Origin of the sequence: Agrobacterium salinitolerans (assembly GCF_002008225.1) — a bacterium.
In the GTDB taxonomy this organism is placed as follows: Bacteria; Pseudomonadota; Alphaproteobacteria; order Rhizobiales; family Rhizobiaceae; genus Agrobacterium; species Agrobacterium salinitolerans.
On the sequence record NZ_MRDH01000027.1, the window covers coordinates 57,018 to 262,627 of the forward strand.

177 protein-coding genes, 4 tRNA genes, 1 pseudogene and 1 riboswitch are annotated in these 205,610 nt (G+C 59.4%); of the genes and pseudogenes, 73 read left to right on the plus strand and 109 right to left on the minus strand.

Going from position 1 to position 205,610, the window contains the following annotated elements:
• Positions 1-39: 39 nt before the first annotated feature.
• The gene (locus BS627_RS18635) at positions 40-627 is read left to right on the plus strand and encodes a glutathione S-transferase family protein (protein ID WP_077984835.1); all 588 of its coding nucleotides are present in this window, start codon (positions 40-42) and stop codon (positions 625-627) included.
• 202 nt (positions 628-829) lie between these two features.
• A complete protein-coding gene (locus BS627_RS18640; protein WP_077984685.1) occupies positions 830-1,642 on the plus strand; it encodes an oxidoreductase in 813 nt (270 codons plus the stop codon).
• A 1,065-nt stretch (positions 1,643-2,707) separates the two neighbouring features.
• Here the strand turns inward: BS627_RS18640 and BS627_RS18650 are convergent.
• Both BS627_RS18650 and BS627_RS18655 read right to left on the minus strand, forming a co-directional pair.
• The gene (locus BS627_RS18650) at positions 2,708-3,595 is read right to left on the minus strand and encodes a LysR family transcriptional regulator (protein ID WP_077984687.1); all 888 of its coding nucleotides are present in this window, start codon (positions 3,593-3,595) and stop codon (positions 2,708-2,710) included.
• A gap of 2 nt (positions 3,596-3,597) precedes the next feature.
• A complete protein-coding gene (locus BS627_RS18655; RefSeq protein WP_077984836.1) occupies positions 3,598-4,434 on the minus strand; it encodes an acyl-CoA thioesterase in 837 nt (278 codons plus the stop codon).
• 99 nt (positions 4,435-4,533) lie between these two features.
• A riboswitch (cobalamin riboswitch) is annotated at positions 4,534-4,724 on the minus strand.
• Between the two features lie 280 nt (positions 4,725-5,004).
• On the opposite strand from BS627_RS18655, the gene BS627_RS18660 reads away from it, so the two are divergent.
• The 5 genes from BS627_RS18660 to BS627_RS18685 all read left to right on the plus strand — a co-directional run bounded on the left by BS627_RS18660 (position 5,005) and on the right by BS627_RS18685 (position 10,663).
• A complete protein-coding gene (locus tag BS627_RS18660; protein WP_077984837.1) occupies positions 5,005-5,988 on the plus strand; it encodes a DUF1852 domain-containing protein in 984 nt (327 codons plus the stop codon).
• 27 nt (positions 5,989-6,015) lie between these two features.
• Positions 6,016-7,044 carry a methionine synthase gene (locus BS627_RS18665; RefSeq protein ID WP_077984688.1) on the plus strand — a complete coding sequence of 343 codons (1,029 nt, stop codon included), beginning with the start codon at positions 6,016-6,018 and terminating at the stop codon, positions 7,042-7,044.
• Between the two features lie 26 nt (positions 7,045-7,070).
• On the plus strand, positions 7,071-7,571 hold the full coding sequence (locus BS627_RS18670) for a flavin reductase (RefSeq protein WP_077984689.1): 501 nt from the start codon (positions 7,071-7,073) through the stop codon (positions 7,569-7,571).
• 598 nt (positions 7,572-8,169) lie between these two features.
• On the plus strand, positions 8,170-9,078 hold the full coding sequence (locus BS627_RS18680; RefSeq protein ID WP_165691322.1) for a GNAT family N-acetyltransferase: 909 nt from the start codon (positions 8,170-8,172) through the stop codon (positions 9,076-9,078).
• 163 nt (positions 9,079-9,241) lie between these two features.
• On the plus strand, positions 9,242-10,663 hold the full coding sequence (locus tag BS627_RS18685; RefSeq protein WP_077984839.1) for an aldehyde dehydrogenase family protein: 1,422 nt from the start codon (positions 9,242-9,244) through the stop codon (positions 10,661-10,663).
• On the opposite strand, the gene BS627_RS18690 is transcribed toward BS627_RS18685, so the two are convergent.
• The 6 genes from BS627_RS18690 to BS627_RS18715 form a co-directional block, all read right to left on the minus strand.
• Positions 10,657-11,586: a LysR family transcriptional regulator gene (locus tag BS627_RS18690; RefSeq protein WP_077984692.1), complete on the minus strand. Its 930-nt coding sequence runs from the start codon at positions 11,584-11,586 to the stop codon at positions 10,657-10,659. The genes BS627_RS18685 and BS627_RS18690 overlap by 7 nt on opposite strands.
• 390 nt (positions 11,587-11,976) lie before the next feature.
• Entirely contained in the window at positions 11,977-12,945 is a 969-nt protein-coding gene (locus BS627_RS18695; RefSeq protein WP_077984840.1) for a threonine/serine dehydratase family protein, read from the minus strand.
• A gap of 5 nt (positions 12,946-12,950) precedes the next feature.
• Complete coding sequence (locus tag BS627_RS18700; RefSeq protein ID WP_077984841.1) at positions 12,951-13,943, minus strand: ornithine cyclodeaminase family protein; 993 nt, start codon at positions 13,941-13,943, stop codon at positions 12,951-12,953.
• 209 nt (positions 13,944-14,152) lie between these two features.
• Positions 14,153-15,475 carry an NAD(P)/FAD-dependent oxidoreductase gene (locus BS627_RS18705; protein ID WP_077984693.1) on the minus strand — a complete coding sequence of 441 codons (1,323 nt, stop codon included), beginning with the start codon at positions 15,473-15,475 and terminating at the stop codon, positions 14,153-14,155.
• A 50-nt stretch (positions 15,476-15,525) separates the two neighbouring features.
• Positions 15,526-15,915, minus strand: coding sequence for a RidA family protein (locus tag BS627_RS18710; protein WP_077984694.1), 390 nt, complete (start codon positions 15,913-15,915; stop codon positions 15,526-15,528).
• Positions 15,915-17,072 carry a DSD1 family PLP-dependent enzyme gene (locus tag BS627_RS18715; RefSeq protein ID WP_245307181.1) on the minus strand — a complete coding sequence of 386 codons (1,158 nt, stop codon included), beginning with the start codon at positions 17,070-17,072 and terminating at the stop codon, positions 15,915-15,917. Before BS627_RS18715 ends, BS627_RS18710 begins: the two co-directional genes overlap by 1 nt.
• A gap of 192 nt (positions 17,073-17,264) precedes the next feature.
• Here BS627_RS18715 and BS627_RS24640 point away from each other — a divergent pair, with 192 nt between their 5' ends.
• Positions 17,265-17,432 (plus strand): hypothetical protein, encoded by a 168-nt coding sequence (locus BS627_RS24640; protein ID WP_165691314.1) that lies wholly within the window; start codon positions 17,265-17,267, stop codon positions 17,430-17,432.
• A gap of 165 nt (positions 17,433-17,597) precedes the next feature.
• On the opposite strand, the gene BS627_RS18720 is transcribed toward BS627_RS24640, so the two are convergent.
• From BS627_RS18720 to BS627_RS18735, 4 genes are read right to left on the minus strand one after another with little or no spacing between them, the layout of a single operon-like run.
• Positions 17,598-18,374 carry an ABC transporter permease gene (locus tag BS627_RS18720; RefSeq protein WP_077984695.1) on the minus strand — a complete coding sequence of 259 codons (777 nt, stop codon included), beginning with the start codon at positions 18,372-18,374 and terminating at the stop codon, positions 17,598-17,600.
• Positions 18,361-19,182, minus strand: coding sequence for an ABC transporter ATP-binding protein (locus tag BS627_RS18725; protein WP_077984696.1), 822 nt, complete (start codon positions 19,180-19,182; stop codon positions 18,361-18,363). Before BS627_RS18725 ends, BS627_RS18720 begins: the two co-directional genes overlap by 14 nt.
• Before the next feature lie 9 nt (positions 19,183-19,191).
• Positions 19,192-20,193, minus strand: coding sequence for an ABC transporter substrate-binding protein (locus tag BS627_RS18730; RefSeq protein ID WP_165691315.1), 1,002 nt, complete (start codon positions 20,191-20,193; stop codon positions 19,192-19,194).
• Between the two features lie 48 nt (positions 20,194-20,241).
• Positions 20,242-21,324, minus strand: coding sequence for a 4-oxalomesaconate tautomerase (locus BS627_RS18735; protein WP_077984697.1), 1,083 nt, complete (start codon positions 21,322-21,324; stop codon positions 20,242-20,244).
• A 105-nt stretch (positions 21,325-21,429) separates the two neighbouring features.
• Here BS627_RS18735 and BS627_RS18740 point away from each other — a divergent pair, with 105 nt between their 5' ends.
• On the plus strand, positions 21,430-22,326 hold the full coding sequence (locus BS627_RS18740; RefSeq protein WP_077984698.1) for a LysR family transcriptional regulator: 897 nt from the start codon (positions 21,430-21,432) through the stop codon (positions 22,324-22,326).
• 214 nt (positions 22,327-22,540) lie between these two features.
• Positions 22,541-22,750: pseudogene (locus BS627_RS18745) on the plus strand (IS3 family transposase); the annotation flags it as partial.
• 226 nt (positions 22,751-22,976) lie between these two features.
• Here the strand turns inward: BS627_RS18745 and BS627_RS18755 are convergent.
• The 9 genes from BS627_RS18755 to BS627_RS18795 form a co-directional block, all read right to left on the minus strand.
• On the minus strand, positions 22,977-24,122 hold the full coding sequence (locus BS627_RS18755; RefSeq protein ID WP_077984699.1) for an alpha-hydroxy acid oxidase: 1,146 nt from the start codon (positions 24,120-24,122) through the stop codon (positions 22,977-22,979).
• Between the two features lie 50 nt (positions 24,123-24,172).
• Complete coding sequence (locus BS627_RS18760; RefSeq protein WP_077984700.1) at positions 24,173-25,840, minus strand: acyltransferase; 1,668 nt, start codon at positions 25,838-25,840, stop codon at positions 24,173-24,175.
• Positions 25,837-27,711, minus strand: coding sequence for a DUF2264 domain-containing protein (locus BS627_RS18765; protein WP_077984701.1), 1,875 nt, complete (start codon positions 27,709-27,711; stop codon positions 25,837-25,839). The genes BS627_RS18760 and BS627_RS18765 overlap by 4 nt, the downstream gene beginning before the upstream one ends.
• A gap of 68 nt (positions 27,712-27,779) precedes the next feature.
• Positions 27,780-29,060, minus strand: a complete 1,281-nt coding sequence (locus BS627_RS18770; protein ID WP_077984702.1) for an ABC transporter substrate-binding protein — start codon at positions 29,058-29,060, stop codon at positions 27,780-27,782.
• 48 nt (positions 29,061-29,108) lie between these two features.
• Entirely contained in the window at positions 29,109-29,813 is a 705-nt protein-coding gene (locus BS627_RS18775; protein ID WP_077984703.1) for a YesL family protein, read from the minus strand.
• A gap of 19 nt (positions 29,814-29,832) precedes the next feature.
• On the minus strand, positions 29,833-30,942 hold the full coding sequence (locus BS627_RS18780) for an ABC transporter ATP-binding protein (RefSeq protein WP_077984704.1): 1,110 nt from the start codon (positions 30,940-30,942) through the stop codon (positions 29,833-29,835).
• A gap of 13 nt (positions 30,943-30,955) precedes the next feature.
• Positions 30,956-32,128, minus strand: a complete 1,173-nt coding sequence (locus tag BS627_RS18785) for a glycoside hydrolase family 88 protein (protein WP_077984705.1) — start codon at positions 32,126-32,128, stop codon at positions 30,956-30,958.
• Positions 32,129-32,132: 4 nt separating this feature from the next.
• Complete coding sequence (locus tag BS627_RS18790; protein ID WP_077984706.1) at positions 32,133-32,969, minus strand: carbohydrate ABC transporter permease; 837 nt, start codon at positions 32,967-32,969, stop codon at positions 32,133-32,135.
• Positions 32,970-32,972: 3 nt separating this feature from the next.
• Positions 32,973-33,902, minus strand: a complete 930-nt coding sequence (locus tag BS627_RS18795) for a carbohydrate ABC transporter permease (protein WP_202048328.1) — start codon at positions 33,900-33,902, stop codon at positions 32,973-32,975.
• Positions 33,903-34,149: 247 nt separating this feature from the next.
• On the opposite strand from BS627_RS18795, the gene BS627_RS18800 reads away from it, so the two are divergent.
• Both BS627_RS18800 and BS627_RS18805 read left to right on the plus strand, forming a co-directional pair.
• Complete coding sequence (locus BS627_RS18800) at positions 34,150-35,937, plus strand: heparinase II/III domain-containing protein (protein WP_077984708.1); 1,788 nt, start codon at positions 34,150-34,152, stop codon at positions 35,935-35,937.
• A 10-nt stretch (positions 35,938-35,947) separates the two neighbouring features.
• Positions 35,948-36,745: a carbohydrate-binding protein gene (locus tag BS627_RS18805; RefSeq protein ID WP_077984709.1), complete on the plus strand. Its 798-nt coding sequence runs from the start codon at positions 35,948-35,950 to the stop codon at positions 36,743-36,745.
• Positions 36,746-36,801: 56 nt separating this feature from the next.
• Here the strand turns inward: BS627_RS18805 and BS627_RS18810 are convergent, their stop codons facing one another.
• From BS627_RS18810 to BS627_RS18840, 7 genes are all read right to left on the minus strand, one after another.
• Positions 36,802-37,554, minus strand: a complete 753-nt coding sequence (locus BS627_RS18810; protein ID WP_077984710.1) for a FadR/GntR family transcriptional regulator — start codon at positions 37,552-37,554, stop codon at positions 36,802-36,804.
• Positions 37,555-37,699: 145 nt separating this feature from the next.
• Positions 37,700-38,710, minus strand: coding sequence for a 2-hydroxyacid dehydrogenase (locus BS627_RS18815; RefSeq protein WP_077984711.1), 1,011 nt, complete (start codon positions 38,708-38,710; stop codon positions 37,700-37,702).
• 60 nt (positions 38,711-38,770) lie between these two features.
• Positions 38,771-40,393 carry an ABC-F family ATP-binding cassette domain-containing protein gene (locus BS627_RS18820; RefSeq protein WP_077984712.1) on the minus strand — a complete coding sequence of 541 codons (1,623 nt, stop codon included), beginning with the start codon at positions 40,391-40,393 and terminating at the stop codon, positions 38,771-38,773.
• 125 nt (positions 40,394-40,518) lie between these two features.
• The gene (locus tag BS627_RS18825; RefSeq protein WP_077984713.1) at positions 40,519-41,757 is read right to left on the minus strand and encodes a vWA domain-containing protein; all 1,239 of its coding nucleotides are present in this window, start codon (positions 41,755-41,757) and stop codon (positions 40,519-40,521) included.
• Positions 41,758-41,925: 168 nt separating this feature from the next.
• Positions 41,926-42,804 carry a transglutaminase family protein gene (locus BS627_RS18830; RefSeq protein WP_077984714.1) on the minus strand — a complete coding sequence of 293 codons (879 nt, stop codon included), beginning with the start codon at positions 42,802-42,804 and terminating at the stop codon, positions 41,926-41,928.
• 4 nt (positions 42,805-42,808) lie between these two features.
• On the minus strand, positions 42,809-45,214 hold the full coding sequence (locus BS627_RS18835; protein ID WP_077984715.1) for a circularly permuted type 2 ATP-grasp protein: 2,406 nt from the start codon (positions 45,212-45,214) through the stop codon (positions 42,809-42,811).
• A 1-nt stretch (position 45,215) separates the two neighbouring features.
• Complete coding sequence (locus BS627_RS18840) at positions 45,216-48,542, minus strand: transglutaminase family protein (protein WP_077984716.1); 3,327 nt, start codon at positions 48,540-48,542, stop codon at positions 45,216-45,218.
• A 292-nt stretch (positions 48,543-48,834) separates the two neighbouring features.
• Between BS627_RS18840 and BS627_RS18850 the strand changes: the two genes are divergently transcribed.
• Positions 48,835-50,643, plus strand: coding sequence for an ABC transporter ATP-binding protein/permease (locus BS627_RS18850; protein ID WP_077984717.1), 1,809 nt, complete (start codon positions 48,835-48,837; stop codon positions 50,641-50,643).
• Positions 50,644-50,674: 31 nt separating this feature from the next.
• On the opposite strand, the gene BS627_RS18855 is transcribed toward BS627_RS18850, so the two are convergent.
• Positions 50,675-50,908 carry a hypothetical protein gene (locus tag BS627_RS18855; protein ID WP_077984718.1) on the minus strand — a complete coding sequence of 78 codons (234 nt, stop codon included), beginning with the start codon at positions 50,906-50,908 and terminating at the stop codon, positions 50,675-50,677.
• Between the two features lie 134 nt (positions 50,909-51,042).
• Here BS627_RS18855 and BS627_RS18860 point away from each other — a divergent pair, with 134 nt between their 5' ends.
• The 4 genes from BS627_RS18860 to BS627_RS18875 all read left to right on the plus strand — a co-directional run bounded on the left by BS627_RS18860 (position 51,043) and on the right by BS627_RS18875 (position 55,833).
• Entirely contained in the window at positions 51,043-51,432 is a 390-nt protein-coding gene (locus tag BS627_RS18860) for an acyl-CoA thioesterase (protein WP_077984719.1), read from the plus strand.
• A gap of 172 nt (positions 51,433-51,604) precedes the next feature.
• Positions 51,605-53,848, plus strand: coding sequence for a polysaccharide deacetylase family protein (locus BS627_RS18865; protein ID WP_077984720.1), 2,244 nt, complete (start codon positions 51,605-51,607; stop codon positions 53,846-53,848).
• A gap of 232 nt (positions 53,849-54,080) precedes the next feature.
• Positions 54,081-55,121 carry a four-carbon acid sugar kinase family protein gene (locus BS627_RS18870; RefSeq protein ID WP_077984844.1) on the plus strand — a complete coding sequence of 347 codons (1,041 nt, stop codon included), beginning with the start codon at positions 54,081-54,083 and terminating at the stop codon, positions 55,119-55,121.
• A 4-nt stretch (positions 55,122-55,125) separates the two neighbouring features.
• The gene (locus BS627_RS18875) at positions 55,126-55,833 is read left to right on the plus strand and encodes a FadR/GntR family transcriptional regulator (protein WP_077984721.1); all 708 of its coding nucleotides are present in this window, start codon (positions 55,126-55,128) and stop codon (positions 55,831-55,833) included.
• A gap of 47 nt (positions 55,834-55,880) precedes the next feature.
• Here BS627_RS18875 and BS627_RS18880 read toward each other — a convergent pair whose 3' ends face one another.
• The 3 genes from BS627_RS18880 to BS627_RS18890 are packed head-to-tail and all read right to left on the minus strand — an operon-like array spanning position 55,881 to position 59,154.
• Positions 55,881-57,008 carry an iron-containing alcohol dehydrogenase gene (locus tag BS627_RS18880; RefSeq protein WP_077984722.1) on the minus strand — a complete coding sequence of 376 codons (1,128 nt, stop codon included), beginning with the start codon at positions 57,006-57,008 and terminating at the stop codon, positions 55,881-55,883.
• On the minus strand, positions 57,005-57,961 hold the full coding sequence (pdxA, locus tag BS627_RS18885; protein WP_077984723.1) for a 4-hydroxythreonine-4-phosphate dehydrogenase PdxA: 957 nt from the start codon (positions 57,959-57,961) through the stop codon (positions 57,005-57,007). The genes BS627_RS18880 and pdxA overlap by 4 nt, the downstream gene beginning before the upstream one ends.
• Positions 57,958-59,154 carry a sialidase family protein gene (locus BS627_RS18890; protein WP_077984724.1) on the minus strand — a complete coding sequence of 399 codons (1,197 nt, stop codon included), beginning with the start codon at positions 59,152-59,154 and terminating at the stop codon, positions 57,958-57,960. The genes pdxA and BS627_RS18890 overlap by 4 nt, the downstream gene beginning before the upstream one ends.
• A gap of 323 nt (positions 59,155-59,477) precedes the next feature.
• Here BS627_RS18890 and BS627_RS18895 point away from each other — a divergent pair, with 323 nt between their 5' ends.
• The 6 genes from BS627_RS18895 (at position 59,478) to BS627_RS18920 (ending at position 65,716) form a co-directional block, all read left to right on the plus strand.
• Entirely contained in the window at positions 59,478-60,986 is a 1,509-nt protein-coding gene (locus BS627_RS18895; protein WP_077984725.1) for an ABC transporter substrate-binding protein, read from the plus strand.
• 76 nt (positions 60,987-61,062) lie between these two features.
• Positions 61,063-61,977 (plus strand): ABC transporter permease, encoded by a 915-nt coding sequence (locus BS627_RS18900; RefSeq protein ID WP_077984726.1) that lies wholly within the window; start codon positions 61,063-61,065, stop codon positions 61,975-61,977.
• Between the two features lie 15 nt (positions 61,978-61,992).
• Complete coding sequence (locus tag BS627_RS18905) at positions 61,993-62,916, plus strand: ABC transporter permease (RefSeq protein WP_077984727.1); 924 nt, start codon at positions 61,993-61,995, stop codon at positions 62,914-62,916.
• Complete coding sequence (locus BS627_RS18910) at positions 62,909-64,552, plus strand: ABC transporter ATP-binding protein (protein ID WP_077984728.1); 1,644 nt, start codon at positions 62,909-62,911, stop codon at positions 64,550-64,552. Before BS627_RS18905 ends, BS627_RS18910 begins: the two co-directional genes overlap by 8 nt.
• Positions 64,549-65,430: a dihydrodipicolinate synthase family protein gene (locus tag BS627_RS18915; protein ID WP_077984729.1), complete on the plus strand. Its 882-nt coding sequence runs from the start codon at positions 64,549-64,551 to the stop codon at positions 65,428-65,430. Before BS627_RS18910 ends, BS627_RS18915 begins: the two co-directional genes overlap by 4 nt.
• 196 nt (positions 65,431-65,626) lie before the next feature.
• A tRNA-Ser gene (locus tag BS627_RS18920) sits at positions 65,627-65,716 on the plus strand.
• A 96-nt stretch (positions 65,717-65,812) separates the two neighbouring features.
• Here the strand turns inward: BS627_RS18920 and BS627_RS18925 are convergent.
• The 3 genes from BS627_RS18925 to BS627_RS18935 all read right to left on the minus strand — a co-directional run bounded on the left by BS627_RS18925 (position 65,813) and on the right by BS627_RS18935 (position 69,000).
• Complete coding sequence (locus BS627_RS18925; protein WP_077984730.1) at positions 65,813-66,787, minus strand: PIN domain-containing protein; 975 nt, start codon at positions 66,785-66,787, stop codon at positions 65,813-65,815.
• 227 nt (positions 66,788-67,014) lie between these two features.
• Positions 67,015-67,713, minus strand: a complete 699-nt coding sequence (locus BS627_RS18930; RefSeq protein WP_077984731.1) for a DUF6998 domain-containing protein — start codon at positions 67,711-67,713, stop codon at positions 67,015-67,017.
• 15 nt (positions 67,714-67,728) lie between these two features.
• On the minus strand, positions 67,729-69,000 hold the full coding sequence (locus BS627_RS18935; RefSeq protein WP_245307185.1) for a PAN domain-containing protein: 1,272 nt from the start codon (positions 68,998-69,000) through the stop codon (positions 67,729-67,731).
• A gap of 182 nt (positions 69,001-69,182) precedes the next feature.
• Here BS627_RS18935 and BS627_RS18940 point away from each other — a divergent pair, with 182 nt between their 5' ends.
• Together BS627_RS18940 and BS627_RS18945 are read left to right on the plus strand one after the other, a co-directional pair.
• The gene (locus BS627_RS18940; RefSeq protein ID WP_077984846.1) at positions 69,183-70,175 is read left to right on the plus strand and encodes a site-specific integrase; all 993 of its coding nucleotides are present in this window, start codon (positions 69,183-69,185) and stop codon (positions 70,173-70,175) included.
• A 1,165-nt stretch (positions 70,176-71,340) separates the two neighbouring features.
• Positions 71,341-71,874, plus strand: a complete 534-nt coding sequence (locus BS627_RS18945) for a hypothetical protein (protein WP_077984732.1) — start codon at positions 71,341-71,343, stop codon at positions 71,872-71,874.
• A 12-nt stretch (positions 71,875-71,886) separates the two neighbouring features.
• Here the strand turns inward: BS627_RS18945 and BS627_RS18950 are convergent, their stop codons facing one another.
• Positions 71,887-72,471, minus strand: a complete 585-nt coding sequence (locus BS627_RS18950; RefSeq protein WP_077984847.1) for a recombinase family protein — start codon at positions 72,469-72,471, stop codon at positions 71,887-71,889.
• Between the two features lie 219 nt (positions 72,472-72,690).
• Here BS627_RS18950 and BS627_RS18955 point away from each other — a divergent pair, with 219 nt between their 5' ends.
• Positions 72,691-73,071, plus strand: coding sequence for a hypothetical protein (locus BS627_RS18955; RefSeq protein ID WP_077984733.1), 381 nt, complete (start codon positions 72,691-72,693; stop codon positions 73,069-73,071).
• Positions 73,072-73,335: 264 nt separating this feature from the next.
• Here the strand turns inward: BS627_RS18955 and BS627_RS18965 are convergent, their stop codons facing one another.
• The 5 genes from BS627_RS18965 to BS627_RS18985 form a co-directional block, all read right to left on the minus strand.
• Positions 73,336-73,584 carry a hypothetical protein gene (locus tag BS627_RS18965; protein ID WP_131829431.1) on the minus strand — a complete coding sequence of 83 codons (249 nt, stop codon included), beginning with the start codon at positions 73,582-73,584 and terminating at the stop codon, positions 73,336-73,338.
• A gap of 172 nt (positions 73,585-73,756) precedes the next feature.
• On the minus strand, positions 73,757-75,211 hold the full coding sequence (locus BS627_RS18970) for a type I restriction-modification system subunit M (RefSeq protein WP_077984736.1): 1,455 nt from the start codon (positions 75,209-75,211) through the stop codon (positions 73,757-73,759).
• Positions 75,208-76,911 (minus strand): DUF262 domain-containing protein, encoded by a 1,704-nt coding sequence (locus tag BS627_RS18975; protein WP_077984737.1) that lies wholly within the window; start codon positions 76,909-76,911, stop codon positions 75,208-75,210. Before BS627_RS18975 ends, BS627_RS18970 begins: the two co-directional genes overlap by 4 nt.
• Entirely contained in the window at positions 76,911-78,443 is a 1,533-nt protein-coding gene (locus BS627_RS18980; RefSeq protein ID WP_077984738.1) for a restriction endonuclease subunit S, read from the minus strand. The genes BS627_RS18975 and BS627_RS18980 overlap by 1 nt, the downstream gene beginning before the upstream one ends.
• Positions 78,443-81,229, minus strand: a complete 2,787-nt coding sequence (locus BS627_RS18985; RefSeq protein ID WP_245307187.1) for a type I restriction endonuclease subunit R — start codon at positions 81,227-81,229, stop codon at positions 78,443-78,445. The genes BS627_RS18980 and BS627_RS18985 overlap by 1 nt, the downstream gene beginning before the upstream one ends.
• Before the next feature lie 94 nt (positions 81,230-81,323).
• Between BS627_RS18985 and BS627_RS18990 the strand changes: the two genes are divergently transcribed.
• The 4 genes from BS627_RS18990 to BS627_RS19005 all read left to right on the plus strand — a co-directional run bounded on the left by BS627_RS18990 (position 81,324) and on the right by BS627_RS19005 (position 83,934).
• Entirely contained in the window at positions 81,324-82,268 is a 945-nt protein-coding gene (locus BS627_RS18990) for a DUF4357 domain-containing protein (RefSeq protein ID WP_077984740.1), read from the plus strand.
• Positions 82,265-83,107 (plus strand): hypothetical protein, encoded by an 843-nt coding sequence (locus tag BS627_RS18995; RefSeq protein WP_077984741.1) that lies wholly within the window; start codon positions 82,265-82,267, stop codon positions 83,105-83,107. Before BS627_RS18990 ends, BS627_RS18995 begins: the two co-directional genes overlap by 4 nt.
• Before the next feature lie 132 nt (positions 83,108-83,239).
• Positions 83,240-83,328, plus strand: a tRNA-Ser gene (locus BS627_RS19000).
• 90 nt (positions 83,329-83,418) lie between these two features.
• Positions 83,419-83,934, plus strand: coding sequence for a hypothetical protein (locus BS627_RS19005; protein ID WP_077984742.1), 516 nt, complete (start codon positions 83,419-83,421; stop codon positions 83,932-83,934).
• Positions 83,935-84,546: 612 nt separating this feature from the next.
• Here BS627_RS19005 and BS627_RS19010 read toward each other — a convergent pair.
• A tRNA-Gln gene (locus BS627_RS19010) sits at positions 84,547-84,620 on the minus strand.
• 121 nt (positions 84,621-84,741) lie between these two features.
• Positions 84,742-85,179: an Lrp/AsnC family transcriptional regulator gene (locus BS627_RS19015; RefSeq protein WP_077984743.1), complete on the minus strand. Its 438-nt coding sequence runs from the start codon at positions 85,177-85,179 to the stop codon at positions 84,742-84,744.
• 129 nt (positions 85,180-85,308) lie between these two features.
• Between BS627_RS19015 and rocF the strand changes: the two genes are divergently transcribed.
• Both rocF and BS627_RS19025 read left to right on the plus strand, forming a co-directional pair.
• Positions 85,309-86,229, plus strand: a complete 921-nt coding sequence (gene rocF, locus BS627_RS19020) for an arginase (RefSeq protein ID WP_077984744.1) — start codon at positions 85,309-85,311, stop codon at positions 86,227-86,229.
• Positions 86,230-86,242: 13 nt separating this feature from the next.
• Positions 86,243-87,298: an ornithine cyclodeaminase gene (locus tag BS627_RS19025; RefSeq protein WP_077984848.1), complete on the plus strand. Its 1,056-nt coding sequence runs from the start codon at positions 86,243-86,245 to the stop codon at positions 87,296-87,298.
• A gap of 20 nt (positions 87,299-87,318) precedes the next feature.
• On the opposite strand, the gene BS627_RS19030 is transcribed toward BS627_RS19025, so the two are convergent.
• From BS627_RS19030 to BS627_RS19055, 5 genes are all read right to left on the minus strand, one after another.
• Entirely contained in the window at positions 87,319-88,203 is an 885-nt protein-coding gene (locus BS627_RS19030) for a DMT family transporter (RefSeq protein ID WP_077984745.1), read from the minus strand.
• A gap of 372 nt (positions 88,204-88,575) precedes the next feature.
• On the minus strand, positions 88,576-89,568 hold the full coding sequence (iolG, locus tag BS627_RS19035; RefSeq protein ID WP_077984746.1) for an inositol 2-dehydrogenase: 993 nt from the start codon (positions 89,566-89,568) through the stop codon (positions 88,576-88,578).
• 213 nt (positions 89,569-89,781) lie between these two features.
• Complete coding sequence (locus tag BS627_RS19045) at positions 89,782-91,032, minus strand: adenylate/guanylate cyclase domain-containing protein (RefSeq protein WP_077984849.1); 1,251 nt, start codon at positions 91,030-91,032, stop codon at positions 89,782-89,784.
• 230 nt (positions 91,033-91,262) lie between these two features.
• Positions 91,263-91,493, minus strand: a complete 231-nt coding sequence (locus BS627_RS19050; protein ID WP_003522093.1) for a helix-turn-helix domain-containing protein — start codon at positions 91,491-91,493, stop codon at positions 91,263-91,265.
• A gap of 251 nt (positions 91,494-91,744) precedes the next feature.
• A complete protein-coding gene (locus tag BS627_RS19055; protein WP_077984748.1) occupies positions 91,745-92,854 on the minus strand; it encodes an RHE_PE00001 family protein in 1,110 nt (369 codons plus the stop codon).
• A 291-nt stretch (positions 92,855-93,145) separates the two neighbouring features.
• Between BS627_RS19055 and BS627_RS19060 the strand changes: the two genes are divergently transcribed.
• Positions 93,146-94,450, plus strand: coding sequence for an MFS transporter (locus BS627_RS19060; RefSeq protein WP_165691323.1), 1,305 nt, complete (start codon positions 93,146-93,148; stop codon positions 94,448-94,450).
• Positions 94,451-94,512: 62 nt separating this feature from the next.
• Here BS627_RS19060 and BS627_RS19065 read toward each other — a convergent pair whose 3' ends face one another.
• From BS627_RS19065 to BS627_RS19085, 5 genes are all read right to left on the minus strand, one after another.
• Entirely contained in the window at positions 94,513-95,850 is a 1,338-nt protein-coding gene (locus BS627_RS19065; protein WP_077984750.1) for a sensor histidine kinase, read from the minus strand.
• 22 nt (positions 95,851-95,872) lie between these two features.
• A complete protein-coding gene (locus tag BS627_RS19070; protein WP_077984751.1) occupies positions 95,873-96,526 on the minus strand; it encodes a response regulator transcription factor in 654 nt (217 codons plus the stop codon).
• 65 nt (positions 96,527-96,591) lie between these two features.
• Positions 96,592-98,259, minus strand: a complete 1,668-nt coding sequence (locus BS627_RS19075; protein WP_077984752.1) for a phosphoethanolamine transferase — start codon at positions 98,257-98,259, stop codon at positions 96,592-96,594.
• A 170-nt stretch (positions 98,260-98,429) separates the two neighbouring features.
• Positions 98,430-98,693: a spike base protein, RCAP_Rcc01079 family gene (locus BS627_RS19080; protein WP_059755951.1), complete on the minus strand. Its 264-nt coding sequence runs from the start codon at positions 98,691-98,693 to the stop codon at positions 98,430-98,432.
• A gap of 244 nt (positions 98,694-98,937) precedes the next feature.
• Positions 98,938-99,849: a LysR family transcriptional regulator gene (locus BS627_RS19085; protein WP_077984850.1), complete on the minus strand. Its 912-nt coding sequence runs from the start codon at positions 99,847-99,849 to the stop codon at positions 98,938-98,940.
• Positions 99,850-100,006: 157 nt separating this feature from the next.
• Between BS627_RS19085 and BS627_RS19090 the strand changes: the two genes are divergently transcribed.
• The 6 genes from BS627_RS19090 to BS627_RS19115 all read left to right on the plus strand — a co-directional run bounded on the left by BS627_RS19090 (position 100,007) and on the right by BS627_RS19115 (position 107,176).
• The gene (locus tag BS627_RS19090) at positions 100,007-102,169 is read left to right on the plus strand and encodes a TonB-dependent siderophore receptor (protein WP_165691316.1); all 2,163 of its coding nucleotides are present in this window, start codon (positions 100,007-100,009) and stop codon (positions 102,167-102,169) included.
• A 28-nt stretch (positions 102,170-102,197) separates the two neighbouring features.
• A complete protein-coding gene (locus BS627_RS19095) occupies positions 102,198-103,100 on the plus strand; it encodes an iron-siderophore ABC transporter substrate-binding protein (RefSeq protein WP_165691317.1) in 903 nt (300 codons plus the stop codon).
• Entirely contained in the window at positions 103,097-105,061 is a 1,965-nt protein-coding gene (gene fhuB / locus BS627_RS19100) for a Fe(3+)-hydroxamate ABC transporter permease FhuB (RefSeq protein ID WP_077984753.1), read from the plus strand. The genes BS627_RS19095 and fhuB overlap by 4 nt, the downstream gene beginning before the upstream one ends.
• Before the next feature lie 34 nt (positions 105,062-105,095).
• Positions 105,096-105,905: an ATP-binding cassette domain-containing protein gene (locus BS627_RS19105; protein ID WP_077984754.1), complete on the plus strand. Its 810-nt coding sequence runs from the start codon at positions 105,096-105,098 to the stop codon at positions 105,903-105,905.
• 246 nt (positions 105,906-106,151) lie between these two features.
• Positions 106,152-106,679: a DUF992 domain-containing protein gene (locus BS627_RS19110; protein WP_077984755.1), complete on the plus strand. Its 528-nt coding sequence runs from the start codon at positions 106,152-106,154 to the stop codon at positions 106,677-106,679.
• 98 nt (positions 106,680-106,777) lie between these two features.
• Entirely contained in the window at positions 106,778-107,176 is a 399-nt protein-coding gene (locus BS627_RS19115) for a c-type cytochrome (protein WP_165691318.1), read from the plus strand.
• A 3-nt stretch (positions 107,177-107,179) separates the two neighbouring features.
• Here the strand turns inward: BS627_RS19115 and recX are convergent, their stop codons facing one another.
• From recX to BS627_RS19145, 6 genes are all read right to left on the minus strand, one after another.
• Positions 107,180-107,770 carry a recombination regulator RecX gene (gene recX, locus BS627_RS19120; protein ID WP_089153271.1) on the minus strand — a complete coding sequence of 197 codons (591 nt, stop codon included), beginning with the start codon at positions 107,768-107,770 and terminating at the stop codon, positions 107,180-107,182.
• 70 nt (positions 107,771-107,840) lie between these two features.
• A complete protein-coding gene (locus BS627_RS19125) occupies positions 107,841-108,761 on the minus strand; it encodes an SMP-30/gluconolactonase/LRE family protein (protein WP_077984758.1) in 921 nt (306 codons plus the stop codon).
• A gap of 28 nt (positions 108,762-108,789) precedes the next feature.
• Positions 108,790-109,737 carry an ABC transporter permease gene (locus BS627_RS19130; protein WP_077984759.1) on the minus strand — a complete coding sequence of 316 codons (948 nt, stop codon included), beginning with the start codon at positions 109,735-109,737 and terminating at the stop codon, positions 108,790-108,792.
• Positions 109,734-110,675 carry an ABC transporter permease gene (locus tag BS627_RS19135; protein WP_077984760.1) on the minus strand — a complete coding sequence of 314 codons (942 nt, stop codon included), beginning with the start codon at positions 110,673-110,675 and terminating at the stop codon, positions 109,734-109,736. Before BS627_RS19135 ends, BS627_RS19130 begins: the two co-directional genes overlap by 4 nt.
• Complete coding sequence (locus BS627_RS19140) at positions 110,672-112,135, minus strand: sugar ABC transporter ATP-binding protein (protein WP_077984761.1); 1,464 nt, start codon at positions 112,133-112,135, stop codon at positions 110,672-110,674. The genes BS627_RS19135 and BS627_RS19140 overlap by 4 nt, the downstream gene beginning before the upstream one ends.
• A 92-nt stretch (positions 112,136-112,227) precedes the next feature.
• Positions 112,228-113,244: an ABC transporter substrate-binding protein gene (locus BS627_RS19145; protein WP_077984853.1), complete on the minus strand. Its 1,017-nt coding sequence runs from the start codon at positions 113,242-113,244 to the stop codon at positions 112,228-112,230.
• 303 nt (positions 113,245-113,547) lie between these two features.
• Between BS627_RS19145 and BS627_RS19150 the strand changes: the two genes are divergently transcribed.
• Together BS627_RS19150 and BS627_RS19155 are read left to right on the plus strand one after the other, a co-directional pair.
• Complete coding sequence (locus tag BS627_RS19150; RefSeq protein WP_077984762.1) at positions 113,548-114,783, plus strand: GAF domain-containing sensor histidine kinase; 1,236 nt, start codon at positions 113,548-113,550, stop codon at positions 114,781-114,783.
• Position 114,784: 1 nt separating this feature from the next.
• Positions 114,785-115,507, plus strand: a complete 723-nt coding sequence (locus BS627_RS19155) for a response regulator transcription factor (RefSeq protein WP_077984763.1) — start codon at positions 114,785-114,787, stop codon at positions 115,505-115,507.
• Between the two features lie 4 nt (positions 115,508-115,511).
• Here BS627_RS19155 and BS627_RS19160 read toward each other — a convergent pair whose 3' ends face one another.
• Both BS627_RS19160 and BS627_RS19165 read right to left on the minus strand, forming a co-directional pair.
• Complete coding sequence (locus BS627_RS19160) at positions 115,512-116,528, minus strand: DNA topoisomerase IB (RefSeq protein ID WP_077984764.1); 1,017 nt, start codon at positions 116,526-116,528, stop codon at positions 115,512-115,514.
• A 104-nt stretch (positions 116,529-116,632) separates the two neighbouring features.
• On the minus strand, positions 116,633-117,859 hold the full coding sequence (locus BS627_RS19165; protein WP_077984765.1) for a PQQ-dependent sugar dehydrogenase: 1,227 nt from the start codon (positions 117,857-117,859) through the stop codon (positions 116,633-116,635).
• A 185-nt stretch (positions 117,860-118,044) separates the two neighbouring features.
• Between BS627_RS19165 and BS627_RS19170 the strand changes: the two genes are divergently transcribed.
• The gene (locus tag BS627_RS19170) at positions 118,045-118,230 is read left to right on the plus strand and encodes a hypothetical protein (RefSeq protein ID WP_077984766.1); all 186 of its coding nucleotides are present in this window, start codon (positions 118,045-118,047) and stop codon (positions 118,228-118,230) included.
• Here BS627_RS19170 and BS627_RS19175 read toward each other — a convergent pair whose 3' ends face one another.
• The 3 genes from BS627_RS19175 to BS627_RS19185 form a co-directional block, all read right to left on the minus strand.
• Positions 118,231-118,857, minus strand: a complete 627-nt coding sequence (locus BS627_RS19175; protein ID WP_077984767.1) for a class I SAM-dependent methyltransferase — start codon at positions 118,855-118,857, stop codon at positions 118,231-118,233. It abuts the gene before it with no gap.
• Between the two features lie 7 nt (positions 118,858-118,864).
• Positions 118,865-119,533, minus strand: coding sequence for a pseudouridine synthase (locus BS627_RS19180; protein WP_077984768.1), 669 nt, complete (start codon positions 119,531-119,533; stop codon positions 118,865-118,867).
• Positions 119,534-119,671: 138 nt separating this feature from the next.
• Positions 119,672-120,259, minus strand: a complete 588-nt coding sequence (locus BS627_RS19185) for an IMPACT family protein (protein WP_077984769.1) — start codon at positions 120,257-120,259, stop codon at positions 119,672-119,674.
• A 53-nt stretch (positions 120,260-120,312) separates the two neighbouring features.
• Between BS627_RS19185 and BS627_RS19190 the strand changes: the two genes are divergently transcribed.
• Positions 120,313-121,551, plus strand: a complete 1,239-nt coding sequence (locus tag BS627_RS19190; RefSeq protein WP_077984770.1) for a TIGR03862 family flavoprotein — start codon at positions 120,313-120,315, stop codon at positions 121,549-121,551.
• On the opposite strand, the gene BS627_RS19195 is transcribed toward BS627_RS19190, so the two are convergent.
• The 3 genes from BS627_RS19195 to BS627_RS19205 form a co-directional block, all read right to left on the minus strand.
• Complete coding sequence (locus tag BS627_RS19195) at positions 121,548-122,609, minus strand: quaternary amine ABC transporter ATP-binding protein (protein WP_077984854.1); 1,062 nt, start codon at positions 122,607-122,609, stop codon at positions 121,548-121,550. The genes BS627_RS19190 and BS627_RS19195 overlap by 4 nt on opposite strands.
• A complete protein-coding gene (locus BS627_RS19200; RefSeq protein ID WP_077984771.1) occupies positions 122,602-123,489 on the minus strand; it encodes an ABC transporter permease in 888 nt (295 codons plus the stop codon). Before BS627_RS19200 ends, BS627_RS19195 begins: the two co-directional genes overlap by 8 nt.
• Before the next feature lie 221 nt (positions 123,490-123,710).
• On the minus strand, positions 123,711-124,706 hold the full coding sequence (locus tag BS627_RS19205; protein WP_077984772.1) for an ABC transporter substrate-binding protein: 996 nt from the start codon (positions 124,704-124,706) through the stop codon (positions 123,711-123,713).
• A gap of 364 nt (positions 124,707-125,070) precedes the next feature.
• Between BS627_RS19205 and BS627_RS19210 the strand changes: the two genes are divergently transcribed.
• Positions 125,071-128,046 carry a PAS domain-containing protein gene (locus tag BS627_RS19210; RefSeq protein ID WP_077984773.1) on the plus strand — a complete coding sequence of 992 codons (2,976 nt, stop codon included), beginning with the start codon at positions 125,071-125,073 and terminating at the stop codon, positions 128,044-128,046.
• A 21-nt stretch (positions 128,047-128,067) separates the two neighbouring features.
• Here BS627_RS19210 and BS627_RS19215 read toward each other — a convergent pair whose 3' ends face one another.
• From BS627_RS19215 to BS627_RS19260, 10 genes are all read right to left on the minus strand, one after another.
• Positions 128,068-129,012 (minus strand): 2-hydroxyacid dehydrogenase, encoded by a 945-nt coding sequence (locus BS627_RS19215; protein ID WP_077984774.1) that lies wholly within the window; start codon positions 129,010-129,012, stop codon positions 128,068-128,070.
• Positions 129,013-129,141: 129 nt separating this feature from the next.
• Positions 129,142-131,490, minus strand: coding sequence for a Wzz/FepE/Etk N-terminal domain-containing protein (locus tag BS627_RS19220; RefSeq protein WP_165691319.1), 2,349 nt, complete (start codon positions 131,488-131,490; stop codon positions 129,142-129,144).
• A gap of 106 nt (positions 131,491-131,596) precedes the next feature.
• Positions 131,597-132,502, minus strand: a complete 906-nt coding sequence (locus BS627_RS19225) for a UTP--glucose-1-phosphate uridylyltransferase (RefSeq protein WP_077984856.1) — start codon at positions 132,500-132,502, stop codon at positions 131,597-131,599.
• 67 nt (positions 132,503-132,569) lie between these two features.
• Positions 132,570-133,565: a glycosyltransferase family 2 protein gene (locus BS627_RS19230; RefSeq protein WP_077984775.1), complete on the minus strand. Its 996-nt coding sequence runs from the start codon at positions 133,563-133,565 to the stop codon at positions 132,570-132,572.
• Positions 133,565-134,509 carry a glycosyltransferase family 2 protein gene (locus BS627_RS19235; protein ID WP_077984776.1) on the minus strand — a complete coding sequence of 315 codons (945 nt, stop codon included), beginning with the start codon at positions 134,507-134,509 and terminating at the stop codon, positions 133,565-133,567. Before BS627_RS19235 ends, BS627_RS19230 begins: the two co-directional genes overlap by 1 nt.
• Complete coding sequence (locus BS627_RS19240) at positions 134,506-135,504, minus strand: glycosyltransferase family 2 protein (protein WP_077984777.1); 999 nt, start codon at positions 135,502-135,504, stop codon at positions 134,506-134,508. The genes BS627_RS19235 and BS627_RS19240 overlap by 4 nt, the downstream gene beginning before the upstream one ends.
• 17 nt (positions 135,505-135,521) lie before the next feature.
• Complete coding sequence (locus BS627_RS19245; RefSeq protein WP_077984778.1) at positions 135,522-136,703, minus strand: glycosyltransferase family protein; 1,182 nt, start codon at positions 136,701-136,703, stop codon at positions 135,522-135,524.
• Between the two features lie 65 nt (positions 136,704-136,768).
• A complete protein-coding gene (gene exoK, locus BS627_RS19250; protein ID WP_077984779.1) occupies positions 136,769-137,560 on the minus strand; it encodes an endo-1,3-1,4-beta-glycanase ExoK in 792 nt (263 codons plus the stop codon).
• Between the two features lie 4 nt (positions 137,561-137,564).
• The gene (locus tag BS627_RS19255; RefSeq protein ID WP_077984857.1) at positions 137,565-138,713 is read right to left on the minus strand and encodes an acyltransferase family protein; all 1,149 of its coding nucleotides are present in this window, start codon (positions 138,711-138,713) and stop codon (positions 137,565-137,567) included.
• Positions 138,714-139,085: 372 nt separating this feature from the next.
• Entirely contained in the window at positions 139,086-140,564 is a 1,479-nt protein-coding gene (locus tag BS627_RS19260) for a lipopolysaccharide biosynthesis protein (protein WP_077984780.1), read from the minus strand.
• Between the two features lie 117 nt (positions 140,565-140,681).
• Between BS627_RS19260 and BS627_RS19265 the strand changes: the two genes are divergently transcribed.
• Positions 140,682-141,647 (plus strand): glycosyltransferase family 2 protein, encoded by a 966-nt coding sequence (locus BS627_RS19265; RefSeq protein WP_077984781.1) that lies wholly within the window; start codon positions 140,682-140,684, stop codon positions 141,645-141,647.
• A 51-nt stretch (positions 141,648-141,698) separates the two neighbouring features.
• Positions 141,699-142,667: a polysaccharide pyruvyl transferase family protein gene (locus BS627_RS19270; RefSeq protein WP_077984782.1), complete on the plus strand. Its 969-nt coding sequence runs from the start codon at positions 141,699-141,701 to the stop codon at positions 142,665-142,667.
• Positions 142,668-142,856: 189 nt separating this feature from the next.
• Here the strand turns inward: BS627_RS19270 and BS627_RS19275 are convergent, their stop codons facing one another.
• Both BS627_RS19275 and BS627_RS19280 read right to left on the minus strand, forming a co-directional pair.
• Positions 142,857-143,846: a glycosyltransferase family 2 protein gene (locus BS627_RS19275; RefSeq protein WP_077984783.1), complete on the minus strand. Its 990-nt coding sequence runs from the start codon at positions 143,844-143,846 to the stop codon at positions 142,857-142,859.
• A 109-nt stretch (positions 143,847-143,955) separates the two neighbouring features.
• A complete protein-coding gene (locus tag BS627_RS19280) occupies positions 143,956-144,234 on the minus strand; it encodes an exopolysaccharide production repressor protein (protein WP_077984784.1) in 279 nt (92 codons plus the stop codon).
• 341 nt (positions 144,235-144,575) lie between these two features.
• Between BS627_RS19280 and BS627_RS19285 the strand changes: the two genes are divergently transcribed.
• The gene (locus BS627_RS19285) at positions 144,576-144,842 is read left to right on the plus strand and encodes a DUF6074 family protein (protein WP_077984785.1); all 267 of its coding nucleotides are present in this window, start codon (positions 144,576-144,578) and stop codon (positions 144,840-144,842) included.
• A 70-nt stretch (positions 144,843-144,912) separates the two neighbouring features.
• Here BS627_RS19285 and BS627_RS19290 read toward each other — a convergent pair whose 3' ends face one another.
• Positions 144,913-145,812: a tetratricopeptide repeat protein gene (locus BS627_RS19290; protein WP_077984786.1), complete on the minus strand. Its 900-nt coding sequence runs from the start codon at positions 145,810-145,812 to the stop codon at positions 144,913-144,915.
• Between the two features lie 133 nt (positions 145,813-145,945).
• Positions 145,946-146,173, minus strand: coding sequence for a 30S ribosomal protein S21 (gene rpsU / locus BS627_RS19295; protein ID WP_003508541.1), 228 nt, complete (start codon positions 146,171-146,173; stop codon positions 145,946-145,948).
• Between the two features lie 317 nt (positions 146,174-146,490).
• Here rpsU and BS627_RS19305 point away from each other — a divergent pair, with 317 nt between their 5' ends.
• From BS627_RS19305 to BS627_RS19325, 5 genes are read left to right on the plus strand one after another with little or no spacing between them, the layout of a single operon-like run.
• Positions 146,491-147,744 carry a sarcosine oxidase subunit beta family protein gene (locus BS627_RS19305; protein WP_059756984.1) on the plus strand — a complete coding sequence of 418 codons (1,254 nt, stop codon included), beginning with the start codon at positions 146,491-146,493 and terminating at the stop codon, positions 147,742-147,744.
• Positions 147,744-148,154 (plus strand): hypothetical protein, encoded by a 411-nt coding sequence (locus BS627_RS19310; RefSeq protein WP_165691320.1) that lies wholly within the window; start codon positions 147,744-147,746, stop codon positions 148,152-148,154. The genes BS627_RS19305 and BS627_RS19310 overlap by 1 nt, the downstream gene beginning before the upstream one ends.
• Before the next feature lie 11 nt (positions 148,155-148,165).
• Complete coding sequence (locus BS627_RS19315; RefSeq protein ID WP_077984787.1) at positions 148,166-148,480, plus strand: sarcosine oxidase subunit delta; 315 nt, start codon at positions 148,166-148,168, stop codon at positions 148,478-148,480.
• A complete protein-coding gene (locus BS627_RS19320; RefSeq protein ID WP_077984788.1) occupies positions 148,477-151,437 on the plus strand; it encodes a sarcosine oxidase subunit alpha in 2,961 nt (986 codons plus the stop codon). The genes BS627_RS19315 and BS627_RS19320 overlap by 4 nt, the downstream gene beginning before the upstream one ends.
• Positions 151,430-151,984, plus strand: a complete 555-nt coding sequence (locus BS627_RS19325; RefSeq protein WP_077984789.1) for a sarcosine oxidase subunit gamma — start codon at positions 151,430-151,432, stop codon at positions 151,982-151,984. Before BS627_RS19320 ends, BS627_RS19325 begins: the two co-directional genes overlap by 8 nt.
• Here the strand turns inward: BS627_RS19325 and BS627_RS19330 are convergent.
• From BS627_RS19330 to BS627_RS19380, 10 genes are all read right to left on the minus strand, one after another.
• Positions 151,981-153,024 carry a DUF2332 domain-containing protein gene (locus BS627_RS19330; RefSeq protein WP_077984790.1) on the minus strand — a complete coding sequence of 348 codons (1,044 nt, stop codon included), beginning with the start codon at positions 153,022-153,024 and terminating at the stop codon, positions 151,981-151,983. The two genes, BS627_RS19325 and BS627_RS19330, sit on opposite strands and share 4 nt — an antisense overlap.
• Positions 153,025-153,045: 21 nt before the next feature.
• Positions 153,046-153,534, minus strand: a complete 489-nt coding sequence (locus BS627_RS19335; protein WP_077984791.1) for a MaoC family dehydratase — start codon at positions 153,532-153,534, stop codon at positions 153,046-153,048.
• A 54-nt stretch (positions 153,535-153,588) separates the two neighbouring features.
• A complete protein-coding gene (gene glgX / locus BS627_RS19340; protein ID WP_077984792.1) occupies positions 153,589-155,544 on the minus strand; it encodes a glycogen debranching protein GlgX in 1,956 nt (651 codons plus the stop codon).
• A gap of 310 nt (positions 155,545-155,854) precedes the next feature.
• A complete protein-coding gene (locus tag BS627_RS19345; RefSeq protein WP_077984793.1) occupies positions 155,855-157,483 on the minus strand; it encodes an alpha-D-glucose phosphate-specific phosphoglucomutase in 1,629 nt (542 codons plus the stop codon).
• 4 nt (positions 157,484-157,487) lie between these two features.
• The gene (gene glgA, locus BS627_RS19350) at positions 157,488-158,930 is read right to left on the minus strand and encodes a glycogen synthase GlgA (protein ID WP_077984794.1); all 1,443 of its coding nucleotides are present in this window, start codon (positions 158,928-158,930) and stop codon (positions 157,488-157,490) included.
• 5 nt (positions 158,931-158,935) lie between these two features.
• A complete protein-coding gene (glgC, locus tag BS627_RS19355; RefSeq protein WP_077984795.1) occupies positions 158,936-160,198 on the minus strand; it encodes a glucose-1-phosphate adenylyltransferase in 1,263 nt (420 codons plus the stop codon).
• Positions 160,199-160,219: 21 nt separating this feature from the next.
• Positions 160,220-162,427: a 1,4-alpha-glucan branching protein GlgB gene (glgB, locus tag BS627_RS19360; protein WP_077984796.1), complete on the minus strand. Its 2,208-nt coding sequence runs from the start codon at positions 162,425-162,427 to the stop codon at positions 160,220-160,222.
• On the minus strand, positions 162,427-164,889 hold the full coding sequence (locus tag BS627_RS19365) for a glycogen/starch/alpha-glucan phosphorylase (RefSeq protein WP_077984797.1): 2,463 nt from the start codon (positions 164,887-164,889) through the stop codon (positions 162,427-162,429). Before BS627_RS19365 ends, glgB begins: the two co-directional genes overlap by 1 nt.
• Before the next feature lie 484 nt (positions 164,890-165,373).
• Entirely contained in the window at positions 165,374-166,144 is a 771-nt protein-coding gene (locus tag BS627_RS19375) for a class II glutamine amidotransferase (protein WP_077984798.1), read from the minus strand.
• A complete protein-coding gene (locus BS627_RS19380) occupies positions 166,145-166,858 on the minus strand; it encodes an aspartate/glutamate racemase family protein (protein ID WP_077984859.1) in 714 nt (237 codons plus the stop codon).
• A 167-nt stretch (positions 166,859-167,025) separates the two neighbouring features.
• Between BS627_RS19380 and BS627_RS19385 the strand changes: the two genes are divergently transcribed.
• Positions 167,026-167,487 (plus strand): Lrp/AsnC family transcriptional regulator, encoded by a 462-nt coding sequence (locus tag BS627_RS19385; RefSeq protein ID WP_077984799.1) that lies wholly within the window; start codon positions 167,026-167,028, stop codon positions 167,485-167,487.
• Positions 167,488-167,505: 18 nt separating this feature from the next.
• Here the strand turns inward: BS627_RS19385 and BS627_RS19390 are convergent, their stop codons facing one another.
• The 3 genes from BS627_RS19390 to BS627_RS19400 form a co-directional block, all read right to left on the minus strand.
• Positions 167,506-168,489, minus strand: coding sequence for an aldose 1-epimerase (locus BS627_RS19390; RefSeq protein ID WP_077984800.1), 984 nt, complete (start codon positions 168,487-168,489; stop codon positions 167,506-167,508).
• 157 nt (positions 168,490-168,646) lie between these two features.
• Complete coding sequence (locus BS627_RS19395; protein WP_077984801.1) at positions 168,647-169,540, minus strand: NAD(P)-dependent oxidoreductase; 894 nt, start codon at positions 169,538-169,540, stop codon at positions 168,647-168,649.
• Between the two features lie 87 nt (positions 169,541-169,627).
• The gene (locus BS627_RS19400) at positions 169,628-170,383 is read right to left on the minus strand and encodes an SDR family oxidoreductase (protein WP_077984860.1); all 756 of its coding nucleotides are present in this window, start codon (positions 170,381-170,383) and stop codon (positions 169,628-169,630) included.
• Positions 170,384-170,602: 219 nt separating this feature from the next.
• On the opposite strand from BS627_RS19400, the gene BS627_RS19405 reads away from it, so the two are divergent.
• The 7 genes from BS627_RS19405 (at position 170,603) to cydX (ending at position 178,926) form a co-directional block, all read left to right on the plus strand.
• Positions 170,603-171,634 carry an L-idonate 5-dehydrogenase gene (locus tag BS627_RS19405; RefSeq protein WP_077984802.1) on the plus strand — a complete coding sequence of 344 codons (1,032 nt, stop codon included), beginning with the start codon at positions 170,603-170,605 and terminating at the stop codon, positions 171,632-171,634.
• Positions 171,635-171,898: 264 nt separating this feature from the next.
• Positions 171,899-172,477: a GbsR/MarR family transcriptional regulator gene (locus BS627_RS19410; protein WP_077984803.1), complete on the plus strand. Its 579-nt coding sequence runs from the start codon at positions 171,899-171,901 to the stop codon at positions 172,475-172,477.
• Positions 172,478-172,494: 17 nt separating this feature from the next.
• Positions 172,495-174,282, plus strand: coding sequence for a thiol reductant ABC exporter subunit CydD (cydD, locus tag BS627_RS19415; protein ID WP_089153273.1), 1,788 nt, complete (start codon positions 172,495-172,497; stop codon positions 174,280-174,282).
• The gene (gene cydC, locus BS627_RS19420) at positions 174,279-175,970 is read left to right on the plus strand and encodes a thiol reductant ABC exporter subunit CydC (protein ID WP_077984804.1); all 1,692 of its coding nucleotides are present in this window, start codon (positions 174,279-174,281) and stop codon (positions 175,968-175,970) included. Before cydD ends, cydC begins: the two co-directional genes overlap by 4 nt.
• Positions 175,971-176,036: 66 nt before the next feature.
• Positions 176,037-177,614: a cytochrome ubiquinol oxidase subunit I gene (locus BS627_RS19425; RefSeq protein WP_077984862.1), complete on the plus strand. Its 1,578-nt coding sequence runs from the start codon at positions 176,037-176,039 to the stop codon at positions 177,612-177,614.
• Positions 177,615-177,620: 6 nt separating this feature from the next.
• Positions 177,621-178,778, plus strand: coding sequence for a cytochrome d ubiquinol oxidase subunit II (gene cydB / locus BS627_RS19430; protein ID WP_077984805.1), 1,158 nt, complete (start codon positions 177,621-177,623; stop codon positions 178,776-178,778).
• A gap of 25 nt (positions 178,779-178,803) precedes the next feature.
• The gene (gene cydX, locus BS627_RS19435; protein ID WP_077984806.1) at positions 178,804-178,926 is read left to right on the plus strand and encodes a cytochrome bd-I oxidase subunit CydX; all 123 of its coding nucleotides are present in this window, start codon (positions 178,804-178,806) and stop codon (positions 178,924-178,926) included.
• 90 nt (positions 178,927-179,016) lie between these two features.
• Here the strand turns inward: cydX and BS627_RS19440 are convergent, their stop codons facing one another.
• The 7 genes from BS627_RS19440 to BS627_RS19470 all read right to left on the minus strand — a co-directional run bounded on the left by BS627_RS19440 (position 179,017) and on the right by BS627_RS19470 (position 184,418).
• Positions 179,017-179,205, minus strand: coding sequence for a hypothetical protein (locus BS627_RS19440; RefSeq protein ID WP_003522463.1), 189 nt, complete (start codon positions 179,203-179,205; stop codon positions 179,017-179,019).
• Positions 179,206-179,224: 19 nt separating this feature from the next.
• Positions 179,225-179,641 (minus strand): DUF3597 domain-containing protein, encoded by a 417-nt coding sequence (locus BS627_RS19445; RefSeq protein ID WP_077984807.1) that lies wholly within the window; start codon positions 179,639-179,641, stop codon positions 179,225-179,227.
• A gap of 12 nt (positions 179,642-179,653) precedes the next feature.
• Positions 179,654-179,905, minus strand: a complete 252-nt coding sequence (locus tag BS627_RS19450) for a GlsB/YeaQ/YmgE family stress response membrane protein (protein WP_046801707.1) — start codon at positions 179,903-179,905, stop codon at positions 179,654-179,656.
• Between the two features lie 145 nt (positions 179,906-180,050).
• The gene (nadC, locus tag BS627_RS19455; protein ID WP_077984808.1) at positions 180,051-180,908 is read right to left on the minus strand and encodes a carboxylating nicotinate-nucleotide diphosphorylase; all 858 of its coding nucleotides are present in this window, start codon (positions 180,906-180,908) and stop codon (positions 180,051-180,053) included.
• Position 180,909: 1 nt separating this feature from the next.
• Positions 180,910-182,478, minus strand: coding sequence for an L-aspartate oxidase (locus tag BS627_RS19460; RefSeq protein ID WP_077984809.1), 1,569 nt, complete (start codon positions 182,476-182,478; stop codon positions 180,910-180,912).
• Entirely contained in the window at positions 182,475-183,446 is a 972-nt protein-coding gene (gene nadA / locus BS627_RS19465; protein WP_077984810.1) for a quinolinate synthase NadA, read from the minus strand. Before nadA ends, BS627_RS19460 begins: the two co-directional genes overlap by 4 nt.
• Positions 183,447-183,515: 69 nt before the next feature.
• Complete coding sequence (locus BS627_RS19470) at positions 183,516-184,418, minus strand: NUDIX hydrolase (RefSeq protein ID WP_077984863.1); 903 nt, start codon at positions 184,416-184,418, stop codon at positions 183,516-183,518.
• A gap of 206 nt (positions 184,419-184,624) precedes the next feature.
• Here BS627_RS19470 and BS627_RS19475 point away from each other — a divergent pair, with 206 nt between their 5' ends.
• Together BS627_RS19475 and BS627_RS19480 are read left to right on the plus strand one after the other, a co-directional pair.
• Positions 184,625-184,999, plus strand: a complete 375-nt coding sequence (locus BS627_RS19475; protein ID WP_077984811.1) for a PAS domain-containing protein — start codon at positions 184,625-184,627, stop codon at positions 184,997-184,999.
• A 73-nt stretch (positions 185,000-185,072) separates the two neighbouring features.
• Positions 185,073-185,576 carry a hypothetical protein gene (locus BS627_RS19480; protein WP_077984812.1) on the plus strand — a complete coding sequence of 168 codons (504 nt, stop codon included), beginning with the start codon at positions 185,073-185,075 and terminating at the stop codon, positions 185,574-185,576.
• Between the two features lie 72 nt (positions 185,577-185,648).
• On the opposite strand, the gene BS627_RS19485 is transcribed toward BS627_RS19480, so the two are convergent.
• Positions 185,649-185,724, minus strand: a tRNA-Ala gene (locus BS627_RS19485).
• A gap of 152 nt (positions 185,725-185,876) precedes the next feature.
• On the minus strand, positions 185,877-186,263 hold the full coding sequence (locus BS627_RS19495; RefSeq protein ID WP_063947181.1) for a TIGR02300 family protein: 387 nt from the start codon (positions 186,261-186,263) through the stop codon (positions 185,877-185,879).
• A 226-nt stretch (positions 186,264-186,489) separates the two neighbouring features.
• Here BS627_RS19495 and cmk point away from each other — a divergent pair, with 226 nt between their 5' ends.
• On the plus strand, positions 186,490-187,122 hold the full coding sequence (cmk, locus tag BS627_RS19500) for a (d)CMP kinase (RefSeq protein ID WP_077984864.1): 633 nt from the start codon (positions 186,490-186,492) through the stop codon (positions 187,120-187,122).
• 169 nt (positions 187,123-187,291) lie between these two features.
• The gene (gene rpsA / locus BS627_RS19505; protein WP_063947182.1) at positions 187,292-188,992 is read left to right on the plus strand and encodes a 30S ribosomal protein S1; all 1,701 of its coding nucleotides are present in this window, start codon (positions 187,292-187,294) and stop codon (positions 188,990-188,992) included.
• A 98-nt stretch (positions 188,993-189,090) separates the two neighbouring features.
• Here the strand turns inward: rpsA and BS627_RS19510 are convergent, their stop codons facing one another.
• From BS627_RS19510 to BS627_RS19525, 4 genes are all read right to left on the minus strand, one after another.
• Positions 189,091-190,638 (minus strand): hypothetical protein, encoded by a 1,548-nt coding sequence (locus BS627_RS19510; protein WP_077984814.1) that lies wholly within the window; start codon positions 190,636-190,638, stop codon positions 189,091-189,093.
• A 253-nt stretch (positions 190,639-190,891) separates the two neighbouring features.
• Positions 190,892-191,200: a hypothetical protein gene (locus BS627_RS19515; RefSeq protein WP_077984815.1), complete on the minus strand. Its 309-nt coding sequence runs from the start codon at positions 191,198-191,200 to the stop codon at positions 190,892-190,894.
• 49 nt (positions 191,201-191,249) lie between these two features.
• Complete coding sequence (locus tag BS627_RS19520; RefSeq protein ID WP_077984816.1) at positions 191,250-192,476, minus strand: hypothetical protein; 1,227 nt, start codon at positions 192,474-192,476, stop codon at positions 191,250-191,252.
• Between the two features lie 83 nt (positions 192,477-192,559).
• The gene (locus tag BS627_RS19525; RefSeq protein WP_077984817.1) at positions 192,560-193,186 is read right to left on the minus strand and encodes a ribonuclease D; all 627 of its coding nucleotides are present in this window, start codon (positions 193,184-193,186) and stop codon (positions 192,560-192,562) included.
• Between the two features lie 176 nt (positions 193,187-193,362).
• Here BS627_RS19525 and BS627_RS19530 point away from each other — a divergent pair, with 176 nt between their 5' ends.
• The 8 genes from BS627_RS19530 (at position 193,363) to BS627_RS19570 (ending at position 201,851) form a co-directional block, all read left to right on the plus strand.
• Positions 193,363-193,977, plus strand: a complete 615-nt coding sequence (locus tag BS627_RS19530; protein WP_077984818.1) for a nucleoside 2-deoxyribosyltransferase — start codon at positions 193,363-193,365, stop codon at positions 193,975-193,977.
• Complete coding sequence (locus tag BS627_RS19535; protein WP_077984819.1) at positions 193,974-194,723, plus strand: SDR family oxidoreductase; 750 nt, start codon at positions 193,974-193,976, stop codon at positions 194,721-194,723. The genes BS627_RS19530 and BS627_RS19535 overlap by 4 nt, the downstream gene beginning before the upstream one ends.
• A 551-nt stretch (positions 194,724-195,274) precedes the next feature.
• A complete protein-coding gene (locus BS627_RS19545; RefSeq protein ID WP_077984865.1) occupies positions 195,275-196,462 on the plus strand; it encodes a M24 family metallopeptidase in 1,188 nt (395 codons plus the stop codon).
• A gap of 119 nt (positions 196,463-196,581) precedes the next feature.
• Positions 196,582-198,186, plus strand: a complete 1,605-nt coding sequence (locus tag BS627_RS19550) for an ABC transporter substrate-binding protein (protein WP_077984820.1) — start codon at positions 196,582-196,584, stop codon at positions 198,184-198,186.
• Between the two features lie 61 nt (positions 198,187-198,247).
• Positions 198,248-199,255 (plus strand): ABC transporter permease subunit, encoded by a 1,008-nt coding sequence (locus BS627_RS19555; protein WP_077984821.1) that lies wholly within the window; start codon positions 198,248-198,250, stop codon positions 199,253-199,255.
• Positions 199,252-200,166 (plus strand): ABC transporter permease subunit, encoded by a 915-nt coding sequence (locus tag BS627_RS19560; protein WP_077984822.1) that lies wholly within the window; start codon positions 199,252-199,254, stop codon positions 200,164-200,166. The genes BS627_RS19555 and BS627_RS19560 overlap by 4 nt, the downstream gene beginning before the upstream one ends.
• Positions 200,167-200,169: 3 nt before the next feature.
• Positions 200,170-201,009, plus strand: a complete 840-nt coding sequence (locus BS627_RS19565; protein ID WP_077984823.1) for an ABC transporter ATP-binding protein — start codon at positions 200,170-200,172, stop codon at positions 201,007-201,009.
• Positions 201,006-201,851: an ATP-binding cassette domain-containing protein gene (locus BS627_RS19570; RefSeq protein WP_077984824.1), complete on the plus strand. Its 846-nt coding sequence runs from the start codon at positions 201,006-201,008 to the stop codon at positions 201,849-201,851. The genes BS627_RS19565 and BS627_RS19570 overlap by 4 nt, the downstream gene beginning before the upstream one ends.
• 51 nt (positions 201,852-201,902) lie before the next feature.
• On the opposite strand, the gene BS627_RS19575 is transcribed toward BS627_RS19570, so the two are convergent.
• Positions 201,903-203,372, minus strand: a complete 1,470-nt coding sequence (locus BS627_RS19575; RefSeq protein WP_077984825.1) for a mannitol dehydrogenase family protein — start codon at positions 203,370-203,372, stop codon at positions 201,903-201,905.
• Positions 203,373-203,481: 109 nt separating this feature from the next.
• Entirely contained in the window at positions 203,482-204,156 is a 675-nt protein-coding gene (locus tag BS627_RS19580; protein ID WP_077984826.1) for a GntR family transcriptional regulator, read from the minus strand.
• A gap of 230 nt (positions 204,157-204,386) precedes the next feature.
• Here BS627_RS19580 and BS627_RS19585 point away from each other — a divergent pair, with 230 nt between their 5' ends.
• Positions 204,387-205,505 carry a mandelate racemase/muconate lactonizing enzyme family protein gene (locus BS627_RS19585; RefSeq protein WP_077984827.1) on the plus strand — a complete coding sequence of 373 codons (1,119 nt, stop codon included), beginning with the start codon at positions 204,387-204,389 and terminating at the stop codon, positions 205,503-205,505.
• Positions 205,506-205,610: the final 105 nt, after the last annotated feature.

The window sequence follows — 205,610 nt, forward strand, 5'->3', positions numbered from 1 at the left end:
CCTCGTCCCGCTTCAATCCTGCCAATGAGGAGCCTTGACATGAACCCTGTCGTATCCATCTTCAAACATCCGCCGGACGGGGGTAGGGGATATCACCGGGATATGCGCGTCAGGTGGGCTCTCGAGGAAGTCGGCCAGCCTTACACTCTACGGTATCTGACTTTTTCCGAGATGCGCCGCCCCGAATATCTGGAAATACAGCCATTCGGCCAGATGCCGATCTACCAGGAGGGCGATCTCATTCTTTTCGAATCCGGTGCGATCGTGCTTCACATAGCACAGCGTTTCGCTGGCCTCCTTCCCGATGAAGCAAATGCGCGCTCGCGTTCCATCATGTGGATGTTTGCAGCGGTCAATACGATCGAGCCCTGTATCGTCTCTGGCAGCGTTGGTCATCTCAGTCAGCGGCTCCAGCAACTGGGCGATACGCTTGGAGGGAAGGAGTGGCTTGAGGGGGCTCAGTTCAGCGCCGGTGATCTCATGATGGTGAGCGTACTGCGGCCGCTCAAGCACTCTGGTATTCTGCTGGATAGCCCTGGCTTGCAGGACTATGTCGAAAGAGGCGAGCAACGATCCGCGTTCCAGCGTGCGCTGGGCAATCCACCAGCGGACAGGCGAACGGCGTGAATTGACGGCATAAGCATCCGTCACACCTGTCACTCCCCAGGCGAGAATCCCGCATTAACTCGACCGATGTTTCCCGCTTCTGACCATGTGCCTCCTCAATTTCTGCAAGCGTGTTTTATTTCGCTTGCAATCTAATTGAAATATAGATTACAAACGAAATCTATATTGATTTCTAGTCCAACGCTAGTTTTGGAGAGCGTAGATGTCGACAGACAAGATTGTTGTGGTGACCGGAGCATCCTCCGGCATAGGGCAGGCGACCGTGAGGTTGCTGTCACAGAATGGGTTCAAGGTGTTTGCAGGATCGCGCAATCCGGACAAAAGTGGACCGGTTCCCGGTGTCGAGTACGGGCGTCTCGATGTGGACAATGACGAGTCAGTGAGGCAATTCGTCGATTGGGTTCTGTCCCGTTCAGGCCGGATTGATGTCGTGGTGAACAATGCAGGCGTCTCTCTCGTCGGGCCGGTCGAAAGCACGTCGGACGATGAGGCGAAGGCCCTTTTTGAAACCAATCTCTTTGGCCCACTGCGCATGATACGAGTGGTATTGCCTACGATGCGACAGCAGAATTCCGGTCTGATCGTCAATGTCAGTTCGGTTCTCGGCTTTCTCCCCGCACCTTATATGGGCCTTTATGCCAGCAGCAAGCATGCGTTGGAGGGACTGTCTGAAACGCTTGACCACGAAGTTCGGCAATTTAACATTCGCTCCGTCCTGGTCGAGCCGACGTTCACGAGGACAAGTCTCGATGTCAATGCGAAGCAGACGGAGACGCGTATCGACGACTACGCCAATCAATTAGCCAAATCCAATGAGGCCGTCCTTTCCGCCATTAGGACGGCAAGCAGTCCTCAGACTGTCGCCGCCGAAATCATGGCAGCAATCACAGGTCCTCACAAAATGCGCAGACCGGTTGGAAAACAGGCTACGCTTCTGAGCCGCCTGAAACGGTTTATTCCAGCCAAGGCATTGGATGGCGGTATCAGGAAAACGTTTGGGCTCTCCCGGCTGTAGGCATTCGCGGAGCTTGCGCACCACAAGCAGAAAGTAGGGCGTCGGCATTCGGAGACTTCACGGCTTGTCTCGGACACATTTGCTTACCTTCAGCTCCGAGGGCGGAGAGTCGATGACTGTGCGCCTGAAGGGCAAGACACCGATCGGCCCGAAGGGCCCGGTTTACCGCTTGGTGGTCACGCGCCTGCATAAAAGTGTCCGACGCAACCCGCGGATTGCGTCGCGGACGGATCACCGCCGGCGCCAGCAATCCGCGCATGCGGACGCGGTGGTTCCGTGTGACATGGTAAGGGTTCCGGCAATGTGCCGGAACGTATTCCGCCACAGGCGGAGAAAACCGGCACAGACTGAAATAGTCGCTGATCCCAGCGGCGATTTATGCAGTCAGGCCGGATGGAAGTCCGCGAGGCGATGTATTCGGCGGAAAGAGCTGACGGTAGAACGCTTCAACACGGGTCGGCGTGACACGCTCAGCCTCACGAAGGATTGGCAGCCCGAGTGCATCGGCAGGAGCGGGCAAAAGCACCGAAGCCGTCAGACGGCACGCTTCGCAACCGGATCCGATCTTGTGGTGATCGTGCTTGGCCTTGCCATCCTCCGATGGGAGGCAGAGAACCGGAAGAGTTCCGTCCGGAAGGACTTATTGTGCTATTTCGCTGAGAGGGATCTGGCTGTTAGCCAGCGTCGGTAGCTTATTGGCAAAGCCTACCAACAACAAGGCAAGCGCGCACATGGTGCGCACGACGCATTGTTCGGCAAAGCCCAATCGCTTGATCATCGATCCCCATAGTGCCTCTTGTGACACAATTCAGACACTATATGCTATGCGGATTCTGTACAATGCGGCATTTGAACGCCATCATTGGTCGCTGAGCTCACCTGAGGCGATGGCGCTATCATTGAGGGATGATTGATGTCAGCAAACGCGACGAGTTTTACCAGCAGGCATAGTGCGGCGGCGTCTGTTCCCTGCGCGACAGCAATATCCACCGCCGCAGCCAGGGCCGTGAGCCGATCGAGATCGGCAAGCTCTATTACAGCAATGCCGATGCTGACAACGACGTGTCAGGCTGAGGCCATGCGCGACGTCGCGAGAAAACCGGCGATGAAGTCAACGGCCTCTTCGCCGCTTCTCAAACCGAGGTGAATACTCTTCTGTATCCCTGATTTGCCGATACTGACGGGACGAACTCCGAGCTCGGCGGCTTCCCGACGCACCAGCCAGTTCGGGATGGCGCTGACGCCGCGACCGGCCGCGACGAGCTGTAGCATCATTTCCGTGGTCTCGACATTCCGGTGGTGGCGCGGGCGGCAATTTGCAGGCGCAAGGAAATGCGTGAACACATCCAGCCGCTCGGGTGGCACAGGATAGGTGAAGAGCGTTTCATCCAGCAGATCCGCAGGTTCGGCATGGTCCTTGGCCGCCAGAGAGTGATCGGCCGGTACGGCAAGAACCAGTTCGTAGTCGAACACCGGTAGATAATGGATGCTAGGCGCTTCGATCGGGTCCGGGGTGATCAGGATATCGATCTCGTATCCGGTCAGCGCCGCCACGCCGCCAAAAGCAAATGATGTCGTCAGTTCCAGGTCCACATGCGGCCAGTCTACCAGATAGGGCTTTGTCACGCCCATCAGCCATTGGTGACAGGGATGGCATTCCATCCCGATCTTGAGCGAGCCTCGCTGTCCGTAGCGGTAGTCGGACAAGACATCCTCAGCCCTTTCGATCTGTGGCAGGACGCGCTGCGCCAGCGCGACGATGTAGCGGCCGGCCTCGGTGAGACGAAGATTGCGGCCGTCCTTTTCCCACATGGAGACCCCATAGCGTTGTTCGAGCTTGCGAATCGTGTGGCTCAGCGCGGACTGGGTCACATTCAGCCGTTCTGCCGCCGCCGTCAGACTGCCCATGCGATCGACTTCGCGCAGGATCGACAGATGTTGCCTGTCCAGCATCGTTATGCGCCTCCTTGGTCGAGGGGAAAGACTTCTATCTGTTCGCTGTCTCGAACAGGAACCGGCCGGTGATCTTCGTCGACCGCGACCATGGTGAAATGTCCGGTAGCCGTGATATGCCGCTCGCCCGTCAGAAGGTTTTCCGACCAGAGTTTTGTCTCGACGGACATGGAACTGCGGCCAACGCTCGCGACACGTGCCTCCGCCTCGACGATTTCGCCGATCTCGATTGGCCTTGCAAAGTCGATACGCTCGGATGATGCCAGCACCACTAGCTTGCCGGAGTAGCGCGATGCCGTCACGAACGCAGCTTTTGTCATGTAGGCGATTGCCTCGCCCCCGAACATCCGGCCGACGCTGTTAGCCTGATCCGGAAAGACGATTTCGACCATGGCAAGCATATCGCTTTCGCCCGGCGCGTCCTCGGGAAGCAGTTTGGGTAAGGCGTAATGCGCGGCGTTCTCGCCCTCTGGAACGGCAACCATATGGAAGACGCCGCGCGTACAGGTATGCCGTTGACGGCCGACAATTGTCTCTGCCACCATCTCGACCTCAACAGTCAGGGAACGGCGGCCAGCCTTGACGGGTCTTGCCGTGAATTCGACGATGTGCCCGATGCGTGCGGGCTGTTTGAAATCGATACGTTCGCAGGACGCGGTCACAAAGGGTGCGCGCCCGAAGCGGGTCGCCGCGATGAAAGCGACTCGATCCATAAGGGCGAGGCCGGTCCCTCCGAACAGAGTTCCGTGATGGTTTGTGTCACCAGGGAAGACGATATCGACGAGTTGTGTTGTCGACAGGTGCTGCATGGGCTTGTCTGTCGTGTCGGTGCTGATCATCGGCGCTGCCATCAGGTTGTGGCAGGGCTGGGCAATGACGCAGAGACGACGGCGCGGAGATGCCGATCGCGAAAGCGGCACTCCGGGACACCCCGCCCGTGGACGTTATCTGTCGTGGCAGGTCTCCTGGCTCGCGGATGACCGCTCCCGCCCGTCTTCCCGGGATAAACCCAGTGACAAAAATGGACGTTCGCTAGCCGCTTACAGTTGCGGGGGCAGCTCCGGCATCTGACCGAATTCCCTCTTAGCTCCGGACTGTCGTCCACAGAACCACGACGGTAAACCAATGTCCCATGCCGCTCGTGGGGTCAAGGCCTCGTTTCCGGTCGGCGGGCCAGACCCACTTGTCCCGCAAGCCATGTCGCTTACCCAAAACCATGAGGACGGCTCATGCTTCAATGAAATGAAATCAATTTTTCTCCATCAACGGCTCAGGCATAAGAGGGGCGCGCTCCAGGCCATAGACAAGCTAAAGATTGTTGATTGAGAAACACGAGAGAAAAAATGAGAGCACTGAAAGAAAAAGAAACAGATTCAGGTTTTTTCTCGGTCCATGAGAACAATATTGCCATGAGCGGTGAATTTACGTTCTCTCTCAAGAGCATTCCTTTTGACGAGGATTATCAACCCTCGGAAAATACGCGGCTCACGACTAACTTCGCCAATCTGGCCAGAGGGGAGAGCCGCCGGGAGAATTTGCGCAACGCGCTGAGGATGATCGACAATCGCTTCAACGCCTTGGCGCATTGGGACAATCCGAAAAACGATCGTTATTCTGTCCAGCTCGAGATCGTTTCCGTCGAGATGAGGATTGATGCTGAAGGCAATACTGATGCTTTCCCCCTGATCGAAATCCTGAAAACGAATATCGTCGATCATAAGACAGGCGAACGCATCGAAGGCATCGTCGGGAATAATTTCTCCTCGTATGTTCGGGATTATGACTTCAGCGTCGTGCTGCCGGCTTACAATAAGGATCGCCTGGCATTTGGCACGCCGGAGAATTTTGGCGATCTGCATGGAAACCTGTTCAAGTGTTTCCTGAATTCAGATGCCTACAAAGAACACTTTCAAAAACTTCCTGTCATCTGCCTGAGTGCCTCCAGCAGCAGGACATACAGCCGGACCGGTAATCAGCACCCTGTATTGGGGGTCGAATACCAGCAGGATGAATTGTCGTCGACCGATCGATACTTCCAGAAAATGGGATTGAAGGTCCGATTTTTCATGCCGCCGAACAGCGTCGCGCCTTTTGCATTCTATTTTCTCGGTGATCTGCTCGACGATTACACCAATCTCGAGCTCATCAGCACAATCAGCACCATGGAGACTTTTCAGAAGATTTACCGGCCCGAAATTTATAACGCCAATTCCGCGGCAGGGGCCTGTTATCGCCCGAGTCTCGGGCATCAGGACTACTCATTGACGCGTATCGTCTACGATCGCGAAGAGCGTAGCCGGCTGGCTGTCGAGCAGGGAAGGTTCGCTGAGGAGCACTTCATCAAACCCTATGGGACTGTTCTTGAGCAATGGTCTACCAAACACGCCCTTTGATGAACTGAAAGCATAAGGTCCCCCATCATGAAAACACTGTTGCCCACGTCAACCGCCGGCAGCTTGCCGAAACCTTCATGGCTTGCAGAGCCTGAGAAACTCTGGTCGCCTTGGAAATTGCAGGATGACGAACTGATCGAGGGCAAGCAGGACGCCTTGCGCTTGTCCTTGGACGACCAGCGGCAGGCAGGTATCGATATCGTCAGCGACGGCGAGCAAACGCGCCAGCATTTCGTCACGACATTCATCGAGCATCTCGATGGTGTCGATTTCGAAAAACGCGAGACCGTCAGAATCCGGGATCGCTATGATGCGAGCGTTCCGACAGTCGTCGGCGCCGTGTCGCGCAAACAGGCGGTTTTTGTCGAAGACGCCAAGTTCCTGCGTCAGCAGACCAAACAGCCGATCAAATGGGCTCTGCCGGGGCCGATGACGATGATCGATACGCTCTTCGACGATCACTATAAAAGTCGCGAAAAGCTGGCCTGGGAATTCGCCGGGATCCTGAACCAGGAGGCTAGAGAACTGGAGGCTGCCGGGGTGGATATCATCCAGTTCGATGAACCCGCATTTAATGTCTTCTTCGATGAGGTGAATGACTGGGGTGTTGCCACTCTGGAAAAGGCAATCGAAGGCCTGAAATGTGAGACTGCCGTTCATATTTGCTACGGCTACGGTATCAAGGCCAATACGGACTGGAAAAAGACTCTTGGGTCGGAGTGGCGGCAGTATGAGGAAACTTTCCCCAAGCTGCAGAAATCCAGCATCGGCATGATCTCCCTGGAATGCCACAACTCTCACGTTCCGATGGATCTTATGGAACTGGTTCGCGGCAAGAAGGTGATGGTCGGAGCGATCGATGTTGCGAGCAATACCATCGAGACGCCGGAGGAAGTGGCCGCTACTCTGCGAAAGGCACTTCAGTTTGTCGATGCCGACAAACTTTGCCCTTGTACCAATTGTGGCATGGCACCCCTGTCTCGCCGGGTAGCACGAGGCAAGCTGAATGCTCTCGCCGCAGGTGCGGAAATCGTTCGAAAAGAACTGTCAGCCTAGCGTTACCGGAGCCGCAGGAGGCCGACATGAACATGGTGAACCACCGCTTCGATACTGTGGACAAAGCCACGTTTCGCAACGGCATGTCGCGTCTCGGCTCTGCGGTCAACGTCGTCACCACCACATACGGCGGGAAGCGTTACGGCTTCGCCGCATCGGCGGTTTGCAGTGTCAGCGACACGCCGCCGACACTTCTCGTCTGCATCAATCGAGCCAGCTCATCTTTTCATGCGTTTGAGCGCGCGCGACACTTCTGCGTCAACACGCTGATGCCGGGCCAGGAGGATATCTCGAACGCTTTCGGCGGAAAGAGACCGGTGAAGGATCGATTTGCGCTTGGCGAATGGAAAGACGGCCTCACGGGTGTCCCGATTCTGGCTGACGCCTCGGTCAGCTTTGAATGCGAGCTGACCAATGCCGTCGACGAAGCAACGCACCGAATTCTTTTCGGGTGTGTGATCGACATTCGCGAGAGCGAAGAGCAGGCAACGCTGCTCTACTGCATGCGTCGCTATCTCAAGGGATAAGCGGATACAGGCCGTCGTGACACCGGCGCTCCTACGCTGCGTTACGAAATAAGCCAATACGGTCGCCGGCAGTAAGAGATTTTAGTAAAGCACAGGGTGATGGCGACGATCGCAAGGTCAATGCCTATTCACCTCTCCCACCACATCCTCCGAAACTCTGTTGTATGTAACGCACAAGATGGAATCCATGTTTTGCAATAGCTCCATTTCGGGGCTCTACAGGTTCAGGGGGCGGGAGCGAGGGGTTTGTGCCATCTCCTCCTGATGCCCTCGACGTCGCAGGGCTGCGACCAGCAGTCGTTCGATCCATTCGACGATCGCGGCATTCAGCGTCCTGAACACGCTAATGAAGCAAACCAGTTTTTTCAGAACTTCAGCCACGTTCACCGGGTCACGGGTGCAGGCTTCGGCCGTCTTTGGCACGGTTCGACAGCTATCAGGCACGGCATTGTGAAGGATGTGATGCCGAACGCATCACCGTTTCGGTGAAATGTTGCAAAGCTCCACTGATTTCAAGCAAAAGCTGCGGCGCGGTGGGGTTATGATCGAGCCGCTATGCGCCACGAGCGGCACGAAATGGTGGGAATTGATAGAGGACATGCGTGTGAGTGAAATCCTCAAGCTCGGAGAAAGAAACCAGATCGACGCCTTCGCGATGCAGATCGACGATGTGGCGAGGGCGGACCTTGAGCAGCTTCATGCGCTGTCGATTTCGGTCGGCTGGCCGCACCGCCCGCAGGACTGGCAGTTCTTGCGCGACGTCGGCAAAGGCGTCGTTGCGATCGATGACATCGGCCGCATCATGAGTTCCGCCATGTGGTTCCGTCAATCGCCCGAACTCGCAACGATCGGCATGGTCATCACCTCGCCGCGCTTGCAGACGCATGGCACGGGCCTCTGGCTGATGGAATATGCGCTACAAGATCTTGACGGCATAGATCTGCGCCTCAACGCAACGCGGGCTGCCCAGAGGCTTTACCTGTCCCTCGACTTCGTGCCGGAAAAGATTGTTTATCAGTGCCAGGGTATCGTCACCGATGCGCCCGTCGAGCAGGATTTTTCCGGTGACTTGCGGGTCTTGGGCGCTGATGATCTCGCCGCAGTGACGGCGCTCGACGCGGCGGCCTTTGGCGTGGTGCGCTCAGGCGTCATCGAAAAGCTCATGGCCCATTCGCGAAGCTACGGCCTTTTCCACGATGGCGTACTGAAGGCCTTTGCCCTCTGTCGCCAGTTCGGGCGCGGCCATGTCGTCGGGCCGATTGTGGCCTCGAACGACGCGGAGGCCATCGCTGTTGTTTCGCCGCATATCCGCGATCATGAGGGCCGGTTCCTTCGTCTCGATACGCACTACGAAACAGGTGACTTTGCGCTCTTCGTGCAGCGCAGCGGTCTTACCGTCTACGATACCGTACTGACTATGTCGCGGGGCAAGCGGCTTGCGGATTTTGCGACGGAGGGAACGCGTGCGCCGGTGACTTACTCACTGGCCAGCCAGACACTTGGCTGATCATGCTGAGGTGACCGGCCGGCCTGCCCATTCGGGCCGCCGTTGTTAAGCCCAGCCTTAATCGGGCACTCAGGCGAGATCGTCTGTCGATCTCTTGCCCTTTCAGTCATCCTGTTCGAAGCGCACGGAATACGTCGTGCAGGACCAAGGAGAAGACGTAGCGATGAAACGAGAGAACCAGTTTTACATCAACGGTGAATGGCAGGCATTCGCCGATGTGAACCTGCTGCCGGTCGTCGATCCGGCGTCTGAACAGGTTACCGGCCATATCCCTGCCGGAAGCGCCCGCCACGTCGACCTGGCCGTGGCCGCCGCGCGCAAGGCCTTCCCGGCCTTTGCCCAATCGAGTATCCCGGAGCGGCTTGCGCTTCTCAAAAGAATGCATGCGCTCGTCATGGAACGCGCCGAGCTGTTCGCTCAGGCGATCGTGAGCGAAATGGGGACGCCGATCAGCTTTGCCCGGTCGTCGCAGGTCTTCTTTGCCGCCGAACATATCCGCGTCCAGATGGAGACGCTCGAGACATATCCGTTCCTGTCGGTGAACGGAGGCCTCGCGACAGCGAAAGAGGCCATCGGCGTCTGTGCCCTCATCACCCCCTGGAACTGGCCTCTCTACCAGATCACCGCCAAGGTGGCGCCCGCGATTGCCGCTGGCTGTACGATTGTCCTGAAGCCCAGCGAGCTTTCGCCTTACAGCGCAGTGCTGTTTGCCGAACTGATGCACGATGCGGGCACACCGCCCGGTGTGTTCAACCTGGTCAACGGCACGGGCGAGGCCGTTGGTGCTGCTCTGTCCAGCCATCCGGATGTCGACATGATCTCCATCACCGGCTCGACGCGTGCAGGCGTGCTGGTCGCCCAGGCGGCCGCACCGACCATCAAGCGCGTGGTTCAGGAATTGGGTGGCAAGTCGCCCAACATCCTGCTGGATGATGCCGATTTCGAAATCGCGGTCCCGAAAGGACTGCAGGCGGGCATGCGCAATGCCGGCCAATCGTGCAGCGCGCCGACGCGGATGCTGGTGCCAGCGCACCGGCTTTCCCAAGTAGAGGAACTGGCGCGCAACACCGTCCATGCCATGGTGGTTGGCGATCCGCGCGACGCCGCGACAACGATGGGGCCGATCGCCAACCGCGCCCAGTTCGAACGCGTTCAGACCATGATCAGGGCCGGCATCGATGGCGGGGCCAAGCTCGTGGCAGGCGGACCTGGTCGTCCTGGCGGGATCGAGAGTGGCTTTTTCGCACAGCCGACGGTCTTTTCCGACGTCACGCCTGACATGCGCATCGCGCGCGAGGAAATCTTCGGCCCTGTCCTGGCGATCATGCCCTATAAGGACGAGGAAGAGGCTATCACAATCGCCAACGACACGGTCTACGGTCTCGGCGCGCATGTGCAGTCAGGCGATATCGACCGGGCGAGACGCGTGGCGGGCCGCATCCGCGCGGGTCAGGTTCATATCAATTATCCGGCCTGGAACGGTGCGGCGGCATTCGGCGGCTACAAGCAGTCGGGCAATGGGCGCGAATACGGCGTCCACGGACTTGAGGAATATCTCGAGACGAAGTCAATCCTCGGCTACTGACCGACTGATGCCAAGTTGCCGCTTCGCCATGGCGGCGGCTTGAGCGACTGACGCAGGAGCTTCAAGAAAGCGGTGGAGCGGGCGCTCCGCCCGTGCCTCGATCCCAGCATGGCGATGATGTCGGCCGAGGGAAGCTGCCAGTCGGGCAGCACTTCCTGCAATCGGCCGGCGACGAGGTCTTCAGCGACGCTCCATTCCGACCGCATCATTACGCCCTGGCCCGCCAGCGCCCAGTCTCGGATGACCGAACCGTCATTGCTCGACATGGCTGGGTTGATACGCACTGTCGCAGTCTCCTGCCGGGGCCCGGTGAAACGCCACAGCGTCACGTCCTCTTCGTTCTCGCGGACGGCAAGGCAGCGATGCCTCGCGAGATCTGCCGGCTCCAAAATCGGCGACGCCGAAGTCAGATAGTGCGGACTGGCGCAGAGAATGCGCCGGTTCGGCGCCAGCGTCGTTACCACTTGGTCGAGATGTCCCCGCGCGCCGATGTGAATGATCACTTCGAAACTCTCCATGAGCAAGGCGGAAGGGTGGTCGGACAGTTCCAGCGTGGCGAGCGCGCTCTTATGCTCCCGCGCGAACGCCTCCACGACGGGTGCGACATGCTGCCTGCCGAACCCGTGTGGGGCTGCGATCCTCAGATGTCCCCGCACCACGCCCCTGCGGTCCGCCAGGGCTTCTGACAGCTCATCGATTGCGTTGCTGACGATAACGCTGTGCGAAGCGACGAGCGAGCCCTCCTCGGTCAAAAAGAGGCTTTTGCCGGTTCGATCAATCAGCCTGACACCCACTTTTTCTTCGAGCGCACGCAGCCGCTGAGTGACGGCTGGCGGCGTCACGTTGAGCTTGCGCGCGCTCTCCGCCAGGGATCGCGAGCCGACAAGGACCGAGAAAAAGGCGAGATCATCGGATGTAAGCATTAAGTTCATCCTGAATTTAATATTCTAATCGCATTAATTTTCATCTTCATGGTCAGGAGGCAAGACGTTTGATCGAAGAATCGCGGAAAAGCCTTGATTTTCGCGGCCGCGCGGGCGACAGCTTCGTGATGAAGCTAGGCTATGTCGGCGCCTGGAGGACGATCGAGACGCTGCGTAACCTTCGTCACGGTCACCTGAAGAACTGCGACGTTCAAGAACAGGCATCTGTCTCAAGTCAGCAGCCAACCTGCACCAGAATAAGAACGGCTTTCGTCCAGACGGCGCAAGTTACCGATGTGTTCTCCCGGACCATTTCCGGTAGGGATGAGCAGTCAATCCATACAATGAGACGTTTGGTCGCCGGCTGCCTGGTGAGACCGACTCAAATGCTTATCCCTCGGCATAGACTTCAGCGAGATCGCTTAAGTCCCAGTTTCCGCCAGACAGCACGGCGCAGACCTTTTCATTTGGCTTCAGATTTATCGAGCCAGCCAGCAGCGCCCCCACCGTGATCGCGGCCGCCGGTTCAGCAATCAGCTTGGCATCTTTTGCCAACGCACGCATGCCATCAACGATATGTCGGTCTTCAACCAAAATAATCTCATCGACGTATTTTTCAATGATGGGAAACGGATTCTGGGCCGGCACGCTGAGCCGCAGCCCGTCAGCAATCGTGTTCAGCAACGGAAGCGAAGTGCGCTCCTTATTGATCCGGCTCTGGTAATATTTCGGCGTCAAAGAGGGCTCTACGCCGATGACGCGCACGGAGGGACTAGTTTCCTTGATGGCTGTTGCGATACCCGAAATCAGTCCGCCACCGCCGACGGGGACGATGACCGTATCAACGTCCGATAGATCATCGAGAATTTCGCAGCCGATCGTTCCCTGGCCTGCCATCACAATCGGATCCTCGAAAGCGTGGATGGGGGCATATCCGTTTTCGGCGGCCATCGCGTAGACGTGTTTCCACCGCGCTGCATTGTCTCCGTCAAAGAGAACGACCTCTGCCCCCAGCGCTTTTGTGTTCTCGATCTTGATCTTCGGTGATGTGACCGGCAGCACCAGAATAGCCTTCACGCCCAGCATACGGGCGGCATAGGCTAACCCCTGTGCGTGATTGCCCGAAGATGTCGCGATAATCCCGTTTGCAATTTCGTCCCTGGACAGCGAGAGAGCCTTGTTGAGCGCGCCGCGAATCTTGAAGGCGCCAGTAACCTGCAAGGTCTCAGGCTTGAGGTAGAGTTCGCAGTCGACAACCTTTTCAATCTTGTCTGCGCGCAACAGGGGCGTATGCCGGATATGGGGTTTCAGGCGCGCTCGCGCGTCCTGGATGTCCTGAAGGGTCGGGAAGCTTGTCATGGTGATCACTCGAAAAAGGAAAAGAATGCGCCAACATTGTTGGCGAGGGCGTTCTGGTAGATGGACCGGGCAGTCGTGTTATCCTGGATCGCCATGCCGGTGGAATCGAAGATCGTGATTTCCTCATCATTTGTCCGACCGGATTTCGCGCCGAGCAGGACCTCTCCTATTTCGCCATGGATGTCGTCCATGGTGATGATGTTGTTTGCGAGCGGATGAAAGGTTTCACCCTTTTGCGAGCACTGCGAAATGGAATCGACGACAATCTTCGCGTTTCGGAATATTTCGGGTTCGAGTTCCTGTTTGCCGCGCTGATCAGTGCCGATCGCAACGATGTGGGTTCCAGGTTTTACCCAATTGGCCTGCACCAGATCGCCTTTGCCGCGCGTCGTCGTGATCAGAATGTCCGCCTTTTCGACAGCGTCTTTCTTGGACGCCGCCAGCGTAACCGGTATGTTAAACTCGCGCTCTATGTCCTGCTTGTAAGCAGCCAGGGCCGCCGACGTGCGGCTCCAGGCGTGAATCTCGTCGATCTGCATGATCCTGCTAATCGCGCGGATCTGCATTCTCGCCTGATTGCCCGTACCGATCGATGCAATGACACGGGAATTTTTTCGGGCAAGGGCCTTCACTGAGACGGCGCCAGAAGCCCCAGTTCGAAAGCCTGTGATCAGACTTCCATCCAGTATGCAGATAAGCGCGCAGCTTGTGGCGTCGAACAGCAGAATGGTTCCCATGCTGTTCGGCACGCCATGCTGCTCGGGGTTGTTGGCGAAGCCGCCGGAATGGGCTTTCATCGAAATCATTTCCGCCTGCTTGTGATAGCCAAGCTTGAAATCGATCTCTCCGCGTCCGTCCGGCAGGTGGATGCCGATATAGTCGGGTTGTGCGACCTGGTTGCTGCTATAGGCCCTGTAGGCGTCTTCCACAGCGCCTATCACCTGCCGCATGTCGATCAGGCGCATTACCTGATCCTTGTTGAGTAGGAGCGTTTGCATCGCTGACATCGGTTTGCTCGCAGTTTCCTGCAGTCGCAAGCGACTGCTCGTGTGATGACCATGCCCGATATTTGTCTTCATTTTTCGCCGCATAGACTGCCGGTGAGCGCAGATTGTTGTGATTGATGTCGCGGCTTGCGCATAAAGTTTGCCGACGGCGATCGAACCGGACGCGTGCCTTTAGCCGGCGGTGGCGATCTCGATTGCAATCAAAGCGCGCCGACATTCACCTTCGATCCGTCAAAGAAGCGCGACAGCCGGAAGGGCGTGGGATCAACGCAGGGTTTATCATTGGCAACCAGGTCGGCCGCGAGTCGTCCAATGCCCGGACCGATGCCAAAACCGCGACCGGACCCGCCGGCCGCCAGATAAAAGCCGCGCACGCGGTCGACTGCAGAGATCACCGGCACTGCGTCCGGTGTGCAGTCCACATAGGAACCCCAGCTATCGGCGATCGTGACGCCGGCAAGCGCCGGAAACTGGTCGTGGACACCCTTCAGCATGGTGGCAATTGTCCGCTTGCTGGGGGCCGGATCAAGAATCCGCATCCGCTCGAAGGGCGATGTTTCCTGCATCGTCCATCGTGCCAGCGCTTCCGGACCGCGGAACATCGACGTACTGACGCCGACCTGTACGGCCTTGAGCCGTTTCAGGAACATCGGCATGAACCAGCGGGCATAGCGCATGCCCTGGGGCGTCAGGTCAAGTGTTGCCCTGCCGCTGACGGCCAAAGTGTAACTACCATCGAGCCGGCGCGTCAGCGAACATTCGGGGGTGTAAAGGGCATCGCCGACATTCACCGTCGGTACTGTGCGCACCGCCGTCTGGCGGACACTTGCCTGCGGAAATATGACGCCGTAGGGCCGGCTGAACATGGATGCCCATGCGCCGCCGGCATTGAGGACGGCCTGAGTCCTGATCGTGCCCTTTTCGGTGATGACCCCGGCGACTGCGCCGTTGACAACATCCAGCCCGCGCGCGGCGCAATTCTGGTGGATGGTTGCCCCGAACTTGCGGGCACCGCTCGCGATTGTCGGAGCGGCAATGGCCGGCTCGCCCTTGCCATCATCAACGGAATGAACCCCGCCGAGCCATCGACGCCCCTGCGCCGGAACGCTTTCATGTGCCTCCTTGGGGCTCAGCATGCGCGTATTGACATCGAACTTACGGGCAGTCGTCTGCCATTGCTCCCATTCCGCCAGCTGTTGCGGATTGTCCGTGGCATAGAACAGGCCGCACCGGCGGAAACCGACATCCTCGCCGATCTTCGCCGCGATCTCGTCCCACAGGTCCATGGCTACGCCCGAGAGTGGCAATTCGCGCTCATCCCGGTTCTGCCGGCGGCACCAGCCCCAGTTGCGGCTCGATTGCTCCGCGCCAACCAGACCTTTTTCCAGCAGCGCTACCGAGAGACCGCGTTCGGCCAGCGAGAATGCAGCGGACGCACCGATGATGCCGCCACCGATGACCACGACATCGGCCTTGGCCGGGAGTTCCGGGTCGCTTGGGATGGATCTGAGCATTGGAGTCATGAATCTTGACCTAGGTGAGTGGTGTTCTTGCGACCGGATGTTCGGTGGATTTACTGGCCAATGACGGCAATCGCGTCGATCTCGACGAGATAGTCATAGTGCAGTTCAGGGACGGGAACGACTGTGCGGGCGGGGCGCGCCTCACCCAGCCGTTCGGCATAGACCGCGTTGAAACGCGGCCAATTGCTGACCCCAACGATGTACGCCGTCACGCGGACGAGATCGGCCGGCTGCCCGTCGGCCGCCTTGAGGATCGCCAGCATGTTGTCGATTGCTTGCGCAGCCTGCGTCTCGAAACTGTCGTCGGGCAGGGGCTCCCCATCGGGGCGGATCGGCAACTGGCCGGATATGTAAAGATGATCACCGCCACGCCTTGCCTGGACATAATGCCCAGCCGGGCGCGGCGCGTCATCCGTGCTGATGTCCAGCAATCTTGTCATTACCAGCCTCCAAAGCGCGGCCAGACGGCTTCCACATCGCGCGAGACCCCGCGCACGACATGATAGGCGCCGTGCTGTGCCGCGGTCGCACAGGCGTGGTTGGGCAGGATGCGGACGCGGTCTCCGACGGCCAAGTCTGGAAGGCGGCCGTTGGAACCCGGCCGGACAGCAATGATCCCGTGCTCTTGGTTCGCATCTGCAACGATCACGTCGTTGAAAACTTCGCCGTTGACGTCGCAGACCAGACCAAAGCCCATGTCGACGGGCTGTTTGCTGGTGCCGCGGTCCCGCGACAGCGACATCCAGCCGCCATCTGTGATGATCCAGCCCTTATCGCGCTGGTGGCCGATGACGGTGGCGAGAACGCTGAGCGCAATGTCATCCACCCGGCAGATGCCGATCCCGGCCATGACCAGATCGAAGAACACGAAGACTCCAGCGCGGACTTCGGTCACGCCGGTCAAATCCTTTGCGTGATGAGCCGTCGGCGTTGAGCCGACACTAACGATGGGGCAGGGCAGGCCGGCGGCGCGCAGGACCTGCGCGGACTCGACGACAGCCCGGCGTTCTGCCTCGGCGAAGCGTTCCTGAGCCTCCGGGCCGCCGCCGCGATAGCTATCACCGGCATGGGTCAGTACGCCGCGCAACTCGGCGCCGGCGGCAAGTACTTCGCCGATCTGAAGCAGCCGGGCATGGTCATGGGGCGGAACGCCGGACCGATGGCCGTCGCAATCGATTTCGATGAGGGCTGGAATGCGTAAACCCGCCGCCTTGGATGCTGCGGCAATAGCCTCGGCCTGCTCGACATTGTCGGCCACGACCATGAGGTCGATGCCGCGGTCCCGCATCTGGGCGACACGAGCGAGCTTGTCGGGTGCAATCCCAACCGCATAGATCACGTCGCGCACGCCTGCTGCGGCGAACTGTTCGGCCTCCTTCAAGGTCGATACGGTCGCAGGCCCTTCCGGCGAGGTCATGACCTTGCGGGCGGCCTCGATCGACTTGGCAGTTTTCAGATGCGGGCGTAGAGAAACGCCCAGTGCATCGAGACGCGTCCGCAGCCGCGTGATATTTCTCTCCATCCGATCCGCATCCACGATAAGGCAGGGCGTTTCCAGGGTGTCGAGCGTGCTGGCGAAATTGGGTTCTGTACGCATTTGGAGCGTCCTTACATCCATCAGTCCGGTTTCCGGTTTGATCCCAATTTGCCGCCAATTCATAAAGGCTGCAATTAATGACTAGTGAATGTTGGATTTAGCTTTCTGTTAATCTCTTCACCTCCAGGCCTTGCCTTGAGCAGGCTTTTCTCGTGGCAGTCAGAGTTTCGGCCCAGGAATATTGTCTCTGGCATGGTCGTTACGACCGAGCCTGTGTTGCCGGATGACGCGGTGATTGCGGTTCGTGGTTTGACCGTTAACCTACCGCGCGGCATGGAGCGTCCACACGCTGTTGAGAACGTACCCTTCGATCTCAAGCGCGAATATTGGCTGAAGCAACAAGGGAACGATTTGTTTTAGGCATTGTCATGTACGACCATGACAAGGTGATCCCGTTCGGAGAGCGGCTATCCGCTGTCCCAATCGCGGCGTTGTGGCGTTAACAGTAAGTGTAGCAACGTCGTTAAAGAAAAAGCGGGCCGGCCGACTGGCCGCCCCGATGGAAATAGTCTTGTTTCATTCCGCTTACGCGGGACGTTCCTCGCCTGCATTCGGCCGCCAGGTAATCAACCTCTTCTCCGCAAAATCCAGAATGAGGTCAATAACAAGAACGAAGACCGCCAGGATGATGATGCCCGCGAAGACGCCGACCGCATCGAAGTTGCCTTCCGAGCGGGCGATTAGATAACCGAGGCCAGCGGAAGCTCCCAGATATTCGCCGATGATTGCGCCGACCACGGCAAATCCGACGGAGGTGCGCAGCGACGACAGAATCCAACTCGCCGCAGCGGGGAAATAGACGTGACGCAGCAGATCCGAACGCTTGGCGCCAAGAATGCGAGTATTGGAAAGCACGACCGGATTCACTTCGCGCACGCCCTGCATGGCGTTGAAGAAAGTGACGAAGAAAACGAGCGTAACCGCAAGCGCAACCTTCGACCACAGGCCGAGGCCGAGCCACAGCACGAAGATCGGAGCCAGAACCACACGCGGAATGGCGTTCACCGCCTTGATGAACGGATCAAGCACCCGGGCGACGAAGGGGCTGAGGCCCAGCCAGACGCCGGCGCCGACGCCGAGACCTGTACCGATGAGATAGCCAAGCACCGTTTCGCTCAGCGTGATGCCGACATGCTTGTAAAAACCGGCATCGGCAACCCAGTCAATCACCTGTTTGACGATGTCATAGGGCGCCGGAAAGAAGAACCGGTCGATGGCGCCCGAGGTGACACCGAGCTGCCAGCCTCCCAAAAGCACGACCAGAAGAACGACCTGGATGATACGAACATTAACGGCTTGCATAGCTTTTCTCCACTTCGCCACGCAGGGACGCCCATATATCGCGATAGAGCGTCATGAATTTTGGATCGAGTTTGATTTCCGCAACGTTGCGGGGACGTTCAAGATCGACAGGGAAGCTCTCGATGACGCGGCTCTTCGGGCCAGCAGCGAGAACAACAACCCGGTCTCCGAGCGCAATCGCCTCTTCCAGATCATGGGTGATCATGACCACCGCACGGCGGTCCTCCTGCCACAGGCGCAGCAATTCGTTCTGCATAAGGTGGCGGGTATGGATATCCAATGCGGAGAAGGGTTCGTCCATGAGGATGACCTTCGGCTCGGTGATGAGTGCCTGCGCCATCTGCACGCGTTTGCGCTGCCCACCGGAGAGCTGGTGCGGAAAGCGGTCTCCGAATCCCTTCAGGCCGACCTTTTCAAGCCAGGACTGAACCTTGGCGCGCCGCTCATTTTCGGGAACGCCGCGGAACATCAAGCCAAGCTCGACATTCTGAAACGCTGTCTTCCAGGGAAGAAGCGCGTCCTGCTGGAACAGATATCCGATGTTGTTCTGTACGCCCTTGACGAGCGAGCCGTCGATGGAAACCTTGCCCTGCGCTGGCTTCAACAGGCCCGCAATGGCGTTGAGAATGGTGGACTTTCCGCATCCCGTAGGCCCAACGATGGAGAGAAACTCGCCATCGCCGACCTTGAGATTTACGTTTTGTACGGCAACAAACGAACCGAACGCCATGGTCACATCATCGATTGCTACCATCGGCGGGGGCTTCAGTTCCGTCACGGGTTCTAGCTTTCTGGCTGGCGAAGACATGGCGGCCTCTCAGTTTGCGGCCTTCGAGGCAGCAGCCTCGACGAACTTGTTGGTGTAGGTGGTGTTGAGATCGATCGTCGCCTTGGCAACCGCATCATTGAAGCTTTTCAGAACGGAAAGCGGCGTTTCGAGATCGGCAGGCTCGAACTTGCCGTCTTCGGAGAAGATCGCCTTGGCTGCTTCGACAGCCTTGATGTAGGTCTGCTTGTCGCCGGACACGAAATCATCGGGAAGCTTCGCGACGATTTCTTCCGCAGAATGCTGCTTCATCCAGTGCAGCGCCCGAACCGTTGCATTGGTGACTTTCTGAACCACTTCTGGATTGGCATCGATATAGTCCTGCGTCGCGTAAAGGACCGATGTCGGATAGATGCCGCCATAGACATCCCTGGCGCCCTGATCGCTACGGGCATCGATGAGGATCTTGCCCAGTCCGCGTTCCACGACGATGGTCGCGGCAGGATCGTAATTGACGAGCAGGTCGATCTTGCCCTGCTGCAGAGCGGCTACGGCTGCAGCACCCGAACCGACGCCGATGATGGAGATGTCGTTGTCGCTGAGATCATGCTGCTTCATGTAATAGCGAATGAAGAAGTCCGAGGAGGAGCCGGGCGACGTAATGCCGATTTTCTTGCCCTTGATCGTCTCGGGCTTGGCCGGATCGAAGTCCGTGTCGTTCTTGCCGGCGAGAACCAGGCCCGAGTTACGGGCAAGCTGCACGAAGCCGACCACATGCTTGTTCTGCGACTGCATCTGGATCGTATGATCGTAGAAGCCCACGGCAACGTCCGTGGAACCCGCGACAAGCGCCTGCAGGACCTTCGACCCGCCTTGGGCAAAGTTCTCGGTCGTTACATCAAGGCCCTCCTCCTTGTAGAAGCCAAGGCTCGCAGCCACGGGGAAAGGCAGGTTGTTGAGGTTGTAAGAGCCAACGCTCATCCTGACGGCTTCGGCATTGGCTGATGCTGCCAGCGCACAGAGCGCGGCGGTTGCAAGCAGATATTTACGCATAAGGGTCTCCTCCCGGTTCAACTATATTTTGCGCCACTATGGCCGCGTCTAGGCTGCGTCTTCAATCGCAGCGGTTGGTTTGGCAAAGGCGAAGCCTTCGAAAAGCCTGCGCGCCGTTCTTACAAGTCCGGCCGTTATTGCTCCGTTTCGCATCTCCAGCTGCACGTCGAGGCAGCCGGCGGGATGTTCGATGCGGATCTGGGTTGGCACCGAAAGGCCTCCAACCATATCATAAGCGACAGAGCCTTTGGTGACAGCCGCGGTTGCGATGCCAACAGCACCGGTCGTCGCCAGTGCAGGATGACACTCGTTGGGCATGAAATACCGTACCGAGAGAGTGCCGCCTCTGCGGGCGGGCGCAACGAGCACCGGTTTCGGAATGACCATGTCTTTGACATCACCCATTCCCATCAACTTTCCAGCCTCGATGCGGATGCGGGTCATCCGTGCGATGAGGTCCTTGTGAGCGCTCAGGGTTTGCGGATCCTCGTACCCCGTCACGCCGAGATCGGGTGCGCGGATGAGAACCATCGGAATGGCACAGTCTATGGCCGTAACGTTGACGCCATCGATCAGATCAACCGGCTTTCCAGTTGGTAGCAGCTGGCCGGTCTTCGCACCTGCTGCATCCATGAATGTCAATGCGATGGGTGCCGCCAGACCCGGAACGCCGTCGATCGAGGCGTCGCCGAGATAAATAACCTCACGACCGCGTGTCGGAACTTTCGCCTCGATCAGCTTGCCGGTATTCACGTTATGGATTCTCACAAGAGTATCCTTGCCCCGTGCTTCGACAAGTCCCGCTTCGATAGCAAAAGGGCCGACAGCGGCCAGCATGTTTCCGCAATTTGGCGAATAATCGACATACTGCCTGTCGGTCCGAACCTGCGCGAACAGGTAATCAATGTCCGCGCCCCGGACTGTGGAAGGGCCGATAATCGCAACTTTGGACGTAACCGGATTGCCTCCGCCAATGCCGTCGATCTGCAGTGGATGGCCCGACCCCATGATGGAGAGAAGGGCCGCGTCCCGGTCTACTCGATCACGGGGAAGATCGGATGCGAGAAAGAACGGTCCACGCGACGTTCCACCGCGCATCAGCACACAGGGTATCTTCAGCAGGTCGTTCATGGGTTGCCTCAATATTGCATTTGGCGGATCAATGCGTCGTGTTGTTGCAATATGAGCAAAAGAGTCTAATCTGTTAAATGCAATGTTTTGGAGTTTTATTGCGATATGAGCATCAATTGCGAAATTCTGGATTTGCGGGCGTTTCAAGCGGTGGTTGAATTGGCCAGTTTCCACAGGGCCGCCGAGGCGCTTCACATCTCGCAACCGGCGCTCACCCGCCGTATCCAGAAACTGGAGCAGGCGATCGGGGCGCCCCTTCTGGAAAGAACGACACGCCACGTTGCCCCCACTGCCATGGGACAGGAAGTCATGCCGCTCGTTCGGCGTATGCTCGAGGAATTTGACGGATCGCTTTTTGCCATGAAGGACGGCGCGCAACGGCGTGGGCTTATCACCATGGCCTGTGTTCCGACCGCCGCCTTTTACTTTCTTCCCACCGTCATCAAGACCTTCAGCCAGCAATATCCCCACATAAGGCTGAGGATCAGGGATTTGACAGCCAATGAAGGTCTTCAGGCGGTCGCCAGAGGCGAGGTGGAATTCGGCATCAACCTGATGGGCAATTCCGATCCCGAGCTTTCATTCGAGCCCCTCATCGATGACCCCTTCGTGCTGGCGATGAGGAAAGACCACCCTCTGGCAGCTTACGAGACAATCGAGTGGGACCAGCTGGAGGCCTTTCCGCTGGTTGTCGTGGACCGTTCAAGTGGCAACAGGACGCTTCTCGACAGCGCGCTTGCGCGATGCAATCTAAAATTGAACTGGTTTTACGAGGTGACGCACCTGAACACATCGCTCGGTCTTGTGGAAGCTGGACTTGGGATTTCCGTCCTGCCGCGGTTGGCAACGCCGCAGGGCGATCACCCATTCCTTATCACCCGGCCGATCGTCAACCCGGTGGTTTCCCGCACGATAGGCATCGTGCGGAGAAGGAGTAACGCGCTGTCTCCGGCGGCGGAAAAATTCGTGGAAATGCTGTTGAGAACTTGGAAAACACATTAATTCTACAACCTCGTGCGGTCTAAACCTCAGGCCCTGATACGCGGGATTGTTCGTGAGCATCTGGCCACTTTGGAGTAGTGTCGAGCTATTGCTGTTGGTTCTAAGCACGAGATCGCCCGCGGTCGTTCCGCGACCAGGGTTCGCCAATCTAGCGCCGTGATTATCTGATCATTTGCCTCGCAGCGAGGATACCCCCTCTTGAAGTGGAGGATGCCGGCGCGGAAACTGCCATGACAATACCGTGCACCAGAGCTTCTTCGATCTGTTGAAGCGGGAGCGGGTATGGCGAAAGGTTTATCGCTCAAGAGACGAAGTCGGGCAGGACGTGTTCGACTACATCGAGATGTTTTACAACCCGAAGCGCAAACATGTCTAAAACGGGATGCTGTCACCCGTCGAGTTCGAAGAACGGCAGAAAACGTAACCCGAGGGTGTCTACGAAACGCGGGGCTATTCAGTTTCTCTCCGGAGCCAAGCGTCATCGCTCGCTGATTTCAGCCTGCTTTTGCGGGCTTGTTTGTCTGGCGCTCGTCTGGAACATCAGTATGGCGCTTCAGGAGCAGCGACGAAACGCGGCTGAAATGGCATGCGGTTTCACGTAGTCGGTTGCGACCGCGCTTCGCCCAGCTCTTTTCCAACGTCCAGCGTGTTCAACGAAACCGAAGGTTCCGGCGTGTCAGCTGATCGACGGAGGTGCAGCCCATCAGTTTCATGCCGCGCTCGATTTCGATACGCATCAACTCGAGCGCTCTTTCCACGCCCGGTTGCCCGGCAGCAGCCAAGGGGAAAAGGTAATAGCGGCCGAGCCCCACGGCTTTTGCACCGAGAGACAGTGCTTTCAAAACATGGGTGCCGCGCTGCACGCCGCCATCCATCATCACGTCGATCCGGTCGCCGACCGCATCGACGATCTCGGCCAGCTGATCGAAGGCGCTGCGGGAGCCATCGAGCTGGCGGCCGCCGTGATTGGAAAGCACGATGCCGCTGCAGCCGATGTCGACGGCGCGTCTGGCGTCATCCACCGACATGATGCCCTTCAGGCAGAACGGCCCGCCCCATTCGCGCACCATCTGCGCCACGTCGTCCCAGTTCATCGAAGGGTCGAGCATGTCGGTGAAATAGCGGCTGATGGAAAGAGCGCCGCCGTCCATTTTAATGTGGTCGTCGAGCTGCGGCAGGCTGAAGCGCTCATGCGTCAGGTAATTGATGCCCCAGGCCGGCTTGATGGCAAATTGTGCGATGCCGGAAAGATTGAGCTTGAACGGAATGGCAAAGCCGGTGCGCTTGTCGCGCTCGCGGTTGCCGCCGGTAATACTGTCCACCGTCAGCATCATCGCCTCGACACCGGCGCTCTTGGCGCGCGCCATCATATCGCGGTTGAGGCCTCGGTCCTTGTGGAAATAGAACTGATAGACCTGCGGGCCGCCGCTGATCCGGCGCGCTTCTTCCAGGCTCGTGGTGCCGAGCGAAGAAACGCCGAACATCGTGCCGTATTTTCCCGCCGCGGCCGCAACCGCCCGTTCCCCTTGATGGTGGAAGAGGCGTTGCAGCGCCGTCGGCGAACAATAGACCGGCATGGACAGCTTCTGCCCCATGACGGTGACCGACATATCCACATCGGCCACGCCCCGCAGCACATCGGGAACGAGATCGCATTTCTCGAAGGCGGCCGTGTTTCGCCGATACGTCACCTCGTCATCGGCGGCGCCGTCTATATAATTGAAGATCGGTCCGGGCAGACGCTGCTTGGCCATGCGGCGAAAATCGTGGAAATTATAGCAGTCTTTGAGTTGCATCTTTTACTCGACCGGTCAGGTTTGAAAGCTTTCAAAAGAGTGTCGGAAACCTATACCGGAGATTTGGAGCGGGCAATCAGGCCACGGACGATTTCCGCAGGCTCGAAGCGATGGATGCCGCGAGGTCGGAACGGCAGGAGATGTTCCGCATCGAGGAGCTTCGCTGAAAGCCAGAGAACCGACATCCACATTTCCGTGCCCTGCAGGCCGGCCGGATGCCCCTCGGCAAAGGCAAATCCTCTGTTCCTTTGCCAGCGTCCCTCATTTCGGCGCAGAATTTCGCGGGCTATCTCTTTCGCCTCGTCCTGCCGGTGATCCGTCTGTTTCAGGCACAGAAGAAGCGGGTGGATTGTATCGAGCAGGTTACAGGCATTAAAATCCTCGCCGTGGAAACCGCCATAGGCACGATAATTGGCGATAACGGAGTCTATTGCTGCGTCCGGATAGGGAAGGGAAAGGCCGAACTGCGCGTAAGAGCCGCGGGTAAGCCGGTAAAAACCGTTGACCGGTTGCAGCAGGCCCTGTGCGGCAGTCGGCTCACCCCAAAGCCCGGTGGTTTTGTCCGCATTCATCGCCAGCCAACCGAAGAGAACGGTGAGGTTGTCGCCGGATGTGAAATAGCGCCTGTTGAAATAAAGCGCGGTGGCGATGGCGTCTATTGTGGCGCCGCAATGCCATGCCCGGCTTTGCCACGGCAATTCTTCCAGCAGGAGGATGAGTTCTTCGGCGCGCAGACGCTCAATGAAAGCGATCGGCTGTTTTGGCGCAGCTCCGAAACATTCAAGCGCATATCCGACAGCCAGAATATTATAGAGGACGGCAGGGTCCTTCTCGGGAGATGTAGAAGAGCGGTGGTGACGGTTAAGAAAAAGCCCCGTTTCTTGATCCTGCAAGGCCTGAAGATTGGCCACGGTTTTTCCGGTATCGAAAGCGATCTTTTCCTGTCCGAAGGCTGCTGCGATCTCGATGGCATCGCACAGATGCCTGACGCTTTCGACCTCACCTCCAGATGCATCGGCGGAACGATAGACGCCATCCTCGCCATAGGAGCGGATGGCCACAAGCCAGTCGTCCGCAATCTCCTTGCCGAGTTCTCGCAGCGGGCTATCGGGTTCCATCAGCGTCGGCGCGGCCGCTTTTTTTCCGCGATATCGCAGAACCCGGGCGGGAACGCCGCCTGCAATGGCCATGGCGGGAACGTCCTTCGCCACCACCGCGCCTGCGGCGACAACAGCGCCGCGTCCTATCTTCACGCCATCAAGCACAACCGCATTGGCGCCGATCCAGACGTCGTCGCCGATCTCTATCCCGAGCGAGGTCAGCGATTGGCGGTGGATCGGAGTTTCAATGTCGTCGAAGCCATGGTTGAAGCCGACGATGCTGACATGTGAGGCGATGCGCACGCCATTGCCGATTGTGACCTTGCCGGAAAGACAGGCATAGGGGTTGATCGAGACATTGTCGCCGAGTTCGATATCGCCGCGCACGATTGCGTAACCGGCGATCCACGAATACGCACCCATAAGGAGTCTATCCGTATGTACCTCGGCCTTGGCGGCGATGTAGACGCCCTGCCCGAAAACGGTGTTGGCAGAGCGCTTGAGGCCACGCAACCGCGCCTGATGGTCGGGGCCGTCGATATCCTCCTGCTTCCGCTCCCAGGTCAGGATGTTCAGCCGATCCGACCTTTGGGAAAAGCTCGATACTTCGTCTGTCATCTCCGCCAGCCTGCGCGGGTTTCATCGAGAGCATAGGCGGGAACGCGTCGCCCCTCCCGCCTGAACATCTCTTCCAGCCTCGGGAGATCTGGACTTTCGGGGAGGACAGCCAATGCGGCCTCTGCTTCTCTACCGGCCGGCAGTGCCATGGCCGCCGTCACTAGGAGCGTTTCGCCGGATGCGATGGCGCCGCGCAATTGCGGAACAAGGGTTCTGGCGTGGATGAGGTTGGTATTGGCGATTGCCTGATGGCACACGCCTTCGCGCCGAATGCCAGCCGAAAGATCGACGATGAGGCTGGTGTCAGTCTGTCCGTAACAGACGGCGCGACCTTCACCCGCCTCGGTGCAGTCGCGATTGAAATCGGCCCGCTCTATGGCAAATCCGCCTTCCGATGTTTGCAAGGGGCGCGGGGTGCGGATGCGGTGCAGCCTTATGTGCCAGGGGTTTTGTGGCACGAGCCAGGTCTCGATCTCGACATCCGCCCATGGCCGCCAGCGGGAATAGAGGCAGTCTCTCGCAATCAAGGCCTCTTCCATCGTCTCGCGGGTGCGCAAGTGCACGCCATCGTCGGAAAGGCCGAGCATGCCGTCGAAACTCGCGGCGGCGAAATGCCGGTCATCCGCCTCGACATTGAAGGCATAACGGGTGGAATAGACGAATTTCGAGTATTTTTCCTGTGCGCCGCGCATCCTGTCGTGCTGCTGCCCGGAGGACAGGACCACGATATTGCCCGGCGTATGAAAGGCCACCATACCGGGCTCCGCCAAGGGAACCGGTTTGGCAAATTCCTGCGGTTCTGCCTCATCCGCAGTCCAGAATGGGTGATCGGCGGGCAGCGCCAGCGGCAGGAAAAATTTGAGCGCCCAATAGGGGGAACAGGGAGAATTGTAGCTCTCGCTCATCAAAAGATTTGGGTAGCCATATCCGACCGACAGGACGCCGTCGCGGTCCGCGATAGGCCGCTTCGACCACCAGCGGATATGGCGCATGTAATAACCCTTGATCTCCGGCCACGGCAGCGCCTCCAGACCGGAAAAGGCAAGAGCGCCCCAAAAACCGCCCGCCGCAAAACGGTAGGTCTGGCTACGTCCGAAGGCGAGCGAGGCCCCGTCAGGACCGAACCAGTGGCGTATGTCACGGGTGAAAATGCGCGAGCGTTCGAGCAAGCGCATTTTTCGCGCGTCGTCGCCTTTTGCCAGCACCGTATAGATCAGGCCGTAAAAATGCATGGCGAAGGGAATATAGTGGTCGACCCGGCGCACCGGCCCGTCGCGATACCAGCCGTTGCCGATATCGAAAGCCTCGAGTTCATCGAGATAGGTCTGGGTCTTGGCGCGGTCGAATTCCACGCCGACCCGTTCCAGCCCGAGATCGATCAGAACCCGGAAGAATTTCCAGTTATTGTCGACGAATTCCCGCTCGCGGGCAGCAAGAAGATAGGCGACGACGGCCTGCCTGTCCGTTTCGGCAAGCGGCTCCCAGATATGTTCGGGAACCATGGCGAGCGCAAATCCTATCGCCGCCAGCTCGACCAGCCGCTGGTGCCGATCAGCCGTGTCGCCCCAATATTCGGGGTGGGCGGGGTTGGCGCCATTGGCCAGTCCACGCCTGTAGAGATCCCAGTGGGGAAAGTCATAACCGCCGGCGGCAAGTGGAACGATGCCCCATAGTGGCCGGGCAAAACCCTCCAGTTCCGCCGCAGGAAAATCGAAAATCGCCCCCGTCGCTCCAAGTCGGACACGCGCGCCGCCGGGTGAAAAACAGGCAAGCAGCGGGTTGAAGAGATCGATCACCGCCTTTGCGAGATCGTCCCGGCTTAAAAGCGGATTGTGAAAGAGCGGATTGGCTGTGGCGGTCTCGTGAGGCACGGTGACGAATATCCGGAATTCATGATCGAAGGAAGGGCCGCAGGCTCATCGCCCGCGGCCCTGGGGCATTATTTAATGGCCTTGACGCCGTCATGCATGTCCTTGATGCCATCATCGATGGAGATATTGTCGGTCATCAGCGCATCATGCACGCGGTTCAGCACAACTTCGATCTTGGCCGCATTCGGGTTGACCGCCATTTCCAGATAGGCCTTGCCCGCCTGCAGCGCGTCCTTGCTGTTCTGATCCTGCGGGAAGCCCGGCAGTGCTGCGATCTTCTCGGCCACATCATCGGTTCTGAGCGCAGGGAAAGTGCCGGTGGAGGCGATGATCGCCGCACCCTCAGGTCCGGTAACGAAGTGGATGAAATCCAGCGCCGCTTCCTTGTGGTCGGAATTGGCATTGACCGACAACCCTGCAATCTGCGCGGCCGTCGCCCCTGCCTGCACACCATCCGGATGGGGGAACTTCACGATGCCCCAGTTGGCGCTTTTCGACTCGCCGGATTTCACCTTGGCAATCTGGGTGCCGACAAACCATGTGCCCATGGGCAGCATGCCGATCGTTCCGTTGAAGAAAAGAGCGGAATAATGGGTATTCGAGGTTTTCAGCGAGGCGTAGGACGGTATCGCGCCGCTCTTTTGCAGGGCAAGCGCACGCTCATACCAGGGTTTCAGGAATTCATAATTACCGTCCACCAGCGTGTGCTTGCCGTCCTGAATACCGGGCAGCTGCACCGTCGAACGCCAGGTGTGCAGCAGCGCGCCGTAGGTGCGGTTGGCGCCCATGCCACCCTTCAGCTTGCCGGCGATTTCATCGAACTGCGCCCAGCTCATGTCATTGGTGGGGTAGGGCACGCCGGCCTTGTCGAAAATATCCTTGTTGTAATAGACCACCCAGAAATCCGAGCGGAACGGCAGGGCGTAAATCTTGCCGTCGATGGTCAGTTCCTCGATCAGGCCGCCATAGGGCGCCGTCTCGATCTTCTGGTCCTTGATGAAGCCGCTGAGATCGGTGATGTTGCCGGCGCGCACCAGATTGGCGTAGCCGGGCACGTCCTTGATGGTGACGACGTCGATATCCTTGGAGCCGCCGGTCAGCTGAGTGGATATCATCTGCGTATAGTCCTGCGAGCCGAGGTCGACCACCTCGAACGTCACGTTCGGATGTTTTTGCTTGTAGGCCTCCATCAAGGGTTTGAAATAAGCGCCCTTGTCCAAATCCCAAAGCGCCCATTTAAGCGTGACGGGCGCATCGCCCGCAGCAAGCGCTGTTCCTCCCATGCCGATCGCAATGCCGAGACCGGCGGTTGCGAGAGCAAATGCACGTCTGGTTGTCTTAAACTCCATAGCCCGTTTCTCCTTCCCTGACTGATGTCGTTTTGATTTTAGTCTGCCTTAAGCGCCGCTCCCCGCCGGTTCGGGTTTCGGCGCGCGTGTTTTCGCTGCAGCGTTTCTCGCTGCGAAACACAGGGCGAACATGCCGAGCGAAAAATTGATGGTGGCCGGCATGAACACCGACACCGGATAAAAGAGGATGTGTGCGATCCACAGCGCTGTGACGAAGCCGAGCGCCGCCAGCATCGGCAACGGTCTGATGAGTGCGGAAAATGCCGCCTGCCGCAGCGTTTCTCCAAGCAGCAAGTCCTGTTTCGCCATGAGAACAATGGCGTAGGCGCTGAGAAGGATGAGAAGCAGCGTCACTGCCAGACTGATCGTAAAGGGCAGGCTATAAACGAGCTGAAGCCGGGCGGCCCCGGCATAGCTGACAGTCGCGTAAACACCGGCGCTCACCAGCAGCGCGCTCAAAACCACAAGCGCGGTGCCGCGCAGGGCGAATTTCCGCAAGGCTTCGAGAAAGTCGCGCAGCAGATAGGTATTCTCGTCATTTGCGAAGGAAACTGAGATGCGGGCCGTGGCCAGCATCGCCGCTGGCATCGTCACCACCGGCAGGCTGGCGATGATGAACAGGAGGTTGAGCTTCACCATCTCCCACCATTCGCGCTTGACGATATCGAGGAACAGGGCAAGGCCGGTAAGCTGCGGGGCGTTCTTGTCGATCCCGGCCCCTTCCCTTGTCCATAAACCTTCCAGCCATTGCATCGCGTTTCTCCCCGTCGCCTCAATAAAGGATCGATCGCTCGGTGGCGGGATCGAAAAGCTGTGCATTCGTCAGATCCGCCACCAGTTCGACGGGATCGCCGATCTTCGCCCTGAAACGCGGTGAGACGCGCGCGACGAGGTTTCGCCCGCCGGAGACGAGGTTGAGATGCACCTCCGATCCCATCGGCTCCGCCAGTTCCACCGTCGCCCGGAAGGGTGCGACATTGGCGGCGTCGATATCCGCCGGGGCGAATTCGTGGAAGTTTTCCGGGCGGATGCCGAGAACGATGTCCTTTCCTTCATAGGGGCGCAGGCGTGCGGTATCGATGCCTGCCGGCAGTGGCAAGGAAGCGCCGTCGAACAGGGCGGTGAAGCGGTCGCCGTCACGGCGTAGCGTTACCGGCAGCATGTTCATCTGCGGCGCGCCGATGAAGCCCGCGACGAACATGTTGATCGGTCGGTCGTAGAGATTTTGCGGCGTATCCACTTGCTGGATATGGCCGTCCTTCATCACCACGATGCGGTCTGCCATGGTCATGGCTTCCACCTGATCGTGGGTGACGTAAATGAAGGTGGCGTCGAGCCGTTTGTGCAGTTTGGAGATTTCCGACCGCATCGTTCCGCGCAGCTTGGCGTCGAGATTGGAAAGCGGCTCATCGAGCAGAAAGACTTCCGGATTGCGCACCATGGCGCGGCCAAGCGCGACACGCTGGCGCTGGCCGCCGGAAAGCGCTTTCGGCTTTCGGTTCAAGAGATGGGTGATGTCGAGAATTTTCGCCGCATCCTTGACCTTGGTGTCGATGAGATGGCGCGGCGCCTTTCTGAGTTCCAGACCGAAGGCCATGTTCTTGTAGACCGTCATATGCGGGTAAAGTGCATAGTTCTGGAACACCATGGCGATGTCGCGGTCCTTGGAGGGCACATCGTTCATCATGTCCTCGCCGATGCGCAACTCCCCGCCGGAGATTTCCTCCAGCCCGGCGATCATCCTGAGCGTCGTGGATTTTCCGCACCCGGAAGGGCCGACCAGAATGATGAATTCCTTGTCGGCAATATCCAGATCGATATCGTGAACGACCTTGAGCGCGCCGAAGGTCTTGTTGAGTTTTTTCAGGGAAATGCTAGCCATCTGTGCCTCGCGCTCACCAATAGGAAGACCAGTTGCGCGAAAGCCGGATCAGCGCTTCCAGATAATAATAATCGCCCCAGGAGACGCACTCATCGACGCCTTCGCCCCGGCAGGTGTTGTGGGGCGTCTTCTTGGAATAGGTGCCGTGCAGAAGCTGCCCGTTGGAGATCGCGGGATCGCGAACCGAATAGAGATCGGCGAGGCTTTTCACCATGCGCCTTGCCAGGTCGCGATACTCCGCGGCCTTTTCCGGCGTTTCCAGCTCCGCCATTTCCAGGAGGCCGCAGGCGACGATGGCCGCCGCCGAGCTGTCGCGCGGTTCGCCATCGCCACCCGCAAAAATCAGGTCCCAATAGGGTACGAGATCATCGGGCAGGCGTTTAAGATAGAAGGCGAGAAGCCGCTCGAAGGTGTCGCGATAGGCGGGCAGACGCTCATAACGATAGGAAATGGCCATGCCGGCGATGCCCCAGGCCTGTCCACGGGCCCAGTAACTCTCGTCGCTGTAACCCTGCTTGGTCACACCGCGCACCGGCGCGCCGGTCTCCGGGTCCATGTAAAATGTATGATAGGTGGAATCGTCCGGCCGGACGGAATGGGCAAGTGTGGTGCGGGCATGGGCAAGCGCCACGGTGCGGTAGTCTTCCCGGCCCGTTTCACGGCTCGCCCAATAAAGCAGCGGCAGGTTCAAAAGGCAGTCGATAATGTAGCGATATTCGTTGGGATTGTCCCTGCGGCCCCAGGCCTGGATGAATTGCCCGACCGGCTGGAACCGTTCCATCAACTGGTCCGCCGCCATCAGCGCCGCGCGTCTTCCATCCTCATCGGCCACCAGTTTCCATGCGGCGATGCAGGAGGGCGAGTAGAGAAAGCCCATATCGTGATGATCGGTCTCGATGCGCTTTTCGATACGGTGCAGGAAGCTCTGCACCTGTATTTGCGCCGCATGCTGAAAGGTCCTGTCGCCGGTATGTTCGAAGGCGAGCCATATCTGGCCGGGCCAGAAACCGGCGGTCCACTGGTCGTTGGCCACTGCGGGGTAAAAATTCTTCACGCTCGAATGGTTCTGCGCGGCATAGGTGAACTCAGGCAGATTGCGCCTGACCTGCGCGACGGCGGCCGTCAGCGCTACGTCGATTTCCGCTGCGGTGATCGGGGTTGGAAGGGACGTGGTCAAATCGAGCATGAAATCAACCCTTGAGGCCGGTGGAGGCGACGCCTTCGACGAAGAAGCGCTGCAATGCCAGGAAAACGACGAGAACCGGGATGAGCGCCACCACCGAGGCGGCCATGATCAGCCCGTATTCCGCCGAATATTGCGAAATGAACATGCGAAGACCGATCTGGATGGTCTTCAGCTCGGTCTTGGTGAGATAGATCATCGGCCCGAGAAAATCGTTCCAGGTCGTGACGAAGGTGAAGATCGTCAAGGTGGAAAGCGCCGGTTTGGAAAGCGGCAGCATGATCTTCGCCCAGATCTGGTACTCGTTCATGCCGTCGATGCGCGCCGCCTCGCAAAGCTCGTTCGGGATAGACATGTAGAACTGCCGCATCAGGAAGACGCCGAAGGCGGTGAAGGCCTGCAGGAAAATCAGCGCGAGATGGGTGTTGTTGAGCCCGAATTCACGCATCAGCAGAAACTGCGGCACCATATAGACCTGCCAGGGCATGGCGATGGTGGCGATATAGCCGAGAAACAGCGTATTCTTGTAGGGAAAATGCAGCTTGGCGAAGGCGTAGGCCGCGAAGCTTGAGGTCAGCAATTGCAGTAGCGTGACGATGATCGTCAGCTTCGACGTGTTGTAGATGAACAGCGCCAGCGGGATTTTTGTCCAGATTTCCACATAGTTTTCCCAACGGGGCTGGGAGGGTATCCACTCGATCGGGAACGCGAAGACATCGCGGCTGAGTTTCAGCGACGCCGACAGCATCCATGCGAAGGGCAGAAGCATGACGATGGTGACGACGATGACGGTCAGATAGATGCCGATCGTGGCGGCGGGGATTTTGCGGCCCATGATGCGCATGGATCAATCCTCCCGCTGCCGTTTGAACTGGACGATGGTGACCACCAAGACCAGGAAGAACAGGACGAGCGCGATCATGCTGGAATAGCCGAGATCCCAGGAAATGAAGGCCTCATTGTAGATGTGGTAGACGAGAACGAGCGTCGAGGTGCCGGGACCGCCCTGCGTGATCATATAGACCTGATCGAAAACCTTGAAGGACTGGATCGTCAGCATAACGGTGACGAAAAAGGTCGTCGGCGCAAGCTGTGGCAGGGTGACGTGGATGAATTTCTGCCAGGCATTGGCGCCATCTAGCCCCGCGGCTTCATAAAGCTCCGAGTTGATGCCCTGCAGCCCGGCGAGATAGATGACCATGTAATATCCCATGCTCTTCCAGACGCCGAAGAGAATGACCGTGACCATGGCCCAGTGCCGGTCCGCCGCCCATCCCGGCATGTCGGCGGGATCGAGGCCGAGCGTATAGAGCAGCATGTTGACCGGACCCATCTCCGGATTGAAAATCATGTTCCAGACGACGGCCACGGCGACCAATGATGCGACATAGGGAAAGAACATGGCCGTGCGAAAGAAATTGCGGCCGAGGATTTTCTGGTTAAGCAGAATCGCGAGACCGAGTGCGCAGGCGAGCGTGGCCGGCACTGACGCGACGGTGTAGATGACCGTGTTCCAGAAGGCCGCGATGAAGGCCTTATCCTCGAAAAGCCGCCAGAAATTATCGAGACCGGCAAAACGCATGGCATTGGAGCCGTCCCAATGCATGAAGGCCAACGCAAAGGCAAAGAGGATCGGTCCGAGCGTGAAAATCGCAAAGCCGAGAAAATTGGGCGCAATGAAGGAATAGGCGACGAGCGCATTTTCTATTCCGCGCCGCCGTTTGGAGACGATGCGGCGTTTTTTCCTGCGATACGGAGTCGCCTGCTTGTCGGACATGGTCGCGGTTGCGATTGCCACAGCATATCTCCCATTGCCGCCGTTTCACCGCTTAATCGGTGGCGGCTGCCTGCATGTTCCATTGCGGTCCAGGTCTTCGCCCTGCCGCCTCCCGCGCTCTGGATAACACAATATCGATATTGGTCAAACAACTTTGCATAAAGTCAGACAAATTTTCTGGTTTTTCGGAAATACGTATGATAGGAGGCCCGTATCGGATTGCGGAACGCGCGGGAGGTTTGAGGGCGTGTTTGTCGAAAGGATGCGTTTTCTGCCAGAGCGGTTCGCCGATTTCGGCGCGGAACTGACGGCGCAGAAAATACGGTCTTCAGCGCCGGGCGCGGTTTCCCGTGGTCTCATCGAGGCGGCGGAGCAGACGCTTGACGAACCTTGGTCCACAATTCTGGCGGGCGACTACCGGGAATATAGCCGCACCGGCAATCGCGATCGTTTCGAGGCGCTTTATTTTTCCCGAAGACTGAAGCTGAACGCGCTGGTTCTTGGAGAATGCGCCGAGGGGCAGGGTCGCTTTCTCGATGCCATCATCGATGGTCTTTGGCTGATATGCGAGGAAAGCGGCTGGCAATTGCCCGCCCATAATTCCCATATTCGCGGCGGCCCGCGAGATTCTCTGCCCGATCCGCAGAACCCGGTGATCGACCTGTTCGCCGCCGAAACGGGCGCCAATCTCGCTTTGTGCCTGCATTTGCTGGCACCGGAACTGGAAAGAGCGAATGCAAACCTTGTTTCCCGCATCCGCGCCGAGATCGACAGGCGTATCACGAAGCCCTATCTCGCCCGGCATTTCTGGTGGATGGGAAATGGCGACGAACGGATGAACAACTGGACGGCCTGGATCACCCAGAACGTCCTTCTCTCGACCCTGCTATTGCCCATAGACCAGTCGACGAGACGTGCGGTCGTGGAAAAGGCGCTCAAGAGTCTCGATGCGTTTCAAAAGGATTATGCGGAAGACGGCGCCTGCGAAGAGGGCGTTCTTTATTATGGCCATGCGGCGCTTTGCCTGTTCGGGGCGATGAGCATTCTCGAAGCCTCTGCGCCGGGCTTCATGGCGTCGCTCTTTCATGCGCCGAAGCTGCGCAGCATGGCCGAATTCATTCTCAACATGCACGTGGCGGAAGACCGGTTCTTCAACTTCGCCGATGCGCCGGCGAAGGTCGAGACATCCGGCGTGCGGGAATATCTCTTCGGCAGGGCCGTTTCTTCGCTACCGCTTCAGGCTTTCGCTGCCGCCTGCTGGAACCGCTCACCGGACCGGATGATGTGCAAGGAGTGGAATCTCTGGTATCGGGTCCAGGCAGTTCTCGCCATCCCGGAATTGTCCGCGCCTGTCCCGGCGGAACCGGCAAAGATCGATATCGCCTATCCCGGTATCGGTCTGGCGATTGCCCGCGACGGGGTTTTCGATCTTGCCGTTAAGGCGGGTAATAATGGTGAGAGCCACAATCATAACGATGTCGGCAGTTTCACGCTTTATAAGAACGGCCGGCCGTTCATCATCGATGTCGGGGTGGAAGCCTACACCGCAAAAACCTTCTCGCCGCAACGCTACGACATCTGGACGATGCAATCGGCCTTTCACAATCTGCCGACTTTCGGCGGCGTCATGCAGGCTGCCGGGGCAGAGTTTGCCGCGACAGATTTTGCGACCGAATTTTCCGAAGAGCAGGCGGAAGTCTCTTTTGACATAGCCAGGGCCTATCCCGCCATGGCGCGTGTTGAACACTATCGTCGCCGCGTCCGATTGCTGCGTGGCAGCCATGTGGAAGTCGTTGACGACTATCACGGCGGGCAGGAGGCGGTTCTGTCGCTGATGGTTGCCGAAAAGCCCGCTGTCACGCCGGGTGTCCTGAACTTTGCGGGGTTGGGAGAGATAGCCTGCGAAGGCGCGGGAGAACCCGCAATCGAAGCCATAACAATCGACGATGCCCGCCTTCGCCAGTCCTGGCCCCCGGTGATCTATCGCATTCTCATCCCCATCGCAGCCCAGCGTCTGTGCCTGACGATCAGTTAAGGAAGTGCCGATGAAACTTACACTCAAGGTCGTCAATGCGCTGGGTGATGTTCTGGCGAAAGCCGAAGCGGAGGACGAAGCTCTGCTCGTCTATCGCGCAGAATATTGCGAGGGTGACAGGCTTGTCGTTGAGATTTCACAGCCCGGTCATATCTGGCTTGCGCTCGACGCCGGCATGCAGCCGACGCTGGTTTTCCTGCACGGAAATGAATTCACCCTGCCCATTCCTTCCGCGGCGAAACGCAAATCCTATCCGCCGCAGGCGTTCAGCGGCAATCTTCACAGGATCGCCGCGCGCCGCACACTTGCCGGTGAAATTGGAGTTCGCAGGAATCTGGCGCTCAACCCGTTTGACGATCATGAGAACACCTCGCTGTTTCCGCACGTTTATGCGAGCACGGAAACGCGTGGGGAGGCGGCCTTCGCAGCCCGCAATGTTATCGATGGTGAAAAGGCGAGCGCGGGCCACGGCTTCTGGCCCTATACAAGCTGGGGCATCAACCGCGATCCCGAAGCTTCGCTGACCCTTGTATTCGGCCGCGCAGTCCTTATCGACCAGCTGACTTTTTACCTGCGGGCGGACTTTCCCCATGATGCCTGGTGGGAAAAAGCGAGCGTCACTTTTTCCGACGGCGAAAGTGCGAGCTTTTCCCTGCAGAAAACCGGTGTGGCCCAAACCTTCCCGGTTGTGCCGCGCCGGGTGGAGTGGATCCGTCTGCATGATCTTAAAAAAGCGGACGACCCTTCGCCCTTTCCCGCGCTGACGCAGATCGAGGTCTGGGGGGCGGATCTGCGGGAAGCGCCGTAGCCCCTGATCGCGCCTTTCAGAACACAAAGCGACGACCCGGGTTTACGTGAAATCCTTTAGCTGTGTGCGATGCCGCGCATGTCGCGCATCATGTCGCGGTAACGGTGCTGGCTGCCGCGCAGATGCGCTTGCATCGCCAGCTTTGCGGCTTGTTCGTTCCGGTCCGATATGGCGATGACGATTGCCTCGTGCTCCTTGTGGATCAATCGCCGGTAAGCTGTCTGGTCGTTCTCGCCGGTTTCGGAAACCACGCGCGATTGTGGAATCACGGTCTGGCCGTGCAGTTCGAGGAACTGTGTGAAAAGCGGATTGTTGGTGGCGGCCGCAATGGCGAGATGCAGCGCCAGATCCGCCTCACGAATGGAGCGGTTCTCCTCGATACATTGCAGAAGCCGGGCGTGACAGTCGAAAATCGCTTCCTCTTGCGATGGCGAGCGGCGGAGGGCGGCGAGCCCCGCCGCTTCGATTTCAAGCGGCGTCCTGATTTCCAGCACCTCCAGATCGGAAGAAAGCCGGGCGCGGTCAACACCGGGTGTGGGTGACGTGTCCTTTTCATGCTTCAGTACGAAAATGCCCGCTCCCTGACGCACCTCCACCAGTCCGTCGCAGCGTAGCGCCGTCACCGCCTCGCGCACGACGGTGCGGCTGACGCCATGGGTTTCCGTCATCTCGATCTCGCTGGGCAGGCGGTCGCCGGGCCCATATTGCCCGGAGGCAATCGCGTTTCTCAGGCTGAGGCTAACTCTGCTTACCAGAGAACCGGAGGATTTGCTGCGCTGTTTTTGCTGTTCAGGCACGTCGGTCACCATGCATTGAAATCGAGGCAGGCGTGGAGCCTGTCAAATATGTATGATGAATTTCATTAAAACTCAATGATCATACCAATTTTACCTGCCTTCATGCAGAGGAGGCGCAGAATGGTACTAAAAATCTTCCCGATTCTGACCGGAGACACTAGGCCGGGCCAGCAAACTGTTCCGTGGAAACGGCATGCAACGCCCTGCCGGTCCTGAAAAAGCTCTCAATATTGCCGATCGTGGTGTCCGCGATATTTTTGAGCGCCTCCTGCGTGAAGAAGCCCTGATGACCGGTGACCAGAACATTTGGAAAGGTCAGCAGCCGCGCGAAAACATCGTCGCGCAGCACGTCGTTGGAAAGATCCTCGAAAAAGAGATCGGCCTCTTCTTCATAGACATCGATGCCGAGACTGCCGATCGTGCCGTCTTTCAGGCCTGCAATTGCCGCCTGCGTGTCGATGATGACGCCGCGGCTGGTATTGATGAGCATCACGCCCTTTTTCAGAAGCGGCAGTGTCTCTCCACGAATAAGGTGACGGGTCTCCGGTGTGAGCGGGCACATCAGCGCCAGAATGTCCGATGTTCGGAACAGCTCCTCGCGCGTGACGTAGACCATGCCCAGCGCCTCGCAATCCGGATTTGGCCGTAGATCGTGGCCGACGAGACGGCAGCCGAAGCCGGCCGCAATGCGCGCGAAAATCGCCCCGATCTTGCCCGTGCCGACAATGCCGACGGTCTTCCCGTGAAGATCGAAGCCAAGCAGGCCATCGAGGGCGAAGTTTCCTTCGCGGACACGGTTATAGGCGCGGTGGATCTTGCGGTTGAGCGACAGGATGAGCGCCATGGTGTGTTCGGCGACCGCATAGGGCGAATAGGCTGGCACGCGCGCAACGGTCAGGTCGAGCTTTTCGGCGGCGGCGAGATCGACCTGATTGAAACCGGCGCAGCGCAGGGCGATGAGCCGGACACCCATTTCCGCAAGCTTTTCAAGCACCGGCCGCGACAGGTCGTCATTAACAAAGGCGCAGATCGCCGCCGCTCCCTCCGCCAGCCCAACTGTCTCTGGAGACAGACGTGCTTCGCAATATTGCATCCGCATGTCAGCGTGGGCTGCAGCGTCAAGGAACTGCCTGTCATAGGGTTTGGCGCTGTAGACCACGATCCGCATCTGTTTCTCCAGTCTCCAAACGAAAGCTGCCGTGACAGGGCGATGCGTCCGGCAGATATCTTAGCTGCGAAGACCCGGTGCCTCCTGTCCCGTGCTTTCGACATATTCGGTATAGCCGCCGCCATATTGGTGGATACCGTCAGGCGTCAGTTCCAGCACCCGGTTCGAAAGTGCGGCCAGGAAATGGCGGTCGTGCGAAACGAACAGCATCGTGCCTTCATAATTTGACAGAGCCTTGATCAGCATTTCCTTGGTGTCGAGATCGAGATGGTTGGTCGGCTCGTCCAGCACGAGGAAGTTCGGCGGATCGAACAGCATGGCGGCCATGACGAGCCGGGCCTTTTCGCCGCCGGAAAGAACACGGCAACGTTTTTCCACGTCGTCGCCGGAAAAGCCGAAACAGCCGGCAAGGGCGCGCAACGGCGCCTGCCCCGCCTTCGGAAAACGCTCCTCCAGCCATTCAAGAATGGTGCTGTCGCCATCAAGCACATCCATGGCATGCTGGGCGAAATAGCCGAGCTTGACGCTGGCGCCGAGGGTGACATTGCCGGAATCCGGTTCCGCCGTGCCGGTCACCAGCTTCAGCAGCGTCGATTTTCCGGCGCCGTTGATGCCCATGATGCACCAGCGTTCCTTGCGCCGCACCATGAAATCGAGCTCGTCGTAGATCGTGCGGCTGCCATAGGTCTTGTTGACCTTCTTCAGCGCCACGACATCCTCGCCTGAGCGAGGAGCGGGCGCAAATTCGAAAGCAACCGTCTGACGCCGTTTTGGCGGCTCGACGCGGTCAATCTTCTCGAGTTTCTTCACACGGCTCTGCACCTGCGAGGCGTGCGAAGCGCGGGCCTTGAAGCGTTCGATGAACTTGATTTCCTTGGCGAGCATAGCCTGCTGGCGCTCGAACTGCGCCTGCTGCTGCTTTTCGTTCTGCGCGCGCTGCTGCTCGTAAAAGCCGTAGTCACCGGAATAGGTGGTGAGATTGCCGGCATCGATTTCGATGATCTTGGTGACGATGCGGTTCATGAATTCGCGGTCATGCGAGGTCATAAGCAGCGCGCCGTCGTAGTTCTTCAGGAAGTCTTCGAGCCAGATCAGGCTTTCGAGATCGAGATGGTTCGACGGTTCGTCGAGCAGCATCACGTCAGGGCGCATGAGAAGAATACGGGCAAGCGCCACGCGCATCTTCCAGCCGCCGGAAAGCTTGGAAACATCGCCGTCCATCATTTCCTGGCTGAAGCTCAAGCCATCCAACACCTCACGCGCACGGCCTTCCAGCGCGTAGCCGTCCAGCTCCTCATAACGCGCCTGCACTTCGCCGTAACGTTCGATGATGGCGTCCATCTCGTCCATCCGGTCGGGGTCGGACATGGCGGCTTCCAGTTCCCGAAGCTCCGCCGCCACTTCGCTGACGGGGCCTGCCCCTTCCATGACTTCCGCGACGGCCGAGCGGCCGGACATTTCACCGACATCCTGATCGAAATAACCGACCGTCATGCCCTTTTCAACGACGACCTGGCCCTCGTCGGGCTGCTCTTCGCCGGTGATCATCCGGAACAGCGTGGTCTTGCCGGCGCCATTCGGGCCGACAAGGCCGATCTTCTCGCCGCGATTGAGCGCGGCGGAAGCCTCGATATAGAGAATGCGGTGACTGTTCGACTTGCTGATGTTTTCGATGCGGATCATGACAGGGCCTGTGAATGGGAGCGGCCCTCCTATGCCACGGGCCGCCGCCACTGTCACCTGCCGGACGTGTCGTGTCAGCCATGCAGCCGACAAGATGCTCCGGAGAAGCCGCTCCGGAAACAGAATCAGTTGGTGAGCGTGGCCATGCTGCCGGCAGCCTTGCGGGCGATTTCGCCAAAGGCTGTGACGATCTGTTCCATGTTTTCCGGCGCGTAATAATTGTCAGCGCTCGATGCACAATATTGCAACAGCGACTTGCCCCTGTCCGGCGCCATGAAGGCGACGCTGAAAATCTTGATCCCGTCTTTCTTGGCGGTCTCGCAGGTGGTGCGTACCGACTGGTCGATGCTGGAGTTCCACGAGGCGCTGTTGCCCGTCATTTCGCCGTCGGTCATGAGAACAATGTAGCGCTCGAACGATTCACTGCCTTTGTCTTTATGTGCTTTCGCTTCGGTGGTGTTGGATTTTTTAAGGGCGTTATAAGCGGCGTTCAGGCTGCTGCGGGCATCTGTGCCTCCGGTAGGGAATTCCGGGATTTGCTTGTCAACGTAGCTGACAACGCTGCCCGTACCCCAGCTGATGGGCTGGGCCGCATAGGTCTCATGCGTATAGACCGAGGCGCCTGTTCGGACGAGCTCTGAACCGCCGTTAGCCGTGTAGGTCGGGTCAGCCTTGTTCAATGTTGCGACGAGGAACCCAACGGCCGTTTTGAGCGAGGTGGCCTTGTTGATGTAGCAAGGGCTGGATGTGGCCCTCGCTTCGCTGCTACCCCAATTGTCTGCCGTATAAACCGGGCACGATTTTTTTGCGGTATTGATGGTATCGGTCTTGAATGACATCGAACCGGAACGGTCAAGTGCCAGATACATGGAGATCGGTGCGCCCTTGTTGACGGTGCTCTTTGCGGTGCCCGTTACCGAAAGATCGAGCGTTTTTGCGCCAATGAATCCCAGGAGCGGATTGAGTTCTATCCGACGGTTGATCGTGGTCTCGACGGTGTAGGTCTTGCCGCGGGCATTTTCCGTCGTCGCAATGCTGGTCGGAGAATTCTGCTCCAGTTCCTTTTTCTCTTCCTCGGTCAGGCTCTTTTCCATCTGGGCGGCGATGAAGTTCTTAGCGATTTCCTTGATCTGCTCGTCCGTCATATCGCCCATTTTCAAACGGGCCTCGGTCGCCGCCGCAAGGGCCGCCGAATCCGCGGTATTCTGCATATCCGCTTTCACCTGCATCACATTCGCCAACTCCATGCCGGCGCCGGCAAAACCCAGCAGGACCGGCAGCAGGATGGCCGTCATCATGCCGAAATTGCCGCTGGTATTGGCAAGAAAACGGCGCTTGGGTTTTTGATGTGCAGAGGCGGTCATGACGGGCTCACAGATTAGAATATTCGACTGAGCACAGAAAAGCCGCAAACGATGTAAAATCCGCTAACGTGATCGGTTCAATTTTACACAGTGTTCACATTGGAGCAGTTTTCGAAGTATTTTCAAGAATTGTCTGGCGCGATGGCCGCGATAATACACATCGTGTCATTATTGGACGGGGATGACGTCGACGGCCTGTTTTATCTGCTGGTTGCCATAGCTCTTCAAGACACCGATCACCGGGGCGACATCGGAATAGTCCCGGCCGTAACCGACAACGATATGGTCGCTTCCGGCGACTATATCATTGGTGGGATCGAGTTCCAGGTAACCGGCCGCTTCTCCGCACCAGACGCGAACCCAGGCATGCATTGCATCGGCGCCTTCAAGCCGTTCCTTGCCCGGTGGCGGAATGGTGCGCAGGAAACCGCTGACATAACCGGCGGGAATGCCGAGGCTGCGCAGCGCCATGATCATGATATGCGAAAAATCCTGGCACACGCCGCGCTTCAGCTTGAAGGCTTCCGATGGCGTCGTATCGACGGTCGTCGCCTCGCCGTCATAGGTAAAGTCCTTGTGGATGCGTTTGCATAGAGAGAGCGCGATCTCGCGAATGGTCATTCCGGGTTTCAGCAATTCCCGGGCATAGGCGGATATTGTTGCGTCCATTCCGATCCTCGGGCTCGCACCGATGAAGTGGTGCGGCGACTGGAAATCGAGCGACCAGACATCGGCCAGATCCTGCGGCAGGCGGGAAAGCTCGGGCGAGAAATCCGCCGTCAGCGCCGGCGCCTCCACCATCACGCGGGCCTGCATGCGGATATCCAGCTTCTCATGCGGTGCGCGCAGATGCACTGACGTGGCCGATTGATGAAAGAAATCCTCGAAGGTGGCACGTTCTTCCGGCACAGGCGAAACATCGATGGAGCCGGCGACAAGCCGCTGCCGGCCGGGGATGGAGAGCGGCAGGACGCGGATGATGTGGCGCGCGCCGTGGGCCAGCGTGTCGTAAGTGTAACCCATATGCAGGGAAAGATCGTAAAGCATAGGATTATCCGAGATAGGTCCGGGCCAGAACATCGGAGAGATGTTCCATGTCGGTTTCGAGCTGGCGATAGATCGCGCCGTTCATGTTTTCCGGCGTCATGACCGCAAGCCCGGAATGCAGGCGCATCGCCTCGCGGTAGAAGGGCGACATCTGACCGTTGACGAAGGCGTTCGGAAGCTGCTCCACCTCGGTGCGGATCTCGTTCAGCTGGAACAGGATCGAGCGGGGATTGAGCGGGTCGAGCGCCAGAAGATCGGTCACGGTCAGGCCGGCCGTATTGACGTTGTAGCGGCGGCGATGGGTCATGACGCTGTCGCCGATTTCAAGCAGCATGTCATAGGAGCCGTCAGGCGCGTCCGGGCCGGTCATATGGCCGAGAAGACGCGTCATATGCAGGCCGCGCTCCAGGTAACGGCCGATCGACAGGAAACGCCAGCCGGTGAAGCGATACATGTTTTCGTGCACGAGACCGGCAAAGCCTGCAAGCTTGCGCAAAAGGATCGTCATGGCATGGGTAGCGTCGTCGCCGGGGGCCACTTTCGCGTGGAAACGGCGGGCGGTCTTGGCAAGGTCGTTCAGCGCCAGCCACCCGTCCGGCGAAAAGCGGTCGCGAATGTTGCTGGCGGAATAAAGCGCGCTGTTGATGTTGTTCAGCAGGCTTTCCGGCACGGCATCGTTCATCTCCACATCGAGCGTTTCGAGATAGCGTGTCACATGGGCAAGCAGCGGCTGGCGCGGATCGGCGGATTCGGCATAACGCCCGTGCCAGGCGCGCAGGATGCGCAGGGCGCCTTCCGAACGCTCGATATAACGCCCGAGCCAGAACAGATTGTCGGCTGCGCGGCTCGGCAGGCTGCCCGGCATATTGCGGGTGAAGCTCTCTTCCGCCGGCAGAAGCGTGGTGCGTTCCACAGGTCTGTCGCTGACGATCCAGACATCGGCAGCGCTGCCGCCCGATTGCATGGCGATGGCAGACACATCGTCACCGCTGCCGATTCGTGCGAAGCCGCCCGGCATGATCTGCCAGCCATCCTGGGTGCGCGCAGCAAAAACGCGAAGGCTCATCGGGCGCGGCACGAGCTTGTTGTCGATATAGGCTGGGGTGGTCGAGAGCTTCACCACTTCCTGGCCCACCAGCCTGTGGCCGTCGGAGGTAAGCCAGTCGCTGATCGATTCCTTTGCAGTTTCTCTCAGGGAAGAGCCGAGCACGGACTGGCCGTTGTCGTCGAAGAAGGGAAGCCGGGAATAGGCAGGCCCGATGACCATGCCTTCGATATTGCCGGCGACATGGCGGCGTTCGGCTTCCTGACCGCACCACCAGGTGGCGATGGATGGCAGTTTCAGCTCCTCGCCCAGAATGTGGCGGCAGATGCGCGGCATGAAGGCGAGCAGCGCCCTGGTTTCGAGAATGCCGCTGCCGAGCGCGTTGACGATGGTGAGCGCCTCATTGCGCAGCGCCTGCACCATGCCGGGCGTGCCGATATGGGAGTGCTGGTTGAGTTCCAGAGGGTCGGAATAGGAGGCGTCGAGACGCCGCCACAGAACGCCGATCGGTTTTAGCCCGGCCACGGTTCTGACCATGACGCGGCCGTTGACGACGGTGAGGTCCTCGCCTTCCAGCAACATGAAGCCGAGATAACGGGCGATATAGGCGTGTTCGAAATAGGTTTCGTTGGCGGGACCGGGCGTCAGCACGGCGATCCGGTCATCGGGGTGCTTTCTTTGCGCCTGCAGCGCGTCGCGGAAAGCACCGAAAAACGAGGCGAGACGGTGGACATGGGTTTCCGCATAGATATCGGAAAGCGCGCGAGTGGTCGCCACCCGGTTTTCGAGAGCAAAACCGGCGCCGGACGGTGCCTGCGTGCGGTCAGCCAGTACCCACCAGTTGCCGTCAGGTCCGCGGCCGATCTCGAAGGAACAGAAATGCAGATAGTGGCCGGTTGCCGGTTTCACGCCGACCATGGGCCTTAGAAATTCCGGATTGGAGGCAATCAGCGCTGGCGGCACATAACCTTCCTTCACCAGCCGGTTCTCGCCGTAAAAATCGGCAACCATGGCTTCGAGAAGATTGGCGCGCTGCTTCAGTCCTTCGGAAAGTACTGTCCATTCCCTGTCGTCGATCAGGACCGGAATATGCGAGATCGGCCAGTTTCTTTCGCTGCTGCCCTTGCCGTAGTCGCGGTAGAACACGCCGGCGTCGCGCAGATAGCGGTCGGTGCGGGCAAAGCGCTCGTGCAATTCCCGTTCCGACATGCGCGACAGGGCGTCGAGCAGGGTTTTCCAGACCGGCCTGACCTTGCCATTGGTATCGAGCATTTCGTCGGCAACGCCCGGCAAGGGGGAATATTCAAGCCCGCGTGGTTGCGCGCCTGTTTCCGTCTTGCGTTCCGTTGCCGGGGCTTTGGACAATTTACACTCCGTAAGGCCGACGCAGATCGAGCGTCAGCGGAAATTCTGGCGACACGGTTTCCGCCATCAGCGGATATTGCCCGGCCGTATGCCCCCATGGTTCGAAACGGGCGAGGCGGCGTGCCTCGGCCTCATTGCCGTTGACGGGAAACGTCTCGTAATTGCGCCCGCCCGGATGAGCAACATGATAGATGCATCCGCCGATCGATCGCCTCGACCATGTATCATAAATGTCAAAGGTCAAGGGTGAATTGACGGGCAGGACGGGATGCAGGCCGGAAGAGGGCTGCCACGCCTTGAAGCGCACGCCGGCCACCGCGACACTGCGGTTTTCCGTTGGTGTCATCGGCACGGCGCGTCCGTTGCAGGCGACGGTGTAACGAGAAGGGTTGGAGGTTTCCAGCCGCACCTGCAGGCGCTCCACGGAGCTGTCGACAAAACGCACGGTGCCGCCGATCGCGCCCTGTTCGCCCATCACATGCCAGGGCTCCAGCGCCTGGCGCAGCTCAAGTTTCGCACCCTCGTATTCCACCTCGCCGAAGAAGGGGAAACGGAATTCCTGCTGGGCGGTGAACCATTCCGGCTTGAGGTCGAAACCGTTTTCTCTGAGGTCCGCAAGCACATCGAGAAAATCCGCCCAGATATAATGCGGCAGCATGAAGCGGTCGGCGAGCGCCGTACCCCAGCGCACGAATTTGCCGGCGGCCGGATTTTTCCAGAAGCGGGCGATGAGGGCGCGCACCAGCAATTGCTGGGCAAGCGACATGCGCGCGTTCGGCGGCATTTCGAAACCGCGAAATTCCACCAGTCCGAGGCGCCCGGTCGGCCCGTCGGGTGAAAACAGCTTGTCGATGCAGATTTCGGCCCGGTGGGTGTTACCCGTCACATCCGTCAGAAGATTGCGGAACAGCCGGTCGACCAGCCATGGCAGAGGCGGAGCGCCCTCACCGGGGGCAGGCACCTGCGCCAGCGCAATTTCCAGTTCGTAGAGACTGTCGTGGCGGGCCTCGTCGATGCGCGGCGCCTGACTTGTGGGGCCGATGAACAGGCCGGAAAAGAGGTAGGAGAGCGAGGGATGCCGCTGCCAGTGCAGCACGAGGCTTTTGAGAAGATCGGGCCGGCGCAGGAAGGGGCTGTCATTGGGGTTTGCCCCACCGACAACCACATGATTGCCGCCGCCGGTGCCGGTATGGCGGCCGTCGATCATGAATTTGTCGGCGCCGAGACGCGACTGGCGCGCCTCCTCATAGACTGCCGTAGTGATATTGACGCAATCTTTCCAGCTCGAAGCGGGGTGGATGTTGACCTCGATCACACCGGGATCGGGCGCGACGCGGATAACATTGAGGCGTTCGTCATGCGGCGGTGCGTAACCCTCGATATGGACGGGCAGGCCAAGCTCTGTGGCAGCCGCTTCCGCTGCCGCGATCAGTTCGAGATAATCCTCGATGCGCTCGACCGGCGGCATGAAAACGCAAAGCCTTCCGTCACGCGGTTCCACTGACATGGCGGTGCGCACCGCGCCGCCGATTTCACCAAGCGTCTGCTCTATGCGCTCCTGCCCGGCCACTTCGCTTGCCTGGAACGAGGCTTCGGGCATGGCGCGACCGGAGGGCGTCAAGACATCGGGAAGCGGGCCCCTGGGGATAGAAGGGTCGGCCTCATGAATATAGGGGTAGGCCGACGGCGGCACATAGGGCAGGGTGCCGAGGGGCAGGCGGTAACCGACCGGGCTGTCGCCCGGAACGAGAAAAATCTTGCCGCGCCGCGTCTTCCATTTTTCGCTGATCCAGCGTTCGCCGGCGGCGCGCGCATTCCATGCCTGTACCGGCAGGATGTAGCCGGTGGGCGTCGTCAAACCGCGTTCGAAAACGCGGGCGATACGGTTGCGCTCTTCCGGATCCTTCAGTCTGGAATTGGACGGGTCGACATTGTCGGGCAGGCTGCCTTCCTTGATGATCCATTCGGCCGGATCCTCATAGGCTGGCAGCACCAGATCAGGCTCAATGCCGAGTTGAGTGGCTATACCACCCAATAGCTTCTGCGCATCCTCGGCCTTGACGCCCGTATCGGCGTCTTCCTCCGCAATCAGGGCCGGGTTCTGCCAGATCGGCAGTCCGTCCTTCCGCCAGTAGAGCGAAAAGGTCCAGCGCGGCAGGGTTTCGCCCGGATACCATTTCCCCTGCCCGTAATGCAGGAAGCCGCCCGGTGCGAAACGCTCACGCAGGCGGCGGATCAGGGCGTCGGCCTTTTCACGCTTTGTCGGCCCGACTGCGCCGGTGTTCCATTCGTCGGATTCGAAATCGTCGATGGAAACGAAGGTCGGCTCGCCGCCCATGGTCAGCCGGACGTCATGGCTGTTCAGAACGCCGTCGACCGCTTCACCGAGCGCGTTGAGCTCCTCCCAGCTTTCATCCGAAAAGGGTTTGGTGATACGCGGTGTCTCGGCAACACGCCGGACCTGCATGTCGAAGGCGAATTCGGTATTGGCGTGGCCGAAATAACCACCGGAAATCGGTGCGGCATTGCGATAATGCGGCGTTGCGGCCAGCGGAATATGGCTTTCACCTGTCAGAAGCCCGGAGGTCGGGTCAAGCCCGATCCAGCCGGCGCCGGGCATATAGACCTCGGCCCAGGCGTGAAGATCGGTGAAGTCCACTTCGGTGCCGGATGGGCCATCCAGCGCCTTGAGATCGGGAGTAAGCTGAATGAGATATCCCGACACGAAGCGGGCGGCGAGGCCAAGATGCCGCAGAACCTGCACGAGCAGCCAGCTGGTATCGCGGCAGGAGCCCTTGCCGGAAGCGAGCGTCTCCTCCGGCGTCTGGACGCCGGGTTCCATGCGGATGACGTAACCGATCTCCTGTTGCAGGCGGGCATTGAGGCCAACGACCATGTCCACCGTCTGCTGCCCCGGCGTGCGGTCGACGGTGGCCATGAAGGCGGCAAGCAGCGGGCCTGTCGGTTCCGGCTTCATGTAGATGGAGAGATCGTCCCGCAATTCCTGCGGATAATCGAACGGCCACTTTGTCGCCTCTTCCTCCACAAAGAAATCGAACGGATTGTAAACCGTCATATCGGCGACAAGATCGACCTCGATCTTAAATTCCGTCGCCGGCTCGGGAAAAACGAAGCGGGCGAGGTAATTGCCGTAAGGATCTTGCTGAAGGTTCACGAAGTGATTGGAGGGCGAAACCTTGAGCGAATGGCTGATGACACGGGTTCTGGAGTGCGAGGCGGGCTTTAATCTTATGATCTGTGGTCCAAGGCGAACAGGATTGTCGTATTTATAATGCGTCAGATGATAGATGCTCGCTTTGATCGCCATTAATCTGCCTTGCCCGGTTTTCCGGCTTATGCGGTTTGTCCGCCCCTCTGAAATTATCCGGATTTTGTGCAATGCAGGAAAAGAAAGCAAGGATCATTTCCGGAAGCGACAGCATTGTTGGGTTAAGCCGCGATATTTGCCCGCGGGAAGAATTGTCTGGGCTTTTCAATCATCGCAGCTGAGATTTCGCCGGGATTGTGGACAAGGTTGAACGGCGTGTTATTGCTTGGCAACGAAAGGCGCAGAATCGCGCCCCGCTTTCTTTGCCGACTGACGTTTCGGAATGGAATGAATGGCAACAACGGTGACCGACGATCAGCGCAAAAGCGCGGCTAATCTTTCGGGTTTCGATCTCGATTTTCCCGCGCAGCTGCGCATGATGGGGCGCGCCTTCTGGACCTCGCCGGTGCGCAATCGGCTGATCTTGCTGTCGATGGCGTTGCTCACGGTAATATTGCTCACCGCTTACGGCCAGATCAGGCTCAATGAATGGAACGCGCCGTTTTACAATGCGCTGGAGCGGCGCGATCTTGCCGCCTTCATTCACCAGCTGGAGGTCTTCGCCATCATCGGGGGGGCGTTGCTTCTCCTCAACGTCATCCAGACCTGGCTGAACCAGATGACGGCGCTGAACATGCGCGAAGGTCTTGCCAAGGATATGGTGGATCAATGGCTGAAACCCGGGCGCGCCGCCCGTCTTGCCGGTTTCGGCACGATTGCGATCAACCCCGACCAGCGCCTGCATGACGATGTCCGCAATCTCGCTGAAAGCAGTACGGCGCTTTCCATCGGGCTCGTCAATGCGACGATCCTGCTCATCAGCTTTATCGGCGTCCTCTGGTCGCTCTCGGCGGGCTTTGCTGTCACCATCGGCGGCGATACCTATGCTATCCCCGGCTACATGGTTTGGGCGGCGATATTTTACGCCGGTTCAGCCTCCCTGCTCAGCAATCTCGTCGGTTATCGGCTGGTTGGACTGAATGCCGAGCGTTACTCCAAAGAAGCGGAGCTTCGCTTCTCGCTGATGCGGGCCAGCGAAAATCTTGCCGCCATTGCCCTTGCGCGCGGTGAAAAGAACGAAAGGCGGCGGATCGGTATCGATGTTGATGCGGTGATTGGCGTCATTCGAGGGCTGGCGATGGCCCTGACAAATCTAACATGGGTTTCGGCGGGATATGGCTGGCTGGCAGTGGTGGCGCCGATCCTGATCGCAGCTCCCGTTTATTTTTCCGGCAATCTGACATTCGGCGGGTTGATGATGGCCGTGGGTGCGTTCAACCAGGTCAACACGGCGCTGCGCTGGTACATCGACAATTTCGGACCGATTGCCAGCTGGAAGGCCACGTTACAGCGCGTTTCGGTGTTCCGTAACGCCCTTATCGAGATGGACAGCGTCGAACAGCACGGCTTGGCGATCGATCTGCAACGCAGCGCGGAGAATGAAAAAATCCGCCTCCAGTCGGTGGTGATCTGCCGTGATGCGGGCGGACAGGATTTGGATCGCGGCTTCCAGCTGCGCGAGAGCGAAGTCACGATCGGGCCGGGCGAACGACTGATGATCAATGGCGAGCAGGGCGTGAACCGAAGGCTGCTTTTTGCGGCCATGGCGGGCCTGTGGCCCTGGGGACAGGGCAGGATAGAGATGCCCGAACAGTCCGACACGCTTTTCATCGCCCAGCACGGCTATCTGCCGGCGGGTTCGCTGCGTGAAATCCTCGCCTATCCGCGCGCTCCCCAGCGTTTTGCCGATGCCGATTATATCTCGGCGCTCGCTGCCTGCGGGCTTGGCGAGATGGCGTCCCGTCTCGATGAAAACATTCGCTGGGATAAAAAACTGGATTCAGACGAGCAGGCCAGCATCCGGGTTGCAAACGCCCTGCTGCTGAAGCCGAAATTCCTCGTTATCGATGATTTGCTCGAAGGGTTGGAAAAACAGACGCAGGATACGCTGGCGGAAGTTCTGAACGGGATCGACAGTGCGGCGATCATCTACATCGGCCGCTCCGAAACATTTCTGTCGGTTCTCGCCCCGGCCGTGGCGCATCTCGACCATACCGCGCAGAAGGAAAATATCTCCCCGGCAGACAGCGCTCCGCTATAGGCCGTTGGGCTATGGAGTTGTTCGGAGCGGGCTATAGCCGAAGATGCCATTGATCCGAAGCGAGCCGCGACTGTTTGACAAGGCTTAGTGTGGTGTCCGGCTCCACCTGCGAACGCAAGGCAAATGTGCCGGTCGCCAGGCTGATGGCGACGACGCTGGCGACCACCAGGACAATACGGTCGTAGCGCTGCTGTATTGCGTTGTTTCCACTCCAGTCATAGGCCATTCGCACGCCCTCGCGTTTTTTGGAATCGTGCCTCATCATGGTTAACCGAAGCTTACGACGGCTCTATGATTCCTTGCTGTTTTGGAAGGGCTGCCGCGACAAATCGGCTATTGGCGGATGGGGTGCGGTTGTTTAAGTCCGGCAGCGGGAGGCTTGTGAAAGGACTTTGAGACATGGACCAGCAACCGCCTGCCGATATGGAACTCACGCTCAGAACGCTTGCGATGCCCGCCGATGCCAACCCGGCCGGCGATATTTTCGGCGGCTGGGTCATGTCGCAGATGGACCTTGCCGCTTTCGTCCGCGCCAATGATGTGGCTGGCGGCCGCACCGTCACCGTCGCAGTCAATGAGATTGTCTTCAAGAAGCCGGTCAAGATCGGCGATACATTGTGTGTCTATACAAAAATCGAAAAGATCGGCCGTACCTCCGTCACATTGAAGATCGAGGCGTGGACCCGCAGGCACTATCAGGATTCGCGCGAAAAGGTGACGGAGGCCGTCTTCATCATGGTCGCGGTGGACGACAACGGCGATCCGCGTCCTGTCGGCAAGGAGGCGTGAGACGGCTTCCGCTTTTTTTTTCAAAGCAATTCCGAGGCGCCTGCAAATGACTAGAAGCATAGGCGTTTCGGATTTTTCGCAATTCGATATCCGTCCGCTCAATACTTTAGAAATATCCAATTTATTTATCAATTTTTGCGATCAAGATATGGAATAGGACGGGGATCAGGCTTTGACCATTCCAGGTGTTGTTATTGTCGGCGGCGCTCACGGCACGCTCGCCCTTGCGCGCAGCCTCGGCGCCCTGAATGTGCCTGTCTATTATCTCACCCATGATTCACCGTTGCCAGGCTGGTCGCGCTTCGTGCGGGAAACAATCCGCTGGGATGGCCCGCACGACGCCGGAGCAATGGAGTTCCTGCGTCAGATGGCGGCGAAACGTGGTTTGAAGGGCTGTCTGCTGGTGCCATCCGGTGACGGAGAGGTCCAGCTCGTTGCGCAGCATCGTGAGGAGCTTTCCGCTCTTTACAAGATCGTTTTGCCGGATTGGGCGGAGCTGCAATGGCTCTGCGAAAAACCGCTGCTTTATCAGCGCGCCGCAGAACTCGGCGTCGATATTCCGCGTACCTATGCACTGACATCGGCCGCTGACATCGACACGCTGGACATATTGTTTCCCGTCATTCTCAAGCCGAATATGGGGGGTGGCGATACCACCATCGCCCGGGCAAAAGTCATTCGTGCCGATGACCGCCATGCTTTGAAAACGGCTTTTGCCGATGCGAGTGAAGAGATCGGCGTCGGCAATGTCGTCGTGCAGGAACTCATTCCGGGTGGGGGAGAAAGCCAGTTCTCCTACGCGGCGCTCTGGCTGAACGGAGAGCCGGTAGCGGAATTCACTGCCCGGCGCGTCCGGCAATATCCTGTCGATTTCGGCTATACCAGCACCCGCGTCGAGGTCGTCGACAACGGGAAAGCGGTGGAGGCGGCCCGAAAAATACTGAAATCGGCCGGCCATAGCGGGCTGGTCGAGGCGGAATTCAAGCTCGACCATCGGGACGGGAAACTCAAGCTTCTCGATGTCAATCCGCGCCCATGGTCATGGTTTGGCCTTTGCTCGGCGGCGGGCGTCGACCTTGGCGCCCTGCTATGGCGGGTCGCCAACGGTGAGCCGGTCGGTCCGCCCGGCGATGTGCGGCAGGGTGTTTCCTGGTCCTATCTTGTCCGCGACGCCGTTGCCGCTTTCACATTGGCCCGGAGGGGGCAGGCGAAAATTGGTAACTACCTTGCTTCTCTGGGCAAGATCCGCAGCTGGGCCGCCTTTGCGCCGAAGGATCCCTTGCCGGGCCTGATCGATCTGCCGCTGACGGTCTCGAGAGTCGTGAGAAAACGCCTTCTTCCCGGCCTGAGATCAGGACAATCGGGGAGAATTTTCTTTCAGCCGATAAAACGCCTTGTGAAATATGGAGTCATAAGGGCGGGGCTGGAGGTGAGTTCTCTCCCGGCCGTCCGTTCGGCATTTCCGTCTTTTGCCGGGCGTGGCGTAATCTTTACGCTTCATCATGTGCGCCCCGGAGGGGTTGTTTCGGCTTTCGCACCCAATGTGCAATTGTCCGTCACGCCGCAATTTCTGGAAGAGGCGATACAGACCGCACTCGAATGCGGTCTTGTTCCTGTCCATCTGCACGATCTGCCGGCTCTGCTAGCCGATAATCACGAGGGCCGGTCCTTCTGCGCCTTCACACTCGACGACGGCTATCGAAACAATGCCGAGTATGCCGCACCGATCTTCCGTAAATATGCCGTTCCCTACACGATTTTCATCACGCCGGGTTTTGTGGAGCGAACACGCAGCCTCTGGTGGGAAACCGCTGCCGCCTTGACGCAGAAAGCCGCGTCTTTCGAATTCGATTTCGGGGCGGGGCCGGAACAGGTGGCGTGCGCCAGCCCTTCGCAGAAAGCGGAGGCATTCACGCGGCTTGAAGATTTCGTCCAGAATTTTTCGGAAGACGAGGCGGTGGAAAGGATCGATCGTGTCGCGAGGCAGCATGGCGTCGATCCCATCGCGATCGTGGACGAACTTGTCATGGATGAAGACGAGCTCAAGGCGCTGGCGCAAGACCCTCTGGTGCATTTCGGCGCACATACCGTGACGCATGTGAATATGCGCAAGGTCGATGCGACGCGTCTGGCTTATGAGATTGCGGAATCGACGCGTCGGGTGGAAGCTTATGTCGACCACCGGCCACGGTCCTTTTCATATCCCTATGGCTGGGTAAAGGCTGTGGGAGAACGGGAAGCGAAAGCGGTTCACGACGCAGGATTTTCTGCAGCCGTGACCACGCAGGCTGGCGTTATCGATCCCCGATGCCTTGAAAAGCCGACGCAGCTGCCGCGTGTATCGCTGAATGGTCGCTTTCAGAAAAAGCGTTTCGTCAAGGCGCTCATTTCAGGTTTGCCCTTCCGGTTCATCTAGCGACCTTGTTCGTTCGCCATCTCTCGGCCGTCTTGCCAGATGTTTCTGCGGCTCGCATTTGGCGTTCACTTTTGCCGTTTCCGGTTTTTTTCTCGTCCTTCGAGCCTCTTTGCGGCTGATTGGTCAGTGCGAAAAGCTGTGTCGCAAATTTTGTTATTCACATCCACTTATCTATTGATTATAAATAAATTTATCGACAGAAAACATTACAACTTTTATGAAGACATCGCCCTTGCTATTAATTTTTGCCGATGATCTGACCGGAGCGCTCGACGCCGCCGCCCCTTTTGCCGGGCGCGGGCTGGCGACCGAGGTTGCCATCGGGCTTGACGGTGCGCGTGCGGCGTTGGCGGATGCGCCTGCCGTCCTTAGCGTCGATCTCGGCTGCCGCGACGGCGAGGCGGATGAAGCCCGCCGCCGCACGCGGGAACTGCTGGGGCTGCTTCCGGTCGATACCATCCTTTTCAAGAAGATCGATTCCCGCCTGAAGGGGCATATTGCGGCGGAAATGGATGCGATTTCCTATCGCCACGCGCTTGTCGCGCCCGCAATTCCGGATTTTGGACGCGTCGTTATTGGCGGAGCCGTTTCCGGCTTTGGCGTCGACGCTGCCATTCCGGTTCATGAAAGGCTGCGCGGGCATGCCGACCGTTGCGCGATACCCGATACGCGATCAAAGGGCGAAATCGCCGAGGCTCTCGCCGCCGCGCAGGCGCAAGGGGCCGATCTTCTGGTCGGCGCGCGCGGGCTTGCCGAGGCGCTGGCTGAGGCGATGACGGCGCAGGCTGTTCCTGAGGCCGCGATCATTCCGGCCGGAAAGGGGCTTTTTGTCATCGGGTCTCGCGATCCGATCACGGTGGAGCAGATTGACGTTCTCAAAAGCGTTGGACCTGTTTCGATCATTGAGGCGCCGAATGGCGTCATGCCCCGCCACACCGATGACGGTGCCGGTCTGATGCTGGTTCAAGCGACGCAGGGTGCGGAAAATCTGTCGCCGCTTGCGGTCTCAGACCGGTTGGCGCAAGGCGTCGTGCCGCATTTTACCGCCGGAGCGGCAAGACTGCTGTTGTCAGGTGGAGCCACGGCGGAGGCCGTGCTGCGGGCCATGGGCGTTTCGCGCTTGCGTCTTGCCGGCGAATGCCTGCCGGGTCTCGGCGTGGGCTGGTCCGGCGATCAATGCATCATTGCGAAGTCCGGCGGTTTTGGGCAAGCTGACACGTTGAAACGGATCGCGAAAATGATGCTTGGCGACAATGACGCTGGAGAGAGCTGACCAGATGGGGCTGATGAAAGAAACGGCGCGCAAGGCACTTCCGGACATTATTTTCGAGAGAATGCACCGCGCGATCAAATCCGGCGCCTACAAGCCGGATGAGCGGCTGCCGACCGAGCATGAACTCGCCATGGAATTCGAAGTATCGCGACCGGTGGTGCGCGAGGCACTCCGGCGGCTGCGCGAACAGGGTTTCATCTATTCCCGCAGAGGCTCCGGCAGCTATGTCAGGGCCTTCGGCCTGCGCGAGCCGCTCGGCTTCGGCCAGCTTGAAAACGTCGCGGACCTTCTCAACTGTTACGAATTCAGGCTGACGCTGGAGCCGGCCGCGGCGGCAGCGGCGGCTCTTCGGCACGATGGTGAGAGACTTGCGGCGATCCGGAAGGCGCTCGAACTGATGCGGGATGCGACCAATCGCCAGTCCCACCGCGAGGATGCCGATTATCAGTTTCATCTCGCCATCGCACGGGCGGCGCGGAACAGTTATTTCTCCACTGCGATGGAAGCGCTGAAAGACCATATTGCCGTGGGAATGAAGTTCCACGGCATGTCATTGAAGCGGGAAGCATCCGGCCTGACGCGTGTTTTTGCCGAGCATGAGGCAATCGCAAAGGCGATTGCCGATGGGGATGCAGAGGCGGCACGCCAGCTGATGCTCCAGCACCTGACCGGATCGCGCGACCGCCTGTTTGAGTCTTCGCACACGGATTAAGCGGGTGACCGAAGACCGATGCGCGCGCCCGCGCACCGGAATTTTGCTCAGAAGGCGTGGCGGTAAACGCCGAGCACATCCTCGAGGCTCATGTCGACGGGGTTGTTGTCCATCAGCCGGCGGATGGCATGCGCATTCTCAGCGTAGCGGGGAAGATCGGCTTCAATGGCGCCGTGCCGTGCAAGCGACATTTCGATGCCGAGTCCGGCACAGAAATCCGTCGCCGCCTTGCGCAAATCATCAGGCGAAAGATGTTCGCGAAGCCCGAGCGCTCCCGCCACCTCCGCCGTCTTCGCAGAAACCGCGGGCTGGTTGAAGGCCAGAACATGCGGAAAGACGATGGCGTTCGCCAGCCCGTGCGGCAGGTTAAGAAGCGTGCCGAGCGGATAGGCGATGGCATGGCCGGCGGCCGTATTGACCGGACCAAGGCAGATGCCGCCATAATAGGAGGCAAGCATCATGCCTTCCCGCGCTTCAGTATCCGCACCATCGCGGACGGCGCGCGCCAGATATTTACCGACCAGTGCAAATCCCATGCGTGCGAAACCGTCGATCATCGGGTGGGCCTTGCGGTTGGTGAAGGCTTCGACGCAATGGGCCATGGCATCCACACCCGTTGCCGCCGTAACGGCTGGTGGGACCGAATAGGTGAGTTCCGGATCGAGCACGGCGAAATCCGCAATCAGATGAGGGCTTTCGACCGCGATCTTGCTGCCTTTTACCGCGTCTGTGATAAGCGAACGGATGCCGGCTTCGGAGCCGGTTCCGGCGGTGGTGGCGATCTGCACCAGCCGGGTGTCGCGCCCGGCAACCCTGTTCGGTCCAGCCACATCCTCAAGCGTCTGGCCGGAATTCCAGAGCGCCGCGACCAGCTTCGCCACATCCATTACCGAACCGCCGCCGAGGCCGATGACGAGATCCGGCTTGGCGGCGCTTGCCGCGGCAAGGGCGGCTTCGAGCGTTGTGGTGTCCGGCTCGCCGGGAATGGCGTCGAAGACAGTGAAAGGACCCGGCAATTGCAGCCGTTCGGCAAATTTGGCCGTCAGCGGTGTGGCGATAACGAGGGTCGATGCGGTTTTCCCCGCCCAGACGCCGACCTGTGAAACGGTGCCGGCGCCAACGGCGAGCCGGCGTGGCTGATGGATGAGAATGGGAGCTGTCGACATGGTGCTCATCCCTTTCGATCCTTGCCGGCCACCAGCTTGCGCGCATAGGCGATGGCCGCATTCATGTTGCCGTGATTGGCGATGCCCTTGCCGGCGATATCGAAAGCCGTGCCGTGATCGACGGAGGTGCGGTCTATCGGCAGATCGACGGAGACATTGACGGCGGTGTCGAAAGCGACAAGTTTGATCGGTATATGGCCCTGATCGTGATATTGCGCGACGACGAGATCGAAAGCGCCGGAATAAGCCCGGTGGAACACGGTGTCGGCGGAAATCGGTCCCTGCACTTCGATGCCTTCGGCGCGTGCGGCGGCGACCGCCGGTGCGATCTGATTGTCATCCTCATTGCCGAACAGGCCGTTTTCACCGCAATGCGGGTTGATGCCGGCAACCGCGATGCGCGGTTGACCATAACCGATGCGTTTCAGATGCGCGTTGCCGGCGCGGATGGTCGCAAGCACGCGCTCCGTCGTCGCGCGGGTAATGGCTTCCTGCAAGGAGACATGGGTGGAAACGTGAATGACCTTCAACCGTTCGGAGGCGAGCAGCATATAGGCAGCCGAGGAGCCGGTGAGGCTTCGCAACATGCCGGTGTGGCCATCATAATGGTGACCGGCGAGATTCAGGGCTTCCTTGTTGATCGGCGCGGTAACGATGCAGCCGATTGCGCCCGCTTCGGCATCGCGAACAGCCTTTTCGATAAAGCGGAACGCGGCGTCTCCGGCAACAGGCGACAATGTACCCCAGGGCAGCGGCGCACCCTCCACTGGCAGGTCGACCACGTGCTGAGAAAGATCGATATCAACGCCGAGCGCATCCTGCGCCGCTTCCAGCGTGGCGAGGTTGCCGTAAATCCGCGTCGCTGCACGATCCGAACCGGACATTTCGGCGAGCGCCCGCACCGTGATTTCCGGGCCGACACCACAGGGATCACCCATGGTGATGCCAATAATATTGCTCATCTTTGTCTCCCGTCGTTCTCGTCAGCCCAGCCGGGCGCCAGCCGGACATATTTGATTGCGCGGCGATGATAGGTGTAGCTTGCATGCAGCGTACCGTCCGGCGCTTCCAGAAGCCACGGATAGGACATTTCCAGATTGCGCCCATCGGTCGAATCGTTCGAAAGGCAGGTGCCCGGCCCGTCTTCGATCAGGATCCGGGTGGCAAAACTGCGCCCGTCATCGTCGGACAGGCAGATCGAAACAGGCGCGCGCGGCACACCCCAGACGGGAACGCACCCGCCGCTCGGATCGGCATCCGGCCTGTCGTCGTCCTCTCCAAGTTCGTCGTAAAGCGAGGCGCGGCGATCGCTCGACTGCGCGGCATTGACGGGGTTGCAGATCATAGCCAACCTGCCATCGTTGAGCTTGATGACCGCAATGGAGGAATTATTGTTGGGCACATCGGTCGGCTCCGGCTTTGACCACGAGCGGCCGCCATCGACGCTTTGCGTGCGGTAGACGAAGTCAGCCTGACGGCGGCGGAAGAAGGCGGCGTAGTCCCCATTCGTCACCGCAACCGGGCTCATATGCACGCAGCCGGTCGATTCTTCCAGATCCTGCAATCGCCAGGTCGCACCATTGTCCGTGGATATGCCGAGCGCTGCCGTATCGTGGCTACCGTTCCATTTCTGGCCGGGGCGCTGGATGCAACGGAAGATCGGCAGCAGCCAGGCACCGTCATCTCGGATGCGCAGCGGCGCGCGGATGAAGCAGCCCTGCGGGAGATCGAGAAAACATCCTTCCTCGGAAACAAGCTTTTCCGGCGCAGTCGCGTCGCGGTGGATCCGCGCCATGCGAATGCGGCATTCATCCTGATTACCGGAGGGCTGAGCGGTATGAAACAGCCACAGAACGCCATCCGGCGCGGTGAAGACAACCGGGTTCTGTTCGGAATGGGAGGGGTCGTGGCTCAGTCGCTGCGGCGGTCCCCACCGGGTTGCACCCGCCGTCAGTACGGATGCGAAAATCGAAATATCCGATTTTCCTTCCAGCGTGCCGCCGAACCATGCGCAGAGCAGGGCGCCATCGTCCAGAAGGTGCAGGAAGCTCGCATGGTTCTGAATCATGGGCGACGGCAGAAAGGCTTCCTGCCGGTTTTCCGACACAGCATGCATGGCTCCGGTCATGGCGCGAGCGATGTCATCAGGGGTCATCGTGGTCTCCTCTTGTCTCGATGAAAATGACATATTCAAAAAGTTGTCAAGTTTATTTGGTAGAAAATGAGGATTCGATATTTTTGATTTTTGGAATTAAACTTTTGTTTTTAAATAATAAAATTAATGAATTTGGCTTTAATAAAAATTGCCTTCGAAAAATAAATTGACAAAAAACGTGATAGCGTCGATGCTTCGCTAACGGGTGGAGGAGACAATCATCCGCATGCCATGCTCCTTAATGCAGGAGACGGGGATTTTTCAAATGCCCCTTGCGGCGCGCCGCCATGTTGCTGAATTTCTGAATCTGGGAGGAGAACGGAATGAAGAAGTCATTGATTGCGGGCGCCCTTGTCTTGGGTTCCTTCAGCGCCGCGGTTTCGCCGGCGCTCGCGGCATCGGGTCCGATCAAGATCGTGCTGGCGGAAGAGGCGGACCTGCTGGAGCCCTGCATGGCCACCCGCTCCAACATCGGTCGCATCATCATGGAAAATGTCAGCGAGACGCTGACGGAGCTTGATGTGCGCGGCAACAAGGGTGTTCAGCCGCGCCTTGCCGAGAAGTGGGAGCAGAATGCCGATGGAAGCTGGCGTTTCCACCTGCGTGAAGGCGTAAAGTTTTCCGACGGCACGGCGTTCGATGCCAAGGACGTCAAGCACAGCTTCGAACGCATTATGAGCGACAAGAACGCCTGCGAGTCCCGTCGTTATTTCGGTGGCATGACGGTGACCCCATCAATCGTTGATGACTACACGATCGACTTCAAGGCCGAACCGGCGCAGCCTATTCTGCCGCTCTTGATGTCGCTGGTCACCATCGTTCCGGAAGAAACCAAGATGGAATTCATCCGAGAGCCTGTCGGCACCGGGCCCTACAAGCTGACCGACTGGACGCCGGGTCAGCAAATTGTGCTCACCGCGCGCGACGATTATTGGGGGGACAAACCGCAGGTGACGGAAGCGACCTATCTTTTCCGCGCCGATCCTTCGGTTCGCGCGGCCATGGTGCAGACCGGCGAAGCCGATCTCTCGCCTTCGATTTCCCAGCTGGACGCCACCAATACGAAGACCGACTTTTCCTATCTCGACAGCGAGACGGTCTATATGCGTCTCGATCACAATATTGAGCCGCTGAACGATGTGCGGGTGCGCCGCGCGCTCAACCTCGCCATCGACCGGCAGGCCTTCCTCGGCACGCTGGTTCCAGAAGGCGCCGTGCTGGCCACCGCGCTCGTTCCACCGACAACGCTTGGCTGGAACCCCGACGTCAAGGTCTTCCCCTATGACCCCGAGGGCGCAAAAAAGCTGCTCGAGGAAGCAAAGGCTGCCGGTGTGAAGGTGGATACGCCGATCACCATCATCGCGCGTACCGCGAATTTCCCCAACGTCACCGAGATCATGGAGGCGATCCAGCAGCAATTGCAGGATGTCGGCTTCAAGATCGACCTGAAATTCGTGGAAGTGGCCGAGCACGAAAGCTATTATTCCAAGCCCTTCAAGGAAGGCCGCGGACCGCAGATTGTCGCCGCCATGCACGACAATTCCAAGGGCGACCCGTCCTTCACCATGTTCTTCAAATATGCCACCAAGGGCACGCAGTCCGGCTTCTCGGACAAGAAGGTTGACGATCTGATTGAACGTGCATCCGCAGCGGTCGGTGACGAGCGCGCCAAGCTCTGGTCGGAACTCATCGCTTATCTGCACGACGATGTGGTGGCCGACGTGCTGCTGTTCCACATGGTCGGCTTCTCCCGCGTCTCGGAACGGCTGGACTTCAAGCCCACCATCTCCACGAACTCGATGCTGCAGCTTTCGGAAATCGGCATCAAATAAGACCCCGCGTCTTGTCAATTGAGAAGCGGCGGCGCAGCGAAAGCTTCGCCGCCGCATTGAAAAACCGGAGGCAACCATGCTGAGTTTCATCCGAAAACGTTCCGTTGCGAGCTTGATCTCCCTGATCGGCCTCATCGTGATGGTTTTCTTCCTGTCGCGCCTGACGGGGGACCCGGCTGCATTGTTTCTGCCGGTGGAGGCTTCGGAGGAGTTGAAGCAGCAGTTTCGGGCGCTGCACGGGCTGAACGATCCGCTGACGGTGCAGTTCCTGCGCTATGCGGGCGATGTAATGACGGGTGATCTCGGAGAATCACTGAGAAAAGCGCGCCCGGCGCTGGATGTGGTGCTGGAGGCTTTTGTCTGGACGCTCTGGCTCGCTGTCATCACCATGTCGCTCGTTACCTCCGCCGCCATAGTCATCGGTTCGCTTGCGGCTTTCCGCTCTGGTGGCTTCTTCGACCGCATGGCTTCCAGTATCTCGCTCATCGGTGCATCCGTGCCGGATTTCTGGCTGGCGATCGTCGCCATCGTCGTCTTCTCTGTCAATCTCGCCTGGTTGCCCACGTCGGGAACGGGCTCCGTGCTGCACTGGATATTGCCGATCGCAGTCCTTTTTGTGCGCCCCTTCGGCATTATCGTGCAGGTGGTGCGCGGTTCGATGATCGGTGCTTTGTCCTCGGCCTATGTCAAGACGGCGCGCGCCAAGGGCGTGAAGTCGGGTCCGATCATTTTCATCCACGCTTTGCGAAACGCCATGCTGCCGGTCATCACCGTCATTGGCGATCAGGCGGCAAGCCTTCTCAATGGCGCCGTCATCGTCGAAACGATTTTCGGTTTTCCCGGCGTTGGCAAGCTGATGATCGATTCCATTCTTCAGCGCGATTTCAACGTCGTGCTGGCCGCCATTCTCGTGACCGCGCTGGCGATCTTCCTGATGAATCTTCTGATCGATATCGCCTATGCGCTCCTTGATCCGCGTATCCGGCACTGAGGAGGCCGTTCATCCATGAGCCTTTACAGCGCCGACAACGAGATCACCGCCGAGCCGTCCTTCGCAACACGTATGCTGCGCATGTTGTGGGCGGATAAATTCGCGCTCTGCGCCGCGATCTTCCTCATCGTCGTCGTTATCCTCGCTTTTGTCGGCCCGGCATGGCTTGGCGATCTGGCGACGAAACAGAACCTGCGCGGGCGCAACCTCGCCCCGTTCGACTGGCAGCGCGAGTGGTATTTCTGGCTGGGGGCGGATGCGCTCGGCCGTTCGCTTCTCGCGCGCATTGTCGCCGCCACCCAAAACACGATGATGATCGCCGCCGGCGCGGTGCTTCTTTCCTCCATTACCGGCGCCGTGCTCGGGCTGATTGCCGGTTTTTCCTCCGACCGTGTCGGTCAGATCATCATGCGGCTTGCTGATGTTATCATGTCGTTCCCGTCGCTCTTGATTGCGGTCATCGTGCTTTATCTGCTCGGCTCCTCCATCCTCAACCTGATGCTGGTTCTCGCCATCACCCGCATTCCCGTTTACATCCGGACGACAAGGGCGGAGGTGCTTGAGGTGCGCGAGCGTATGTTCGTGCAGGCGGCGCGCGTGATGGGCGCATCCGGCAAGCGCATCCTGTTCCGCCACATCCTGCCCGTCGTGTTGCCGACGCTGACGACGCTTGCCACGCTTGATTTCGCCTATGTGATGCTGGCGGAAAGCGCGCTGTCCTTCCTCGGTATCGGCATTCAGCCGCCGGAAATCACCTGGGGCCTGATGATTTCGCAGGGGCGGCAATATCTCACCAATGCCTGGTGGCTGTCCTTCTGGCCGGGACTTGCCATCATCCTCACAACCCTGTCGCTCAACCTGCTTTCCAACTGGCTGCGCATCGCGCTTGATCCCGTGCAGCGCTGGCGCCTGGAAATGAAAGGCCGCAAGCATGGCTGACCGTCTTCTCGACGTGCGCAACCTGTCCGTGGAGTTCCACACCGCAAGCGGTGTCGTCCATGCGGTAAAGGATGTCTCCTACCATATCGACCGTGGCGAAACGCTGGCCATCCTCGGCGAAAGCGGTTCGGGCAAGTCGGTATCGTCCTCGGCCATCATGAACCTCATCGACATGCCGCCCGGACATATCGGCGGCGGTCAGATATTGCTCGACGGTCAGGACCTCCTGACCATGCCGACCGAGGCGCGCCGCGAGATCAACGGCCGGCGCATCGCCATGATCTTTCAGGACCCGCTTAGCCACCTCAATCCGGTCTATACCGTCGGCTGGCAGATCCGCGAGGCGATGACCACCCATGGCATGGGCAAGGCGGCGGCGGAAACGGAGGCGAGGCGGCTTGTCGCCCGCGTCGGCATTCCCGACCCGGACGGGGCCTTGAAGAAATATCCGCATGAATTTTCGGGTGGCCAGCGCCAGCGCGTCATGATCGCCATGGCGCTGGCGCTTCGGCCCGATCTCCTGATCGCCGATGAGCCGACCACCGCGCTTGACGTGACGGTGCAGGCTGAGGTGCTTTCGCTGCTCAAGGAATTGCAGCAGGAAACCGGCATGGCCGTGCTCATCATCACTCACGATCTCGGCGTCGTCGCCCAAATCGCCGATCGCGTGGTTGTGATGGAAAAGGGTGTTCTGGTCGAGGCCGGCACGGTTCGCGAGGTCTATCGAAATCCGCAACACCCCTATACCCGCAAGCTCATCAGCGCAGCACCCGGCAAGGGCGACATGCATGAGCCGCAGGGGGTGGGCGAAGCGCTGCTCAGCGTGCGTGACGTGCGCAAGCGTTACGGCGCCTTCGAGGCGCTGAAGGGCATTTCCTTCGACCTCATGCCCGGAGAAACCATTGCCGTCGTCGGTGAAAGCGGTTCTGGCAAATCGACGCTGGCGCGTATTCTCTTGCGGCTGGACGAGCCGGATGCGGGCAGCGCCTTGTGGAAGGGCCGCGACCTTTTCAAGCTCTCGCCTGCTGAACTTTTTGCGCTCCGGCGCGATTTGCAGATGGTGTTTCAGGACCCCACCCAGTCGCTCAATCCGCGCATGACCGTGTTTCAATTAATTTCCGAGGCCTGGGTCATCCATCCGGAGATATTGCCCAAGGCAAGATGGCGTGAACGGGTTGCCGAACTGCTGCATCAGGTGGGTCTCTCGCCGGAACATATGCGCCGTTATCCGCACCAGTTCTCCGGCGGTCAGCGGCAGCGGATCGCGATTGCCCGGGCATTGGCACTGGAACCCAAGCTCATCATCTGCGACGAAGCGGTCTCGGCCCTCGATGTCTCGGTTCAGGCGCAGGTCATAGCACTTCTGGATAAGCTGCGCCGCGAAATGGGCCTCTCCTTCATCTTCATCGCGCATGATTTGCCGGTTGTTCGGGATTTTGCCGATCACGTCATGGTCATGCAGGGGGGAGAGATTGTAGAGTTCGGTACCGTTCGACAGGTGTTCGAAGCGCCGTGCGAGGCCTATACCCGTGCCCTTCTGTCCGCGAGCCTCGATCCAGACCCTGATATGCAATCCCAGCGTCATCCGTCCGTTTCCGGCGATGCCGTCGCAAATTCAAGCGGAGTTCTTTCATGAGCAAACAAGCTTTCGTCGCGCTCGTTACCTGTTTCAACGAGGATGAAACCATCAACTATGAGGCAACCCGCGCGCAGGTGCGCCGCCAGGTGGCGGCCGGTAACAACATTATGTGCGCCGGGACCAATGGCGATTTTACCGCGTTGACGCATACGGAAAAAATCCGGCTGACCGAAGAGGTGGTGGACGAAGTTGCCGGCCGTGCCAAGGTCATCGTGAATGCGGGCATGCCCGCCACATTCGAAACCCTGCAACTTGCCAAAGCCTTCGACCGCATCGGCGTCGACGGTATCGCCGTCATCACGCCCTTCTTCATCGCCTGCACGCAGGATGGCCTGATCCGCCATTTCTCGACAGTGGCCGATGCCGTTGAAACGCCGGTCTATCTCTATGACATTCCCGCCCGCACCCAGAACCACATAGAGCCTGAAACCGCACGCAAACTCGCCATCCATGGCAATATCGCAGGCATCAAGGATTCCGGCGGCGCTCAGCAGACGCTCGAAGCCTATCTTCAGGTGGCAAAGGAGATGCCGGGTTTCGAGGTCTATTCCGGCCCGGATCACCTCGTTCTCTGGTCGTTACAGAACGGCGCGGCGGGCTGCATTTCCGGCCTCGGCAACGCACTGCCGGATGTCCTGGCCGGCATTCTCAACGCTTTCAACGCCGGCGATATCACCGAGGCCGAACGCCAGCAGGCGATCTACACTGACTTCCGCACCGATCTCTACGCCCTCGGCTTCGCACCGGCCATGGTCAAGCGCTCGCTTTATCTCCAGGACTCTTCCGTTGGCGCCAGTCGCCAACCGGCCCTTCTGCCGGATAAAGCGCAGGATGAAAAAATCCTGGAAATCTTGCGGCGTTATCAACGGCTCTGACGCCGTGAGCGACTGTAACGCGCACCGCAGCGGATCGTGTGCCTCACCTTAAAAATATCTGCCAAACGGCCATCATCAAAAGCATTTCCCTAGCCTGATCCATGGCGAATAATTTGTGACATAAACACGAAATTCCCCTTGTCAGCCCCGCCATTGATGTTTAAGAGGAGCGCGCAACGCAAGCGTTCGCGCATGCGGAGAGGTGGCAGAGTGGTCGAATGCACCGCACTCGAAATGCGGCATACCTGCAAGGGTATCGTGGGTTCGAATCCCACCCTCTCCGCCATAAAATCCTTGTGGTTCTAGACTTTCGGCTCCTTTGAAGAGATCGACGGCTAAGTTTTCTCAGCGTTTATAGCGCCCATCTCTTTGAAGGCCACGTTCAAGGCGCGTTGATGATCGGGCTAGCACCCATAGCGGTAGTGGCCTGTTGCGTCGAGTTGAGTTGATGGTGACGAGCCAAAACTGGATTGTAAAATGATTTGACGTCGGGGTCTTCGGATATCCAGCCCACCTGTGAGTTGTTGTGGAGGATGTCTACCAATTCGTTAATATGAGCGTCGGTGAACTCGGGGTTCTCAGGAAACTGTGAGATCACTGAATGAGTCGTCGAGAAACTCCCACTTGCCGCCAATTCGGCGATTAACCCGGCGAGCTGTTGCTGCATCGCTAATTGAATCGTGGGGACGTGCTTGGAAAAGAAGCTCGGCAAATCCCTGTAAAAGAAAATTTCAGCCTTCTTCTTCTCTTTCCATTCGCTCTGCATAAATGAATTCATTTTATTTTGATCGAGCGGGGAAGAATAATCTCCATCAGCTGACACGAGATGCAGAGGCTCGCTATCGGGAGCTTCGGAAAGAACGAATTCCCAATTAATTTCATCTCCACATGTTTGGGACTTTTTTCCCGGAGGATTTCCAACCCTGTATCTATTAACTGCGGCAACAAAAACTTTTTCAGTGATCTCTTTGATGTTGGCTGCTTTTAAAAGCGCATCAATCATTCTGTCCGCGTCTAGCTCGTTCGCTTCAATCGAAGCTTCAACTTCTGCTATGAGCTGCGAGTGTTTTTTGTTGGCCTCTTTAAGAATTTCCTGAAGCTGTAAAAAGGTGTCTAAATTCTTTACGAACGCAGGAACCTGACATTTGAGAGCGGTCTCCCGTAGCGCCTTGAATGATTCACGGATTTTGTTCTCCCTATTCCTGCGAATCTCATCCCGAAGTTGAGTGCTTGCAAAAAGGCGAACTTCTCCTTGAGCAACAAATTGGCGTAGTTTGTCTAATTGTGCCACGTCAGCGTTTGATAGCGAATAGAATGAAAGGTATATGTTGGTATCCAAAAAAAGATTCAAAGGCATTTTTCACATTCTTTCATCGCAAGCGCTACAACCCTAGGATAGATTCAACACTGGCATCTATCTTTTAAAAAATTCTCACCGCGCCACATCGTCAGAAAACTTGGAATGTTCAATATGGACGTCCCCCTTCTCATTTCGTCCTGCACAGGCAACAAATATCTAAAGAAATCACGACTGCGATCATAACGCTCTCGGGATTGTCGCTGGTTGCAGTCAGCGCATGCTTTCTACAGATCACCTATAGCGTTCAATGCACGAATGACATCAGCACCGAGTTGCTGTGTATTTTTCAATCCGCCTTTCGAATTGAACAAATCGATACCGATTTCTGCCGCAACCGAACGTAGTCTCTCTTTGACGACGACTTGTTGTGGTTCTCCGTGTTGAAAAATACGGATTGCGCCGTTTTCATATTTTACAATTTCGAAGTCGGAGTAAGTGGCCTTTCCGGATATTTCGAGCGACTCAACAGGACGCTCTTCGCGGGTCCCACGTTTGATCGGATAAACAAGCTTACCACCCTGTCCCCGCATAAATTGACGAGCCGTGTCTACGGTCTCGTCCAACAGTTCTTCCACTGATATTCCCTTGTCATCATCGATGTTAACCCGGAGGACCATCACGCGATCGACATGATGAAACGTATTCTCATTGAAATCGACGTGAGAGGAACTGGTGACGGTCTTGACCGATATTCGTTCGTTCGAGGCGGAGACAACGTCGTAACCCCGCTGATTGGTATCGAGTGCCATTTGGCCGCGAGTAATCATTGCAGCGTAAAGCTCGCCAATGCGCCCTGTGAGGTGATTGAGCTCGCCGGGGCTAACACCCCAGCTGACTTCCTTCTCGAACCAAGACAGCGCTTCGGCGAGCGACTGAATTATCTGGACTTGGGTGAGTGTTGGTCGGTCGGTTACAGCAAGCATGGTCTTGTTTCCGTTTCAGTCCAAGCTGATGATCTTGGCGGGTGCAAACCGTTCCAGCTTTTTTAGCCCGGACACCATTCCTTTGCCCGGCATGGGTGTTCCGACAGCGCCTTTCAGCCAACATTCCTTCTTTGGCCTAATATACGTGAAGGCCACGCACTGCTTCTCGTCAATGCAGGCCAGACGACATTCCAGAGGAGTCTTCGCCGAACGTTCTGGCCGCCGGGATAAATCGCCACCGGGTAAATCGACGTCATCAAACAGCGCTGATTGCGGATCGATCGTTCCAAGCGTGATGGCAGATGGATCTGCTTCGGCTCCACTCAGAAAGCGGCCCGAAAATGCAACGCTATTTCCATCGGCTCGTCCCGCGTTCGATTTCAGGAAGCAGTTCGGCCCTCTCTTGATTTTCGGGTTGGCGTTGTATGTGAAAGCTTTGCACTGGCCATTCAGAATCAGGCAGCGTTGAGCACATTCGCTAGCGTCGGCGACACGCTGCGATGAGATGTCATCTCCAAAGAGGTCCAGCCCGGTATAAATAGCAATTCGATTAGGTCGGCGGGTAAATTCGTCGAGGGTCGATAGCTTTGCCTGTTGTTTTGAATCTGGCGCAGGGGGTGACATGCGACTGTCTCCCAGAAGGTTAGCATCATTTGGTTTCTGGTCGCTATCTTGGCCAGCGGCTGCAACGGGAACATCGACAACCGTCGGCGTCGTTGATTGTTCCTGCGCCGTTCGATTTAGCTTGTATTTATCCACCTCGTCTTGGCTGAATATATGCATGTCATCAGGGGGCGTCTTAAACATGACGTGCATCACGTCTACTGGCGTTCCAAAGCGATTGAGGACTTCGATAATATCTGAGATCGCCAGCTGCGCTCCAACCAAGTCCGGCGAGTCGGATGAAATCTGATGAACGCCCAAGGCTCCATCGACCTTCCGTTCATTGCCAGCAAGAAAGACGAACGAACACGCGGATAAGCACTTGCTTTCTTTAGGAATGTAGGTCGCCAGCTTGCGTTGATGGATATCGTCCGCAATGAGCAAGCCCATCTGGACATTGCCACCGGGACTATTGAGGGTGACGAGCTTCGCATTTGGCGCTGCTTGAAGCGCACGACGAAAATTTAGGCCTGAGTTGACGTCGATATCGCCATTCAAAGCAATCACGTCCGGATTCGCGTCACTTACAGCAAAAGGACCGAATGTTCTCTCGCCGGCAAATGCTCCGGAAAAAGTTGCCAATGAAATAACGCTGGCGCTAACAAAGCGAAGTAATCCACGCATACGCAATACCCTTTACCCATGCATATCAAACTATACTGACGCCGCGCGTGCAAGGCGCTCAATCATAAATCGCCTATGATTTTTGATTGCAGTTAATGCGTGTGAATGCTGCGCCGGGATAATCCTTGGCCCCCTCTTCGGGGCATCCTACGCATGATCGACAATGAACGTTGGAGATCACGATGGCGACAATCCGAAAACTCAGGGGAAGATGGCAGGCACAGGTTCGTCGGCGTGGTATGAAGCCCCGGTGCAAATCGTTCGACACGAAGCTCGAAGCTGAGAAGTGGGCGCGCGACCTCGAGGCACAGGTCGATAGGTTCGGCGCGGCCCCAGACACGAAAATTCTTGAAAGCACGACGCTCGGGCAGCTTCTCGAACGTTATCAGCGCGAAGTGTCACCTCTTAAACGCGGCTCCCTCCAAGAGATACAGCGGATCGACGTGCTTCGTCGCCACGAACTCGCATACCGGACGATGATCGGTTTGAGCCAGCAGGATATAGCATCCTTCCGTGACGAGCGGCTTCAATCCGTAGCTCCGTCGACCACTGTTCGGGAGCTTGCGATCCTGAGCCACGTTCTCGAGGTTGCTATCCGTGATTGGGGTCTGCCGCTCGCAAAGAACGTGGTGAAGCTGGTGCGTCGCCCGGTTATCCGTAACGAGCGCAGCCGGAGATTGGCCGGCAATGAGGAGCAGCGTCTGCTCGATGGTTGCGACAGTGGACAGACGCCATACTTCAAGACGCTTCTGATCCTCGCCATCGAGACAGGGATGCGGCGAGGGGAGATCCTCGGTCTGAAATGGTCCGACATTTCGCACAATCGTCGGGTGATCACGCTCGCCCTAACCAAGAATGGCTCCAGTCGCCAGGTGCCTTTGTCTCAGCGTGCGTTCGACGCGCTGATGGATTGGAAGGAGCGCGCGCAGGTGGATCAATCTACCGTCTTCCCGATGACGGCAGGAGCGCTGGAGCAGGCGTGGCGTCGGTTGCTCATCCGGACAGGGATCAAGTCGCTCCGGTTCCATGACTTGCGTCACGAGGGCGTCAGCCGTCTATTCGAGCGGGGTCTGAACATTATTGAGGTCAGTAGCATCTCCGGACATAAAGAGCTCCGGATGCTGAAGCGCTATACACATCTCAGCGCCGACGATCTGGTCGCGCGCCTGGGATAGATTCATCTACGGCTGACGACGTTGCCTTGCGCAACGTTTACATCAACCTTGCCTGAGAGCCGCATGCGTCAAGGTTGCGGGCAAAATTGGCTCCAAATATGAATCTAGGGTTGCATATTTCCTTGCCGAGACCTGCGAAAATGCCGGATTTTCATTGCCGACCTTTACACGAAGTTTACATTAACTTGACGGATTTGCCCGTTTCGAGCGTTTTTGGCGTCTGTGTAAAGGTTGCGCAACCCGCCTGAGTTGCGTTGGTCGCTTGGTGCCTCGTCTCCTGCCAGTCAACCGGCTGTGTCTGCCAAATTTCGCGACCGGCGCACGGTTGAGCCGGATGTGCAACGCTACCGACCCCTTAGGTGCCAGTGGCGAAAACATATTCACCGGCGAGCGAGGACGCAGCCGTAGATCAATCTATTTCAGCGTATCCTCGCATGGGGATTCGCGCCACCCCGACACGAAGCTGACAGCAGTCGAGCGGCACCAAAGCCCCGCGTCGCCGTGGACGATCGAGCGCAGAGCGTCTACCTCTCTTTCATGTCCGCCCGGTGCCGTTGGACCTCCTCTGCCATGGCTGCGGCGATCAACGGTCGAGCCCTGGTCTATGAGCAAACATCGAAGTCCTAGAAGAAATTAAGCTCCACGATGGGGATGCATTCCGTGCTGGCGATGATCGAGCGTTCTATCCTCCCATGCTAGAAATCGACTGGGAAGCGCGTAGGCGAGCGCCAGCGACACCACAGCACCCATTTGCATATCGACTACCGGATCGCGCCTACACGCATCCTTGAGTCAAAGAGCATGCTCATCAGCCTGCTATGTCGAAAATGACTCTTCATCGTTTGATTATAGACGGGTAAAGGATCGGATGTGTGGACAAACGGAGCCAACCTGCTTCGCTCCGAAAAGGTTCGGCGACCGGAGCGTAGCGCGCCCGGAGAGTATAACTGCGTTACCACGCCGGGAACGTGAACTTTTGTCCGTTCTATTTTTCTCTCATATAAGAAATTAATAAATAGTAATAATAATAAATAATATTAAATAACGGCCAAAAGTTCACGCTCCGGTTCGTCCCATTTTTCCACTTTTGCTCATGACTTGAAGCACTTCCTCCGGGAGACCGCTATAAGTTCCGACGAACAAGAGTGGCAGAGGAACTTCCGGCATGGAAAATTTGAACGATGACGTGACGTATGTCTTTGAGCCCGCAGTAATCAGGCTCACTCCGTATGATAAGCGTTTCCAGGAACTTCGCGCTCTGGAGCAAAAGCGTGATGAACTTTTGAAGCGGCCGTATGGCCAGCGCAGCGTGGCTCAACTGGATTATCTGATCAAAAAGGCGGAGGACCGGTTCGAGAAGGAGAAGAAGCGTGGCGCCGATGATGATTGGCGCAGGTTGCGTGATATTGATGAATGGCGCTCTCGTGACGGTAGGGAGATACGTAATACGAGCCGTCGGCGGGTTCGCATCAAGCCGAACGAAGATTTGTCGCACTTGACTGCCGAGCAGAAGGAGCAGCGGAAGCGTGACCAGCGCGCCGACGCGAACTTTATCAAGCGCCAAGAAGCAAAGGGGCTTGCAGTATCTGATATTCAGGCCGGGCTTTTGCTTCGTCAGCAGCAGCGGGAGAGAATGCGGGGAGCAGAGACAGAGGCCAAGAGTGCGATGTCAAGGAATCCGGCTTTCGGGATCTTTTGATGTCGGAGCGGTTCACAATATCGAGTCTCCGAGATTATCAGATTGCTCGCGCAGCAATCGCGAAAGTGTGCGCGGGTGGATTCGGTATTCACCCGCAACCTCTGCAACCGGGCGATGATTAATATCGATTGCCGCCCTTGCGTTGACGAGTTGTTCTGCCGTCATCGCTGGTCTCCGGCCTATCCGGCTGCCGCGAGCCCGAGCCGCAGCCATGCCTGCACGCGTTCGTTCGCTGATCAGCGATCGCTCAAATTCAGCCATCGATGCGAGGACGTGCAGCAGCAGCCGACCGCCTGAGGTGCTGGTATCTAAGCTTTCGCTTAGCGATCGGAACTCGACGCCGCGCTCGTTGAGATCGCGGACGAGCTTGAGTAGCTCGAACAGCGAGCGACCGAGGCGATCCAGTCGCCAGACGGTCAATGTGTCACCATTTCGCAGGACCCGCAGCACTTTATTCAGTCCGGGTCGCGAAAAATTCGCGCCGGAGAAGCCCTCGTCGGTCAATACTCTGACGCAACCAGCCGCATTCAGTGCCGTGAGTTGAAGGTCCATGTTTTGCTCGGTCGTGCTGACGCGAGCGTATCCGAAATTGGGCATGTCGATTCCGTTCTGATCCTGCAACCGGGGTGGGTATTCACCACAGAATACCCGCCAAGCCATTGATTTAAAGGAACCTTTTTGTGCGGCATAGGGTTTTTATTGACAGCGCTCGCGACGTTAAAGGAAATCAATACCTTAGCGGGACGTGCCGGAACGCTGGTTCGTTATGACGGAACCCTTCCCTTTTGTGCGGTGCCTTTTTGAACGGTATTGCCAATGAAGATGAAGTCGCAACCCATCGTGCTCGCTGTCGTCAGTTCGTTACTCTCATGTCCTGCGGGGGCTGCAGATGAACTGAGCGCCATAGTCAATGTATTGGCGACAACGGCGGCGCGGATTAGAGCGATTTCGGACAGCTGCAAAATCGCAGTTGATCCGATGCTCGAGGGACAGGTCATCGAAACTCTGATGGATGTGCCAGGGTTGAAAATAAGTGGCGTGATCTCCCATTTTCAGCACCGTAGGCAGTCAGAAGCTAGCATTCGTGGCTCAAAATGCTATCCGGAAGATGCGGATGCTCTGAACACGTTAAACAGGATCTACAAGAGCGAAACCGCCAGTCTTAAAGCTGTCATTGCTCAGAAAATTGTGGAGTAGAGGTGGCGCTTGATTGTGGCTGTTTAAACGGAGGCATTCGTTTTCAGCCACTTTTCTAAGCCAATGATCACGTCCGCCTGCACCCTGTCTCCTCTATGAAGGGCCCGGCCCAGCGACGCGTTGAGCTTTGGGAAACCCATTTCCGCCATTACGTTGCCAACCTTCAGATGGCGTTTTGCAATGATCTCCTCGATCCGGTTCTTTGTGGCGGGCAATAACTTCCCGTTTATTGCGATCGTGGGGCTAGCCGTGCCAGTCGTTGATCTAGGTGCGATAAGATGCCCTTTGGCCGCAAGCCAGCCTAAGGAAGGCAGTCTTTTCGGATTTGTTCGCCTTATTGAACGCGTTCTTCAGCTCGTGAAGTCGGGTTCTTGACTTCTTCAAGCCTGCAGCTATCGCCGCCTCAGTGACCGTCTTGTGCTTCCCGGCTTTCAAATCAGCATAAACCAGCGGGAATTCATTCTTCAGTCGCTCTTCGTAATAAGCGCTGTCGCGTTTTTGCTTCTTCGGCATCTCAAAATTCATCCGGATCAAAATGTGGTCGATCTAAGCGCGCAGACACAAAAGCGCCAGAACGACTCACCGGCGCGCGTCGCTCGCTTTCCGCTGTCCGACATCGACCAATAGCTCAGAGCCAGCCGGTGAGCACCCCTGAGTCAACCAGACAGGTTCCGCAACAGGACAGTTAGACACTCAGTCCTCCGAGCGCCTTCGCCACGTTGCGGAACTTATCCAGAGCAAGCTCCAGGCTTTCGACGACTTCAGCGGCAACTTCGTCCGGTGGCGGGAGGAGCGCAGGGTCGTCTAGGCTGTCGTCCTTCAGCCAGAAGATATCCAGATTGACCTTGTCGCGCGCCAGCAAGGCTTCGAGCGGGTAACGCTTGAACCGTTCGCTCTCCGCACGCTCGTGACGCCGTCCGCCTTTGTAACTGGTCACGAAGTCGTCCAGATCCGCGCGAACCATCGGGCGCTCCTTCAAGGTGAAGCGCTTGTTGGTTCTTAGGTCATAGATCCAGAGTTCCTTGGTCGAGGCGTCTTCCGAGGGCGGCTTTTTGTCGAAGAACAGAACATTGGCCTTCACACCCTGCTTGTAGAAAATGCCGGTCGGCAGGCGCAGCAGCGTGTGGAAATCGAAATTCTGCAGGAGGCGTCGACGAATGGTTTCACCGGCCCCGCCTTCGAACAGCACGTTGTCGGGCAACACAACGCCGGCCTCGCCGTTGGGGGCGAGCACAGTCATGATGTGCTGCAAGAAGTTCAGCTGCTTGTTGGACGTGGTGACGAAGAAATCCTGGCGATCGTAATCCTCGCGTTCGGTGTCGATTTCGCCATCGTCGCGGATGACGCGATAGCTCTGCTTCTTGCCGAAGGGCGGGTTGGCCAGCACGACATCATAGGTCTTGCCACCCGCGCCGAGCAGCGCATCTTTGGCCTCAACGATCGACTCCACGCCAGTGATGCCATGCAGATAGAGGTTCATCGCAGCAAGCCGAACGACTTCGGGCACGATGTCTGCGCCGGAGAACTTGTTCTTCAATGCCGAATAGACGGCCCGGTCGCGCGCCTTTGGGTGCTTCTTCATATGCTCCCAGGCCGCGAGCAAAAAGCCGGCGGTGCCACAGGCAGGATCATGCACGGTCTGATGCGGCTTTGGGTCTACAACTTCCACCATGGCGTCGATGACAGGGCGCGGTGTGAAGTATTGGCCAGCACCTGACTTTACGTCTTCAGCGTTGCGAGCAAGCAAGCCTTCATAGATGTCGCCTTTGACGTCAACGGGCAGGCCAAGCCAGGTTTCACTGTCAATCAGCCCCACCAGACGCTTCAGTTTCGCCGGATCTTGGATCTCGTTCTGCGCCTTGAGGAAGATCGCACCGATGATGCCGCCCTGTTTCGACAGGGTCTCCAGCAGTTTGCCATAGGCGGCACTCAGTGCCTCTCCAGAGAGATCCCGAATGTCCGACCAAGCTGCTCCCTCAGGCAGCATAGAGGCTTCGCCGATCTGCGTGACGCGCTCGTCATCCATCTTCAGGAAGAGGAGATAAGATATCTGGCTGATATAAGCTTGATAGGAGACGCCCTGGTCGCGAAGCACATTTGCGAAATTCCAGACCTTGGCGACAAGCGTTTGCGAATTCATGCTGTTTTCTCCGGGGCAATGTCCCAGGTGCTAAAGAGTTTGTTGAGAAGCAATTGCTGTCTCTCCTCGAGAATACTCGGCGTCCATTCAGACTTGTCGAGCACCTGAGTCGTGATCACGAACGGCGACACACCGCCATGTTCCATGAAATAGCGTTGTTTCTTGGTGGCGAAGTCCCAGTTGCTCGCCTGTGCGTTTTTCCTGATGGTCAAGAGCATCAAGTTCGCAAGGCGGTGCGTCCAGTGTTCTCGGATCGCATCGTCACTAAAGTCCCAAAACCAATTGCTGCCTGTCTGAGGGTTCTGCGGGAGCACGTGTTCGACCGATACCATGCTGTGATCATAGGTAGCGCCGCCGGACGACAGCTCAGCATCCAGCCTCAGCAGCAAGGGCAAGCGAACCCTGGTTGCGAGATAAATCGGGCCATCGAGTTGTCGCCGGAAGAACGCCTTGTCGGTCTCGCTCAAGACGATCGACCGATCCCGCCACGCCCCTTCGTGCAGATCCGTCAACACGAGTGCGAAGCGCTTAATGCGTTCGTTGATGTCTGCTCTCGTAACAAAGAGAAAATAGGCGAGCGTTTCGAGCCGCCGCATGAAGTCGCCTGCGTCCGCAGGGTCCGGTTTGTTATGGGCGAAGAACTTGAGCGCGACCGGCAGCCAGTCATTGTTGTCTAGCTTTGTCAGATACTTAAGCCGTTTTGTTGCTGGTTCTCCGAACCTCTGAGCGAAAAGGACCGGCGACATCAACAGCGCATAGGTAGAGCCGAACGGTTGCAGCACGTTTTTCATGAAGTGGCGATAGTCGCCGAAGTCGGTGACAAACCGTTTAAAGCCGACTTCGAGGCGTTCACGCGGTTTGTCGCGCTGGTAAATCATGCGGATATGTTGGAATAGCTCCGCAAACCGCTCTCTTCCTAACTGCTCTTCAAGCGCTTCCCAGGTATCGGAATAATCTTTTTCCTCAGCTTCTAGCACGCGATCCAAGAGATCGGCCTTCAAGATATCTGCTGGGGTGAGGTCTAGCCCGCGTGCGTTGAGGACGGTGAAGACCTTATGGGCGACGTCCACGTTCGATACCGCGATCACGACGAGGTAGCAGCGCTGCAGCAGAAATGCCATCAGGCTGTCACGCTGTTCAGCAGAGAGCGTCTCAAGTCGCCTGCGGAGGTAGTGTGCGTTCTCAACGATGCGCAGACGGCTATCGGTCAGCCCTTTGGTCTCAGGCAGTTTGTCCGTCTGCCCCCTGACCTGGATGGTTTCCCTGAAGAACTCATCGTCGCGCTTGCGGAGTGTAAGGCGGTAACGGCTCTTCGTCCCCTTGTCCGGGTCGCCCTCTTCGCAGATGTAACTATGTCGTTTCATGCTGACGTCGTGGGATGAGAGGTCGCGCAAGACCGACAGGAGAATGGTCAAAGTCGTTAAGCGCTGCTGGCCATCGACCACCTTCGCTTCCGGCGATCCAGGCTGCTTGATCAACACTATGCTGCCCAGGAAGTATGTGATCGGCTCCTTGGTATCAATCGCGTCCTGCAGGGCGGACAAGATGTCATCGAGCAGGGCTTGCGTCTGCTCCTGTTCCCAAGCGTAGGGTCGCTGATAGGTGGGGATAGAGAATGCGAACTCGTCGCTGAAGACGCGGCTCAGTCGCTCCTGGCCAGCCTTGATCGGCTCCAGTTCCATTGGTTCGAACAACATCATTATACCTTTTTGCGGCGTTTCGTCTGCTTGAGATTGGCACTCTCTTGCGCTTTGAGGCGGCTCAATAAGCCGGAGGCCGGCTCGTCTGCCGGGTCTTGCGGCACGAGTTTTCCTTCGAATGCTGCTTTCAGGACGGCTTGGCGGAGCCGGGCGGCGTCGGCTGTCTCAGCTTCCAGCATCATCAATGTGTCCGAGTATGCGCTCAACAGCCCAGAAGTGCGGCCAAGGATTTCCAGCATTTCAGCAGGGGGCGGTATAGGTATGAGCAACGCTTCAATCTGATCAAAGCTCAGGTGAGGTCTACCTGCACCATAGATTACCTTTTCCATGTCTCGTCGACCGCCGTCTGGGGCAATTAGATACATCTCAAGGTATTGTGAGAGCTCCGCCAATGCTGGACGCATCAAGGCCACACTCTGACACACGAAAAAGTCTGTCGCTTCGAAATTGACCCGACAGACATCGCCTGTGTTGGCACCTACGATCGTGATTAGGAGGTCGTCTCTTTGTATCCTACTTCGCTTAACGTCCTTAAGGTGGTCCGGAGGATCAACGTGCTTCGTATAAGCGTGGTTAAAACGGCCTGGACGGACATTTTGAGCCATCACGAATACTTTAGAACCTTTGTCATAGTATTCGGCCCAGTCGCGCGAACCGCTAGTCAGATGCGAGAGCAACTGCCCTAATCTAGCCCACGCCCAGCCCTCCGGTAGTTCCGGCAAGTCCGATGCGTCGAGCGGCGGGCTTGCCGCAGCCTTTTTGCCGCGTCCCGACTTCGGGGTCGCGTCACGCTCGGCTTTGATGCGGGCAAGAAGATCGTGACCGGTCTCATTGGGCTGATTGTTCTCCCGCCAGTCGCGGGTAAGCTCTCCGGTGACGGCGCTTTTCAGCAGGGCTCGACGAAAAGTCTCCAGCCCCTTTCGTGCCTCCTCAAGGGCTGCTTCGCCGTTTTCCACCTCTGCCATCAGGCGATCGACTTTGTGACAAATTTGCTGAATATTTTCCGGCGTGCAAAACGGAATAGGCAGCGAAAGCAGATGATCGCGCTTCAGATTGTTGAGGCTGGTTCCCTTTGCGGCGGTAGATATTTTTTTTCTGTAGTAGGACGTTTGAAGGTAATGATAAATCCAGCGCGCAAATATAATATCTTTTGATCTCAGGCATCCGCAAAATGCACCAAATGTAACCTTTTCGGAAGGAGAGGTAAAATAAGCACTTTTCCCAATCAACGAGATGCTCCCACTGGACATGGTTAATATGATGTCAGATTCATCTAGTATTTGGGGTGGGGATACGCAGTCTGAATTAACGTATATCAATTCAGTGTTATCGATATAGCCAGATTGAATGTTGTTTCCACGGAGAAGTGGAATTTTCTCACGGGTATACTCTGAGGTCGACTGCTCCTTTTTGTAACTAACTCCCCGTATTAGGTTGGCAAGGTCGCCCAAAACGGCCCAACACCACCCCTCCGGCAGCGTCCAAGGCTGACCCTCCGACCCGCTCGCCTCTGCCGTCACTCTCATATCCATTACGCCACCAAAACTTCCGTCAATTCATCCAGGAGCGCCGGCAGCCGTTGTCCGAACAGGCCGCGCGCTTTGATCATGCCCCCGCGGCCAGAAAATTCCGGCGCGTCCATGATGTCTTCCGGGCGAATTTCGATATTGACCGCCAAATGATCACGGATCGCCAGAAGCCAGGCGCGTTGCTCGTGGTTATAGGTTCGCCCCGCTTTTTCTTCGCGACCGAGCCAGAGATTGAACCGGCCGGCGACCAGAGACGACAACGGCTCCAGCGATTCGGTCTCTCCAATAGCATAACGAACCAGCATGACGATATCTGCCAGCGTGCCTGCGGGGTTGCCACGCACCTTCTCCGACGCAATCCGCTTGTAGGCGCGCCAGATATCGACTGGCTCCAGCAACCATGGTGGTCGCTTGAGAGCCTCGCGCAACTCATCAACCGCCTCATAGGTCAGGCGCTTTTGCGCATAGGGGCGGTGATAAAGGATCTGGAGAGCGACAAGCTCATCCTGCTTTTCCTCGAGGAAAGTTTTGAAGCGGTTGACCGTGTCGCCCGCCTTGGCCTCATCCCAGCCGGAGGAAACGACGGCGTCGACCGAGATCGTATCAATACGGATATCAGCGGCTGCTTTCACGTCCTTCAACAGCGTGCGCAGCTTGGGATCGTCAAAGAGCATTGCCGCCTGTTCTTTTACGGCATCTTTGGCGCGCTGCTGTTCCGGCTCCGGTGCCGATTTGGGCACATGGGCTGCTAGGGCATCCGGGTCTATTGCATCCAGAAGCTGCGAAGCCATCGCCTTGAGGTCCAGCCCACCCGTCGCCTTTGCTACGGCGGCGCGGTCCTTGTCACTGATGCGGCGGTCGAGCGCTGAGAGGCGTGCAGCCAAGGTTGCGAAAGCATCGTCATCCCTGCGACCAGCGGCGATCTCATCGATCAGCTTGTCGAAGGAGATGGCGCGATTCCGCTCCAACGGCTGCGAAATGCTCTTGAGGCTTTCGGAAACGCCGACTGCGTCGACCAGGACAAAGCGTGTCTTGGCGTCTGCGTCTGGCGTCACCTCCCGCAGCTTTTCCGGTGTGATGGTGCGCGCGCCGCGCCCCTTCATCTGTTCGAAATAGAGCTCTGATTTCACGTCGCGCAGGAATATCAGGGCCTCCAGCGGCTTCACGTCAGTGCCCGTCGCAATCATGTCCACGGTGACGGCAATGCGGGGATTGTAGTCGTTGCGGAAGGCGCGAATGAGCTGTTCCGGATCGGCGCCGTCGACCTTGTAGGTGATCTTCTTGGCGAAGTCGTTGCCCTTGCCGAACACGTCGCGGACGATTGTAACTATCTCCTCTGCGTGATGATCATCCTTGGCGAAGATCAAGGTCTTTGGCACTTCAGTCCGGCCCGGAAACAGCTCGGTGAAGAGGGAGTCTCGATAGGTTTCGAGCACCGTGCGAATCTGGTTCGGGACGACCACCGTCCGGTCAAGCTGGTCAGCGGTATAGGCAAAGTCCTCGTTGAGTGTCTCATAGCGCTCCGCACGGGTGCGCTTGTCTCGAACCGGGAGATCATAGCCGGCCCTTACGGTCGATCCGCGTTCGCCGATCTCAGTTCTGATACGGTAGATCTCGAAGCCGACATTGACACCATCGACCACTGACCGCTCGTAAGGATATTGCGCGACGAGATTGCGCCCGAAAAAGCCCAGTGTGTGCAGCGAGGGCGTTGCGGTCAGTCCCACGATGAAGGCGTCGAAGTAGTCTAGGACCTGCCGCCAGGTTCCGTAGATCGATCTATGGCATTCGTCGGTGATGACGAGGTCGAAGCTCTCGATCGGAATAGAGGAATTATAGCTGACGAACCGCTCCTGGCCGCCTGCGATGCCCTCGAAGGCCGAGGCCTCTTCGTCGTCTTCCGCCAGCTCCTTGCCGGTGAGCACCGAATAGACGCGCTGGATCGTGGACACGACGATCTGAGCATCCTTGTCGATCCCGGCGCTGCCGAGCTTCTGAACGTTGTAAATCTCAGAAAACGAGCGTCCGGTGCCGGGTGGACGATAGGCGAGATACTCATCCCGCGTCTGGCGAACGAGGTTTGCCCGATCGGCGAGAAACAGAATGCGCTTGAATCCGGCATGGGCCAGCAGACGATGGCTGAGTGTGGCTGCCGTAAAGGTCTTGCCGGCACCCGTCGCCATCTGGACCAAGGCACGCGGCCGGTTCTCGGCAAGCGACTGCTCGATATTGGTAACAGCGTCGACCTGGCAGTCTCGTAATCCATCCTCGATGAGAGGTGGCATGTGGTGCAATCGCGCTCGCAGTGTCTGCGGTTCGCGCAGCCATAGCTCCATGGTCTCGGGTCGATGAAAGGCAAAGACGCGGCGTGACGTTGGTTGAGGATCCGCATGGTCGCGGAATAGGGTCTCGCTTCCGGAGGCGACATACTCAAAGCGCACTTGGCCATCTTCTCGAATGAGATGACCCGGCATGTCGTGAATGTAGCGCTCAGCTTGATCCGAGAAGCCTGAAAGGGTTGTGCCCTCTGCTTTCGCTTCGACGACACCGCACAACCGACGCCCTACGAAGAGAGCATAGTCAACGGGACCCGAGGCTGTTTGAAACTCGCGGACGGCGACGCCCACGCCGGCGCCCAGATTCATGTCCGATCTCGATTGAACGGTCCAGCCACACGCCATCAGTTGCCGGTCAATAAGCGACCGGGCGCGATCCTCAGGATGAAAAGCCGTTTCGTTCATGCTCGTGATATTATGAACAGCGAATGGAATAGGGAAGTCGAATTGCACGCCCAGGAGGAGAAGTTTCAGGCTGGGCTTTGACTTTTGGTCGATATTTCATGTTACTAGGATTCAATCATAGGTAAAGGGAGCGCCGCAGTTCATGAGCTACCGGGAAACCGTCGGTCGGGTAGTAAAGATCTTTATTACGGGGCAGGATCCTCGCAGCCTTCGGACCGTTGAGCTCGACAACTGGACTGGTGTTGCGATCACCGGGCAGCCGGAGTTCTTCAAGAAGGCGCTTGAAGCGGAAGTTTTGGCACGATCGTGCGTCTACCTTTTGATCAAGAGTGGTGCGGACGATGACCTTCCCGAGATCTATGTCGGCGAAAGCGACGATTTCTCGCAGCGCTACACGACCGGCAAATTCCCCATCGAATTCGACACATTTCTGATCTTCACGAGCAAGGACGACAACCTGACGCGGGCACACGTCAAATGGCTTGAGGAGAAACTGTGGTCCATTCTTAGGGGTAACAGCGGAAAAGTGCTGGTCGCCAACGTAAACAAACCCACAAGCTCGAATCTGCCTCGCGCTGATATCGCGACAATGCAGACCTATCTAGGCAATATGATCTACGTGTTGGAAGCGCTGGGTTATGATCTTTTCTCTGTGCAGGAGCGAACTTCGGTTTCTCCAGCGCCACAAACCGATCCGGCAGTGCCAGAGCCGCTCACGCTGTCACTGGACCTCTACACAACGTTGTCTAAGCGTCCGGGCGATCTCGCTCGTCTCAAGTATTCTAACGGGGCCTATATCCTCCTCGCCGGTTCCAAGATCAGCGAGAAGGCTACCGACAGTCTACCGGCCAATGTGCGAAAGCTCCGAGAGGACATGATCAAAGAGGGAAGCCTGATCTCGCGAGGCGATTACCTTGAGCTTATGAAAGACATCAATTTCTCGAAGCCGTCGCCAGCTTCTGCGCTTGTCAAAGGCCGGAGTTCCACTGGCTACAATGACTGGCTAAGGGAAGGCGATGACATGACCCTCGGTGCGGTCCTTGGGGTTGATAGAAGCGGCGGCGGAGGTAGTGAGGCTGAATCGTGACTAACCCGTGGGATATTCCGGAGTGGCATTTTGTTAGGCAAGAAGCCCAGTTGGTTCGCCATTTGTTGGGATCTGGTGCGACCTCGCTTGGCCGAGCAAATTATGCTGACAAGAAGGGAGAGTATTACACGGCATTCTTTGCCCTGTCGGTCGGTCTTGAACGGCTGTGCAAGCTCACACTGGTGGTCGATCACGCAATACAAAATGGTGGCCAGATGCCGCCACAAAGCGTTGTTCGACAATACGGACATCAGTTGGAGCAACTGATCAACAAGGTAAATTCTGTAGCTGCAGGCCAATCGCTTAGCCCCGCTCACCGCCGTCCCAGCAGCGCGACTGTATCGGCGATTGTTTCCAATCTTGATGCATTTGCTGATGCCCGAAGGGGGAGATATGCAAATTTTGAGGCTCTGGGCGACCCCAATCTGACGTCTCACGAGCCGATTAGCAAGTGGTGGACAGAGGTCGCGGAGCCGATACTTGACCAGCATTACCGGGGAACGAAAGCCCAAGCTCGTGTGGAATCAAATGCTCGGTTGATTGATCAGCTAATCGGCGACGTCACGTTAGTGCATCATACGAGTGAGACACGAGAGTTGATGACGGACGTGGAAACAGCATCACGCAGGACGGGACAAACAGCAATCGTTCAGAAATGGGCGCGCTACTACACTCTGACACTCATCCGCTGGCTCTCGGCTATTTACAAAGAGGTGGCCTATAAAGCGGTCTACAAAGAGGGGCACGATGCGTTTTTCGGGACCTGGGAATTTTTCTATACCTTTCTCGTAGACGACAGCTTTCTTCGGACCCGGAAGAGTTGGCCCCTGGGCGGCTAGAATCATGGTGCGCGTTGGAGGCGATGTGGCGGCACATTGCGGCCACTCCCTCTCCGGCGGCGTAACAACTCCGCAGCCCCTGCGTTCATCGCTACGAGACAGCCCGCGTCAACTCACAGAGCTTGCGCATGCGGAGAGGTGGCGAGTGGTCGAATGCACCGCACTCGAAATGCGGCATACCTGCAAGGGTATCGTGGGTTCGAATCCCACCCTCTCCGCCAAGTTGTAATCACTCTCCGCCAGTTACCTGCAAATCCTTGGATTTCCTCGTAAAACCTCTGCTCGCCAGCGGCTCTTGAGGAGTGAAAATCATGCAGGTATCGCGCCCGGTACACCTTCCGGTACACGTCGGGGTATCGCCCGAAGCGTCGAATCAGACGCCGTCTGCAAAGCCCAAAGGCAGGGGACCCGGTCCCTATCTTGCCAAATCAGGCTCCGTCTACATCTTCCAGATCAAGCTGCCAAAGACGAGCGGCGGCACATGTGCTATTCCTCCGTTGCGGCTCAGCCTCGGTGCCTGCTCCCACAGGCGCGCCAGGCTGTTAGCCGACCTTCTGGCGGCGAAGGCCAGGTTGATGTTCGATGAGATGAGGCACGGCAAAGGCATGCAAGATGACGACGACGGCGAGATGCGGGCTCTTGAAGCCGTCATCGAGATGAAAGGCGCGCTGAAGGCCTATCTCCGGATGATCGACCGCTCGGACGCGCCGATCCCTATTGGCGAACTGCAGGCGTCCGCGACCTCGTCAGCCTCAATAGGGGACTGGAGTAGCAGGCCCGCGGCGAGCCGTTCAACGAACTTGTTGTCGGCCATTCAGAGATTCTGAAGCAGTCCGCCCTCGCAAAACTCTCGGCGTCGTCCGCGGTCTCGGACGCTGTGTCGAAACAGGTCCCGACCATTCCCCCGTCTACGGCATCGTCGTTGCCGCAACGGGAGACGGATAAAGGACACGCACCTCCTCAGCCCCTGCCGGATGACGACGGCACCCGTCGCGATGCTCATGGGAGGCTCATTCCGGCCTTCGAGCTGGATCGACGAACGGTTAAGCGTCCGAAGTCGCCTCAGCCGACACTGACCGATGTGATCCCGACATATATAGCCGCGCGACGCCTCGGAGGCGGAGCTAACATTGAACGCGATCTTTCGACAGCACAGAGTCGCCTCGCGCTGTTCATCGAACTGATTGGCGACCACCCAGTTGACACGTACCGGGACCGCCGTTGATGAGGGCGGCCGGGACGCGTGGCCGCCAATAGAAGATGTTTCCGCGGCGGATCAGATTCTCGACTTCGTGGCGCACGGCCATGACGAATGCCCTGCTTTGTCCCTCGCGCTTGAACGGCGTGGGCATCACCTTTGGGCATCAGGTCGCCAATGATGCCAAAACACTATCCGGCACGACTGGAAAATCAAGGAATTTAGGGCTTTTAGGGAGAATTGGCTGGGGAACCTGGATTCGAACCAAGATCGACGGAGTCAGAGTCCGCTGTTCTACCATTGAACTATTCCCCAAAAGCCTTAAAGCGCGTGGCGCGTTCGCTTTGGTGGGTCGTCATATAGATGATTTATTCCGGGGCGCAAGTCGAAAAAATCGAAAAATGCGTTTTATCCCTGTTTTGCGTTTGCCCGTGGCTCAGAGCCGTGCGCGGGTGGAACGCGGGGTGGAGAGCAAGAGGCTGGTCTCACTGCCGGTAATGCCGGGCACCAAGCGGATGCGGCGCAGTACCGCGTCGAAATCGCTGAGCGTGGCGGCGTTGAGTTCCACGATAAGATCCCAGCGGCCGTTGGTGCTGTGAATTTCGGAGATTTCCGGAAAACCGCCGAGTGTGCGGATGACGCGGTCCGTCACATGGCCTTCAATTTCGATCATCATGATGCCGCGGATTGCAGCCTCCACGGCGTCGGCACGCAGGATGACGGTATAGCCGATGATCGTGCCGTCGTTTTCCATTCTTTCGATGCGCGAGCGCACCGTCGCGCGCGAGGTTCCCGTCTCGATTGCGAGATCGGAAATGCTGCGCCTGCCATTGTGGCGCAGAAGGGTTATGAGCCGCTCGTCGAGATTGTCCATATGACCAATTCGGTAAATCAATTTTACCACATCGATAGTTTATTTCGATAATATTGCCAATATTTGATGTTCATTTCGCCGGATCGCTGTGGTGAACTTGGGCTTGTTGGCAGGAAAGTGAGGACGGGAATGGAAATCAGGCTTGTTGGTGCGCCGTTGCAGATCGGGGCCGGGCAACTGGGATGCGAAATGGGGCCGAGCGCCTATCGCGTTGCGGGGCTTGCCTATGCTCTCGAAGAACTGGGGCATCGCGTTGTCGATACCGGCAATGTGACGCCGGCGACCTTCCGCGAATTTAACCATCCCAATCCCGCCGTGCATCATCTGCCTGAAACCGTGGCCTGGACCGAGGCGCTGACGGAGGCTGCCTATCGTGAGAGCGCGGATGCCGTACCGATCTTTCTCGGCGGCGACCATGCGATTTCCGCAGGGACGGTCGCCGGCATGGCGCGCCGGGTGGCTGAAAAGGGCCGTCCGTTTTTTGTGCTCTGGCTCGACGCCCATACCGATTATCACACGCTGGAGACGACGCGCAGCGGTAATCTGCACGGTACGCCGGTTGCCTATTTCAGCGGGCGAAAGGGTTTTGACGGTTATTTCCCGCCGCTTTCCCATGCGGTGCCTGAGGAAAATATCGGCATGATCGGCATCCGCAGCGTTGATCCGGCCGAAAGGGCCGCACTGGAAAAGAGCGGCATCACCGTTCACGACATGCGCTCGATTGACGAGCACGGTGTTGCCGTCCTGCTGCGCGAATTCCTCGCTCGGGTTCAGGCGGCGAACGGGCTTTTGCATGTCAGTCTGGATGTCGATTTTCTCGAGCCCTCCATCGCGCCCGCCGTCGGCACCACGGTTCCGGGCGGCGCGACGTTCCGTGAGGCGCATCTCGTGATGGAAATGCTGCATGATAGCGGGCTGGTCTGCAGTCTCGATCTCGTGGAACTCAACCCGTTTCTCGACGAGCGCGGCAGAACCGCGACGCTGATGGTGGATCTCGCCGCCAGCCTGCTGGGCAAGCGGGTCATGGACCGCCCGACGCGGGCCGGCTGAAAGGGGTGATATGATGACCGTGATACCGAACCTCAATATCGTCCCCTTCGTCAGCGTCGATCACATGATGAAACTTGTGCTGCGCGTGGGCATCGATACGTTTCTGCGCGAGCTTGCCGGGGTGGTGGAAGAGGATTTCCGCCGCTGGGAAAGCTTCGACAAGACGCCGCGCATTGCCTCGCATTCGAAGGAAGGTGTCATTGAACTGATGCCGACCAGCGATGGCACGCTTTACGGCTTCAAATATGTCAACGGCCATCCGAAGAACATGAAGGAAGGCCGCCAGACGGTGACGGCTTTCGGCGTGCTTTCCGATGTCGGCAATGGTTATCCGCTGCTGCTGACCGAGATGACCATCCTGACGGCGCTGCGAACCGCCGCCACCTCCGCTGTTGCCGCAAAATATCTCGCCCGCAAGAACTCCCGCTCCATGGCCATCATCGGCAATGGCGCACAGAGCGAATTCCAGGCGCGCGCCTTCAAGGCTATCCTCGGCATAGACACGCTGCGGCTATTCGATATCGACCCTTCCGCCAGCGAAAAATGCGCCCGCAATCTCGCCGGGCAGGGTTTTGCCATCAAGATTTGTGAAAGCTCGCAGGAAGCGGTCGAAGGGGCGGATATCATCACGACAGTCACCGCCGACAAGCAATATGCGACGATCCTGACCGACAACATGGTCGGGCCCGGCATTCACATCAACGCCGTGGGCGGCGATTGCCCCGGCAAGACGGAACTGCACCGGGACATTCTGCTGCGATCGGATATTTTTGTGGAATATCCGCCGCAGACACGCATTGAAGGTGAAATCCAGCAATTGCCGGCGGATTATCCCGTCACCGAGCTTTGGCAGGTCATATCGGGTGAAAAGCAGGGGCGGGCAAGCGACCGGCAGATCACGCTGTTCGACAGCGTCGGCTTCGCGACGGAAGATTTTTCGGCGCTGCGTTACGTGCGCTCAAAGCTGCCATCCACCGGGCTTTATACCGAGCTCGATCTGCTGGCCGACCCGGATGAACCACGTGACCTGTTTGGGATGCTGTTGCGGTGTGAGGCGGCCCTCGTCTAGGGATTTCCAGCGCTGGCCGTCTATTTCGTTTCCCGGCGGTTCCTGCGGGCAACCACATGCTCCCGCCAGATGGTGAAGAGGCCGGCGGCGATAACAATCGCCGCACCGATGACCATGTTGGGCGTCACCACTTCCCCATAGACGGTGACGCCGATGATGGAGACGAGCACCAGCTGGTAATAGGAAAAGGGCTGCACGGAGGCCGCATCCGCCAGTTCGAACGCCTTTATCAGGCAATAATGGCCGCTCATGCCGGTAATGCAAAGCGCCAGCATCCAGCCCCAATCCTGCGGAGCGAGGTTGACCCAATAAAACGGGCCGACCAGCGTCAGGGCCGCCGCGCCGGCCACGCCGGTGTAGAAGAAGCTGGTCATCGCTGAATCGCTCTTGCTGCCAAGGCGGGTCAGGACACTGTAGAGCGCCAGCATGAAGGCGGCCACGAAGGTGATCATCAGCTTGTTGTCGAAGCCTTCGCCATCTGGCTTGAGAATGACGAGAACGCCGATGAAGCCGACAAAAATGGCGCTCCAGCGCCGCCAGCCCACATGTTCTCTCAGCAAAGGCATGGACAGCGCCGCAACGATCAGCGGCGCGGAGGCGAGGATGGAATGGCTGTGCGCCAGCCCGACGACGGCGAAGGAGAAGATGGAAAAAACGATCTGTACGGCAAGAAGCACGCCACGGCCGATCTGCAGCCAAGGGCGGTTGGCCATGACGGCGCCCCTGATGCCGCCGGCGGATTTTGCAGCCATCAGCAGAACAAAAACGGCAAAGGCCCAATATCGCAGCATGGCGATAAAAACCGGCGGATAGGCGCTGCCCAGATGTTTCGATATGCCATCTTGCGCCGCAAAGATCGTGAAGGCGACAAGCGCATAAAGAAAGCCGGTTCTGGGTGATGGCATAAGAAAACCGCTATCCGACTGCCGTCGGCAAAAGAGTATTCGGGATGAATGAGGTGGGTGTCGGCCATATGTTATGACGGCACCTTGTCAGACAACCTTATTTTCCGAATAGCTGCCATGCAAGTGTGGAAGCTGCGTTTTTGGCAGGCGGATTGCCGGCTTAGCCTGCGCTACTGTCTGGTTTAGATTTCTCGAAAAGGCGCAAGTCTTTAATTCATGCCAATTGCATCGACGTCATCCTCGGGCCTGTCCCGAGGATCTGCGACTTGCTGGTTGTATTCGACGTGTTTAGATCCTCGGCACAAGGCCGAGGATGACGGCAACATGTCTGGTGGGGTTCATGCCCACATGACGGCGTCGCGCTTAAGGCCTTCAGCCGATCGTCACGGCCGACTTCGAGGCCGCGGATTTCAGCGCGGCGTCGGCCAGTTTCAGCGCGATCAGACCGTCCTTGATGGAGGGCGACGGTGCGACATTGTTTTCGATGCTGTCGATAAAGGCGGTGATTTCCGCAGCATAGGCCGCCGTATAGCGCGTCATGAAGAAATCATGCAGCGGCGGGCGGGTGTAACCTTCCGCATTGGCGATTTCGATGGAAACCGGGCGCTGGTTTTCGGCAGCCGCCGAGCCTTCCGAGCCGTGCACTTCGATGCGCTGATCATAACCATAGGTGGCGCGGCGGGAATTCGAAATGATCGCCTGCCTGCCGCTTTTCGTGGTCAGGATGATGCTGGCGCTGTCAAAGTCACCCAGCGCACCGATCTGCGGATTGACGAGAACGGAACCGGTGGCGAACACGGTTTCCACTTCCTCGCCGAGCAGGAAGCGGGCCATGTCAAAATCATGAATGGTCATGTCGCGGAAAATGCCACCGGAGACCTTGATATAGTCGGCCGGCGGCGGGCCGGGGTCGCGGCTGGTGATGGTGACCATTTCCACCTTGCCGATGCGGCCATCGTCGATTGCCTTGTGGACGGCCTGGAAATGCGGGTCGAAACGGCGGTTGAAACCGAGCATCACCTTCGCACCGGTTTCCTCGACCACCTTGGCGCAGGCTTCCGCGCGGGCGACATCGAGATCGACGGGCTTTTCGCAGAAGATCGCCTTGCCGGCGCGGGCGAAACGCTCGATCAGGTCGGCATGGGTGTTGGTCGGCGTGCAGATGATGACGGCGTCGATCGTCTTGTCGGCCAGAACCTCATCGATCGTGCTGACCTTGCACTGCGCTTCGCGGGCGATTGCTTCCGCAGCGCCGGCCATGGCGTCGACAACGGCCGCCAGCTGCGCACGGCTGTCGGTGGTGATCGCCTTGGCGTGGACCTTGCCGATCCGTCCAGCGCCGAGCAGCGCCAATTTCGTAACCATCTTTCCTCCGGTTTCTCACACCCATCCCTCACTCCCGGAAGGACAGAATATGAATACAAGCAATGTTTCGATATGGAATATATGTTCTATTTTGCTAGTTCGACATCGCAGATGTGTCAAGCGTTTTGACGATGATCCAGGGGGCCGAAATCACGCCTTCAGGAAGATGGTGCGGCGCGGATGGCTGGTGTCGAGAAAAGCCCCGCGCAACAATCAATCAGCCGAAGCTGTCAGGGCCGTATTATGGGGCAGGGCGTATACCTCAACGGGGGTTTCGAGGCCGCGCAGCAGCCATGGGCCGAGATTTTCCAGCTTTCCCTGATATCCGGCGGTGCGCACGAATTCTTCTGAGAAAAGCACATTGCGCCCGGTCTCCTTGGTCAGCGTTTCCAGCCGTGACGCGATATTGACGGCAGGGCCGATGACGGTGAAATCGAGGCGGGTTTTCGAGCCGATATTGCCATACATGACATCGCCGACATGCACGCCGATGCCGTAGCCGAGAGGATCGTGTCCCTTGCGGCGATTGATTTCATTCAGCGCAACGAGGCTCTTCTGCGCGCTGGCAATGGCTTTCAGCAGGTTTTCGCAGGCCTGCGGGTCGCTGAGCGGGAAAATCGCCAGCAGCCCGTCGCCCATGAATTTCAGGATTTCGCCACCGAATTCCTCGATGGGATCGCACATGGCGTCGAAATAACCGTTCAGAAGCTCGATGACATCGTCGCGCGGCCAAAGGTCGGAAATATGGGTGAAATTGCGCAGGTCGCAGATCAGGATCGCCGCACCCACCGTCATACCGCTGCCGCGTGTCGTTGCGCCGTTGAGAATTTTTTCGCCCGCATGCGGCCCCACATAGGTCTCCAGAAGGGTGCGCGTCATGCGGTTCTTCAGGCGTATTTCGCTGACGAGCGCCAGTGCCGGAAGCAGGTTTTTCAGGGCGAGGATTTCGCTGTCGGAAAAACCGCCGGGCCGGTCGCTGGAGAATGTGGCGACATGGCGCTTGCCGAAGGTATGCTCGATCGGCCAGGCGCAATAATCCGTCAGCCCCTCGGCCCGCAGGTCTTCGTAGATCGTATAGCCGGGCTCATCGATGTCTTCTCCGTTCAGCCGGTGGCGGACTTCGGTGGCGCCCTGATGAATGTCGTTGATGGGGCTATTGAGATATTCAGGCGTATTTTCAGATCCGTAGCCATAGGTGGCGATCTCGGCGGAGGACAGGCCGGCTTTCCACAGAATGCGCGCGCCAAGCCATTGCGGATGGCGAATGCGGAAAGCGAGCACGCCCCGCGCCACGGAAACTCCGCTCTCCCGAAGCCTGTTGCAGAGTTCGACGAATATGTCGTCGATAAAGCGTTCGTCCTTGGTGCCCGTGATCAGCCAGTCAAGAATTTCCGTCTTCTCCGCCGGCCACAATTCATCCAGTGCTGAAGAAACCCGTTCTTCGGTGTCGAGACTTAGTGTCATGGCAGGATTCCGGAGGTTGTTGCTGCTCTCGCGCAAGCGGGGCACATGTCGCAAAGGCGAAACATGGTCGCTCGCGAACCCCATGTGGTGCCGGATAACGAAAATGTTAAGAGAGGAGCGCGGAAAATGTTCCGGAAGGGATTGGCTTAATCAGGCCACGCGCGCCGCCCGGATGTTCCCGGGAACATCGTCCCCGGCGGCGCTGAGATTTTTAATGATCGCCAGGTGGATCAGATAACGGTTTCAACGGGAATATGAAGTGCTGCGGCAACGCGTCTGATGCGCAGCGGATCGCTGTCCGTGCCGTCTTCCAGCGCGCGTATTTCGCTGGTGGTCAGGCCGCAGGTCACGGCAAGCTGTTCGACCGTATATCCGGCGAGATTGCGTGCGGTGAGGACCTTTTTGGCAAATGGAGCATCGGTTTCGTGATCGGAATCGGGTTGTGAGATTGAAATTGTCATTATTGCATCTCCCTCAGAATGGACACTTAAATGCGGGCGGCACAGAAAAGTTGCCGGGGCCGAATGCGACCGCGTTGCCGGAGAAGAATATCGGTGCTGCAACGCAGCGAGGAACATAGCGGCTTCATCGACCTACGCAATAGTTAAATTTTGTTAAGATTCGTGATCGCCGCATTCCTGCGGCACGCCCTGCCCGAAAATGGCCGAAAATCCCACGTTTTCAGGGCTCCTGCGAGGACGGGCGGCTTTCGCTACAGCATGCCCCAGGCGCGAAACCGGCCACGGCCGGTCACTTCCCGCAATTCCAGTTGGTTGGCGAGGCCTATAGCGCCCTGCGGCGTGGTGCCGAGTTCCTTGACAATCATCGCCGCAGAAACCACCGGTCGAGAGACGACAAGCTCCACCAGTTCCGGCAGGCGAGAGGAAGAGCGTCGGCCGGCCAGTTTGCGCATCATGCGTTCTCGCGCATGGGTCAGGCGGTCATGTTCCTTCATGCCGGCCTGCGCCGCTTCGTAAAAGCTGTCGAGAAGTGCGGCAATGCGCTGCGTCTGGTTTCGGGCGTGCCGGCGCTCCCGTGGGATCGCACGCAGACCGGCGCTCAGGGCCGGCAGGTGAGCGGGTGTGACGGCGCCGTCGCGCAGAAAGGCGGAGACCAGAAGTCGGCCGAGCCAGGGGCTGCGTTGCAGCACCTCGATCATGTTCCACGCGTCGAGCAGGATGGCGGTGCGAAGGATTGCCGGCAGTTCTTCCGTGCGCGCAAGGACAGCCCACCATTCTTTCAACCGTTCGTCTTCGTCCCAGTCGGGTTCGTTGATGATCGCATGGCTTTCCTCCCTGTGCATTGGCTGAAGCGCGCCTCCGGTGGTGATCGCATCGAGCGTTGCGGCGCTTCGCGCCAGCAGCGCGTCCAGCTCGGAAAAAGCGCCGTCCAGCGATGTTTCCTCCTCTGCGTCGGCATCTTCATCGCGGGAATGGTCGAGTGTTTGCCGTGGAGGTGCTGGTTCTTCGGCAAGCGCGGCCCTGCCGCGTAGCCTAGAAAGGCCCGGCGCGGTAAAGGCCCAGCCGGAGGCATTGGAAAAGATCAGCCGTCGCGAGCGGAGAATCCGGTGCGCCGCCGTCATTTCATGGGTTGGCGCGCGCACATCCATATGGGCGTCATGCAGCACAAGATCTTCCATGTGAACGAGTTCGCCATCCACCCACATGGATGAAATCGCATCGGTGAAATCCTGCCTTTCGATGAAGCCCTGTTTCATCGGTGACCGGTCGATCCGCTCGTCCAGCCGCGCCAGCGCCTCGCCGGCGCGGGCGGCGGCAATGAGGAGCTTTTCGATCTGTACGTCCGATATATCGTAAATCATTGATATTTTTTAGTTTGAGCACGGGCGGCTTACAAGGCGGATCACAGTCGGGCACCTCCGCTTTCGCGGTTTTCACCCAAAATCCCGACGAAAAGCCGTGTGGTTACAGAAATGGCGGGACGAGGGTTTTGCTCGCCCTTGCTGTTTTTTCGTCAATATTGCGGCGCGGTATAAACTTGCGCACTGCAACATGGCGGGTATATACCCCCACCGAGAGCGACAAATTATCACACCTTCCGTTCGCCCTTCCATCTCCAGACGAAGATGAATTGGAGTTTACCCGTGAATATTATGGCAAATGGTCCCGCCACCGCGCCGGATCAGAAAACCCGTTTGAAATCCATCATCGGCGGATCGGCGGGCAATCTCGTCGAATGGTACGACTGGTATGTCTATTCGGCCTTCACCCTTTATTTTGCGCCGGTGTTTTTCCCTTCCGGGAACCAGACCGCCGAGCTTCTGAGCGCAGCCGCCGTTTTCGCAGTCGGATTTCTGATGCGGCCCATCGGGGCCTGGTTCATGGGCACCTATGCCGACCGCAAGGGCCGCAAGGCCGGCCTGACCTTATCTGTCACGCTGATGTGTCTCGGTTCGCTGCTGATCGCGATTACGCCCGGCCACGAGGCGATCGGCATTGCCGCGCCGGCCATTCTGGTTTTCGCAAGGCTTCTGCAGGGTATCAGCGTCGGCGGTGAATATGGCGCGAGCGCGACCTATCTCAGCGAAATGGCCGGCAAGAATCGCCGTGGTTTCTTCTCCAGTTTCCAGTATGTGACGCTCATTTCCGGTCAGCTTCTGGCGCTTGCGGTGCTTCTGGTGTTGCAGCGGGTCCTGACGCCGGAACAACTCGGCTCCTGGGGCTGGCGCATTCCCTTCTTCATCGGCGGCCTTCTGGCGATTGCGGTATTTTATATCCGCCGCGGCCTTGTCGAGACGCAGTCCTTCGAAAATGCCAAGACCGGTGCTGTCGACAAGCCGAAGTCCAGCGGATGGGCGCTGTTCAAGCACTATCCAAGGGAAGCGCTGATGGTTATGGCGCTCACCTCCGGCGGCACGCTCGCTTTTTACGCCTATACGACCTATCTGCAGAAATTCCTCGTCAACACTTCCGGCTTCAGCAAGGAAAGTGCGACGGAAATCACCACGGCGGCGCTCTTCGTCTTCATGCTGTGCCAACCGCTCGCCGGCGCGCTGTCCGACAAGATCGGCCGCAAGCCGCTGATGGTGGGCTTCGGCATTCTCGGAACGCTGTGCACCTATGCGATCTTCAGCACGCTTTCGACGACGACCGATCCCATCATGGCTTTCGCCCTCGTTCTGGTCGGTCTGTTGATCGTTACCGGCTATACTTCCATCAATGCGGTGGTGAAGGCGGAAATGTTCCCTGCCCATATCCGCGCGCTTGGCGTGGCTCTCCCCTATGCGCTGGCGAACACCATATTCGGCGGAACGGCGGAATTCGTGGCCCTGAAGTTCAAGCAAATCGGCCACGAAAGCTGGTTCTTCTGGTATGTGACGATCATGATCGCTCTGTCGCTGGTGGTTTATGTGAAGATGCGCGACACGCGCGATCACAGCCATATTCACGAGGATTGAGCGACCCGCATCCAGACCGGCAAAAGTCCCGCCCTTCCGGCGGGGCTTGTTCTTTTCTGCAGTCAGGCGGGTTCGACAGGAAGGACGATACGGGCCTCAAAACCATCCTGCCGGCCCGGCGCCGGAGAGGAAAGCAGCAGCTTTCCGCCGGCTTGCTCCACGAGGCTTTTGACGATGGCCAGACCAAGCCCGGTTCCGTCCGCCGTGGTCTGGCCCCTGGTAAAACGCGTCGTCAGCTTGGGTAATAGCCCCCCATCGATAGCCGCCCCGGAGTTGACGATGTGGATCGTGCCGTCTGCTTCGGCGATGACCTGCACCGGGCTTTCCGCCGGACTGTGGATCAGCGCGTTTTCGAGAAGGTTGCGAATGATGATGCCGAAGGCATCCGCGCCGATCCTGCAGGGTAAACCGCCGTCGCGGCGATTGTTGAAACGGATGCGCGACGTTCCGATTGTCGTTCTGCTCATGTCATCGATCACGAGTTCGAGCACGGGGATGACGTCGCTCGTTTTATCGGTGACCCCGATCTTTGCTTCAGCGCGCGACATCTGAAGCAGTTTTTCGGCCAGGTGGGCGAGATGCTGCAGGGATTTTTCGATGTTCTCCACACGCGGCGCAAGCTCCGGCGGAATGTCGGCATGCAGCCGCTGCGCCTGCGCCAGCGCGCCGGCAATCGGCGTGCGCAATTCATGGGCGCTGTTGGCGGTGAATTCCCGTTCCGCCTCGATTGCCGATCGCAATCGTCCGAGCAGCAGATTGACCGAACGGGCAATGGGATGCAGTTCTCCCGGAAATGGTTGCGTCGGCAGCGGCGCGAGATTGCCGCCGTCCTTTTTGCCGATATCGTCGCGCAGGGTCTGTATCGGTCGCAGCGTTCTGCGCACCACCACAATGACGGCAAAAATGCTGGCGGGAATGAGGATGAGAACGGGGAGAAGCAGCGCGGCGCCCGCCTCTTCGATCGCCTCGCGGCGATTGGCGAAGGCGTCGGCGACCTGCAGGAAATAATTGTCGTCCGGCGAAGCGATCGTGAAGATACGTTGCGACGATGTCTCTGAAAAACCGGGATCGAGCGGTACCTCGAAAGGTTCCGTCGAACTGTCATGTGAATGCAGCACGACTTGCCCTTCACGGTCGCGAACCTGGTAGGTCAGATATTCCGCCCCTTCCGCCGACTTGTTGAGTTTCTGCGAGGCGGGCGCGGTATTGTTTTCGCGAAGATCGTCCAGCAAAAGCGGCAGAAGCCTTTCTGAGGTTTCCTCAAGGCCCGCGTCGAAAATCTCGGCGAACTCATCCTGCATCACCATGACGCCCAGCGCGCAGGCAAGTAGCCAGGATATGGCGACAACGCTGGTCAGCGCCGTCACGAGCTTGCGGGTCATGCTGGTCGGTCTGGCCATTTCTGCCTGCTTGCAATTCTGACTATCTGATGGTGTAGCCGACGCCGCGCACGGTCTCGACGCGGTCATGGCCGATTTTCTTGCGCAGCCGGCTGATATAGACCTCGACCGTGTTGCTTTCTATTTCCGCGCCGAATTCATAAAGCGTGTCGTGCAATTGCGCTTTGGAAACGACGGCGCCAGGATGTTCGACGAGTTTCTCCAGCACGGCCCATTCCCGGGCGCTCAGCGTCTGCGCAGTCCCATCGACCGTGATGTTGCGCGCCACCTGATTGATCTCGATGCCGGGCAGGCGGATGACGGGAGCAGAACGCCCTTCGTAACGGCGCGAGACGGCCAGCATGCGGGCCGAAAGCTCGTTGAGATCGAAAGGCTTGACCAGATAATCGTCCGCACCGGCGTTCAGTCCGGCAATGCGGTCGGAGACCTGGTCGTGGGCCGTCAGAATGATGACCGGCGTCGCGTCATCGCGCTGGCGCAGGCCTTGCAGAAGGGTGATGCCCTCGCCGTCCGGCAGGCGCATGTCGAGCAGGATGAGGCCGTAACCCATCGTCAGCGTCGCGGCCATGGCGTCACCCAGCGTCTTGAACCAGTCGACAGCATGACCCGCCGCTGCGACATGGTCCCGCAGCGCTTCGCCCAGCACATGATCGTCTTCAACAAGCAGAACCCGCAAGACAGCTCCCTCTATCGCTTCGTCTTGCGTATCTCTTTCTCCGGATAAGCGTCAAGCACAGTGTTTCAGCTGTTCTGACGCTGGGTGCAGCCACCGAACACATCGAGCGATGGATCGTAGACCGATGTGGAGACATTCATCATGCCGAGGATGCTGTGGAAATAATTGTCGTGCGAGCGCCCGCCCTCCGCCGCGGTTTTTGCGAGGCAGGCTTTGTTGAGCCCCATGGATTTGGCAAAATCGTCATCGAACCAGACGAGAAACGGCACATGGGTCTGCTGGTCGGGCGCCAGCAGATACGGCGCGCCATGCAGGTAGACGCCGCTCTCGCCAAGCGATTCGCCGTGGTCCGATGCATAGATCATGCTCGTCGCCAGCCTGTCGGAACGGGCCTTCAGCTTGTCGATCACGGTCGAGAGGAAATGGTCGGTGTAAAGAAGCGTGTTGTCGTAGGAATTGACGATCTCCGCGTCGGAGCAGTTGCCAAGCTCGGCCGTGCGGCAATCCGGGGTGAATTTGCGGAATTCGTCGGTATAACGCAGATAATAGGTCGGCCCGTGGCTGCCCATCTGGTGCAGCACGATCACGCTGTCTCTGGTAACGTTATTGAGCCAGGAATCGAGCTTGTCGAAGAAGATATCGTCGCGGCATTCTCCGCCAGTGCAGAAGCGGCTGTCATTGGTCGAGGGCAGATCAAAATAAGGGATACGGTCAGCCACGTTCTTGCTGCCGGTATTGTTGTCCAGCCATGTGGCGCTGACACCGGCATGGACGAGAACATCCATGACGTTTTCATTGGCGAGCGCCTTGTTGTGGCTATATTGCGAACGCGGGAACTTCGAGAACATGCAGGGAATGGAAATCGCCGTCGCGGTGCCGCAACTGGTCGTGTTTGGAAAATAAATCACGCCGCGTTTTGCGAGTTCGGGATTGGTCTCGCGCCCATAACCGTTCAGGGAAAAGTTCGCGGCCCGCGCGGTCTCGCCCGCCACGATGACGGTGATGCGGGGTTTGCGGACGCCGCCCAATGAAGGCAGGATTTTCGCATCCCTGCCGACCGGGCTGACCTGAATATCGACTTCCTTGCCGGCCAGCGTGAAATAATGAATGGCCGACATGATCGGCGACAGGGGATTGACGCTTTTGACAATGTCCTTGTGCTGGCGCACGGCGGTGGTGAAGGTCTTGGAATTGGCGAAGCTGATGATGCCGGCGATGGTAAGACAGATCAGGATGCTGATCGTGTTCCATAAAAGCTTGTCGAGAATCGTCCGGTGCCGCACACGCACGGCGACGATGAGGAGGGACGGCACCAGTCCGTAAATCGCCATGTGCCAGAGAAAGCCGGGCGTGATCAGATTGCCGGCTTCCGCCTGTGTCGTCTCCATGGCGTTGCGGATCATATCGCTGTCGATGACGATGCCGTAGCGATCCATGAACCAGGAAGCGGCCGCCGCCGCGAAGATCAGGAAGATCAAGAACGGCTTGATGAGATATTTGGCGGAAAAAATAATGATTAGCGCGCCGAAAAGGGCGGCCATGGCGCCATAAAGCGCGACGATGGCGACCGGATAGGCTGAAAGATAGGTGTGAACCTTCGACCAGAATGTCCGGTTCGTGAAAAACAGCAGATAGGCCGCCGTCAGCAGGCTGAGCGGCACGCTGCCGATTTCCGGACGATATGTTACTGTTCCCGTCGCTTTCGCGGTAAAAAGAGCCACTGTCAGATCCACCAGATTTACAATAGGCCGGCGGCAACGGAGACGGGGCGAAAACGCCTCCGGAAAGGCTGCCGCATGGGCCGACCAATGGCGGATGCGTCATTTTGCTGACATCAACCTGAAAGCTTGTCATGAAAGTGTCACTCTCCGTGGTGGCCGTTTGGCGGATGACGATAGAGCCCTTAATTGAGGCCCACGATGCCTGTGGCGGTGGTGCGCGTTGCAAATATGCGTGTGGCCCTGACCGGCAGCAGGCTGCCTGCGGGCAGGTTCTGGAAGGTCACCGTCGCTCCGGAAAGCAGGGTCAGGCAGAGATGGCCGCCATTGCCCACATAGATGGCGCGGGTGGGGGAAGGAAGCGGGCTCGTATCGTCCGGAACCACATCGAAAGCGTGGGATGCCGGGGATTCGAGGCCGGCGGCGTGGTGTTCGTAAGTCTCAGCCATTGCTGTCTCCCGTGAATCGAAATCTGGCGCGATTATGGGATGCGCTGCGGCCATGGGGAAAAGCGGGTACAGGAAATATCCGGAGAGGATTTCGGTCTCGTCTTGGGCCTGCCCGCAAGAGCGTCATTCTTTTCGCAATTTCATGGCGTTACGCCGCCCCCGCCTTTTGCCGCCAATGCGGCGCAAACGGATGATGACGGATTTTTCCTCCACGGGATCGACAGGCGGGCGGATGCTGCCCGCTTCAATTGCGCATGTGGAGAATGAAGGCCCTGACGGCGGGAGAGGCTTCCGTTTTCCGGTGGGCGATGGCGAGGTCCGAGGTCGTGGAACTGGCGGCAAGCGGCAGGTAGCGCACACCGGGCAACCTCAGGCAATTAAGCGAGCGCGGCACCAGCGCGACGCCGAGGCCGATGGCCACCATGCTGGCGATCGTGGTGTAGTCCCTGCCTTCCGGGGTGATCGCCGGCTGGAACCCGGCTTCATTGCAGGCCTCTATCGTATTGTAGTGAAACCCGACATCCGGCGGCTGTCGCGGGGTAATGAAGGTCTCGCCGGCAAGGTTTTTCAGATCGACCTGCAGCGCAAAGGCCAGGGGATGGTTTTCAGGAAGCGCGGCCATCAGCGGTTCGCGCAGCACCACATGGGTCGTCACACCTTCCGGAACAGGCGCGGGCGGGCGGATGAAGGCGAAATCCAGATTGCCGTCGGCAATCTTGGCCAGTTGCAGCCGCATCTCCATCTCGATCAATTGCATCTCCACATCGGGATGGGAAGCACGGAAACCGGCGATGGACCGGATCATCTGGCCGGAATAGGCGGCCGAGGCGACATAACCGATGGAAATGCGCCCGGTTTCGCCGCGGTCGACGCGTTTGAGCGCCGCAAGCGTCGCCTCGGCATTGGCGAGGATCTTCCGGGCGTCTTCATAGAGAAGCTGCCCGGGCGTGGTCAGCTTCACCGAGCGGCGCGTTCGGTCGAGAAGCGGCATGCCGACAATCTGTTCGAGCGCCATGATCTGCTGGCTCAAGCCCGGCTGGGCGATGCCGAGGCGGGCGGCGGCGCGCTCGAAATTGCGCTCATCTACCAGCGTGGTGAAATAGCGCAGGTGGCGTAATTCGAATGTCTCCGCCCGGCTTGCCGGTTTCCTGCCCATCGTCACGGCCTTTCCCGGCAGATTTGAATAATTCAAAGCTATTATCGATGTGAGTTTTCATAATCAATAGTTCTGAAAAAAACCGGCTGCGCTTATTGGATCACAATCCGTCCCTTGCGTAATAAGATGACTTAAATTCTCCAGAAAATACCGTCTTGTGGTGGCGCGGGTGATGAAGGGTCTTGGCGTGCAGGGAAAAACCAAACACATTTCCATTCTGGCTGGCGGTTGCGCCGTCATCGCTCATGCGGCGTTTTTTGCCCCGGCTTCCGCCTTTGCGCAGGAGGCCGGTACGACGGTGCTGCAGACCATCACAGTGGACAGCGCCAAAAATCAGGACCCCAAGGCTCCGGTGAAAGGCTATGTGGCGAAAACGAGCGCCAGCGCCACCAAGACGGGGCGATCCCTGATCGAGACGCCGCAATCCGTCTCCGTCATCACCAAGGACCAGATGGATGTGCAGAACGTCCGCACTCTCGGCGAGGCGTTGAACTATGTTCCCGGTGTGGTTGCGCAGCCGTTCGGCGCCGATCCGCGTTTCGATGCGCCGCGTATCCGCGGCTTTCAGGGGAACCAGTTGCAGTTTCTAAACGGTCTGCGGTTGATGCGCACGGCCGGTGCGCCGTCCTATGAAGTTTATGGTCTGGAGCGGGTGGAAGTCATTCGCGGGCCGGCCTCGGTGCTTTATGGTCAGGGCAATCCCGGTGGCCTCATCAATCTCATCAGCAAACGGCCGATCTTCGAGCGTTTCGGCGAAGTGGGGGCGCAGATCGGCAGCTTCGACTATTACCAGTCGATGTTCGATATCGGTGGACCGGTCGCGGGCACCGACAGTTTCGCCTATCGCCTGACAGGTCTTGCGCGCAACGCCCACCTTCAGACGGACAATCTGCAGAACGACCGCTATTTCATCGCACCGGCGCTCACCTGGCAGCCGGACGAGGATACGAAGCTGACGGTTCTTGCCTCCTATCAGCATGACAATCCGAGTTCGCCCTCCGGCCTGCCGGCGGCGCTGACCTATCTCAGACCCGGCAATATGCTGGACCGCAGCTTTTATGTCGGCGATCCGTCCTTCGATACGTCGAACCGTAAATTCACCAATATCGGCTATGAGTTCGAGCACCGTTTCGACGAGACCTTCACCTTCCGGCAGAATGCTCGTTATTCCAATTTCGACTGGTCCTACCGCGCGCTCGGCATGTCGTCGGCCAACGGCGGCATGATCGGCAATCTCATCCGTCGCAATGCGACGTTCCAGGACGAGCTGCTGAACACCTTCAACATCGACAACAGCCTGCAAGCGGATTTCTCCACGGGGCCAATCGACCACACCCTGCTTGTCGGGCTGGACTACCGTTATTTCGACAATAACGTCAAAACCGAGTTCTGGGCCGCGACGCCGCTCAATCCCGTCAATCCGGTCTATGGCGGGCCGATCAGCCTCACGTCGCGCACGCTCTATGCCGATGTGAAGACGGATATTTCCCAGATCGGCCTTTATGCGCAGGACGAGATGGCCTTCGAGAACTGGCGGGTCACCGCTGGCTTGCGGCAGGACTGGGCAAGCACCAGCGGCACGACCTTCAACGGCGCCACCTACCGCTCGCTCGACAAGGACGATAACAAGCTGACCGGCCGCGTCGGCGTCAGCTATCTGTTCGATGGCGGCATCGCGCCCTATGTCAGCTATGCGACCTCCTTCGAACCGGTGCCGCAGCCGGCTGTCGGCGACGCGCCGAAACCGACCACCGGCGAACAATGGGAAGCGGGCGTCAAATACCAGCCCGAGGGTTTCGATGGGTTCTTCTCCGCCGCGGTCTACGATCTGACACAGAAAAACGTCACGACGACTGTGGGCGGCGTGACGCAGCAGATGGACGAGGCGCATGTGAAAGGCCTTGAACTCGAGGGTGTCGCAAGCCTTGCCGACGGGCTCGACCTGCGCGCGGCCTATACCTACATGGACAGCGAGGTCTCCGGCCGTGTGAATAACGGTAAGGAGTTGGACAGCACGCCCCGGCACGCCGCAAGCCTCTGGCTGGATTACACTTTCCCGGAAGATACCGCCCTTGAGGGTTTCGGCATCGGCGGCGGTGTGCGTTATGTCGGAAAACGCTATGGCGATGCCGCCAATACCTTCGAGATGAAGGGCCTCGCCCTGCTCGATCTCGGCGTGCATTACGAGAAGAACGGCTACCGCGCCTCGCTTCAGGTGCAAAACTTGACTGATAAAGAATATATTTCTAGTTGCTCCACTTTCGGATGTTATTACGGTGACGGAAGAACGGTTATGGGCAAGCTGACCTATCGTTGGTGACGCCATATCAAAGTGAAGCAGTAGGGGCATGACGCGCAAGGATCGATGGATGTCCCCCCTCTGGGGGCGGCGGGAATTTTTGGGCCTGGTCGCTGCTTCTGCTCTTGCCGGCAAGGCGCGCGCGGCGGTCACGCCACGCCTTGCCGCCATTGACTGGGCCATGTTGGAAACCGCCGTTGCGCTCGGCGTCATGCCGGTGGCGGCGACCGAACTCATCCAGTTCCGGGTGGACGCGGTCGAGCCGGAAATCCCTGCAACCGTCGCCGATCTCGGCCTGCGCGGTGCGCCGAACTTCGAGCTTCTGCAACTGACCCGGCCCGATCTCATTCTGATTTCGCCCTTCTACACCCGTTATATCGGCAGGCTGGAAGCGATTGCCCCGGTCTTCTCGCTGCCCTTTTACGTGAAGGGCGAACCGCCTTTCGCAAAGGCGCTGGCGGCGGTCTCAGCCCTTGGCGACAAGCTCGGCAGGGCAGACGAGGCGCGCAGGGTGCTGGGCGAAACGGAAGCGGCGCTGCAGGCCATGCGGGCCCGCCTTGCCGGTTTTGCGGCGCGGCCGACCTATGTGATCAACATCGGCGACGCCCGGCATTTTCGCGCTTTCGGTGCTGATAGCATGTTCGGGGATGTTCTTGGCCGGCTGGGGCTTGCCAATGCCTGGGTGGATCGTTCGCAATTCACCTTTGCGGCCCCGGTGCCGCTTGAAAATCTCGCCGCTTCGCCCGATGCGCGCATCGTCATCGTCTCCGACATTCCGGTCGAGGCGCGGGAAACCTTGCGCAGCAGCGCCATATGGCGCGCGCTGCCTGCCGTGCGGGAAAACCGGGTGGTCACGCTCGGCAATGTCGGCCCCTATGGCGGCATCACCGCCGGCATGCGCTTTGCGCGGCTTCTGACCGAAGCGCTGACGGCACAGGGAGAAGCCCTGTGACGGCACGGCCTCTCCAGTTTTTCTTCGGGCTTCTGTTTGTTTTCGCTTGCGGCCTTTCCCTGTATGCCGGCCTGCAACGGTTGCCCCTCGGTGCTTGGCCGAGCCTGCCATTCGATGCCGCATCCATGTCCATGGATCAGATCATCTTCGCCTTCAGCCTGCTGCCGCGCATGGCGGTCGCCATTCTGGCGGGCGCGATGCTGGGACTGTCGGGTGCGTTGTTGCAGCAATTGCTGCGCAATCCGATTGCCGATCCTTCGACACTCGGCATCTCGGCCGGCGCGCAACTCGCCATCGTCATCGCCACCCTGTTTTTTCCCTCGGTATTGGATGGCAACCGCGCCCTGGTCGCGCTCGCCGGCGCGGCCGCTGCGGCCGGCGTCGTGTTCCTTTTAGGCTGGCGACGCTCCTTCGAGCCGGTGACCATGGTGGTGTCGGGGCTGCTGGTCGGCATCACCGCCGCGTCCGTTTCCGCGGCGCTGACTTTGGCGCAGGGCGAATATCTGATGTCGCTGGTCGTCTGGAACGGCGGCTCGCTCAGCCAGCAGGACTGGTCGAACGCCTTGTCTCTCGCGTTTCAGCTTCTTGCCGGGCTCGTTCTGACCGGCCTGCTGATTAAGCCGCTGACGGTCCTCGGTCTCGGCGATGCCGGTGCACGATCGCTCGGCGTCTCGCTGTTTTCGATCAGGCTGGCGGTCGCCGCCGTCGCGGTCATGCTGGCCGCTTTCGTTGCCGCAGCGGTCGGCCTCGTCAGCTTCATCGGTCTTGCCGCGCCGGCGCTCACCCGGGCGCTCGGCGTGCGACGGTCATCCTCCGTCCTTCTTGTTTCGCCCCTGCTGGGCGGTCTGCTGCTCTGGTTCTGCGACGGTCTCGTGCAGCTTCTGGCGAGTACGACGGCGGAAGTTTTCCCGACGGGTGCCGTAACGGCGCTGATCGGCGGGCCGCTGCTTCTATGGCTGCTGCCGAAAATCCGGCCGACCGATGTGCATCGTGGCGAAGGCGTCGATCTCGCCACACGACGCGGGCTTGCGGCCCTGCTGCCGGTGCTCTTCATCATGGCAGTGCTGGTATTTGCCGCACTCGCCATCGGCAAGGGGCCTGATGGCTGGACAATGCTCAAGGCCACTGACCTGCAAAGCCTTATGCCCTTCCGCTGGCCGCGGCTGTTGGCCGCCGTGGCCGCCGGCGGTCTGCTCGCCATGGCGGGCGCACTTCTCCAGCGGCTTACCGGTAATCCCATGGCAAGCCCGGAAGTGATCGGCGTCAGCGGCGGTGCAGGCCTCGGTTTTGCCGCCGCCATTACGATTTTTCCGGCCGCCGGTCTTTTCGAACTGTTTTGCGGCGCCGGCATCGGCTCTGCGGCCGTCATGATCCTCGTCCTGCTGTTTTCCATGCGCCGGCACCTCGCGCCGGAAAAAATACTACTCGCCGGCATTGCCGTCAGTTCGCTCTGCTCGGCCGTTCTCTCGGCGCTGCTTGCCATCGGCGACCAGCGGGCATGGCAGATTCTCGCCTGGCTCAGCGGCTCCGGTTCGTCGGCGACACCGGCTTCGGCTATCTTTCTCTCCATCCTTTCCATCGTGCTTCTGGCGGCGGCCCTTTCGGTGACCCGCTGGCTGACGATCCTGCCGCTGGGGCGGGACGTGCCGCTATCGCTTGGCCTGCCGCTCAGCACCGCGCGTATCGCCGTTATCGCGGTGGCGGGCATTGCCACCGGTGCCGCCTCGCTGCTCGTTGGCCCCTTGAGTTTTGTCGGGTTGATGGCGCCGCATATTGCGCTGCGCGCCGGTTTCACCACGCCGCGCGACCATCTCTTCGCCTCCTTCCTGTTCGGCGCGGTGCTGATGGCGCTTTCCGATCTCGGCGCACGGACAGTCACCTTTCCCTATGAACTGCCGCTCGGGCTTTTTGCGGCTCTGGCAGGCGCGCCTTACCTGATCTGGCTTTCAGGCAGGCGATGACTAAATTTTTGAACGGTGTACGGAGATGATAACAATGGGTCAGGCAGCGCTTGCCGTCGATGATGACGATATTCCGCTCTTTTCTCTCGACGGCGTGACGATGGAAGTGCCGGGCAGGACATTGTTGCAGCCGCTGACGGCCAGTTTTGCGACCGGCAAGACCATTGGCCTGATCGGTCATAACGGTTCGGGAAAATCCACGTTGCTCAAGATTCTCGCGCGCATGCAGGAGCCGACGGCGGGCAGGGTCTCATTCGAGGGTAAGACGCTCGGCGCCTGGGGCAATCGTGAATTTGCGCGAAAGCTCGCCTATCTGCCGCAATATACGCCGGCCGCCTCCGGCATGCTGGCTAAGGAACTGGTGGCGCTCGGCCGTTATCCTTGGCACGGCGCGCTTGGGCAGTTCACCAAAGCCGATCAGGAGAAGGTGGATGAAGCCATCGAACTCACCGACACCGTCGCCTTCCGCGACCGGCTGGTGGACACGCTGTCCGGGGGTGAGCGCCAGCGCGTGTGGCTTGCGATGCTGGTGGCCCAGAACGCCGAAAGCCTACTTCTCGACGAACCCATCTCCGCGCTCGACATGGCGCACCAGCTCGAGGTGCTGTCTCTGGTGCAGAGACTGTCGCGCGAAAAGGGCCTCGGCGTCATCGTGGTGCTGCACGATGTCAACATGGCGGCACGTTTCTGCGATGAGATCGTCGCGCTTCATTCCGGCCAACTCATTGCACGCGGAACGCCGCAGGAGATCATGACGCCGGAGACGCTGGAGCGCATCTACGGCGTGCGCATGGATGTCATGACCCATGCCGCCACCGGCCTTCCTGTCGCTTTGCCGCTTTGAGATGTTGCAGCAAAACAACGGGCGGAAACGCTTGCTGTTGATGGTAATTCCGCGCGCATTTGTCGCCCTAACAATGTCTTAATGCCAGCCTACCGCCATCAGACATTGTTAACCGTTTCGCTTTCATCGCCTCCAATTCAATTGTTTTGGATCGATTTTTCGGAACAAACGTTAACAGTGCGGAATTCAATATCCGGAGAGGGCAAGAAGGGCTGCTGCGGGTAGGATAAAACAGGAGAAAACAAGATGAAAAAGGCTGTTGCCGTAACTTTTGCCGCATTGACGATGGGCCTTGGCGGAACCGTATCCGCGCTCGCCGCCGACCTTGCAAGATATGAGCCGGCTCCACAGGAGCAGGACGATCGCAACGGCGTCAAGATCGGTTACCTCACCTGCGATATCGGCGGCGGTGTCGGTTACGTTCTCGGCTCGGCCAAGGAACTGGATTGCACCTTCCAGTCCACCATGGGCGCGCGTCGCACAGACCATTACACCGGCGCCATCCGCAAGATGGGTGTTGACCTCGGTTTCACCACGCAGGGCCGTCTGGTCTGGGCCGTTTTCGCCCCGACTGCCGGTTATCACCGCGGTTCGCTGGGCGGCCTCTATCAGGGCGCAACGGCTGAAGTCACCGTCGGTCTCGGCGTCGGCACCAACATCCTCGTTGGCGGCACCTCCGGCTCCATCCAGCTTCAGACGGTCAGCGTAACGGGTCAGGTTGGCCTCAACCTTGCTGCCACCGGCACGTCTGTGACGCTGACGGCCATGAACTGATCGGCGAATTGCCCGGTGTTTTTAACCGGGCATTGTGTCGCGCGTCAAAACACGTCCTCTTCGTTGCCAGACGGGGAGGGCGTTGTATTATCCGGACCATGATTTCCGTCTTCAGACAAGCCGCGGCCGTGGCCGCGTTTCCCCTCCTTCTTGCGACAAGCGCCTTTGCCGAGGGGGATGCTGCGCGTGGTGAGAAGGTTTTCAGCCGCTGTTCCACCTGCCATAGCATCGAGGCACCGCGTACCCGCATGGGGCCACATCTGATGGGCGTGGTCGGCAGGCCGATGGCGAGCGTGGCCGATTACGGTCATTATTCACGGTCTCTGAAGGACGCAGGCGCATCTGGCCGGGTCTGGACAGAAGAAGAATTGCAGAAATTCATCGCCAGCCCGAAAAAGGCAATCCCCGGAAATGCGATGCGCTTTTTCGGGCTATGGAGCGAAACCGATATTGTTGATCTAATCGCCTATCTGAAGACGCATCCCCTGCCGCAGTAAATGTTAAAGCGGCGCGTCGGAGAGGATGTCCTCCGCCTCTTCCGTTGTCATCGCCATCACCTTCGCGCCGATTTCAAAACTGAAGCCGTTGCGGGCGAAAGCGGAAAATTCCTTGGCCTTGCGTTTCTCGTCCGGTTCGACACGGCGATAAGGCCCAAAGGCGCGTTTGCGTGCGAAAATGACGGCGGCGACCAGATCGTTGGTCTCCTGCAACGCGGCCGTGGCCGTTTCCCGGGCGACTCCCTTGATCTGGAGTTTCTGCGCCAGCCCGCGTTTTGACTTGCCGCTTCGCTGGCCGCTTCGCACGGTGATTTCCGCAAAAGCCGTATCGTCGAGCGCCTTGATGCCGTAAGCGAAGGTCACCGCAAATTCGCCGAGCGCCTTTACCTGCGCCGCGCCGATATCCTCGAATTTTTCCCGGGCCTTGCGCATGATGGCGTCGCGCAGCTGCTTTTCCGTCATCATCCGCTGTTGCAGTCGGTAGAGAGCGGAATTGCGCGCCCAGGAGAGCATACGGCTGGTGGGCTCGATGGCCTGTGCTTCGTCGTCGAACTCCATATCGTCAGTCAGGAAGGGGCTGGAATCGTCACTCATGGCGCATTTATAACGCGCTTGAGCCGTCTTGCCAGTTCCCTCCCGGCCTGAATTCTCCGGTTTCGGTGTCTCAGGGCGTCTGTGCGCCGGTGGCGGCGACATAGACCGAATAGAGCGATTTCGTTGCGGTAATGAACAGGCGGTTCTTCTTCGGGCCGCCGAAAGTGAGGTTCGCCACCGTCTGTGGCACCTTGATCTTGCCGATCAGCGTACCGTCAGGTGCAAAGCAATGAACGCCGTCGCCTGCACTGGTCCAGAGGTTGCCAGCCGTATCCAGGCGGAATCCATCCGGCAAGCCATTGTCGAGATTGCAGAATTCCCGGCCATTCGTAAGCTTCACGTCATCCACCACGTCGAAGACGCGGATATGGCGCGGGCGGGATACATCATGGCTATAGGAGCTGTCGGCGACGTAGAGCTTCGTTTCGTCGGGCGAGAATGCAAGGCCGTTCGGCTGCACGAAATCGTCGATGGCGATGTCGATCTTTCCGGTTGCGGGATCGAGCCTATAGACGTTGCGGGTCTTCTGCTCCGGCTCGGCCTTGTAGCCCTCATAGTCTGAAAGAATGCCGTAGGTCGGATCGGTGAACCAGACGCTGCCGTCGGATTTCACCACCACATCATTGGGAGAGTTCAGCCGCTTGCCGCCGTAGCTGTCGGCGAGAACCGTGATCGAGCCATCGACCTCGGTGCGGGTGACGCGTCGGCCGCCATGTTCGCAGGAGACAAGCCTCCCCTGCCGGTCGCGGGTATTGCCGTTGGTGAAGTTGGAAGGCTGGCGGAAGACCGAAATGCCGCCGTCCGGCACCCAGCGCAGCATGCGCTCATTGGGAATATCGCTGAACAGCAGGCAGTTGAGATCGGCAAACCACACCGGTCCTTCGGCCCAGCGGCAGCCGGAATAAAGCTCTTCCAGCTCCGCATTGCCGACGATCAGGTGACGGAAGCGGTCATCGTGGATTTCGTAAGGGGAGGTCTTGTCTGTGGTCATGAGCGTGGTCCGCTTGAGAGCTTGTCGTTCAGCGCGTGGCTTTGGGGCCGCTTGCCAGAAGGATGACGGAGATGATGATGAGGCCGGTGAGGATGAGGCGGATGCCGGCGCCGAAACCATAGGTGTTCAGCATCGATACCACCAGGAACATGAAAAGCGAGGCGCCCCAGATGCCAGGCACATTGGAATCACCACCCGCGACCGCCGTGCCGCCAATGACGACGACGGCGATGGACATCAGCAGATATTCCGAGCCCATGTTGAGCGCAGCACCGCCGGAGAAGCTGGCGAGAAGATAACCGGCAATCGCCGCCAGCACCGCGCAGAGCACATAGGTGACGAAACGGGCGCCGTCCACCGGAATGCCGGTCATACGGGCGGCGAAGGTGCTCTGGCCGATGGCGGAAATCCAGCGGCCGTAAAACGAGCGGTCGAGAAGCAGCCAGGCGATGACGGAAAGCAGCAGGGCGACAAGCGCCACGTTGGGGATGCCGAAGAAGCTCGACGTGGCGAATGTGGCCAAAGTGTCCGGCGGCTTGATGCGCAGGCCGCGGTTCGACCAGATGGCGATGGATTGCACGATGAAGCTCATGGAGAGCGTCGCGATGATCGGCGGGATGCGCAGGAGTTTGATCAGCGCATAATTGCCGATGCCGATGGCGATGCCGATCAGGATGGCGATCAGCAGTCCAGGCAGAATGAGACCGTCCGACACATCCATGAATTTGAGCGCCAGCGTGCCTGACAGCGTCATTGTGGCGGGAACGCAGAGGTCGATATTGCCGGGCCCGAGCGTGATGACGAACATCTGGCCGATGCCGACGATGACCGAAAAGGCCGCGAAGGTGAGTGCTGCATGCGACAGGCCGAAGGAGCTTGCGCCGCCGGTGAAGAGCACGGTGACGATCCAGACCGCAATGGTTGCGGCAAAGGACCAGATCCATGGTTTTCCGGTGAGGGAAGAGAGCCCGTTCATTGATTTTTCTCCCGTTTTTCAAGACGGTTGAGCAGGATGCGCAGCGCCAGCACGATGATCAGGATCGCCCCTTGAGCGCCGATCTGCCAGTCGGGCGAAATGCGCATGAAAGAGAGGAACGAGCCGGCGAGCGTCAGCGTCAGCGCGCCGATGACGGCGCCGATGGGGGAGACCCTGCCGCCGACGAATTCGCCGCCGCCGAGGATGACGCCGGCAATCGACAGCAGCGTGTAACGCAGCGCGATATTAGCATCCGCCGATGTCGTCAGCCCCACAAGAGCGATACCGGACAGCACCGCGAAGAAACCGGCCAACGCAAAGGTGGCGGCGCGGATGCCGATGACCGACCAGCCGGAGCGCTCGACCGAGCGGAAATTGCCGCCGACGCCGCGCATCAACACTCCGAAGGAAGAGCGCATGACGATATAATGGGCGACCGCCGCGATCAGGATGCTGGCGACGATGGCGATTGGCACGAGCGGCGGTTTCGCCGTCATCAGCGTGCGGATGAAGGCAGGCGCCTGGCCGCCGGGCGAGGGGAGGATGAGGACGGCGAGGCCGCCCCAGACGAAGCTCATGCCAAGTGTAACGACGATGGAGGGCAGGTTGCGGATATGGATGATGGCGCCGAGCAATGCATAAACCGCAATCGCACCGGCAAAAATCGCAATTCCGAGGGCGGGCGTGGTTTGCAGGAAAGTGGCGGTTACACAGGCGCAGAAACTGACGAAGGCGCCCATCGACAGATCGAGATCGTTGACCGACATGATCAGCATCTGCGCAATGGTGGCGAGCGCAATCGGCACGGCCAGATTGAACAGCAGGTTCATGCCGGTATAGCTCATGGCGCGCGGCTGCATGTAGAAGACGGCGGCTAGCAGGAAGGCGAGCGAGGCGGCGGGAATGATGAGGCGGAGCGCGTTTGCGGAGAGTTTCATGCGTGGTCTTCTCCGGAAAAGGAGGCGGCCAGCACATTCTGCTCGGTAATATCGTCGCCGACGAGTTCCGCCTGGATGGCGCCGTCGCGGAACACATAGACCCGGTCGCAGAGACGGATTTCATCCATTTCGGTGGAGTACCAGATGAAGGTGCGGCCGTTCGAGGCTTCGGTTCTCAAGATGTCGTAGACCTCCTGTTTGGTGCCGATATCAACGCCGCGCATCGGGTCGTCCATCAGAACGGTGCTGGCGGTGGTGGCGAGCGCGCGGGCGAATAGCACCTTCTGCTGGTTGCCGCCGGAGAGCGAAAGGATCTTGTTGCCCATGTCGGGCGTGCGAATTTCGATGCGCTTTTTCCACTGCGCCCCAAGGTCGGTTTCCCTGCCCCTGTCCACCATGCCTGCTGTTGAAATATCTCTAAGCGAGGCGATGGACAGGTTTTTGAGGATGCTCCACAGCGGAAAAGTACCGTTCAGGCTGCGGTCGCCCGCCACGAAGGCGAGATCGGTCTTGCGCGCGGGTAGCCAGCTATTGTTGCGGGCAAGGTAAAGATCGAGCAGCGCTTCGGTCTGGCCATGGCCGCCGAGACCGGCAAGGCCGACGATCTCGCCGCGAAAGGCCTCGAAAGCAAGGCCTTCGCCCCGGCGTGCCGGCATGGAAAGCACCTTCTCGCCCGCCTTGCGGCTTTCACCCCGTCGCCTGTCCTGTTCCTTGACGACGCTGCCCATGGCCTCAACCAGCGAGCGGGTGGTGAAGTCGGCGGCCTTCCGGTCGGCCACCACCCGGCCATCCTTCATCACCACGATACGGGTGGCCGTCGAAAGAATTTCGCCGAGAATATGCGAGATCAGCAGAACCGATCCGCCCTCACGCACGAAACGGCGGACATAATCCATCAGCTGCTCGGCGAGACCGGCATCGAGGGAGGACGTCGGCTCATCGAGGATCACCAGTCTCGGTGCGTGCGGCATGCGGCAGAAATTGATGGCGATTTCCACCATCTGCCGTTCGGCGATGGAAAGCTCGGCCACGGTCAGCTCGCAATCGACGCCGTGGCCGGGAAAAATTTCATCCAGTGCCTGCCGGATCGTCGTCAGCGCACGGACGCGCCAGTTTCGCCCACCCGCGGAGGCATGCATGATGCGGACATTTTCGCTGATCGTCAGGTTCGGACAGAGCGACAGTTCCTGAAACACGCAGCGAACGCCGTTCGCGCGCGCGGCGGCAATGCCGTGGCGGTTTTCGTTGCCGCCATAGGAAACGGAACCCTCATGTGGCGTTAGCCCACCATTGATAACGTTGACGATGGTGGACTTTCCCGCGCCGTTATGGCCGACAAGCCCGAGGCATTCCCCCGTGCGGATGACGAGATCGGCCCCATCCAGCGCTCTTACCGCGCCGAACACGACCTTCACGCCGCGCGCGGCGACGACTTCTTGCGCCTCGATGATGTCATTCATGAGCAATTACGCCAGTGATCTGAAATTGAATATGGAGGTCGCTGCGGCGCTTCTTTTTAAAGCGCCGCAGGAGAAGTTTGTGAATGCGCGACTTATTTTGTCGACGAAATCACCTTCTGGGCATCCTCAAGCGAATATTCCACATTCGCCACGCCACCCTTCTGGGTGTTCTTGAGGTTCTCCTCAAGATTGGCCTGGTCGATGCGCAGGAACGGAACCGTCAGGTCCTTCTTCACATCCTTGCCGTCAAGAATCTGCTGCGCCACCCAGAAAGCCAGCGTCGAAACACCAGGGGCGATGGAAACGGACATGGTTTCGTAGCCGCTGGCATCCTTCTGCTGTTTCCACCATTGCAGCTCGTCTTCGCGGTTGCCCATGACGATGGTGGGGGTTGGACGCTTGGCGGCGGCGAAAGCCTGTGCCGCACCGTAACCGTCACCGCCCTGCGTGACGACAGCGGCGATTTCGGGAAGGCTCGGCAGAATGCCGGCGACGGCGCGCTGGGCAACATCCTGCGCCCAGTCGCCGTTGACCGAACCGACGATCTTGAACTGCGGGTTCTTGGCGACGGCGTCGACGATGCCGGCATGGATTTCGTCATCGACCGAAACGCCGGCGAGGCCGCGAATTTCGAGCAGGTTTCCACCCTTCGGCATGGCCTTGGCGAGATAGTCGATCTGGCTTGCGCCCATCGCCTTGAAATCGACGGCGATGCGCCATGCGCAGGGTTCGGTGACGATGCCGTCGAAGGATACGACGGTGATGCCGGCATCACAGGCTTCCTTTACCGCGCCGTTAAGGGCGGTGGGCGAAGCGGCATTGATGACGATGGCGTCGTAACCCTGGAGAATGAGGTTCTGGATCTGCGCGGCCTGTTCGGTCGCCTGGTTTTCGGCTGTGGTGAAGGCGTCAGCGGCGGCGACCTGCTTGTCGGCAACCGCCTGCTTGGTGATCTTGTCCCAGCTCGTCAGCATCGCCTGACGCCAGGAATTGCCGGCATAATTGTTTGAAAGCGCGATTTTTTTGGCCGACGTATCGGCATGAGCGGTGATCGGCAAAGCTGCGCATGCGACAGCGGCCGATGCCATAAGCATCTTCCTGAAAGCCATTTGATTTCCTCCCTCGTGGCTTGCCCTTTTCGAGCCCGGAATTCTCGCAACACCGCAAATCTCCTCGGCGGCAGGCGGAATTCCTTTGCACTGGAGCTCCTTTCCCCAGTAAAAGCGAGAATGACCAAGAAGATTTGGCTTGTATAGGCGGATCACGGCAATCTTCCTGCGGGTTTCCGCAGAAAGCATGCGGGAACCCGCAGGACGAAACGCCGCCGCCGGGCGCAGAATGAACGGTGCGGCGCCCAAAGGATTGAATTCGCCGCGATGGTCGAAGGCAGGCGCTTGGGAGGGCGTCCGCACATGCTGGATACGCCGAAAAGCGCTCTTTTTCATCATTATATGGGCATTTCGCGGCTGCTTGCCGGGCAGCTCGAATTCAACGCCATCATCCAGGCGGTCGCCACCGAGATCGGCCATATCATTCCGCATGACCATATGGATGTCTGCATCAAGCAGCTGGATGACAAATATCACATCGCTTATGAGAGCGGCCTCGTCAGCGCCTGGAGCCGGCAGCCGCCCGCCCTTCTGACCGGCAGCCCGATCCGGACACTGCTGTCAGGCGAGGTGGAATACCTCTTGAGCGGCGATGCCTGCTCCGATCCGCGCTTTCATTTCGAAGGGTCGTTTTCGAGCCCGATCATCGAACTTAACCTGCATAGCCGGCTGCATGTACCGATGAAGGTGCATGGCGACATTATCGGCGCGCTGAGTTGCTCCTCCCACCAGTCGGACGCCTATACGATGGAGGATGTGGCGAATGCCCGCGCCGTCGCGGATTTGCTGGCCCCTTATTTTTACGCCATCCGCGCCGCCGAGCAGGCCAAACGCTCCGCCATCGAGGAGGCGCGCGCCAATGCTCGCGAAGAGGGCCTGCGGCTGGGGGCGCTGCAATTGACGGAGGCACTGGAGGCCGAACGACAGCGTATCGGCATGGATCTGCACGACCAGACGCTGGCGGATTTGACGCGGCTGGCGCGGCGCATCGAGCGGATGAGCCATTCGCCCGATGTTTCCGGCGAGATGCTGGAACCGGTGGTGCGCAGCCTGCAGCATTGCATGCAGGACCTGCGCGAGATCATCGAGGAGGCAAAACCCTCGATCCTGCAATTGTTCGGTGTCGTTGAGGCGATCGAGACCTATGTGGACCGCTCCGTGCGCGATAGCGGCTCGGTTATAGAGTGGTCGGTCATGGATGAGACGGACGGGCTGGTGGAGAGGCTCGACAAGACGGTGGCCATCTCGCTGTTCCGCATCGTGCAGGAGGCGGTCAATAACGCCATTCGCCATGCCCAGCCGGAAACCATTGCCGTGAACCTCACCGCCGTCGATGGCGGGCTGAGGGTGACGGTGAGCGATGATGGCAATGGCGGCGGTGACGGCGCGGCTTCCGGCGGCCTCGGCATCGGCAATATGAAGACGCGGGCGCGGCTGATTTCGGCGAAATTCGATATTGGCGGCAACCGCAACGGGGCGGGCACATGCATCACCGTGACCCTGCCGGAAGGTGCTTTCGATCACCGGGAGGATGTATGACATGGACGTGCTGATCGTCGAGGACGATGCGCTGCACCGCGCCTATTTGAACGAAGCGGTGCGCGCCGCGCTGCCGGAATGCGACAATGTGGTGGAAGCGGCGAACGGCAGGACCGGCGAGAAGCTTGCGCGGGAAAACCGGGCCGCCCATATCGTCATGGATTTGCAGATGAACGAGCGCAACGGCATCGAGGCGGCGCGCACCATCTGGAAGGAAAGGCCGGATACCCGCATCCTGTTCTGGTCCAACTATTCCGACGAGGCCTATGTGCGCGGTGTTTCCCGCATCGTGCCGGAAGGCGCCGCCTATGGCTACGTACTGAAATCGGCCTCCGATGACCGCCTGCGGCTGGCGCTGCGCAGCATCTTCATCGAGGCGCAATGCGTGATCGACCGGGAGGTACGCGGCCTGCAGGAAAAGAGCCTGGGCAAGGCCCATGGCTTCACCGATTCCGAATATGAAATCCTGATCGATGTCGCGCTCGGCCTCACCGACAAGGCGATTGCCCGCCGTCGCAACCTGTCGCTGCGCAGCGTGCAGAACCGGCTGCAAAGCCTCTACGAGAAGCTGAACGTGCATCAGGCGGCCGGCGACGACGAGGCGGAGGGGCGATATAATCTCCGCACCCGTGCGGTTACCGTCGCTTTCCTGCGTAAGCTGTTGAATTACAGCGCGCTGGAAAGAGCCGAACGGGAACTGGCGGAATGGGCTGCTAGCCGTTGACCGCTTAGGGAAGAAAGGCCAGCAGCCGCCTTTCATCGGCCCTGAGGCCGGAAACGGGTTTTGCACCGACCTTCAGGATGCGCCCGAGTTTTTTCCGGGCTTTTTCTTCTGTCGCAATGTCGAGAACGGCAGGGTGCACATAGCTCTTGCGGCAGATGGCGGGCGTGTTGGAAAGCTCTGATGCGGCCGCCTGACACATGCCCTTTATGCTCGGTTTCTCACCCGCTGCGACGTGCTCCATCGCGTTGCAGAAGGCTGCCAGTGTTCCGCCCCAGGTACGGAAGGTCTTGGCCGAAATGCCCTGACCGCCAATGCGCGAAAGATAGGCGTTGAGGTCGCTGGAATCGACGGAATGCACCCGGTTTTCGCTATCCTGCCAGACGAAGAGTTCCTTGCCGGGCAGGTCGGAGATCTCCTCGAGGATTTTCTGAAGGCGCGGGTGGCGCAATTGCCGTTTTACCTTCTGCCCGCCCTTGGCGGCAAATCGCAACTCGATAGTTTCACCGAAGGAGACGTGCCGCTTGAGCAGCGTCGTTGCGCCATAGGTGCCGTTGGTTTCGAGATAGGAGCGGTTGCCGACGCGCAGATAGGCGGCATCGAGCAGCAGTGTGAGCGCTGCAAGCGTCATTTCCTGCCCGTGGTCCTGTTTTTCTATATCGGCGATGGCGCGGCGGCGGATGGCAGGCAGCGCCTTGCCGAAGCTTTTGAGCTGGAAAAATTTCGTCTCGCCCCGGAACGCGTGCCAGTCGGGATGATAGCGATATTGTTTTCGTCCCCGGGAATCGAAGCCCGTAGCCTGCAGATGGCCGGCGGGGTCGATGCATATCCAGACGTCCCTATAGGCGGGCGGCACGCCGAGCGCCTTGATGCGCTTCAGTTCGACGCTGTCGGAGAGAAGCTCGCCGCCCGGCAGGCGGTAACAGAAACCGCGCCCGCGTTTCTCCCGGGCAATGCCCGGCTCCTGATCGTTGACATAGGCAAGTCCGATTTTGGCAAGAAGGCGGGTTGGCGGTTGTGGCATTGTTTTTCCCGGCAGGTTTCACGCTGCGGCAAACGAAAAACAGGCCGCCTTCGTTCCGGCGGCCTGTCGCTCCAATCGTGAGTTTTCTCAGCCGGTCTTTTTAATCAGCCGGCCTTGGCGATCCGCAGAATCTGCGAGTTCCCTCCGCCGCGCTCTTCGGTCACGGCATAGATCGCGCCATCCGGCCCGACCTTCACGTCGCGAATGCGCGCCTCCAGCGGCAACCGGCTTTCGGTCGCGACCCTGTCGCCATCGATATGCAGGATGACGAGACCCTGGCTTACCAGACCGCCGACGATGAAAGCGCCCTTCCATTCGGGGATCTGGTCGCCGTCATAATAGGCCATGCCGGAGGGGCCGATGACCGGGTCCCAATAATAAGCCGGCTGCTCCATGCCTTCTTTTGCGGTAACGCCTTCGCCAACCGACCTTCCGCTATATTCGACGCCATAGGTGATGACCGGCCAGCCGTAGTTCAGGCCGGCTTTCGGCATGTTCAGCTCATCGCCGCCGCGCGGGCCGTGTTCCACGGTCCAGAGCCTGCCTTCTCCGTCCAGCGCTGCCGCCTGCAGGTTGCGGTGGCCATAGCTCCAGATTTCGGGCAGGGCGTTCTGTTGGCTGGCGAAGGGATTGCCTTCAAAGGCCTTGCCCTTTGTATCGATGCGGAAGACCTTGCCAAGCCCGCTCGACAGGTCCTGCGCCTGCACGCGCGGCTTTGCGTCAGAACGTTCTCCGACAGTGACATAAAGCTCGCTGTTTGGCCCGAAAACGAGGCGGGAGCCGAAATGCTTGTCGCCGTCGTAGGTCGGCATCTGACGGAAAATAACCGATACATCGTCCAGCTTTGCCGCGCCGCTTTCCTCGGCCAGTTTTGCCGAGGCTACCGACGTGCCATTGCCGCCATCGCGCGGTTCGGAGAAGGAGAAGAAGATCGTGCGCGATGTTTCGAAATCGGGAGCCAGCGCGATGTCGAGAAGTCCGCCCTGTCCGTCGGACGCCACCTCCGGTACACCTTCTATCGCCGGGCCGGCCTTGCCGTCGGCGACGATATGCATGGCGCCTTCCTTGGCCGCGACGATCATGCGGCCATCTGGCAGAAACTCCATCGACCAGAGATGCGGCAGGCCGTCAGCGATCACGGTTTTTTCAACGCTTGGCTGCGCGGCGGCCTGCGGCGCGCGGGTCTGCCCCTCAAAAGCCGGTTTCTGATCCGGCGCGTTCGGCCGTTTCGTTTCGGCAGCCGGGGCCTGGGCCTGCGCAATCCCGGCAAGCGGCATGGTGAGCAGCGCGCACAGGATCGTCGAACTCAGAAATCGGTTGTTGTGGAACATGGGTCTCCCTTCCATCGTTTACGTCTGGTCGAGAACCATTTGGGGAGCATTTCGTTTCCTGCGATAGTTTCAAGAAAACTTGATCATTGCGTGTGCAGACGGCACGCTCTTTTCTCATCCATGCGAATTCATAAGGAACCGCCGGCCTGCGGTCACGTTTTCCTCTTTGTTACACGGAGGGCGCCATGCAGATCATCGACAACAAGACCGTAGACGGGAACAGAGCCAAGCCGATCCTCAACGTCGCGGAATTCTGCCGGCGTTACCGGCTGGACAAGGCCGAGGAAACCCGGCTCAGAAAGCTGTTCGGCGAATTTGCTTCGCGGCACGAGCTTCTGATGAATGCGCAGCGCAAGCCGAGCTTTCGCTGATCATTCTTGCCGGTCGATAGATTTTCCGAAGATCATGAAGACATCATAGCGGGTATTCTTGCCCGTTATCTGATGCGAAGGCTTGCGAATGCCCGGCATCGGATCGGCGCGGAGCGGCCATTTCAGAACCACCCGCTTCGTTGCATTCTCCAGTGCAACCTCCATCAGCTCCACCTGGTCCGGGTCGGAGCCAACCAGTTCCCTCAGCACCCGCATCTCCTTTTTCACCAACGCCGTGTTGTGGCGCGGCGGATGCATGGGGTCGACGATCACCACCTCCGGTGAAAGCTCTTTCAGCAACTGGCGTGAATCTCCGTGAAGCAGCGTCATGCGCGCCGCCGCCTCGGCATAGGCGCCGCCCGCCTCCAGCGCGCGGCGAATGCCATCGGCGAGGTGAGCATGCATGTCCGGCGAGCGTTCGATGAGGGTCACTTCCGCGCCGAGTGAGGCAAGCAGAAAGGCATCCCGCCCGAGCCCGGCCGTGGCATCGACGATTTTTGGCATGCGGCCTTTGGTGAAACCGGCGGCTTTCGGCAGGGCCTGCCCGCGCCCTTCGCCGGAGCGGAAACGGTGCCCGACCGCGCCGCCGACAAAATCCACCACGAAGCTTTCGTTTTGTTCCTTCATCTGGACCTCAGAACGGGCAGGGTACGATATAGGTGACGTCACGGCCATCGGGATGGCGGAACCCGACCTCCTGCGCATGCAGCATCAGGCGCGGCGCGGCGGCGAGCGCTTCGCCTTCGGCATAAAATTCGTCACCGAGGATCGGATGGCCGAGCGCCTTCATATGCACCCGCAATTGGTGGGTGCGGCCGGTAAGCGGGGTCAGCGCCAGTCTGGTTGCGGGAAGCGGCAGTCGCTCCAGCACCCGCCAAAGGCTCTGCGCCGGTTTGCCGTTTTCTTGGTCGACCCGGTGACGGGGCTTGTTTTCGGGATCGATGGCCAGCGGCAAATCCACCTCGCCCTCTTCGCCCGCGACATCTCCCCAGACAATGGCCACATAGGATTTGCGCGTCTGGCGATTTTCAAACTGCGACGCAATCGCCGCATGCGCCTTGCGGTTCAGGGACATCAGCACGATACCCGATGTGTCCTTGTCGAGCCGGTTGATCATCAGCGCTTTCGGGAACTGTTTCTGCACACGCGACATCAGGCTGTCCGAAAGCGCCGGATCGCGCCCCGGCACGGAGAGAAGCCCGCTTGGCTTGTCGAGCACCAGAAGATCGTCGTCGCGGTGCACGATGGTGAGCCAGGGGTCGAGCGGCGGATGATAGACGGGGTTGGAAAGCTTGGATGACATGTCGCTTCCTTAGCACGAATTGCGCATTCGGACAGGCGCGAGAGCATTCCCAGGAAAAGTGGAACCCGGTTTTCCGTCCGGAAATGCGCCAAAACAAAGAGTTAGAGTGTTTTCGCGATTCGAAGAAAAGCGAAAACTCTAGTCGGGAATATGGAGATTGACCCGCCCGCTGGTCAGGTCGCTGAGAAGACGGGTAAGCCGTTCGGCTTCTTCCGTCGGAACCGAGAGTAGCATATCCGCGCCGGCGCCGGTAAAATCTTCCCTTTCCAGACGCAGGTTCGGTGTGGCGGAGAGGCGCGATTTCACCAGCGCCAGATCGGAGAAAGGGCAGCTGAGCGTCGCAATGACATAGGCGATGACCGGTGACGTCTCGCCAAGTCGCAGGCAGGCAGCCGCGGTGCCGCCATAAGCGCGCATCAGGCCGCCGCTGCCAAGGAGAATGCCGCCGAACCAGCGGATGACGAGAACGGCGACATTATCGAGTGTCTGGCCGTCGATGGCCTGAAGGACCGGTTTTCCGGCCGTTCCCGAGGGTTCGCCGTCATCGCTGAAACGATAGGCCTGGCCGCTTCGCCATGCCCAGCAATTATGGTTCGCATCCGGATCGGAATGCGCCGCAAGAAAGTTCTTCGCATCCTCTTCACCCGTCACCGGCGTGGCAAAGGCGATGAAGCGGCTTTTCTTGATATCCTGCGAAAAGGTGACGGGTCGGTCGAGCGTGAACATGGGCGTTTCAATATCGCATATATTCGCATGCGGAAATCGGTATAAGGCTCGGAATGGCGAAGATGGCGATGGAGAGGGTTTTGGCAAAGGCGAGGCAGGTCGCGATTATCGGCGGCGGACCGGCGGGGCTGATGGCGGCCGAGATGCTTTCGGCCGCAGGCCATGCCGTGGCGGTGTTCGAGGCGATGCCGACCGTGGCGCGTAAATTGCTGATGGCCGGAAAATCCGGCCTCAACATCACCCATGCCGAAGACTACGACAGCTTTTGTCACCGGTTCGGCGATGCGGAACCGAGGCTGCGTGCCGCTCTCGATGATTTTACACCGGATAGGCTGCGCGACTGGGCGCAGGGGCTGGGGCAGGAAACTTTCGTTGGCACTTCGGGCCGGGTGTTTCCGACCGTCATGAAGGCCTCGCCGCTGCTGCGGGCATGGCTCGCCCGGCTGGAGGCGCAGGGGGTGACGATCAGGACGCGGCATCGCTGGACGGGTTTTTCCGGCAAGCACCTGGTTTTCGCGACACCGGAGGGCGAGATCACCATCAAGGCCGATGCCGTTCTTCTGGCGCTCGGCGGCGCAAGCTGGCCGCGTCTCGGCTCCGATGCCGCATGGGTTCCGGCGCTGGCGGAGAAAGGCGTGGCGCTTTCCCCGTTCCGCCCCGCCAATTGCGGTTTTGACGTGGACTGGAGCGATGTCTTCCGCACGCGTTTTGCGGGTGAAGCGGTGAAATCCACGATCACCATTTCGCCGGCAGGGGCCTTCCAGGGCGAATTCGTCATCACGAAGCATGGTATTGAGGGCAGCGTTATCTACGCCCATTCCGCTGCGCTGCGCGACCGGCTGGAAGAGGCGGGCAAAGTGTCCCTCGCAACCGATCTTGCGCCCGGACGTACGGTGGAACGCCTCAGCCGCGATCTGGCGAAGCTCGGGCGGAAGGAGAGTTTTGCAAACCGCATGCGCAAGACGGCCGGCTTATCGGCGGTGAAAGTCGGGCTTCTGCGGGAAATTTTTCCCGACATCGCCGCCATGCCGGATGAGTTCGTCGCCGCGAGAATAAAACATGCCGAAATACCGCTCTTGCGGCCGAGACCGATTGCCGAGGCGATTTCATCGGCCGGCGGCGTGGCGTGGAACGGTCTCGATGGGAACTACATGCTGGAAATGCTCCCCGGCATATTTGCTGCCGGGGAAATGCTGGACTGGGAAGCGCCGACCGGCGGTTATCTCTTGACCGCCTGTTTCGCCACCGGGAAGGCCGCTGCAAAGGGCATGGCCGCGTGGCTCGAAACTTAGCCTGACAGCCGTTCCGCCATGCCTGCATCTTCGCCGGAAGCGGTTCTGACGAGGCAGCGCATGATGGCATCGGTGGTGACGGCGCCGAGCGCCTTGCCGTCTTCACCGACGACCGTGGCGCTGCTGACATTTTCGCGGACGAGCGCACGCAAACCCTCTTCGACCGTCATGCCCGCATCGAGCTGAAGCCGCGACTGGCCGGAAAATTCCGGCTGAACGACGGCGCCGAGGCGGATGACCCGGCCGCGATTGACCTCTTCGACGAAGGCTTCGATATAGCTGTCGGCAGGCGACATGACGATTTCGGCGGCGGTGCCCTGCTGGATGATCTCGCCGTCGCGCAGGATGGCGATCTTGTCTCCAAGCCGCAGCGCCTCGTCGAGATCGTGGGTGATGAAGACGACGGTCTTTTTCAGTTCCTTCTGCAATTCCAGCAGCACCGTCTGCATGTCGACGCGGATCAATGGATCGAGTGCCGAATAGGCTTCGTCCATCAAAAGGATTTCGGCATTGTTGGTCAACGCGCGCGCAAGGCCCACACGCTGCTGCATGCCGCCCGAAAGCTGGTTCGGATAGTGGCTGGAGAAGCCTTCCAGCCCCACGCGCCTGATCCAGACTTCCGCCCTTTCCTCCCGCTCGCGCTTGTCGACGCCCTGCACCTCGAGACCGTAGACGACATTCTGCAGCACGTTGCGGTGTGGGAGCAGCCCGAATTTCTGGAACACCATCGCCGTCTTGTGGCGACGAAACTCCAGAAGGTCCGCTTCGTTGAGGCGACAGACATCGGTGCCGCCATAGAGGATTTCACCGGCGGTCGGGTCGATCAGCCGGTTGACGTGGCGGATCAATGTCGACTTGCCCGAGCCGGAAAGGCCCATGATGACGGTGATCTGTCCGCCCGGCATGGTGATGTTGATATCGCGCAGGCCGAGCACATGACCATGTTTGGCGTTGAGATCCGCCTTGGACATGCCGGCCTTGACGGGTTCGACATAGTCGGCCGCCTTGGGCCCGAAAATCTTGTAAAGGCTGCGAATTTCGATCGATTGACTAGCCATGCGCCACTTCCCGGTGTTTTTGCAGGCGAAGGCCATAGGCCTGGCTGATGCGGTCGAAGATGATGGCGATGCCGACAATGGCAAGCCCGTTGAACACGCCGAGCGTGAAATACTGGTTGGCGATTGCCTTCAGCACCGGCTGGCCAAGACCCTGCACGCCGATCATGGAGGCAATGACGACCATGGCGAGCGCCATCATGATTGTCTGGTTGATGCCGGCCATGATGGTGGGCAGTGCGAGCGGCAGCTGCACCTTGAAAAGCTTCTGGCGCTTCGAAGAACCGAAGGCGTCCGCTGCTTCCAGCACATCGCTGTCGACCATGCGGATGCCGAGATTGGTGAGCCGGATCATCGGCGGAATGGCGTAGATAACAACGGCTATGACGCCCGGCACGCGGCCGATGCCGAGCAGCATGACGACGGGAATGAGATAGACGAAACTCGGCATCGTCTGCATGACGTCGAGAATGGGATTGACCACGCTCTGCAGGCGGTTGGAGCGCGCCATGGCGATACCGATCGGCAGGCCGACAATGATGGACAGCACGGCGCAGACGAAGATCATCGAGACCGTCTTCATCGTGTCTTCCCACATGCCGAACCAGCCGATGGCGAAAAGAATGCCGCAACATAGCGAAACAATGGTGGCGCTGCGGCTGCCGAACCACGCAAGCACGCCGACAATAAGAATAACGATCGGCCAGGGGGTTCCGATCAAAAGCCTTTCCGCCCAGATGAGAAAGCTCTGGAGGGGAGTGAAGAGCCCCTCTATCGCGCCGCCATAGGTTCGGGTGAAGCCCCGGAAACCTTCGTCGATGATTTTTTTCAGCGCGCGCAGAGCATCGTCATTCATGGTCGGAAATTTGAAAAGCCATTCCATATCCTGTTCTCCATGACGAACCGGAGGCGGGGATCGATATCCTCCGCGCTCCGGGAGTAAAATCGCAAGAGCGCCGCGCGTCCATCAGAACGAAAGGGCGGAACGCTCTGTTGAGCCAACGCATCGTCACCGGAAAGCCGGAAGGCGTTCCAGAGCCGATGCGGGTGCGGCGTCGCCGCTGGCGGACGCCGTTTCCCAGGCAGATATGCAGGAACCAGCTTTTAAAGGGCGGCCTTGACCTTTTCCGCGACATCGGGAGATACCCAGCCTGTCCACAGTGCTTCGTTTTCCTTCAGGAAGTGCTTGGCACCGTCTTCACCGGTCGCCTGGTTGTCGGTCATCCAGGCGATCAGCTTGTTGACGGTGTCGTTGGTCCAGGCGCGCTTGTTCAGATAGTCCATGGCTGGGCCGGCGCGGTCGGCAAAGTCCTTGCTGACAAGTGTCTGTACGTCATCCACCTGCCATGCGTTCGGCTTCGGGTCGGCGCAATCGGCAACCGAGGTGCAGCGCTTCCATTCGGCGGCATCATAGTCGGTGCCGAAGCCGAGCTTCACCATCTCGTATTTGCCGAGCAGCGAAGTGGGCGCCCAATAATAACCGACCCATGGCTGCTTGGCTTCATACGCCTTGGCGATGGAGCCATCGAGACCTGCGGCCGAGCCGGTGTCGACGAGGGTGAAACCGGCTTTTTCACCACCGAAAGCCTTGAAAAGCTGTGCGGTGACAACCGTGCCGCCCCAACCCTGCGGACCGTTGAACACGGCGCCCTTGGACTTGTCTTCCGGCGCGGGGAACAGTTCAGGGTGCTTGAAGAGGTCGGGAATGGTCTTGAGATCCGGATTGGCGTCGGCGACATATTTCGGAATCCACCAGCCCTGGACCGCGCCGTCCGAAAGGATCTTGGCTGCTGCGACGACCTTGCCGCCTTCCAGGCCGCGCTTGACGATTTCCGGCTGCAGGCTGACCCAGGCTTCCGGGGCGATATCCGGCTGGCCTTTTTCGGCCATGGAGGTCAATGTCGGCACAGTGTCGCCTGTCACGATTTCGGCGGAACAACCATAGCCGTTGTCAAGAATGAATTTATCGAGGCTGGCGGCGACTTCGGCGGATTGCCAGTTCATGCTGGCAATCGTCACGTTTCCGCAGTCGGCGGCATAGGCGGCCCCCGAAAAGGCGAAGCCGGCTGAAAGAATTGTGGCACCCAAAAGTATTTTCATTTTTGTTCCCTCTGGTCGCGGTGTGGCGAAGACCCGGGTGCTGACGACACCGCGACCGCCAGCACTCTTATTGAGGCTTAATAATTTCTTTGTGGCCATTCCGTTTGCGGCAATTTCTGGCGTATTGAGGATGCCAATTCTCAGACTACCCGCTTTCCCCGGGGGGATATGAGTAAATTTTCCGGTGCGAAGGCCCTGAATTTTCATGCTCTTTAGCGGATGCGACAGGAAATTTCCGGCACCGTGGAACTTTTTCGATTTTTTGAAAAAACTTCTGGAACAATCAGCGGAAGTTTCTGTTTTCGTGGACTTTTCTCTCGTCATATATTACGGGAGATTTCCTCTCGATTTGTGGTGATGTTGAATGACCAATCTTCGTGCTGCCCCGGTATGGCCGATCGGCGGCGGTGAAACGGGTGAGCTTGTGCGCCGCTTCGACTGGTCGAAGACATCGCTCGGTCCTATTTGCGACTGGCCGCAAAATCTGAGGCAAAAAGCCAACTCCGTCGTCAATTCCCCTATTCCGCAGGTGCTGATGTGGGGCAGGGATCATGTGATGATCTATAATGACGGCTATGCGGAGATCGCCGGCAATTATCACCCGCAGGCGCTGGGGGGAACGGTGCCCGGCATCTGGCCGGAAATATGGGACTGGAACAGCCGCATTCTAGAAGCCGGTTTTCGCGGCGAGGTCATGGCCTATCGCGACCAGCCGATGACGCTGAAGCGGCATGGCGTGCCGGAAGAGGTGATCTTCGATCTGTTCTACACGCCGATCTACAATGAAGGCGGCACGGTGGACGGCGTTTTATGCACCGTGCTTGAAAATACCGACAAGGTGAAGGCCCTGGAGGCGCTGGAGCAGAGCCGCAAGGAGCTGAGCCGGCTTACCAATGCCCTGCCCATTCTGGTCGGATATGTCGACCGTGATTATGTTTATAAATTCGCCAATGACGGCTATCTGGAATGGTTTGGCCGCCGCGCCGACGAGGTGATAGGCCGCAGCGTTCCCGAAATCGTCGGCGAGGCTTTTTTCGAGGCCCGCAGGGCCTATCTCGACCGCGCACTTAGCGGTGAGAAGATCGTTTCGGATACCGTGATCAGCAGACCCGACGGCACGGCGCGCGCCGCCGAAATCCGTTATGTTCCACGTTACATCGCCGACGGCTCCATCGACGGCATTTATGTGCTGATCATCGATATCGAGGATCGCAAGCGCTCGGAGCGGGAAATCCTCATCAGCAACAATCGCTTCCGCGCCGCGGTGGACGCCGTTCACGGTGTGCTGTGGACCAATAGCGCCGAAGGAAAGATGCTGGGTGAGCAACCCGCCTGGAGCGCTTTGACGGGCCAGACTCCGGAAGAGTATCGGGGTTTTGGCTGGGCGGACGCGGTCCATCCCGAGGACAGGCAGGGGTCTGTCGACAGCTGGAACAAAGCGGTCGCCGAAAAGTCGACCTATATCTGGGAGCATAGGGTGCGCCGCCACGACGGCGTCTACCGCACGTTTGCGATCCGTGGCGTGCCGATTTTCGACAAGGCCGGTGCGATCGCCGAATGGGTCGGCGTCCATACGGATGTCACCGAACAGCGGCAGGCCGAAAATACCCTCAAGGAACATGCGAGCAATCTCGAGCGTGAAATTCGCCACCGCATCCGTGCGGAAGAGCAGCTTCGCCAATTGAACGAAAGCCTAGAGGCGCGTGTCGAGGCGGAAATAGCGGAGCGCCGCCAGGCCGAAAAGGCATTGCAGCAGGCGCAGAAGATGGAGTCCATCGGCCAACTCACCGGCGGTGTGGCGCATGATTTCAATAATCTTCTTCAAGTGATCGCCGGCAATCTGCAATTGCTCTCCAAGGATGTGATCGGCAATGAACGTGCGGAGCGGCGGCTGGAAAATGCGCTTGCCGGTGTCCATCGCGGCGCAAAACTGGCCAGCCAGCTTCTGGCCTTCGGCCGCAGGCAGGCATTGGAGCCGCGTGTCATCAATATTGCCCGTTTCGTGACCGGCATGGACGATCTGCTTCGCCGCTCGCTTGGCGAAGCGATCGAGGTGGAAGTCATCACCTCGGGCGGTCTGTGGAACACCTATGCCGACCCCAACCAGGTGGAGAACGCTCTTCTCAATCTGGCCATCAATGCGCGCGACGCCATGGAAGGGCAGGGCAAGCTGACCATTGAGGTCGGAAATGCGGTTCTCGACCGCGATTATGCCCGCAAGCACTCGGAAGTCTCGGCGGGGCAATATGTGATGCTCGCGGTCACCGATACGGGGTCGGGCATGTCGCCGGAGATTCTCGAAAAGGTCTTCGAGCCGTTTTTTTCGACCAAACCGGAAGGCAAGGGCACCGGGCTGGGGCTTTCGATGGTTTATGGTTTTGCGAAGCAGTCCAGCGGCCATGTCAACATCTATAGCGAGGTGGGGCAGGGCACGACGGTGAAGATGTATCTGCCCCGCTCCGCCGCCGATGAGGACAGGGAAGTTGTGACGCCGAACGGTCCCGTGGAGGGCGGAACCGAAACAATTCTTGTGGTGGAAGATGACGAGGAAGTGCGCAACACCGTTGTCGAAACATTGGGCGATCTCGGCTACCGCGTGCTCACCGCCCGTGATGCGCAGGCCGGTTTGACCGTGGTGGAAAGCGGCATTCCAATCGATGTCATCTTCACCGATGTGGTAATGCCCGGACCGTTGAAAAGCCGGGAAATGGCGCGCCGCGCGCAGGAACGGCTGCCCAATCTCGCCGTTCTCTTCACCTCGGGTTATACGGAAAATTCCATCGTGCACGGCGGCAAGCTGGATGCCGGGGTGGAGCTTCTCTCCAAACCCTATACGCGGGAAGCGCTGGCGCGGCGCATTCGCCACGTCATCGCCAACCGCAAACAGGTGTCGTTGTCGAGAGCGCAGCCGACGTCTGCGCAGGATTCTTCGAAACCTTCCGAGCCGGTCAGGGCGGTCGAAAATAAAAGCCGGTCTATACGCGTTCTTCTGGTCGAGGATGACGAGCTGATACGGATGAATTCGATGGAGATGCTGTCAGAGAGCGGCTTTGCCGTCGTCGAGGCCGGAAATGCGGCGCAGGCGCTAAAGGTTATTGAAGCGGATCAGGTCGACGTTCTCATCACCGATATCGGCCTGCCGGACATGAAGGGCGGCGAACTGGCGGTGGAGGCCCTGCGCCGAAAGCCAGGGCTTGCCATTGTTTTTGCGACGGGGGATAGCCATTTGCCGGAAGGAGCGCCGGCAAGCGCGGTTCTCCTGACCAAGCCCTATGACGAACAGCAGATTGTCGCGGCCGTCAAACAGGCCCACACGGCAAAGAGCGCGGCGACGCAATAGGCTGGTCGCCGCTTTGCCGGCTCAATAACCGCGGGCCATGTCGACCGTTTCCGGCAGCCCGCCGGTCTCGCGCCATGTGCGCACATTGCCGGCCACGATGCGGGCCGAACTTTCCCGGCTTGTCGGCGCGGAAATATGCGGCAGGACGGTCACTTTGGGGTGTTGCCAGAAGGCGGAAGCAGCGGGCAAGGGCTCCTGCTCGAAGACATCGAGAACGGCGTGCGAAAGCCTGCCGGAATCGAGCGCTGCAATCAGGTCATCTGCGACTATCACTGCGCCGCGGGCGAAATTGATGAGTGCCCCGCCCTGCTTCATTGCGGCGAGACGCTCGGCGTTCAAAAGACCGCGCGTCGCATCGGTAAGCGGCACGAGGCAGACGAGAATGTCGCTCTTTTCCAGCAATGCCTGCAGCCCGTCATCGCCGGACAGCGTTTCCACGCCATCGACCGTCTTGGCCGAACGGCTCCAGCCAGCGACGTTGAATCCGGCATGGGTGAGGCGCTCCGCCGCAGCCGTGCCGAGCGCCCCGAGGCCGAGGAGACCGATGGTCGTTTCGCCGGGGTGGCGGTAATCCAGCTCCTGCCAGAGCGCCTTTTTTTGGTTTTCGCGATAGGCGGGCATATCGCGTTGCAGATAATAGGTCCATGCCAGCACGGCTTCGGCCATCACACGCGAAAGCTCAGGATCTTTCAGCCGAACGATGGGAGGAGCCTTTTCGCCCAGTTCCAGCACCAGCCGCTCGACACCTGCCCACAGGCTGTGGATCCATTTAAGGCCCGGAAGCGCCGCGATATCGGCAGGATCCGGATTGGCGACGATGGCGAAATCCACCTGGTCTTTCTGTTCCGCGCTCAGTTCGGAAAAGGAAAGAATGTTCTCTTCCGGCATGGCGGCGCGCAGCGCCTGCTTCCAGACGGTCTCCGTTTCCGCATTCATCCGCGAAACAAAGGCTATGGGTGATGGCATGAGACTGATCCTGCTTGCGATTTTAGCTTCGCGCCATCAATGCGCAATTTCGGCTGACAATACCATGGGTTAGTCGTTCGAATCGTCAACGGAATGAAACGGCCCGGTTTTCACCGGACCGTTTCACCATTACGCGTCTTCCTTCACCGGCGGCTTTGCATCGCCGTAATAGGCCGCGAATTTCTCGTGATAATGCTCCGAACCGCCGGGGCCGGCATAACGCTGCAATTCCGTCATGTCGGTCTTGTTGAGCACGATGCCAAGCGTCTTGTTGGCGATCTGCGGTTCGTTGGCCATCAGGTTCTGCACCATCTGGATCGGTGTCTTGCCCCATTCGGTCACGAAGACGAAACCGTCCACCTGCGGCGCAAAGGCCTTGGCGTCGATGACGGGGACGACGGGCGCGAGGTCGACGATGATGTAATCGCAGGCCTCCCGGGCAGATTCGATGAATTTGCGCATGCCGGGGGAGGAGAGCAGCTCGCTCGAATGGGCGAACTGGTTGCTGGTGGAAACCGGCAGGATGCCCATTTTCGTGCGCGTATCCACCTTCACCGCCTGCGTCCACGGGATTTCATCGAGCACCACTTCCACCAGACCGGCGGATTGCCGTGTGGTCAGCATGCGGCTGAGGCCGGGATTGCGGATATCTGCATCCACGACAAGCGTTCGTTTGCCGGTGGAGGCGATCAGCCCGGCGAGATTGAGCGCCACGACAGACTTGCCCTCGTTCGGCAGGCAGGAAATGACGCCGATGACCCGGCAGGGCCGCTCCTGAATGACGACGTCCGCCGTCAGCTTCACATTGCGGAGCGTTTCCGCAAAGCTGGAACGCGGGCTATCGACGGCAAGGCGCAGCATCTTCTGGAACGAGACCTGGCCGCTGTCATCAAGCGTGGCGTTCTCGCCGCCGGGGGTGGCGGCGCTGTCGCCGGTCTTGGCGTTTTCCACGCCCCTTTCCCCGATAAAGGGAAGGTAACCGAGAAAGCGCATGCGCAGATTGTCGCGTACATCGTTGCCGGTGTGGAAAAAGCGATCCCGGAATTCGAGAAGCGCTGCAATGCCGCCGCCCAGCATCAGGCCGAGAACGACCGAAAGCGCCATGGTCATGGTCTTTTTCGGGCTGGAAGGCGAAGTCGGCAGGCCCGCTTCGGAAATGATGCGCGCCTTGGCGATGGGCAGCGACTGCTTCTGGGAAGCCTCCTCGAAGCGACCGAGATAGGACTGGTAGAGGGTGCGCAGAGCGGTTGCCCGCTGCTCGAGTTCGCGCAGCTGGACCATGGTGATATTGGCTTGCGAATTGCGGCCCGCCACCCGGTCGATATTGTCGCGCAACGACTGCACGCGGGAATTGGCGACGTCATATTCGTTCTTGAAGCTGCCGGTGAGCTGCTGCAATTCCTGGAAGATCTGCTGCGATACTTCTTTCTTCTCGGCCTCAAGCGCGGTCGCCTGCGGATGGTCGGCGCCGAATTGCTGGATGATACCCCGCTGTCGGTCAGAGATGGTGATGTAGCGCTTTCGCAGATCCTGAATGACCGAATTGTCGGTATCGCGGGCCGAGACAACGGCGTTATCGACCGCCGTTTCCGGTCCACGGTCGATGATCGACTTATACTGGTTGTAACGGGCGGAGGCCGTCGCGGCATCCGCCTGCGCGGCAATCAGCTGGCCGTTGAGGTCGGCAAGCTGGCTTTCCGACATCAGTTCGCCGCGCGAGGAGACGATGTTGTTGTCCGACTTGAATTTCTGCACCGCCAGTTCAGCGGCCTGGGCGCGCTGGTTGAGGTCGGTCATGCGTTCCTGCAACCATACCGAAGCGCGCTCGCTGGCGTCGAAATTGGCGTTAAGCTGTTCGGTAAGATAGGCCTGTGCATAGGTCTTGGCGATCTGCGCTGCAAGCTGGCGGTCGGTCGAGCGGGTGGAGATGGCGATGACCGAGCTGCGGCCGACACGTTCCACCGTCAGCGACTGCTGCAGCACCGCGGCGGCCTTCTCGCGGCGTCCGGCGCGGATTGCGGCTTCGGAAACCGGCGGATCGCCCGGCAGGACGAGATCGAGAATGCCGCGCACGGAGGATTTGACGAGCTGGACCGGCGACATCGGCGGATTGACGATGGTGTCGTTCTCATCGAGCTTGGCCTTGTCGACTACGGTCAGCGCCATTTCCTTGGATTTCAGAATTTCCACGGCGCTGGCGATGCGGTTGTCGACGATCTGGGCTGCGGGCACCGGTGATTCCTCTTCCGCATAGCGGGAAAGGCTTTCATCCAGGAGCACCTGCGTCATCGCGGTGTAAACGGGGGTCGCAAGCACCAGGTAGAGGCCGGCCAGAACCACGGCGGCGATGACGGAGGCGGCAATGACATTGGCGCGGCGCACCACGGCGGCCCACAGGCGGTCGAGGTCGATGAACGTGTCGGAATCCTTGCCGGATTCCGGAAAACCGATATTGGATTTAAAGGTCTTGTGGTGCATGGACCTACCTTGTGAACTAAAAATGGTACGCGGGAAGCCGAGCAAACTCGCCTTCCCGCCTCCCGTTATTGGTGCGCCGGCCGCCTCCCCGGCGGCGCGATGAACGTCAGGCCGCCTGGACGCGGCTTTCGTGGTTTGCAATCAGTTCCTTCACCGAAGCGAGGACATGGGCTTCCATATCCGCCCGCATCAGCGAAAAGGCGACGTTGGCGGCAATGAAGCCCTGCTTGCTGCCGCAATCAAAGGTGCGGCCCGAATATTTCTGCGCATGGAAAGACTGCTTTTCGGCGAGCCGCTTCATGCCGTCGGTCAGCTGGATTTCATTCCCCGCGCCGCGCTCCTGCTTGGCGAGAATATCGAAGATTTCCGGCTGCAGGATGTAACGGCCATTCAGGTAATAATTCGAAGGCGCCTTGGATGGTTCCGGCTTTTCGACCATCTCGGTGACGGAAAAGCCGTGATTGACCTTCTGGCCGACGCCAACGACGCCATAGGACGAGACTTCTTCAGGCAGGCATTCCTCGACGCCGAGAATATTGCCGCCGACTTCATCGTAAAGCTCCATCAGCCCGGCGATACAGCCGCGTGCGCCGTAAGAAACCATGTCCGGCAGAAGCAGGGCGAAAGGCTCCTTGCCTACCAGCTCGCGCGCGCACCAGACGGCGTGGCCGAGACCGAGCGGCACCTGCTGACGCGTATAGCTGACGGTGCCGGCAACCGGCAGCATCTTTTCCAGCTGCAGCACCTGCACGGTCTTGCCGGAGCGGGTCAGCGTATTGATGAGTTCCGGCGCGCTGTCGAAATAGTCTTCGATGGCGGTCTTGTTGCGGCTCGTCACGAAAATAATGTGTTCGATGCCAGCCTGCATGGCCTCATCGACGGCATATTGCACGACGGGACGATCCACGATCGTCAGCATTTCCTTCGGCATCGCCTTGGTGGCGGGCAGAAACCGTGTGCCGTTGCCAGCTACGGGAATGACGGCTTTTCTGACAGTTTTGTTCAGGTCCATCGCGTTCTCCTTCATCAAGGTTTGATCTGTCCCCAGTCCCCGCGCAGATTTCGTCCACGCGTCAATTTCACGAAATCTGTCTTTTCACCCCTGTATTCGCCGCGGGCGCAAACATGGCGTCCCGCAACCTCCTCAGCCGCACTGCAATTGGCATTCGCAAATGCCCCAGCACGGCAGGATCCCTTATCGTGGTCTTCAAGGCGCCGAGTACCGAGCGGCTCTTGATGTTTTCCACCAATGTCAGAAAATTATGCGCCAGCCGCAGGCTGCGGGCTCTCGCCTGCTGCGCATCCATGGCTGCCGGCAGCAAAGTGTAATGGCTGAGGAACTCCTGATCCGCCCGCATCATCGCTTCGACGTGATGAAGTTCGAGCACACGCGAAATCGAGCCTTCGCGGATATTGTAGATATAGCCCGGCTTCGGTTCGATGACACAGAGGCCGCCGGCGGCGAGCGCCGAGGCGAGCAGGATATAATCCTCGCCGATGCGTATATCCTCGCGGAAGCGCAGAGCCTCGCTATTGAGGAAATCGCGCCGGAACATCGGCTTCATGTAGCCGAAATTGAAGGTGGAACGGAACAGGATGTTGGAGGAAATGAAGTCCTCGAGCGTGAGGGCAGAGCGTTCCTCCAGAAACTCTTCCGGAAACATCGTCTCCATCGGTCTGCCGTCGGTATAGACGACATCGAGATTATCGACAGCGATCTCAGCATTCGCGGCCTCCGCCCGGCACATCATGCAGGCGGAACGCTGCGGACGGATGACGTCGTCGGAATCGAGCACGGCGATCCAGCGTCCCGTCGCGGCCTCGATGCCGGCATTGCGTGCACCACCCGGACCGCGGTTTTCTTCCAGCGCAAGCAGGCGCACACGTGGGTCAATGGCGGCAATCGCCTCAACGAATGGGATAGTGTCATCGGCGGAACGGTCGTCGACGACGATCACTTCCAGCGTCACACCCTGCTGGTCGAGCGCGCTGTGGATGGCGGCTTCGATTGTATCGGCCGCATTATAGGCGGCGATGATGAAGCTGATATCGGGCGGTGAGGCAAGGTTTTCCATCAGGTCGCCTCCACCGCGCCATACTGGCGGATTTCGCGCACGCCGAAAGCGCCACTCATCGAGCCCATATGCAGTGCGCCACGCAGCGCATAACGATTGCGGCGCACGGCGTTGAGACCGTTCAAGGCGGCGAAGAGCGCGCAATAAAGCACTTTCGAACCTGCCTTCAGCACCTGCCCCACGCGGCGTATACCGGGTTTCCTGTCCGCCAGCACGCGGCCGTGGGTCTGGCCGGAGCGGAAGCGGCGTTTGGCAAGCCATAGGAAGCTTGCGCGATTTTCCGGCACGGGTTCGGACAACATGGCATCTTCCGCAAAGACAATACGCCCGCCGGCGGCGTGAAGATGCGAGAAGAAATGGGTGTCTTCGCCGCCGCTCTGGCCGAGCGCCAGCGCGAAGCGCCGGCCCTTCACCGAAGGCGCATCCATCTTGAGCAGCGTGTTGCAGGTATAGCCGGTGATGATCTCGCCATTCACCCAGACCGGAACGGTCGAGTGGAAATCGCCGCGTTTCATCCATCCCGGCGCATTGTCCCGGTAAACGGCCGCTACGGGGCCGAGAACCGCTTCCGCACCGGTCTCGCCGGCTTTTTCCAGAAGGGCGGAGAGCCAGTGCGGCGGGGCGGTTTCGTCATCATCGATGAAGGCGAGGTAATCCGCCTTGCATTCCGACAGGCAGGCATTGCGGGCAATCGAAATATTCGATTTCGGGCAATGGACATAGGTGATCTCGAACGGGGCGGTTTCGCGCAGGCGATCGACGCTCGCCTTGGCGCTCGGCTCCTCGTCATTATCGGCGACGATAAGACGAACTTTCACGCCTTCCGGCACGTCCAGCTCGAAGAGTGACAGAAGTGTGGCGATAAGTGCCGGGCGTCTGTAGGTGCAAATGCCGATATCGACGGTTTTCGAATCATCTGGGCGGGTGACGGTGTTGTCGGTCATGAGACAGCCTTTCTTCCCCGGAATTTCAGGAGTTCCAGCCAGAAGCCGGTGGACCAGGCCAGATGCATCACCATCGCCGAAAAGGCGGCGAGCGGGCCGTATGGGTTTTTCTGACCTATTGCCATCCACAAGCCATAACCCAAACATGCGGCGATCCAGAGGCCGAGCGGGATAAGGGCCGCCCAATGCACGAGCGATAGCAGCGCGAAGATGAACACCGGCAAGACGGCGAGCGGGATCATCTGGCGGATTTTCGGGATCGAGCGATGCTTCAGGAGGTTCTTCGCCCGGCCGCGGCCATAGGCGAGATATTGCCGGAACAGCGGCATGACGCTGGCGCGCGGATAATAGGTCATGCGGGTCTTGTCGGTCATCCAGATACGGAAACCGGATTTGCGCAGGCGGAAATCCAGTTCGGCATCCTCATTGTGGCTGAAGCTCTCGTCATAGCCGCCGACCGCGTCGAAGGCGGCAATCCGCATCAAGGCGTGATGGCCATGGTCGATCCAGTGGCCTTTGGCACCCTCGCGGTGCTTGGAACCGCCATTGCCGAGCTTGGAATTCTGGGCGACGGCCGTCGCTTTCTGAAACAGGCCGTGGCCGATGGTGTCCATGGCGACGACGACAGAATCCGCGCCGGTGCGTTCCGCATCTTCGATCAGCCGCTGGCAATAGTCATCGGGATAATCGCCATGGGCGTCGATGCGGATGAGATAGTCGAAATCCTCGCCGAAGGTGGCAACGGCAAGGTTGATGCCAGCGCTCTGGATGCGCTTCGCATTGGCGAGAAGTGTGACGCGGTCATCCGTCGCCGCAAAGGCGGAAACGATATCGCGGGTTCCATCCGTGCTGCCGCCATCGGCAACCACGATACGGAAGAGACGCCCCTGCATTGCATTGGTGAATTTGACAAGCAGCCCCTCGATTGTCTTTGCCTCATTGAGGCAAGGAATGACGATCAGCGTTCTGATGCCGGAATGACCAAGACCTTCCATAATTTGCCCCCTACGCACTACACGGTTGAAAACTGCGCTTCACGGGCATGGCCGGAAGCGGATGTGGTGAGCGAGGACAAGTGCTGGACCAGCCGACGGCAATCGTCGCGGTCCGTCAGCCATTGTTTCCTGTCGATTGCCGAGAGGGTGTCGAAGGCGTTCGCATAGGTTTGCGGCGTCATTTGGCCGAACAGTGCGGCGAGGTCGTCCGGGCTTGCATTTGCCAAGACAAAGCCGATATCGCGTTTTTCGATGAATCGGGCGGTTTCCGTGCCGGAAAGCGCAATCGGCAGGGTGCCATAAAGGCCGCCTTCATAAAGCCGATTGGGCAGCAGCCAGCTGGAATTCTGGCCTTCTTCGAAGAAGTCGATCGCCCAGGTGAACTGCACCTCGTTGTAGATCGCGGCTAGATCCTCGGGGTTTTTGTAAGGTCCGTGGAAGTGCAAATGCGGGGCAGCGGCCACGAAGCCATCGAAATCGGTAAACTCCGAATAGGCCGGCCGGCCACGCAGGATGATTTCGACCCGGCCTTCCATGCGGCGGGCAAACTCAGCGAGGATTTCTAGCGACCTACGGCAGCGAAGCGCCCCGAACCAGCCGATTTTCCATGGTTCGCCGGGCTTGGGGGGGCGGGGTTGCGGCGCGGCGGCAACGGTGCTGTCGAGCGCCAGCACCTTGTTTTCCTGCAAAAGGACGGGAAGGTCGAGGCCCGACACAGGTTTGAAATAATGCTCCACGAATGCCGGAGAACTCGTGACCAGCAGTTTGGCGTCGCGTGCGAAATAACGTTGCGCAGCATTCAGCAGCTGTCCGGGCCTGCCTTTGTTGAGAAGCAGGCGGTGAATATCGAGACATTCGTAAACCAGTGCTGGCTGGCCGCTATAGATCGACATGGCCCGCTTTGCCAGAGCCAGCATTTCGAGGTTCCTGGCAAGAATGATGTCGGGTGTCGGGATGCCGCTCAGGACCTTTCCAAGCGAAAGGCTGGCTTTTGCCACAGCCGCCATGCGTTGCAGAAACTGCCCGTCGGCGGTCTCCCCAAGCACGACGGGCACGACGCCCTCGATTTCCGCCAGCTGGTTCTGCCCGCGCCGGAAACCTGCCAGCGTGACCCGCGCCCCGCCCGCGAGCAAGGTCAGCACCCGCCGGCGAATGGCGGGGTCCGACAGATCATGCGCGAGATAGAGAATATGGGTCATGCAGGGTTCCGGTTGGTTCGCGCGTCAAAGACGTCGCAGCACAGGTTTTGGTTCAAAAAATCCGGTCAGTTCAGAGCGCAGGCGATGCTTTCCGGGAACTGGCACTTGTCGCCGAGGGCAGTGAATGAGAAGCGGTCAACGACCATCTGCGACGGCCCGGCATAAGCAAACTTGCCCATCCAGTCCTTCAGCGTATCGGTGCCCCACAGGCTGAAGAAAATCTTCTGGGCGTTTTGCGGGATTTTCGTTGCGTCCGTGACTTCATGAACGAGCTTGCCGTTGACGTAATAACGCAGGCGCTGTGGTTCCCAGACGAAGGCATAGTCGTTGAAACCGGCATCGGCTCCACCTTCCACCGGCACCAGCTTCTCATTGCCGCCCTTGGCGGAGATATATTGGTTGAGCTGCACCTGGCCGGTATTTTTGCCGAGAACCTCGAAGTCGATTTCGTCGTGCGGTTTCTTGTCGGTCGGGCCAATGTAGGTGAAGAAGGCGGAGTTCAGTCCGGAGCCGGTGGCGGCCTTCATGCGCGCTTCATAGGTGCCGTAACGATAGCGGCCCTTGGTCTGGATTTCGCCGCAGGCGAATTTGCGGTCCCCAGCCTTGGCTTCTTCGAAACCGAGTGTGAGTTGGCCGTTTTCCACCGTCGCCAATTTTTTCGACCAGGTGCAGTTTTGATGCGCGCCGTTGTTCCAGCCGTCTGAAACGTACCAGAAGCTTCTGTCCATCTGGTCGAAATTCTCGGTGAAGGACGCGCCGTTGCCTTCCTGCGCCTGCATCGGTGTTGCGAAAGCCGTGGCCGAAAGGGCTGCGGCAAGAAGAATGCGTGTCTGAACGCGGGTGACAAATGTTGTCATTGGTTCACCTCTGTCGTTGCGAATAAAGCGTTTCGGATGTGGGCGGGCCGATTATGGAGGCCCGTTTGGTCGGGGAAGCAGTTGCCGTCTTGCGTTTGCCGCTGCGGCTCCCGGTGAGCACGGAATAGACGGTGGGCAGATATTTGCGTGTCTGCGCGTTGCTGATGATCAGGATGACGAAGGCGGACAATGTCGCGCTGATATAGAAGGCGGGATAAAAGTCCGGCCCGCCCTTGTTCCAGACCATCCACATGATGACCAGCAGCGGGTAGTGGGCGCAGAATATCCAGAAGCTGAGGCTGCCGGTCTCGGCAAGCCGCTGGCCAAGCCTGCTGCGGATCAGGATCGATGAAGACACCCAGAAACCAAGCGCGCCGAAGACCGCGAGCAGATTGCGCGACATGTTGAGCCAGAAGGTGAATTCCGGGCCGGTGAAATAAAGACCCGTAGCAAGAATGGCGGATGCCGTGAAGGTTAGCACCATGATCGGCAGGGCGTAGGGATCAAGCGCCTTGACATCGACCCGGTGCAGAGCGAGCGCAATGCCGAGCGAAAAGCTGAAGAGGATCGATTTCTTCTGCACGATGAAGATCGTCAGGTCCGGCATGGCCGTGATGATCAACAGGATTGCGAGCGTCGGCAGCGCGAAGCGGCGCATCAGAAATGCGAGCACCGGCGACAGCAGAATGCAGACAAAAAGGTCGCGCAGAAAATAAAGCGGCACGTTCACCGGCAGTTCTTCGAGTGCCGTACCATGGCTGAGGATTTCGCGCGGGCTGGCATTCCACAGATCGGGGAAATACCCCACGCCGACATCGAAGAGCTGGATCAGCAATACGGCGGCAAACAGCGCGCCATTCCACAGAAGGAAGGGCAAAAGCACGGTCTTCGATTTGGAGCGGATTGTTGCCGGATAATTGAATTCACTCATGCCGCGGCGAAACAGCAGGTAACCGGAGATGGCGCTGAGGCAGGGCACGCCGATACGGAAGAGCGCATCGCCCAGGAAAACGCGCAGCCAATCGAAGAAGCCGTAAAGGCCGAGAAAAGGGCTGGTTTCGGCATCGTGCGGCACATGCACGAACACGATCCCTGAAATCAGCAATATGCGCATCAAATTGATACGGGAGGATAGGTTCTGATCGACAGTCACATCAGTCACCCCTATTGGGCGGCGTCCACCCACGCCGCGTTGCAACCAGAGCGAACTTAAGCCCGCACTGGAAAGTCTGGTTTCGACTTTGGGATAAAATGTGGCGACGCGGGAAAAACACAAGCTTAGATTTTGCGGGTGAATGTCTGGCGTTCCAGTCATTCCTGTCGCTTTAAAAATTCAAACATTTGAAATTATTGTCATTTTTATAAAAATGGCTATCGTTAAAAATCGCCCTAGCGTGTGAAATTGTCATTTGTCGTGATATTGCGCTGCAAAAAGAACCGCCATACGCCCCTGCCGCGGTGAGGGAAATCACCGCGGAAAAGGCCGGTTAACGGCGGAAATGAGGCGCGTTTTTCTGCGATTGAACTAACCTTGGGTTGCATTGCTCTGCATGCGCCGCGATTTGACCATTCCGAGAATTTTCCCGAGCAGCGCCCGTTCAGTCAGCAGGATCAGCACCGCATAGATGACGCCACCCACGGCAGCGCCGATGAGAACCTGAAGCGTGGCATTGGGAACGCGCTCAGCCAGAACGTGAAGCAGATAACGCACCGCACCGGCCATGATCAGCGCCGCGATCATCGGCCGGCTGCTGACATAAAGGCCGCGGAAGAAGGGTGTATCGCTTGCCTTGAACACCGCCCAGGAATAGGCGACCAGCGTTACCGCATTGACGATGCAGAGCCAAACCATCGCGTCGATTAGGGTGCCATAAAGCGCGGCAAGCCAGACCGCGACGGTGGTGACGATGGCGCGGATCGTCGCCGACCAGAACAGCACGCGGCCGTAACCTGCTCCCTTCAAATACGGGATGAAGGTGCTGCACGGCGTCAGAATGGCCTTCGACAGGGCGAGCAGGCCGAGAACGGGCCAGGCATAGGCCCAGTTCTGCCCGAAGATGACAAGCATGGCCGGCTCCGCCACGGCCCAGAGGCCGAACATCATCGGTGCCAAAAGCACGGTCAGCACCTGCGTACTGAACATCAGCGCATCGCGCCGGCGCTGCGGATCGTCCATCATGCGGCTGAAGGCGGGAAACAGGACACCCATGACAGCCGACAGAACCACCTGGTTGGGAATGCTGGCAAAGCGGTTGGAGGCGGAATAGGCGCCGGCATCCGCCAGCCCAAGATGCCGGGCAATGACCACCATCGGTGACTGGAAGGTAACGAAATTGGCGATTTCCGAGCCCATCAGCCCCGAACTGAAGCCGAGAAGCGGCACCAGTCGGCGCGGTTTCATGACGAAGCGCGGGCAATAGCGGGAAACGGCATAAAGCCCGACAAGCCGGATGAGGGCTGCGGCAAAAAGCTGGATGATCAGCGCCCAGACGCCGAAACCCATGAAAGCAAGTGCGACCGCGACAATGGCCGCGATGCTTTCCGATGCCATGCTCCACAGCGCGTCCTTGCTGAAATTCATCCGTCGCGCCAGCAGCGAATAGGCGACATCACCGGCAAGCTGCAGCGGGATGAGAAATGCCATGATGCGCAGCAGATAGGCGCTTTCCACCGCACCCAGCAGTTCGCCGAAAAATTCCGCGAAGATGTAGAGGACGGCGGCCATTGTGCAGGAGATGGCGAGATTGGCCCAGAAGACGGTATGGATCGTTTCCATATCCTCTTCCTTCTCGACGATAAGGGCGGACGTCAGGCCCGCCCCGGCGATCATGGTCAGGAACTGTACAACCGTAAGTCCTACCGCCACCACCCCGAATTCTTCCGGCGTGAGGAGACGAGCGAGAATTGGGACCGTGACAAATTTAAGCCCGAATGTCCCTGTTTTTGATAAAACGCTCCAGCCGACATTCGTGGTGATGGTCTTTACATTTGGCGCTGGGGGCATACAAGCATCCTGTTTCTGGAGGCCGGCGGGAGGAAGCCGGTTGGGAGTTGCCGATACCATCGGGGCCGCTTTTAGGATCGGGCCCGACACTTCTTGATCAACGCAAGGGGCGAAACAATGGCAAGGTTTACTGTCGTCATTCCCTACTACCAAAAGCAGCACGGTGTCTTGGGACGTGCACTCGCATCGGTTTTTGCGCAGACCTACCAGGACTTCGATCTTGTCATCGTCGATGACGAATCGCCATACCCGATCGATCAGGAACTTGCGGAACTTTCGCAGGGTGAGAAAGACCGGATTCTTGTCATTAAGCAGGCCAATGCCGGCCCGGGCGGCGCGCGTAACACCGGTCTCGACCATGTGCCTGGCGGCACCGACTACGTTGCCTTTCTCGATTCCGACGATATCTGGACGCCAGATCATCTGCAGAATGCGGCCTTCGCACTAGAGACTTACGACGGCGATTGCTACTGGGCATCGATGCAGGCAAGTGACGAATTTTATTATCATTTTGCCATTTCCGAGTTGGAGAAAAATGAGGGCGCGGCACGGCTTTCCGAGAAGCCTCTGGTGATCGAGCTGCCGGATCTCGCAAGTGTGATGCTACGCAACTGGAGCTTCCTGCATCTCTCCTGCATGGTAATCGGCCGTCCTCTTTTTGAGAAAATCCGCTTCGATCCGGCGCTCAGACTGGCGGCGGAAGACGTGCTGTTTTTCTGCGATTCCATCCTCGCATCGAAGCGGACGCTGCTCTGTGACGATGCCGGTGCGATGCGCGGAATGGGCGTCAATATCTTCCACAGCATCGACAATACCTCGCCGGAATTCCTGCGCCAGCAGTTCAATACCTGGGTGGCGCTCGATACGCTGGAGGGGCGTTTTTCACGCCGGCCGGACGATGTCGCCTCCATTGCGTCCTATAAAAACACGGCGCGCAAACAGGCGCTGTGGAGCCAGGCGGGCAACTTGAAACGGCGAAAGGCGCCCGAATTCGGACTGTTGTTGAAGTGGGCGATGCGTGATCCGGCACTGCTGCGTGCTGCTTTCGAACTCGGCGCCGGAAAAATCGTCCGCCCGCGATGAGCGAATTCTCGCCCGCAAGAATTTATATGTTTTTCACCCAGGAGTGACCTCATGAAACCTTACCACTGGGAATCTCATCACGGAAATTTCGGTGACGATCTCAATCTGTGGCTGTGGGACTTTTTGCTTCCGGGCCTGCGCGATGTGCATGACGATGTCATGCTCGTCGGAGTCGGCACTGTCCTGAACGATGTTCTTTTGCCGGGAAAACAGCGCAAGCTGGTGATCGGCAGCGGTTATGGTTACGGCGCGGTGCCGGATACCAGCACCGAATTCTGGGACATTCGCTGCGTGCGCGGCGAAAAAACTGCCGCCAAGCTCGGGCTCGCGCCCGAAAAAGGCATTGTCGATCCCGCCGTCATGGTCACCGAGATGCCCGATTTCAAAGACCTGCCGAAACTTTACAAGAAGACCTTTGTTCCGCACTGGGAATCGGCGGAATTCGGCATGTGGGAAACGGTCTGCGAGCCGGCAGGCCTCACCTATCTCGACCCGCGCGGCGAGGCGAAAGCTGTCATCCGCGCCATTGCCCAATCGGAATTCATCGTGGCTGAATCCATGCATGGTGCAATCCTTGCCGATGCCTTCCGCGTGCCGTGGGTCGCGGTCAGCACCTCGCCGTCGATCAACAGCTTCAAATGGAGCGATTGGGCCGGCAGCGTCGGTGTCGACTATCAGCCGCGCTATGTGCCGGTTTCGACCCGCGCCGAGGCGGCGAAAAAGGGCTCGCGCTTCTGGGGTATGAGCTTCCCGCCGCCGCCCGGCCCCGCCATTGCCGAGGCCGGTTCCGTTCCGGTGCATGAAGGTCCGGCGCATGAGGGTGACGTGCTGGTCCGGCCGCAGGAAACGCAGTCCCGGTCATTGCGCAAATTGGCCAAGCAGGTGCTGGCCGCGCCTTCCACGCTGGCGCTCTGGCAGGCAAGCCGCGCGGAGCCGCGTCTCAGCCCGGATGGCCGGCTGGAAGAGCGCAAGGAGCGTTTCGCCGCCGTTCTGGAAACGGTGAAGCGGGATTATCTCTGAGGGCGAAGAGTGGATGCGGCAGGGAGTTTTCTGCCGCCTTCGCATGAGGATGCCATCCTCTAGGGTCTCTATCGTCATGCTCGGTCCTGTCCCGAGCATCTGCAACCGACCGATCATACGATACGTGAGTAGATCCTCGGGGCAAGCCCGAGGATGACGGCGAGAAATTGGCGGAGGTCGCCTTTTCCCTTACGAAACCGGCGTGCCGTCCAGCAGATAACGCACATCACGCACCGGTGGCGATTTGCGGAAGCGGGCAGTCTTGTCGCTCCAGATGCCGCGCGTGATGGCGGGCAGGGCGGGGAGGCGCGCAAGGGCGTGGCTTAACGCGCCGCCCATGCCTTTCTGCTTTTTCGTATCGAGAAAATGGCGAAGCTCGAATTTGGCGCGGATATGTTTTTCATGTTCGCGCAGGATCGCTGTTTCCTCTGCCGAAAGCCGGCAACCAGCGAGAATGGCTTTGTCCGCCTCGTATAAGCGGCGAAGATCTTCGGTGCGATGGCGGCCGCTCAGCGAGTTGCCGCGCACGATCGCGCCGTAACCGCAATGGTGGATGACCTTGTAGCGCGCGCCGGCGGCCAGCGCCCGCACGTAAAGCTCGTAATCTTCGCCAAGCCTCAGAGCCTCGTCATAACGCAGCGCATGTTTGTCGAGAAAAGAGCGGCGTATCACCGGTTTCAGAAATCCGGTTTCTCCGCGCTCCACGCCGGGCCTGGAAATATTGCCCTCGACGAATTCCGTGAGCGATAAAAACCGCGCCTGCGGCTCGAAACGGGCCGGCTGCATGGAGGAAGCGCCGGAAACCGATTGCTGGATGAAAGCGATATTGTCAGCTACGAGATCCCAGTCGTCATCGGTCAGCATGGCAGTGAAGCGACCCCTGAAGAAGAAGTCGTCCGCATCGAGAATGCTGATGAGCGGGGCAGATGAAATCGAAATCGCGTGGTTGCGCGCGGCCGAAGGACCGCGATTCACATCGAACCGCACGACCCGCAAACGGCCTGTGCCATCATCCGCCGCATGCGCCACGTCGCTTGTCGTGTCGGTGGAGCCATCGTCGATAACCACGACTTCCCCGACCTCGGGCTCCGCAAGGGCGGAGCGAATGGCGATATCGATGGTTTCAGATGCGTTTTTCGCAGCGATGATGACGCAAATGGGCTGTGAACCGCTCACCATGTGGTGTCCTTCTGCTTTGATCAACCGTCAGGATTTGGCCAGCAGAAAGTGTCAGGCGTATGGATGCAAGCGATTTTTTGCGGCGCAATAAAAGAAGCTGCGTAAAAGCTTACATATCGGTGAGTTTGGCGCCGTGCGGCGGGGCGCTTTTTGCCGGTTCCGCCGCCATGGTCTCGGCGCTGCGATCACGCGAAAAGGTTTCCCGCATCCGCCGTTTTTCTCGGGCGACGAGAACCAGAATTCCAATAAAATAGCCGATTTGCAGAATGACTGCACAGATGAGCGTCTGGATGAATGCGGTATAGAATGATCCGTGGATGAAATACGTGCCAACCGCAAAGGCAAGCAATGCACCGATCATGCTGAAAAAGACACGAGGTGCATACATGGTGCTCTCCTCCCGAGAACGATTTCTCCATTTTTGGCTGCGCTGCGGCATTTTTTTTCTTTGCAAGAAATATACGATGAGACCGGTGCTGTTTCAACACACATATATAGTTCTTCTAACGGTTGCGGCATGAAATTTCGGTAATCTGGATTGGTAAATTCCTCCATAACTGCCGATTCGCGCCGATCAGGCCTGCCTGACGACACCGGCTCCTGCGTCTGGAAGCGCCAGAACTGTGCTGCGGGCGGCCCTTGCGGGTTGTCTGTCACGCTCTGCAGACTTCGTTAACCATCTCGCCTTTAAAAAGTCGGTATTGATTCCTCGAAGAGCAGGGTGCCCGCGTGACGACGAGTTCAGAAGTAATCGCCTTTCCGGCAAAGAACCGCATTGCCGACGTAAAACGATGTGCAACCATGCTCGACCGGCTGCATGGTGTGGAGGCGAATGATTTCTGGCGCAGGGAGTGCCGTGAACTGGCCGCCCGTTTGACGGCGCTTGGCTATGAGGACGCCGCCATGCGGCGCGAGGTCATGGAATTTCAAAACGCCGTGCAGGCTGAATTGTGGGCGGGGGACGCCACGCCCGAGGCACGCCGCGACAGCCATTGATGGTTCTTTTTCTTCAATAAAAAAGCCGGCGGGTTATAAACCAGCCGGCTTTTTGTTGGTTCCGTACGCCTCAGGAGGCGCTAGCGGCGCCGCGCGTGCGGGCAACGCCATCCAGTGCGGGCTTGTATTTAGGATCGAGTCGCGCCGCATGCGCATAGGACTTGGCAGCCTTGGCCATCTCACCGCGGCGCTCATAGACCAGCGCCTGGTTGGCCCAGGATTCCGCCACATTACCATCAAGCGAAATCGCGTGGTTGAAATCGGCGAAGGCGTTTTCATCGTCGTTCAGCGCGACATAAGAAAGGCCGCGGCCATTATAGGGCTCGGGCGACGTCGATGACAGCGAGATCGCCTTGGAGAAGTCCTCGATGGCCTGGGCATGCTGGTTGCGCAGCTGGTAGATCAGGCCACGATTGTGCCAGGCGCGCCCGTCGGTTGTTTCCAGCTCGATGGCGCGGGAGAAATCGTTGAAGGCTTCGTTCACGCGGCCGGACTGGCGGTAAAGATTGCCACGGCCGATGAGCGCCACATCGTAGCTCGGATTGATCTGCAGGGCAGCGTTGTAGTCCTGAAGGGCCTGTTGCTGCTGGCCGCTATTGCGGTAAACCAGCGCGCGGTTGGCATAGGCCTGGTAAAAGCGCGGGTTCAGCTGCAGCGCCTTGTTGAAATCCTCGATGGCGCGGCGCGAATCGCCGGCGCGGCCGTAGGCCGAACCGCGAACATTGTAACCTTCAGGGTCCTGCGGATTGGCGTTGATGACCGAGGTGAGCGAGGCGATGTTTTCCTGCGAGCCCTGGGCGCGGTCGATCCGGAACACATCTTCCGTCTGGTTGGATGTCGCACAGCCGGAAAGACCGGCAAGGATGGTGCAGACGACCAGAGAAGCGCGGAACCCTCTGTTGTTTTTCAGTGGCAACCGGCGCGCAGAGGCATCGGCGTTTTTCACAACACAGGCGTCGACAGCGATCATTCGGTGTGGGTTCCCTCGCAGGCCGGTCTCACGATCGTTCTCAAGAACATTCTCCGGCCACAAACACAAAAAGCGGCGGCGAATTGATCGCCCCCGCCCAACAAGCATTCAAAAACGTCCAAAAGACGGCCTATTAACGGCCTGCGCGGGGGCCTGCAACCAGACCTTCGCGCTGTGCACGCTTGCGTGCCAGCTTGCGAACGCGGCGAACGGCTTCAGCCTTTTCGCGGGCGCGCTTCTGGGAGGGCTTTTCGTAATAATCGCGCATTTTCATTTCACGGAAAATGCCTTCGCGCTGCATCTTTTTCTTGAGGGCGCGAAGCGCCTGATCAACGTTATTGTCGCGGACTAGTACCTGCACGTTAAACCCGTTCCTTTAGTTTGGTTATCTTGCTGTGAGAATAAAGGCATTCGCACGCAAACGAAAAATGGTTCGTCCGGCTGTCCAGCTGGGCGATTGGTGACGTGCAATAACAGATCATTTGCGCCAAGTCCAGCCGGTAGCGCATAATCCGCCTGCAAAATACGGGCTGTCCCGCGTTCGTCCCGCAATGTCGAAACAAAATCATTGCGACGTCGCAAAATGAATATTGCCTCCCCTCCCGATTTGCCATGTGTATGATATGGGCCGGGACTATCTTTACGGCCTCTGGCCGGTTCTTGAGGAGCAGATTGCGAATGCGCAAATATTCCGTTTTTGCCGTGGCGCGTGAGGCGCTCAGGGGTCATAAGGGGTGGGATGCGCAATGGGCCTCGCCCGAACCGCGCAAGGACTATGATGTCATCATCATCGGTGGTGGCGGACATGGTCTCGGAGCGGCCTATTACCTTGCCAAGGAACACGGCATTACCAATGTCGCAGTTTTGGAAAAAGGCTGGCTTGGCGGCGGCAATACGGGCCGCAACACCACCATCATCCGCTCCAACTATCTCTATGAAGAGAGCATGGATATTTACGAGCATTCCCTGAAACTGTGGGAAGGCCTGAGCCAGGATCTCAATTACAACGTCATGTATTCGGCGCGCGGCGTGATGATGCTGTCGCACAATATTCACGACCGGCAGTCCTTCAGCCGCCATATCAATGCCAACCGACTTTATGGCATCGACAATGAATGGCTGACGCCGGAGCAGGCGAAAGCCTATTGCCCGCCGCTCGATATCTCAGGCAATGCGCGGTATCCGATCAATGGCGCAGCGCTCCAGCGCCGCGGCGGCACGGCTCGCCACGATGCGGTGGCCTGGGGTTATGCCCGTGCGGCCTCCGACCGCGGCGTGCACATCATCCAGAACTGCGAGGTCACGGGTATTCGCCGTGGGCCGGACGGAGCGGTGACGGGTGTGGAGACCAATCGCGGTTTCATCGGCGCGAAAAAAATCGGGGTTTCCGCCGCCGGCCACTCCTCCGTCATCATGAAAATGGCTGATGTCCGCGTTCCCCTGCATTCCAATCCGTTACAGGCACTGGTGTCGGAGCCGCTGAAGCCGATCTTCCCCTGCGTGGTCATGTCCAACACGGTGCACGCCTATATTTCGCAGTCCGACAAGGGCGAGCTGGTGATCGGTGCTGGCACCGACCAGTATAATTCCTATTCGCAGACCGGTGGTTTGCAGATCATCACCCATACGCTCGACGCCATCTGCGAACTCTTCCCGATTTTCCGCCGTGTGAAGATGATGCGCCAATGGGGCGGCATCACCGACAACACACCCGACCGCTCCGCCATCCAGAGCGTGACGCCGGTGCAAAACCTCTTCGTCAATTGCGGTTGGGGCACGGGTGGCTTCAAGGCGACGCCGGGTTCGGCCAATCTCTTCGCGCATCTCATCGCCCGCGGTGAACCGCATCGCCTGGCGGCCGGGCTGACGCTCGACCGGTTCCGTACCGGCCGCCTGATCGATGAGGCTGCCGCTGCCGCGGTGGCGCATTGATGCTGGCGGCGGCCATGCTTGCGATCAACATATCAGGCGCGGTTGCGGCCGTGCCCGCCGGCAGCGCCATTCCCGAGGCCAGGGATTTTCGCAGTCAGAAGATTGCGAAGATGCAGGGCGAGAAAGACTGGCCGTTCGCGGCGGAAAAAGGCCTGCTTCTCTGTGCTCCCAGTCTCGCAAACAAGATGGTTTATTTTGTCGGCGAGAAGGAGGATGGCGAGCAGGATTACCCTTTCGCGATCGATACCGACATGATGGCGGTCGCCATCGTCAATATGGGCCGGGCCTCGGCGCTGCGTCCCTTCGATAATTTCGAGCAGCTTTTAAAGCGGCTTTCCCCTTTCGTAGCCATGGGAAAGCGGCTGTGTGACCAACCCGCCGGAACCATACTTCCGGAAAACTCTCTCTAGGTGGAGCGACGATGCTTCTGATCCATTGCCCCTATTGTGGGGAAGACCGTTCCGAACTGGAATTCCGCTGGTCGGGCGAAGCCCATATCGCGCGTCCGACAAACATTGCCGATATCTCCGATGAGGCCTTCGCGGGATATTTCTTCATTCGCGACAATGACAAGGGCCTTGTTTTCGAGCGCTGGCGTCACATTCACGGCTGCGGCCGCTTCTTCAACGCCGCCCGCGATTCAGTCAGCGACAAGTTCTTGATGACCTACAGGGCGGGCGAACCGAAACCGGATACTGAGACGGTCCTTTCCGCAGAAAAGGGAGCCGGGCAATGAGCGGCGATTATCGTATAAAGGGTGCCGGCCGGCTGACCCCGGCCAGAACCGCCCGTTTCACCTTCGACGGCAAGATCTATCCGGCGTTGGAAGGCGATACCGTCGCGTCGGCGTTGCTGGCCAATGGCGTGCATCTGATTGGCCGCTCGTTCAAATATCACCGCCCGCGTGGTTTCCTGTCCGCCGGGCCGGAGGAACCGAATGCGCTGATCGACGTCTCCCGCGACAGCCTGCGCAAGCAACCCAACGTGCGCGCCACGGTGCAGGAAGTCTTCGACGGCGCGATCATCGCCTCGCAGAACCGTTTCCCGTCGCTCTCCTTCGATCTGAGCGCCGTCAACGATCTTCTCTCGCCGATGTTCGCAGCGGGCTTTTATTATAAGACCTTCATGTGGCCGAAGGCCGCCTGGCATAAGATTTACGAACCGCTGATCCGCCGCGCCGCTGGTCTCGGAAAAGCGCCGAGCGAGCCGGATGCGGATCATTATTCCGGCCGTTATGCCCATTGCGACGTGCTGGTGGCCGGCGCCGGCGTCGCCGGCCTGACGGCGGCGCTTGCCGCGGCAAAAACCGGTGCCAGCGTCATTCTGGTGGATGAAAATGCCGAAGTCGGCGGCGCGCTGCGCTTCGACACCGGTGCGGTGATCGACGGCCTGCCCGGCTATGAGTGGGCGCAGAAGGTTCTTGCCGAACTGCAATCCATGCCCAACGTCCGGGTTCTGACCCGCACGACGGCCTTCGGTTACTACAACCACAATTTCGTGGCGCTGGCGCAGCGCGTCACCGACCATCTCGCCACGCCCGCCAGACACCAGCCGCGTGAGCGGCTGTGGCAGGTGCGCGCCAAGAAGGTCGTGCTCGCGGCAGGCGCGATCGAGCGCCACATGGTTTTCGCCAATAATGACCGCCCCGGCATCATGCTGGCTTCGGCGGCCCGCACCTATCTCAACCAGTACGGCGTCGCCGTCGGTCACAATGTCGGTGTCTACACTGCGCATGATTCGGCCTATGAGACGGCCTTCGACCTGAAGAAGGCGGGCGTGAAGATCGCCGCCATCGTCGATTGCCGCGAAAATCCGGACCAGCGTCTGCTGGACGAGGCCCGGGCGCTCGGCATCGAGGTGCTGGCGGGCCACAGCGTCTACAACACCGCCGGCCGCCTGCGCGTCTCTTCCATGACCGTTGGCCGCAATGGCGTCTCCAACAAGCGCAAGATCGCCATCGATGCGCTTGTCGTTTCCGCCGGCTGGACACCGTCGGTGCATCTCTTCTCGCAATCGCGCGGCAAGCTGAAGTTTGACGCGGCTAATCAGCGTTTCCTGCCTGATATCCATGTGCAGAACTGCGTCTCCATCGGCGCCTGCAACGGCACGGACGATCTTTCCGCGATCATTGCCGAAGCGGCAGCTGCTGGGGGCGGTTCGGTGGAATTCTCCGGCGAAAATGCCCGGGCATGGACGGGCGGCATGATCGGTGCGGCCGAAGGCGCGGGTGAGGGCACCGGCGTCAAGGCCTTCATCGATTTCCAGCACGATGTCTGCGCCAAGGATATCCGCCTTGCCGTGCGCGAGGGCATGCATTCCGTCGAACACATCAAGCGCTTCACCACCAATGGCATGGCGTCCGATCAGGGCAAGATGTCGAACATGCATGGCCTCGCCATCGCATCGGAAGCGCTCGGCCGGGATTTGCCCAAGGTCGGTCTCACCACCTTCCGCCAGCCCTATACGCCGGTCACCTTCGGCACGCTCATCAACCATTCGCGCGGTGCGCTGTTTGACCCCACCCGCAAGACGCCGATGCACGAGGAAGAGCTGGCGGCGGGTGCGGTGTTCGAAGATGTCGGCAACTGGAAACGCGCGTGGTTCTTCCCGCGTGCGGGTGAGGACATGCATGAGGCGATCAACCGCGAATGCAAGACGGTGCGGACAAGCGTGGGCGTGTTCGATGCCTCCACACTCGGCAAGATCGAGGTGGTCGGCCCGGATGCGGCGAAATTCCTGAACCTCATCTACACCAATGCTTGGGATACGCTGAAACCCGGCCGGTGCCGTTATGGTATCATGACGCGCGAAGACGGCTTCGTTTACGATGACGGCGTCGTCGGGCGTCTGGCCGAGGACCGTTTCCATGTCACGACGACGACGGGCGGCGCGCCGCGCGTTCTCCAGCATATGGAAGATTATCTTCAGACCGAATTCCCCGATCTCAATGTCTGGCTCACCTCGGCCACCGAGCAATGGGCTGTCATTGCCGTGCAGGGGCCGAAGGCGCGCGAGGTTATCGCGCCCTTCGTCGAGGGCATCGACCTGTCGCCCGAAGCCTTCCCGCATATGGCGGTGGCCGAGGGCAAGTTCTGCGGCGTGCCGACGCGGCTTTTCCGCGTCTCCTTCACCGGCGAACTCGGTTTCGAAATCAATGTGCCTGCCGATTATGGCGCAGCCGTCTGGTCCGCGATCCGCGACAGGGCGGAAGCCGTTGGCGGTTGCCTTTATGGCACCGAGACCATGCATATCCTGCGTGCGGAAAAGGGCTATATCATCGTCGGTCAGGACACGGACGGTACGGTGACCCCTGACGATGCCGGGCTTGCCTGGGCCGTTTCCAAGAAGAAGACGGATTTCGTCGGCATTCGCGGCCTGAAACGCATTGACCTGACGCGCACCGGCCGCAAGCAGCTCGTCGGTCTGAAGACGAAAGACCGACTGACCGTGCCTGACGAAGGCGGACAGATCGTTGCCGATCCGAACCAGCCGAAGCCGATGACCATGCTCGGCCATGTCACTTCGGCCTACTGGTCGGAAAATCTCGGCCATTCCATCGCTTTTGCGCTGGTGGCGGATGGCAGGGCGCGCATGGGTGAAACGCTTTATATTCCGCTTGCCGATAAAACCATTGCCGTCGAAGTGACCGACATGGTCTTCCTCGACAAGGAAGGAGCCCGTCTCAATGGCTGACATGCTGCACGCAAAACGCAAATCCGTGCTTGAGGATTTTCACGGCGGCTCGCCTTTCGTTTCGCTGAAAACCGCCGCCTCCGCCTCGCGGCTGTCTCTGCGGGCGCGGGAAAGTGCCGTACCGGCGCTCTCGGAGGCACTCGGCCTTGCTCTGCCCACCAACCCGAAAGGCTCCGTCACGTCGGGTCTGCGCTCGGCTCTATGGCTTGGCCCGGATGAATGGCTGGTGATCGATCAGGGTGAAAGCGACCTGATGGCTGCGCTTGCCGGCGTCTCCGGGCTGTTTTCCGCAACCGATGTTTCCCACCGCAACACGGCCGTCATCGTCTCCGGCCCAGGCGCGGAAGCAGCACTCAATGCCGGCTGCCCGCAGGACCTGTCTCCGGCACAGTTCCCGGTGGGCGCCTGCTCACGCACGGTTTTCGGTAAGGCGGAAGTGGTGCTGCTGCGCACGGCGGACGATACGTTCCGGGTGGAATGCTGGCGTTCCTTTGCCGAATATGTCGGCGGGCTGTTGCAGGAGGCGGCCGGGGACGTGGCGGTTTAACCCGCCATCCAGCCTCGCCATTCCACCCATCGCCCATGGAAATCGGCCCGGCCGATTTCCTGCTTCTCGCCGGTCGGCCAGATCTGAAGGGTAATGGCGGCGCTGCCCGGCGTCGCGTCTGCCTCCATTTGCAGCCGGGCAAGCGGGGCATCCGGCGTAGCGCGGGTTCCAGCTTCGCTAATTACAGCCTCGCCGGCCTCCTTCAACGCATCGGGCAGATATTGCCAGGCGACTGAGTGATAGACGACGTGGACAGCACCCGGATATTGCCTGGCAAGGCGGCGTTTCAGCCAGTCGACCGCGTCCGCCTTCTCGACATGCAGACCATGTTCTACGGCTATCCGCAGGGCGGCGGCGGTTCGCTGCAGCCTGTCTGTCTGATCGGCCCAGACATAGGACATCAGCCGCAGGCGATCTTCGGCGGAAGACGGGTCGAGCGGGTTGAGATCGCAGCCGGCGCGCTCGATAACCTCGATCCGGCCATCCGGCGGGGTGTTGCCGCGCCATTCCGGAGACAGGAAGACATCGGATTGTTCGCCCCAGGTGAGGCCGCCGAGGCGATATCGGTAACGGTCGAATTGCAGGTTGAGCCCGGCGCTCGCTCCCACCTCCGACAGCACGAGCGGCTTGCCGGTCAGCGCCGCTATCGAAAGAAAGCCCGGCAGCAGAACGGCGGAACGGCGAACCTCGTTGGTCTGCGGCGGTGATTTCAACCTTGCGAGGATGAAGGGCGAATGAAAACGAAGGGCGCTGGCGCAGGCCTGCCAGAGCGCTTCTTCGTCTTCCGGCGCAATATCGGCAAGCGGCGCGATCTTTTCCTCGATGGCGAGCGCATGCAGGGCGCCCGCCAGCCGCAGGGGAACGGAATCACCGGAGGGGCCGACATCGCCGGGCCAGGACAGGATTGTCTCCCCCACTTCCGTCTGGCGGTCGAGCCTTGCGGCCACGGCGCGACAAAGCCGTGCGGTAAAGGGAGAGCCGAGGCTGTCGCAGGCCTTTGCCTGCACGAGAAACGCGTTCCTTACGGCTTCGTCATGCATGCGGTCTCTCCCTTTTTGCGTTCAGGCGTCTTCCGGCCTGTCTTCCGGGTTGAACTGGCTGATGGTGGTCCAGCGGGCGGTAAGCGCCGGCTTTTTTTCGTTTTCGATTTCCACCGTCACGTCATAGGTTGTCATCAGCATGGCCGCACCGCGAAAACGCGCTTCCGCCAGCGTGAAACGGCCGCGCACCCGCGCACCGCTTTTGACCGGCGTCACGAAACGGACGGTATCGAAGCCGTAATTGATGCCCATGGTCTGTTCGCGAATACGGGGCAGGGCGTCGTAATTCAGCGCCGAAAGCAGCGACAGCGTCAGGAAACCATGGGCGATGGTGCCGCCAAAAGGGCTTTCAGCACGGGCGCGCTCGGGGTCCATGTGGATGAACTGTTCATCCAGTGTCGCTTTCCCGAAGGCGTTTATCATCGTCTGGTCGACGGTGATCCAGTCGGAAACGCCCATTTCCGTGCCGACGCGGTCCTTCATGTCGGCCAGCGCAATTTCTTTTGTCATGTTACCTCGTCCGCATTGTTTCCAGGGACTTATACGGCTGGCGACGCGAAGGGATCAACTGCGCAGATAAAACACCACGGAACGGGCGGGCAGGAAGGCGGGATTGCCGAAATCCGTGCCGATCGCATGCCAGCCATCGCCGGGCAGCGTGAAAGGAACGACCTCGCGACCGCGATTGATGAGAACCGCAAGCTCGACCTCGTCGCCCGTTTCCCGGTCCGACGTTGAAAGCACCATGGCGAAGGCGGGTCCATTCGGGCTTTCCCAGTCCGCAATCGTCATGGGCTCCCCGCCCGGAGCAAGCCATGTCACATCGCCGCTGCCGGAAAAGAAGCCGGTCTCGGAAAAGACGCCGAAGCGTTTGCGAAGCGCTGCGAGAAATGCCGTGTGATCGATCAGTTCGGGGACAAGCGAAGACCAGTCGACCCAGGTGATGTCATTATCCTGACAATAGGCGTTGTTGTTGCCATGCTGGCTGCGGCCGCCCTCATCGCCGGCGGTCAGCATCAAGACGCCGCGGCTGACGAACAGGGTGGAAAGCAGCGCCTTCACATCCGCAATGCGGGCGGCGACAATGGCAGGGTCATCCGTCAGGCCTTCGAAACCATTGTTCCAGGAGTGGTTTTCATTGTGGCCGTCGCGATTGTTCTCGCCGTTTTTCTCATTGTGCTTGTGTTCGTGGCTGACGAGATCGAACAGGGTGAAACCATCATGGGCGGCAAGGAAATTGACGCTGCGGCTTTTCAGGCGGCCATGGCGGGAAAAGATCGGCGAGGAGCCGGACAGGGCATTGGCCAGCGCCCCCGTCGTGCCAGCATCTCCACGCCAGAAACGGCGCATGTCATCGCGGGCGCGGTCGTTCCATTCCAGGAAACTTTCTGGGAAATTGCCGAGCTGATAACCGCCGGGGCCGATATCCCAGGGTTCGGCGATCAGCAGGCGGTCGTAAAGCACCGGGTCCGAATGCATCGCGGCCAGCGTCTCGCTCGCCATGTCGAAACCCGCGGCCGTCCTCCCGAGCACCGGCGCAAGATCGAAACGGAAGCCATCCACGCCGGCATTGAGAACGAAATGCCGCAGCGAATCGATGATGAGCTGGCGAACATAGGGGTGGTCGCAGGCAACCGTGTTGCCGGTGCCGGTATCGTTGACCAGCACGCCCGGCTTTCCCGGCGGGTGGCGGAAGGCGGTGAGATTATCGAGACCCCGCAGCGACAGGATCGAGCCTTCGATATCGCTTTCGCCGGTATGGTTGAAGACCAGGTCGAGAACGACGCCGATGCCTTGCGCATGCAGTGCCGCAATCGTGTCGCGCAATTCCCGCACGCCGCCAGGGCAGAGGCGCGGATCGAGTGCCATGAAACCGACGGGATTATAACCCCAGGCATTGGAAAGGCCGAGCGGCGGAAGGTGGCGCTCATCGATCCATGCGGTGATCGGCATCAACTCCACCGCATCGACGCCGATTTTTTTCAGGTGCGCGACAATGGCGGGATGCGCAAGTGCGGCAACGGTGCCCCTGATCTCTTCCGGCACTTCAGGATGCAGCCGGGTGAAGGATTTGACGGCGAGTTCGTAAATCAGCCCGCCTTCGGCAAAAAGCGGCGGTTGACGCCTGACCGGCTCATATTGCGAAAGGATCGCTTTCGGCATGATCCCGCCGGTTTCCGCACCAAAGGCGTAAAGCGCGGGGTCGTGCCGGAAGGGGCGGTCGATCTCCGTGGCATAGGGGTCGAGCAGCAGTTTCGCAGGATCGAACCAGAGGCCGTGTTCAGGGGCGTAAATGCCGTGAGTGCGAAAGCCGTATCGCGTGCCGGGGCCCGCGTCGGAGACGGTTAACCGGTGAACGTCATCTTCACCGCGCGCCATCGGTAAACGCGCCGTTTCTTTTTCGCCCTTCGTATCGAAAAGGCAGAGATCGATCTGCGAGGCGTGCCGGGAGTAGACCGTGAATTCCGTTCCGTTTTCCGTCTGGATTGCGCCTTTGGGGAAAACGGAAGGTGTCTGCATGGTCGGTCTCTCCGAGGGATAGTTGTTTCTTCTTTGTAACGCTAGAAGGTGGCCGGTAGTGGAAGGCGGGTATGCGTCCGCCTATGATCGATGGCGAAACGAAAACCACTCCTCCGTCATGCTCGGGCCTGTCCCGAGCATCTGCTACGCATTGATTGGACGATACGTTGGCAGATCCTCGGCACAAGGCCGAGGATGACGTCGAGTTTGGAGAGTGGTCTGTTACTACTCTCAGACGGCCTTGTGGCCGCCTCCCGTCTTTTCGATTCCGCGCCTCTCCAGCAACCGCTGATGCAACTGGACAAAGCTCTCAGGTAATAACGCTCGGCTCGCTACGGCCGGTATGAGCCTTGATGCCGGCGATGGTATCGGCGACGGAAATCAGATCGGCGAGCGCCGTCTGCGTCTCGATGCCGTGGCGGGCCGCATCCGGCTCGTAACGCTCGACATAAAGGCGAAGCGTTGCACCCGCAGTACCCGTGCCGGAGAGGCGAAGCACGATGCGCGAGCCGCCTTCGAACAGGATGCGGATACCCTGATTTTTGCTGACCGACTGATCGACCGGATCGTGATAGGCAAAATCATCCGCCGCCGCGACCTTCAGATTGCCATAGCTGGTGCCGGGAAGTGTGGCGAGTTTTTCGCGCAGGGTGGCGACCAGCGTGTTCGCAGCATCCGAATCCACTTCCTCATAGTCATGGCGGGAGTAATAGTTGCGGCCATATTCGGCCCAGTGCTTGGTGACGATGTCCTTCACACTTTCCTTGCGGGCGGCGACGATGTTGAGCCAGTAGAGCACGGCCCACAGGCCGTCCTTCTCGCGCACATGGTTGGAGCCGGTGCCGAAGCTTTCTTCACCGCAGATCGTCACCTTGCCGGCATCCATGAGATTGCCGAAGAATTTCCAGCCGGTCGGCGTTTCATACATGCCAAGGCCGAGTTTTTCGGCCACACGGTCCGCTGCCGCACTGGTCGGCATGGAGCGGGCGATGCCGGAAATGCCGGCGGCATAACCGGGGGCCAGTTTCGCATTGGCGGCGATGATGGCGAGACTGTCGGACGGGGTGACGAACATGCCCTTGCCGACAACCATGTTGCGGTCGCCGTCACCGTCGGAGGCCGCGCCGAAATCGGGGCCTTGCGGGCTCATCACATCGTCATAAAGCTCCTTGGCATGGACAAGGTTCGGGTCTGGATGATGGCCGCCGAAATCCGGCAGCGGCGTTGCATTGCGGACGGAGCCTTTCGGCGCGCCGAGACGCTTTTCGAGGATTTCCACGGCATAGGGGCCGGTGACAGCGCTCATGGAGTCGATGACGACCCTGAAGCCGCCAGCGATGAGCGCACGGATGGCGTCGAAATCGAAAAGTTCTTCCATCAGGGTGGCATAGTCTGTGACCGGGTCTATCACCTCGACTGTCAGCTCATCCACCTTGAAGCTGCCGATCTTGTCGAGGTCGATATCGGCGGCATCGGAAATCTTGTAGCTGTCGATGACCTTCGAGCGGGCATATATCGCGTCCGTGATCTTTTCCGGCGCGGGGCCGCCATTGCCGATATTGTATTTGATGCCGAAATCTTCGTTCGGGCCGCCGGGATTATGGCTGGCGGAAAGAACGATGCCGCCGAAGGCCTTGTATTTGCGGATGATGTTGGAGGCGGCCGGCGTGGAGAGAATGCCGCCCTGACCAACCAGCACCTTGCCGAAACCGGCGGCGGCAGCCATTTTGATCGCCTTCTGGATGACTTCGCGGTTGTAATAGCGGCCGTCGCCGCCGATCACCAGCGTCTGTCCTTCAAAGCCTTCAAGCGCGTCGAAGATCGACTGGATGAAGTTCTCGGCGTAATTTTCCTGGGCGAAGATCGGCACCTTCTTGCGCAGGCCTGAAGTGCCCGGCTTCTGGTCCTGATAGGGCTTCGTCTGAACGGTCTTGATCATTGGTTCAATGGCCTTTCGAAATAAGCTGGCTGTAAAGCGCGGCGTAAAGACCGGCGCTCTTTTCCCAGGAAACATCGGATTTCATTCCGAGTTTCTGCATTTGTGTCCACAGTTTCGGGTCGTGGTAATAACGGACGGCCCGGCGGATCGCCTGTTTCAGACCATCGAGCGTGACGGGTGAAAATTGCACGCCGGTCGCCGATTTATTGGCGATGGCGGCATGGTTGGCGTCGATCACGGTATCGGCAAGACCGCCGGTGCGGGCGACGACCGGAATGCAGCCATAACGCAGCGCGTAAAGCTGGGTGAGGCCGCAGGGTTCGAAACGAGAGGGAATGATGATCGCATCGCAGCCCGCCTGCATCAGGTGCGAGAGTGGCTCGTTGTAACCGATAGCGACACCGACGCGGCCATGGTGGCGGGACGCCGCCGCCAGAAGCGCGCCCTCCAGCGCTACTTCCCCCGCGCCCAGCACCACGAGGCGACCGCCAAGGGAAACGATCTCGTCCACGGCTTCCGCCATGAGGTCGATACCCTTTTGCCAGGTGAGGCGGGAGATGATGCAGAAAAGCGGGCTGTCATCATCGTCGATGCGGAAATGTTCGGCGACCGCCTTTTTGTTCAGCGTACGGTTCTTGAGATTGGCGGCTGAATAATTGTCGTGAATCAGGTGATCGGTGGCCGGGTTCCAGACGTCGGCATCGATGCCGTTGACGATGCCGTGCAGCACATGGGCGCGGCTGCCGATGACGCCGTGCAAGCCCATGCCGAATTGCGGGGTGAGGATTTCCTCGGCATAGGACGGGCTGACGGTGCTGAGCGCCGTTGCCGTCTGCAGGCCGCCCTTCAGGAAGCTCACATCGTTGTAATACTCGATGCCTTCCATGCCGAAGGCATGGGCGGGGAGGCCAAGCTTGCTGAAGATATTCGCGCCGAACTGGCCCTGAAAGGCGATGTTGTGGATGGTGAGAAGGCTCGGAATCTCGGGCGTTTCGGCATAACGCATATAGACCGGCGCCATTGCGGCCTGCCAGTCATGGGCATGCACCATATCCGGCCGCCAACCGGGAAGCGCACCGGCGGCGATGCGGGCGGCGGCCAGGGAAAGCGCCGCGAAGCGTTTCCAGTTGTCAGAATAGTCCTTGCCAGTCTGGTCGAGATAGGGGCCGCCGGAGCGCTCGTAATAGGCGGGCGCGTCAAGAATGAGGAGGTTCAGTCCCTCATGCCGCACTTCGAGCACATCGGCTTTTTCGCCGAGCAGATCGGTAAATTCGAAGCATTTGACGGGATCCGTCACGGCGGCTTTCACCGCCGGATATCCGGGTATCAATGTGCGCGTCGTGACGCCATGGGCTTCCAGCGCGATGGGGAGTGCGCCAACAACGTCGGCGAGCCCTCCGGTCTTGATCAGGGGATAGATTTCGGATGAAACCGAAAGGACATTCATGGGCTCTACAGGTCCAGCTTGTCGATCATCGATTGGGTGATAAGGCAAATGCCGTTTTCAGTGCGGCGGAAACGTTTGGCATCCAGTTCTGGGTCTTCTCCTACAATCAGTCCTTCCGGAATGACCACGCCATGGTCGATGACGACATTGCTGAGCTGGGCGTGACGCCCGATCTTCACACTTGGCAGTACTACGGCATTCTCAAGGCGGGAATATGAATTAGCCCGCACACCCGTAAAGAGGAGGCTGCGGTTGAGGGCGGCGCCGGAAATGATGCAATCGCCGGAGACGACCGAAGACACGGCCGAGCCGCGGCGGTTCTCGTCATCGTGCACAAATTTCGCCGGCGGTGTGATTTCCGCATAGGTCCAGATCGGCCAGGATTTGTCGTATATATCGAGGTCCGGCACCACATCCGTCAGGTCGATATTGGCCTGCCAATAGGCATCGATGGTGCCGACGTCGCGCCAGTAGGGGCCATGCTCGAAATCGGAGCGCACGCAGGAATCCGCGAAGCGATGGGCGACGGCTTTGCCGTGCTCGACGATATAGGGAATGATGTCTTTGCCGAAGTCTCGGCTGGAGCTCGGATCGGCGGCGTCGCGGCGCAGCGCTTCCATCAGGAATTTCGTGTGAAAGACGTAGATGCCCATCGAGGCGAGCGCGAAGCCTTCATTGCCGGGAATGCCCGGCGGATCGGCCGGTTTTTCGATGAAATCAATGATCTCGTCTTTTTCATTCACATGCATCACGCCGAAGCCGGTCGCTTCCATGCGCGGCACTTCAAGGCAGCCGATCGTTACATCGGCGCCGGAATCGACATGCTGCTGCAGCATGTATTCGTAATCCATTTTGTAGATATGGTCGCCGGCGAGAATGACCATATATTCCGGCGCATAGGGCTCAATGATGTCGATGTTCTGGTAGACGGCGTCGGCCGTGCCTTCATACCATTGCGTTTCGGAAACGCGCTGGGAGGCCGGCAGAATATCGAAGCTTTCGTTACGCTCGGGACGGAAGAAGTCCCAGCCGCGCTGCAGGTGGCGGATGAGCGAGTGCGCCTTGTATTGCGTGGCGACGCCGATGCGGCGAATGCCGGAATTGAGCGCGTTGGAGAGCGCGAAATCGATGATGCGCGCCTTGCCGCCGAAATAGACGGCGGGTTTTGCCCGGCGGTCCGTCAGCTCCTTCAGGCGGCTTCCTCTGCCGCCTGCGAGGACATAGGCCATTGCATCGCGTGCCAAAGGCTGAACTCTTTTTTCCGACATGGTGTCCTCCCTCTGTGTCTGTCAGTTTTCCGGCTCGAGCATGATCGTCGCGAGCGGTGGCAGGACGAGCATTGTCCCGATGTCTCCTCCGGCATCGACCGCCTGAACGCGCCCGCCATTTCCCTTGCCGCTGCCGCCATAAATTTCGGCATCGGTGTTGAGAATCTCCCTCCATCGCCCCGCCTGGGGCAGCGGCACATAATAGTTTTCCCGATAGACCGGTGTCAGATTGCAGATGACCGCCACCGGTTTTTCGCCGGGCGCCGTGCGCAGCCAGGCAAAGACGGAGTTCTCGTGATCATCGACCACCAGCCAGCGGAAGCCGTCGGGTTCGCAATCGCGGGCGTGCAGGGCGGCTTTGGATCGATAGGTGAGGTTGAGATCGCGCACGAGGCGGCGCATGCCCTCATGCATCGGATATTGGCGCAGGTTCCAGTCGAGCGAACCCTTCTCGCTCCACTCGCTCCACTGCGCGAATTCCTGCCCCATGAACAGCAGCTTCTTGCCGGGATAACCCCACATGAAGCCGTAATAGGACCGCAGATTGGCGAATTTCTGCCAGTCATCGCCGGACATTTTGGCGATCAGCGATCCTTTGCCGTGCACAACCTCGTCGTGGGACAGCGGCAGCACGAAATTTTCGGTGAAGGCGTAAAGCAGGCCGAAGGTCAGCTCCTGATGGTGGAACTTGCGATGCACCGGCTCACGCGAGAAATAACTGAGCGTGTCGTGCATGAAGCCCATATTCCACTTGAAACCGAAACCGAGGCCGCCCTCGTGGACGGGCTGCGATACTTTCGGCCAGGAGGTGGATTCCTCGGCAATGGTCATGACGCCCGGATGGGTGCCGTAGACGAGGGAATTCATCTTCTGCAGGAAGCGGACGGATTCCAGGTTCTCGCGCCCGCCATATTCGTTGGGGATCCACTCGCCTTCCTTGCGGGAATAATCGAGATAGAGCATCGAGGCGACCGCATCGACACGCAGGCCGTCGAGATGGAATTTCTCGGCCCAATAAAGCGCGTTGTTGATGAGGTAGGACATCACCTCGACGCGGCCGAAATTGTAGATGGCCGTGTTCCAGTCGGGATGGAAACCCTGGCGCGGATCGGCATGTTCGTAAAGCGCGGTGCCATCGAACCAGCGCAACCCGTGCTCGTCGGTCGGAAAATGCGCGGGAACCCAATCGAGCAGAACACCGATGCCGACCTTATGGGCGCCGTTGACGAAACGGGCGAAACCTTCCGGATCGCCGAAACGGGCAGTCGGGGCGTAAAGGCCAGTGGTCTGATAACCCCAGGAAGGGTCATAGGGATGTTCGGTGATCGGCAGGAACTCGATGTGGGTGAAGCCCATATCCGTGCAATAGGGAATGAGCTCGGCGGCCAGTTCGTCCCAGCTCAGGAACGTGCCGTCCTCGCGCCGCCGCCAGGAGCCGGCATGCACCTCATAGATACTGATAGGCTGGCGGCGCTGGTCCACCTGCGCCCAATGTTCCCGATGGGCCTGGTCTTCCCATTCCTGGGTGAGTTCAGGCGCGGTAACGGAGGCGTTCTTCGGCCGCAACTCGGCGCGCCGCGCATAGGGGTCCGCCTTCAGCGGCAGGAGCTCGCCGTTTGCGCCGAGGATTTCGAACTTGTAGGCGCAGCCGGCATAGACGTCAGGCGCGAAGATTTCCCAGATGCCGGTATCCTTGCGGAAACGCATGACATGCCGTCGGCCATCCCAATTGTTGAAATCGCCGACAACGGAAACGCGCCGCGCATTGGGCGCCCAGACGGCGAAGTGGAAACCCTCGACGCCCTCGAGCTTCAGCGGATGCGCGCCCATCCTGTCGAAGAGCCGCAGATGCGATCCTTCGCGAACGAAATAATCGTCCATCGGTCCGAGAACCGGGCCGAAACTGTAAGGGTCGGTCACCGCCCATTCGGCATCGTCGCGGCTGGCGCGATACCGCACCGGTTGGCGCTTTGAAAGATCGATCCGGCCTTCGAAAAAGCCGTCGGGATCGAGCCGCTTTAATTCGCCCACGAAGTTTCCGTCCAGCGTCAGGACGGAAACCTCCTCGGCGCCGGGAATGAAACAGCGGGCGGAAAATCCTTCCGGCGTTTCGTGAACGCCGAGAAGGGCAAAGGGATTGGAATGCAAACCGCTCTTGATCGCCTCGATTTCAGCCTTCGTGATATCGCCAGTCTTTTTCTCTTCGGCCGAATTGAGCGGTTTTTTCATCAGGCTCTCCAGATCTCGGTGGCGTATTGGCGGATCGTCCTGTCGGACGAGAACCAGCCCATACGCGCCGTGTTGCGCACTGTCTTGGCATACCAGCTGTTCGGATCGCTCCAGATCGCGTCCACCTCGCGCTGTGCATTGGCATAGGCGTCGAAGTCGGCGGCGACCATGAACCAGTCGCTGTTATAGATACCGTCGATCAGGCCGGCGAAACGAGAGCGGTCATCCGGCGAGAAGACGCCGGAGGCGATGGAGGACAGCGCCTGCGACAACTCCGCCGATCCTTCGATGATCGCGCGGGGATTGTGGCCTTCGGCGCGCGCCTTGGCCACTTCATCCGCCGTCATTCCGAAGATGACGATATTCTCCGCGCCGACATGATCGCGCATTTCGACATTTGCGCCATCGAGCGTGCCGATGGTGAGCGCGCCGTTGAGTGCGAATTTCATATTGCCGGTGCCGGAGGCTTCCATGCCGGCCGTCGATATTTGTTCGGAAAGATCGGCGGCGGGAACCATGATTTCGGCCAGCGAGACATTGTAGTTCGGAATAAACACCACTTTCAGAAGCCCGCGCACGGCCGGATCGTTGTTGATGACCCGGGCAATATCATTGGCAAGCTTGATGATCAGCTTCGCGTTATGATAACTCGGCGCCGCCTTGCCTGCGAAGAACTTAACGCGCGGCACCCAATCCAGTTCCGGGTGGGAGCGGATCTGGTCGTAAAGCGCGACCGTCTCCACGAGGTTCAAAAGCTGGCGCTTATATTCATGGATACGTTTGATCTGGATGTCGAACATGGCCGAAGGGTCGACGCGGATGCCCATGCGCTGCGCTACCGTATTGGCAAGCCGCACCTTGTTCAGACGTTTCACCTCGGCGAATTTTTCGCGGAAACCGGCATCGTCGGCGAAACGGTCGAGTGCTGTCAGCTTTTCCGCATCGTCGAGGAAATCGTCGCCGATCGCCTCGCGCAGCAGGCTGGTGAGGCCCGGATTGCACTGCATCAGCCAGCGGCGCGGCGTAATGCCATTGGTCTTGTTGTTGATACGGTCAGGGTAAAGGCTGTGCAGATCGGCAAAGACCGTTTCCTTCATCAGATCGGTATGAAGGGCGGAAACGCCGTTGATGGAATGTGAGCCGATAAAGGCGAGATTGCCCATGCGCACGCGACGCTCGCCGCCTTCGTCGATCAGCGAGATCGAACGGATCTGCTGATCCGCCATCTTCTTTTCCTTGCGGGCGAAAAGCAGCGTGTTGGCGTTGATCGCATAGACGATCTGCATATGTCTTGGCAAAAGACGCTCGAGCAGCGGCACCGGCCAGCTTTCCAGCGCCTCCGGCAAAAGCGTGTGGTTGGTGTAGGAGAAGGTGCCCTGCGTGATCTTCCACGCCTCCTCGAATTCCAGACCGTGCACATCGCACAGAAGACGCATCATTTCGGCGATGGAGATCGCCGGATGCGTGTCGTTGAGCTGGATCGAGACCTTCTCGGGCAGCGAAGTGAAGTCCGGATATTGCTGCAGGTGACGGCGCAGAATGTCCTGCAGCGAGGCGGAGGAGAAGAAGAACTCCTGTCTGAGGCGCAGTTCCTGACCGGCCGGCGTCGCGTCGGCAGGGTAGAGAACCCGTGTCAGGCTTTCCGCCTTGTTGCTCTCGCGCAATGCGCCGATATGGTCGCCGGCGTTGAAGGCGGCCAGTAGAATGGGGTCGATCGGCTGCGCGGACCAGAGGCGGAGCGTATTGACGCGGGTGCCGCGCCAGCCGACGACCGGCGTGTCATAGGCCATGGCGATCACGCGTTCGGCCGGTTTCCAGACGAAACGCTGCGGATCTTCATAACCGCCGATCGTCTCCACCGATCCGCCGAAGCCGATTTCATAAGAGCTTTCGCGTCGCTCGAATTCCCAGGGGTTGCCATGCGCAAGCCAGGTTTCCGGCAGTTCCACCTGCCATCCATCCGCCATCTGCTGGCGGAAGAGGCCGTGCACGTAACGGATGCCGTAGCCATAGGCGGGAATGTCGACGGTCGCCATGGATTCCATGAAACAGGCGGCTAGACGGCCAAGGCCGCCATTGCCGAGTGCGGCATCCGGCTCCAGCCCGGCGATAACGTCAAGATCGACGCCGAGCGAGGACAGCGCATCGCGAATTTCATGCATCAGGCCGATATTGGAGATGGCGTCGCGCATCAGGCGGCCGATCAGGAATTCCAGCGACAGATAATAAACGCGCTTGGAATTGTTGGCATAGGCCTTGCGGGTGGATTCCATCCACTTGTCGATGATGCGGTCGCGCACGACGAGGATGGTTGCGGTCAGCCAGTCATGGGGCTTGGCGACCTTGACGTCCTTGCCGATGCGATAGGTCAGTCGTTCGATGATTTCCGCGGCCATGATTTCCGGGTTGGAACTGCGCGGGGCGGGGCGGGGAAGATCGGCGGTGTTGAGGTTATTGATCATTGGTCGGTCAGCACCTTGGTGGGAGGAGAGGGTCTGAGAGGTCGATCCGTGTTGCCTTTGCTGATGCCAGTTTATGCATCGATATGGAGGTGTGGCAACAGCAATTTTCGCGGAAAGTTGAGCGGCTTAGGATTATGAAAAATAAGACCTTTTCTTCCGCATCCCAAGGATCGCGCAAGGCATTGCCGGCCCTTTATCCGCCGTTACCGAAAAGGTTTGCGTGGTCATTGCGATGCCGGGCATCGTTCAAAAAAGGGAAAGAGGCTGCAACACTTTTAAATGGTTCACCGGTCCTGAAATCTGTTTCGCTCAATGTATCCTGTTTTAAACACCGGGCCGAAAACCGCTTAGCGGGTTCGGTCTGATACTTAGGATCACACACTAGCCTTCGCGGCTGTAACAATTCAATGAAAATAAATCGGCCTTCGCCGCAGCCGCACCTGTTGCCGGTGGCGGCGGCGTGAACCGGGCGATATCGCCGTGTTCACCCGAGGCAAAAAGGCCGCGTCATCATTTCCCCGGCGCGGATCGTTACGCAGGTATTGGGTGGAACGGCGCACCATGGGGTGCAATCAAACGAAAAGGGCTCTGAACTCAGCGCAATACCCTCTTCCAACCCACGCCAGTAGAGCGTCGGTGGTTTGTCATCGCTAGACCAGCGGAAGGCATGCACGCAATCGCCGTCCATCAGCACGGCGCTGAAGCGCAGGGCGGAGGAGACGCCCGCTGCGATCATCTTTTCCTGACAGAGGCGAAGCGCGGTGGAAATGGCGCGTACCGGATCGGCATCAAGGCCGAGGCCGGCGGCGATGAGGAAAATAGCTTCGCTGTCGCCGGTGCCGCGCCGGGATGCATAGATATCATCGGGAATAAGGGAGTCGATATCGCGCCTTATCTGCTCGTAACCGCCGATCTGGCCGTTATGCATGAAGAGATATTGCCCATGCGCAAATGGGTGGCAATTGGCGCGGGATACTTCGCCCGACGTGGCGGAGCGGACATGGGCCATGAACATGCCCGAACGAAGCTGGTGACAGAGTGCCGCGAGGTTGGCATCCGACCAGGCGGGTCTGGTATCGCGAAAGACGCCGGGCGTTCCGCGTTCGCCATACCAGCCAAGGCCGCAACCATCGCCATTGACGACGGTTTTCGCTTCCCTTGCGGCCATGGACTGGCTGACCAGCGATGCTTCCGGCTCGATCAGCAGGCTGTCGAGCCAGACGGGTTTACCGGAATAGGCAAAGAGGCGGCACATTCATGCGGCTCTGTTCAGGGCCTTGTTTCCGAGCGCGAAGCCAACGGCGGCCTTCGCGTGAATTGCGGTCGAATCGTAACCCGGCAGCGGCAGGGCATCGGGATCGATCAGCAGCGAAATCTCGGTGCAGCCAAGAATGACGGAATCGACGCCAAGTGCGCGGGCCTTCTCGATGACCGCGAGATAGCGCTCGCGCGAGCAGGACTTGATTTCGCCCCGGCAGAGTTCGCCGAAGATGATGTCGTGGATCGCAGCCCGGTCTTCCGCATCGGGCACGATCACTTCGACGCCATGGCGGCGCATGCGCTCGGTGTAAAAACCATGTTCCATCGTGTAGCGGGTGGCGAGCAGAAGCGGCTTGCGGCGTCCGTCCGCTTTCAGGGCAGCGGCGGTTTCGTCTATGATATCGATAAGCGCCACGCCGGACATTTTCGCTACGGTTTCAGCGACAAGATGCATGGTGTTGGTGCAGATCAGCACGCAATCGGCGCCCGCATTGGCAAGGCGCGCACCGGCAGCACCCAGAAGTGCGCCTGCCTCATCCCAGCGATCGGCCTTTTGAAGGGCGACGACCTCGGAAAAATCGAGCGAATGCATGACGATGTCGGCCGAAACCAGCCCGCCGCGGCTGTCGCGCACGGCCTCATTGATCATGCGGTAATAGGTTGCGGTGGATTCCCAGCTCATGCCGCCGATCAGGCCGATCCGTTTCATAAGAGTTCCCTTATCGAGTTTGATTGAAAATAAGAATGCCATCGTCGGGGCGAAAACGGCATGCGTTTTTGCAAGGATTTCACGATATATATGCAAAATCAGGGCGTTCTTTCTATGAAGATCGCAAATTTATTGCGCTATTGCGTTAACCTGTGCATTCTTTAACGATGATTGATGATCGCGACCGCCGAATCCTTGCGATTCTCCAGGAAAATGCAGAAACGCCGCTCGCCGACATTGCGGAGGAAGTGGCGCTGTCGCTATCCGCCTGTTCGCGGCGCATCACGCGGCTGCGGGCGGAAGGTTATGTGACGGGTACGATGGCGCTTCTCGACCGTCGCAAGATCAACTTGCCGACCACGGTTTTCCTGCTGGTCAGAACCGGCCTGCATGCGGAGGACTGGCTGGACCGGTTCCATGCCGCCGTCAGCACCATACCCGAAATTGTCGAGGTTCACCGGCTGACCGGCAATTTCGACTATATTCTGAAACTGGTGCTGCCGAATGTCGAATATTACGACACGATCTACAAACAGATCCTGCGCCGCGTCGAGCTTTACGACATGTCCGCCTATATCTCCATGGAGACGGTGAAGCTGTCGTCTTCGCTGCCGACGACACATATCTGAGTGTTCGTCGGGCCTTGATCAGCGCGCCGCCTTAAAACGGACGCCAAAGCGAAAGCTTCGCGTCTCGCCGGCTTGCAGCGTAATCGCATCCGCGAGTTCCGGTTGGTTGAAGGCGTTGGTCGGCGTTTCCACCGGTTCGAGCGCGATGGATTGCCGCCTGCCGCGTGCAAGCGTATCGCCGGTGAAGACATGCATGTGCCCGCGCTCCTGCCAAACCGTCAGGCTCGAACCGTCGTGGTGGTTTTCCAGCCTCGTCTCGTAAAGCCCGTTTTCGGATGCGATGAGATCGGTGAAGCAGACATCGAGTACATGGCCGGACAGCGGTGCGTAAAGAAAGCGGGTGTCGTCCCGTTTGACCATCCCGCCCTGTGCGCCGCGAAGGGGGATCAGGTCCTCGTCTGTTTCAATCGCCGTTCGCGAGGGCAGCGTGAGGAGAAGATCGTCGATAGACGTCGTGCCGGGCAGGCGGAAATAGGGATGCCACCCGGCGGCGAAAGGCAGGGGCCGGTCATCGCGATTGATGCCGCGTATGTCGATGGTGACCTCATGGCCGGCGAAACGATATTCCACCTCGATGGCGAGACGGTAGGGATAACCCTCAAAATCCGCAGGCGCTATTTCGGCGCGGAAGACGAGAGTGTGAGCGCCGTGTTCCTCGAAAGACTGCGTAAGCGCGAAGGGCAGGGCTCTGGCAAATCCGTGGAAGACGAGGTCTTCATGGGCAAGCACCGGTTCAATGCGGTGCGCTTGTCCGTCAAAACTGAACTGGCCATCCGGGATGCGATTGGTGAAGGGTGCGAGAATGCCATTTCTCACGCCATTGTGCGATTGCATTTCGGCAGGCGTCGAATAGCCGTCGACAAGATTTTCGCCTTCGCCGCCATCGGTAGAGACCGGCCGCCAGCTTAGAAGCGTCGCGCCCTCATAAGCGACTTCGGCTGTGAAACCGTTTCCAGAAACGGTCACACCGGCAATCCCCGTGCCTGTCGTGGGGGTAGTCATCGGGAATTGTCCTTTGCATACATGCATCTGCGGTCATCGGGGCGACTGCCGTGCCGATTCGCCCGATCATCTTCGCTGACGGACAATTTCGCAATGGCCGTTAAGGGCCCGCAAGGGCCGTATCAATAGGCTCCGCCATTCCGGGTCCGCCGTGCAGTCAGTCCGGAAAAGTGCGTTTCGCGCCGCTGAAATATTCCATCAGCGCGGCCTGATCCTCCCCACCCAGCCCGGCCGCCGTCAGCATGCGGTGCACCTCGGCGCAAACGGCTGTCAGCGGCATGGCCGTGTTGGTGCGCCGGGCGAGATCCTGCGCGCCGTTCAGGTCTTTCACCATATTGTCGATGCGTCCGGTGCGGCGGTAATCTTTCGCCACATAACGCGGCATGTATTCCTGCAGGATGGCGCTGTCGGCGCGGCCGCCCTTCAGCGCCTGCGGTATCTTGGCGGCATCGACGCCGGCATCCAGCGCAAGCTGCGTTGCTTCCGCCACAGCAAGGAAATTCAACCCGCACAGAACCTGGTTGATGAGTTTCGTCGTCTGCCCTGCGCCACAGGGACCCATATGGGTGTAGTTGCTGGCCACATGCCGCAGCACGCGATGCGCATCGGCCACATCCTTGTCGCTGCCGCCGGCCATCAGCGTCAATTGCCCGATGAGCGCCTTGGGTGCACCGCCGGAAAGGGGGCTGTCCACCCAGCGCAGGCCTTTTCCCGCAGCGTCGGCCGCCAGTTCCTTCGTCGCTTCCGGATCGATGGAGGACATGTCGATGATCAGCGTGCCGGGTTTCGCCCCCGCCGCGACGCCATCCTTGCCAAAGACGGCGATGCGAACGATTTTCGGTGAATTGAGGCTGAGGATGACCACATCGGAAACCGAAGCCGCTTCCGCAGCCGTCCCCGCGCTCTGCGCGCCAAGGCTCGTCAGCGCCGCCACCTTTTCCGCATCCAGATCGAAAACCGTCAGCTGATTTCCGGTCTCGATGAGCCGTGTGCCGATCGCCCCGCCCATGGCGCCGGCGCCGATCAGGGCGACTTTGTTCTTCTCGGTCATGGTGTTCACGGCCTCCTCCCAAAGTGTCGTGGTGTCGTCGGTTCAAAACCGGATGGCGGCCGCAGCCGCCGGTCCGGTTTCGGTGTTTTAAAGCGAAGCGGTGATGCCGCCGTCGACATAGAGAATATGTCCGTTCACGAAGGACGAGGCATCGGACGACAGGAAGATGCAGGCGCCGACAAGCTCTTCGACCTTGCCCCAGCGACCGGCGGGCGTGCGCTTTTCAAGCCATGCCGAGAAGGTTTCGTCCGCCACCAGGGCCGCGTTGAGCGGCGTGTCGAAATAGCCGGGTGCGATGGCGTTGCATTGCAGGCCGTATTTGGCCCAGTCCGTCGCCATGCCTTTCGTCAGGTTGCCGACGGCCCCCTTGGTGGCGGTGTAGGGCGCGATGCCGGGGCGGGCAAGGGCGGTCTGCACGCTGGCGATGTTGATGATCTTGCCACGGCCACGGCCGATCATGTGGCGCGCGGCAGCCTGCCCGGCGTGGAACACCGAGGCGATGTTGGTCTGCAGCAGGCGCTCGAAGGCATCGGCTGGAAAATCCTCCAGCGGGGTGCGGTGCTGCATGCCGGCATTGTTGACCAGAATATCGATGGGGCCGACCTCCGCCTCGAAACCGTCGATGGCCTTGCGCACCGCTTCGTGATCGGTGGCGTCGAAGGCGAGTGTTTTCGCACCCTTGATGCCGGCGGCGGCGGCTTTCAACTTCGCCTCGTCACGCCCGTTCAGCACCACTTCCGCGCCCGCTTCAGAAAGCCCTTGCGCCAGCGCAAAGCCAATGCCCTGGGACGAACCCGTGATCAGGGCGCGGCGGCCGGAAAGATCGAACAAATTAAGGCCCACTGTTTCCTCCAGTCTCTCGACATTGCATTCGTACAGAATTATGTTATCGATAACATTCATCCCTTTCGGGCGTGGATGTCAAGGCTTAAACGCCCGCTCTCGGTACGGGCCGGGCGCGCGGGGAGGCCGCACGACGTGTAAATGCGCGGCAGGCGGCGGTGACAGGGATGCGGATTATTCGTCGCGCCATTCAGGCGCGATGTCGAGCGGGAGATATTTATGAGAGCGATTGTCGCCCATGGGGCAAAGGATGTGCGCATCGAGGAGCGGCCCGAGGAAGCGCCGGGGCCGGGAGAGGTGCGGCTTCGTCTGGTCCGGGGCGGAATTTGCGGCAGCGATCTGCACTATTACAACCATGGCGGCTTCGGCGCGGTGCGGCTTCGTGAACCCATGGTGCTCGGCCATGAGGTCTCCGCTGTCGTCGAAGAACTGGGCGAGGGCGTGGAAGGGCTGAAGGTCGGCGGTCTGGTTGCCGTTTCGCCGTCCCGCCCGTGCCGAACCTGCCGCTTTTGCCAGGAAGGCCTGCACAACCAGTGCCTCAACATGCGGTTTTATGGCAGCGCCATGCCTTTTCCGCATATTCAGGGCGCTTTCCGTGAGGTTCTGGTGGCCGACGCCCTGCAATGCGTGCCGGCCGATGGCCTGAGCGCTGGCGAGGCCGCCATGGCGGAGCCGCTGGCGGTGACGCTTCACGCCACGCGCCGCGCCGGCGATTTGCTGGGGAAACGCGTGCTTGTCACGGGTTGTGGACCCATCGGCATCCTGTCCATTCTGGCTGCGCGCCGGGCGGGTGCGGCGGAAATCGTCGCCACCGACCTTTCCGATTTCACGCTTGCCAAGGCGCGTGAGGCGGGTGCGGATCGTGTCATCAATAGCAAGGATGAGCCCGACGCACTTGCCGCTTATGGTTCGAACAAGGGAACTTTCGATGTTCTCTATGAATGCTCTGGCGCAGCCGTCGCACTTTCCGGCGGCATTACCGCGCTTCGTCCGCGCGGCATCATCGTCCAGCTCGGGCTTGGCGGCGATATGAGTCTGCCGATGATGGCGATCACCGCCAAGGAACTGGATCTGCGCGGCTCTTTCCGCTTCCACGAAGAATTTGCCACCGGCGTTGAATTGATGCGTAAGGGCCTGATCGACGTCAAACCGTTCATCACCCAGACCGTCGATCTCGCCGACGCCATCTCGGCTTTCCAATTCGCCTCGGATCGAAGCCGCGCCATGAAGGTGCAGATCGCTTTTTCGTAAGCGCGTTTCCCCGAAATAGCGGGCTGGCTTATTGAGTCGGTGGCGGAGCCTCCGCCACCAATTTCTTATTTGCCATCGTGGATCGCGTCATTCCGCCCTGAATGTTATCGGTATCATGGGCGTTCGCTGGGTTGTTGATGCTTCCTCGCCTCATTGTACGGCTGGTTTGCACATTTTGACGCAAGTCAAAAACGTGATTTGCCGCCTGCCGCTATTTGCGTTATCGAAGTTTCAGAAATTACTGAAAATTCAGGAAACGAAGAAATGCCGACCAACCTCTCGCCGCTCGTTCAGTCCTTCGTGCTGCATTTCGGTGAGATGGGCAGCCGTTGGGGCATCAACCGCACGGTCGGCCAAGTCTATGCTTTGCTCTATATTTCGCCGCAGCCGCTGTGTGCGGACGATATTGTGGAGGCCCTCGGTATTTCCCGTTCCAACGTGTCGATGAGCCTGAAGGAGTTACAGGCGTGGAACCTTGCAATTCTCAAGCATTTTCCCGGCGACCGGCGCGATTTTTTCACAACGCCTGACGATGTCTGGCAAATTCTCCGCACGCTTGCAGAAGAGCGCAAGAAACGCGAGATCGATCCCACGCTCAGCGTGCTGCGCGAAATTCTGATGGAAACGCCCGAAAACGAAGACGAGCGGCATGCGCAACAGCGCATCGATGAGATGAAAACGCTGATCGAGCAGCTGACCGACTGGTATGACGATGTGAAGCGGCTGGAGACGGAACGGCTGGCTTCGCTTCTCGCGCTCGGTTCGAAGGTCACGAAGTTTCTGGAGGCCAAGGACAAGATCGTCTCCCTCGCCAGACCCCGCGGCGCGAAGAAGGACGGGTGAGGAGATCGGCCGTGAGCATATCAGTGGAAATTCGCCAGGGGTCCGATGGTGACGGGGCAGTCTGTCCCGTTCCGGCTGCAGTCTCGCCCGATACGATGGGGCGGCGCAAAGCCAACCGCAAAACCTTTCGCGACAGAGCTGACGGGCGGGCGAAAATGACAGGCGCGCCGGTGGTGGGGAAATTCGTTGCCCTGCCGCATGTGCTGGCGGCGCTGCTCTGGTTGCCGCAGGCAGGTTTGCTTGCCTTTTCAGTCGGAAGAATTGCCGACGGCGCGCCGATGATGGCGATCGTGCCCGCCGCGGCTGCGGTTCTCATCCTCGGCCTCATCAAGGCATGGCTGGAAAAGATGGCGGCGCGTCTGTCGTTTCGTGCCGCCCGTGCGGCGCTGTCGCAACGGCGGCTGGAAGCGCTGAAGGCCGTGGCGAAGGTTTCCCCGCTCGATCTGTCACGCACCGCCTCCGGTGAGGCGGCAGGCGTCGTGGCCGAGGCGGCGGAAGCGCTGGTGCCCTATCTTTCCCGTTTCCAGCCGGCGCGGATGAAGGCGACCTTCGTGCCGCTGGTTTTCGTGCTGGCGATCCTGCCATTCACCTGGATTGCGGCGCTGGTGCTGCTGCTCGCCATGCCAACCATCCCGCTTTTCATGGCGCTCATCGGCTGGCAGGCGAAGGCTGCCAGTGAAAAGCAGCTTGTTGAGACGGGCAATATGAATGCCTTCCTGCTTGATCGCCTGCGCGGGCTGGAAACGATCCGCACGCTTAAAGCCGTCGATCTGACTGCAAAGCGTCTTAGCGCCGATGCGCAGAACCTGAAGAAGCGGACGATGGCAGTGCTCAGGATCGCCTTTCTCTCCTCGGCGGTGCTGGAGCTTTTCGCAGCGCTCGGCGTTGCCATGACCGCCGTCTATATCGGTTTTCATCTGCTCGGTTTTCTCAATTTCGGCGCCTGGGGCCACAAGTTGACACTCGCCGAAGGTCTTTTCATCCTGCTTCTGGCGCCGGCCTTTTTCGAGCCGCTGCGGGAACTCTCCGCCGTCTGGCACGACCGCGCAGCCGGCGAAGCGGCGCTTGATGCGCTCGGCAAATTGACGGCCGGCGGCGCGGCTATTACGGGCGAGGGCGCGGATGTGGCGTCTATCCCATCCCCGATGCCCGGCCTGGTGGAGATCAATAATCTCTCTTTCGCTTATCCGAGCGCCCCACCTGTCATCCAAAATCTCAACCTGACGGTTCAGCGGGGTGAGAGAGTTGCGATCCTTGGGCCTTCCGGTTGTGGCAAATCCACTGTACTCTCCTTGATTGCCGGGTTGGCCGAGGCTGGAGAGGGCTCGATCAGGGTCGGCGGCGTCAAGCTCGATAATGCGACGGCGGATGGGCTGCGCAGGACGATCGGCTGGGTCGGCCAGAAGCCGTTCTATTTTGCCGGTTCGCTGAAGGCGAATATTCGCTTCGGCCGTTCGGCTGTCAGTGACGGCATGGTGGAAGAGACGCTGCGCCGCACCGGGCTCGACGGCTTGTCGCATGCACGCCGGCGCCTGCAGATCGGCGATGGCGGATATGGAATCTCGGGTGGGGAGGCGGTGCGGCTTGCCATTGCGCGTGCTTTCGCAGACCCCGCAACGCAGCTAGTTCTGGCCGACGAGCCGACAGCCCATCTCGACCGGGAAACGGCTGCTCTCGTCACGGATAACCTGCTGCAACTGGCAAATGGCAGGACATTGATCGTCGCGACCCATGATCCGGTGCTTGCGGCGCGCATGGACAGGATCGTGGATATGACGGCGATCCATTCGAGGGGGCAGCCATGATCGCGCATTTTGCGATATTGAGACCCATTATTGGCCTGTTCTGGTCGACGCGGCGCGGCATGCTGCTGGCGGGTGCGGCTCTGGCGGTAACGACGGTGCTGGCGGGCATCGGCCTTCTCGGCGTTTCCGGCTGGTTCATCACCGCTACGGCGATTGCCGGCCTTCTGCCGGCAACGGCCTATGCTTTCGATGTCTTTGCGCCTTCGGCCGCCATTCGTCTTCTGGCGCTGGCGCGCACCGCCGCCCGTTACGGCGAACGCATGACGACCCATGACGCCACGCTTTCCGTGCTTGCAGCACTTCGGGAAAAGCTGTTTCGTGGCTTTGCCGCGCCGCAGGCTGCGAAATCCCTGGAGGCGAGGCCTGCGCGCCTGCTGAACCGGCTGACGGCGGATATCGACGCGCTGGATTCGCTTTATCTGCGCGTGCTGGTTCCCGCCGCCGTGGCGATCCTTGCCGCAATCGCGACAGGCCTCGGGCTTGCTTTTCTCCATCCTCTGGCGGGCATTCTGGCGGCGGTTTTCCTCATCGCGGCGGGGCTTGGAATTTCGGTGCGCGCCGCCTTGCGGGCGGAAACATTCTCGCGCCGCCGGGCAGTCGGGCTGGAAGCCCTTCGCGCCCGCACGGCCGATCTCGTGAACGGGCAGACGGAGTTCTTGACCGCCGGCCGCCTCTCCGCGCAGGTCACGGCGGTGAAACGGGCGGATGATTACCTCTCTGCCTGCGATGATACCCTGAACCGCATCGAGACCGGTGCCGGTTTTTCCTTCGGGGTTTCAGCGGCCGTTATTTTGAGCGCGGCCCTTCTCGGCATGGCCTGGCTTGCCGAACGGGGGGCGGTCACCGCGCCGACGGCGGCGCTCGGGCTGCTGGTCTGTTTTGCCGCGCTGGAGCCTTTCACGGCGCTGCGCCGCGGGGCGATGGAGCTTGGGCGCACGCTGTTTTCCGCAAGGCGCATCGCGCCGCGTCTCTCGGGAACGGTTGAGGGTCGCTGTCCCGTCTTGCCGGCCAGCGGGATGGCGGCAAAACTCGAAGATGTGCATCTAGAGCGGGAGGGGAACGACAATCCTGTCCTGACGAATATCAACCTTGCAATCGCTGCCGGGGAACGGGTTGCGATCGTCGGCCCGAGCGGCGCGGGCAAGACAAGTCTCATCCAGCTTCTGGGGGGTGAATTGCAGCCGGTTGCAGGCACGGTCAGCGCCCTGCCGTCCACTCTTATGACGCAGCGAAGCCAGCTTTTCCGCGACAGTATCGCAGACAATCTGCGGCTCGCGAAACCCGCCGCAACCGGGACCGAGCTATGGGACGCGCTTGAGGCGGCAGGCCTTGCCGAACACGTCAAAACCTTGGCCGCCGGGCTGGAGACAAGGCTTGGCGAGGCGGGCCAAGGGCTTTCCGGCGGCCAGTCGCGCCGGCTGGCGCTCGCCCGTTTCCTGCTCGCCGACCGGCCGCTCTGGCTTCTCGACGAGGTGACGGAAGGGCTGGACGGCGAGACAGCCCGCGACGTGCTCACCCGGCTGTTTGCGAGGGCGGAGGGAAAGACTGTCGTGATGATCACCCATAATCGCCGCGAGGCGGAATTTGCCGATCGCATCATCGTGCTGAAAGACGGGCGCCAACTTGATCAATGTCAAAGCGGCACCCCGGAATACGGCGTAGTGCTTGAGACACTACGCCCGGACTGAGATTTTTGAGAGCCGGCGTCGTCTTTGAAATGGAAGGCCGGTCTTCCGGAAAAGGTGGGTAAGACTATGGAACTCGACATAGTGGCGCTGTCGCGCCTGCAATTTGCAGTGACGGCTTTATATCACTTTCTGTTCGTTCCCCTGACGATTGGGCTGTCGGTGGTGATCGCCATCATGGAAACGGTCTATGTCATGACCGGCCGCACGGTCTGGCGGCAGATGACGAAATTCTGGGGCACGCTGTTCGGCATCAATTTCGTGCTGGGTGTTTCCACCGGCATCGTGATGGAATTCCAGTTCGGCATGAACTGGAGTTATTACAGCCATTATGTCGGCGATATCTTCGGTGCGCCGCTGGCCATCGAGGGTATGATGGCCTTCTTCCTGGAAGCCACCTTCGTCGGCCTGTTCTTTTTCGGCTGGGACAAGTTGTCGAAACTCGGCCATCTCGTCGCGACATGGTGCGTGGCGCTCGGTTCGAATTTTTCGGCGCTGTGGATATTGATCGCAAATGGCTGGATGCAGAACCCGACGGGCTCCGCCTTCAACCCCCAGACCATGCGGATGGAGGTGACTGACTTCTTCGAGGTTCTGTTCAACCCGGTGGCACAGGCGAAGTTCGTTCACACGGTTTCTGCGGGTTACGTGACGGCCTCCATCTTCGTGCTCGGCGTTTCGGCCTGGTATGTGCTGAAAGGCCGCCATGTCGATCTCGCCAAGCGTTCGATGACGGTTGCCGCTTCCTTCGGTCTGGCGTCCGCGCTGTCGGTCGTCGTGCTGGGGGATGAAAGCGGTTATCTCTCCACCGAACACCAGAAGATGAAGCTCGCCTCCATCGAGGCCATGTGGGAAACGGAGCCGGCGCCTGCCCCCTTCACGGCCATCGGTTTTCCTGATCAGGAAGCACGCGAAACGCATTTCGCGGTGAAGATCCCGTGGGTGATGGGCCTCATCGGCACCCGCTCGCTCGACACGCAAATTCCGGGCATCAACGATCTGGTGGAGCAGGCGAAGAGCCGCATCCGCGACGGCATCAAGGCCTATGATGCGCTGATGCAGATACGCGCCACCGGCAAAGGTGCGCAACTGCCGGAAGAGGTGCGCGGCACCTTTGCGGAACTCGGCCATGAGCTTGGTTATGCCCTGCTGCTGAAACGCTACGTCGATGATCCGCGTCAGGCGAGCGAAGAGCAGATCGCCAAGGCGGCTGCCGATACGATCCCCCATGTGCCGACGCTGTTCTGGTCGTTCCGTATCATGGTCGGCCTCGGTATGTTCTTCATTCTGCTGACGGCGACGTTCTTTTATCTCTCGGCCCGCCGGCGGCTGGATCATTATCCACTGCTGCTGAAAGTGGCGGTCTTTGCCATTCCGCTGCCGTGGATCGCGGCGGAAATGGGCTGGATCGTGGCCGAATTCGGCCGCCAGCCATGGATCATCGAGGGCGTGCTGCCCACGGCGGCCGCCGTCTCCAGCCTCAGTGCCTCCACCGTCCTCATCACGCTCCTGTGTTTCATCGCCATCTACACGGTGCTGTTCATCGTCGAAATGGGGCTGATGCTGAAGGCGATCCGCAAGGGCCCCGAGCCTGACCATGAGCCGGAAGCGCCGCTCGTTCCTGAAAAACTCGTCGCTGCGGAGTAAACGATCATGATATTGCACCAACTCATCGACTATGAAATCCTCCGCGTTATCTGGTGGCTGCTGCTCGGCGTGGTGCTGATCGGTTTTGCCGTGACCGGCGGTTTCGATCTCGGCACCGGCGCGCTCCTGCCCTTCGTGGCGAAAACGGACATCGAGCGCCGTGTCGTCATCAATTCCATCGGCCCCGTCTGGGAAGGCAATCAGGTGTGGCTCATCCTTGGCGGTGGCGCGATCTTCGCCGCCTGGCCGCCGCTTTATGCGGTGTCGTTTTCAGGGTTTTACCTGGCGATGTTCGCCACCCTGTTTGCGCTGATCCTGCGGCCGGTCGGTTTCAAATATCGCTCCAAGCGTGAAAGCACCGCGTGGCGCAGCGCCTGGGATTGGGCGCTCTTCATCGGCGGCTTCGTTCCCGCGCTGATCTTCGGCGTGGCGATCGGCAATGTGCTGCAGGGCGTTCCCTTCCACCTCAATGACGACCTCAGGATTTTCTATGATGGCACGACGCTGTTCGAGCTTCTGAACCCCTACGCCATCCTTTGCGGCCTCGTTTCCGTCGCCATGCTCGTCATGCACGGTGCCGCATGGCTGGTACTGAAAACGGATGGTCCGGTAGCCGCTCGCGCTCGCGGTTTCGGCAGCATCGCGGCGCTTGCCACCACCGTTCTTTTCGCGCTCGGCGGCGTCTTTCTGTGGCTCGGTATCGATGGCTATCGCTTTACCTCGGAGGTCGTGACCGACGGTCCGTCCAATCCCCTCTCGAAGACGGTCGAGGTTGCGGGCGGTGTCTGGTTTGCCAATTATGCGGCGCATCCCTGGATGATGCTGGCGCCAGCGCTCGGTCTTGTCTTCCCGCTCGTCGCTTTCGTCTTGCTCCGGGCCCGCAGGGAAGTGCTGGCGCTGCTTTCCAGCTCGCTTGCCATTTTCGGCGTCATCTCAACGGTGGGGCTGACGATGTTTCCCTTCATCCTGCCGTCTTCGGTCGATCCGAAATCGAGCCTGACAGTGTGGGATGCATCTTCCAGCCATATGACGCTGTTCATCATGCTGGTCGTCGCCCTCATCTTCATCCCGATCATCGTCGCCTATACATCATGGGTCTACCGCGTGCTGTGGGGCAAGGTGGATGAAAAGGCGATCCGCGACGACAGCGGTCATGCCTACTGAGACACAAGAAAGAAGGAGATCGAACATGTGGTATTTCGCCTGGCTGCTCGGCCTGCCTCTCGCCGCCATCTTCGCCGTCATGAACGCGATGTGGTATGAGCTGATGGAAGAAAACGCGAAAAAGGCGCAAGCGAAGCTGGATAAATAAAGCTTCGAGGTCCGTGGCATAAAAAGGGGGCGGCATCCGGTTGGGATGACGCCCCTTTGTGGACAGCAGCCGTGCCTGCGATGCGCGGCTTCAGTGGATCGCGATGCCGCGCTTGTCCGCTTCTTCCTTGATGATGTCTTCGACGATGGCCCTCTTGAGATTTGGATTTCCCAGAAGATAGTCGTCGGCGATCTCGAAGATCGACTTCGGATTCTCGGTCCGGTGCAGGGTGTCGAGGTCTTGGCCGATCTGCTCTCGAAGGCTGGAATAGTCGTCCATCGCGGCGCTCCCGTTTATCTCAATCCAGAAGGTCGGCCGGAACCTTGCCGCCGTTTTCGGAAAGTTTCTTGATGACGGCCTTGTGCAGCCAGATGTTCATCGTCGCCGAATCCGAGGTATCGCCGGTATAGCCGAGCTCGCTGGCGAGCTCCTTTCTGGCGCTCAGGCTGCTGTCGAGGTCGAGAGCCTTGAGAAGATCGACGATGGAATGTTTCCAGTCGAGCTTCTGCCCGTTTTTCTTGACAGCCTCATCCAGAATGGACGCGACATCGACATTGCCGGTCGGCGCCGGAGCCGCCGTTGTCGGGGCTGGTGCTGCCGGGCTTGCTGCGGTCGGGCTGGCCGTAGTCGGCGGTGTTCCGGCCGGAGCGGATGTCTGCGGCGCAGCCTCGGCCTTGCCGAAAATCGCGTTCTTGATCTTGTTGAAAAAGCTCATTCTGTCCTCCCCTTATCTGCGAAATGCGCGCCCGACGGCGATGAGAATGCAGGCACCGATGAAACCGGCGATGAGATAGCCAATCCAGCCTCCGAGCGAGACGCCGATGAGCCCCAGAAGGAAATTGGCGACGATAGCGCCAACAATGCCGAGGATAATGTTCATGAAAACACCCATATTGCTTTTCATGAACTGTTCGGCGAGCCAACCGGCTACGCCGCCGATGATGATTGCTGCAATCCAGCCAACTTGTGCGTCTTCCATAACAGGCCTTTCCTTTCTAGAGAGAGGTCAGAGGCATATGGACCCGCATTTTTTGCGCACGTCCCCCCGCCTTGAATTGACCCCAGGCGATTATTAACGAAGAGGCGGAAGTTTTGTTCCGCAAGACGTGTGGGTTATCGCAAATTCAACCTTGGCTCTCAAAGTCCAGCCCGATATCGAGGACAGGCGCACTATGGGTGATCCAGCCGATGGAGATGAGATCGACGCCGGTGGCGGCGATGGCTGCCGCTGTCTGCGGATTGATACGGCCCGAGGCTTCGGTGATGGCGCGACCGGCAACGATCTCCACCGCCTCACGCAGCTGTTCCGGCGTCATGTTATCGAGAAGAACCGCATCCACGCCCTCTTCCATGGCCTCGTGCAGCTGGATGAGCGTATCGACTTCCGCCTCGATCTTGACGAGATGTCCGACACCCTGCCTTGCACGACGTATGGCTTCACGCACGCTGCCGGCAACCGCGACATGGTTGTCCTTGATGAGAACCGCGTCATATAGCGCAAAACGGTGGTTCATGCCGCCGCCGGCGCGCACGGCATATTTTTCCAGTGCCCGTAGCCCTGGCGTCGTCTTGCGGGTGCAGGCGACCGACGCTTTTGTGCCGGCAATGGCGGTAACGATTTTTGCGGTGACGGAGGCGATTCCCGAGAGATGGCCTAGGAAATTCAGCGCCGTGCGCTCCGCCGTCAGAAGGCCGCGCGAGGGGCCTTCGATTGTTGCGATGATATCGCCGGGCGCCACGGTGGCTCCGTCCTGCACATGCCGTTTCATCACGATGGCCGGCTCCACGAGCTGGAAAGCCAGTTCCGCCGCGTCGAGACCGGCAATAACGCCCGGTTCGCGCGCGGCCATGACGACGACCGAGCGATGATCGGCGGGAATGACGGCGGCGGACGTGATGTCGCCCGCCAGGCCAAGGTCTTCCAGAAGGGCGTTGCGTACAAGCGGTTCGATGATGAGGCGTGGCAGGGGAGAAAGGGTCATGTCAGGCGCTCCGCGCAAGGCTGGCCGAAGAATGGCTGGAGGAGGAAAATTCGTGGGCGATGGCGAGGACGTCGCTGAGGCTCAGTCTGCGCCTAGTGGTCGTCGCATCCTTTTCGGGAAAATCATCGCGGAAATGTGCGCCGCGCGATTCCGTGCGCAGCGCCGCGAAGACTGCGATGGCAAGGGCAACAAGGGCGGGATCGGATGCCGGGCCGTTCCGCTCGGTCAGTGGGAGAAGATCGCGGATTGCGCCCTTCAGCCCTTCCGCCTGTCTTACGATGCCGAGATGGCGGGAAACGATGGGCCGCACGGAAGAGAGGTCGACTGCCGGGAAGTCAGGTGCGGGGAGTGTTGCGATTTCAGCTGGCTTTTTTCCAGGATAAGTGCGCCTGCCAGCAATATCTTCTGCCGCGTGCATGCCCATGGCGGCCGCTTCCAGCAGGGAATTGCTGGCAAGCCTGTTTGCGCCGTGCAGCCCCGTGCAGGCGGTTTCGCCGGCAACCCAAAGACCCGGCACCGAGCTTCGGCCTTTGCCATCGGTGGCGACGCCACCCATATGGTAATGCACCGCCGGGCGCACCGGAACGAGCTCTCGGGCGGGGTCTATCCCGGCTTCGCGGCAGAGCAGGTCGATGGAGGGGAAGCGGGTGGAAAAGCCCGTGCCGAGCGCCTTGCGGGCATCAAGAAAAACCCTGCCGCCACGCAATATTTCGCGGTCGATGGCGCGGGCGACAATATCGCGCGAGGCAAGTTCCGCACCCGGAACTCCCGCCATGAAACGTTCGCCGTTTTCGTTGAGAAGCAGCGCGCCTTCGCCCCGCACCGCCTCGCTCACCAGCGCCAGCGGCCGTCGGGGCGAGGAAAGCGCGGTTGGGTGGAATTGCACGAATTCCATGTCGGCGAGGATGGCGCCGGCGCGGGCGGCGAGCATGATGCCCTGCCCGAAGTTGCCGGAGGGATTGGTCGTCGCCTCATAAAGCCCGCCGAGGCCTCCGGTGGCGAGAACGACCTGTGTAGCCGGTAAAGTGAAGCAGCCCTTTGGCCCAATGCAGGCGAGACCGGCGATGACGCCGTCCTCGGTCAGCAGGCGGCGCACTTCCGTGCCTTCCAGCATGGTGATGGACGGCGTGCGAAGAACGGCGGCTGCAAGCGCCCTGACGATCGTCGCACCCGACCCGTCGCCTTCTGCATGGAGAATGCGCCGCCGGCTATGGGCGGCTTCCAGCCCGAAGACATAGTTGCCTGAGGCGTCCCGGTCGAACCTGACGCCCGCCCCCTCCAGTGCATCGATGACGGCGGGGGTCGCGGATATAATCTCAACGGCCAGATCTTCATCGCAAAGGCCATCGCCCGCAGCGAGCGTATCGGCAAGATGCAGGGTCGCGCGGTCATCAGGGCCGAGACTTGCCGCGATGCCGCCCTGAGCCCAGGCGCTGGAGGTCTCGCCGCCGAGCGCGCCGCGTGTCAGAAGCAGCACGGGCTGCGGCGCAAGCGTTAGCGCCGCCATCAGGCCCGCAATGCCGCTGCCGACGATGACTGTCCAGTTCCGCTGCGGCGAAAATGCGCTCATACTTCCAACATCCTTTCCACGGCGCGGCGGGCGGCGACAGCGATGGCCGGATCGACCGTCACTTCGTGGCGGTTTTCCTCAAGGGCCGCGCGGATATTGCCAAGCGTGATGCGCTTCATATGCGGGCAGAGATTGCAGGGGCGGATGAATTCGACATCCGGGTGATGTACGGCGACATTGTCGCTCATCGAGCATTCCGTCAGAAGCACCACGCGGGCGGGGCGCTCGCGGCCGACATAGTCAGACATGACGGCGGTGGAGCCGGAAAAATCCGCAGCCTCGACGACATCGGGCGGACATTCCGGATGCGCCAGCACCACGACGCCGGGATGGCTCTCTCTCAATTCCCTGATGTCATCGGCGGTGAAAAGCTCGTGCACCTCGCAATGGCCGCGCCAGGCGATCAGCTCGACATTGGTTTCCTTGGCCACGTTCTTCGCCAGATATTCATCCGGCAACATCAGCACGCGCGGCACGCCGAGCGATTCCACCACCTGGCGGGCATTGCCCGAAGTGCAGCAGATATCCGAAGCGGCCTTCACCGCCGCTGATGTGTTTACATAGGTGACGACGGGAACGCCGGGATAGGCCTTGCGCAGAAGTGCGATGTCTTCGGGCGTGATGGAATCGGCGAGCGAGCAGCCGGCGGCCATATCCGGAATGAGCACGGTTTTTTCCGGATTGAGCAGCTTTGCCGTCTCGGCCATGAAATGCACGCCGGCCAGAACGATGACATCCGCTTCCACCTCCATTGCCTTGCGGGCAAGGGCAAGGCTGTCCCCGACGATATCGGCGACGCCGTGGAAGATTTCCGGTGTCTGGTAATTATGGGCGAGGATGACGGCGTTGCGCTGGCGCTTTAGCGCCAGGATCGCCTCCACATCGTCCTGAAAGCCCATCCATTCGGCCTTGGGGATGACGCGGGCGACGCGATCATAAAGGCTGGCGGCGGAAATCTGCTCGTTCACGGTGCTCTCCCATTTATACTCTTATTGAGTATATCTAAAACAAAGACATATTCTCATTGTGAGCATATGTCAATTGCGGGAGAGTGGCAGTTTCGTTCCGGAAAGGGCGCGTTCATCGAGAACAGTCTGGCGGAAGCGGAAGAGCTTTGCCGGGCGGCCGCCGGTTTCGGTCGCTATCTCACCGGTTTCTTCCACCAGCTGCTGCTGTTCGATCAGCCGGCGGAAATTCTGTTTGTGCAGCGTCAGGCCGGCCAGCGCCTCGACGGCGCGCTGCAGCTGGAGGAGCGTGAAGGCGTCGGCCATCAGTTCGAACACCACGGGGCGATATTTGATCTTGGCCCGCAGACGGGCGATGCCGGTCGCAAGGATACGGCGGTGATCGGCAAACATCGGCCTGCCGAAATTGATCCGCGGTTCGCCCTGCGCTTCCGCGACCAGCCCGGCCTCATAAAGCAGCTCATAACGTTGCAGGGTCAATTCCTCGTTCCAGCCGCCGCCATCCAGCCCGAAGGTGAAATCGGCCCGCAAATGGCGCTGGTTTTTCGCGGCGGGATCGGAATCCGCCCAGGCGCGCAGCCTGTCGATGATGCTTTCCAGAACGTCCGGGCGTCCCTGACGGTGATCCTCCCAGGGGAAATATTCGTACCAGCCGTGCCAGAGCGGGCGTTTGCCGCCGGAGGCTTCCTGTTCGCGAACCAGCCCGAGATAACCGATGGAGATGGTTCTGCCGCCTAAAATGTCGTTATTGCGGTCGCGATCGGCGAAAGTATAGAGCTGCTCGAGGTAGCCCACGGGGTGATGGGTCTGTTCGTGGATCCATTCCCGCAGTCCGCTCTGGAGGGTTCTGTGCCCGAATTCGAACGGTCCCGACGGAAGCGCTGCACCTTCCCGAACGGTCATGACCCGCGGCTCATCCGTGGTGATGGCGGTGACGACGGCGATGAGTTCGGCATGGGCAAGGCCGATGGTCACGGCGGCTCCTCTGGTCGTTGGCGCAAGATCAATCTTCTTTGGCACAAGAAGGTTGCTTCGCCAACATGACGGCCAAAAAGGGCTGTCGATAAGTAGTCTTACTGAAAAAGGGACGCCATCAGACAAAAAGATGAATTCTTGTAGTTAGTCGTCCGCCGTCTGATATGGTACAGAGCCGCACGAGCATTTCAGACTGTAGAAGGCCGATGCTGAAAAACATATCTCTCGAAGAGACACTTGTGGGTTACTACACCTGGAATGTCGGGCAAAATCTGGTTTACCTGGATGCCGTGGCCGCCCGCCTGCGGGAATTTTCGCCGGAAGATGCCGCCTGCGGCATCCCGGTCGAAGATTTCATCGCGCAGATCGAAAGCGGCTCGCGGGAGCGTGTCGCCAAGGCGGTTTATAATTCGCTGACAAACGGCGTGTTTTATGATCAGGAATACCGCATTATGCTTAAATCCGGCGGTTTCCGCTGGCTGCGGACAACGGGAAGAGTGATCCTGGATGGCGATCGGATCCCGATCATGGCCATGGGCACGGTGCGGGATGTCAGTGCCAGCAAGGTTTTATTGATGTGATAAGCGGCGAACCTCCTCGCGAGGCGGCGGCCGATCGATTTTAGTTCGTTCATCGTTTTGATGTTGCGGTGGAATGGTCCGGCAGATCGCAATTTTGCTGTTTCAGATCGTCTTGGCCATTGGCCTCGGCATAGCCGGCATCCGCATCGCCTCGCTTATCAATGGTGAGGCGACGTCGGCGCCAGCGGGCCTTGCGGCCAATACGGAACTGCTATGGACAACCTCGCCGGTGCGGGTCGATCCGCGTAGCCAAAATTACGAGCGCATTCCGCCGCCTCCCGATCTTTATCCGCTGAAAATGCATGCGGACCAGCGCCTGCGCGTCATCTCCAGCAGCCGCTTCACTTTCAACGGCCAGGAATTCCAGCTCGCTGGTGTGGAGGAGGTCGAACGCGACCGCGTCTGCACCGGCCCCGACGGTCGCCGTTACGCCTGCGGCCTCAATGCCTTCAAGGCGCTGCAGAACCGTCTGCACGGCAGATCTCTCGAATGTCGGACGGTGGGTGAGCAGGGCAGTGCGCCCCGGTCTGTGGAGTGCCGGATCAACGGCCAGGATGTGCGGGCGTTGTTGCAATAACGATTGCTTCAGGCGGTGCCGCACAACGATAAACTGGTTAGCCGAATGCGAGATATTTTCGTCTTGGAAATTTGGTGGAGCTAAGCGGGATCGAACCGCTGACCTCTTGCATGCCATGCAAGCGCTCTCCCAGCTGAGCTATAGCCCCATAAGGGTTCCGGCATTTCTTCCGGTTCCGGGAACCGAAGCGGTTGTTGTTCCGTTCGGTGGCGGCTTACTACTGCGGCTTTCCGGCGAGTGCAAGCATAAAAAACGGCCCGGCGTCATTTTTTTGTCGTCGGGCCGAATTATCAAGTAAAATCAAGCTTCTTCGTCGTCGCCGGGTACGCCGATGATCCCGGACATATCGTCGTCGTCATCTTCGTCGTCGGTTTCGAGGAAGGTGTCGTCGTCGTCATCGATTTCGACGTCGTCGTCGTCACCCAGATCAGGGATATCGTCGCCGCTGTTGTCGCCGTCGGCATCTTCCAGCGAGACGAGTTCGACTTCCGTGTTTTCGGTATCGACTTCCGCCACTTCCTCTTCTTCAGCCTGTTCCATCTTGGCCTGGGCGGTGCTTTCCTCGAAGAAGGAGAGCGGCCAGGACTTGCCGGTGTAGGGAGAAACGACCGGATCGCGGTTCAGATCGTAGAACTTCTTGCCGGTATCGGGGTCTGTGCGCTTGGTACCAAGTTCCGCTTTTGCCACTGTCTAAGCCTCAAATTGTCGAATGAGTTTCGGTGTGTACGCCGTAAAACCGGCATAGACGGTAAAATTTATAGCCGGTCCCCTTAATCGTTGCGCTCTTTCGTGTCAAAGACAAACTTCGGGTGCGGCCTCCGCTGGCGCAAGCCCTATGCGTCAATGCTGATGTAATAGGAGAGGCTTTGCACACTTTATTATAATGACGACGAATGCACGGACGGAACGCTTCATGACCTTTACGATTGCCATAGACGGGCCGGCTGCGGCGGGCAAAGGAACGCTTTCGCGGAAGATCGCGGAGACCTATGGCTTTCATCATCTCGATACCGGGCTGACCTACAGGGCAACGGCCAAAGCGCTTCTGGATGCCGGCCTGCCGCTCGATAATGAAGCGGTCGCGGAAAAAATGGCGCTGGAACTCGATCTTGCCGGGCTAGACCGCGCCGTTCTTTCCCGGCACGAGATTGGCGAGGCGGCGTCGAAAATCGCTGTCATGACGCCGGTGAGGCGGGCGCTCGTCAAGGCCCAGCAGCTTTTTGCCTTGAGAGAGCCGGGCACGGTGCTTGACGGCCGCGATATCGGCACGGTTGTCTGCCCTGAGGCGCCGGTGAAGCTCTATGTCACGGCCTCTGCCGATGTACGGGCGCGGCGCCGTTATGACGAAATTCTGGCCAATGGCGGCAATGGCGATTATGATGCCATTTTCGCCGAGGTGAAACAGCGCGACGAGCGCGATATGGGCCGCGCCGACAGCCCGTTGAGGCCGGCTGAAGACGCGCACTTGCTAGATACGTCGGAAATGAGTATAGAGGCGGCGTTTCAGGCCGCGCGCACGATTATCGACGCCGCCCTGAAGAGATAGGTTTTTCGCGGAACGGCTTGCCGCCCTCTGCGTTTAGTCCGGAATTGCCTGAAGACATGTCCTTGCGCCGGAAAGCCTTTTGAAAAGGCGGGCATGGGTTCGGGTATCAACAACACTAGCCCACCGGCGCTTTGTATTCGCGCTCACGCGGATGCATTCAGGAGATTTCATGTCAGTATCTACCCCCACGCGCGACGATTTCGCAGCGCTTCTCGAAGAATCCTTTGCCTCGAACGATCTTGCCGAAGGCTATGTTGCCAAGGGTATCGTAACGGCAATCGAGAAGGACGTCGCGATCGTTGACGTCGGTCTCAAGGTCGAAGGTCGCGTTCCGCTCAAGGAATTCGGCGCGAAGTCCAAGGACGGCACGCTGAAGGTCGGCGACGAAGTCGAAGTTTACGTCGAGCGCATCGAAAACGCTCTCGGCGAAGCTGTTCTGTCGCGTGAGAAGGCTCGCCGCGAAGAAAGCTGGGTCAAGCTCGAAGCCAAGTTCGAAGCTGGCGAGCGCGTCGAAGGCGTCATCTTCAACCAGGTCAAGGGTGGTTTCACCGTCGATCTGGACGGCGCTGTTGCGTTTCTGCCGCGTTCGCAGGTCGACATTCGTCCGATCCGCGACGTTACCCCGCTGATGCACAACCCGCAGCCCTTCGAAATCCTCAAGATGGACAAGCGTCGCGGCAACATCGTTGTTTCGCGTCGTACGGTTCTCGAAGAGTCGCGCGCCGAGCAGCGTTCTGAAATCGTTCAGAACCTCGAAGAAGGCCAGGTTGTTGACGGCGTCGTCAAGAACATCACCGATTACGGTGCGTTCGTTGACCTCGGCGGCATCGACGGCCTGCTGCACGTTACCGACATGGCATGGCGCCGCGTCAACCATCCTTCGGAAATCCTCAACATTGGCCAGCAGGTCAAGGTTCAGATCATCCGCATCAACCAGGAAACCCACCGTATCTCGCTCGGCATGAAGCAGCTCGAGTCCGATCCGTGGGATGGCATCTCCGCCAAGTACCCGGTTGGCAAGAAGATCTCCGGTACGGTCACGAACATCACCGACTACGGTGCATTCGTTGAGCTGGAGCCGGGCATCGAAGGCCTGATCCACATTTCCGAAATGTCCTGGACCAAGAAGAACGTACACCCCGGCAAGATCCTGTCCACGAGCCAGGAAGTTGACGTTGTCGTTCTCGAAGTCGATCCGTCCAAGCGCCGTATCTCGCTCGGTCTCAAGCAGACGCTTGAAAACCCGTGGCAGGCATTCGCTTACAGCCATCCGGCTGGCACGGAAGTCGAAGGCGAAGTCAAGAACAAGACCGAATTCGGCCTGTTCATTGGCCTCGAAGGCGATGTCGACGGCATGGTTCACCTGTCGGACCTCGACTGGAACCGTCCGGGCGAGCAGGTCATCGAAGAGTACAACAAGGGTGACGTCGTTAAGGCTGTCGTTCTCGACGTTGACGTTGAGAAGGAACGCATCTCGCTCGGCATCAAGCAGCTCGGCAAGGACGCTGTTGGCGAAGCCGCTTCTTCCGGCGACCTGCGCAAGAACGCAGTCGTTTCCGCTGAAGTCACCGCGGTCAACGATGGCGGCATCGAAGTGAAGCTCGTCAACCACGAAGACCTCACCTCGTTCATCCGTCGCGCGGACCTTTCCCGTGATCGTGACGAGCAGCGCCCTGAGCGCTTCTCGGTTGGCCAGGTTGTCGACGCCCGCGTCGTCAACTTCTCGAAGAAGGACCGCAAGGTCATGCTTTCGATCAAGGCTCTGGAAATCGCTGAAGAGAAGGAAGCCGTCGCACAGTTCGGTTCTTCCGACTCGGGCGCTTCGCTCGGCGACATCCTCGGCGCGGCTCTGAAGAACCGCGGCGAATAATCGCTCCGATCTTTGAAATGAAGAACCCGCCGGAATTTTCCGGCGGGTTTTTTGTTGCTTCCAGGTCGCGCCGGTGGGCGGGCAATGGCCCCCGCTTGTCAGAGCATGCCGCTCATCTTGAGATAATAATTTTCTGCGTTGTCGTCGGAAGCCGCTGCAGGCGTGCTTTCCTGCTCGTCGGTCGGGTCATTGGCAGCAATGCGTTCTTCCGTATCATCCTGACCATCGGAATTTTCAGCCTCGGTCTCGGCCTCACCTTCCGCCTCATCCTCGGAAAAGGGACCGCCTCCGCGTGGCGGTGTTTCCGATTCATAGTCTTCGTCCGCCGGCGGATAGGCGATGAGCGGCAGCGGCGTGCCGTCTTTTACCAGGGCGGCGGCGATCAATGACTGCGAAGCCGATTGCTCCAGCATCGCCATTCTCGCTTCCGGGTCCAGTGTGGCGCGCGACAGGGGCTGGGCTTCTGGACGATGGGTCGCCGTCTCCGTTTCTTCACCCGAGGGGCGGGCGGCGGCCGTTGCGACGGTGGCTTTTTCAGCGGCCTGGTCGTCGGGCGGTTGCTGTGCGCCACTTTGCGGCGTGGGCAGAGGCTGCTGTGTACCGGCTGCCTTGGCAGGAAGCTTGCCGGCTGTGGCGGCAAGCAGCAGGGTGTTCATGGTCTCGGCGTCGTCCGCGAGCGGACCGGATGGCGGGGTAAATCCCGTGCGGATTTCTTTCTGCTCCGGCTTCATCGTCTCCCGATGCGGAAGGGCGGGGCGGGCTTCGCCCGTTTCGGCGCGGGGCGGATTTGCCGGGCGGACCTCGGCCGATACTTCCTTCGTCACGCTGCCGGTTTGTGGCGGAAGCGGACGTGCCGCGTTTTCGGCTCTTCCATCCGGCTTTGCGGCATTGGTCGGCATCTCAAGTGTGTCGGCAGGCGGAGTGGAAGGCGCAGGCCGGGGGTCCAGTTGCGCCGTTAGCGCCGCCACCGTTGCTTTCATTGCTGCGCCGCTGAGGGCGAGCGGCCCGATGAGCAGCGGCAGGAGCCGGCTGACGGTGGCGGAATTTGCCGCCTGCGCTGTCGCGGCCGGAGACGGGCGAGCTTCCGCATTCTGGCTCTGCGCGTTCTGCTGTTTCGGCTGGGCCGATTGCGCGGGCGCGGGATTGGAGGAATTGTTCTGCTGATAGGAGGAAATCACCGCCTTCGCCGCAAGATCCATTCCCCTGTAACGGGAAAGCTCGACCAGTAGCGCGAGGCGGGCGGCATCCGGTCCGGTCGGCTGTTTCAGGATTTCGGCGAGCATCGAAAGGGTCAGACCCTGCAGGGCCTTGCCGACCTGCTGTTCCAACGCCAGGCGTTGTGACGCCGGCAGGGTGCGGAGCGCTTCCGTCAGCCGCGTCACATAGGTCTCTATGGCCTCGCCATCCCGCCGGGGCAGGTTCATCAGCTTGCCGAGTGCTTCCGCGAGAATCGCGGTGCTGCGCGAGAGCTGAAACTCACTGGTAAGGGAGGCGATTGCCGCACGGGCAAAAAGGCTGCTGTTTTCAGGGGCGGGGGTGCTCGGCAATGGCGGTGCGATCTCTTTCACCTGCTCGCGCGGTGTCAGTGAAACCGTGGCTCCATAGGCGGCGTCGGTTGCCGCAATTTTCGCGACAGGCGGTAACATGCTGCGCTCCGTTTCTATCGGTGACCGCCGCTGGCGGCGAAAGGGCCAATCCCCATTGGCTCTGTGATCCGCATCTGGCTTGAATGTTGAAAAAATCGCCGCGCCGGTGATGGACAGGTGTCATCTCGCCCGCTCATGCGGGAGCGCCGTATACGCCTCTGCCCGCAATGCGGGCGGCAGCGCATACAGAATCATCAAGCTCAATCTTGGCTTGCAGATATTAAGATTTGGCTAACCAACGAATTGGCGTCCGTTAGGGAGAAACGCCGATGAACATCCGGTAAAGGCCGTTATCGTCGGAATTGACCGAGGAAATATGGTCGGGATCGCTGGGTGCCGTCTCAAAAGCTTCCGGCGGCATGGCGTCGAGCCAGCTTGCCTTGGGAAGTCTTCTTTCGGGTTGAGCGTTCGCGGGGTCGATGGGGCTGGCTTCGTCAGCGGGCGCGGTGAAGGCCGCATCATCGGGGACGAGCGGCGGGGCGGCCATGGATAGCAGCGCCTGCGCGGCATTGGGTTCTGTGTCGTAAGCGGCGCTGCCAGCCAGGCCGGAAATATCGGTCATGTCTGAACTCACATCATGTTTTGTTCAAGGGAATGATCGGGAGCGGCAATCATGCCGCCTTCTTCTTCAGCAGTTCATAAAGGCCATTGTCGTCGATCGAGATCGGCAAAATGGCTCTGCGGGCGTCTTCGACAAGCGCCTGCGCATCGAGCAGTTTTTGGCCGTCCGTTTCCGTCTCGGCCCGATTGCGGCCGGTGTCTGTCTCCGCGGGCACATTTTCGGTTTCCGCCGGGGCGGCCTGCTCAGCGGGCGCAGCTGCAAGTACGGAGATCAGTGTCGTTTCCGATGACGTGTCGGCCGGCGCCTGCGGGTCGTCGCCTGCCGTTTTTTCGTCGCCGGAAGCATCGATATGCTCCTTCACGACGTCCTGGAGCTCTTTAACGTCGTCAAGCTTGCCCTGCGCATTGCGGGCCTGAATATCCTGTTTCCTTTCGGCCTTCACTTCGGCATCGTTGATTTCGCCGATGCGTTCTTCACCACGTTCGGCCTGCAACTCTTCCTTGGTTTTGGGATCGGCGACGTCTTCCAGACGCTGGATGACCTTCAGGGTTTCACGCGTCATGAAACTGGCGCTCTGCGTCTGGTGGTTCAGCGCGTCCTTAACGGCGCGCGCCTCATCGCCATAGGGATTGGCGATGGCGGCGATCATCTGCCGGGCGGAGACGCCGAGTTGTTTGATGCCGGTCGATTCTTCCAGATCGTCGACGTTTTTCGGCAGGGTCGCGCGCGCCGCCATGATGGCATTCGACATCTGCTCGCCGAAATCCTCTTCCGTGCCGGTCAGGCCTGCGCCCTTCGCAATGCGGGCGGCAAGCGCGGCCATGGGGGCGGTCTTGGCGTTGGCGCCGTTGTTCAGCACATCCACGACCTGCGCTTCCGAAACGCCAAAGGATATCAGGGAAATCTTCCTGGCATTTCCCAGTGCGTCGGATTTTTCGAACTGGGTCAGCGTAAGCGCGTCCTGGAGCCGGCTTGCGAAGGCAAAGCTCGATTCGTTTGCTTCCTGCGTGACGCCAAGCGCAGAAACAAACCGGGAGATGAGGGACAAGAAAGCGTCAGGATCGAGTTTCATGGCGCCGAAGAGATAGGCGCTTATCTTCTCGTTGGCGGCGCGCTGGCTTTCGTCCGGGAGCGGGTTTGTCTTGACCGCATCGTTCTTTTTGGTGCCGTTGGCCTTTTCCTGCTCTTCGCGCTGGCGTTCTTCGATAGTTTCAACCATCGAGCGCATGAGGTCGCTGACTGCAATGCCCGCCGTCCGCTGTAACGGAGTAATCATCTGGAAAATCCCCGGCCGCCCAAAGTTGCGGCCGAGAATAGGCAATTCTGGTAAATCAGTGCTTAAACGAAGCGGCAGAAGGCTCAGCTATGGGCGAAAATATCGGTTTCTTCCCAGCCGAGGAGATCGAGCTTCGCGCGGGTCGGCAGAAAGGCGAAACAGGCGTCGGCATGGTCGAGGCGGCCGTCACGCACGAGACGCCCCGTCAGCTTGTCGCGCAGCGCGTGCAGGTGCAGCACGTCGGAGGCTGCATATTCGAGCTGGGCCGGCGACAGGGTCTCGGCAGCCCAGTCGGAAGATTGCTGGGCCTTGGAAATATCGACTTCCAGCATTTCCTTGAGATTATCCTTCAGCCCGTGCCGGTCGGTATAGGTGCGGGTCAGCCGCGAGGCGATCTTGGTGCAGAAGACCGGCGTGGTCGTCACGCCGAAGGTGTGGAACAAAACAGCGATATCGAAACGGCCATAGTGAAAGATCTTCTGGCGGGCGGGGTCGGCAAGCATCCGCACGAGGTTTGGCGCTTGCCTCTGGCCGGCGGCGATGCGAATGACGTCCGCGGTGCCGTCGCCCGGCGAAAGCTGAACGACGCAGAGGCGGTCGCGGCGCGGCACCAGTCCCAGCGTTTCCGTATCGATTGCGATGGCGCCGTTGTAACGCGCGGCATCTTCGGCGGAAATATCGCCTTCGTGGTAACGGATGGGTGCTGCCATGTCCTGCTCCAGAAATTCCAGTTTCCTGCTCCGGCTATAACGGAAAGAGCGGCGGGACGATACCGTTTTATCGGCCCGCCCAGCGCATCGCGCTCCACCGCCCTTGGTACTTGCCTTTGCGAAAGTCCCCGGGTTAGGGTCAGACATTCTTTCCTGACAAATCGCATGAATTCCTGATGACAAAGAAAATCTATCTCGCCGGACCGGAAGTCTTCCTGCCGAACGCGCGCGAAATGCTCGATCTCAAGGCCTCGCTGGCGCGGGAAGCCGGTTTCACGCCGCTTTCGCCGGGCGATCTGCAAATTCCGCCGGCGGATACCAGGGTCGGTCACGGCTGCAACATCAATGCCGTCGATGAGCGGATGATGCTGGAAGCGGATGCGGTGATCGCCAATCTCACGCCGTTTCGCGGCATCGCGGCCGATACGGGAACCAGCTATGAACTGGGCTTCATGTGCGCGCTGGGCAAGCCGGTCTTTGCCTATACCAATGTTGCGGCCAATCACTTCACCCGCATCAAGGCGCATTATGGCGGCGTCGCCACCCTGGATGAAACGGGCCGTTATCGCGGGCCGGACGGGCTATCGATCGAGAATTTCGACATGGTCGACAATCTCATGCTGCATGGCGGGATTTTGCGGCGCGGCGGCGTCATCATCATTGGCGATGCTCCCGAAGAGGCCTTGTATACGGATCTCGAGGCCTACAGGCGCTGTCTCGCGGCGGCGGCCGAAAAGTTACTGACACCGATTGACCCTGAAAAAACGAATAGAGTGGAGGCATCATCATGAGCGGAACCATCCTCATCACCGGCGCGACATCCGGCTTCGGACAGGCCGCGGCGCGGCGCTTCGTCAAGGAGGGCTGGAAGGTCATCGGCACGGGTCGGCGGGCGGAGCGGCTGGAGGCGCTTTCCGCCGAACTCGGCTCCGCCTTTCATGGCCTCGCCTTCGATATCACCGACGAGGAGGCGACTGGAAAGGCGCTGTCCGGGTTGCCGGAGGGCTTTCGGGATATCGACGTTCTCGTCAACAACGCCGGTCTGGCACTCGGCACCGCGCCCGCACCGCAGGTGCCCTTGAAAGACTGGCAGACCATGGTGGACACCAACATCACCGGTCTCCTCAACATCACCCATCATCTGTTGCCGACGCTGATCGGGCGCAAGGGTATTGTCGTCAACCTCTCGTCAGTGGCGGCACATTACCCCTATACGGGCGGCAATGTGTATGGCGGCACCAAAGCGTTCCTGCGGCAGTTTTCGCTTGGCCTGCGTTCCGACCTGCATGGCAAGGGCGTGCGGGTGACGTCCATCGAGCCCGGCATGTGCGAAACGGAATTTACGCTGGTGCGCACCGGCGGCAATCAGGAAGCCTCGGACAATCTCTACAAGGGCGTCAATCCGATTACGGCGGACGATATTGCCAACACCATTCACTGGGTCGCCTCGCAGCCCAAGCACATCAACATCAACAGCCTCGAACTCATGCCGGTCAACCAGTCCTTCGCCGGTTTCCAGGTCTATCGGGAAAGCTGATTTTCCCACGATTCCGGGGAGTGCTGAAAAACCGGGCAGGAATTGTCGAGCTATGCAGAAATGCAATGCTGCATTGCGAGACTTGCTCTGTTAAAAATCACGGATACCGCTATATTCAAATCATCGAAGCGACGCACTCCTCCTCCCAGCGTCGCTCGATGTGGATCGGTGGTACTCCTCCTCCCAATCGCCGATCAAGTTTGAAGCCTGCCGCACCTCCTCCCGCGGCAGGCTTTTTCCTTTTTGGGCGTGTTTTCCTTGAATATTTTTGGCTGACGACTTCCTGCGCGCCGGCTCAGTGCCGAGGGCGAGCCGTGATCGCCCTTGGATTTCCAGGGGATTTTGAATTTCTCCGTCAAGGCAACGCGTGTTGAAATCAGGCGTGCGTCGATCACATTTCCGTTATGTCTAGATAAATTTGCACAGTTTTGTCGTGGTGCGCCCGGCCGGGCCATTGCTTAGCCCCCGCCCTGTGTTTAAGCATGTGCAAAAGAACGCTTGGGAGGTTGCCGGCACGCCTGTGTCTGCGGCCCGAAAGCGGCGGGGAGAGAATGGCAGACTTTCAAGAGACGCTGAAGCGGTTTCAGCCGATCGCGGTTTCATCGATCGCTGAAGACGAGCTCGGGTTGCGGCTACGCGGCCTGCAGGCGCGAATGATCCAGCAAAATATCAAGGCGGTCTGGCTCGATGCATCATCGTCGCTGACCTATTATACCGGCCTGTCGCTTGGTCTTTCCGAGCGCATTCATGGCGCCCTGGTGCCGGCGGAAGGCCCTCCGGTCTATGTCAGTCCGACCTTCGAGGAGCCGAAGCTTCAGACGCTCATCCGCATTCCGGGTGAGGTTGCCGTCTGGGAAGAGGATGAAAGCCCCTTCGACCTGATGGCAAGGCGCATTGAGGCGCTGGCCTGTCCCGGTCATCTTGTCGCCATCGATCCCGCCACCCCCTTTGTCTTCGCATCGGCCCTCATGCAACGTCTGGAAGGCCGCATCATTTCCGCCCAGCCGATGATCGTCGCCCAGCGGCAGGTCAAATCCGCAGCCGAGATCGCCATCATCCAGACGGCGATGGACGCGAGCTACCGCGTGCAGAAGGCGGTTTTCGAAGGGCTGCGTCCCGGCGTTTCCACCACGGAAGTCGCCGATTTCGTCAACACGGCGCATATTGCCCTTGGCCTGAAGCCACTATTCGTGGCCGTCCAGTTCGGCGAGGCGACGGCCTATCCGCATGGCGTGCCCCATGCGCAGACGCTCAGCGAAGGCGATATGGTGCTGGTCGATCTCGGCGGCATTCTTCACGGTTATCGTTCCGATATCACCCGCACCTATGTCTTCGGCAAACCGACGGAACGGCAGCGTTTCCTCTGGAACGCCGAGCGCGACGCGCAGGCGGCGGCATTTGCCGCAGCCCAAGTCGGCGCTGCCTGTTCGGATGTGGACAGGGCCGCGCGCGAGAGCCTGAAAGCGGCCGGTTTCGGCCCGGATTATCAGCTTCCCGGCCTGCCGCACCGCACCGGCCACGGGCTTGGGCTGGATATTCACGAAGAACCCTATATCGTTGCAGGAAACACCACGGCGCTTAAGCCGGGCATGTGTTTTTCCATCGAGCCGATGCTGTGCGTTTATGGCGAATGCGGCGTCCGTCTCGAAGACATAGCCTATATGACGGAGGCGGGACCGCGCTGGTTCTGCCCGCCGGAGAAGAACCTCGACCGGTTGTTTCAGCCGGTCGCCGGGTAATTGGTCGGGAGGCAAAGGACCGAACGGCGACATGGGGCTCCCGCGTCGCTGCTGACCAGAAGAGGTAGGCCCCCTGACGGGGCCGCAGGAACTCAGAAAAAGAGGGAAAGGACCACCAGATGAAAACGCTGACCCGCAGTTTGCTTATCGCCTCTGCGATTGCGATCACTTCCGCCATGCCCGCCATGGCGAAGACCTTCGTTTATTGCTCCGAGGCATCGCCGGAAGGCTTCGATCCGTCGCCCTACACCGCCGGCGGCACCTTCGACGCTTCCGCGCATCCGGTCTACAACCGCCTGACCGAGTTCAAGAAGGGCACGACCGAAGTTGAGCCCGGCCTTGCCGAAAAATGGGAAGTTTCGAGCGACGGTCTGGAATATACCTTCCACCTGCGCAAGGGCGTGAAGTGGCACTCCAACGACAAGTTCACGCCGAGCCGCGAATTCAACGCCGATGACGTGATCTTCAGCTACGACCGCCAGCGCGATGCTAAGAACCCGTGGAACCAGTATATCGCAGGCATCACCTACGAATATTTCAACTCCATGGAAATGCCGTCGCTGATCAAGGACATCGTCAAGGTCGACGATTACACCGTCAAGTTCGTGCTGACCCGCCCGGAAGCGCCGTTCCTCGCCAATATCGCCATGCCTTTCGCCTCCATCGTGTCGAAGGAATATGCCGATACGCTGGAAAAGGCCGGCACCAAGGAAGACTTCAACAACCTGCCGATCGGCACCGGCCCGTTCAAGTTCGTCGCCTATCAGAAGGACGCGGTCATCCGCTACCAGAAGAATGCCGACTATTGGGGTGAAGCTCCGAAGATCGACGACCTGATCTTCGCGATCACGCCTGACGCCGCCGTTCGCCTGCAGAAGCTGAAGGCCGGCGAATGCCACCTGATGCCGTACCCGGCTCCGGCCGATCTTGCCGCCATCCGCGCCGATTCCAACCTCAAGCTCGACGAACAGCCGGGTCTGAACGTCGCCTATTTCGCCTATAACACCACCGTTGCGCCTTTCGACAAGCCGGAAGTCCGCAAGGCGCTGAACATGGCGATGAACAAGCAGGCGATCATCGATGCCGTGTTCCAGGGCGCCGGTCAGGTTGCCAAGAACCCGATCCCGCCGACCATGTGGTCCTATAACGACAGCATCAAGGACGATGCTTACGATCCGGAAGCTGCCAAGAAGGCCCTCGAAGCCGCTGGCGTCAAGGATCTGTCGATGAAGATCTGGGCAATGCCGGTTCAGCGTCCTTACATGCCGAACGCGCGCCGCACCGCCGAACTCATCCAGGCGGATTTCGCCAAGGTTGGCGTCAAGGCCGAGATCGTCTCCTATGAATGGGGTGAATATCTCAAGAAGTCGACGGAAGTGAACCGCGACGGCGCCGTCATCCTCGGCTGGACCGGTGACAACGGTGACCCTGATAACTTCATGGGCGTTCTGCTCTCCTGCGCTTCGGCAGGCGAAGGCGGCACGAACCGTGCGCAGTGGTGCAACAAGGAGTTCTCCGACCTGATTTCCAAGGCGAAGCAGGCGACAGATGTTGCCGAGCGCACCAAGCTTTACGAACAGGCGCAGGTGATCTTCAAGGAACAGGCTCCGTGGGCGACGCTTGCGCATTCCACGCAGTTCGTTCCCATGTCCGCCAAGGTCTCCGGCTTCACCATGAGCCCGCTTGGCGACTTCACCTTCGAAAACGTCGACATCGCGGAATAATCCCAAACAACGGACGCGCGGAAGGACCCTGTTCTTCCGCGCGTCTTTTCAGGAAAAAGCCATGATCCGGTTCATTCTCGGCAAACTTCTCTATCTCGTTCCGACATTTCTCGGGATCACTTTTGTCGCCTTCTCCTTCGTGCGCGTCCTGCCGGGAGATCCCGTGCTGCTGATGGCGGGCGAACGCGGCATTTCACCCGAACGGCATGCGCAGCTTGCCGAACAACTCGGTTTCAGCCAGCCCATCTGGCAACAATATCTTCATTTTCTCGGACGGTTGCTTCAGGGCGATCTCGGCAATTCGCTGGTTACCAAGAAGCCGGTTCTGACCGAGTTCCTGTCGCTCTTCCCCGCGACGGTCGAGCTTGGTCTCGTCGCCATCATCATCGCAACCTTGATCGGCGTGCCGGTCGGCGTCATCGCTGCCATCCGTCGCGGTTCTTGGTTCGACCAGATTTCCATGACGACCGCGCTTGTCGGCTTCTCCATGCCGATCTTCTGGTGGGGACTGCTGCTGATCATCATGTTCTCCGGCATCCTTCAATGGACGCCGGTGTCGGGCCGCATTTCGCTGATGTATTTCTTCCCCTCCGTTACCGGTTTCATGCTGATCGACAGCCTGATTTCGGGCCAGAAGGGTGCCTTCGTGTCGGCCTTTTCGCATCTTATCCTGCCCTCCGTCGTGCTCGCCACCATTCCGCTGGCGGTGATTGCGCGCCAGACGCGCTCGGCCATGCTGGAAGTCATGGGTGAGGACTATGTGCGCACCGCCCGCGCCAAGGGCATGTCTCCAGCCCGTGTCGTCGGCATTCATGCGCTGCGCAACGCCATGATCCCGGTCATCACCACCATCGGCCTGCAGATCGGCGTGCTGATGGCGGGCGCCATCCTGACCGAAACCATCTTTTCCTGGCCGGGCATCGGCAAGTGGATGATCGATTCCATCTCGCGCCGCGACTATCCTGTCGTGCAGAGCGGCTTGCTCCTGATTGCGGGTCTGGTGATGATCGTCAACCTGCTCGTCGATCTGACCTATGGCCTCATCAATCCGAGGATCCGTCACAAATGACCGATGTGACCACCACTCCCGGCGTCCGCCTTTCGGACGCCGCCATCCGCCGCCGGATGCTTGCCGATTTCTGGTTCTATTTCCGCCAGAACCGCGGCGCCGTCATCGGGCTTGCCGTCTTCATCCTGCTTGTGCTGGTGGCGATCTTCGCGCCTATCCTGGCCCCGCATGATCCGACACAACAATATCGCGATGCGCTGCTCGTGCCGCCGGTCTGGCAGGAAGGCGGTCGTGCCGCCTTCTTCTTCGGCACCGACGCGGTGGGCCGCGACATGCTGTCCCGCCTGATCTATGGTGCGCAATATTCGCTGTTCATCGGAATCGTCGTCGTTTCCATCGCGCTCGTCGGCGGCATCGTCATCGGTCTCATTGCCGGCTTCTTCGGCGGCTGGGTCGATACCGTCATCATGCGCGTCATGGACGTCATTCTGGCGTTTCCGTCGCTGCTTCTGGCGCTGGTGCTGGTTGCGGTCCTCGGGCCGGGTCTCACCAACGCCATGATTGCGATCGCCATCGTCTACCAACCGCATTTTGCGCGTCTGACGCGTGCGGCCGTCATGACTGAGTTGAGACGAGAATATGTCACCGCCGCCCGCGTGGCCGGTGCCGGCAATTTCCGGCTGATGTTCAAGACCATCCTGCCGAACTGCCTTGCACCGCTGATCGTTCAGGCGACGCTCTCCTTCTCGTCTGCGGTTCTCGATGCCGCCGCTCTCGGCTTCCTCGGCATGGGCGCGCAGCCGCCCGCCTCCGAATGGGGCACGATGCTGGCGGAAGCGCGCGAGTTCATCCTGCGCGCCTGGTGGGTCGTGACCCTTCCGGGCCTGACGATCCTGATCTCGGTGCTCGCCATCAACCTCATGGGTGACGGCCTGCGCGATGCGCTCGATCCCAAACTGAAGCGGAGCTGAGCGATGAGCCTGCTGAAAATCAAAAACCTCACCGTCAAATTCGCCACCGCCACCGGCGCCTTCACGGCCGTCGACGGCATCGACGTCTCTGTCGACAAGCATGAAGTGCTGGCCATCGTCGGCGAGTCCGGTTCCGGCAAGTCGGTATCGATGCTCGCCGTCATGGGGCTTCTGCCCGATACGGCGACGATCACCGCCGATGAGATGACCTTCGACGGCAAGAACCTGTTGGCCATGTCGCCGCAGGAGCGCCGCAGGCTGATCGGCCGCGAGATCACCATGATCTTCCAGGAGCCCATCGCCTCGCTCAATCCGTCCTTCACGGTGGGTTTCCAGATCGAGGAGGTTCTGCGCCTCAATCTCGGCATGAGCGGCGCTGCCGCGCGCGCCCGCGCCCTTGAACTGTTCCGGGCTGTCGGCATTCCCGAGCCGGAAACCAAGCTCAAGGCCTATCCGCACCAGATGTCCGGCGGCCAGTGCCAGCGCGTGATGATCGCGATTGCAATCGCCTCCAAGCCGCGCCTGCTGATCGCCGACGAGCCGACCACCGCCCTTGATGTGACGATCCAGAAGCAGATCCTCGATCTGCTGATGAATCTGCAGGAAGAATACGGCATGGCGCTGATCCTCATCACCCATGACATGGGCGTCGTGGCGGAAACCGCCGACCGCGTCGTGGTACAATATAAGGGCCGCAAGATGGAGGAGGCGGATGTCTTGAGCCTGTTCGAAGCCCCGCAGCACCCCTATACCAAGGCACTGCTTTCGGCCCTGCCGGAAAATGCCACCGGCGACCGTTTGCCCACGGTTTCCGATTTCTTCGGCAAGGAGGGCGTTCAATGAGTATCGTTGTCGAAGGCAAGGGCATTACCCGCGACTATCACGTTCCCGGCGGCATGTTCGGCGGCGCCAAGACGGTGCAGGCACTGAAGGGCATCGACTTTACCGTCGAGCGCGGCAAGACGCTCGCCATCGTCGGTGAATCCGGCTCCGGTAAATCGACGCTGGCGCGGATCATCGCGCTGATCGATCCGGCATCCGGCGGCGAACTGAAGATCGAAGGCAAGCCGGTCGATATCGCCAGACGCCGTCCCGATACGGAGATGCGCTCCAAGGTGCAGATGGTGTTCCAGAACCCCTATGGCAGCCTCAATCCGCGCCAGAAGGTGGGCGACGTCCTGATGGAGCCGCTGGTCATCAATACCAAGATACCGGCTTCCGAGCGACGCGAGCGGGCCGAAGCCATGCTGGTGAAGGTCGGTCTCGGTCCTGAACATTTCAACCGCTATCCACACATGTTCTCCGGCGGCCAGCGCCAGCGCATCGCCATTGCGCGCGCACTGATGCTGAACCCGGCGCTGCTGGTGCTGGATGAGCCGGTCTCCGCGCTCGATCTTTCGGTGCAGGCGCAGGTGCTGAACCTTCTCGCCGACCTTCAGGAAGAATTCGAGTTGACCTATGTTTTCGTCAGCCACGATCTTTCGGTGGTGCGTTACATCGCCGACGATGTGATGGTCATTTCGAAGGGTGTGGCGGTGGAGCAGGGCACGCGCGAGGAACTCTTCGCCGATCCGAAGCACCCCTATACCCGCCAGCTTTTCGCCGCGACACCGATTACGGATGTCGATGCCATCCGCGCCCGCGTGGAACGCCGCAAGGCGGCACGGCTGGCAGCGACGGCCTGACGGCTGACGACCGAGGTTAAGAACAGGCCGGATTTCCGGCCTGTTCTTTTTTCAGGACTTCAGGAAACGCTCGATTGCCGCAAGCGCGCCCTGTTCCCGAATGTCGCGATAGGCGGCTTTCAGGGCTGGGACGAAGGTTTCGTTCCTGGGAAGGTCGCTGCCAAATGTGCGCTCGAAAGTCAAAAATCGGTCGACGACTGCATCCGGCGTCATTGCCAGTTGATCCGGCGCATCCCACTCCTTGAAAGCGGGATCGAGAATGGTGATCGGCTGCCCCTTTTCATTCTTGTCCGCGCAGGACCTGATCCAGAGCGCGACGGCGAAAATGACCGCCCGGCTTTCAGCCTTCTCCGCAAGCAATTCGCGCAAGGGGCCAAGAATGCGCAGCGGCACTTTCTGCGACGCATCGGAGGCGATCTGCATGGTCTTGTGCTGCAATGAGGGGTTGGCGAAACGCTCCCGCAGGCCGTCTGCGAATTCCGCCCCGTCGACGGCGGGGTCGAGCGTCCGTTCGATCTCGCGCCAATAGGCGTCGACGAAATCGCGCACGGGCTTTTCATTCCATGCATCCGCCACCGTCGCAAGGCCGGCAATCTGGCCGATGGCGGCGATGGCACTGTGGGAGCCATTCAGTATTCTGAGCTTCATATGCTCGTATGGCTCGACATTGCCGACGAATTCCACGCCCGATTTCTCGAGCGCCGGCCTTCCATGCGGAAAACGGTCTTCAATGACGAAACGGAAATAGGGTTCGGCCACCACCGGCCAGGCGTCGCTGAGGCCGAGTGCGGTCGAAATCGCCTCGCGATCGGCATCCGTGGTGGCGGGAACGATCCGGTCCACCATCGAGCAGGGGCAGGCAATATTGGTTCTAATGAAGGATGCCAGTTCCGGATCGGTCAATTCCGCAAACTCCAGCAGAAGCTTTTGCAGCACATGGCCGTTGGCGGGCAGGTTGTCGCAGGAAAGGAGCGTCAGGGGCCGGGAACCCTCTTTACGCCTGCGCCGTGTGGCCGCAAGGATGAAGCCGAAGATGGAGCGCGGCCGCTCCTGGTTTTCGAGATCATGGACGATATCGGGATGATCGCGCAGCAGGCTGCGGGAGGCGAGATTGGTCAGGTAACCTTTTTCCGTCACGGTCAGGGTGACGATGAGGACGCGCGGATCGGCCATCCGCTCCAACAGCCGTTCAGGCTCTTCCGGCGCGACGATGGTTTCGAGAATAGAACCGATCACGCGCATGCGCTCGCTCTCACCGTCTCGCAGGCAAAAGGTGTAGAGATTATCCTGCGGCTCGATGGCGTCGCGCGTATCAGGGCTGCGCAGCGATGCCGCGACGATGCCCCATCGGGCTTCGCCGCGATTAAGGCAATCGTCGATGAAAACCGCCTGATGCGCCCGATGAAAGGCTCCGACGCCCAGGTGGACGATGCCGGGCGTGACGCTTTGACGGTCATAGGCGGGTGTCGTGACGGATTGCGCCAGGCGGGGCAGGGTTGCAGCGGAAAGCCGATCTGTCATCGATGCAAAATCCCCATGCGGAACGGGGCGGTTGTGGCTTGCGCCGCTCTCGTTGCGACGTCCGGCTTGTGGCACATCATGTCGGTTCCTCCCCTCACATGCGGAATGATCAGGCGCCGGCCTCTTTGAGTAGCCGGACCTGGCGCAGCGTATTCTGGCGGCTGCGCTCGAGATGCCGCCACAGGGCATCGACGATCTGGGCCTTGCTGCCGGCGGTGATGGCATCGGCGATATTCTGGTGCTCCTCGACCGAGCGGGCGTAATCGCCGAGGATAGAGACGAAAACCGTGTGGGTCTGGTCGAGAATGCGCTCATGCGAGCCGGAAATGACCGGAATGCGCGCCGCCGATACAAGGGTCGCATGGAAGCTGCGGTCATAAAAAAGCGCTTTCGACAATTCGTCGAGCGTCGAGCCTTTGGCGAATTCGCGATGTTTCGCAAGGCTTTCCAGAAGCTCCGCGTGCAGGGCTCCATCCAGTTGCCCGGCATCGAAGGCCACTTCCACCGCACCTTTTTCGAGCAGCATTCTGGCGGCGTAAAGTTCCTCCACATCCTCCACGGTGAAATCGCGAACCACCATGCCGCGCCGGGAGGAATTGACCACCAGTCCATCGGCCTCGAGTTTCAGGCACGCTTCCTTGACCGGCGTGGGGCTGATGCCGAGATCGGCGGCAAGCTCGTTCGGGAGCAGGCGTTCGCCGCCGCGCAATCTACCGCTGACAATGCGCGCGCGCAGTTCCTGATGCGCCTGTTCGGCGAGCGTGACTTTGACCAGCGAGTTCATGGCGGCATCATCGCCCAGCTTTGCGGGACTGGCAATGGCGGAATATTAAAAATAAAAAATTTTTTATTTTACAAAGGCCATTTTTGCTTTAGCTCTATCCGTCATTGGAAGCCGGCTGCTGGAGGAGGGCGGTCTGGCAATTTCCCGAAAGCCATCTTCGCGGCCCGTGGTCGCGGCGCGCGGCGTCTATTCCTCCCCGGAAGCGATCAAGCATCGAGGAATGACCGATCATGAGAATTACCGCTGTCGAACCTTTCATCCTGCACCTGCCGCTGACATCGGAGTCCATTTCCGATTCCACCCATAGCATCACCCATTGGGGCGTCGTCGGTGCAAAGATCACCACCAGCGATGGCCTTGAGGGCTATGGTTTTACCGGCACCCACGCGCATCTGCCGTCGGACAGGCTGATCACATCCTGCATCAGCGATTGTTACGCGCCCTTGCTGGTGGGGGAGGATGCGTCGGAGCATTCGAGGCTCTGGACGAAACTGGCCCGTTATCCGGCTCTACAATGGGTCGGCAGGGCGGGCATCACCCATCTGGCGCTGGCGGCAGTGGACGTTGCGCTCTGGGACCTGAAGGCGAAAAAGGCGGGCGTGCCGCTCTGGCACTATCTCGGCGGCGCGCGCACGGCGGCGGTGGAGGCTTATAATACCGATATCGGCTGGCTTTCCTTCGCGCTGGAAGATTTGCTGGCGGGCAGCGCAAGGGCGGTGGAGGAAGACGGTTTCACCCGCCTGAAGATCAAGGTCGGGCATGACGATCCGAATATCGACATTGCCCGCCTTGCGGCCGTGCGTAAGCGTGTCGGTTCGTCCATCCGCATCGCCATCGATGGCAACGGCAAGTGGGATCTGCCGACCTGCCAGCGTTTCTGCGCGGCGGCGAAGGATCTGGACATTTACTGGTTCGAGGAGCCGCTCTGGTATGACGATGTGACGAGCCATGCGCGGCTGGCGCGCAATACATCCATTCCGATTGCGCTCGGGGAGCAGCTCTACACGGTGGATGCGTTCCGCTCATTCATCGATGCGGGTGCGGTCGCCTATGTCCAGCCGGATGTGACCCGGCTCGGCGGCATCACCGAATATATTCAGGTCGCCGATCTGGCGCTTGCCCATCGCCTGCCCGTTGTGCCGCATGCCGGCGAGATGAGCCAGGTGCATGTGCATCTGAGCTACTGGCACCCGGCCTCGACTGTTCTCGAATATATTCCGTGGATCAAGGATCATTTCGAAGAGCCGATCCATGTGCGGGACGGTGTTTACAAACGTCCGGAGCGCCCCGGCGCTAGCACCACGCCGCTAGCGGAAAGCTTCGCCCGCTACGGCAAGGCGGTGAAATAAAAAGGCGGCGCATAAAATGCGCCGCCAGACTGCTGACAAACCCCTGGCGTGAGCTGGGGGTTTATGATTCATTGGGACATGTTGAAGAAACCTGCTCCTGAACAG

Bases quoted from the DNA above. Each gene is read 5' to 3' on its own strand.
- BS627_RS19345 (WP_077984793.1), bottom strand. From the start codon at position 157,483: ATGATCAAGACCGTTCAGACGAAGCCCTATCAGGACCAGAAGCCGGGC.
- BS627_RS18975 (WP_077984737.1), bottom strand. From the start codon at position 76,911: ATGATGTTGTTCGAACCAATGGAACTGGAGCCGATCAAGGCTGGCCAG.
- BS627_RS18655 (WP_077984836.1), bottom strand. From the start codon at position 4,434: ATGATCAGCACCGACACGACAGACAAGCCCATGCAGCACCTGTCGACA.
- BS627_RS19375 (WP_077984798.1), bottom strand. From the start codon at position 166,144: ATGTGCCGCCTCTTTGCCTATTCCGGTAAACCCGTCTGGCTCGACAGC.
- BS627_RS19225 (WP_077984856.1), bottom strand. From the start codon at position 132,502: ATGGACCTGAACAAAACTGTCAGAAAAGCCGTCATTCCCGTAGCTGGC.
- iolG (WP_077984746.1), bottom strand. From the start codon at position 89,568: ATGGTTACGAAATTGGCGCTGCTCGGCGCTGGACGGATCGGCAAGGTC.
- BS627_RS18830 (WP_077984714.1), bottom strand. From the start codon at position 42,804: ATGCTTTACGATCTTTCCCTGCATATGGGTTACACTTACGACACGCTG.
- BS627_RS19140 (WP_077984761.1), bottom strand. From the start codon at position 112,135: ATGAATGACATCATCGAGGCGCAAGAAGTCGTCGCCGCGCGCGGCGTG.
- BS627_RS18730 (WP_165691315.1), bottom strand. From the start codon at position 20,193: ATGCGTAAATATCTGCTTGCAACCGCCGCGCTCTGTGCGCTGGCAGCA.
- BS627_RS19395 (WP_077984801.1), bottom strand. From the start codon at position 169,540: ATGACCGAGAAGAACAAAGTCGCCCTGATCGGCGCCGGCGCCATGGGC.
- BS627_RS19425 (WP_077984862.1), top strand. From the start codon at position 176,037: ATGGAACTCGACATAGTGGCGCTGTCGCGCCTGCAATTTGCAGTGACG.
- BS627_RS19080 (WP_059755951.1), bottom strand. From the start codon at position 98,693: ATGGCTGAGACTTACGAACACCACGCCGCCGGCCTCGAATCCCCGGCA.
- BS627_RS18825 (WP_077984713.1), bottom strand. From the start codon at position 41,757: ATGACCGCCTCTGCACATCAAAAACCCAAGCGCCGTTTTCTTGCCAAT.
- BS627_RS19180 (WP_077984768.1), bottom strand. From the start codon at position 119,533: ATGTCATCCAAGCTTTCCAACCCCGTCTATCATCCGCCGCTCGACCCC.
- BS627_RS19065 (WP_077984750.1), bottom strand. From the start codon at position 95,850: ATGGCCAGACCGACCAGCATGACCCGCAAGCTCGTGACGGCGCTGACC.
- BS627_RS19335 (WP_077984791.1), bottom strand. From the start codon at position 153,534: ATGACAAAAGAAATTGCGCTGGCCGACATGAAGGACCGCGTCGGCACG.
- BS627_RS19320 (WP_077984788.1), top strand. From the start codon at position 148,477: ATGAGCGGCGATTATCGTATAAAGGGTGCCGGCCGGCTGACCCCGGCC.
- BS627_RS24640 (WP_165691314.1), top strand. From the start codon at position 17,265: ATGGTCGTTACGACCGAGCCTGTGTTGCCGGATGACGCGGTGATTGCG.
- BS627_RS18980 (WP_077984738.1), bottom strand. From the start codon at position 78,443: ATGGATATGAGAGTGACGGCAGAGGCGAGCGGGTCGGAGGGTCAGCCT.
- BS627_RS18795 (WP_202048328.1), bottom strand. From the start codon at position 33,902: ATGTCCGACAAGCAGGCGACTCCGTATCGCAGGAAAAAACGCCGCATC.
- glgX (WP_077984792.1), bottom strand. From the start codon at position 155,544: ATGCAGACACCTTCCGTTTTCCCCAAAGGCGCAATCCAGACGGAAAAC.
- BS627_RS19560 (WP_077984822.1), top strand. From the start codon at position 199,252: ATGACCGATGTGACCACCACTCCCGGCGTCCGCCTTTCGGACGCCGCC.
- BS627_RS18860 (WP_077984719.1), top strand. From the start codon at position 51,043: ATGGACCAGCAACCGCCTGCCGATATGGAACTCACGCTCAGAACGCTT.
- BS627_RS18780 (WP_077984704.1), bottom strand. From the start codon at position 30,942: ATGGCTAGCATTTCCCTGAAAAAACTCAACAAGACCTTCGGCGCGCTC.
- BS627_RS19145 (WP_077984853.1), bottom strand. From the start codon at position 113,244: ATGGCTTTCAGGAAGATGCTTATGGCATCGGCCGCTGTCGCATGCGCA.
- BS627_RS19055 (WP_077984748.1), bottom strand. From the start codon at position 92,854: ATGATTTACGATATATCGGACGTACAGATCGAAAAGCTCCTCATTGCC.
- BS627_RS19510 (WP_077984814.1), bottom strand. From the start codon at position 190,638: ATGTTACCGCCTGTCGCGAAAATTGCGGCAACCGACGCCGCCTATGGA.
- glgC (WP_077984795.1), bottom strand. From the start codon at position 160,198: ATGTCGGAAAAAAGAGTTCAGCCTTTGGCACGCGATGCAATGGCCTAT.
- BS627_RS18890 (WP_077984724.1), bottom strand. From the start codon at position 59,154: ATGACCCCTGATGACATCGCTCGCGCCATGACCGGAGCCATGCATGCT.
- BS627_RS19280 (WP_077984784.1), bottom strand. From the start codon at position 144,234: ATGTATGCACCTCGTGTCTTTTTCAGCATGATCGGTGCATTGCTTGCC.
- BS627_RS19110 (WP_077984755.1), top strand. From the start codon at position 106,152: ATGAAAAAGGCTGTTGCCGTAACTTTTGCCGCATTGACGATGGGCCTT.
- BS627_RS19585 (WP_077984827.1), top strand. From the start codon at position 204,387: ATGAGAATTACCGCTGTCGAACCTTTCATCCTGCACCTGCCGCTGACA.
- BS627_RS18810 (WP_077984710.1), bottom strand. From the start codon at position 37,554: ATGGTGACCGACGTGCCTGAACAGCAAAAACAGCGCAGCAAATCCTCC.
- BS627_RS19460 (WP_077984809.1), bottom strand. From the start codon at position 182,478: ATGAGCGCATTTTCGCCGCAGCGGAACTGGACAGTCATCGTCGGCAGC.
- BS627_RS19525 (WP_077984817.1), bottom strand. From the start codon at position 193,186: ATGGCAGCACCCATCCGTTACCACGAAGGCGATATTTCCGCCGAAGAT.
- BS627_RS18740 (WP_077984698.1), top strand. From the start codon at position 21,430: ATGAGCATCAATTGCGAAATTCTGGATTTGCGGGCGTTTCAAGCGGTG.
- BS627_RS19440 (WP_003522463.1), bottom strand. From the start codon at position 179,205: ATGGACGACTATTCCAGCCTTCGAGAGCAGATCGGCCAAGACCTCGAC.
- BS627_RS19005 (WP_077984742.1), top strand. From the start codon at position 83,419: ATGCAGGTATCGCGCCCGGTACACCTTCCGGTACACGTCGGGGTATCG.
- BS627_RS18815 (WP_077984711.1), bottom strand. From the start codon at position 38,710: ATGCGGATCGTGGTCTACAGCGCCAAACCCTATGACAGGCAGTTCCTT.
- BS627_RS19445 (WP_077984807.1), bottom strand. From the start codon at position 179,641: ATGAGCTTTTTCAACAAGATCAAGAACGCGATTTTCGGCAAGGCCGAG.
- BS627_RS18895 (WP_077984725.1), top strand. From the start codon at position 59,478: ATGAAGAAGTCATTGATTGCGGGCGCCCTTGTCTTGGGTTCCTTCAGC.
- BS627_RS19290 (WP_077984786.1), bottom strand. From the start codon at position 145,812: ATGATCGCTGTCGACGCCTGTGTTGTGAAAAACGCCGATGCCTCTGCG.
- BS627_RS19520 (WP_077984816.1), bottom strand. From the start codon at position 192,476: ATGATTACTCCGTTACAGCGGACGGCGGGCATTGCAGTCAGCGACCTC.
- cydX (WP_077984806.1), top strand. From the start codon at position 178,804: ATGTGGTATTTCGCCTGGCTGCTCGGCCTGCCTCTCGCCGCCATCTTC.
- BS627_RS19245 (WP_077984778.1), bottom strand. From the start codon at position 136,703: ATGACCCATATTCTCTATCTCGCGCATGATCTGTCGGACCCCGCCATT.
- BS627_RS18665 (WP_077984688.1), top strand. From the start codon at position 6,016: ATGAAAACACTGTTGCCCACGTCAACCGCCGGCAGCTTGCCGAAACCT.
- BS627_RS18720 (WP_077984695.1), bottom strand. From the start codon at position 18,374: ATGCAAGCCGTTAATGTTCGTATCATCCAGGTCGTTCTTCTGGTCGTG.
- BS627_RS19205 (WP_077984772.1), bottom strand. From the start codon at position 124,706: ATGAAAATACTTTTGGGTGCCACAATTCTTTCAGCCGGCTTCGCCTTT.
- BS627_RS18965 (WP_131829431.1), bottom strand. From the start codon at position 73,584: ATGCCGAAGAAGCAAAAACGCGACAGCGCTTATTACGAAGAGCGACTG.
- BS627_RS18680 (WP_165691322.1), top strand. From the start codon at position 8,170: ATGCGTGTGAGTGAAATCCTCAAGCTCGGAGAAAGAAACCAGATCGAC.
- BS627_RS19170 (WP_077984766.1), top strand. From the start codon at position 118,045: ATGCAGATCATCGACAACAAGACCGTAGACGGGAACAGAGCCAAGCCG.
- BS627_RS18710 (WP_077984694.1), bottom strand. From the start codon at position 15,915: ATGACAAGATTGCTGGACATCAGCACGGATGACGCGCCGCGCCCGGCT.
- BS627_RS19515 (WP_077984815.1), bottom strand. From the start codon at position 191,200: ATGACCGATATTTCCGGCCTGGCTGGCAGCGCCGCTTACGACACAGAA.
- BS627_RS19085 (WP_077984850.1), bottom strand. From the start codon at position 99,849: ATGGGCAGGAAACCGGCAAGCCGGGCGGAGACATTCGAATTACGCCAC.
- BS627_RS18640 (WP_077984685.1), top strand. From the start codon at position 830: ATGTCGACAGACAAGATTGTTGTGGTGACCGGAGCATCCTCCGGCATA.
- nadC (WP_077984808.1), bottom strand. From the start codon at position 180,908: ATGACCCTTTCTCCCCTGCCACGCCTCATCATCGAACCGCTTGTACGC.
- BS627_RS19240 (WP_077984777.1), bottom strand. From the start codon at position 135,504: ATGGAAGGTCTTGGTCATTCCGGCATCAGAACGCTGATCGTCATTCCT.
- BS627_RS18850 (WP_077984717.1), top strand. From the start codon at position 48,835: ATGGCAACAACGGTGACCGACGATCAGCGCAAAAGCGCGGCTAATCTT.
- BS627_RS19450 (WP_046801707.1), bottom strand. From the start codon at position 179,905: ATGGAAGACGCACAAGTTGGCTGGATTGCAGCAATCATCATCGGCGGC.
- BS627_RS19555 (WP_077984821.1), top strand. From the start codon at position 198,248: ATGATCCGGTTCATTCTCGGCAAACTTCTCTATCTCGTTCCGACATTT.
- BS627_RS19530 (WP_077984818.1), top strand. From the start codon at position 193,363: ATGACAAAGAAAATCTATCTCGCCGGACCGGAAGTCTTCCTGCCGAAC.
- rocF (WP_077984744.1), top strand. From the start codon at position 85,309: ATGGAAATCAGGCTTGTTGGTGCGCCGTTGCAGATCGGGGCCGGGCAA.
- BS627_RS19215 (WP_077984774.1), bottom strand. From the start codon at position 129,012: ATGCCATCACCCATAGCCTTTGTTTCGCGGATGAATGCGGAAACGGAG.
- BS627_RS19025 (WP_077984848.1), top strand. From the start codon at position 86,243: ATGACCGTGATACCGAACCTCAATATCGTCCCCTTCGTCAGCGTCGAT.
- BS627_RS19030 (WP_077984745.1), bottom strand. From the start codon at position 88,203: ATGCCATCACCCAGAACCGGCTTTCTTTATGCGCTTGTCGCCTTCACG.
- BS627_RS19195 (WP_077984854.1), bottom strand. From the start codon at position 122,609: ATGGCTAGTCAATCGATCGAAATTCGCAGCCTTTACAAGATTTTCGGG.
- BS627_RS18935 (WP_245307185.1), bottom strand. From the start codon at position 69,000: ATGCGTGGATTACTTCGCTTTGTTAGCGCCAGCGTTATTTCATTGGCA.
- BS627_RS18840 (WP_077984716.1), bottom strand. From the start codon at position 48,542: ATGGCGATCAAAGCGAGCATCTATCATCTGACGCATTATAAATACGAC.
- BS627_RS18880 (WP_077984722.1), bottom strand. From the start codon at position 57,008: ATGAGCACCATGTCGACAGCTCCCATTCTCATCCATCAGCCACGCCGG.
- BS627_RS19155 (WP_077984763.1), top strand. From the start codon at position 114,785: ATGGACGTGCTGATCGTCGAGGACGATGCGCTGCACCGCGCCTATTTG.
- BS627_RS19265 (WP_077984781.1), top strand. From the start codon at position 140,682: ATGGCAAGGTTTACTGTCGTCATTCCCTACTACCAAAAGCAGCACGGT.
- BS627_RS18755 (WP_077984699.1), bottom strand. From the start codon at position 24,122: ATGCAACTCAAAGACTGCTATAATTTCCACGATTTTCGCCGCATGGCC.
- BS627_RS19045 (WP_077984849.1), bottom strand. From the start codon at position 91,032: ATGACACTAAGTCTCGACACCGAAGAACGGGTTTCTTCAGCACTGGAT.
- BS627_RS19405 (WP_077984802.1), top strand. From the start codon at position 170,603: ATGAGAGCGATTGTCGCCCATGGGGCAAAGGATGTGCGCATCGAGGAG.
- BS627_RS18990 (WP_077984740.1), top strand. From the start codon at position 81,324: ATGAGCTACCGGGAAACCGTCGGTCGGGTAGTAAAGATCTTTATTACG.
- BS627_RS19550 (WP_077984820.1), top strand. From the start codon at position 196,582: ATGAAAACGCTGACCCGCAGTTTGCTTATCGCCTCTGCGATTGCGATC.
- glgB (WP_077984796.1), bottom strand. From the start codon at position 162,427: ATGAAAAAACCGCTCAATTCGGCCGAAGAGAAAAAGACTGGCGATATC.
- BS627_RS18705 (WP_077984693.1), bottom strand. From the start codon at position 15,475: ATGACTCCAATGCTCAGATCCATCCCAAGCGACCCGGAACTCCCGGCC.
- BS627_RS19190 (WP_077984770.1), top strand. From the start codon at position 120,313: ATGGCGAAGATGGCGATGGAGAGGGTTTTGGCAAAGGCGAGGCAGGTC.
- glgA (WP_077984794.1), bottom strand. From the start codon at position 158,930: ATGAATGTCCTTTCGGTTTCATCCGAAATCTATCCCCTGATCAAGACC.
- cydB (WP_077984805.1), top strand. From the start codon at position 177,621: ATGATATTGCACCAACTCATCGACTATGAAATCCTCCGCGTTATCTGG.
- BS627_RS19385 (WP_077984799.1), top strand. From the start codon at position 167,026: ATGATTGATGATCGCGACCGCCGAATCCTTGCGATTCTCCAGGAAAAT.
- BS627_RS19575 (WP_077984825.1), bottom strand. From the start codon at position 203,372: ATGACAGATCGGCTTTCCGCTGCAACCCTGCCCCGCCTGGCGCAATCC.
- BS627_RS18855 (WP_077984718.1), bottom strand. From the start codon at position 50,908: ATGATGAGGCACGATTCCAAAAAACGCGAGGGCGTGCGAATGGCCTAT.
- BS627_RS19535 (WP_077984819.1), top strand. From the start codon at position 193,974: ATGAGCGGAACCATCCTCATCACCGGCGCGACATCCGGCTTCGGACAG.
- BS627_RS19480 (WP_077984812.1), top strand. From the start codon at position 185,073: ATGGTCCGGCAGATCGCAATTTTGCTGTTTCAGATCGTCTTGGCCATT.
- BS627_RS19475 (WP_077984811.1), top strand. From the start codon at position 184,625: ATGCTGAAAAACATATCTCTCGAAGAGACACTTGTGGGTTACTACACC.
- BS627_RS19060 (WP_165691323.1), top strand. From the start codon at position 93,146: ATGGCAAATGGTCCCGCCACCGCGCCGGATCAGAAAACCCGTTTGAAA.
- BS627_RS18770 (WP_077984702.1), bottom strand. From the start codon at position 29,060: ATGGAGTTTAAGACAACCAGACGTGCATTTGCTCTCGCAACCGCCGGT.
- exoK (WP_077984779.1), bottom strand. From the start codon at position 137,560: ATGACAACATTTGTCACCCGCGTTCAGACACGCATTCTTCTTGCCGCA.
- rpsA (WP_063947182.1), top strand. From the start codon at position 187,292: ATGTCAGTATCTACCCCCACGCGCGACGATTTCGCAGCGCTTCTCGAA.
- BS627_RS19365 (WP_077984797.1), bottom strand. From the start codon at position 164,889: ATGATCAATAACCTCAACACCGCCGATCTTCCCCGCCCCGCCCCGCGC.
- BS627_RS19050 (WP_003522093.1), bottom strand. From the start codon at position 91,493: ATGACAATTTCAATCTCACAACCCGATTCCGATCACGAAACCGATGCT.
- BS627_RS19160 (WP_077984764.1), bottom strand. From the start codon at position 116,528: ATGCCACAACCGCCAACCCGCCTTCTTGCCAAAATCGGACTTGCCTAT.
- BS627_RS18790 (WP_077984706.1), bottom strand. From the start codon at position 32,969: ATGCGCATCATGGGCCGCAAAATCCCCGCCGCCACGATCGGCATCTAT.
- BS627_RS19260 (WP_077984780.1), bottom strand. From the start codon at position 140,564: ATGCCCCCAGCGCCAAATGTAAAGACCATCACCACGAATGTCGGCTGG.
- BS627_RS19330 (WP_077984790.1), bottom strand. From the start codon at position 153,024: ATGCATGACGAAGCCGTAAGGAACGCGTTTCTCGTGCAGGCAAAGGCC.
- BS627_RS19165 (WP_077984765.1), bottom strand. From the start codon at position 117,859: ATGTTCCACAACAACCGATTTCTGAGTTCGACGATCCTGTGCGCGCTG.
- BS627_RS18970 (WP_077984736.1), bottom strand. From the start codon at position 75,211: ATGAATTCGCAAACGCTTGTCGCCAAGGTCTGGAATTTCGCAAATGTG.
- cmk (WP_077984864.1), top strand. From the start codon at position 186,490: ATGACCTTTACGATTGCCATAGACGGGCCGGCTGCGGCGGGCAAAGGA.
- BS627_RS18900 (WP_077984726.1), top strand. From the start codon at position 61,063: ATGCTGAGTTTCATCCGAAAACGTTCCGTTGCGAGCTTGATCTCCCTG.
- BS627_RS18930 (WP_077984731.1), bottom strand. From the start codon at position 67,713: ATGCTTGCTGTAACCGACCGACCAACACTCACCCAAGTCCAGATAATT.
- BS627_RS19390 (WP_077984800.1), bottom strand. From the start codon at position 168,489: ATGACTACCCCCACGACAGGCACGGGGATTGCCGGTGTGACCGTTTCT.
- BS627_RS19135 (WP_077984760.1), bottom strand. From the start codon at position 110,675: ATGAAACTCTCCGCAAACGCGCTCCGCCTCATCATTCCCGCCGCCTCG.
- BS627_RS19580 (WP_077984826.1), bottom strand. From the start codon at position 204,156: ATGAACTCGCTGGTCAAAGTCACGCTCGCCGAACAGGCGCATCAGGAA.
- BS627_RS19570 (WP_077984824.1), top strand. From the start codon at position 201,006: ATGAGTATCGTTGTCGAAGGCAAGGGCATTACCCGCGACTATCACGTT.
- BS627_RS18945 (WP_077984732.1), top strand. From the start codon at position 71,341: ATGGAAAATTTGAACGATGACGTGACGTATGTCTTTGAGCCCGCAGTA.
- BS627_RS18875 (WP_077984721.1), top strand. From the start codon at position 55,126: ATGGGGCTGATGAAAGAAACGGCGCGCAAGGCACTTCCGGACATTATT.
- BS627_RS18760 (WP_077984700.1), bottom strand. From the start codon at position 25,840: ATGACAGACGAAGTATCGAGCTTTTCCCAAAGGTCGGATCGGCTGAAC.
- BS627_RS18925 (WP_077984730.1), bottom strand. From the start codon at position 66,787: ATGCCTTTGAATCTTTTTTTGGATACCAACATATACCTTTCATTCTAT.
- BS627_RS19015 (WP_077984743.1), bottom strand. From the start codon at position 85,179: ATGGACAATCTCGACGAGCGGCTCATAACCCTTCTGCGCCACAATGGC.
- BS627_RS19545 (WP_077984865.1), top strand. From the start codon at position 195,275: ATGGCAGACTTTCAAGAGACGCTGAAGCGGTTTCAGCCGATCGCGGTT.
- BS627_RS18725 (WP_077984696.1), bottom strand. From the start codon at position 19,182: ATGTCTTCGCCAGCCAGAAAGCTAGAACCCGTGACGGAACTGAAGCCC.
- BS627_RS19235 (WP_077984776.1), bottom strand. From the start codon at position 134,509: ATGACCGACAACACCGTCACCCGCCCAGATGATTCGAAAACCGTCGAT.
- BS627_RS18695 (WP_077984840.1), bottom strand. From the start codon at position 12,945: ATGACAAGCTTCCCGACCCTTCAGGACATCCAGGACGCGCGAGCGCGC.
- BS627_RS19380 (WP_077984859.1), bottom strand. From the start codon at position 166,858: ATGAAACGGATCGGCCTGATCGGCGGCATGAGCTGGGAATCCACCGCA.
- BS627_RS19410 (WP_077984803.1), top strand. From the start codon at position 171,899: ATGCCGACCAACCTCTCGCCGCTCGTTCAGTCCTTCGTGCTGCATTTC.
- BS627_RS19305 (WP_059756984.1), top strand. From the start codon at position 146,491: ATGCGCAAATATTCCGTTTTTGCCGTGGCGCGTGAGGCGCTCAGGGGT.
- BS627_RS19315 (WP_077984787.1), top strand. From the start codon at position 148,166: ATGCTTCTGATCCATTGCCCCTATTGTGGGGAAGACCGTTCCGAACTG.
- BS627_RS18940 (WP_077984846.1), top strand. From the start codon at position 69,183: ATGGCGACAATCCGAAAACTCAGGGGAAGATGGCAGGCACAGGTTCGT.
- BS627_RS19185 (WP_077984769.1), bottom strand. From the start codon at position 120,259: ATGTTCACGCTCGACCGACCCGTCACCTTTTCGCAGGATATCAAGAAA.
- cydC (WP_077984804.1), top strand. From the start codon at position 174,279: ATGATCGCGCATTTTGCGATATTGAGACCCATTATTGGCCTGTTCTGG.
- BS627_RS19115 (WP_165691318.1), top strand. From the start codon at position 106,778: ATGATTTCCGTCTTCAGACAAGCCGCGGCCGTGGCCGCGTTTCCCCTC.
- recX (WP_089153271.1), bottom strand. From the start codon at position 107,770: ATGAGTGACGATTCCAGCCCCTTCCTGACTGACGATATGGAGTTCGAC.
- BS627_RS18650 (WP_077984687.1), bottom strand. From the start codon at position 3,595: ATGCTGGACAGGCAACATCTGTCGATCCTGCGCGAAGTCGATCGCATG.
- BS627_RS18785 (WP_077984705.1), bottom strand. From the start codon at position 32,128: ATGCTCGATTTGACCACGTCCCTTCCAACCCCGATCACCGCAGCGGAA.
- BS627_RS19325 (WP_077984789.1), top strand. From the start codon at position 151,430: ATGGCTGACATGCTGCACGCAAAACGCAAATCCGTGCTTGAGGATTTT.
- BS627_RS18715 (WP_245307181.1), bottom strand. From the start codon at position 17,072: ATGCGTACAGAACCCAATTTCGCCAGCACGCTCGACACCCTGGAAACG.
- BS627_RS18820 (WP_077984712.1), bottom strand. From the start codon at position 40,393: ATGATCCGCATCGAAAACATCAGCAAGTCGAACAGTCACCGCATTCTC.
- BS627_RS18660 (WP_077984837.1), top strand. From the start codon at position 5,005: ATGAGCGGTGAATTTACGTTCTCTCTCAAGAGCATTCCTTTTGACGAG.
- BS627_RS19130 (WP_077984759.1), bottom strand. From the start codon at position 109,737: ATGAACGGGCTCTCTTCCCTCACCGGAAAACCATGGATCTGGTCCTTT.
- BS627_RS18635 (WP_077984835.1), top strand. From the start codon at position 40: ATGAACCCTGTCGTATCCATCTTCAAACATCCGCCGGACGGGGGTAGG.
- BS627_RS18685 (WP_077984839.1), top strand. From the start codon at position 9,242: ATGAAACGAGAGAACCAGTTTTACATCAACGGTGAATGGCAGGCATTC.
- BS627_RS19270 (WP_077984782.1), top strand. From the start codon at position 141,699: ATGAAACCTTACCACTGGGAATCTCATCACGGAAATTTCGGTGACGAT.
- BS627_RS19105 (WP_077984754.1), top strand. From the start codon at position 105,096: ATGGGTCAGGCAGCGCTTGCCGTCGATGATGACGATATTCCGCTCTTT.
- BS627_RS18735 (WP_077984697.1), bottom strand. From the start codon at position 21,324: ATGAACGACCTGCTGAAGATACCCTGTGTGCTGATGCGCGGTGGAACG.
- BS627_RS19565 (WP_077984823.1), top strand. From the start codon at position 200,170: ATGAGCCTGCTGAAAATCAAAAACCTCACCGTCAAATTCGCCACCGCC.
- BS627_RS18950 (WP_077984847.1), bottom strand. From the start codon at position 72,471: ATGCCCAATTTCGGATACGCTCGCGTCAGCACGACCGAGCAAAACATG.
- BS627_RS19230 (WP_077984775.1), bottom strand. From the start codon at position 133,565: ATGGAAAACCTTGCCTCACCGCCCGATATCAGCTTCATCATCGCCGCC.
- BS627_RS18690 (WP_077984692.1), bottom strand. From the start codon at position 11,586: ATGCTTACATCCGATGATCTCGCCTTTTTCTCGGTCCTTGTCGGCTCG.
- BS627_RS19175 (WP_077984767.1), bottom strand. From the start codon at position 118,857: ATGAAGGAACAAAACGAAAGCTTCGTGGTGGATTTTGTCGGCGGCGCG.
- BS627_RS18915 (WP_077984729.1), top strand. From the start codon at position 64,549: ATGAGCAAACAAGCTTTCGTCGCGCTCGTTACCTGTTTCAACGAGGAT.
- BS627_RS19275 (WP_077984783.1), bottom strand. From the start codon at position 143,846: ATGGTGAGCGGTTCACAGCCCATTTGCGTCATCATCGCTGCGAAAAAC.
- BS627_RS19310 (WP_165691320.1), top strand. From the start codon at position 147,744: ATGCTGGCGGCGGCCATGCTTGCGATCAACATATCAGGCGCGGTTGCG.
- BS627_RS18905 (WP_077984727.1), top strand. From the start codon at position 61,993: ATGAGCCTTTACAGCGCCGACAACGAGATCACCGCCGAGCCGTCCTTC.
- BS627_RS19150 (WP_077984762.1), top strand. From the start codon at position 113,548: ATGCTGGATACGCCGAAAAGCGCTCTTTTTCATCATTATATGGGCATT.
- BS627_RS18910 (WP_077984728.1), top strand. From the start codon at position 62,909: ATGGCTGACCGTCTTCTCGACGTGCGCAACCTGTCCGTGGAGTTCCAC.
- BS627_RS19220 (WP_165691319.1), bottom strand. From the start codon at position 131,490: ATGCACCACAAGACCTTTAAATCCAATATCGGTTTTCCGGAATCCGGC.
- BS627_RS18955 (WP_077984733.1), top strand. From the start codon at position 72,691: ATGAAGATGAAGTCGCAACCCATCGTGCTCGCTGTCGTCAGTTCGTTA.
- pdxA (WP_077984723.1), bottom strand. From the start codon at position 57,961: ATGAGCAATATTATTGGCATCACCATGGGTGATCCCTGTGGTGTCGGC.
- BS627_RS19125 (WP_077984758.1), bottom strand. From the start codon at position 108,761: ATGACCACAGACAAGACCTCCCCTTACGAAATCCACGATGACCGCTTC.
- BS627_RS19200 (WP_077984771.1), bottom strand. From the start codon at position 123,489: ATGGAATGGCTTTTCAAATTTCCGACCATGAATGACGATGCTCTGCGC.
- BS627_RS18805 (WP_077984709.1), top strand. From the start codon at position 35,948: ATGAAACTTACACTCAAGGTCGTCAATGCGCTGGGTGATGTTCTGGCG.
- BS627_RS18700 (WP_077984841.1), bottom strand. From the start codon at position 13,943: ATGCAAACGCTCCTACTCAACAAGGATCAGGTAATGCGCCTGATCGAC.
- BS627_RS18670 (WP_077984689.1), top strand. From the start codon at position 7,071: ATGAACATGGTGAACCACCGCTTCGATACTGTGGACAAAGCCACGTTT.
- BS627_RS18775 (WP_077984703.1), bottom strand. From the start codon at position 29,813: ATGCAATGGCTGGAAGGTTTATGGACAAGGGAAGGGGCCGGGATCGAC.
- BS627_RS19095 (WP_165691317.1), top strand. From the start codon at position 102,198: ATGACGCGCAAGGATCGATGGATGTCCCCCCTCTGGGGGCGGCGGGAA.
- BS627_RS19210 (WP_077984773.1), top strand. From the start codon at position 125,071: ATGACCAATCTTCGTGCTGCCCCGGTATGGCCGATCGGCGGCGGTGAA.